The 195,389-nt window shown below is 36.3% G+C and carries 190 protein-coding genes, 2 tRNA genes, 1 pseudogene, 1 riboswitch and 4 other annotated features (1 of these 198 cut by a window edge); of the genes and pseudogenes, 155 read left to right on the top strand and 38 right to left on the bottom strand.

The window, feature by feature from the left end:
- Positions 1-400: 400 nt before the first annotated feature.
- From hemQ to J2Z82_RS03785, 3 genes are all read right to left on the bottom strand, one after another.
- Positions 401-1,144 (bottom strand): hydrogen peroxide-dependent heme synthase, encoded by a 744-nt coding sequence (hemQ, locus tag J2Z82_RS03795; RefSeq protein ID WP_209479455.1) that lies wholly within the window; start codon positions 1,142-1,144, stop codon positions 401-403.
- 156 nt (positions 1,145-1,300) lie between these two features.
- Positions 1,301-1,483 (bottom strand): hypothetical protein, encoded by a 183-nt coding sequence (locus J2Z82_RS03790; protein ID WP_092492257.1) that lies wholly within the window; start codon positions 1,481-1,483, stop codon positions 1,301-1,303.
- A gap of 74 nt (positions 1,484-1,557) precedes the next feature.
- Positions 1,558-2,829 carry a BaiN/RdsA family NAD(P)/FAD-dependent oxidoreductase gene (locus J2Z82_RS03785; RefSeq protein WP_209479454.1) on the bottom strand — a complete coding sequence of 424 codons (1,272 nt, stop codon included), beginning with the start codon at positions 2,827-2,829 and terminating at the stop codon, positions 1,558-1,560.
- 212 nt (positions 2,830-3,041) lie between these two features.
- Here J2Z82_RS03785 and J2Z82_RS03780 point away from each other — a divergent pair, with 212 nt between their 5' ends.
- Positions 3,042-4,661, top strand: a complete 1,620-nt coding sequence (locus J2Z82_RS03780; RefSeq protein WP_209479453.1) for a putative polysaccharide biosynthesis protein — start codon at positions 3,042-3,044, stop codon at positions 4,659-4,661.
- Between the two features lie 12 nt (positions 4,662-4,673).
- Positions 4,674-5,402 carry a pseudouridine synthase gene (locus J2Z82_RS03775; RefSeq protein WP_209479452.1) on the top strand — a complete coding sequence of 243 codons (729 nt, stop codon included), beginning with the start codon at positions 4,674-4,676 and terminating at the stop codon, positions 5,400-5,402.
- 24 nt (positions 5,403-5,426) lie between these two features.
- On the opposite strand, the gene J2Z82_RS03770 is transcribed toward J2Z82_RS03775, so the two are convergent.
- Positions 5,427-5,645, bottom strand: a complete 219-nt coding sequence (locus tag J2Z82_RS03770) for a DeoR family transcriptional regulator (RefSeq protein ID WP_209479451.1) — start codon at positions 5,643-5,645, stop codon at positions 5,427-5,429.
- 152 nt (positions 5,646-5,797) lie between these two features.
- On the opposite strand from J2Z82_RS03770, the gene thpR reads away from it, so the two are divergent.
- The 4 genes from thpR to J2Z82_RS03750 all read left to right on the top strand — a co-directional run bounded on the left by thpR (position 5,798) and on the right by J2Z82_RS03750 (position 9,129).
- Complete coding sequence (gene thpR / locus J2Z82_RS03765; RefSeq protein ID WP_209479450.1) at positions 5,798-6,361, top strand: RNA 2',3'-cyclic phosphodiesterase; 564 nt, start codon at positions 5,798-5,800, stop codon at positions 6,359-6,361.
- Positions 6,362-7,288 carry a nuclease-related domain-containing protein gene (locus tag J2Z82_RS03760; protein ID WP_209479449.1) on the top strand — a complete coding sequence of 309 codons (927 nt, stop codon included), beginning with the start codon at positions 6,362-6,364 and terminating at the stop codon, positions 7,286-7,288.
- On the top strand, positions 7,289-8,203 hold the full coding sequence (locus J2Z82_RS03755; protein WP_209479448.1) for a diacylglycerol/lipid kinase family protein: 915 nt from the start codon (positions 7,289-7,291) through the stop codon (positions 8,201-8,203).
- Positions 8,204-8,313: 110 nt separating this feature from the next.
- Positions 8,314-9,129, top strand: coding sequence for a phosphotransferase family protein (locus J2Z82_RS03750; RefSeq protein ID WP_209479447.1), 816 nt, complete (start codon positions 8,314-8,316; stop codon positions 9,127-9,129).
- Here J2Z82_RS03750 and J2Z82_RS03745 read toward each other — a convergent pair.
- Positions 9,116-9,403, bottom strand: a complete 288-nt coding sequence (locus J2Z82_RS03745) for a YtzH-like family protein (protein ID WP_209479446.1) — start codon at positions 9,401-9,403, stop codon at positions 9,116-9,118. The two genes, J2Z82_RS03750 and J2Z82_RS03745, sit on opposite strands and share 14 nt — an antisense overlap.
- A gap of 78 nt (positions 9,404-9,481) precedes the next feature.
- Between J2Z82_RS03745 and trmB the strand changes: the two genes are divergently transcribed.
- Both trmB and J2Z82_RS03735 read left to right on the top strand, forming a co-directional pair.
- Positions 9,482-10,120, top strand: coding sequence for a tRNA (guanosine(46)-N7)-methyltransferase TrmB (gene trmB, locus J2Z82_RS03740; protein ID WP_209479465.1), 639 nt, complete (start codon positions 9,482-9,484; stop codon positions 10,118-10,120).
- Between the two features lie 920 nt (positions 10,121-11,040).
- On the top strand, positions 11,041-11,895 hold the full coding sequence (locus J2Z82_RS03735; protein WP_209479445.1) for a YtnP family quorum-quenching lactonase: 855 nt from the start codon (positions 11,041-11,043) through the stop codon (positions 11,893-11,895).
- A gap of 237 nt (positions 11,896-12,132) precedes the next feature.
- Here J2Z82_RS03735 and J2Z82_RS03730 read toward each other — a convergent pair whose 3' ends face one another.
- A complete protein-coding gene (locus J2Z82_RS03730) occupies positions 12,133-12,447 on the bottom strand; it encodes a PepSY domain-containing protein (RefSeq protein WP_092492268.1) in 315 nt (104 codons plus the stop codon).
- Between the two features lie 193 nt (positions 12,448-12,640).
- Here J2Z82_RS03730 and J2Z82_RS03725 point away from each other — a divergent pair, with 193 nt between their 5' ends.
- Entirely contained in the window at positions 12,641-13,708 is a 1,068-nt protein-coding gene (locus tag J2Z82_RS03725; RefSeq protein WP_209479444.1) for a M42 family metallopeptidase, read from the top strand.
- 195 nt (positions 13,709-13,903) lie between these two features.
- Positions 13,904-14,422: a DUF84 family protein gene (locus J2Z82_RS03720; RefSeq protein WP_209479443.1), complete on the top strand. Its 519-nt coding sequence runs from the start codon at positions 13,904-13,906 to the stop codon at positions 14,420-14,422.
- Positions 14,423-14,434: 12 nt separating this feature from the next.
- On the opposite strand, the gene J2Z82_RS03715 is transcribed toward J2Z82_RS03720, so the two are convergent.
- Positions 14,435-14,875 carry a YtoQ family protein gene (locus J2Z82_RS03715; RefSeq protein ID WP_209479442.1) on the bottom strand — a complete coding sequence of 147 codons (441 nt, stop codon included), beginning with the start codon at positions 14,873-14,875 and terminating at the stop codon, positions 14,435-14,437.
- A gap of 162 nt (positions 14,876-15,037) precedes the next feature.
- On the opposite strand from J2Z82_RS03715, the gene J2Z82_RS03710 reads away from it, so the two are divergent.
- The 9 genes from J2Z82_RS03710 to J2Z82_RS03670 all read left to right on the top strand — a co-directional run bounded on the left by J2Z82_RS03710 (position 15,038) and on the right by J2Z82_RS03670 (position 23,911).
- On the top strand, positions 15,038-15,580 hold the full coding sequence (locus J2Z82_RS03710) for a hypothetical protein (protein WP_209479441.1): 543 nt from the start codon (positions 15,038-15,040) through the stop codon (positions 15,578-15,580).
- A 251-nt stretch (positions 15,581-15,831) separates the two neighbouring features.
- Entirely contained in the window at positions 15,832-16,143 is a 312-nt protein-coding gene (locus J2Z82_RS03705; protein ID WP_209479440.1) for a thioredoxin family protein, read from the top strand.
- 24 nt (positions 16,144-16,167) lie between these two features.
- Positions 16,168-16,974: a DUF1444 domain-containing protein gene (locus J2Z82_RS03700; protein WP_209479439.1), complete on the top strand. Its 807-nt coding sequence runs from the start codon at positions 16,168-16,170 to the stop codon at positions 16,972-16,974.
- A gap of 16 nt (positions 16,975-16,990) precedes the next feature.
- On the top strand, positions 16,991-17,593 hold the full coding sequence (gene ytpR / locus J2Z82_RS03695) for a YtpR family tRNA-binding protein (RefSeq protein WP_209479438.1): 603 nt from the start codon (positions 16,991-16,993) through the stop codon (positions 17,591-17,593).
- Between the two features lie 208 nt (positions 17,594-17,801).
- Complete coding sequence (locus J2Z82_RS03690) at positions 17,802-19,946, top strand: DNA translocase FtsK (RefSeq protein ID WP_209479437.1); 2,145 nt, start codon at positions 17,802-17,804, stop codon at positions 19,944-19,946.
- 84 nt (positions 19,947-20,030) lie between these two features.
- Positions 20,031-21,152 (top strand): nicotinate phosphoribosyltransferase, encoded by a 1,122-nt coding sequence (locus J2Z82_RS03685; RefSeq protein ID WP_209479436.1) that lies wholly within the window; start codon positions 20,031-20,033, stop codon positions 21,150-21,152.
- 120 nt (positions 21,153-21,272) lie between these two features.
- Positions 21,273-22,592 (top strand): UDP-N-acetylmuramate--L-alanine ligase, encoded by a 1,320-nt coding sequence (gene murC, locus J2Z82_RS03680; RefSeq protein WP_209479435.1) that lies wholly within the window; start codon positions 21,273-21,275, stop codon positions 22,590-22,592.
- 458 nt (positions 22,593-23,050) lie between these two features.
- On the top strand, positions 23,051-23,458 hold the full coding sequence (locus J2Z82_RS03675; RefSeq protein WP_209479434.1) for a DUF948 domain-containing protein: 408 nt from the start codon (positions 23,051-23,053) through the stop codon (positions 23,456-23,458).
- A 27-nt stretch (positions 23,459-23,485) separates the two neighbouring features.
- Complete coding sequence (locus J2Z82_RS03670; RefSeq protein ID WP_209479433.1) at positions 23,486-23,911, top strand: YtxH domain-containing protein; 426 nt, start codon at positions 23,486-23,488, stop codon at positions 23,909-23,911.
- Positions 23,912-23,937: 26 nt separating this feature from the next.
- Here J2Z82_RS03670 and J2Z82_RS03665 read toward each other — a convergent pair whose 3' ends face one another.
- Entirely contained in the window at positions 23,938-26,079 is a 2,142-nt protein-coding gene (locus tag J2Z82_RS03665; protein ID WP_209479432.1) for a cell division protein FtsA, read from the bottom strand.
- A 158-nt stretch (positions 26,080-26,237) separates the two neighbouring features.
- Here J2Z82_RS03665 and J2Z82_RS03660 point away from each other — a divergent pair, with 158 nt between their 5' ends.
- The 4 genes from J2Z82_RS03660 to motS all read left to right on the top strand — a co-directional run bounded on the left by J2Z82_RS03660 (position 26,238) and on the right by motS (position 30,111).
- Positions 26,238-27,311, top strand: coding sequence for a bifunctional 3-deoxy-7-phosphoheptulonate synthase/chorismate mutase (locus tag J2Z82_RS03660; protein WP_209479431.1), 1,074 nt, complete (start codon positions 26,238-26,240; stop codon positions 27,309-27,311).
- 132 nt (positions 27,312-27,443) lie between these two features.
- Positions 27,444-28,439 (top strand): catabolite control protein A, encoded by a 996-nt coding sequence (gene ccpA / locus J2Z82_RS03655; RefSeq protein WP_209479430.1) that lies wholly within the window; start codon positions 27,444-27,446, stop codon positions 28,437-28,439.
- A gap of 66 nt (positions 28,440-28,505) precedes the next feature.
- Positions 28,506-29,330 (top strand): flagellar motor protein MotP, encoded by an 825-nt coding sequence (gene motP, locus J2Z82_RS03650; protein WP_209479429.1) that lies wholly within the window; start codon positions 28,506-28,508, stop codon positions 29,328-29,330.
- Entirely contained in the window at positions 29,320-30,111 is a 792-nt protein-coding gene (gene motS, locus J2Z82_RS03645) for a flagellar motor protein MotS (protein ID WP_209479428.1), read from the top strand. The genes motP and motS overlap by 11 nt, the downstream gene beginning before the upstream one ends.
- A gap of 37 nt (positions 30,112-30,148) precedes the next feature.
- Here the strand turns inward: motS and J2Z82_RS03640 are convergent, their stop codons facing one another.
- The 4 genes from J2Z82_RS03640 to J2Z82_RS03625 all read right to left on the bottom strand — a co-directional run bounded on the left by J2Z82_RS03640 (position 30,149) and on the right by J2Z82_RS03625 (position 35,854).
- Entirely contained in the window at positions 30,149-31,315 is a 1,167-nt protein-coding gene (locus tag J2Z82_RS03640; RefSeq protein ID WP_209479427.1) for an acetoin utilization protein AcuC, read from the bottom strand.
- Positions 31,312-31,962 carry an acetoin utilization AcuB family protein gene (locus J2Z82_RS03635; protein ID WP_209479426.1) on the bottom strand — a complete coding sequence of 217 codons (651 nt, stop codon included), beginning with the start codon at positions 31,960-31,962 and terminating at the stop codon, positions 31,312-31,314. The genes J2Z82_RS03640 and J2Z82_RS03635 overlap by 4 nt, the downstream gene beginning before the upstream one ends.
- Positions 31,963-32,616 carry a GNAT family N-acetyltransferase gene (locus J2Z82_RS03630; protein WP_209479425.1) on the bottom strand — a complete coding sequence of 218 codons (654 nt, stop codon included), beginning with the start codon at positions 32,614-32,616 and terminating at the stop codon, positions 31,963-31,965. It lies immediately after the preceding gene.
- A 121-nt stretch (positions 32,617-32,737) separates the two neighbouring features.
- Complete coding sequence (locus J2Z82_RS03625; RefSeq protein WP_209479424.1) at positions 32,738-35,854, bottom strand: transglycosylase domain-containing protein; 3,117 nt, start codon at positions 35,852-35,854, stop codon at positions 32,738-32,740.
- Between the two features lie 120 nt (positions 35,855-35,974).
- Positions 35,975-36,178, top strand: a binding site (T-box leader).
- Positions 36,179-36,249: 71 nt separating this feature from the next.
- Here J2Z82_RS03625 and tyrS point away from each other — a divergent pair.
- Both tyrS and J2Z82_RS03615 read left to right on the top strand, forming a co-directional pair.
- The gene (tyrS, locus tag J2Z82_RS03620; RefSeq protein WP_209479423.1) at positions 36,250-37,521 is read left to right on the top strand and encodes a tyrosine--tRNA ligase; all 1,272 of its coding nucleotides are present in this window, start codon (positions 36,250-36,252) and stop codon (positions 37,519-37,521) included.
- A 216-nt stretch (positions 37,522-37,737) separates the two neighbouring features.
- Positions 37,738-39,633 (top strand): heavy metal translocating P-type ATPase, encoded by a 1,896-nt coding sequence (locus J2Z82_RS03615; RefSeq protein ID WP_209479422.1) that lies wholly within the window; start codon positions 37,738-37,740, stop codon positions 39,631-39,633.
- A 232-nt stretch (positions 39,634-39,865) separates the two neighbouring features.
- Here J2Z82_RS03615 and rpsD read toward each other — a convergent pair whose 3' ends face one another.
- Positions 39,866-40,468, bottom strand: a complete 603-nt coding sequence (rpsD, locus tag J2Z82_RS03610; protein WP_209479421.1) for a 30S ribosomal protein S4 — start codon at positions 40,466-40,468, stop codon at positions 39,866-39,868.
- A gap of 510 nt (positions 40,469-40,978) precedes the next feature.
- On the opposite strand from rpsD, the gene J2Z82_RS03605 reads away from it, so the two are divergent.
- A complete protein-coding gene (locus J2Z82_RS03605; RefSeq protein WP_209479420.1) occupies positions 40,979-42,856 on the top strand; it encodes a sensor domain-containing diguanylate cyclase in 1,878 nt (625 codons plus the stop codon).
- Positions 42,857-42,892: 36 nt separating this feature from the next.
- Here the strand turns inward: J2Z82_RS03605 and J2Z82_RS03600 are convergent, their stop codons facing one another.
- Positions 42,893-43,375 carry a GAF domain-containing protein gene (locus tag J2Z82_RS03600; protein ID WP_209479419.1) on the bottom strand — a complete coding sequence of 161 codons (483 nt, stop codon included), beginning with the start codon at positions 43,373-43,375 and terminating at the stop codon, positions 42,893-42,895.
- Between the two features lie 116 nt (positions 43,376-43,491).
- On the opposite strand from J2Z82_RS03600, the gene refZ reads away from it, so the two are divergent.
- The 7 genes from refZ to J2Z82_RS03565 all read left to right on the top strand — a co-directional run bounded on the left by refZ (position 43,492) and on the right by J2Z82_RS03565 (position 51,715).
- Complete coding sequence (gene refZ / locus J2Z82_RS03595; protein WP_209479418.1) at positions 43,492-44,103, top strand: forespore capture DNA-binding protein RefZ; 612 nt, start codon at positions 43,492-43,494, stop codon at positions 44,101-44,103.
- 360 nt (positions 44,104-44,463) lie between these two features.
- The gene (ezrA, locus tag J2Z82_RS03590) at positions 44,464-46,155 is read left to right on the top strand and encodes a septation ring formation regulator EzrA (RefSeq protein WP_209479417.1); all 1,692 of its coding nucleotides are present in this window, start codon (positions 44,464-44,466) and stop codon (positions 46,153-46,155) included.
- A gap of 1 nt (position 46,156) precedes the next feature.
- Positions 46,157-46,468 carry a hypothetical protein gene (locus J2Z82_RS03585; protein WP_209479416.1) on the top strand — a complete coding sequence of 104 codons (312 nt, stop codon included), beginning with the start codon at positions 46,157-46,159 and terminating at the stop codon, positions 46,466-46,468.
- 295 nt (positions 46,469-46,763) lie between these two features.
- Complete coding sequence (locus tag J2Z82_RS03580) at positions 46,764-47,903, top strand: cysteine desulfurase family protein (protein WP_209479415.1); 1,140 nt, start codon at positions 46,764-46,766, stop codon at positions 47,901-47,903.
- Positions 47,904-47,909: 6 nt separating this feature from the next.
- On the top strand, positions 47,910-49,112 hold the full coding sequence (gene thiI, locus J2Z82_RS03575; protein WP_209479414.1) for a tRNA uracil 4-sulfurtransferase ThiI: 1,203 nt from the start codon (positions 47,910-47,912) through the stop codon (positions 49,110-49,112).
- 635 nt (positions 49,113-49,747) lie between these two features.
- Positions 49,748-49,951 (top strand): alpha/beta-type small acid-soluble spore protein, encoded by a 204-nt coding sequence (locus J2Z82_RS03570; RefSeq protein WP_092492300.1) that lies wholly within the window; start codon positions 49,748-49,750, stop codon positions 49,949-49,951.
- Positions 49,952-50,116: 165 nt separating this feature from the next.
- Complete coding sequence (locus J2Z82_RS03565; RefSeq protein ID WP_209479413.1) at positions 50,117-51,715, top strand: amidohydrolase; 1,599 nt, start codon at positions 50,117-50,119, stop codon at positions 51,713-51,715.
- A 147-nt stretch (positions 51,716-51,862) separates the two neighbouring features.
- Here J2Z82_RS03565 and J2Z82_RS03560 read toward each other — a convergent pair whose 3' ends face one another.
- Complete coding sequence (locus tag J2Z82_RS03560) at positions 51,863-52,660, bottom strand: NAD kinase (protein WP_209479412.1); 798 nt, start codon at positions 52,658-52,660, stop codon at positions 51,863-51,865.
- A 133-nt stretch (positions 52,661-52,793) separates the two neighbouring features.
- On the opposite strand from J2Z82_RS03560, the gene J2Z82_RS03555 reads away from it, so the two are divergent.
- From J2Z82_RS03555 to J2Z82_RS03530, 6 genes are all read left to right on the top strand, one after another.
- Entirely contained in the window at positions 52,794-53,363 is a 570-nt protein-coding gene (locus tag J2Z82_RS03555; RefSeq protein WP_209479411.1) for a DUF2953 domain-containing protein, read from the top strand.
- 22 nt (positions 53,364-53,385) lie between these two features.
- The gene (gene ytfJ / locus J2Z82_RS03550; RefSeq protein ID WP_209479410.1) at positions 53,386-53,919 is read left to right on the top strand and encodes a GerW family sporulation protein; all 534 of its coding nucleotides are present in this window, start codon (positions 53,386-53,388) and stop codon (positions 53,917-53,919) included.
- A 92-nt stretch (positions 53,920-54,011) separates the two neighbouring features.
- The gene (tpx, locus tag J2Z82_RS03545) at positions 54,012-54,512 is read left to right on the top strand and encodes a thiol peroxidase (protein ID WP_209479409.1); all 501 of its coding nucleotides are present in this window, start codon (positions 54,012-54,014) and stop codon (positions 54,510-54,512) included.
- A gap of 119 nt (positions 54,513-54,631) precedes the next feature.
- Complete coding sequence (locus J2Z82_RS03540) at positions 54,632-55,618, top strand: class I SAM-dependent methyltransferase (RefSeq protein WP_209479408.1); 987 nt, start codon at positions 54,632-54,634, stop codon at positions 55,616-55,618.
- A 24-nt stretch (positions 55,619-55,642) separates the two neighbouring features.
- Positions 55,643-56,827, top strand: a complete 1,185-nt coding sequence (locus J2Z82_RS03535) for an acetate kinase (protein WP_209479407.1) — start codon at positions 55,643-55,645, stop codon at positions 56,825-56,827.
- 12 nt (positions 56,828-56,839) lie between these two features.
- The gene (locus J2Z82_RS03530; protein WP_209479406.1) at positions 56,840-57,364 is read left to right on the top strand and encodes a MogA/MoaB family molybdenum cofactor biosynthesis protein; all 525 of its coding nucleotides are present in this window, start codon (positions 56,840-56,842) and stop codon (positions 57,362-57,364) included.
- 27 nt (positions 57,365-57,391) lie between these two features.
- On the opposite strand, the gene J2Z82_RS03525 is transcribed toward J2Z82_RS03530, so the two are convergent.
- The gene (locus tag J2Z82_RS03525; protein WP_209479405.1) at positions 57,392-57,826 is read right to left on the bottom strand and encodes a universal stress protein; all 435 of its coding nucleotides are present in this window, start codon (positions 57,824-57,826) and stop codon (positions 57,392-57,394) included.
- Between the two features lie 134 nt (positions 57,827-57,960).
- On the opposite strand from J2Z82_RS03525, the gene J2Z82_RS03520 reads away from it, so the two are divergent.
- The 3 genes from J2Z82_RS03520 (at position 57,961) to ald (ending at position 60,207) form a co-directional block, all read left to right on the top strand.
- Entirely contained in the window at positions 57,961-58,113 is a 153-nt protein-coding gene (locus tag J2Z82_RS03520; RefSeq protein WP_209479404.1) for a hypothetical protein, read from the top strand.
- 108 nt (positions 58,114-58,221) lie between these two features.
- Complete coding sequence (locus tag J2Z82_RS03515; protein WP_209479403.1) at positions 58,222-58,980, top strand: SDR family oxidoreductase; 759 nt, start codon at positions 58,222-58,224, stop codon at positions 58,978-58,980.
- Positions 58,981-59,079: 99 nt separating this feature from the next.
- The gene (ald, locus tag J2Z82_RS03510; protein WP_209479402.1) at positions 59,080-60,207 is read left to right on the top strand and encodes an alanine dehydrogenase; all 1,128 of its coding nucleotides are present in this window, start codon (positions 59,080-59,082) and stop codon (positions 60,205-60,207) included.
- 163 nt (positions 60,208-60,370) lie between these two features.
- On the opposite strand, the gene J2Z82_RS03505 is transcribed toward ald, so the two are convergent.
- A complete protein-coding gene (locus tag J2Z82_RS03505) occupies positions 60,371-61,468 on the bottom strand; it encodes a M24 family metallopeptidase (RefSeq protein ID WP_209479401.1) in 1,098 nt (365 codons plus the stop codon).
- Between the two features lie 158 nt (positions 61,469-61,626).
- Here J2Z82_RS03505 and J2Z82_RS03500 point away from each other — a divergent pair, with 158 nt between their 5' ends.
- The 6 genes from J2Z82_RS03500 (at position 61,627) to J2Z82_RS03475 (ending at position 66,481) form a co-directional block, all read left to right on the top strand.
- Positions 61,627-62,139 carry a DUF4178 domain-containing protein gene (locus tag J2Z82_RS03500; protein ID WP_209479400.1) on the top strand — a complete coding sequence of 171 codons (513 nt, stop codon included), beginning with the start codon at positions 61,627-61,629 and terminating at the stop codon, positions 62,137-62,139.
- Positions 62,140-62,151: 12 nt separating this feature from the next.
- The gene (locus J2Z82_RS03495) at positions 62,152-62,823 is read left to right on the top strand and encodes a PspA/IM30 family protein (RefSeq protein ID WP_209479399.1); all 672 of its coding nucleotides are present in this window, start codon (positions 62,152-62,154) and stop codon (positions 62,821-62,823) included.
- Positions 62,824-63,066: 243 nt separating this feature from the next.
- Positions 63,067-63,711: a DUF4247 domain-containing protein gene (locus tag J2Z82_RS03490; RefSeq protein ID WP_245251071.1), complete on the top strand. Its 645-nt coding sequence runs from the start codon at positions 63,067-63,069 to the stop codon at positions 63,709-63,711.
- A 15-nt stretch (positions 63,712-63,726) separates the two neighbouring features.
- Complete coding sequence (locus J2Z82_RS03485; RefSeq protein ID WP_209479397.1) at positions 63,727-64,122, top strand: DUF350 domain-containing protein; 396 nt, start codon at positions 63,727-63,729, stop codon at positions 64,120-64,122.
- A gap of 56 nt (positions 64,123-64,178) precedes the next feature.
- Positions 64,179-65,729 (top strand): polyamine aminopropyltransferase, encoded by a 1,551-nt coding sequence (locus J2Z82_RS03480; protein WP_209479396.1) that lies wholly within the window; start codon positions 64,179-64,181, stop codon positions 65,727-65,729.
- A 71-nt stretch (positions 65,730-65,800) separates the two neighbouring features.
- Positions 65,801-66,481 carry a metal-dependent hydrolase gene (locus tag J2Z82_RS03475; protein ID WP_209479395.1) on the top strand — a complete coding sequence of 227 codons (681 nt, stop codon included), beginning with the start codon at positions 65,801-65,803 and terminating at the stop codon, positions 66,479-66,481.
- Positions 66,482-66,523: 42 nt separating this feature from the next.
- On the opposite strand, the gene J2Z82_RS03470 is transcribed toward J2Z82_RS03475, so the two are convergent.
- Positions 66,524-67,384, bottom strand: a complete 861-nt coding sequence (locus J2Z82_RS03470) for a type II secretion system protein (RefSeq protein ID WP_209479394.1) — start codon at positions 67,382-67,384, stop codon at positions 66,524-66,526.
- Between the two features lie 60 nt (positions 67,385-67,444).
- On the opposite strand from J2Z82_RS03470, the gene J2Z82_RS03465 reads away from it, so the two are divergent.
- The 12 genes from J2Z82_RS03465 to J2Z82_RS03410 all read left to right on the top strand — a co-directional run bounded on the left by J2Z82_RS03465 (position 67,445) and on the right by J2Z82_RS03410 (position 78,005).
- Complete coding sequence (locus J2Z82_RS03465) at positions 67,445-67,867, top strand: type II secretion system protein (RefSeq protein ID WP_209479393.1); 423 nt, start codon at positions 67,445-67,447, stop codon at positions 67,865-67,867.
- Positions 67,864-68,295: a hypothetical protein gene (locus J2Z82_RS03460; RefSeq protein ID WP_209479392.1), complete on the top strand. Its 432-nt coding sequence runs from the start codon at positions 67,864-67,866 to the stop codon at positions 68,293-68,295. The genes J2Z82_RS03465 and J2Z82_RS03460 overlap by 4 nt, the downstream gene beginning before the upstream one ends.
- Positions 68,295-69,929, top strand: coding sequence for a GspE/PulE family protein (locus tag J2Z82_RS03455; protein WP_209479391.1), 1,635 nt, complete (start codon positions 68,295-68,297; stop codon positions 69,927-69,929). The genes J2Z82_RS03460 and J2Z82_RS03455 overlap by 1 nt, the downstream gene beginning before the upstream one ends.
- A 12-nt stretch (positions 69,930-69,941) precedes the next feature.
- Positions 69,942-70,982: a type IV pilus twitching motility protein PilT gene (locus tag J2Z82_RS03450; RefSeq protein WP_209479390.1), complete on the top strand. Its 1,041-nt coding sequence runs from the start codon at positions 69,942-69,944 to the stop codon at positions 70,980-70,982.
- A 3-nt stretch (positions 70,983-70,985) separates the two neighbouring features.
- Positions 70,986-72,182 carry a type II secretion system F family protein gene (locus J2Z82_RS03445; protein ID WP_209479389.1) on the top strand — a complete coding sequence of 399 codons (1,197 nt, stop codon included), beginning with the start codon at positions 70,986-70,988 and terminating at the stop codon, positions 72,180-72,182.
- Between the two features lie 47 nt (positions 72,183-72,229).
- A riboswitch (cyclic di-GMP riboswitch) is annotated at positions 72,230-72,314 on the top strand.
- Positions 72,315-72,358: 44 nt separating this feature from the next.
- Entirely contained in the window at positions 72,359-72,724 is a 366-nt protein-coding gene (locus J2Z82_RS03440) for a prepilin-type N-terminal cleavage/methylation domain-containing protein (RefSeq protein ID WP_209479388.1), read from the top strand.
- A gap of 109 nt (positions 72,725-72,833) precedes the next feature.
- Positions 72,834-73,589, top strand: a complete 756-nt coding sequence (locus J2Z82_RS03435) for a prepilin peptidase (RefSeq protein ID WP_209479387.1) — start codon at positions 72,834-72,836, stop codon at positions 73,587-73,589.
- 12 nt (positions 73,590-73,601) lie between these two features.
- Entirely contained in the window at positions 73,602-74,510 is a 909-nt protein-coding gene (gene pilM, locus J2Z82_RS03430; RefSeq protein ID WP_209479386.1) for a type IV pilus biogenesis protein PilM, read from the top strand.
- A gap of 12 nt (positions 74,511-74,522) precedes the next feature.
- Positions 74,523-75,065: a hypothetical protein gene (locus tag J2Z82_RS03425; protein ID WP_209479385.1), complete on the top strand. Its 543-nt coding sequence runs from the start codon at positions 74,523-74,525 to the stop codon at positions 75,063-75,065.
- A complete protein-coding gene (locus tag J2Z82_RS03420) occupies positions 75,058-75,603 on the top strand; it encodes a hypothetical protein (protein WP_209479384.1) in 546 nt (181 codons plus the stop codon). Before J2Z82_RS03425 ends, J2Z82_RS03420 begins: the two co-directional genes overlap by 8 nt.
- A 793-nt stretch (positions 75,604-76,396) precedes the next feature.
- Complete coding sequence (locus tag J2Z82_RS03415; protein WP_209479383.1) at positions 76,397-76,618, top strand: hypothetical protein; 222 nt, start codon at positions 76,397-76,399, stop codon at positions 76,616-76,618.
- A 79-nt stretch (positions 76,619-76,697) separates the two neighbouring features.
- Positions 76,698-78,005, top strand: a complete 1,308-nt coding sequence (locus tag J2Z82_RS03410) for a DRTGG domain-containing protein (protein WP_209479382.1) — start codon at positions 76,698-76,700, stop codon at positions 78,003-78,005.
- Positions 78,006-78,169: 164 nt separating this feature from the next.
- Here the strand turns inward: J2Z82_RS03410 and J2Z82_RS03405 are convergent, their stop codons facing one another.
- The gene (locus J2Z82_RS03405) at positions 78,170-78,460 is read right to left on the bottom strand and encodes a YtpI family protein (protein ID WP_209479381.1); all 291 of its coding nucleotides are present in this window, start codon (positions 78,458-78,460) and stop codon (positions 78,170-78,172) included.
- A 198-nt stretch (positions 78,461-78,658) separates the two neighbouring features.
- Here J2Z82_RS03405 and J2Z82_RS03400 point away from each other — a divergent pair, with 198 nt between their 5' ends.
- The gene (locus tag J2Z82_RS03400; protein WP_209479380.1) at positions 78,659-79,606 is read left to right on the top strand and encodes a DHH family phosphoesterase; all 948 of its coding nucleotides are present in this window, start codon (positions 78,659-78,661) and stop codon (positions 79,604-79,606) included.
- Positions 79,607-79,637: 31 nt separating this feature from the next.
- Here J2Z82_RS03400 and J2Z82_RS03395 read toward each other — a convergent pair whose 3' ends face one another.
- The 3 genes from J2Z82_RS03395 to ytrH all read right to left on the bottom strand — a co-directional run bounded on the left by J2Z82_RS03395 (position 79,638) and on the right by ytrH (position 80,808).
- Positions 79,638-79,826 (bottom strand): YtzJ family protein, encoded by a 189-nt coding sequence (locus tag J2Z82_RS03395; RefSeq protein ID WP_342453597.1) that lies wholly within the window; start codon positions 79,824-79,826, stop codon positions 79,638-79,640.
- Positions 79,827-79,972: 146 nt separating this feature from the next.
- The gene (gene ytrI / locus J2Z82_RS03390; RefSeq protein ID WP_209479378.1) at positions 79,973-80,476 is read right to left on the bottom strand and encodes a sporulation membrane protein YtrI; all 504 of its coding nucleotides are present in this window, start codon (positions 80,474-80,476) and stop codon (positions 79,973-79,975) included.
- Positions 80,476-80,808, bottom strand: a complete 333-nt coding sequence (gene ytrH / locus J2Z82_RS03385) for a sporulation membrane protein YtrH (protein WP_092492336.1) — start codon at positions 80,806-80,808, stop codon at positions 80,476-80,478. Before ytrH ends, ytrI begins: the two co-directional genes overlap by 1 nt.
- 143 nt (positions 80,809-80,951) lie before the next feature.
- On the opposite strand from ytrH, the gene dnaE reads away from it, so the two are divergent.
- The 9 genes and pseudogenes from dnaE to J2Z82_RS19680 all read left to right on the top strand — a co-directional run.
- Complete coding sequence (gene dnaE / locus J2Z82_RS03380; RefSeq protein ID WP_209479377.1) at positions 80,952-84,332, top strand: DNA polymerase III subunit alpha; 3,381 nt, start codon at positions 80,952-80,954, stop codon at positions 84,330-84,332.
- 137 nt (positions 84,333-84,469) lie between these two features.
- Positions 84,470-85,708, top strand: a complete 1,239-nt coding sequence (gene ystJ / locus J2Z82_RS03375) for an NADP-dependent malic enzyme (RefSeq protein WP_342453596.1) — start codon at positions 84,470-84,472, stop codon at positions 85,706-85,708.
- Between the two features lie 24 nt (positions 85,709-85,732).
- On the top strand, positions 85,733-86,365 hold the full coding sequence (locus J2Z82_RS03370) for a FadR/GntR family transcriptional regulator (RefSeq protein WP_245251069.1): 633 nt from the start codon (positions 85,733-85,735) through the stop codon (positions 86,363-86,365).
- Positions 86,366-86,638: 273 nt separating this feature from the next.
- Positions 86,639-87,502: an acetyl-CoA carboxylase, carboxyltransferase subunit beta gene (accD, locus tag J2Z82_RS03365; RefSeq protein ID WP_209479376.1), complete on the top strand. Its 864-nt coding sequence runs from the start codon at positions 86,639-86,641 to the stop codon at positions 87,500-87,502.
- Positions 87,499-88,455 carry an acetyl-CoA carboxylase carboxyl transferase subunit alpha gene (gene accA, locus J2Z82_RS03360; protein WP_209479375.1) on the top strand — a complete coding sequence of 319 codons (957 nt, stop codon included), beginning with the start codon at positions 87,499-87,501 and terminating at the stop codon, positions 88,453-88,455. Before accD ends, accA begins: the two co-directional genes overlap by 4 nt.
- A 190-nt stretch (positions 88,456-88,645) precedes the next feature.
- Positions 88,646-89,605 (top strand): 6-phosphofructokinase, encoded by a 960-nt coding sequence (gene pfkA, locus J2Z82_RS03355; RefSeq protein ID WP_209479374.1) that lies wholly within the window; start codon positions 88,646-88,648, stop codon positions 89,603-89,605.
- 22 nt (positions 89,606-89,627) lie between these two features.
- Entirely contained in the window at positions 89,628-91,388 is a 1,761-nt protein-coding gene (gene pyk / locus J2Z82_RS03350; RefSeq protein ID WP_209479373.1) for a pyruvate kinase, read from the top strand.
- A gap of 218 nt (positions 91,389-91,606) precedes the next feature.
- Positions 91,607-91,996 carry an FxsA family protein gene (locus J2Z82_RS03345; RefSeq protein WP_092492342.1) on the top strand — a complete coding sequence of 130 codons (390 nt, stop codon included), beginning with the start codon at positions 91,607-91,609 and terminating at the stop codon, positions 91,994-91,996.
- A gap of 69 nt (positions 91,997-92,065) precedes the next feature.
- Positions 92,066-92,266: pseudogene (locus J2Z82_RS19680) on the top strand (zinc ribbon domain-containing protein); the annotation flags it as partial.
- Positions 92,267-92,314: 48 nt separating this feature from the next.
- Here the strand turns inward: J2Z82_RS19680 and ytvI are convergent.
- Entirely contained in the window at positions 92,315-93,424 is a 1,110-nt protein-coding gene (gene ytvI / locus J2Z82_RS03340) for a sporulation integral membrane protein YtvI (RefSeq protein WP_209479372.1), read from the bottom strand.
- Positions 93,425-93,723: 299 nt separating this feature from the next.
- Here ytvI and citZ point away from each other — a divergent pair, with 299 nt between their 5' ends.
- From citZ to J2Z82_RS03230, 23 genes are all read left to right on the top strand, one after another.
- The gene (citZ, locus tag J2Z82_RS03335) at positions 93,724-94,839 is read left to right on the top strand and encodes a citrate synthase (protein ID WP_209479371.1); all 1,116 of its coding nucleotides are present in this window, start codon (positions 93,724-93,726) and stop codon (positions 94,837-94,839) included.
- Between the two features lie 145 nt (positions 94,840-94,984).
- Positions 94,985-96,256 carry an NADP-dependent isocitrate dehydrogenase gene (gene icd / locus J2Z82_RS03330; protein WP_209479370.1) on the top strand — a complete coding sequence of 424 codons (1,272 nt, stop codon included), beginning with the start codon at positions 94,985-94,987 and terminating at the stop codon, positions 96,254-96,256.
- Between the two features lie 156 nt (positions 96,257-96,412).
- Positions 96,413-97,351, top strand: a complete 939-nt coding sequence (gene mdh / locus J2Z82_RS03325; protein WP_209479369.1) for a malate dehydrogenase — start codon at positions 96,413-96,415, stop codon at positions 97,349-97,351.
- Between the two features lie 138 nt (positions 97,352-97,489).
- The gene (locus J2Z82_RS03320; protein WP_209479368.1) at positions 97,490-97,966 is read left to right on the top strand and encodes a MaoC/PaaZ C-terminal domain-containing protein; all 477 of its coding nucleotides are present in this window, start codon (positions 97,490-97,492) and stop codon (positions 97,964-97,966) included.
- Between the two features lie 349 nt (positions 97,967-98,315).
- On the top strand, positions 98,316-99,008 hold the full coding sequence (locus J2Z82_RS03315) for a response regulator transcription factor (RefSeq protein ID WP_209479367.1): 693 nt from the start codon (positions 98,316-98,318) through the stop codon (positions 99,006-99,008).
- Positions 99,008-100,372, top strand: coding sequence for a two-component system histidine kinase PnpS (pnpS, locus tag J2Z82_RS03310; protein WP_209479366.1), 1,365 nt, complete (start codon positions 99,008-99,010; stop codon positions 100,370-100,372). Before J2Z82_RS03315 ends, pnpS begins: the two co-directional genes overlap by 1 nt.
- A 402-nt stretch (positions 100,373-100,774) precedes the next feature.
- Positions 100,775-100,900, top strand: coding sequence for a hypothetical protein (locus tag J2Z82_RS19520; protein WP_280922966.1), 126 nt, complete (start codon positions 100,775-100,777; stop codon positions 100,898-100,900).
- 69 nt (positions 100,901-100,969) lie between these two features.
- Complete coding sequence (gene polA / locus J2Z82_RS03305) at positions 100,970-103,612, top strand: DNA polymerase I (RefSeq protein ID WP_209479365.1); 2,643 nt, start codon at positions 100,970-100,972, stop codon at positions 103,610-103,612.
- Positions 103,613-103,626: 14 nt separating this feature from the next.
- Entirely contained in the window at positions 103,627-104,457 is an 831-nt protein-coding gene (gene mutM, locus J2Z82_RS03300; RefSeq protein WP_209479364.1) for a DNA-formamidopyrimidine glycosylase, read from the top strand.
- A 9-nt stretch (positions 104,458-104,466) separates the two neighbouring features.
- Positions 104,467-105,081 carry a dephospho-CoA kinase gene (coaE, locus tag J2Z82_RS03295; protein WP_209479363.1) on the top strand — a complete coding sequence of 205 codons (615 nt, stop codon included), beginning with the start codon at positions 104,467-104,469 and terminating at the stop codon, positions 105,079-105,081.
- Between the two features lie 111 nt (positions 105,082-105,192).
- Entirely contained in the window at positions 105,193-106,224 is a 1,032-nt protein-coding gene (locus J2Z82_RS03290) for a glyceraldehyde-3-phosphate dehydrogenase (protein WP_209479362.1), read from the top strand.
- Positions 106,225-106,386: 162 nt separating this feature from the next.
- Complete coding sequence (gene speD / locus J2Z82_RS03285) at positions 106,387-106,767, top strand: adenosylmethionine decarboxylase (RefSeq protein WP_209479361.1); 381 nt, start codon at positions 106,387-106,389, stop codon at positions 106,765-106,767.
- A 420-nt stretch (positions 106,768-107,187) separates the two neighbouring features.
- Positions 107,188-107,577, top strand: a complete 390-nt coding sequence (locus J2Z82_RS03280) for a cytosolic protein (RefSeq protein ID WP_209479360.1) — start codon at positions 107,188-107,190, stop codon at positions 107,575-107,577.
- Positions 107,578-107,602: 25 nt separating this feature from the next.
- Positions 107,603-108,070 (top strand): transcriptional regulator NrdR, encoded by a 468-nt coding sequence (gene nrdR / locus J2Z82_RS03275; RefSeq protein ID WP_092503576.1) that lies wholly within the window; start codon positions 107,603-107,605, stop codon positions 108,068-108,070.
- 46 nt (positions 108,071-108,116) lie between these two features.
- A complete protein-coding gene (locus J2Z82_RS03270) occupies positions 108,117-109,457 on the top strand; it encodes a replication initiation and membrane attachment family protein (protein WP_209479359.1) in 1,341 nt (446 codons plus the stop codon).
- Between the two features lie 11 nt (positions 109,458-109,468).
- On the top strand, positions 109,469-110,401 hold the full coding sequence (dnaI, locus tag J2Z82_RS03265; RefSeq protein ID WP_209479358.1) for a primosomal protein DnaI: 933 nt from the start codon (positions 109,469-109,471) through the stop codon (positions 110,399-110,401).
- A 411-nt stretch (positions 110,402-110,812) separates the two neighbouring features.
- A complete protein-coding gene (ytxC, locus tag J2Z82_RS03260) occupies positions 110,813-111,667 on the top strand; it encodes a putative sporulation protein YtxC (protein WP_245251058.1) in 855 nt (284 codons plus the stop codon).
- Between the two features lie 464 nt (positions 111,668-112,131).
- Entirely contained in the window at positions 112,132-114,078 is a 1,947-nt protein-coding gene (gene thrS, locus J2Z82_RS03255) for a threonine--tRNA ligase (RefSeq protein WP_209479356.1), read from the top strand.
- A 158-nt stretch (positions 114,079-114,236) separates the two neighbouring features.
- Positions 114,237-114,363, top strand: a sequence feature (ribosomal protein L20 leader region).
- A gap of 63 nt (positions 114,364-114,426) precedes the next feature.
- Positions 114,427-114,930, top strand: coding sequence for a translation initiation factor IF-3 (gene infC / locus J2Z82_RS03250; RefSeq protein WP_209479355.1), 504 nt, complete (start codon positions 114,427-114,429; stop codon positions 114,928-114,930).
- A 21-nt stretch (positions 114,931-114,951) separates the two neighbouring features.
- Complete coding sequence (gene rpmI, locus J2Z82_RS03245; protein WP_209479354.1) at positions 114,952-115,149, top strand: 50S ribosomal protein L35; 198 nt, start codon at positions 114,952-114,954, stop codon at positions 115,147-115,149.
- Between the two features lie 66 nt (positions 115,150-115,215).
- Positions 115,216-115,572, top strand: coding sequence for a 50S ribosomal protein L20 (rplT, locus tag J2Z82_RS03240; protein ID WP_092492363.1), 357 nt, complete (start codon positions 115,216-115,218; stop codon positions 115,570-115,572).
- Between the two features lie 64 nt (positions 115,573-115,636).
- The gene (locus J2Z82_RS03235) at positions 115,637-115,906 is read left to right on the top strand and encodes a DUF1294 domain-containing protein (protein WP_209479353.1); all 270 of its coding nucleotides are present in this window, start codon (positions 115,637-115,639) and stop codon (positions 115,904-115,906) included.
- Positions 115,907-115,986: 80 nt separating this feature from the next.
- Complete coding sequence (locus J2Z82_RS03230; protein ID WP_209479352.1) at positions 115,987-116,562, top strand: TVP38/TMEM64 family protein; 576 nt, start codon at positions 115,987-115,989, stop codon at positions 116,560-116,562.
- Positions 116,563-116,660: 98 nt separating this feature from the next.
- Here the strand turns inward: J2Z82_RS03230 and J2Z82_RS03225 are convergent, their stop codons facing one another.
- Complete coding sequence (locus J2Z82_RS03225; RefSeq protein ID WP_209479351.1) at positions 116,661-117,056, bottom strand: TIGR02328 family protein; 396 nt, start codon at positions 117,054-117,056, stop codon at positions 116,661-116,663.
- Between the two features lie 15 nt (positions 117,057-117,071).
- A complete protein-coding gene (locus tag J2Z82_RS03220; protein ID WP_092492367.1) occupies positions 117,072-117,464 on the bottom strand; it encodes a sigma-w pathway protein ysdB in 393 nt (130 codons plus the stop codon).
- Between the two features lie 116 nt (positions 117,465-117,580).
- On the opposite strand from J2Z82_RS03220, the gene J2Z82_RS03215 reads away from it, so the two are divergent.
- Both J2Z82_RS03215 and J2Z82_RS03210 read left to right on the top strand, forming a co-directional pair.
- Positions 117,581-118,066 carry a dUTP diphosphatase gene (locus J2Z82_RS03215; protein WP_209479350.1) on the top strand — a complete coding sequence of 162 codons (486 nt, stop codon included), beginning with the start codon at positions 117,581-117,583 and terminating at the stop codon, positions 118,064-118,066.
- A 74-nt stretch (positions 118,067-118,140) separates the two neighbouring features.
- Positions 118,141-119,226: a M42 family metallopeptidase gene (locus tag J2Z82_RS03210; protein ID WP_209479349.1), complete on the top strand. Its 1,086-nt coding sequence runs from the start codon at positions 118,141-118,143 to the stop codon at positions 119,224-119,226.
- Between the two features lie 77 nt (positions 119,227-119,303).
- Here the strand turns inward: J2Z82_RS03210 and J2Z82_RS03205 are convergent, their stop codons facing one another.
- The 6 genes from J2Z82_RS03205 to sspI form a co-directional block, all read right to left on the bottom strand.
- Complete coding sequence (locus J2Z82_RS03205) at positions 119,304-119,918, bottom strand: lytic transglycosylase domain-containing protein (RefSeq protein WP_209479348.1); 615 nt, start codon at positions 119,916-119,918, stop codon at positions 119,304-119,306.
- 65 nt (positions 119,919-119,983) lie between these two features.
- Positions 119,984-120,655 (bottom strand): ABC transporter ATP-binding protein, encoded by a 672-nt coding sequence (locus J2Z82_RS03200; protein WP_209479347.1) that lies wholly within the window; start codon positions 120,653-120,655, stop codon positions 119,984-119,986.
- Complete coding sequence (locus J2Z82_RS03195) at positions 120,648-121,763, bottom strand: ABC transporter permease (protein WP_209479346.1); 1,116 nt, start codon at positions 121,761-121,763, stop codon at positions 120,648-120,650. Before J2Z82_RS03195 ends, J2Z82_RS03200 begins: the two co-directional genes overlap by 8 nt.
- Positions 121,760-122,980, bottom strand: coding sequence for an ABC transporter permease (locus J2Z82_RS03190; RefSeq protein ID WP_209479345.1), 1,221 nt, complete (start codon positions 122,978-122,980; stop codon positions 121,760-121,762). Before J2Z82_RS03190 ends, J2Z82_RS03195 begins: the two co-directional genes overlap by 4 nt.
- An 18-nt stretch (positions 122,981-122,998) precedes the next feature.
- The gene (locus J2Z82_RS03185) at positions 122,999-124,576 is read right to left on the bottom strand and encodes a flagellar basal body-associated FliL family protein (protein WP_209479344.1); all 1,578 of its coding nucleotides are present in this window, start codon (positions 124,574-124,576) and stop codon (positions 122,999-123,001) included.
- 131 nt (positions 124,577-124,707) lie between these two features.
- A complete protein-coding gene (sspI, locus tag J2Z82_RS03180) occupies positions 124,708-124,929 on the bottom strand; it encodes a small acid-soluble spore protein SspI (RefSeq protein ID WP_209479343.1) in 222 nt (73 codons plus the stop codon).
- Between the two features lie 102 nt (positions 124,930-125,031).
- On the opposite strand from sspI, the gene J2Z82_RS03175 reads away from it, so the two are divergent.
- The 3 genes from J2Z82_RS03175 to pheT all read left to right on the top strand — a co-directional run bounded on the left by J2Z82_RS03175 (position 125,032) and on the right by pheT (position 129,575).
- Entirely contained in the window at positions 125,032-125,769 is a 738-nt protein-coding gene (locus J2Z82_RS03175) for a TrmH family RNA methyltransferase (RefSeq protein WP_209479342.1), read from the top strand.
- Between the two features lie 330 nt (positions 125,770-126,099).
- Positions 126,100-127,149 carry a phenylalanine--tRNA ligase subunit alpha gene (gene pheS / locus J2Z82_RS03170; RefSeq protein ID WP_209479341.1) on the top strand — a complete coding sequence of 350 codons (1,050 nt, stop codon included), beginning with the start codon at positions 126,100-126,102 and terminating at the stop codon, positions 127,147-127,149.
- The gene (pheT, locus tag J2Z82_RS03165) at positions 127,149-129,575 is read left to right on the top strand and encodes a phenylalanine--tRNA ligase subunit beta (protein WP_209479340.1); all 2,427 of its coding nucleotides are present in this window, start codon (positions 127,149-127,151) and stop codon (positions 129,573-129,575) included. The genes pheS and pheT overlap by 1 nt, the downstream gene beginning before the upstream one ends.
- A 524-nt stretch (positions 129,576-130,099) precedes the next feature.
- On the opposite strand, the gene rnhC is transcribed toward pheT, so the two are convergent.
- Positions 130,100-131,023 (bottom strand): ribonuclease HIII, encoded by a 924-nt coding sequence (rnhC, locus tag J2Z82_RS03160; protein ID WP_209479339.1) that lies wholly within the window; start codon positions 131,021-131,023, stop codon positions 130,100-130,102.
- 145 nt (positions 131,024-131,168) lie between these two features.
- On the opposite strand from rnhC, the gene zapA reads away from it, so the two are divergent.
- The 12 genes from zapA (at position 131,169) to uvrC (ending at position 144,724) form a co-directional block, all read left to right on the top strand.
- Positions 131,169-131,432: a cell division protein ZapA gene (gene zapA / locus J2Z82_RS03155; RefSeq protein ID WP_209479338.1), complete on the top strand. Its 264-nt coding sequence runs from the start codon at positions 131,169-131,171 to the stop codon at positions 131,430-131,432.
- Positions 131,433-131,435: 3 nt separating this feature from the next.
- On the top strand, positions 131,436-131,990 hold the full coding sequence (locus tag J2Z82_RS03150; protein WP_209479337.1) for a CvpA family protein: 555 nt from the start codon (positions 131,436-131,438) through the stop codon (positions 131,988-131,990).
- A 116-nt stretch (positions 131,991-132,106) separates the two neighbouring features.
- A complete protein-coding gene (gene polX, locus J2Z82_RS03145; protein ID WP_209479336.1) occupies positions 132,107-133,825 on the top strand; it encodes a DNA polymerase/3'-5' exonuclease PolX in 1,719 nt (572 codons plus the stop codon).
- 30 nt (positions 133,826-133,855) lie between these two features.
- Complete coding sequence (locus J2Z82_RS03140) at positions 133,856-136,201, top strand: endonuclease MutS2 (RefSeq protein ID WP_209479335.1); 2,346 nt, start codon at positions 133,856-133,858, stop codon at positions 136,199-136,201.
- Positions 136,202-136,223: 22 nt separating this feature from the next.
- Positions 136,224-136,631 (top strand): DUF350 domain-containing protein, encoded by a 408-nt coding sequence (locus J2Z82_RS03135; protein WP_209479334.1) that lies wholly within the window; start codon positions 136,224-136,226, stop codon positions 136,629-136,631.
- Between the two features lie 181 nt (positions 136,632-136,812).
- Complete coding sequence (locus tag J2Z82_RS03130) at positions 136,813-138,507, top strand: long-chain-fatty-acid--CoA ligase (protein ID WP_209479333.1); 1,695 nt, start codon at positions 136,813-136,815, stop codon at positions 138,505-138,507.
- 131 nt (positions 138,508-138,638) lie between these two features.
- Complete coding sequence (locus J2Z82_RS03125) at positions 138,639-139,241, top strand: fatty acid metabolism transcriptional regulator FadR (protein ID WP_209479332.1); 603 nt, start codon at positions 138,639-138,641, stop codon at positions 139,239-139,241.
- Position 139,242: 1 nt separating this feature from the next.
- The gene (locus tag J2Z82_RS03120) at positions 139,243-140,016 is read left to right on the top strand and encodes an enoyl-CoA hydratase (RefSeq protein ID WP_209479331.1); all 774 of its coding nucleotides are present in this window, start codon (positions 139,243-139,245) and stop codon (positions 140,014-140,016) included.
- Positions 140,017-140,036: 20 nt separating this feature from the next.
- Positions 140,037-140,810: an electron transfer flavoprotein subunit beta/FixA family protein gene (locus tag J2Z82_RS03115; RefSeq protein ID WP_209479330.1), complete on the top strand. Its 774-nt coding sequence runs from the start codon at positions 140,037-140,039 to the stop codon at positions 140,808-140,810.
- Between the two features lie 27 nt (positions 140,811-140,837).
- Positions 140,838-141,809, top strand: coding sequence for an electron transfer flavoprotein subunit alpha/FixB family protein (locus J2Z82_RS03110; RefSeq protein ID WP_209479329.1), 972 nt, complete (start codon positions 140,838-140,840; stop codon positions 141,807-141,809).
- A 647-nt stretch (positions 141,810-142,456) separates the two neighbouring features.
- Positions 142,457-142,771: a thioredoxin gene (trxA, locus tag J2Z82_RS03105; RefSeq protein ID WP_092492390.1), complete on the top strand. Its 315-nt coding sequence runs from the start codon at positions 142,457-142,459 to the stop codon at positions 142,769-142,771.
- A 168-nt stretch (positions 142,772-142,939) separates the two neighbouring features.
- Positions 142,940-144,724, top strand: a complete 1,785-nt coding sequence (uvrC, locus tag J2Z82_RS03100) for an excinuclease ABC subunit UvrC (protein WP_209479328.1) — start codon at positions 142,940-142,942, stop codon at positions 144,722-144,724.
- A gap of 206 nt (positions 144,725-144,930) precedes the next feature.
- Here the strand turns inward: uvrC and J2Z82_RS03095 are convergent, their stop codons facing one another.
- On the bottom strand, positions 144,931-145,371 hold the full coding sequence (locus tag J2Z82_RS03095; RefSeq protein WP_209479327.1) for a DUF2507 domain-containing protein: 441 nt from the start codon (positions 145,369-145,371) through the stop codon (positions 144,931-144,933).
- Between the two features lie 535 nt (positions 145,372-145,906).
- On the opposite strand from J2Z82_RS03095, the gene J2Z82_RS03090 reads away from it, so the two are divergent.
- The 4 genes from J2Z82_RS03090 (at position 145,907) to J2Z82_RS03075 (ending at position 149,694) form a co-directional block, all read left to right on the top strand.
- Complete coding sequence (locus J2Z82_RS03090; protein WP_209479326.1) at positions 145,907-146,527, top strand: succinate dehydrogenase cytochrome b558 subunit; 621 nt, start codon at positions 145,907-145,909, stop codon at positions 146,525-146,527.
- Between the two features lie 29 nt (positions 146,528-146,556).
- Positions 146,557-148,305, top strand: a complete 1,749-nt coding sequence (gene sdhA, locus J2Z82_RS03085) for a succinate dehydrogenase flavoprotein subunit (protein ID WP_209479325.1) — start codon at positions 146,557-146,559, stop codon at positions 148,303-148,305.
- Positions 148,306-148,325: 20 nt separating this feature from the next.
- Entirely contained in the window at positions 148,326-149,090 is a 765-nt protein-coding gene (gene sdhB / locus J2Z82_RS03080; RefSeq protein ID WP_209479324.1) for a succinate dehydrogenase iron-sulfur subunit, read from the top strand.
- Positions 149,091-149,235: 145 nt separating this feature from the next.
- Complete coding sequence (locus J2Z82_RS03075; RefSeq protein ID WP_209479323.1) at positions 149,236-149,694, top strand: acyl-CoA thioesterase; 459 nt, start codon at positions 149,236-149,238, stop codon at positions 149,692-149,694.
- Between the two features lie 16 nt (positions 149,695-149,710).
- Here the strand turns inward: J2Z82_RS03075 and J2Z82_RS03070 are convergent, their stop codons facing one another.
- Positions 149,711-149,935 carry a helix-turn-helix domain-containing protein gene (locus tag J2Z82_RS03070; RefSeq protein WP_092492397.1) on the bottom strand — a complete coding sequence of 75 codons (225 nt, stop codon included), beginning with the start codon at positions 149,933-149,935 and terminating at the stop codon, positions 149,711-149,713.
- A 338-nt stretch (positions 149,936-150,273) separates the two neighbouring features.
- Between J2Z82_RS03070 and J2Z82_RS03065 the strand changes: the two genes are divergently transcribed.
- From J2Z82_RS03065 to J2Z82_RS02985, 17 genes are all read left to right on the top strand, one after another.
- Complete coding sequence (locus tag J2Z82_RS03065) at positions 150,274-151,755, top strand: potassium/proton antiporter (protein ID WP_209479322.1); 1,482 nt, start codon at positions 150,274-150,276, stop codon at positions 151,753-151,755.
- Positions 151,756-151,849: 94 nt separating this feature from the next.
- Complete coding sequence (locus J2Z82_RS03060) at positions 151,850-152,302, top strand: MarR family winged helix-turn-helix transcriptional regulator (protein WP_209479321.1); 453 nt, start codon at positions 151,850-151,852, stop codon at positions 152,300-152,302.
- 23 nt (positions 152,303-152,325) lie between these two features.
- Positions 152,326-153,138 carry a glutamate racemase gene (gene racE, locus J2Z82_RS03055; RefSeq protein ID WP_209479320.1) on the top strand — a complete coding sequence of 271 codons (813 nt, stop codon included), beginning with the start codon at positions 152,326-152,328 and terminating at the stop codon, positions 153,136-153,138.
- A 112-nt stretch (positions 153,139-153,250) separates the two neighbouring features.
- Positions 153,251-154,336, top strand: a complete 1,086-nt coding sequence (locus J2Z82_RS03050) for a GerMN domain-containing protein (RefSeq protein WP_209479319.1) — start codon at positions 153,251-153,253, stop codon at positions 154,334-154,336.
- 543 nt (positions 154,337-154,879) lie between these two features.
- Positions 154,880-155,644 carry a ribonuclease PH gene (gene rph, locus J2Z82_RS03045; RefSeq protein WP_209479318.1) on the top strand — a complete coding sequence of 255 codons (765 nt, stop codon included), beginning with the start codon at positions 154,880-154,882 and terminating at the stop codon, positions 155,642-155,644.
- The gene (locus J2Z82_RS03040) at positions 155,644-156,237 is read left to right on the top strand and encodes an XTP/dITP diphosphatase (RefSeq protein WP_209479317.1); all 594 of its coding nucleotides are present in this window, start codon (positions 155,644-155,646) and stop codon (positions 156,235-156,237) included. Before rph ends, J2Z82_RS03040 begins: the two co-directional genes overlap by 1 nt.
- A gap of 21 nt (positions 156,238-156,258) precedes the next feature.
- Positions 156,259-156,771 (top strand): YfcE family phosphodiesterase, encoded by a 513-nt coding sequence (locus tag J2Z82_RS03035; protein ID WP_209479316.1) that lies wholly within the window; start codon positions 156,259-156,261, stop codon positions 156,769-156,771.
- A 253-nt stretch (positions 156,772-157,024) separates the two neighbouring features.
- A tRNA-Gly gene (locus tag J2Z82_RS03030) sits at positions 157,025-157,098 on the top strand.
- A 3-nt stretch (positions 157,099-157,101) separates the two neighbouring features.
- Positions 157,102-157,175: transfer RNA gene (locus J2Z82_RS03025), tRNA-Arg, on the top strand.
- A 137-nt stretch (positions 157,176-157,312) separates the two neighbouring features.
- Complete coding sequence (locus J2Z82_RS03020; RefSeq protein WP_209479315.1) at positions 157,313-158,293, top strand: DUF3196 family protein; 981 nt, start codon at positions 157,313-157,315, stop codon at positions 158,291-158,293.
- Positions 158,294-158,433: 140 nt separating this feature from the next.
- The gene (gene tig, locus J2Z82_RS03015; protein ID WP_209479314.1) at positions 158,434-159,720 is read left to right on the top strand and encodes a trigger factor; all 1,287 of its coding nucleotides are present in this window, start codon (positions 158,434-158,436) and stop codon (positions 159,718-159,720) included.
- 503 nt (positions 159,721-160,223) lie between these two features.
- Positions 160,224-161,501 (top strand): ATP-dependent protease ATP-binding subunit ClpX, encoded by a 1,278-nt coding sequence (clpX, locus tag J2Z82_RS03010; RefSeq protein ID WP_209479313.1) that lies wholly within the window; start codon positions 160,224-160,226, stop codon positions 161,499-161,501.
- Positions 161,502-161,765: 264 nt separating this feature from the next.
- On the top strand, positions 161,766-164,096 hold the full coding sequence (gene lon / locus J2Z82_RS03005) for an endopeptidase La (protein ID WP_209479312.1): 2,331 nt from the start codon (positions 161,766-161,768) through the stop codon (positions 164,094-164,096).
- Positions 164,083-164,670, top strand: coding sequence for a ribosome biogenesis GTP-binding protein YihA/YsxC (gene yihA / locus J2Z82_RS03000; protein ID WP_209479311.1), 588 nt, complete (start codon positions 164,083-164,085; stop codon positions 164,668-164,670). The genes lon and yihA overlap by 14 nt, the downstream gene beginning before the upstream one ends.
- A 356-nt stretch (positions 164,671-165,026) precedes the next feature.
- Positions 165,027-165,842: a transporter substrate-binding domain-containing protein gene (locus J2Z82_RS02995; RefSeq protein WP_209479310.1), complete on the top strand. Its 816-nt coding sequence runs from the start codon at positions 165,027-165,029 to the stop codon at positions 165,840-165,842.
- Between the two features lie 61 nt (positions 165,843-165,903).
- Positions 165,904-166,566 carry an amino acid ABC transporter permease gene (locus J2Z82_RS02990; RefSeq protein ID WP_209479309.1) on the top strand — a complete coding sequence of 221 codons (663 nt, stop codon included), beginning with the start codon at positions 165,904-165,906 and terminating at the stop codon, positions 166,564-166,566.
- 14 nt (positions 166,567-166,580) lie between these two features.
- Positions 166,581-167,321, top strand: a complete 741-nt coding sequence (locus tag J2Z82_RS02985; protein WP_280922965.1) for an amino acid ABC transporter ATP-binding protein — start codon at positions 166,581-166,583, stop codon at positions 167,319-167,321.
- Between the two features lie 31 nt (positions 167,322-167,352).
- On the opposite strand, the gene J2Z82_RS02980 is transcribed toward J2Z82_RS02985, so the two are convergent.
- Positions 167,353-167,835: a LiaI-LiaF-like domain-containing protein gene (locus tag J2Z82_RS02980; RefSeq protein ID WP_209479308.1), complete on the bottom strand. Its 483-nt coding sequence runs from the start codon at positions 167,833-167,835 to the stop codon at positions 167,353-167,355.
- Positions 167,836-168,054: 219 nt separating this feature from the next.
- Between J2Z82_RS02980 and hemA the strand changes: the two genes are divergently transcribed.
- The 8 genes from hemA to J2Z82_RS02940 all read left to right on the top strand — a co-directional run bounded on the left by hemA (position 168,055) and on the right by J2Z82_RS02940 (position 177,101).
- On the top strand, positions 168,055-169,428 hold the full coding sequence (hemA, locus tag J2Z82_RS02975) for a glutamyl-tRNA reductase (protein WP_209479307.1): 1,374 nt from the start codon (positions 168,055-168,057) through the stop codon (positions 169,426-169,428).
- 18 nt (positions 169,429-169,446) lie between these two features.
- A complete protein-coding gene (locus tag J2Z82_RS02970) occupies positions 169,447-170,265 on the top strand; it encodes a cytochrome C assembly family protein (RefSeq protein WP_209479306.1) in 819 nt (272 codons plus the stop codon).
- Positions 170,266-170,291: 26 nt separating this feature from the next.
- A complete protein-coding gene (hemC, locus tag J2Z82_RS02965) occupies positions 170,292-171,221 on the top strand; it encodes a hydroxymethylbilane synthase (RefSeq protein WP_209479305.1) in 930 nt (309 codons plus the stop codon).
- Positions 171,221-171,994, top strand: coding sequence for a uroporphyrinogen-III synthase (locus J2Z82_RS02960; RefSeq protein WP_209479304.1), 774 nt, complete (start codon positions 171,221-171,223; stop codon positions 171,992-171,994). The genes hemC and J2Z82_RS02960 overlap by 1 nt, the downstream gene beginning before the upstream one ends.
- Positions 171,995-172,000: 6 nt before the next feature.
- Positions 172,001-172,981 carry a porphobilinogen synthase gene (hemB, locus tag J2Z82_RS02955; RefSeq protein ID WP_209479461.1) on the top strand — a complete coding sequence of 327 codons (981 nt, stop codon included), beginning with the start codon at positions 172,001-172,003 and terminating at the stop codon, positions 172,979-172,981.
- A 24-nt stretch (positions 172,982-173,005) separates the two neighbouring features.
- Complete coding sequence (gene hemL, locus J2Z82_RS02950) at positions 173,006-174,295, top strand: glutamate-1-semialdehyde 2,1-aminomutase (RefSeq protein ID WP_209479303.1); 1,290 nt, start codon at positions 173,006-173,008, stop codon at positions 174,293-174,295.
- 733 nt (positions 174,296-175,028) lie between these two features.
- Positions 175,029-176,027, top strand: a complete 999-nt coding sequence (spoVID, locus tag J2Z82_RS02945; RefSeq protein WP_209479302.1) for a stage VI sporulation protein D — start codon at positions 175,029-175,031, stop codon at positions 176,025-176,027.
- Positions 176,028-176,090: 63 nt separating this feature from the next.
- Positions 176,091-177,101, top strand: coding sequence for a phosphotransferase (locus J2Z82_RS02940; protein WP_209479301.1), 1,011 nt, complete (start codon positions 176,091-176,093; stop codon positions 177,099-177,101).
- On the opposite strand, the gene J2Z82_RS02935 is transcribed toward J2Z82_RS02940, so the two are convergent.
- Positions 177,098-177,286 carry a hypothetical protein gene (locus J2Z82_RS02935; RefSeq protein ID WP_092492421.1) on the bottom strand — a complete coding sequence of 63 codons (189 nt, stop codon included), beginning with the start codon at positions 177,284-177,286 and terminating at the stop codon, positions 177,098-177,100. The two genes, J2Z82_RS02940 and J2Z82_RS02935, sit on opposite strands and share 4 nt — an antisense overlap.
- Positions 177,287-177,403: 117 nt before the next feature.
- Positions 177,404-177,633 (top strand) — a binding site (T-box leader).
- A gap of 145 nt (positions 177,634-177,778) precedes the next feature.
- Here J2Z82_RS02935 and J2Z82_RS02930 point away from each other — a divergent pair.
- The gene (locus tag J2Z82_RS02930; protein WP_209479300.1) at positions 177,779-180,421 is read left to right on the top strand and encodes a valine--tRNA ligase; all 2,643 of its coding nucleotides are present in this window, start codon (positions 177,779-177,781) and stop codon (positions 180,419-180,421) included.
- Positions 180,422-180,440: 19 nt separating this feature from the next.
- Here the strand turns inward: J2Z82_RS02930 and J2Z82_RS02925 are convergent, their stop codons facing one another.
- Entirely contained in the window at positions 180,441-181,313 is an 873-nt protein-coding gene (locus J2Z82_RS02925; RefSeq protein WP_209479299.1) for an ATP-grasp domain-containing protein, read from the bottom strand.
- A complete protein-coding gene (locus tag J2Z82_RS02920; protein ID WP_209479298.1) occupies positions 181,310-182,218 on the bottom strand; it encodes an ATP-grasp domain-containing protein in 909 nt (302 codons plus the stop codon). The genes J2Z82_RS02925 and J2Z82_RS02920 overlap by 4 nt, the downstream gene beginning before the upstream one ends.
- An 85-nt stretch (positions 182,219-182,303) precedes the next feature.
- Between J2Z82_RS02920 and J2Z82_RS02915 the strand changes: the two genes are divergently transcribed.
- The 15 genes from J2Z82_RS02915 to J2Z82_RS02845 all read left to right on the top strand — a co-directional run.
- Complete coding sequence (locus J2Z82_RS02915) at positions 182,304-183,587, top strand: bifunctional folylpolyglutamate synthase/dihydrofolate synthase (RefSeq protein WP_209479297.1); 1,284 nt, start codon at positions 182,304-182,306, stop codon at positions 183,585-183,587.
- 135 nt (positions 183,588-183,722) lie between these two features.
- The gene (locus J2Z82_RS02910; protein WP_209479296.1) at positions 183,723-185,450 is read left to right on the top strand and encodes a sensor domain-containing diguanylate cyclase; all 1,728 of its coding nucleotides are present in this window, start codon (positions 183,723-183,725) and stop codon (positions 185,448-185,450) included.
- A gap of 380 nt (positions 185,451-185,830) precedes the next feature.
- Positions 185,831-186,778, top strand: a complete 948-nt coding sequence (locus J2Z82_RS02905) for an SPOR domain-containing protein (protein ID WP_209479295.1) — start codon at positions 185,831-185,833, stop codon at positions 186,776-186,778.
- Positions 186,779-186,975: 197 nt separating this feature from the next.
- Complete coding sequence (gene radC, locus J2Z82_RS02900) at positions 186,976-187,665, top strand: RadC family protein (protein WP_209479294.1); 690 nt, start codon at positions 186,976-186,978, stop codon at positions 187,663-187,665.
- 239 nt (positions 187,666-187,904) lie between these two features.
- The gene (locus J2Z82_RS02895; RefSeq protein ID WP_209479293.1) at positions 187,905-188,945 is read left to right on the top strand and encodes a rod shape-determining protein; all 1,041 of its coding nucleotides are present in this window, start codon (positions 187,905-187,907) and stop codon (positions 188,943-188,945) included.
- Positions 188,946-188,957: 12 nt separating this feature from the next.
- Positions 188,958-189,839: a rod shape-determining protein MreC gene (gene mreC / locus J2Z82_RS02890; RefSeq protein WP_209479292.1), complete on the top strand. Its 882-nt coding sequence runs from the start codon at positions 188,958-188,960 to the stop codon at positions 189,837-189,839.
- Positions 189,839-190,378, top strand: a complete 540-nt coding sequence (gene mreD, locus J2Z82_RS02885; protein WP_209479291.1) for a rod shape-determining protein MreD — start codon at positions 189,839-189,841, stop codon at positions 190,376-190,378. Before mreC ends, mreD begins: the two co-directional genes overlap by 1 nt.
- Before the next feature lie 31 nt (positions 190,379-190,409).
- Positions 190,410-191,096 (top strand): septum site-determining protein MinC, encoded by a 687-nt coding sequence (minC, locus tag J2Z82_RS02880; RefSeq protein WP_342453595.1) that lies wholly within the window; start codon positions 190,410-190,412, stop codon positions 191,094-191,096.
- Positions 191,089-191,886 carry a septum site-determining protein MinD gene (gene minD / locus J2Z82_RS02875; RefSeq protein ID WP_209479290.1) on the top strand — a complete coding sequence of 266 codons (798 nt, stop codon included), beginning with the start codon at positions 191,089-191,091 and terminating at the stop codon, positions 191,884-191,886. Before minC ends, minD begins: the two co-directional genes overlap by 8 nt.
- Positions 191,887-192,076: 190 nt before the next feature.
- Entirely contained in the window at positions 192,077-192,844 is a 768-nt protein-coding gene (locus J2Z82_RS02870; RefSeq protein WP_209479289.1) for a M23 family metallopeptidase, read from the top strand.
- Positions 192,831-193,691, top strand: coding sequence for a site-2 protease family protein (locus J2Z82_RS02865; RefSeq protein ID WP_209479288.1), 861 nt, complete (start codon positions 192,831-192,833; stop codon positions 193,689-193,691). The genes J2Z82_RS02870 and J2Z82_RS02865 overlap by 14 nt, the downstream gene beginning before the upstream one ends.
- A gap of 74 nt (positions 193,692-193,765) precedes the next feature.
- Positions 193,766-193,837 (top strand) — a sequence feature (ribosomal protein L21 leader region).
- 13 nt (positions 193,838-193,850) lie between these two features.
- The gene (gene rplU / locus J2Z82_RS02860) at positions 193,851-194,159 is read left to right on the top strand and encodes a 50S ribosomal protein L21 (protein ID WP_209479287.1); all 309 of its coding nucleotides are present in this window, start codon (positions 193,851-193,853) and stop codon (positions 194,157-194,159) included.
- 12 nt (positions 194,160-194,171) lie between these two features.
- A complete protein-coding gene (locus tag J2Z82_RS02855) occupies positions 194,172-194,501 on the top strand; it encodes a ribosomal-processing cysteine protease Prp (protein ID WP_209479286.1) in 330 nt (109 codons plus the stop codon).
- Between the two features lie 14 nt (positions 194,502-194,515).
- Positions 194,516-194,806, top strand: a complete 291-nt coding sequence (gene rpmA, locus J2Z82_RS02850) for a 50S ribosomal protein L27 (RefSeq protein WP_209479285.1) — start codon at positions 194,516-194,518, stop codon at positions 194,804-194,806.
- Positions 194,807-195,241: 435 nt separating this feature from the next.
- Positions 195,242-195,389, top strand: the 5' end (the start) of a protein-coding gene (locus tag J2Z82_RS02845; protein ID WP_209479284.1) for a Spo0B domain-containing protein. Its footprint extends 380 nt past the window's final position; the window shows 148 of its 528 coding nt (coding positions 1-148); the start codon lies at positions 195,242-195,244; the stop codon falls past the right edge of the window.

Here is a 195,389-nt window from a genome sequence, read left to right as displayed (position 1 = left end):
TGGGCTCACCACGAGCCTCCTCGCTCGCAAAGAACGCTCCCTGTGGGGTCTCTTAGGCTCGCTGTCCCACAGGAGTCTCGCATATTCCAACTGCTAGTTTAGTGGTATAAAATCTTGTTTTTTTAAGTTCTAGTAAGCAAAGCCCAGCGGAGGAAATACACGTAGACTCCTGTGGGAGCTGTGGCCTAGATGAGACTACGCAGCGACGTAGGAGCAAGGAGGCTCATCAGCCGCCCACGGAAAGCGAAGTGTATTTCCGTAGCGGTTTTACTGCACACAACTAGTTCGCAGCTTTGCCCTCTCGTTTCTGCTACTACGTCTATAATACTTTATCTTAATAGCGTTAATCTTTCTTGCTTAAGCTGTGAGAGTCCCACACCAAAATCTTCGTGCGAACCGATTAGATTTCAAAATAAGTATTAACTTCTTCTTTAGGTATATAATTTCCAATATAAAATGTTCCGAAAATAGCATACTTGGCACTGACTTCATCAAATCGTGTATCATATATAAGCTTTTTGAACTTCAGTGGATCATCACAAAATAGGGAGACTCCCCATTCGTAGTCATCAAAACCAATTGACCCCGTTATAATACGTTTAATATCTTCTGTATATGGCTTACTAGTTGCTATATGTTCAAACATCATACGACCACGTTCTTCTTTTGGCAACGTAAACCAATTGTTTATTTCTCCTCTTAGCTTACTCATTGGGTAAAAGCAAATATATTGTGTTTTGGGAATGGTTGGATAAAGTTTTGCCAGCATTGCTGGATCCTTATATGGATCTGTCTCACGTTTTGTATAAGAGCTTTTCTCGATAATTGACACATATGAATATACAGGTAGTGTATAGTGAGCTAGTGCTGTCTTATTAAATTGACTCTCAAGCTTGTTTAAGTCCTTCATGGTTGGACGGAGAACTATAAACATTAGATCAGCCTTTTGACCAACAATCGAGTATAATGCATGGCTGCCTTCGTGATTATCTTCTACAATTTGCCACTCGCTCATCAAATTATGAAACTCGATTAGAGCCTCATTTCTTTCACTTTCTGTGGCTCGCTGCCATTTTTCCCAATTGATTGTTCTAAAATCATGTAGTGTGTACCATCCATCAAATGTCGTTACAGATTCGACCATTTAAATCACTCCTAAGTTAGCTGTTTGTAATATAAATGGTACATCTCTATAAGCTGTTTTATTGTGATTAATATCACGTTTAAATAAGTAATTGTGAAGAATTTGTGATTTTGTGAATTAAAAAGCGCTCCATTTATGGAGCGCTTTCCGGTGTGTTTAACCCATTCCATTCTGGCTAAACTGTTGCTGATTTCCGCCACTGTTCATTTGTGAAACGAAAGGCATCATTTTTTGCATTGTTTGACCAAAGTTTTGATTGTTTTTGGTCATTGTATAGTAAGTTGCTGCACCAACACCTACTGAAGCGAGTAAAGGTATCCACATGTCATTCCTTTGCATTATAATCCAACCCTTCCTTAGATTATCCCCATACATTAGTAGCATGGCACAAATGTTTTAAAACATGTTAGGTATCAAATACCAGTATAATTACCAGTTTCGAGTGCAGCATTGATACCAGCCAATCTGCCTGTAACTAATGCAGATGTGATATTATAGCCGCCAGTGTAACCATGTATATCCAATATCTCGCCGCAAAAGTAAAGTCCATGCATTATTTTAGATTGCATTGTATTAGGAACAACTTCCTTAATGGAAACTCCACCCCCAGTTACAAATGCTTTATCAAGAGATAATGAACCATTGACATAAAAGGAGAAATGCTTGATATCAAAAACGATTGTCCGAATGGTTTCTTTAGAAATAGTTGCTGCTTTTTGCTCTTCGCTAACCTGATGTGTATTCAGAATGTAAGTAAGAAGCCGCTCCGGGATCAATCCTTTCAAAATATTTTTTATGGATTTTTTAGGGTTTTCTTCCATGGAAGTCAAAATGGCTTGTATTAATTTCTCCTCCTGTTCATCAGGTAGTACATCAAGAATCATTTGAACCTTGTTTTGCCCCTTCATAAGTTCTTTAACAACAAATTGGGAACATCGTAATACCGCTGGACCTGATATACCAAAGTGGGTAAATATCATGTCCATTTGGTGTGTGATGATGGGTTTGCTCTTTTTATTTAATACAGTTAAAGCTACATCACGTAATGATAAACCTTGTAGGCTTTTATTTTTAATAAATGGCTCATTGGAAGTAAGTGCAACTTCAGTTGGATACAATTCAGTAACAGTATGCCCGGCTTTTTTAGCCCATTCGTATCCGTCACCAGTAGACCCAGTATGAGGAACAGCCTTACCGCCAACTGCTATAACAAGTGATTTTGTATGTATTTTCGAGTCATCATTCAAAATAATAACATGTTCATTTTCATCATAATGAACAGCTCTAACGGCAGTGCTCATTCTTACTTCAACATTCAGTTCATCTAATTTATTGATTAAAGCATTCACCACGGTTTTTGCAGAATTTGATTCAGGAAACATACGTCCATGGTCTTCTTCTTTTAGACCAACACCCATCCCTTCAAAAAAGTCGATAATATCGTAATTGTTAAATACAGAAAATGGGCTGTATAGAAATTTGCCGTTTCCTGGTATATGTTTAATTACTTCATCTTCTGGAAGCCGGTTAGTAACATTGCAACGACCTCCACCAGAAATAGCTAGTTTCGTACCTAGCTTCCTACCTTTCTCAATCAACATTGTTTTAGCTCCACTTTCAGCTGCAGCGATGGAAGCCATTAGTCCTGATGGACCGCCTCCAATTATTGTTACGTCGTAGGACAAAATTCTTCATTCCTTTCGTTACTATCATATCCTTTTTAGAAAAAACAAGAATTTTCATGTTAATAAGCACTCATTTAATATTAATTTTTATTAATAAAAAGTGCAAAAATAATATTATTTTTCGAATGCCTTTGACAATTCATAACGTACATATGAATTATCTGTGATAAAATATCTTTAAACGTAATTTTTAAATAGATGCAGGTGAAATAATGTCGAATATTGTTAGAGGCACTATGTTACTTACAGGTGCGTCATTTTTATCTAAGTTTCTGGGGATGATTTATGTTATTCCTTTTCATTGGCTTGTTGGCGAAACAGGCGGGACGCTCTATTCTTATGCCTATACGCCATATAGTATTTTAATTAGTATATCCACAATTGGTGTACCATTAGCCGTTTCGAAATTCGTATCTAAATATAATTCACTTGGTGATTATGAAACGGGAATGCGCATGTTTAAGGCAGGTATAGCCCTTATGGCTGTTACAGGTTTTCTTGGTTTCCTTGTTTTGTTCTTCGGTGCTGAACAAATGGCTAAATTAATCATATCAAATGAGGATATTGGTGAAATTAAAATTGCAGATGTCTCAATGGTCATTAGAGCAGTTAGTTTTGCCTTATTGATTATACCAGCAATGAGTATTGTTCGAGGGTTCTTCCAAGGATATGAATCAATGGCGCCAACCGCCGTTTCACAAGTGATTGAACAAATCGCTCGTATTATTTTTTTGTTGAGTGCAACGTTTGTCGTTATTACTTTATTTAACGGAACAATAGCTACTGCAGTTGGTTTTGCGACATTTGCAGCTGTTATAGGTGCATTAGCATCATGTGTCGTCTTATTCATATATTGGCGTAAAAGGAAACCAGATATACAAAAGCAGGTACAGCAACAACGTGTCAAACATGATATTCCTAAAAAAGATCTTATCAAGGAACTATTTAGTTATGCAGGACCGTTTATTTTAGTAGGGATAGCAATTCCCTTATATCAGTCAGTTGATTTGTTTACCTTTGAACGGGCAATGATTGCTACTGGAAATGGAGAGGTCTCTGAAACAGCTTATTCGGCTATTAATTTGTATGGTCATAAGCTTGTAATTATCCCTGTAACGATTGCAACTGGACTATCACTAGCAATTATACCAGCTCTAACAAAGTCATTTACGAAAGATAATAATCAGCTGCTGAATCAGCAAATTAATCAATCATTACAAATAGTACTAATTCTTGTTGTTCCGGCAGTTGTTGGCTTGTCGATGCTGTCAGATGTAGCGTATGGTTCTCTATATGGAATGGGGAACATTAATATCACAGGAACATTACTAGGCTGGTATGCTCCAGTTGCATTATTATTTGCGTTATTCACGGTAACGTCAGCTATACTGCAGGGAGTTAATCAGCAGCGTTTTGCTGTAATCAGTTTATCCGGAGGCTTGTTGGTAAAGATACTGCTTAATATCCAGCTAATTCATATCTTTGGGGCAAAAGGGGCTATTTTTGGGACAGCTTTTGCTGCGGGAACGGCAGTAATTCTAAATATTTGGCGTATAAAATTGTCAACCCGATTTTCATTCAAACAAACATTTAAACGCTTCTTATTAATTTGTATATTTACTATAATTATGTGTATTGCTATATGGATTGTGAAAGCAGTATTCGGAACATTTTTAGCATATGAAGATTCACGTTTGGCAGCTACTGTTATGTTAATGACGGGTGTACTTGCTGGTGGAGGAGTCTATCTATGGTTTGCCTATGAATCAACACTTCTTGAACGTTTATTAGGCAATCGTGTACGGGTTTTAGACAAAATTTTTCACAGGTAAGGAGTTTTGAATGTGCGGCTTGATAAATTATTATCCAACATGGGTTTTGGCAGTCGGAAAGATTTAAAGGCAATACTGAAAAAAAAGCATATTACGGTCAATGAAAAGATAGTGAAAGATGGAAGTATGCATGTGGATACAGAAGTGGACATAATAAAAGTACAAGGAGAAATAGTTACGTATCAAAAATATATTTATTTGATGATGAACAAACCTCCTGGCTATGTATCCGCAACAGTGGATGATCGGTATAAAACGGTGATTGATATGTTGCCGTCATCCTATCAGCTTTTTAATCCATTCCCCGTGGGCAGGCTTGATAAGGATACAGAAGGATTACTGCTAATAACGAATGATGGGGAGCTAGCGCATCAGCTCATTTCTCCAAAAAAAGATGTAGAAAAGACTTATTATGCTAAAATAAAAGGACATGTTACAGAGGATGATATTACTAAATTTAATAATGGGATTATTCTTGATGATGGATATCAAGCCAAGCCCGCTAGTTTAAAAATTTTGCATGCTGACATTCAATCCGAAATTGAAATAACAGTTACAGAAGGTAAATATCATCAAGTAAAACGTATGTTTGATGCGGTGAATAAGAAAGTTGTATTTCTAAAGCGAATTAAAATGGGTGAGTTAGAGCTTGATTGTAATCTTTCAACAGGTGATATTCGAGAATTGACTAAGGATGAAATGAAGTATTGTCTTTCAAAAAAAAGAGCTGACAAAGACTAACTGTCAGCGAATATCTACATATTCTTAGGATATTTTTACAGGTTTACTTGTCGTTTTCCATCTGCCGCGATTAGGACTACTTACCAAACCATTATATTCCAAAACGTTCAAATCACGCTGAACAGTACGGTCAGTAGTTCCGAATTCTTCAGCTAGTTCCGTAGTCGAAACTGTCCCATTGTCTCTAATATAAAGATAGACAGCTTTAACTCTGGTTAGCATTCGGGATGTTGTTTGATTCAAAGAACCACTCCTTAAAAAGTCATTCTCTTGTGGTGCAAGAATCTATATTGTTATTCTTATTTTACACTAAAAATGTTAATTTTTTAAATACTTTGTTTATGAGTTAAATTATTTTTTCAAATAAGTGTTAAAAACGAAAATGAGGAATGGTTATGACAAATGAACCGCACTATTTTATTGCTATCCCACTGCAAGAAAGACATAAAGAATACTATTCTAAATGGCAATTTAATTTGAAAGAAGAATTGCCTTATAAACAGTGGGTGAATAAAGAAGATTTGCATATCACGTTAAAGTTTTTGGGGTCCGTGGAATCTAATAAACTTAAACAACTTTTGAATTACTTAAATGTTTTGAAGAAAACTAATAAATTTAAAATCGCTACCGGATCAGTAGGGTTCTTTGGTAATCCAAAAAAGCCACGCGTTTTATGGGCGGGTGTTGAAAAAACAAGTGCTTTGGCAGCATTAAACCATGATGTGGAAGACGTTTCGGTGAGTGCTGGTTTCGAAAAGGATAGGCGTTCTTTTTCTCCACACATAACGCTTGCAAAAAAATGGAATGGTGAAGAAGTGAGTATGTCCGGGTTAAAGGAGCAATATGATGAAAGATTGGAGTTGACTGTTAATCAAGTTGTCGTATACCGGATTTTTCCTGCTAGGACACCAAAGTATGAAGTTGTAGCTGCATATGAACTAAAAGGGGAGGTTGATTAAGTGGCTCAATTAATTAAGATGCAGGATTATATATCCAGGTATGAGTGGAACGCATACCGTTATCCTAGTCAATATATGCGTCTGAAACAAGATAATTGGAAAAAGCTTCAATATATGTCAATGAACGAAGGTGCTGAAAAGACTGGAGAAGAGGAACACGGGGAACAGAGCTCCACATTTTCGAAATGGAAATCATTCATAAAAACAGGAAATTGGCATAATGAAGAGGAAGGTTCAGCGGATGAGGATAATGTTCTACCCAAGACAGAAAATGACTTAAAGCAGTATTTTCTAAATAAATTATTTCCATTGCAATTAAAGTGGGCTACATCAACTGTAACTGATGTATCATTTATGGATAAGAGTTATTACCAGGATGAAACGCTAAAATATTTTTTGCAAAGGTTTCCTGATACGTATTTATTAATGTATTATCCAATTTTTAATATAAAAAAGGCTCCAATTGATGGCGAAATCATCCTGCTTAGCCCGATTGGTATAGAAATCATTTATTTAATTGAAAAGAATCATAATGCAAAAATAATAGCGGATGATGAGCGCACATGGATAGTAAAAGATAGAGAAGAACAGTCCAAAATCCTAAGTCCTATGATTGCTTTAAAACGTACTGAACAACTTGTTAAAAGTATTTTGAGTATAGAAGATATTGAATTTCCTATTAACAAAGTTGTATTATCACGAGTGAATAATATTGAATATATTTCAGAACCATTTAATACAAAAATAATTGGGAAATATAATTATAAGAAGTGGTTTAAAGAAAAACGAAGCCTTGTATCCCCACTGAAAAGCAGCCAGCTAAAGATTGCAGATTTATTATTAAAAAATTGCCAATCAACATCCGTTAAGCGACCGGAGTGGGAGGAAGATAATAATACATTTTCCGTTGGTGCAGAGGATGATTAAATGTATATTTTTATTGTAAATCCGATTGCAGGAAATGGGGGCGCCAAGAAGGCATATTCAAACATTGCAAAAACTGATGCCTTTAAACAAATAGACAGTAAGTGCTTTTTCACGGAATATTTCGGACATGCGGAACGAATCGCCAAACACCTGACTACTGATTTTCCAGAAATCGTTACCTGTGTTGTTGTTATTGGTGGTGATGGGACATTACATGAGGTATTAAATGGTCTTTGTAAACCAGTTGTACCAGTTTCATTTATTCCTGCCGGTTCTGGAAATGATTTTGCAAGGGGTTGTGATATTAAAGGGAAACCAGTTGAAATTTTTCAACGAATTATCCATCAAAACAGCAAACCTTATTGGCTAGGATGTTATCAGGAAAAGGGAAAGAGCCCACGTAATATAGTTAATAGTATCGGATTTGGCTTTGACGCAGAAATAGCAAAAGCTGTCAATGAATCAAAGTATAAAAAACTATTAAGTACTATCCGCTTAGGTAAAATTAGTTATGTAATTGGACTTATAAAAGTATTATTCAGATTTAGACCAATGAATCTAGAAATGATAGTAGATGGTAAAAAATACAAGCTTTCTAATTGCTGGATGGTAACAATTGCACATCATCCTTTTTACGGTGGGGGTATGAAAATCATACCTGATGCAACGATACAAGCTGGGGTTTTCCCAGTACTTATCATTCACTCCATATCAAAATGGAAGGTGTTAGGGGTGTTTATGACAGTATTTAGCGGGAAGCATGTCAACTTTAAAGAGGTAGAGCTTATGGAAGCAAATCATCTCGAAATTTCCTCTAAGAAAAAAATTCCTTATCAGGTAGACGGGCAGACTGATGTTTGCTTCTCTTGTGTTATTACCAAGCAACAAGACGCTATTAAGGTTGTTGGCGCATAATTTTTGCTTGAAATTAATGTAGAATTCCTATACTCTATTCTCATGTCTCTTTTTTAAGATTAAATTATAATAAGATGCAAAAATATAGATGATGATTTGAGGTATGTACGGTGAATTGGCTTAAACAAGCACTAGGAAAAGAATGGAATGTTACCTCGGCTGGTGGATTGACTGGTGATGCTTTTATAGCAGAAAATCACAACCGGCGGCTATTTCTAAAACGAAACTCCTCCCCATTCCTGGCAGTGCTATCTGCAGAGGGAATTGTCCCTAAGCTTGTTTGGACGAAACGGATGAAAAATGGTGATGTCGTTACTGCTCAGGAGTGGCTTGATGGAAGAGAACTTAACCCATTGGAAATGCAACATCACCAGGTAGCTTCTTTAATCCGTAAAATACACAACTCTTCTGAACTGTTGCATATGCTCATGCGAATGGGAAAAAAAGCCGTCACACCAGATGATCGCTTTGCTGAAATAGCTGAACAAGTAAAATCGAATAATTTGATGGAACAACATAAAGAAGTTCGTAATGCCATTCATTATCTACACCGATTACTTCCTGTAACACGGGGACAACAACAGGTTGTGTGTCATTGTGATTTGAATCATAATAATATTTTGCTAACAAATAAGGGCCAGCTCTATTTGGTTGATTGGGATAATGCAATGATAGCTGACCCTGCAATGGATTTTGGATTTGTATTAAAGTGGTATATACCGCAGGAAGACTGGAATGAATGGCTTCAACATTACGGTATAACGAAAAATGAGCAGTTAATTGAACGCATATATTGGTACTTGATAATAGATGCACTTTCCTATTTATGCTGGCATAATGAACGTAATGAAATGAATAAAGCTTATAGTAGATTAAAGGATCTAAGCGATTTAAATTTTCATGTAGAGTCTGTTATTCTGAACTAGTCTGCTGGATAGCACTTACCCAAGTCTCTATGTTTTCCTGATTTGTAGTTATGTGCTCCTCATCATTTTGTGCAATTTCACCTTGCCGGCCATAATTATATATTTCTGGCAATAATTGAAGTAGCTGTTCATCAGAGATGCTGTTGTTTGCCATCATGGCTTGAACTAGTCTTTTTATCTGCTGATATTCTGAAATCTCACCACAGCAATCCTCTGTTTGTTCGCTTAAAATATCTTGCAGTAACCTTAATTGATTATGAACGGTTAATGTCAATCGAAATCACCTCAATTTATAGTGTTAACCAATAAATTTTATTCTATGCTAAAATATTTAGAAAGCGTGGTGCTAATGGTGCGACAGCGTAATAAGCCATGGGCAGATGATTTCCTGAAAGAAAACAGGCACTTTGTAATTCCTAATCCATCTGAAAAAAAGAATAAGTGGCGTGAAATTTTCGGTAATAACAATCCAATTCATTTGGAGATAGGTACTGGTAAAGGCCAGTTTTTAGCAGGGATGGCTAAGCAATTCCCAGAAGTCAATTTTATAGGAATTGAGGTTGCAAAAAGTATCGCTGTAACTGCAGCTCAGAAATTAATGCAATCAGACCAGGATAATATTGTACTGATAAATGAAAATGCAGAAAAATTAAGGGATATTTTTGCAGAAAATGAAATTTCTGACATATATTTAAATTTTTCTGATCCTTGGCCAAAGAATCGCCATGAGAAAAGACGTTTAACTTTCCGTACGTTCTTAGAGCAATACAAGGACGTCATGCAGCCGAGTGGTGAACTTATATTAAAAACCGATAATCGAGGGTTATTTGAATACTCACTTGTTAGTTTCTCCGAGTTTGGTATGGGCTTGACAGAAGTTAATTTGGACCTTCATAAAGCGGAGGATCCTGAAAACGTCATGACAGAATACGAAGCTAAATTTTCGGCAAAAGGACAAGTTATCTATCGATGCCGTGCCCAATTTTCTTAGAACTCATCAAAAGGGTTCTTTTTTTGCAGTTAGGAAAGTATAATTACTTTTTATTTCAGCAGTTAGTGGCTGGGGACAAAAGTATTTAGTCAAAGTAAAATCCGAACTATGATTCAAAATTCTTGAAATAGAATTCGAATTAGTTCGGATTTTTGCAGTTAAGAATGTATACTTTCTTACTGCATAAGTGCAACTATGTCATTCACCAAAAGGCTTGGTGAATGCCTAGTTTTCTAATATTGCAGATTAGATATAAACTGCGAAGTACTTTTTAAAAAGTTTGAGTGCTATGATGCCGCTCCGGAAATACACTTCGCTTTCCGTGGGCGGCTGATGAGCCTCCTTGCTCCTACGTCGCTGCGTAGTCTCATCTAGGCCTCAGCTCCCACAGGAGTCTACGTGTATTTCCTCCGCTGGGATTGTTTTTACTTAGTCTTCTTAGCCATAGCCATAGGGAACACTTCAATCTCTAATCAAGAAGCCTCTTCCAGTGGAGGCAGAATGCGCAGACTCCTATGGGAACAGCACGTTCCGAAGACCCCGGAAGAAGCGTTCTGTGCTTCTGAGGAGGCTGAGGTCGTGCCCATGGAAAGCGAAGTATTCTGCCGGAACGAATCGAAGCACTCAACCTTCATTCTTTAAGAGAAGGGAAAGAAGCTTAAATAAAAGTTTTTCACTACGTCGCATTTTATAGGAATTACGTATTAGATCCAACCATTGATAATGAACGTTCTAAAAAACCTATCCTGTTATTATTCGTCTTTAAAGTAGAGATTTTTAGTTATGTCCCAGCCTCTACTGCATAATTGAACTAAGGTTTTTGGCCATAAAGGGTTGGCGAAAAGCCTTAACTTTCTAAATTATTTGCACGAAATATATTCTTTAGCTAAACTAATAATTAGGAAGAAGGAGGCTGAATAATGGAAACACTTCAAATTGGACGAGCAAAGTTGACGTGGTTAAATGGTGGTGTGAATTTCCTGGATGGAGGTGCCATGTTTGGCGTTGTTCCAAAGGCATTGTGGAGTAAGAAATATCCACCAAATGAAAAAAACCAAATAGAATTGAGAACGGATCCGATACTGCTTCAAGTGGATGGAAAAAACTTTTTAATAGATTCCGGTATGGGAAATGGAAAATTAACGGATAAACAATTACGTAATTTTGGTGTTCTGGAACAATCCTCCATCGATCAATCACTGGCTGAATTGGGGTTAACAGTTAAGGATATTGATGCAATGTTAATGACTCACTTGCATTTTGATCATGCATGCGGTCTGACTAGAAAAGTGGAGGGTACGTATCAACCTGTATTTGAAAACGCGACTATTCATGTATCGGCAGCGGAATGGAATGAAATGCGAAACCCAAATATTCGATCTATAAATACATATTGGGAAGAAAATTGGAAACCAGTTCAGGATCATGTACAGCCGTTTGAAAATGAAATTTCGGTAGTTGAAGGGCTAAAGATGGTCCATACAGGTGGACATAGTGATGGACATTGCATTTTGGTTTTTGAAGATGGAGATGAAGTATTTATTCATATGGCTGATATAATGCCAACCCATGCCCATCAGAATAAATTATGGGCACTTGCATATGATGATTACCCGGTAACTTCAGTACATGAAAAAGAAAAATGGATGGAATTTGGTTATCAGAAAAATGCGTGGTATACGTTTTACCATGATGCTTATTTACGTGCAATTAAATTTGATGAATCAGGAAAGCCAATTGATGAAATTGAACGGACGCGATATGACTATAAATAAGGCTGTTTTCTAAAAGTTTATTATTTTTAACACAAAATCTATAAAATTTAAAAAGCCATCTGTCAGCAGATGGCTTTTTATTTCCGTATAGGAAACTATAAAATTTAAGTGCTGTAGATAACTGGACTCCCGAATCAGCCACCCAGCTTCGACGAACAGGACGTACAAGTGACGGTGACGCTACAGGACGTGGTGTTCTCACCGGCCAGCTTCTAACAGACGCTTGCACTCTTGTTATTATGCTGTTTGTACGGCACCAATTACAGCGCCTGTTTCTACATCTACATAAAACTCATATTGTTTATTTTCGCCATCGATGTTTCGGGTAACTCCGCCACGATAGGCATTATACAATAGTCCATTTTTCTCGACTTCTTCTGGTTTCATATAAATCCATGAGCCACTTATAGGACCCTGTTTTTTAAATGTTTCCTTTGCTTGTTTCAAAGCTTTTTCCGGGGTTATCTTCTGATATTGATCGATTTGTTGCTTTGCAAGATATCCTACTGCGACACCCAATCCTGCTGCAAGAGCTGCTCTTTTTACATTCATTTTATTTTCACCTCTTGAAATAAATTTCTTAATCCTAGTAATTAATGTCCAATTTAATAATTAGTATAACTGAAACATATTAAAATAGAAACTAAAACACAAATTTAGTTGATTGGTGGAAAGAAGGAGTCATTTTCCGTTATACTTATTATACTACATAAAAATAAATATAGTATAGATGGAGGGAATACAGATGAATCAGGAAACAACAGACTTATTCAGAACACTCACAGAAATGCAAGGGGCGCCAGGAAATGAGCATCTAGTTCGTAAGTTTATGAAAGAAGAACTCGGTAAGTACGCTGACGAGGTAATTCAGGATAATCTTGGTGGTGTTTTTGGTGTGAAAAACGGTGATGGACCTCGCGTTATGGTAGCAGGCCACATGGACGAGGTTGGTTTTATGGTCACACAAATTACCAAAAATGGTATGATTCGCTTTCAAACGTTGGGCGGCTGGTGGAGCCAGGTGCTACTAGCTCAGCGTGTTCAGGTTATGACAGAGAATGGTCCTGTGACTGGCGTAATTGGGTCAACTCCTCCACATAATTTAACGCCGGAACAACGGAAAAAACCAATGGAAATCAGTAACATGCTTATCGATATTGGTGCAGATGACCAAGAGAATGCTGAAAAAATCGGCATTAAGCCTGGACAGCCTATTGTACCAATTTGCCCATTCACACCAATGGCCAATGATAAAAAAATTCTTGCTAAGGCATGGGATAACCGTTATGGTTGTGGTCTTTCTGTTGAATTATTAAAAGAACTTAAAGATGAAAAACTTCCAAACCAATTGTTCTCAGGTGCAACAGTTCAGGAAGAAGTGGGTCTGCGTGGTGCGCAGGTCGCAGCAAATATGATTAAGCCTGATATCTTTTATGCACTTGACGCATCACCAGCTAATGATATGTCAGGTGATGAAAAAGAATTCGGTCAACTAGGCAAAGGTGCTTTACTTCGTATATTTGATCGCACAATGATAACACATCGTGGTATGCGAGAATTTATCTTGGATACGGCAGAATCTAATAATATCCCTTACCAGTATTTTGTTTCACAAGGTGGAACCGATGCAGGTCGGGTACATTTATCAAATGATGGAGTACCATCTGCGGTTGTTGGAATTTGCTCCCGCTATATTCATACATCCGCATCAATGATTCACGTAGATGATTATCAAGCTGCAAAAGAATTAATCGTCAAACTTGTAAAAGCTACTGACAAAAACACAATTGAAACAATTCAAAAAGCTAATTAATTATTTTTAGAGAGGGGCTGACCTAAAAGTATTTTTCAAAAAAATTTAAAGTCCCACTATAGATAGTGTGAAATTAGTGTTAAAAATAACCCCAAACCACTTTTATAGTGTACGGGGTTATTTTTGGGATGTTGTTAACTCTTATTGTCCCTTTGAGTTAGCCCCTGCAATTTGAAAGATTGTGAGGTGTTTTGTATGGAAGTAATTATTGGGTCAAAAAATCCTACAAAGGTACAGGCAGTTGAGGAAGTATTTGTAAAGCATGGTGTTTCTGGCCTTGATGCACTATCAAAAGTAAGTGCACAGCCACTCTCGGATTTTGAAACAAGAGAAGGGGCAATGAACCGTGCAATGCAGTGTATAGAAACTACTTCGGGTGATATTGGAATCGGTTTAGAAGGTGGCGTTATGCAAGTAGGTGATCAACTTTACTTATGTAATTGGGGGGCATTAGTTACAAGAGAAAAGGAAGTTTTTACAGCTAGCGGTGCTCGGATTTTGTTGCCTAAAGAATTTACTAATCAGCTTCAAGGTGGCGCTGAGCTAGGAGATATAATGGACACGTACGCGAAGCGAAAAGATGTACGAAAAAATGAAGGTGCCATTGGTATATTTACGAATGACCAGATCTCTAGAAAAGAAATGTTCGTTCATGTTGTTAAACTGTTACATGGTCAATGGGATTATAAAATAAAAAATGGCAGCGGAATATAACCGCTGCTATAATTACTCATAAATGTATTGCAGTACTTCTAAAGCTTGGTCGACTGTTTCGACAGTTACGTTGGCCTTGTTGGAAAGTTCTTTCAATGGATGCACTAGTGATTCTGGTCTGATGATTATTGTAGGTTTATTCATTGATATTGCCGCACTCGCATCCATCGCTGTATTCCATTGTTTATACTTCTCACCAAACAATGCGATAACCACATCAGATTTTTGCAACAAAACCTGTGTTCGAAAATTATTAATACTTGATGCTGCATCATCTGTATAAATTTTTGCTGGTTGCTTGCCAATTATGTCTTCCCCCACATTGTCTGAACGCTCATGATTTGTTTGTGGTCCAACAAATGTGAGTGGAAGATTATTTTCCTTAGCTTTTGATTTTACTGTTTCCCGCCAGTCATCGTGTATCTGACCTGCTAAGTATACAGTTAGATCCATAAATATCCCTCCAAATTTATATATAATCTCAATTCTATATTATCTGTTTTTTTTTAGACAACGCAAATAAAGTAGCTTGCTGGAAAATAATTACCTTGAAATTTATTAAATTCGTAGTATTATAAAAAGAGGTAAAAAGTACTAGATCCAGGGGGAAAAACATTGCGAAAATCAATATGGAATATTACAATAGTTTCTTTGCTCTTCCTAGTCACACTGACTGCGTGCAGTATGCAAACAGAAGAAGAGGCAATTAAGGATGCTAAGGAATCAGCCAAAAAAATATTCAATTCGGATGAAAAGATTGAAACGAACCATAAACTGGATTCATTTTCAATGTATTTACCAAATAGTTTAGAAGTGAAAGAAGAAGATGAAAATAATGTTATTCTAAAAGATGGAGACCAAACATTTATTGTTTTTTATAATAATCTTGAAGACCCACTAAGTAAGCTTAGTTATAATTCTGCAGCAGCAAAAAGTGATAAGGCTTTGCTGTTAGAGACATTTGAAGATAAGAATAAGTTTGGGTATATGCGTATAATCCCTCACAATCAGGAAGAAGATTATGAATTACAGATTGGTGTGGGTGGCGTCAAAATCACTACTTATACTTCAAGAAGAAATTTGAGTGATGATTCAGAAGAGCTTATGAAGATTGCACAATCCATAGCCTTGCAGCAAACAAGCACTGTCCAAAAATAAATATCTAATAATACTAAAAAGTCAGTCAATGAATTAGTTCATTGACTGATATTTTTTTGCAGATAATAAAGTATAAATCCTTTCTTACTGCATAAGTGCAACTAAGGCTTATCTATACTGAGGATTGGCGACAAGCCAAGTTTTCTAAGAAGAAAAGTTGGAATTTTATGTATATCACCATACGTTGATTCAGTCAAGTTTATTGAATCATAGTTAAAACAAAGATATGATAGCAATGGAGGCTGATAACTATGAAAACGTTAGAAACGGTTAATGAATTTAATGATCTGATAAATAAAGATAATATTATTGCTCTATTTTCTGCTGACTGGTGTCCGGACTGCCGAGTGATTGAACCGGTCCTACCAGAAATTGAACAGGATTTTCCGGAATATACATTTGTTCTGGTTGACCGAGACCAGTTTATTGAGATTTGCCAGCAATATGATGTTTTTGGAATTCCAAGCTTTATTGCATTTAAAGGTGGTAAAGAAGCTGGCAGATTTGTTAGCAAAGACCGTAAAACAAAGGACGAAATTATCGAATTTATCAAAGGGGTATAAGGTTAAAAGGAGAGTTGCACTACGATGAAAATGACTAGTTTGAAAATGAAAAAAATACTTGATGAAAGGTTTTCCAATCCCGAATTTAATACATCTTATAAGAGGGACGAAGATTCCTATCGGATAGAGTGGAAGGAATCCAAGCAAGGAATGACCATTACACTACCGAATGTTGTATCGAAATATAACAAGCGGGGCGAACCAGCTATAGATGAACTAGAGGAACATGTATTAGAAGCATTACGGATTATGAATGAAGAACACACTTTGACTGGGATGGAGAAAAATATTTATCCTGTCATTCGTGCAACATCATTCGCAACAGAAACAAATTCGGGTACTACACTGGTATCTAAAGAACATACTGCAGAGACTCGTGTTTACTATGCACTGGATTTAGGTAAATCCTATCGGTTAATTGATGAACCAATGCTCGAAAAAGAGGGATGGACTTACGATAGAATTGATGAAATTGCAACATTTAACATTAGATCTTTATCCAATGATTTCAAGAAAGATACGGTAGCTGAAAATGATTTTTATTTCGTTGCTAAACAGGATGGTTATGATGCAAGCAGAATTCTGAACGAAGCGTTTCTGGAAGAAATGCTCGCAAATAGTAAAGGACAGCTGGCTGTAGCTGTACCACATCAGGATGTATTAATTTTTGCTGACATACAAAATAAAACAGGTTATGATATATTAGCACAAATGACAATGAAGTTCTTTGCAGAGGGAAGTATTCCAATAACGTCGTTGCCATTTATATACGAAGATAAAACATTGGAACCAGTGTTTATCATGGCAAAAAATCGACCAGAACAGAAGTAGAAAGGAATGAGTTCAGATGGATGTGTTTTATAATCCAAAGGGTGTTGGGGATGTTTTAATTGTTCCACTAGAAGATGGGGACCGCTATGAGGTTAAGCATGATACTATTGGTGACATCACACGAATCATTGATAAAGATGAAAAAGTTATTGGTTATAATATCTTTCGGGCATCACAGCATTTGGAATTAGAAAGTACTGGGAAAATCACAATGACGGAAGAACTATTAAATCAGTTAAAAAAATTGTTTAATAAAAACAATCTGACTGATTCACTTGAGTTTGATTTGAGCCCTAAATTTGTTGTAGGCTATGTTAAAAATAAATCCCCTCATGAGAATGCTGATAAGTTGAGTGTTTGTCAAGTTGATACAGGGGACGAAATGCTGCAAATTGTATGTGGTGCACCAAATATTGATGCAAATCAAAAAGTTGTCGTAGCGAAAGTCGGAGCGACTATGCCGAGTGGGTTAAAGATAAAACCGACAGAATTACGAGGGGTCCCATCGAATGGTATGATATGCTCGCAGAAAGAATTAGGCTTGCCTGATGCACCCAAAGAGAAAGGAATTTATGTTCTCGATGATACTTATGAGGTAGGCGAACCATTTATATTCTAAAAAGAGAGCAACCTAAGTCAATTGACAAGGGTTGTTTTTTTCGCAGATAGGAAAGTTTATACTTTCCTGCCTTCATAATTTCATAAAGCACTTAGGCTTTTGACTGTTACGTTTTGGCAATAAGCAAATTTTTTTAATGCTACAATTTCACAAAAAAACTGATAGAATAAATTATAGTGTTAATTTTTATAGAAATGAGTGAAATTATATGTGGGATCGTTGGAAAAAGAAAATAACCAATTTTCTCTTTGTGGAAGTAGAGGAAGAAAACAATCAGTCACCAAAAAACCGAAACTATCGTAAACAGGATGTTCAAACAAAAATGATGTACCAATATCCTGATAAGAATTCATTTCGGTTTCCTGTTATCCCTGATCAACCCAAGGAAAAAGAAGTAGAGACACCGGCATTTGAACGAAAAAGAAACCGAACTAGAAATAACACTTCAAGTAAATCCGATCAACAAAGTCCGATGCTTGAACGGAAAAAGAAAGTGAACAAGCCTGAATCAGGAACACCGTTTGAACCAAGCGATGTCCCTTCACCTATCTATGGTTTTCAGCATCGAAAAAAGGAAAAGGAGATAGAGGACATCCCTGCGTATAAACGACAACAAACTGACGTGCCGGAGCAAACTATGCAGCAAGACGAAACAGATACATACACAAATGATACACGTCCATTGGAAAACTTGATTAATGAGGAGTCAACAGAGTCAACAAAGGTTCCCGAGCCTGAACCTAAGGAATTGAACCAGCCAAAAGAGGACAATGTACAACAACAGCATTCTGTTAAACAAACCAAACGAAGACACTCCAAACATAAAATAGAAAAACAAAATAAACCGAGCCCACCTCCTTTTAATGTTATGATGTCAGCAAATGATAAACGGAGGCAAATGGATAAGCACAATATCAAAAAAGAATCTGTCAGCGATAATACAGCTGTAAATGACAGTACAGTACCATATCATTTATTAAATGATCCTGTTCGTAAAAGTGATCAGAATCAATTTTGGATGAATAGCCAACAGGAACTATTGGAACAAACACTGAAACATTTTAATGTTCAGGCGAAAGTTGTTAAAGCAACGCAAGGGCCATCTGTTACAAGGTTTGAAGTGCAGCCAGAGCTGGGTGTTAAAGTTAGCAAAGTTAAAAATTTGAGTGATGATATAAAATTGAATATGGCTGCAAGAGATATTCGAATTGAAGCGCCTATACCTGGCAAGAACACAATTGGAATTGAAATTCCTAATCCAAAACCACAAATTGTCGGGTTGCAGGAAATCTTTGAGGCAGAAAACTTTCAAAAAGGCGAATCACCATTAACAATAGGATTGGGATTAAGTATTGAAGGAAGTCCCCTGATCACTAATATACAAAAAATGCCGCACGGATTAATAGCCGGGGCAACAGGGTCAGGAAAGAGTGTTTGTATTAATACGATTCTAATCAGTCTCCTCTATAAAGCGAATCATCAAGATGTAAAGTTCCTGTTGATAGATCCTAAAATGGTTGAGTTGGCACCGTATAACGGTATACCACATCTCATTTCACCAGTTATTACGGATGTAAAAGCTGCAACAGTTGCTCTCAAATGGGCTGTGAAGGAGATGGAGGAACGATATGATAGGTTTGTTCAAGAAGGAGTTCGAGATGTACAGCGTTTTAATCAAAAGATGATTAAACAGAATCGTGTGGAAGAAAAAATGCCATTTATTGTTATTGTAATTGACGAATTGGCTGATTTAATGATGGTATCACCACAGGATGTTGAGGATGCAATCTGTCGTATTGCCCAAAAGGCACGTGCATGTGGAATCCACTTGCTTCTTGCAACACAAAGACCTTCTGTGGATGTGATCACTGGGTTAATAAAGGCAAATATACCGACAAGAATTGCATTCAGTGTATCCTCTCAAGTAGATTCCAGAACAATTATGGATACAAGTGGAGCTGAGAAGCTTTTAGGAAAAGGTGATATGCTGTTTATCGAGAATGGTGCCGGTGAAAGTATTCGTTTGCAAGGTGCCTTTGTATCAGATGAAGAAATTGAGCGTGTAACTGATCATGTGCGTCAGATAGCTAAACCTAATTATGAATTTGAGCAGGAACAGTTATTGGAGCAGCTTGTAACTGATGATTCAGAAGATGAATTGCTTCATGATGCGATTGAGTTTGTTGTGAAGCAGAATAGTGCCAGTACGTCATTATTACAGCGTCACTTTAAAATAGGATATAATCGGGCAGCACGGCTAATGGACTCGATGGAAAGCAACAGAATAATCAGTGGTCAAAATGGAAGCAAACCGCGTGAAATACTAGTATCTGGCGTACAAGCTGAAAACTAAGCACTTGTTTAGTTGCAGTAGTTTTTATATGATAAGAAAGAATGCAATCACCAAACTTTATTATGAATACGAGGGGAAGCCGTTATGAAGGAAATATCACAGAAACTAAATGGGGATATTAAACGTTTAACTAACAAAACATTTAAGTTTGATGAACGGATTAAAGAGGGTTGGTTTTCAGCGGTATACTTTTTGAAAACGAAAGAAATGGCAGAGAAGAAACTTCCATATAATCGTGTCACAATGCAGTTTTTCCAAAAAAGCAGTAATGCAGTATTATGTGGAACAGATGAAGCAATTGCTTTGGTCCACACATTTGCAGATGAACCAGAAAAACTGGAAATTCATTCATTAAAAGATGGTGACAAGATCAGCCCCTACGAAACTGTTTTGACCATAACAGGGGCATATCAGCAGTTCGGTTTTCTTGAGGGTATTATTGATGGTATTTTGGCTAGAAGAACATCGGTAGCTACAAATGTATATAATGTCGTAAAAGCAGGTAGAACTTCTGGGAATCAAAAGCCCATTATTTTTATGGGGGATCGTGACGATCACTTCACCCAACAGGCTGGCGATGGCTATGCAGCATTCATTGGTGGTTCTACAGCACAAGCAACGCATGCGATGAATGAATGGTGGGGAAAAGAAGGTATGGGTACAATGCCGCATGCCATGATTCAAATGTTTCGTGGTGATGTTGTTGCAGCATCACGTGCATACATTGAAATGTTCCCAGAAGACGATCTTGTAGCTCTAGTTGATTATAATAATGATGTGATTACCGATTCGCTGAAAGTTGCTAAAGCCTTTGGTAACAATTTAAAAGGAGTTCGTCTTGATACGTCCAGAACACTTGTAGATAAATATTTTTTAAGGAATCATCATTTAATGGGCACTTTTGATCCAAGAGGTGTGAATCCTGAATTAATTTTTGCGCTTCGAAAAGCACTTAATGAAGAAGGGTTTTCTCACGTAAACATTATGGCCAGCGGTGGCTTTACGGAGACAAGAATAAGTCATTTCGAGACTCTAGGCGTTCCGGTAGATATGTATGGTGTTGGAGGAAGCCTATTAAAAATTAATATTGGTTTTACTGGTGATAATGTGTTGTTAAACGGTACTCAAGAAGCAAAAGAGGGGAGACGTTATCGACCGAATCCCCGACTTGAATTAGTGGAATATCATATGCAAAATAAAGAATAAGTAATATTTTATTTCACTCTTCGTAAACATTTGCTATAATGATTAAATAGCTGTTAAGATTCCTGCAAAATATAAATTTTAGATAGCTGTTTGTACACATATATCTGGAGGTTCTTTTTTATGACAACTTACCATTTTATTGGTATTAAGGGGACCGGAATGAGTGCACTTGCACATATCCTTCATGATTCTGGGGAAAAAGTGCAAGGATCTGATGTAGATAAGCGCTTTTTCACGCAAGAAGCATTAGAGAATAAAAACATTCCAATCTTCCCTTTTTCAGAAAGTAACATCAAAGAAGGCAACACCATAATAGCGGGCAATGCTTTTTCGGATGATCATGTAGAGATTAAAGAAGCAAAAAGGTTAGGACTCACTTTTTATAGATACCATGAATTTCTAGGAGAATGGCTGAAGCAATATACAAGTATCGCTGTAACTGGTGCTCACGGAAAAACGTCTACTACTGGTTTATTGGCTCATGTACTTGATGAGACGTATCCCATTTCATATTTAATAGGTGATGGGACAGGAAAAGGCCATGTAGACAGTGAATATTTTGTTTTTGAGGCGTGTGAATATCGTCGTCATTTTTTACGTTACGAACCTGATTATGCAATTATGACGAATATTGACTTCGATCATCCGGATTATTTCACGAGTATTGATGATGTATTTGATGCATTTCAATCGATGGCTGATCAAGTAAAAAAAGGAATTATTGCTTGTGGTGACGATGAACAACTACAACAAATCCAAGCGAAAGTTCCCGTCATGTATTATGGGTTTTCCAGTACGAACGATTTTCAGGCACAGAATGTAAAGGAAACAGAGAACGGTACTGAATTTGATGTATTTGTACGTAATACGTATTATGAAACTTTTGAGATTCCAATGTTCGGTGATCATAATATATTGAATGCTTTATCTGTAATTGCTATTTGTCATTACGAAGATATGAAAGCAAAAGATATTAAAACTATTGGCACTTTTCAGGGTGTTAAACGCAGATTTACCGAGAAAAAAGTAGGGAATCAAATTCTGATTGACGATTATGCACATCATCCGAAAGAAATTACAGCAACTATTGATTCAGCTCGTAAAAAATATCCAGATAAATCTATTGTAGCAGTATTTCAGCCGCATACATTTACTCGTACTAAAACATTCTTACAAGAATTTGCTGATAGTTTAAGCTTAGCTGATAACGTTTATTTATGTGATATTTTTGGATCAGCTAGAGAAGATAGTGGGAAGTTGACTATACACGATCTGCAAGAACTGGTGGATGATAGTTCTGTTTTAGATATATCACACACGGATGTTTTAAAGAATGATGCTGACAGCGTACTGATTTTCATGGGGGCAGGGGATATTCAGAAGTTCCAAGAATCCTATGAAGAACAGTTGGCAAATAAAAATAATTTAAAAAAAGTATAGATGATTCTGAGCCATAAATTTAGGCTCTTTTTTTTTTGCTGTTTTTTAATGATTATTACTTTTAACAAAGCCACATGAGCCAGTCTATATCAAACAGGGAAGATAGAGTAATAAGCCTTACGAAAAGAGACTTGTTTATATTTTATGAAAGCTTGGAGTCGAAGTAAACAAAATAAAGGATTTTTTCATTAGCTTTAATAACTCCAAGTTTTTCTATAAAAATAAAGGATTTTATGACTTATTTGTCGAAATAATAACTAGAAACCGTTATAGTGAATAGTAAGGTGATATCGCGTTGAGTCATTGAATACGCTAAGTAATCAGGATATGTTTAAGTGAGATTAATTAGGGTATTATTTTAAGAAGACACTTCTTTATGTTGTGCTACTTTTATACCATTATTTAGCTCTCCGAGTTACTATCATTGAAGTCTATAATTGAAGGAGTTGACCTACTATATGGAGAACTTATTGTACATTGCTGCAATCATTTTTGCAGTTGCCTTTGTAGTGCTTGTAATCTATCTAGCAATGACCTTAAAGGCCACACAGCGCACGTTAAATAATGTAACAGATACATTAGGAAGCCTGGAAGAACAAATGCAGGGGATTACAACAGAAACAACCGAACTGTTAAATAAAACGAATAAGCTTGCTGAAGACGTAAATCAGAAGTCATCAAAGCTAAATGGTTTATTTGATGGCATTAGAGGCGTTGGAGAGACAGTTAGGGATTTTAATGGGTCGTTGCGTAAATTATCTAACAGTATATCGGATACAGCTTCACAGAATCAGGAAAAAGCCTCAGAAGCAATAAAATGGGGGAACACAGTAATAGATTTTTGGAAAAAGAAGAGAAATAAATAAGATTAATTATTAAGAGGAGGAATATTCATGGGAGATAACAACAATAGCAATAATAACAACAACATCAACAGTAAAGACTTTATTATCGGAACACTTATTGGAGGAATTGTAGGGGCTTCAGCAGCTTTACTTTTTGCACCAAAATCCGGTAAAGAATTAAGAGGAAATATTAATGAAGGTGCAACTGAATTAAAAGGCCGTGCATATGACTGGAAAGATGTAGCTTATGAAAAAGGTTCAGAATGGAAAGATAAGGCGTCTGAAAAAAGTTCTGACTTGAGAACAAAAGCAGCTGATTCTAAATCAAAACTTTCACAGAAAACACAGGAATTAACAAAGAATGTTCAAGATAAATGGAAAGAAAAAACAAGTGGTGAAGAGGAAGCGGAAGAAGCAGCAGAGGAAGTTGCTGAAGCGATAGAGGAAGCGACTGAAGAAGCTGAGAAAAAATAAGAATTACAAAAAAGCTAGTGTAGCCACTAGCTTTTTTTCTTTCCCCAGACTATTTGTAACTTATCACCGTTTTGAATAGATTCATTGAAAGTTGTGGGCTGATTATTATTATACAGCTGGAAATGACCAGAAGCGCTAGTCATATCTACATCGACGTATCGGAACACGTCTTGGAATATAAACGTTTCCTGTTTACGATCCTTAATCTCCAGTTCATCATTTAAATTTAATTCTGTATCTGGACCCAGTTCAAGTTGATCCCGTAATACAGTAACTTGCTGTTGTTTAATTAAAACAGATTTTCCATTAAATGTAACAGTTATTGTGTTCCAGAATTCCTTGTCCAGATGTGGCAATACATCCTTCACCATAGGATGTTGAGCAGATATAATAGTAAGGCTATCATTTTGTTTTAATGGATGAGTACGATTTACTTTTTTGTTATTTAAGTAAATATGTGATTCACCCTTGTCAATCGTTACTTGTCTATCGTTTGCAAAAATTGAAAAAGGTTGTGTATACTGAAGCTTTTCGGTACTTTTGGATACCAGAAAATCATTTATCGTGTGCAGATTCCTAATAATAATTTCATCATTATCTTGTATAAGATAGCTTTTTGGTTTTGTCTGACCATTTACTGAAAAGGTGGTTTCCAGTTCATGGCGTTTATTATTAAAATTAATAACGAAAGTTGTGCCTTCACCGATAAGCTCCTCAATCGTAATATGCGGTTCTTTTCCATCACTCCCTTTTGAAATTATAATCTCATCACCATTATGAATAACATCATCAACTGTTGCTTCATAATGGTTTAGAATGATAACAGGGGGCTGACCATATTCGCCGGGCAAGGTTATTTCCTTTCCGTCAACAGTAACAATTGAAGCTATTCCGGGTTTTCCATATAGCTTTTTTATGTCCAACCCAGCCTGTACAAGGCAGTCCCCAATGGTTAATTGCTTCATCTCAAACATTCTAATTGTGTGTTCGTTTACTGTCACAGTAATATAGTGAACTGGGTTTTGTTTAGCAGCGATGGCAATTCCAATTGGTGTTACAAAGTCTGGACCTGGTGGTAACTTTTCTGTTTTTACAAGATGTTGTATTGCATTGATCCCTCTTGTCGCTACACGGTTTTTAGGGAGTTGCAGCTTATTTGCTAGAGCAGTAGTTATGTTAGGTGTTAGGCTTCCGCCTCCAACAAGCATAACTGCCTTAGGTGATTTTGAATTTAAATCAAGAATTTCTGTTGTTACCGAATCGGCAACTTTTTCAACACTATTTTTTATATCTTCAATAAGTGTTTCGTATGTAATGGTAGTTTCAAAACCCAATATGTCCTGAACAGTTGCTTGTCCATTACTTACAATGTTCTTTTTTGTTTGTTCGGCCATCGGAAAATCCAATAGATATTGATCACTGATTGCTTCAGTTATTTCATCTCCAGCCACGGGTACCATACCGTATGCCACAACTGCTCCCTTATCCGTAATGGCGATATCACTTGTCCCTGCTCCAATATCAACTAAAGCAACATTAAGTCTGCGCATGGATTCAGGAATTAACACATGAATGGCTGCAATTGGTTCTAATGTTAATGCTTCCATTTCTAAATCAGCTCGACCTAGGGCTGCCAATAGAGATTCAACCACTACTTTCGGCAAAAATGTAGCAATTATTTTAACAGTTGCTTGGTCTCCGCTTTGGTCAATAAGTGAACCGATCTGTTCGTCATCAAGCTTGTATTCCAATACAGAGTAACCCACACAATAATAGTTTGTATATTCATTGTTATTATCCATTGCTGCAAGCTTCAGTTGTGCAGCTTGAACAGCACTTAATTCCAGGTGTTTAATCGAATCACTATCTGTGATAGGGTGCTGGTCTAATTTTAACGTTGCTTCTGCCTGACATGTTTTAAGGGCACGACCTGCAGCAGCGACAGACACTTGATTTAACTGCCCATGTTCCGTCTCCAGTTTCTCTTTAACATCCCGAATAACTTCAGAAACGGCTATCACATTATGTATTTGTCCATCACGCATAGACCTTTCTTCATGTTCTTTCATATAGTAATCAATTACTGCAAAATTATTATCCTGTTTTTCTATTAAAATACCAGTCACTGATCGTGTACCAATATCAAGTGCAAAAATCCGTCCACCCATATTAATTAATCCTTTCATATTATAATACTGGATATGTATAGTTTGAAATTAAAAATTATTGATGACAAAGAACAAACTTTTAGTTATAATTGTCTCTAATTATTAAAATGTACCATACTTTCCAGGTATAATAAACTGTGTTCGGGAGGGGTTTATAAATGAGCCATAATGAGATGGATGAATTACGTCGTCAATTAGACAATGTAAACACGGAATTACTGGATTTAATCACAAGCCGTGCAAAAATTGTGCAGCAGATAGGTAAAATAAAACATAAACAAAGTATTAAACGATTTGATCCGGTAAGAGAACGAAAAATGCTGGATGAGCTAACAGGGAAAAATAATGGCCCATTTGAAAATTCTACAATTGAACACATTTTTAAAGAAATATTTAAAGCAAGTCTTGAGTTACAAGAAGATGACCACAGAAAAGCATTACTTGTGTCTAGAAAAAAGAAACCTGAAGATACCATCATTGATATTAAAGGAGAAAAAGTCGGCGATGGGAATACCCATTATGTGGTAGGTCCATGTTCGGTTGAAAGTTACGAACAAGTAGCTGAAGTAGCGAAGTCGGTGAAAAGCAAAGGACTTAAACTATTACGTGGTGGAGCATTTAAGCCTAGAACATCACCATATGATTTCCAGGGTCTTGGAGTGGAAGGCCTTCAAATCTTAAAAAAAGTTGCGGATGAGTATGATTTGGCAGTCGTCAGTGAGATTGTAAACCCAGCCCATATGGAAGAAGCAATGGATTATATTGATGTCATTCAAATTGGTGCACGTAACATGCAGAATTTTGAATTATTAAAAGCTGCAGGGGATGTTAAAAAACCAGTCCTACTAAAACGAGGTCTGTCAGCAACTATTTCCGAATTTATTAATGCGGCTGAATATATTATTTCAAGAGGGAATGGTAATATTATTTTATGTGAACGTGGTATTCGGACATATGAAAAAGCAACCAGAAATACGTTAGATATTTCAGCAGTTCCGATTCTGAAGCAAGAAACACATCTCCCAGTAATGGTTGATGTAACACATTCTACAGGTCGCAGGGATTTATTACTCCCGGCTGCAAAAGCTGCATTAGCAATAGGTGCAGATGGGATTATGGCTGAGGTACATCCAGATCCAGCAGTAGCACTATCGGATGCAGCACAACAAATGGATATTCCGATGTTCGATACTTTTATGAAAGAACTAGAAGCATTTTCAACACGTAAATAGTTCCATTTAAGGCTGGTCTTAAGTAGATCAGCCTTAAGTTTTTCTGTTGTTTTTTTTGTAATTTTTTTCATGGTGGGGTATCATATATGGAAAAGAGTTCGTAATGGGATTTATATTAGGAGGCATTAGAGTATGAATATAACAATATATGATGTAGCTAGAGAAGCAAATGTATCAATGGCAACCGTTTCACGAGTTGTAAATGGAAACCCGAATGTTAAACCTGTAACACGTAAAAAGGTTTTAGCAACCATTGAACAGTTGGGTTATCGTCCAAATGCTGTAGCACGTGGACTAGCAAGTAAAAAAACAACAACAGTAGGCACAATTATCCCGGATATTTCAAGCATCTTCTTTGCTGAGTTGGCGAGAGGAATAGAGGATATCGCTACGATGTACAAGTATAATATGATTTTAAGTAATTCCGATCAAAATAAGGACAAAGAACTTCAGTTAATTAATACGATGCTGGAGAAACAAGTAGATGGTATTCTATTTATGGGCGGAAATATAACAGACGAGCACGTGAAGCAGTTTGAAAGCTCTTCAATTCCGGTAGTATTAGCAGCAACTTATGATGAATCAAACAGAATTCCATCAGTAAATATTGATTATGAAGCGGCAGCATCTGAAGCAACCTCCTTTTTGCTTGGTAAAGGGAATGAAAAAATCGCATTTATATCAGGGCAAGATGACACACTTATAAATCAGCAAAAATACAATGGCTATCTACGTGCGTTTAAGGAAAAGTCAAAGACCATCGATGATCAATATATCTTAAGAGGAGATTATTCTTATGATTCTGGTCTGGAAGCCGTTGAACAATTGCTTTCGTTAAATGAAAGACCGACTGCTGTATTTGTTGCTTCCGATGAGATGGCTTTAGGAGTTATTCATGGAGCCCAAGACAAGGGGTATAAAGTACCAGAGGATCTGGAAGTATTTGGTTTTGATAATACCAGATTGGCAACAATGGTTCGTCCAACACTTTCCACAATTGTTCAGCCTATGTATGACATCGGTGCTGTTGCAATGCGTTTATTGACAAAATATATGAATAAAGAAGAAGTTGAGGAGAAGAAAGTAGTTTTACCACATCGAATTGTGGAAAGAACTTCAACAAAATAAAAATAATGCCGATATAAACAACAGGTTAAAGATTGTCTTGGGAACAAGCTTTTAGGGAGCGAGATTATGAGGAAAAGAGATATACTAACTCCAATCGGTATTACATTGGGATTTATTATGATTATGCTGGCAATTCTTGCAAAGGGTGGCACACAAGGAATGGGATCCTTCCTTGATGTTGCTTCTATCTTTATTGTGATTGGTGGTTTATTTGCGTCGTTATTTATTAATTTTAAATTGGATCAAATCAAGCTTACATCTAAAGTTATGAAGGAAGTATTTCACCAAAGTGACCAACGACTTCCAGAATTAATTGGATTATTTATACGTTTATCTGAGCGTGCACGCAGAGAAGGGATTTTAGCTCTTGAAAATGAGCTTGATGAAGTTGATGATGAATTTATTAAAAAAGGTATCCTGCTCGCAGTTGATGGGATTGAGCCTGAGGTTATAAATGATATTATGAATGCAGAACTGACTGCAATGGAAGATCGGCATTACAAAGGACGTGCTATTATCGAAAAGGCTGGTGAATATGCACCGGCGTGGGGGATGATTGGAACATTAGTAGGGCTTGTTCTAATGCTTAATAGTTTAACAGATCCTGCAACGTTAGGACCAAATATGGCGGTAGCACTGTTGACAACACTTTATGGTACTGTTCTTGCTAATCTTGTATTTATTCCGATGGCTAATAAATTAGAAACAAAAACGGAAGAAGAAATATTTATAAAACAGGTAATTATCGAAGGCGTTATTGGTGTTCAGTCGGGACAAAACCCACGTATTTTAGAAGAAAAACTAGGTGCTTTCCTCTCAAATGAAACGAAGAAAAAAGATGAAGTTGATGAAGAAACAGCTTACGCAGGAGAGAGCGTAAATGAAGCGTAGGAGTACGAAAAGAAACAGCAAGTCCGGAGCACCTAAATGGATGGTTACATATTCTGATATGGTAACGCTGATCTTAGTCTTTTTTATATTGCTATTTTCCATGTCACAAATAGATCTGGTAAAATTTGAAGCCATTTCTGAATCGTTTAAGAATCGTATGATATTTGATTTCTACCCATCACCAGTACCGATGGAAAACCCGACAGAGAATACAAGTAATCAAGAAAGTGGTAAGAATTCGAATGAATTTGAAAATCCTACTCAATTTGAGAATATAAATGACCGAGACGATACAACAGCGGATGAAACTGATGATTCTTTAGACAAATTGATGGGGGATGTTGGGCAATACTTGGATAACAATAGCTTAAATAATGTGGTATCAGCAAGTAGAACTGAACGTGGAGTTGTACTGGTTTTACAGGAAAGTGTATTGTTTGATTCAGGTGAGGCAATAATTGTTGATTCTGGTAAGCCTTTTTTAGATAAAATTGCGAAGCTCCTTTCTAATATACCTAATCATGTAAAGGTAGAAGGTCATACTGATAACCGACCCATCTCTAATTTTCGATATCCGTCAAACTGGGAATTATCTGGTGCACGTGCAAGTAGTGTAATTCGCTACTTAATAAAGGAAAATAATTTCGATGATTCGCGTTTTACTGCAGTGGGATATGGTGCTACAAGACCAATAGTGCCAAATACATCAGCAATAAATTGGAGTAAGAACAGACGTGTAGAGATGGTTATTTTGGAAAATAATAATCAAAATAAGGAATAAAAGGGAAGGGAGATGATTGTAAAAATCATCTCCTTTATTAAATGTTATTTTGTATATTTTTTGCGTATTTTAAAGCACTTTGAAGTGCCTTTTCATTCTTTTCGGTAATATCCGCCTTTCTTGGTATTGTTGGTACAATACTTTTGTTATCATGCCAGTGAGCAGGTAATGTAACAGGTGATTCCTTTTGCCATTTGGATTGCCAAACTGAAGGTAAGTTGCCTTTTTGAACATTATCTGTTTTCATTACGCTCCATATTTGAGCCCATGCTCTGGGTATGACCCTCCACATATCATATCCGCCGCCACCTAGCGCAATCCAGCGTCCATTACAGTATTGATGTGCTAATTCATGTGCTAATAGAGGAATTCTCTCAAAAATGTCCATCGTTGCACATAGATGTGTTAGTGGGTCATACATGTGTGCATCTGCACCATTCTGTGTCAAGATGACATCAGGCTTGAAATATTCAGCAATCTCCCTGAAAGCGGATTCATATAGATTTATAAATGATTCATCTTCTGTAAATGCATCGATTGGAATGTTAAAAGAATAGCCATGTCCTTCTTTTATTCCACGCTCGTTAACGTTACCTGTACCAGGAAAAAGGTATCTGCCAGTTTCATGAATGGAAAAAGTGCACACATTTGGATCATCATAAAATGCCCATTGGACACCATCCCCGTGATGTGCATCAGTATCTACGTATAAAACTTTCAAATCGTATTTTTCACGAATGTACTTAATAGCTACAGCGCCATCATTATAAATACAAAAGCCACTTGCTTTTCTTTGGAAGCCATGATGGAGACCACCGCCTAGATTTAAAGCATGATCTGACTTACCCTGCAATACGGAATCTATTGCAGTCAGGGTACCGCCTACCAAGTAGCTTGATGCTTCATGCATTCCATTAAAAATGGGTGTATCTTCTGTTCCAATCCCATATTCTAATCCTTCATCAGTTTGCATTTTGCCATTGCTTGCCTTTTGAACAGCCTGAATATAAGACAAGTCATGAAAAAGTGCAAGTTCCTCTTCGGTAGCAGTACGAGGTTTGATAATATCCGTATTCGTTAAAAGATTTATATCTTCTAATAATTCCTTTGCTAATAATACTCTTTTTTGATTAAATGGATGATCCGAATGAAATTGGTAGTCTAAGAATTTATTAGAGTAAACAAATGACGCTTTACAAGTCATACTTTTGGCTCCGCAATATTATTTGGCCACATTAGATCATAGCCAGCGTCCCGTAAGTCATGCACAACTGGCATAGGATTCATGGTCTGTATGCGGAAAACGAGAATTTTAAAATTCGGATCATTATTATAAGGATATATTAAAACGGATGTAATGTTTGCTTTACGAGCTCCAAAAATTGCTGCTACCTCAGGTAAAATTCCTGGTTTATGCGGGACTTTAATTTCAATTTGTGAGCTTTGAACATTTGTACCGGTAAGTTGAATAAACGTATGAAGCATATCTCTTTCAGTAATAATTCCTACTAATTTATTTTCCCTAACTACTGGTAGGCATGCGAATGCTTCATCATAAAATACTCGAGCAATTTCCTCCACAAAATCAAGAGGATGAACTGTGATGACATCTTGCGTCATAATCGATTGAATTTCATTTTCGAGAGTACTTTGGTCTGCATCCTTTTTTAAAATGGATGGTGATGCATCACGTACATCTCGGTCAGATACAATTCCTATCACACAACGGTTATCGTCAATGATCGGAATGTGTCTAATTCGATTCTCATGAAGTAATTGTAATGCTTCAGCAATTGAAGCGGTTTTAGGTAGTGTAATTATTTCCTTTTTCATAATTTCTTCTACGAGCATTTATAAACCCTCCCTCATATCACGGTATTGTTGTCGCTGTAAAAACCGGAGTTTATCAAACTGTTTGATTGATTCTTCTGGTACATTTTTTCCGATTCGCACCATTAAACAATTAGCTGGATGAGATATAATTTCCGGATCATCCGTTGGGGCAGGAAGGAGTCCGCCTGCAGCCATCATCTTTTCCATTACCTTACGATAATTCCAGATACTCAACCTCGTGCCTTCAAGGTCCCAATGCCAATAATATTCGGTTGATATTAGGATATAATTTTCCATATAATCATCCATTATGGATACTTTTAATATGCTTGAGGCAACTCCAGATCCACGATACTTTGGAATGATTTCAATTGCACCAAGTTCAATAAGGTCTTCCATATTAAATTCAGACCAGCGTTCGAGAGGATCAGGATGTAAATAAGTTACATAGCCAACAATGGTGTCATCAGTTCTAGCAACTATGATTCTCCCCTCAGGAAAGTCAGCAATACTTGAAATAGCCTCAAATTGTTTGGGAGCAGGTCGGAATGCAGTTAATTGTTCATGAAAATAATATTTCATTAATTCCGTGGAAGAAAGCGGTCCTTCGATGATGACTGGTCCATTTGGAGTGTCGCGTGTGACTGAATGATACGTTTTAACATGATTCATTTTTTCACCGCCTTATTTAAGAAGTATTCTTTATATCATTCTATTATACAGTATAACTACTGGCATTTTTAGTAAAAACTTAAAATAAAACAGGCGACACTTTCATAGCGCCGCCTGTCGGTTATTCGTTTGATTCCTCATTTTGTTTTTTATTAGCAGTGACAGTGAACGAGACAGACTTGCTCGGTTTTCCATCTACTATTGCAGTTACTGTTCCACTATATTTTTCACCATTTGGTGGGATATCTGCGAATGAATAACTCTTATTTTTAGTTGATTCCTTTTTATTATAACTTTTACCAGTTAACGTTATTTCGAATGTTGCCTTTTCACTGTGATTCCATGAGACTGTGATGTTTTTCTTCTCGTGTTTTGCTGTGACATGTGTAACAGGTTTAGCAGTCTCAGGTTTATTATCTTCAGGTTCCTCAGGTTCTTCAGGTTCTGAAAAGTCACCAACAATAATTTCTTTTGATGCAGTTGATTCTAATCCGAAGTAATCTACAGCTTTCACATGGTATACAGCCTTACCTTTGGAAATACCAAAGCTGGTCTCAGTTGTGTTACCAACGAGGCTAAAGCTATCTTCAGGACTCTTCGCACGATAGATGCGGTACCCTACAACATCTTTGCTGCTGGATTTTTTCCAAGTTAGCTTATTTCCGGATCCTGCAACTGAAGCAGGAGCAGAAGGTTTCTTTCCATCGTCTTCTATTGTACCATCATCAACTTCTGACTCTGGTAAACTGATTTTCTCCCACTTTTCACGATTAGTTCTTGGATAAAGTTGTGTTATATCATCAAGTTTGTCATAGCCTTTTCTTTTAAGAAATTCCGGGTTGAATGTTATTCCGTCTCCCTCAGTAAATTCCTTTGGTGTATTTTCACCAGCTATCACTGCTTTACCATCAACCATGACATATGTTCCTTTGACAAGACTGTCATCTTCTTTGGTCGGTACATATTTAGCGTTAAATAAGTCGGTTTTTACTAAACCAGCTTTTTCACATAAATCTGATGGGAGCATACCGGATATTGCACAATAGCTTCGTGACACAATTCCACCGGGACGTTCGAAATTCTTTTTAGGTGCAACTAATTCTGGATTAACATCAGAAGCTGCGTTAATCAATTTTGCCCAGAGTTTTACGTTTCTGCTACTGTATCCTAATGAGCAACTAGGGCATTCAAGTGATTTTCCAATTTCATATCCCATCCATGTTCCAAATGTGACATTTGGATTGGTTGCAACAAACCATGTGTCCTTTTTATCTTGTGATGTACCAGTTTTCCCAGCCCAATCAACTCCATTATACTTCAATTGTGAGTTTAAATATGCTGCAGTTCCACTGCTGATAACATCACGCATCATATCGAGAGTCAGATAGTTAGTTTGTGGTGAGTATATATCTACTGATTTACTTTTATGTTCATATATTACTTCACCATCTGCTGTAGTAATTTTTTCTATCATGTAAGAATCAGCAAATTTACCGTTGTTGCCAAATGTACTGTAAGCATTCGTATTTTCTTCAATCGAGATTCCATTGGTTGTACCACCAATTCCCAGAGAGAGGTTAGCATATTCATTTTTACCCAAAGTTGTAATTCCCATAGGATTCAAAAATTCACTAACCGGATCCTGCGATCTGATCTTGTCATAAATTCTGATTGCAGGTATATTATAGGAATTTGTAAGTGCCTTACGGGCAGATACTAGACCATGATAGCCTCCTCCATAGTTTCCAGGTGTATAGGAACCTACAGGTGTGGAATAAGTTGTTTTGACATCAGCTACTGGTGTTCCGGGTTGTATAAATCCCTTTTCCATTGCTGGAGCGTAGGTGAGTATTGGCTTCATAGTACTACCATTTGAACGAATTACATCTGTTGCATAATTTAATTGGTCTTTTTCAGTATACTCACGGCCACCAACAAAGCTAATAATTCTTCCTGTACTGTTTTCAATTAATATCCCGCCAGTTTCAATTGGCTGGGTTATAGTTTCAGTTTCACCAGTCTCTTTATTTATAACAACTTTACCTTTCCAATCAGGACCGTATGTTTCATACTTCTTAATTACTTTTTTAAACACGTCATGTGTTTTTTTATCGATTGTTGTATGGATTTTATAACCATTTTTACGCAATGCACGATCAGCTAATATTTTATATTCTTCCATTAACTGTTCATCATTGTTCAGGTCCTCCATTGAATATCCATCATCTTTGGCAATATATTTTAGAATTATTTTCTTTGCCCTTTTTTCAGCATCGAATGTCAGGTATGGATATTTTTCAATGGGTGATTGCGACTCTTTAGAGAAATCTGCAACAATATCGTAGTTCATAGCCTTTTCATATTGTTTTTTTGAAATACTACCTGACTCATACATTCTGTTTAAAACTGATTTCATTCGATTTAGTCCAGCCTGCATCCCTTCTTTGCTCTTTAACCCACCACTGTTCTTGAAAGGGGTGTACCTTGACGGACTTTGTGGAAGTCCTGCAAGGTATGCTGCTTGGGGTAAATTAACCTCAGAAGCATTAACACCAAATATTCCTTGAGCAGCAGTCTGAATCCCGGCAATATTTCCACCTGAAGCATCCCGTCCATACGGGACTATATTTAAATAAGCCTCAAGAATTTCGTCTTTATCAAAAAAGCGCTCCAAACGTAGTGCTAATAAAATTTCTTTTGCCTTACGTTCAAATGATACTTCATTTGTTAGAATTTGGTTTTTGATAAGTTGTTGGGTTAGCGTACTTCCTCCTGTTTTTACTGCGGCATTAGTTGCTTCCTGTACTAGTGCACGGACAATTGCTTTTGGAACAATTCCCTTATGATCATTAAAATATTCATCTTCGGTTGCAACTACAGCATCCTTCAGGATATCTGAGACATTTTTTAATTTAACTTCTTCTCTATGTATATCAGAACGGATATCACCGATGTATTTATTTCCGGAAAAGTATAACTTTGAGGTTTCCTCATAATTATATATATCTTTTTCCATGCTTGCATAGCTTCGAACAGGTTCATCTTTAACAAGTGAAGCAAAGTAACCTGCACCTACACCGCCTGCAAAAATGAGTCCAACCGCACCTATAATAACGAAAAACAAGACTACGTTCCAGAACACATCATATGTAATACGTGATGATTTTTGAACTTTTCCAGTTGCCCAAATTGACTTTGTTTTTTCTTTATATTTTTGAAATAATTGTTTATAATCCATATTAAGACCTCCTAAATTCCAACATTAATTATAGCATAATTGATGTACTAGGTATAGAAGGAAATATGTAAATATATTGCGTTTACTATGAGAATATGATATGAATAAATAATAGTATAATAAAATACGTTGAAGGATCGCAGTAGTTTTGCAATTCAATTTTTAAGAGAGCTAACGGTTGGTGAGAGTTAGTATATATTTGCAGGCGAATTACAATCTGGAGTTTCTTCCTATTTACAAAAGAAGACGGTGATATCATCGTTAACAATCCCAAGGTGGCATGTGCAACAAGGGTGGTACCGCGAGCGTAAACTCGTCCCTTATTTATATTAGGGATGGGTTTTTTTATTTGTAATTAAGATAGTATTAATAGTAAAAGATGGAGAGTGAAGAAAATGGATATTTTAAAGGATTTGGAAAAACGCAATTTGATTCATCAGACTACTGATACGGAGGGGTTAACCAAGCATTTGGAAGAGAATCAGGTAACATTATATTGTGGGTTTGATCCGACTGCTGATAGTTTACATATAGGACATTTGCTGCCTATCACAATGTTAAAAAGGTTTCAGAAGGCTGGACATCGACCAATAGCATTGATTGGTGGCGGAACAGGAATGATTGGTGATCCAAGCGGTCGTTCCACTGAACGATCACTGAACGAAGCGACCGTTGTAAAAGGTTACAGTGAAAAGATTAAACAGCAATTAGCAAAACTGCTTGATTTTGATAGTGGGTCAAATGCTGCTGTTGCCCGTAATAACCATGATTGGCTTGCAAGTATGACTGTTATTGACTTTTTGCGGGATGCGGGAAAGCATTTTGGTATCAACTACATGCTTGGCAAGGAATCTGTATCAGCTCGGATTGAACAAGGCATATCTTATACAGAGTTTAGTTACATGATCCTTCAATCTTTAGACTATCTTAAATTATATGAACAAGAAAATTGTACTATGCAAATTGGCGGCAGTGATCAATGGGGGAATATAACTGCTGGTATGGAACTGATTCGTCGTTCCAGAGAAGAAATGGACGAGGAAACAAAAGTGTTTGGTTTAACTGTACCACTGATTACAAAAGCTGATGGTTCCAAGTTTGGTAAAACAGCAGGTGGTTCTATCTGGTTAGATCCAGAAAAAACAACACCATATGAATTTTATCAATTTTGGTTTAATGCTGATGATCGTGATGTAATGAAATTCTTATATTACTTTACATTTCTCGATCAGGAAGAATTGGAACAGTTACAAAAAGAAGTAGAGAACAACCCTGAGAATCGTTTGGCACAAAAACGTTTAGCTGAAGAGATGACTCGCGAAGTTCATAGTCAGGAAGCCCTTGAACAAGCACAGAAAATATCAGCATCACTTTTCAGCGGAAATTTAAAAGAACTATCAGCCGGAGATATTAAGCAGGGTTTTAAAGGTGTTCCTGCTCACGATGCCCCTAAAGAAGAAATAGGCTTAATCGATCTTTTAGTTAACGCTTCTATTTCATCATCAAAGCGACAAGCAAGAGAAGATATTAAAAATGGAGCAATTTATATAAATGGTGAGCGTCAGCAAGAGTTGCAGTACGTTATTAGTGAAGAAGACCGTATTGATGATATGTTTACAATAATAAGACGCGGAAAGAAAAAGTATTTCCTTATAAGTTATAAATAGATCGTTAAAAAACATATGATGGGTACATTTCTAGAGTGCACGCACCCAATTAACATCCAATACACACGCTATTTCATATTTGAAAATGGCGTGTGTATTTTTTAGTAATTTATTTAAATAAAATCTCCTAATCTTGATGGCCGTCAATTTCTTTAGACAGGAAGAACCTTATAATTAAGGTATCAAGAAGATGAAGACTAAAGGGGGAGAATAAAAATGATTAAAGCAATAAATCAACATAAAAATCATATTACAGCAATTACAGCAATTCTCATTATATTTGGTTTTACAACCGGGTTTATGGGAAATGGAGGTGCCAAGGATATCACTTTGATCATTGCAACCGTTATCGCTGGTGTTCCTATATTTATCAAAGCCTTCCAGGCACTTCGGATGAAGGCTTTCAGTATTGAATTGCTGGTTACTATCGCCGTCATTGGTGCTTTAATTATCGGTGAATACGTTGAATCAGCTGTAGTTACTTTCTTATTTTTATTTGGGGCATATTTGGAAGCACGTACTTTAGTGAAAACACGTTCGTCTTTAAAAAACCTAGTCGATATGGCTCCACAAGAAGCTGTTGTTGTCCGTAATGGGAATCATGTCACAGTCCCGGTTGAAGAAGTAGCAGAAGGAGACCATGTTATTATTCGTTCTGGTGGAAGTGTTCCTGTTGATGGAAGTATTACGTCCGGTCAGGCATCGTTAAATGAATCAGCTGTTACAGGTGAATCAGTACCCGCACCCAAGAAGTTAGATGACAAGGTTTTTAGTGGGACTATTGTAGATAATGGCTATATTGAAATTGTTGCTGAAAAAGTTGGTGATGATACTACTTTTTCTAAAATTATCGAACTTGTGGAAGAAGCCCAGGAATCAAAATCGAAAACAGAGAAGTTTCTTAATAAGTTTGCCAATGTTTATACGCCAGCAGTTGTTATACTATCGATTGCGGTATATATATTGACAAGAGATCTTCATTTAGCTATCACATTCTTAGTTGTTGCTTGTCCTGGTGCATTGGTGATCGGAGCACCTGTTTCAAACGTCGCTGGTATCGGAAATGGTGCCAAAAATGGTGTCTTGGTTAAAGGTGGCGAAGTAATGGATAACTTCTCTAAGGTGGACACACTAGTATTTGATAAAACAGGCACATTAACAAAAGGAAAGCCTGAAGTTACCGATATACGATTATTTAATTATCAGGATTCAAATGAATTATTGCGTTTAGTTGCACAGGCGGAAACAATTTCGGAGCATCATTTAGGTCAAACTATTGTAAAAGAAGCAAGTAATAGAAAGATAGATTTCAGAGGAGAACCTAAAGAGGGAAAAGTCATAAAAGGAAATGGAATTTTTGCAAAAGTTAACGATCAATCGCTAACTATAGGAAATCGTCATTTAATGAATACCGAAAATATTGAGGTACCAGCAGAGGTTGCGGCATATGCTGTGAACCGTGAAATGGCAGGTAATACTGCAATATATGTCGCAGTTGATGGTAAAGTAGCAGGTGTTTTCTCCATTGCTGATCAAATTCGGGAAGATGCTCCAAAAGCTTTAGCTGAAATGAGGGAAAACGGCATTAAGAAAATCGTTATGCTTACAGGTGATAACAGACACACTGCTGAATTAGTTGCGAGTAAATTAGGATTAGATGAGTACCATGCGGAATTATTACCAGAAGACAAAGTTGACTTCGTGAAGAAATTGAGGAATGAAGGACATGTCGTCGCAATGGCGGGGGACGGTATTAATGATGCACCAGCAATTGCTACGGCTGATATCGGATTGGCAATGGGTGAAGGTGGTACAGATGTTTCTATGGAAACTGCCGATGTTGTCTTAATGGCAGATAGACTTATGCAATTCTCACATGCCTATTCACTATCTAAAGCAACCGTTAGCAATATGAAGCAAAATACATTCTTTTCAGTGGGGATTGTATTTGTTCTCTTAGCCGGTGTACTAGCAGGATCCGTACATCTTGCATCTGGTATGTTTATCCATGAAGCAAGTGTATTGCTTGTAATCTTAAATGCAATGCGGTTAATCCGCTTTAACCGTAAAAAAAGAAGGAAAGAAGTAAGTTTACAGATTTCACATGCATAAAGAAGTCACTAACTCAGATATACAGCTAGAAGGGGGTAATTACCTAAAAGAAAAGGATTAACAGGGGTATAGAGAATATAAAAATACAAAGGAAGCCTTGATAACACAATTTGGATGCCGTTAGCATATCTGGGAAATAATGCACTTGATGGTTAGGATGAAGACGAATAAATTGTATACAGAAAAAAACTCCAAATACCTTATTATATCAAGGGTTTTGGAGTTTCGTTTATTAACGAGAGTAGAATTCAACAATAAGTGGTTCGTTGATTTCAGCTGGAAGTTCAGAACGCTCTGGGTAACGAGTGTAGCTTCCTTCCATTTTATCTGCGTCAAAAGTAAGGTATTCTGGAACGAAGTTGTTTACTTCGATTGCTTCTTTAATAATATCCAAATTCTGCGACTTTTCACGTAGACCAATTACCTGACCTGGTTTTAGGCGATATGATGGAATATCAACACGCTTGCCGTCAACTGTTACATGACCATGGTTTACTAGCTGACGAGATTGTCTGCGTGTACGAGCTAGTCCAAGGCGGTAAACAAGGTTATCCAGGCGAGATTCAAGTAAAATCATGAAGTTTTCACCATGAATACCTTTCATATTACCAGCTTCTGTAAATAGATTACGGAACTGACGTTCATTTAATCCATACATGAAGCGAAGTTTTTGCTTTTCTTGTTGCTGTAAACCATATTCAGAAATTTTTCTGCGTGAATTTGGTCCATGTTGACCTGGAGCGTAAGGGCGTTTATCTAATTCCTTACCAGTTCCAGTTAATGAAATGCCGAGACGACGTGATTTTTTCCATACTGATCCAGTAAATCGTGCCATTAGACATTTCCTCCTTTATTAGTTTATTGGCATAAAATAAACAGTGTGTTCCAAATCCGTCATACATTTTATTTTCATGTACCATCGCTCCAGCAGCAGAGAGTTACACGATACACCTCATTTTTGAGGAATAAAATGACATAAACGTAGGTTCACGTAAGCTACCTTTTATTTTACACAAACAATAGTATATAAGCTATAAGAGTGAAAGTCAATAAAAACATGATTAATTCACTAATACGAGCTTTGTTCTTGGCTATTTTCTTAAAGTATTATTGCTATTAATATATACTTTAACTCAATGTTGAAAAATACTTTAAGTTCCATGACAACCACACCGGAAATAAACATAGCTCCAGAGGGGCAGTTTAAATCAACTACTTGTAAAAAAAAGCAACAATCTATTAGAAAACAGCTTTTTTCTTAAAACTGTATAGGAAATTGATAATTGTTTCGATATAATAAAGGAATAGTTAAATCTTAAGATCGATAAGATGGGTGATAATATAGATGATAACTCAACATAAATTAAAAGAGAGAATTAGAAGTACATACTTTGAATTGATCTCTGATATTGCACACTTTTCATATGACGAACTTTTATCAGTAGTCACGAACCGCTTAACAACTATTTTGAACACGACTCATTCAGTAATATATATATATAATAAATGGAATAAAAAGTATGAAATTAAAACAGGTTCTAAAGAGACAGATTTGTTCATGAAAAGTCTAGTAGACTTTAGTGATATTAATCAACAACTTATGGAATCTGATATTTCAGATGGAAAATCAATTCTTAAAGAGAAAAGTGAATTACTTAACTCTGTCATTATACCACTATTTCCAAAATTTGGTTCGTCAGGTTTTGTATTTCTTTCCTACCCGAAAGATGCAGATCCTCTATCTAATAATAGTGTTGGGATAGTTAAACAGGAAACAGAACAATTATTAAAGCTGGTTAATTATTATAAATTAAGTGAGAACAGTGTAAGTAAAAGTAAATTCTTATTTGATATGTCTACACGTTTATATTCTATGAATATTAAAGAGGATATTTTGAAAGATATTGTTCAATGTTTGTATAAACTCTACCCAACGTTTACGTATTATTTATTATTATCTCAGGATTATGAAGCGGAAAGCTCTCTGCCAATTAAAACAATTGAGTATAGTGATGCTGCGACGAAGCGAGTGAGCACGCAGGCTTTTCTTACAGGAGAAGTACAGCTGGAAGACCGTGTAAAAGATAAGAATACGAGTATTTATGCTCCTTTAAGAGGAAAGCAAGGAGTGTATGGGGTATTGCAAATTATTACTCCTCATGCTGTTGACTTCACCGAGGATGAAATTGATTTCATTACTCAATTTGCAAATACAGCAGGTGCGGCAATCGAAAATGTAACACTTTACCAGCATTCCAAACATCTCGTATCTGATTTGAAATTAATAAACGAAGCTACTCATAAACTGAATTCAAATTTAAAGCTTACCGAAATCATTTCAATTGTAAGAAAGCAAATAATTGAAGCGTGTCGCGCCACGCAGGCGGGCTTTATGTATGTTAATGATAACTCTGATGATGGATTCGATCTTTTGTCAGGCAGCACAAGCTATTTTGCAACAAAACAAGGTGAAATATTTGCTGAAGACATACTAAGACAGATGCAGGCGAATGCTGACCCAATGTTTAGTGGTGATTTCAAAAGGGATATCCCATATCGTTCTATTATGGCAATCCCGATGATACATTCTGGTAAGGTTCATGGGGCAGTTATAATTATGCATGAGGAAAGATACTTCTTTTCCTTTGAAAGCTACAAGTTAATGCAATCTCTTGTTCAGCATTCCACCCTAGCGCTGACGAATTCTATTTTAAAGGATAAATTGGAGGAATCAGTTATTACTGATTATCTTACAAAGTTATATTCACGGAATCATCTTGACGAATCTTTAAAAGCACATATGCAATCAGATGAAAAAGGAACGTTAATTCTATTTGATATTGATGACTTCAAAAAAATAAATGATACTTATGGGCACTACATTGGTGATGAGGTAATAGTTCAAGTTGCAAATATTATCAGAACACAAATGGGGCAAGAGGACATTCCGGCACGATGGGGTGGAGAGGAATTAGCCATTTATTTGCCTAATGCCAGTATTGATGATGGCGTGGAATTAGCTGGTCAAATTCGGACGCAAGTTGAAAGCTTTACCGAGCCAGGAATTACACTATCCTGTGGTGTATCATCCTGGATTGATAAGAAGCTGGATTCTGTTAGTGATGTTTTCATTCGTGCAGACAAAGCATTATATGAAGCGAAAGAGATTGGGAAAAACTGCGTTGTAAAGGAAAAGAAACTAAAAAAGCATTCTAATATATAAATTAAAGTGACTGAACCAATACAGCCACTTTAATTTTTACCTGATAATATCTTCTAGTATTTCCGCAAATTTTTCGATGTAGATTTGATCTGTTTCATCAAATCGGTTCTTAATTGGACTATCAATATCGAGAACACCATAAACTTCATTATTTACAATTAATGGTACGACTATTTCAGACTTGCTAGCACTGTCACAGGCGATGTGACCAGGAAAAGCCATAACATCTGCAACTCGTTGGGTTTTTTGTTCTTTTATAGCGGTACCACAGACACCCTTGCCGGAAGCAATTCGAATACAGGCGGGTAACCCTTGAAATGGTCCAAGTACTAATTCATCTTCTTTCCATAAATAAAATCCAACCCAGTTTACTTCATCAAGGAATTGGTTTAATAATGATGATGCATTCGATAAAATAGCAATATCATCTTGTTCACCTTCAGACAAAGCGGTTAGTTGTTTTAGTAATAATTCGTAATCTTTAGCTTTATTTCCAGAATAAGCAGTTGCTTGAAACATATTAATTTTCCTTTCGACTGTGTATATTTCGACAAATCACTTAAATTTTTGTCGAGAGAAAGTTGCAGGATAAATCCTCACTTTGTCGTAAAAGAGATGTAAGGAGTTGAAAACTGATGAAAAAAAATCCAACTAAACAAAAAGTTGTTGATGCAGCTTCTATACTATTTTTTCAAAATGGCTTTCATGGAACGTCTGTAAGAGACATTGCAGATAAAGCAACTGTCAATGTTTCGTTGATCAGCTACTATTTTAATAGTAAACAGGGTCTTCTAGAGCACGCTGTTACACAATATTATGAAGCCTATTTAAAAGCGATTGAGACAGCTATGTTGAATAATGAATCCATCTCTCCATTGGAACGCTTGAAAAAAATGATTGAAGCCATTATACATTACAAACAGAGTAACCATCAATTCTCATGTTTTATTCACCGTGAGTTATCACTGGATTCTGTATTTGTTCGTGAAATGACTGTTACGTATCTTGCAAAAGAAAATTATTTTATTAGTAACTCGTTTTATGCCATTTTCCCAAAACAGAAAAAGAATAATTTGGATAGTCAATTTTTATTAATGCAATTGAAAGGTATGTTGATTACTCCTTACATATTGCAGAATGAGTGGAAAAACCAGGTAGTCGGGACAGATTCTCATAATCAATTTGCTAAAAATTATATTCGAACAATTGAGAATTGGTTAGATTACGTTGTGGCACAAAATATCTAAAAGTAATCTTAAAAATATGCAAAAATGGCTTTTATTTAATGCCATTTTTTATTTTTGTTAATAAAATTTGTCAAATCCTTAATTTATTTGTAAATTTTTAGCCAAAAATGTTAATTACATGGTATCATAAGTATAATAATGAGATAATTATACACTTTTTTGTAGTTAAAGTTGCATAACTATTTTTAACTGCCAAAAGGGAAACTTAAGCTTTTGCCATAAGGCAGGGCTTGGCTCCAATACATAAGTGGCCCTAAGAAAACATGTTTAAAAATAAAATGAAATTATTAATACCTGTTCTTCAAGAGAATTCAACGAAAGACTATCCTCTTATTCAGGAATTTAGTTAGGAGGCATTTTATGGCATATATCATAGGAATTATTCTAGTAATTATTGCACTAATAATTGTGGGACTTATTTTACGAAAACGGGTATATGATGTTGTTGACCGATTGGAAGCATGGAAAATGGATATTATGAATCGGAATATTGCATCACAGCTTGGACGAATTAAAAGTTTAAATTTGTCTGGCGAAACACAGGAGAAATTTGAAGCGTGGAAAGAACGATGGGAGTACATCGTAACTAAGGAGCTGCCAGATATTGAAGAATATTTATTTGATGCCGAAGAAGCTGCAGATCGATATCGGTTTTCCACCGCTAAAAAAACACTGCGAAAAGTAGAGCAGACATTACAATCAATTGAAAAAGATATCAAAAATATGCTTGAGGAATTAGATGAACTGATGGAGTCTGAAGAATCAAGCCGAAAAGAAATCGAACAAATACAGCCTGATATTAAAGCATTGCGCAAAAAGCTTTCACAAAATCGTTACCAATATGGTAAAGCAGAAGTCCGTTTTGATGTGGAGATTGATGAACTTGATGAACAACTTAATCAATATAACGAACTAGTTGGATCTGGTGATTATTCTGAAGCACATCAGCTTGTTGAAGATCTCAAGCAAAAGTTGGAGGCACTTCAAATCCAAATTGATGCATTTCCAACAATATATAAAACATGCAAACATGACTTACCGGCCCAATTGGACGAATTATGTAAAGGGTTAAGAGATATGAAGGAAGACGGTTACCGTATTGAGCATCTTGGATTTGAGAAGGAAGTACATAACTATCAACGCCGTCTGCTGGATTGTGTAAGTGCCCTTGAAAAAGGAGATACTTATGAAGCTGGCATCGTAATAGAAGAAATAGAAGAGAGAATAGCGGAAATGTACCAGTTACTTGAAAAGGAAGCTATCGCTAAGAATTATGTTGAAGCCAAGGTGCCAAGCTATCAGGAAGCGTTAAATAGTTTAGAGGAGAATTTTCATACAACAAAAGAAGAAGTGGAAACGTTAAAGAAAACCTATTACTTTGAAGACAGTGATATGGAAAAGTATTTGTCACTGGAAAAGTCTATTTTAAAATTAAAAAATCAGCTTGAAGAGCTTTCAAATGACATTGAAACTGAAAACAGTACGCATTCCGATCTGCGTGTTAAGTTGGAGAATGGATTTCAGCAAGTTGATGATTTACAGCAGAAGCATGATGAATTTAAGAAGCATATACAAAATTTAAGGAAAGACGAATTGGAAGCAAAAGAAAAATTAACTGATATGAAAAATGAATTATATCATATTAATCGCAGGCTGAATAAAAGTAATATTCCAGGAGTTCCAGGATTTATTTGGAATATTATGGAGGAAGCATCTGAAAAGAATGCCCGAGTACTTAAATTATTAGATAAGCATCCATTGGATATTACAGCAGTACAACATGCATTAACAGATGCAAAAACTGCGGTTGATCATGTAACAGAACAAACAGAAATAATGTTAGACCAGGCCTTTTTGACAGAACAAGTTATCCAATACGCGAACAGATATCGAAGTCAATACCCAATTCTTGCTGCTAAGTTGTCAGAATCTGAGCGTTTATTTCGTTCCTATGAATATGATCTTGCCATTGAACAGGCAGCTAAAGCTGTAGAAGAGATTGAGCCTGGTGCATTAAAACGCATAGAAGAGTACCAAAAGGCAGCTAATTAATATGCATAAAGGCTATAAAGGGGTTTTACTGCTCCTGGGTACTAGTACAATATGTGTTTGGGGATTTGTCATATTTATGTTTTTCACGACACAGAATAGCCCGGTTATTGTAAAAGAACATGTAACATCGAGCAATGTTATAGTCGAGAAAAGTGAAATAGCGTTTAATCAATTGAAAGACAGTACTGAAAGAGTATACGCAGTGAAAAACAAAAAGGAGTATCCATCGCCGAAGCTCGGAAGTGTTAGGCTCTCTAATGACAGTGGTAAAGTATCAATCGATGCTTTATTAGAGATGTTGGATGTAAAATAATTGTAAAGAGTATTTATGGGAAAGATAAGTTTAATACTATCAGCAGAAGAAATATTTATGAGTATAAGTGAAACTTTGGTTTTCACTTCTAAAACTTGGTGAAAGCCAAGTTTTTCTAATGGCAAATATGAATGTATAAATAGTATAAGTGTAGCTTAGGAACTGGCCATTAAGGCTAGCACTCCAGGTATAGGGGTTAAAAGAAAGTGAAATACACTTTCATAATAATCCCTTTAACGATTGCCAAGTTTTCTAAAGCTTGCTTTCACTTATAAAATTTTAAGGAGAATTAAATATGATTTATCTAGATAACAGCGCAACGACGAAACCAGACCCGTCCGTTCTTAATAGTTTTTATCAGGCTACTGAGCGATTTTTTGCCAATCCATCCAGCATTCATCAACTTGGCGGTGAAGCTGAAAAATTATTAATAAAATCGAAAGAGCAAGCATCACAGTTGCTAAATGTTCAACAGGATGAAGTTATTTTTACTTCTGGAGGAACTGAGGGGAATAACCTGGCTATAAAGGGAATTGCATTTAAACACCAGGGGCGTGGTAAGCACATAATCACAACTGAAATTGAGCATCCTTCTGTTTATGAGGCATGCAACAGTCTGGAGAATCTAGGATTTACACTAACATATTTACCTGTTGATAAAAATGGTGTAATCTCTATAGAGGATTTAACGAATTCAATTAGGAATGATACGATTCTGGTAAGTATGATGCATGTTAATAATGAGCTCGGATCAATTCAGCCAATCAAAAAAATCGGAGAAATTCTTAAACAGTATCCAAAGGTTTTTTTTCATGTAGATAATGTTCAGGGCATGGGTAAGGTTCCTTTAGAACTCAAAAATAGCGGAATTGATTTATGCACCATTTCAGGACACAAACTTCACGGATTAAAAGGAACTGGTATTTTATATGTGAATAAAAAGACAACGATGTATCCGTTGCTTCACGGTGGAAGTCAAGAACGTTCTCTCCGTTCTGGGACTGAGAACCTTGCTGGTGCTGTTTCAATTGTAAAAGCATTAAGGTTAATAAAAGAACGAGAAAAGACAGAAGTTAAGGACATGTATCAGCTACAAAAGTTTCTCCGGAACAAACTGGCTGAAATGGAAGGTGTGGTAATTAATACGCCAAAAGAGGCAGCACCACACATTATGAACATTTCTGTACCGGGATTAAAGCCTGAAGTAATTATTCATATGCTTGGAGAAAAGCAAATATATATTTCAACTAAATCTGCCTGTTCTTCTAAACAGGCGGATGAGAGTAAAATATTAGCGGCTTGCGGGTATGACACAGATCGTTCCACATCTGCACTTCGCATCAGCATGTCCTATGATACAACTAAAAGTGAAATTGATACGTTTTTAAAGGCGTTAGAGGAAGCAGTAAATCAACTAAAAGCAGTAATGGAGTAGATAACTATGCAATATGATCATATTTTAATACGATACGGGGAAATGGCTCTTAAAGGTAAAAATAGAAAGAAGTTTATCGTACAACTGCAAAGTAATATTCGCAGAAAGTTAAAGGCCTTTCCTGAGGTAAAAGTAAAACGTACACAAGGTAGAATGTTTGTCCTATTAAATGGGCATGAACCTGACCCTGTTATGCAAAGGTGCAGTGAAGTTTTTGGAATTCAAAGCCTTAGTCTGGCAGTTAAGGTTCGTAACGATGAAGAGGAAATTAAACAAGCAGCATTATGGGCACTAAATAATAGTGAAAATGTTAATTCGTTTAAAGTTTCCGTAAAACGGATTGATAAGAATTTTCCTGTTCGTTCACAGGATATGAACCAGGTGCTGGGTGGGCATCTTTTATCAAGTACAACTGGCTATACGGTTAATGTTCACCAGCCAGATTTGGAGATCAAAGTTGAAATTAGAACAGAAGCAACTTATATTACATCCAGTGTAATTCCAGGGCTCGGCGGATTACCGGTGGGTACATCAGGAAAATCTTTGCTGCTTTTGTCAGGTGGAATTGACAGCCCTGTTTCGGGATACCTTGCTATGAAACGTGGTGTTCAATTAGAGGCTATTCATTTTCATTCACCACCATTTACGAGTGAACGTTCGAAACAGAAAGTAATGGACTTAGCAGAGAAACTGACGGAATATGGGCATTCGATCAAAGTTCACGTTGTTCCATTTACTAAATTGCAGCAGCATATTTTTCGTGAAATGCCTGACGGGTATGCAATGACAATTATGCGCCGCATGATGATGCGTATTAGTGAACAGGTATGCAGGAATGAGTCTATTTTATCGATGACCACTGGCGAAAGCCTTGGCCAGGTAGCAAGTCAAACAATGGAAAGTATGAATGCAATAAATGAAGTAACAAATTATCCAATCATCAGACCATTAGTTGCAATGGATAAGAATGATATTATTAATATTTCAAGAAAAATTGATACGTATGATATTTCAATTCGTCCTTATGAGGATTGCTGTACTATTTTTGTTCCAAAGTCACCAAAGACGAAACCTGCTAGAGAGAAAGTGAATATGTTTGAGTCACAGGAAGACTTTTCTGCATTAATAGAAGAGACAATAAGTGGGATTGAAGTTGTTAAACTAACTAATCAAACAGATGCGAAAAAGGAATTCGAAGATCTTTTATAAAGGCTTGGCAGAAGTTGCCATAGGACGTGGCGTTCTTAGTCTACCTTGCTCGTAAAGGCCGCCCACTGTGAGATTTTTTGTATTTTCCGAAACGCTGTCACAGCACACAGCTATTTATCCATGTTACTTTGCAGTTTATCAATTGCAACTATGCTTACGAAATACGGATTCAGTTAGAGAGGAATATGTAATAACATTAAAAGTCTCATAATAATTTAGCATACATTTCGGATCCGCTTCGACTGTTACGGATCCTCATTCCGCTATTTGTCATATTTGCCTCAAATTTGGCTGATTTTCTGCTTTTAACGGAACGAGGATCCGACTCACCCTTCAAAGAGAACCTTTTCTGCTATTTAGTGGAACGAGGATTCACTTCGATTATCTGTCGATTCCTCATTCCAAGTGGCAATACTTAATTCCCTTATTGTATAATCCTGCCAGTTTAAGTACACAAGCATACCATGACAATATTATTCGGGTATTAAAAACTAAGAAAATTGTTTTCTCCCCCTAAAACTGAACTCGTTAGCTTAGGAAAATAGCACTCATAAAATTTCTCTTAACTAACAACAACTACCAGTTTAAAAATCCTTCTTGCTACACAATATAGAAGTATCAAGGAGGTGATGAACATGGCTAGCAACAATAGTTCAAACCAATTAGTTATACCTGGTGCACAACAAGCATTAGACCAAATGAAAACTGAGATCGCTCAGGAATTTGGTGTTCAACTTGGTCCTGACTCAACTTCTCGCTCAAACGGATCTGTTGGTGGAGAAATCACAAAACGTCTTGTTCAGTCTGCTGAACAACAATTTGGCGGAATGTCACAATAACAACAATATAATAATAATGGCTAGGGCTATCCTTTAAGGGTAGCCCTTTTAAGTATACTAATGCTTTTACTATTAAGTCTCCTGATTTTCTTTCTTGATTTTTCTGCTTTAAGTAGGTAAAGTGCTCATAGAAGAGTAGAAATTTTGTTGATGGGAGTATTTTATATGGGAAGACTTTGGTTTGGTGGTTCAGTTTATACTATGGAAAACGAAGGTGATGCTGTTGAAGCGGTCTATACAGAGGATGGTATTATAAAAGCTGTTGGTACTTATGAAAGATTATATCATGATTTCTATGACAAAATTGACAATGAAGTTAATCTTAAAGGAAAAACGATGTTGCCTGGTTTTGTGGACAGTCATATGCACATAATAGGACACGGTGAAAAGTTACTGCATTTAGACTTGTCACAAATGAAGTCTCCGGAAGAAATAAAAGAAGCACTTCTTAACCGTACTGCTAATTTATCAGAAGGGGAGTGGCTTATTGGAGAAGGCTGGAATGAAAATCAATGGGATAACCCAGAAATTATTTCAAAAAAAGAGTTGGATGAAATCTGCCCAGATAACCCTATGATGTTGACACGTGTATGCCGACATGCACTCTTAGCTAATACAAAAGCAATGGATATATCTTACATAAATGATCAGACGCCAGATCCCCAAGGGGGAATTATCGTAAGAGACGACAATGGTGATACTACTGGTTTATTTCTAGATACTGCACAGGAATTAATTAAACAGGCAATGCCTGATGTATCACAGGAATTTTTACAGCAGCTTATAAAAATAGCTGTCGATGATTTGTTGGCAAAAGGTTTAGTAGGTGGACACAGTGAAGATCTCAATTATTATGGCGGTTTTCTAAAAACATACAACGCCTTTTTAAATGCAATTAATGGAAACGCCAAAAAATTCAAGGCACATCTACTTGTTCATCATGAGGTTATGGAAGACATGATTAATCAGAATTTAGGATACTTGGATGGAACAGAATACGTTGAACTTGGTGCTGTTAAGATATTCTCAGATGGAGCTCTTGGTGGTCGAACAGCATGGCTGACACAAGAATATACGGACGATCCTGAGAATTACGGGGTAGCGATTCATAACTCTGATTACTTGGAAGAAATTGTACGGTCTGCCAGGGCACATGGTCTTCCAATAGCTGTTCATGCTATTGGAGATCAAGCTGTTGATGAAATAACAAAATTAATTAAAAAATATCCACTTCAAAATGGAGCACGTGACAGGATTATCCACGGTCAAATTTTAAATGATTTTTCTTTAAAAATGCTTCAGGAATTACCAGTGGTCGTTGATATTCAGCCAGCGTTTGTTTCATCGGATTTTCCTTGGGCTCTCGATAGATTAGGTGAGGATAGAATTAAATTAGCATATGCCTGGAAAACAATGCTGGATAGTGGTGTACTTTGTGCTGGTAGCTCAGATGCACCGATTGAGGATGCTAATCCATTACAAGGAATTCAGGCAGCCATGCTTCGAAAATCATATTATGATGGCGAGGTATACCAGCCGAAAGAAAGGCTTTCATTATTTGAATCAGTTCGATTATATACGGTTGGTAGTGCAAGTGCAATTACACAGGAAAATAAACGTGGTCTGATTATTGATGGTTATTCCGCAGATTTTACAATTTTGGAAGAGGATATTTTCCAGGTTGATCCAGAGCATATTCATGAGATAGAAGTGGCAATGACTGTTATTGATGGGGACATCGTATATAATAATAATGCAGGTTAGATGTTTAGAACGTTCAATTTTAATTACTGGATCTATTATATCTAATCAGCAACAAATAAATCCGAACTAATTCGAATTCTATTTCAAGAATTTGAATCATAGTTCGGATTTTACTTTCACTAATCACTAAAGTCCAAGTCTCTTTCTTTATAAAAATGTTCGTTTCACACGATCCCAATAGGAGTTGTTTTTTAGTTTCACCGTTTTAATTACTTTATCACTTAAGGTCACCGTTAAATCCTTAATGTTTCGAATGGAATAGGCCTCATTATCCAATCCGATAACAGGATAATCGTTTCCATCTTGTATGATGTCTAATGTAAGCTTTCGATCCTTACTTAAGACAAAGGAGGATCCTAATGTACGATAGCGGTTGTTATTAAGGGAAGCGAGTTCTGATACTTGAAAACATGGGATTTTTGGATCAATTATGGCTCCCTGAGTTGATTTATTGTAGCCAGTACTGCCTGTAGGTGTAGCGACAATTAATCCGTCACCTCTAAATGTTTCAAAGTGCATGTCATCAATATGAACATCAATTACAATTGTTTTAATGATGGTAGAACGAATACTAACCTCATTTAAACAATTAAACGAAGTTTCTCCATTAACCTGTATGTTTATGACTGGAAAACGACGAACCTCCATCTCTTCATTAACCATTGAATGCAGCATTTCGTCAAAGTTATCCATATTAAAATCACAATATAGTCCAGACTCATTAGATTGTGTTATTCCTGTATACAGGCAATCCTGCCTGAATCCTGTCTTTCGAACAGCCTGTAAAAATGCACCATCACCGCCAATACTTATAATAACATTAGCTTGTTTGTGATCATCCACAATGGTGAAATCGTTTTTTTGTGCAAGCTCAATTAGTGGCTGCAATTTATTTTCAAGATTATTTTGTTGATGAAAGAAATAAATATTTTTTCGATTTGGCATCGTTATCAGTACCTCCAGATTGAGATTATTCTTATTCAAGAATATCATTTCTATTTCAATTTTCCTAACAGATTGAAAGTGTATGAGTAAATTATCGAATTTGTAGCAAAATAAATGATATGGGGTGGTATTTATGGTAATACTGTTGATTATTTTTGTGTTAGTCATTATTTTAATTTTATTTTCAAAAATCAAGGTTAATAGTACGGTGATACTAAATCAGGAAAAACAAACTGCTTTTATAGCTGTTTATTTTTATCGAATACGATTAATGAATAAATTAATCGACCTATCAGAGGAATCCTATGAGGATAAATCGATACGAGAAATACTAAAATTATTACATAGTTATAGTAATAATTTTCTTCAAAAGATAAAGGATTTAAATGATGTGGCTACCATCTTACTGAAACGAATATATTTTCAAAAGCTAAATTGGAATACTCATTTTGGAACAGGGGATGCAAGTTCAGCAGGTATGGTGTCTGGGGGGATTTGGGGGACCAAAGGATTGATATTAGGGTTAATTAATGCAAAGAGTAATATAAAATGTGATCCAGTTATTTCTGTTGTTCCGCTTTTTAATCAAAAATATATAGAGTCAAAATTCGATTGCATTGTATCAATAAGGATAGGGCAAGCTATATACGGAATTCTTAAAGTGATACGTAAATATCCAGTAAATAAAGAAGCGATTATTTAAGCAGATTAAAGGAGGAATTATCATGGCAGAGGAACATCCTATTCAAGGTTTAATGACAACAGCTATGGAAAATTTAAAAGATATGATAGAGGTTAATACGATTATAGGAGACCCGGTTGAGTCCCCAGATGGCAGTGTAATTATACCGGTCTCAAAAGTAGGATTTGGTTTTGCTGCAGGTGGAAGTGAATTCAGTTCAGGTGGTTCAGGACAAAGTAAAAGTGACTCAAGTAGTGGAAGCTCATTACCATTTGGCGGAGGTAGTGGCGGAGGCGTATCCATTACACCAGTTGCGTTTTTAATTGTAAGTCCAAAGGGAATTAAGATGGTTCACTTGGATGAGAACACGCATATTTATGAGAAGATGCTTGACTTTGCTCCAAAGGCAGTTGAAAAAATCCAGCAAATTTTAAAAGAGTCAGCTCAGTCCCCTAAAAATAAAGAAAAATCTGGACGAGGTCAGCAACAATCTGACCAGCAGAATTCAAATCGTCAGGGTAGTCAGCGGCAACAGGAACAGCAGCCATCAGAAGACCAAACAAGATATGATATATAATGACCCTGTATAATTATAATAGTGGACATTAAATGGCAAAAAATTCATAATGGGAGTGTGCAAGGATAAAATTTTTAGGAGGAATGATTCATATGACTAACGTTACATTTAATCAGGATCCTGTCACACTTCTAGGCAATGAGATTTCAGTAGGTGATCAAGCGCCAAACTTTACTGTATTATCCAATGATCTTAAAGAAGTTAAATTGGATGATTATAAAGATAAAGTAAAATTAATAAGTGTCGTACCTTCTATTGATACTGGAGTTTGTTCTGAACAGACTCAGAGGTTTAATAAGGAAGCAGAAGATATAGGTAATGTGCAAGTATTAACTATTAGTATGGACCTGCCGTTTGCTCAGGCGCGCTGGCGTGAAGTGAATAAAGTTAATGAACTTGAAATGTTATCCGACCATCGTGATGCAAACTTCGGTGAAAATTATGGCGTATTAATCAAGGAATTACGGTTATTATCAAGATCAATTTTCGTGGTTGATTCAACTAACACAGTTACATATTTGGAATATGTAAGCGAGGTAACGAATCATCCTGATTATGATAAAGCGCTAGAAGAAGCTAAAAAAGCAAAATAGTATTGAAATTAAACTCTCCTGTTACTCGATAGCAGGAGAGATTTTTGTACATATACATAGATGATTTGTTACACTAGAAATGCTTTAGATAGATGGATTGAACGGAGGACTTATTGATTATGGAAAAAATGAATGTAGAAGTTTTATTTGAAAAGATAGATAACGCTACTGATACAGTACAACAGCATGTGAACGAAACATACTTGGATAGTCTAGCTATGACATTGGAGGTATTTTTTCACGAGCATGTTGCCGAGGAAATAGATGATGTCTTAAAACATAAACTTCAAACGATAATAAAGGATATTGATATACACACATATCAAACCGAAGAAATTCGTAAAGCTGTACAATTGGCTATCTTAAAAGGTATGAAAGGGACAACGCAGCAACAGCATTTAATGACACCAGAAACAGTTGCGCTATTTGTTGGCTATTTAGCAGAGAAGGTTACTAATGGAAAAGAAAAACTACGTGTGTTTGATCCTGCCAGCGGAACTGGTAATTTGCTTACAACAGTATTAGGCCATTTGAAAAATACCGAAGAAACGTTTGCTAGTGAAGTTGATCCTACATTAATTAAACTTGCTGTATTGAACGCAAATTTACAAAAGAAAGAAGTGGAGTTTTTTCATCAGGATAGTTTAACACCATTCCTTTTGGACCCAGTTGACTTAATTGTAGCTGATTTACCTGTTGGCTATTATCCTGATGATGTACGTGCGAATGACTTTGAGCTAAAAGCGGATGAAGGTCATTCTTATTCCCATCATTTGTATATTGAACAAAGCATGAATTATACGAAAGATGGCGGGTATTCAATTTTCGTAATTCCTGACTTTCTGTTCGACAGCGATCAATCGGATAAACTGCATGCCTATATCCAGGAGCATGCGCATATTGTTGGCGTTTTGAGGCTTCCGGAAAGTATGTTTAAGTCAGAGAAAAATATAAAGAGTATACTTATTCTGCAGAAGAAAGGTAAGGGTACCACAGCTCCAAAACAGCCATTGTTAGTTAAGCTTCCTTCATTTAAAGATACAACAGCGATGAATGATATTTTAGGGCAAATGAATACATGGTTTTCGGCGAATATAAAAAATTAGCTATAATAGGGAGTTGAATACACAATGCAGAACATTTTAGCTATTAATGCTGGCAGTTCATCTTTGAAGTTTCAGTTAATACGGATGCCAGAAGAAACAGTCTTAGCAAAAGGGCTTGTTGAACGAATTGGCTTGGCTGATTCTGTATTTACAATTGAGATAGGCGACAGTAAAGAGAAAGTGTCAGCAGATATTCCAAATCATCAAATTGCCGTTGAGCATTTAATGGACAGCCTAAAAAGTTCGGGTGTTATCCAATCATTCAAGGAAATTAATGCTGTTGGTCATCGTGTAGTGCATGGCGGGGAGAAGTTTAGTGATTCAGTACTTATTACTGAAGAAGTAACTCGAATTATTGATGAAGTATCTGAATTAGCCCCACTGCATAACCCGGCAAATTTAACTGGAATTCGTGCATTTCAAAAAATACTGCCTGATGTTCCAATGGTCGCAGTATTTGATACGGCATTTCACCAATCAATGCCTGAGAAATCTTATTTATATAGCTTACCGTATGAGTATTATGAAAAGTATGGAATTCGTAAATATGGTTTTCATGGAACTTCCCATAAATATGTCTCACAGCGTGCTGGTGAAATGTTAGGTATACCAGTTGACCAATTACGACTAATCTCATGCCATTTAGGTAATGGTGCAAGTATTGCTGCTATTGATAAAGGCAGATCAATTGATACGTCAATGGGATTCACTCCATTAGCTGGCGTAACGATGGGTACCAGGTCCGGTAATATTGATCCCGCTCTAATCCCATATATTATGGAAAAAACAGGAAAATCTGCATTTGATGTGATTAATATTTTAAATAATAAGAGTGGAATGTTGGCCTTATCAGGTTTTTCCAGTGATCTACGGGACATTGAACAACAGGCAAATGAGAATGAGCGTGCAGAACTTGCTTTGGAAGTGTTTGCAGCCCGTATACATAAGTATTTAGGCTCGTATGCGGCTAGAATGTCAGGAGTAGACGCTATTATATTCACAGCAGGAGTAGGAGAAAATAGTGACACGGTTCGTGAAAAGGTTTTAACAGGATTAGAATTTATGGGTGTATATTGGGATCCTGCCTTAAATAAGATTCGTGGTAAGGAAGCATTTATAAACTATCCTCATTCTCCGGTGAAAGTTATCGTAATTCCTACTAACGAGGAAGTTATGATAGCACGAGATACTGTTCGTCTTTCTCAATAGGAGGTAATTTGGTTGTCAGTTCATGAACACAAACAAAATAAACAATTTGTTAAATGTATGGTAGTAACGATAAGTGATACAAGAACACCGAGGACCGACAAAAGTGGTAATCTAATGGTCAATTTATTGGAAGAGGCCGGGCACCATATCGAAATAAAAGAAATTATTTCTGATGAGAGTACAGCTATTAAAGAAATTATTGGTTCTGGCCTTGAGAATCCTAATATTGATATTATATTAATGAACGGAGGAACTGGTATTGCTTATCGTGATGTGACAATTGAAACCATTCAGCCCATGTTTGAAAAGGAAATAACCGGTTTTGGGGAACTTTTTAGAATGTTAAGTTTCCAGGAAGATATTGGGTCTGCGGCTATATTATCAAGAGCGATTGCGGGAGTGAGCAAGAATACAGCCGTCTTTGCTACGCCAGGATCATCAGGCGCAGTAAAGCTTGCCATGGAAAGATTGATTCTTCCTGAATTGTCACATATAGCACATGAGATTAAAAAAGATATCAATGACTTAGATAAATAACGCTCTCAAATGAATTGGAGTGTTATTTTAGCGTATAACTAGCACATCACAGCTGGCATATCTTGTGATACTTTCCGAGACACTGCCGATAAGGAAGCGTTCTACGGCACTCATACCTGTAGCACCACAAATTATTAAATCAGCATTAAAATCGATAGCGATATCTTTAGCGATTTTTACCTTTGGAGATCCGTATTCAACACATCTGACTAAATTTGTTATGCCTGCAGTTTTTGCGTTCTCTACATAACTATCTAGCAGTTCTCTTGCATATTCTTCTGCCCGTTCAGCCAAGGTTCTGTCATAAGCTTCAGCTGTAGCAAAGGTTCTTGAATCAACAACATGTGCCAGAATAAGTCGTGCATCATTCCGCTTTGCAATATCCAAGGATTTTTTAAACGCTTTTTCGGAAGCCTCAGAACCATCAACAGCAACTACAATATTTTTGTATTCGAAATCCATAATAATCTCTCCCCTTCTTCTTATTATGTATATACCCTCTCTACTACTACTATAACCCTTTTTAAAACAGTTGGAAATAAAAAACTCCAGTATGTGTCTCGAATGTGAACATACTAAAAATGGAGGTGATTTAATTGTCAAGAAAAGAAAAATTCTTTGAAGATAAAAAAGGTGTCTCAACTGTGAAAAATCAACTTATCGAAAGCTATCAAAGTGGTGTTATTGAAGACAAGGAAAAACTCTCTAACAACAGAGGAATTCACAAGTACAATAATCAAAAAAATTAGTGCAGCTTTCAATCCATCTCTTAAAAGGGATGGATTGCTTTAGTTCTTTCCATTAGTATATTATGATATAATTCTATTCATGATAAGTAGTTCAAGGAGGAACAAATGATGGGACATGCACTAATCACAGCAGGTACATCAGGATTAGGAAGAAAAGTGATCGAAGAATTTTTAAAAATGGGTCATTACGTTACGACAACTTATCACAGCGATTATAAGAAAGCACAAGAGGTTAGACAGGAACTTGAACAATATAATCACTTATTACATATTGAGCAAGCTGATGTAACCAGTAAAAATAATATGGAAATTCTTGTTGAAAAAGCTGTAACACGTCATGGTGGTATTGATTACCTTATTAACAATGCTGGTCCTTTTATTTTTGAGCGTAAAAAGTTACTTGATTATACTGATGATGAATGGCATAAGATGATAAAGGGAAATCTTGATGCTGTTTTTAATTTATTAAAATTAACGGTTCCATATATGCGTGAACAACGATTTGGCAGAATAGTTAATTATGGCTTTCAAGGGGCTAATAGTGCACCAGGATGGCCATATCGTTCTGCTTTCTCAGCAGCTAAAAGTGGGTTAGTATCTTTGACTAAAACAGTCGCCTTTGAAGAAGCAGAATATCAAATCACATCGAACATGGTCTGCCCAGGCAATATAGTTGGTGATATGAAAGAAGCTAGTATTGCAGAAAGCAGGCAGGTGCACGATGACGCAACTCCTGTTGGCAGATCAGGAACAGGTGAGGATATTGCACGTACAATCATGTATTTGTGTGATGAAAATTCGGACATGATTACGGGGGCTATTTTCGATGTTACTGGAGGACTTGATGTAATTCATCGATACCGCTAAAGTTGTAGTGCTTTTTTATATAGTATTTGTTACAATTGAAGTGTTTGCAATTACTATATTTATACATTTTTAAGCAATTTAATAAAGGAGGGTATATCATTGAAAATAGGAGTACCTAGAGAATTAAAAAATAGCGAAAACCGAGTGGCAATGACACCAGCTGGGGTTTTGACGCTGGAGAAAGCTGGACATATGGTTTATGTAGAAACAGGGGCAGGATTAGGTTCTGGCTTTACCGATGATCAATATGCTGAAGCTGGAGCGATTATTGTTCCCACTGCTAAAGAAGCCTGGGCACAGGAAATGGTCATGAAGGTGAAAGAACCCTTAGCTGAGGAATATGACTATTTTTATGAAGGTTTAATCTTGTTTACTTATTTACACTTAGCAGCCGAACCAGAATTAACAAAAGCATTAATTGATAATAAGGTTGTTGGAATTGCATACGAAACAGTACAATTGGAAAACAACTCATTGCCACTTCTAACACCGATGAGTGAAGTAGCTGGTCGAATGGCTTCACAAATTGGTGCGCAATTTTTAGAGAAATCAAAAGGTGGTAAAGGCATACTGCTAGCTGGTATTCCCGGTGTTAAACGTGGTAAAGTAACGGTAATTGGCGGTGGAGTAGTCGGAACAAATGCCGCAAAAATTGCGATGGGCTTAGGGGCTGACGTTACCATTATTGATTTAAGCCCAGAACGATTACGCCAATTGGATGATATTTTTGGATCATCTATAAATACGATGATGTCCAATCCATTAAATATCAGTGAGGCAATCGCAGAATCTGACCTTGTTATTGGTGCTGTATTAATTCCTGGTGCAAAAGCGCCAAAGTTAGTTACAGATGAAATGGTACAGGCTATGCCAGAAGGATCTGTTATCGTGGACGTTGCAATTGATCAAGGTGGAATATTTGAAACAAGTGACCGTATTACAACGCACGATAACCCAACATATACAAAGCACGGCGTATTGCACTATTCTGTTGCGAATATGCCCGGAGCAGTACCACGTACATCCACAATTGGATTAACAAACGTTACTGTTCCATATGCACTTCAATTAGCGAAAAAGGGATATCAAAAAGCTTGTTTAGATAACGAAGCATTATTAAAGGGAATTAATACGTTAGAAGGATATGTGACATATCAAGCTGTAGCTGAATCTCATGACCTGCATTATGATGACGTTTATACGTTACTGAATAAACAAAAATTATAAACGAATGGCTGGGACAATAGTGTTTTAGTCAAAGTGAAATCCGAACTATGATTCAAAATTCTTGAAATAGAATTCGAATTAGTTCGGATTTATTTTGCATTTAAGAAACCTTCATGGCTGCCTAATGCGCCGCCACCTTTTGCGGACACCAGAGCCAAGTATTCTAGCCGACAATCTGTAATTCTTTAGGATATTTCGTTAACGTTTCAGGTCCTTTCGGGGTCATGAATATCATGTCCTCTATTCTCACTCCGCCAGTGTTTGGTACATAGATTCCTGGCTCAATTGTATAAGACATTCCCTCTTGCAGTGGGAGCTTGTTGTTACTGTGCATGGAAGGATATTCATGTGTTTCTATTCCCAGGCCATGGCCAATTCTGTGTGTGAAATATTTGCCGTATCCAGCTTGTTCAATGTGGTTTCGAGCTACTAAATCAATTTCCCCAACAGGCGTCCCGATTTTTGAGGCTTCGATTGACCTTCTTTCAGCTTCTAAGACTGTGTTGTAGATTTTTTCTTGCTCTGGTGTAATTGATTTATATGCAACTGTTCTTGTAGTGTCAGAACAATAGCCTTCAAAAATAACGCCAAGATCAAATAGAACCATATCTCCTTTTTCAATTTTCTTCATGGAGGGCGTTCCATGTGGTGACGCTGTTTTAGCGCCTGATAAGGCCATTGTTGAAAACGACATATGCTGAATTCCCTGTTTTTTCAACTCAAATTCTATCTTTGCAATAACTTCGAGCTCACCAGCTCCTTCGTTAATTGCTTTTACTCCTGTCTCTACTCCAAAGTCAGCCAGGGAAGCCGCTTGTTTTAAGAGTGTATATTCTTTCTTGCTTTTGATAACTCTCAAGTTTGCTAATATTTCCTGTCCGTCTGAAACAACTGCTTCAGGAAGAACTTCCATTATTTGATGGTAACGATCCAAAGTAAGCTGATTATGCTCAAGACTAATTGAATGTGGAATACTATTATTTCGTTTTAGAAAATCATGAAATAGGCTCCAGGGATTTTCATGGTCCTGGTATCCAATTATTTCGTAACTCCAGCCAGCATTTTTTGCATCTTCTACTTCCATTGAGGGTACCATTAATAAGGGATCATGATATTGACTGACATAGACAGCAATAACACGTTCATGTGGTTCTGTATAATAGTTGCTTAAGTAGTAAAAGTTTGCCTTAGATGTGACAAGCATACTGTCAAGGTTGTTCTTTTTTAGTTCATTTAATAATGTGTCTAATCTGTTTGTCATATAAGCACCTCGTTTTTGTTAATACTTATATTATAACAAAAGTAAATACAGTTAAAACGTGTTACAATATAAATTGATGATTTTTTCATGAAACTATTTTAAAATTGAATCGTATAACATAAAGAATAACCACTTTGGTTGGTATGTGAGGTGAAGCTATGGGTCTATTTTCAAAGCTTTTTTCAAAAAAGGAAAAACAACGTTCTGCGCCTGAAGAGCGAACAACATTGTCCATTGCAGTCGGTGATATTGTGACTTACGACTTAAGGGACTATGAAGTAGTGGGGAAAATTACTTACCGGGATGGAAGCTACGAATGGTATGGATATCAGTTATTGGAAGGAAGAGATACTATTTGGCTTTCTGCGGAAATGGATGATGAATTGGAGCTTGGTATCTACAAAAAAATACAATATCCAATTTCTAAGCCTTATCCTAAGGAATTAACCTACGATAATAAAACGTATTATCTTGAGGAAAAAGGAACTGCAAGCGTACAAGGTGAAGGAAGAAGTTCTAATCTTAAAGATACCGAAACAAATTACGCTGATTATAGTGCAGATAATGGCGCACATTTCTTAAGCTTTGAGTCTTGGGGAACAGAAATTGAAGCTAGTTATGGTTACCCAATTGAATCATATGAATTAAAAATCTTAGCTGGAACAAAATAGAGGAGGATAAATATGTTTAAATTTTTTAAACGTGTATCAACTGTAGTTGGTTCGGAAATGAATGCAATGCTTGACAAAGCTGAAGATCCTGTGAAAATGCTGGATCAGTTTATGCGGGATATGGCTGAAGATATCCGAGAAGTCGAAACATCCGTATCCAAACAAATTGCTAATGAGAAAATGCTGAAACGTAAAGCTGATGATGCTCAGGCAATGGTAGATAAACGCCAAGAACAAGCAGAGCAAGCTATCGAATCAGGTAATGAAGACTTGGCTCGTCGTGCACTTCAGGATAAAGGTGACCATGAAGGGCAGGCAACAATGCTTAAAGAATCATGGGAACGTGCAAAAAGCGATTCTGATGCATTACGTGATAAATTAGATGAAATGAAAAAAGAATATCAGGAAATGAAATTGAAGAAAGATTCACTTAAAGCCCGTGCAGAGTCGGCTAAAACGAGAACCAAGATGAATCGGACAATGTCTTCAATTGGTAATGATGAATCTAAACAAGGATTTGAAAGAATGGAAGAGAAGGTCATGCAGTTTGAAGCGGAAGCTGACACAAGTGAGGATCTTTCACAGGAAAGTCGTACGTTGGATGATGAATTTGAGGATTTAGAAGATAAAAATAACGTTGATGACGAACTTGCAGCACTAAAAAAGAAAATGAATAAAGAATAACAAAGAGTGAGAAAATGGGACAGACTCTTTTTAGCAGTAAATATTTTTTACTGCGAAAGTGCAACTAAGGCTTTCGCCATTAAAGCTTGGCAATAAGCCAAGTTTCTAACAATTAGATCTGTCCCAAAGATTTGTGAGCAGTTAAGAAAGTATAACTACTTCCTTACTGCATAAGTGCAACTAAGCTTTCGCCATTAAGACTTGGCGATATGCTAAGTTTTCTAAGAAAGGGGTGAATACTTGTTGAAAAAGTGGCTCATATTTACAGGCCTAATACTAATCATGCTTATTATGACATCGTGTGCACAACTAGGACCTTTTTCAGATAGAGGAATGCAGGAAGAAGTTATTATCACGAAAGATGATGTTCCACAAGAGCCTGATAAAGAATCAATAATAAATGATTTGAATTCGAATAATGATAATGAAATTGATGATTTGATTGAAGCTAATTTTCCATTAATGGATGTCGTATCGAATGAATCAAATAAAGCAGAGATATATGCAACAAACCAATTTGATTTAACAGAGTTATCATCTGCCTTGACCTCAGCCAAGAAACCTGAAAATGAGAGTGAAGTTAAAGATAATCAGCAAATATTAATATATGATGATTCATTTGTAACATTAAAGGAAAGTGAAGATGATAAAGATGTACTGCTTCTTGAGGTTGCAAGCGATGAATTCGTTAGACGAAATTATTCACCAAGTTTTTTAAGTACATTTTTTGCTATGAGTCTTCTAAACAACACCTTTGGTTCAAATAATTGGGGGTGTAGATCAGGCAATTGTTACGGAGGATATACCGGAAAAGGGTACTACCCAAATGGTACACCAAACCGTGGAGGTTCAATATTTCGTGGTGGTGGACCAGGTGCAGGAAAATAAAAGGAGTGTGTTAGAATGGGACCATTTATAGCAACGTTTGTTTATTTTGCAATCTCTATTGTAATTATATTGATTGGCTTAGCTCTATTTGCAAATATAACAAGAAAATATAAGGATATGGATCAGGTCAAAGAAGGTAACCAAGCAGTAGCGTTATCCATTGCGGGAAAAATCATGGGTATTGGCGTCATACTTGCATTTGCGATCTATAATAGTGATGTTATTTACGAAACAATAATCTGGGGTGCGTACGGTGTAGTACTGCAAATGGTTGCTTATGTTTTATTTGAACTGTTCACCCGTAAATTTTCAGTTGAAGAACAGCTGTTAAAAGATAACCGAGCAGTCGGGATTATCTCCATGGCAGTCTCTATAGGGCTAGGATTTGTAATTGGTGCATCGATTACATAGAATTCACTAAGGCGACCAGCATGAAGCTAGGTCGCTTTATATTTTGGAGTGGTAATATGAATGAAAAATCCATTCGGCAAAGCAACTTTATTTACTGGGCGTCTGGAATTGTATCCATTTGTGGCATAATTTTTGAGGTATTGTTTGGTGCGTTAGGGTCTTACATATTGGGTGATGGTGTTAAACAATATACATTGACTATATCCTTATTCTTAACGGGTATGGGAATAGGTGCCAGTATTAGTGAAAGAGTAACGAAAAACCTAATCATATCATTTGTCTATATTGAGTTCGGTGTAGCAATTATCGGGGGATTCTCCAGCTTTACGATGTTTGGAATTACAGCATTTGCTCCTGCGGGTACGGATGCTTTTTACTTATATTTGATTACATTGTTAGTTGGTGCATTAACGGGTGTTGAATTACCAATACTTATACGGAAGGCTAATGAAATAGGCGTTACCCTAAATAAAAGTACTGCAAGAGTATTATTTTCAGACTATGCCGGTGGTCTTGTTGGTGGTCTGTTATTTGTATTTTTGCTCCGTCCTCAATTTGGAATGGTTAAATCAGCATTTTTAGTTGGTTGTATCAATTTGGCAGTAGCTTTAATTGTATTATGGTTATTCCGTAAAGAGATACGACGTTTTGCTGTACATGCTGTTATCGGAGTGTTAATCGGTTTGTTGCTTGTTATCGGGTTGTTTTTTGGAGAAGCAATGGCGTTTAGCTTCGAACAAAAATTATACAAGGATCCCATAATATACATGGAAGAAAGCAGCTATCAGAAAATAATACTCACACAGGATCAGGGTGATACACGTTTATATTTGGATGGTTCATTGCAATTTAGTTCAACTGATGAATATCGGTATCATGAAGTTCTGGTTCATCCTACTATGGAATATGCAAAAAATCCTGAAAATGTATTAATTTTAGGTGGAGGAGATGGAATAGCTGCAAAAGAAGTGCTCAAATACGAAAGTGTTGAGGATATTACACTCGTCGATCTTGATCCTGCAGTGACTAAGCTTGCTAATTCTAACCCGCAGATTCTTCGTTTAAATGATGGCTCATTACGCAACGAAAAAGTGAATATAGTTCATGATGATGCTTTTAAATTTTTAGAGAACAGTGAGGAATGGTATGACGCTGTTATAGTCGACTTGCCGGATCCCAATAACGAAAGTCTGAATAAGCTTTACACAAAAGAATTCTATTCACTTATTCGCAATCATTTGCTCCCTGGTGGTGCGGCAATGATTCAGGGTACAAGTCCTGTTTTTGCAACAAAAGTATATTGGACTATTTCAGAAACTGTAAAATCGACTGGAATGGATGTTGAAAATCTGCATGCTGATATACCAAGTTTTGGGAATTGGGGATTTGTAATGGCTAGCAGAGACCCAATTAATCTTGATGCGATTACCATCAATAAATCCACGAGGTTTCTGACAACTGATATGCTGACAAGTTTGGGTGAGTTTGGGAAAGACGAAGACAGTCGGATAGTTGACGAAGATGGGAAGACATTCGACTTGGAAATTAATACGTTAATTGACCCAAAGTTAATTCAATTATATGAAAATGCATGGAAAAATTATTAATCGGGTAAAGGAATATGAAAAGCTCTATCGAATGTATAGGGTGTAGACTAAATGTAAAAGGAGCGATATTAGTGAAAGTATCATATCATGGACATTCAGTCGTCCGAGTTGAAACAGAGGACCATACTATTTTAATTGATCCATTTATTACGGGAAATGAAGCTTGTGACTTGGACCCATCAACCGTAAAAACAGATATTATTCTGTTGACACATGGGCACAATGATCACGTAGGTGACACGTTTGATATTGCAAAGCGAAATGACGCACTGGTTGTCGCACCAAATGAACTTGCCGGATACCTCGGTTCAAAAGGCTTGAATACACACCCCATGCATATCGGTGGTGCTCATGTATTTGACTTTGGAAAAGTGAAATTCACACAAGCCTTTCATGGATCATCCTATACAGAAGAGGATGGAACAATTATTTACACTGGAATGCCAGGTGGTATTCTGTTAACAATTAATGGGAAAACAATTTATCATGTAGGTGACACAGGCTTATTTAGTGATTTAAAGCTAATTGGTGACATGAATGATATCGAAATTGCTTTTGTACCAATAGGTGATAATTTTACAATGGGACCTGAAGATGCGTTAATTGCAGCTGATTGGATTAACGCCAAAACAGTTGTCCCTGTACATTATAATACGTTCCCGGTGATTGAACAGAACCCGGAGGCTTTTGCTGAGAAAGTTAAGACAGGTAAAGGATTAGCAATGAAAATTGGAGATTCAGTAAATCTATAGAATAGAAAAAACGTGAGCCGTGCAGGCTCACGTTTTTGCGTATTAATTACATTTGAAAATTCGATTATAGTCATTTATTGTTTTATCCGTGTAGAAGAAGGATTCTCCTTTGACACATATACTTCCACTATTGCCATTTTGTATGATATCCCCATAGAAGTAGGCATCTCCATTGATAGTGATGACTGACTTATTTTTTAGTGTTAAATCACTTTTAAAAGTAGCATCTTTACCAATGTCCACCATAACACTATTAAACAAAGCTGATTCCTCATCCATATAGAGGTTTTTGGTTATTGTTAACGAAATATCTTGTTTTATGTCCACTCCATTTGGAAACCATGCACTGCCATTTACTATAATCGAAGTATATCCATTTTTTTTAATTGAATCTTGTTCAAATTTTGTGTTTCCATTAAATTCACCTTGTTCTTGAGTATTGCCATCTTGAAAATCTTCTTCATTAAAATCGTCTTCTAAAATTACTTTATATTCCTTCTTATTAGCCCATGTTGTTTTCAATGAAAACTGTTGTCCTTTATTCTCAGTAGCCAAGTAAATCTCTACAGATTTATCATTATTAATATCTACACAGCCATTTTTATTAATTGTCAAAATATCTTGACCGTTATGTATTGTTGTATCATTACTAATCGTAAAACTTTTCTTATCTTTGTTAAAGCAAAGTTTTGATTCACCACTATTATATTGATTCCTCAAGTCACTAATTAAAACATTTGTATCCTGTTTCAATGAAATATTCTCGCTTGTCTTTTCTTCACTATTAATCATTTGAATAATAACAGTGGAAGAAAGGGCGATAAGAACTGCAAATAAACTAAGTGCAGCTAATAGCTCCACTAAAGTCATGCCCTTTTGAGTTGAAAAATGTCGAAGTTTCATGTCTACACTTCCAATAAATGCTATAATAGGATAAAAGTCACGATTAAGGTGTGAATTCTATTGTATACTAGATTTAAAAAAATAAATAGTAGCGGATTTACCCTTGTTGAAATTATAGCATCAATTGCAATTTTAGGAATGGTTATTGCGGTTTTATTACCAATTTTTCCACAAATAATGAGCTGGACACAGAAAACAGATGAGGAATTAGTAGCTAGCAATCTATTAAGTGAAGTAGCTAACGAAACGGAAAAAGTAGATGTTGCCGGTTTATTTGGTGACAATATCATTGGATGTAAGAATGGTTCATCAGAAGATGTATTTTTAAAAGATTATCAATTAAATAGTGAAAATTACGAAGCAAGATTAAGTATTTGTAAAGAAAATGATGTGAGTTTATACCGTACTCATATTAAAATATATTCTAATGATGATAGATTGGTAAGCGAATCGTATACATATATTCAAGGGGACTCGAAATGATTAATTTTAAAAGTGAGAAAGGTGCGGCACTGGTACTTACATTGATGATTATTACATTATTTCTTGTTTTCATCTTGACTCAATCTTACCAAATTACAAATACAACAAGACAAGTAACGACTATGGAAAAGCAAATAGATGCACGACTCATTGCCGAAATGGGGGTCGATTACTATAGGAGTTTTGTACAAAACTATATTGAAGGCGAAGGAATTACAAAGCCAGATAATGTGTATATAACTGAAATTAATTTACCGCAAAATCCTGTGAAATTGGACTCTAAGGATCACAAGTTTTCTATTCAAGATTCACATATAGAAGAACAAACTGAAGAGAAAGTAATGATAAAATTTAGTAGCATTGGTACTGCATATAACAAAGAAAAGGAAATTGAGGATACCATAATCATTACATTTGAAAGTGAGTGATGAATTTGATAACACGAAAACGGCTTGGTGACCTCTTACAAGAGGCTGGTATTGTAACTGAGAATCATATAAACCAGGCACTGGAAAATAAAAAAGAAGACCAAAAGCTTGGTGATGCTTTACTTGAACGAGGAGTTATTACGGAACGCCAACTGATTGAAGTTTTGGAATTTCAATTAGGTATTCCACATGTTTCGTTATATCAATACCCAATTGATCATTATGTACTAGGCTATGTATCAAAGGAAATGGCGCAAAAAAATTATATTATGCCTTTGAAAGTCGAGGATAATGCTTTGACAATAGCAATGAAGGATCCAATGGATTATTACATTATTGATGATTTAGAAATGGCAACAGGATTTAGTATATCGCCAGTAATCGCAGCAAAAGACGATATTCTATTTGCCATTAATAAATATTATTTTAAGAATGACTCTAAGCTAGCAGTAGAGACTAATGCTGAATCTGATGATGAGGCACCTGTAATTAAGCTGCTTAACCAATTATTAAATACGGGAATCCAGCTTAAAGCAAGTGACATCCATATAGACCCGCAAGAGAAGAATGTAAACATCCGTTATCGAATAGATGGCAGACTGCAAACTGAAAAAATAATACCTCAACAAATGCAAAATGCTTTAATTGCTAGAATTAAAATATTGGCAAACTTAAATATAACGGAAATAAGACTGCCACAGGATGGAAGAATTAAAACGAATGTAGGGGATACACCAGCAGATTTACGGATATCTTGCCTTCCTACAGTTCATGGTGAAAAGATTGTGATTCGTATTCTGGACCTTAATAACGCGCTGATGCAGTTAAGTGAGCTGAATTTTTCCGAAGTTAATTATAAGAAATATAAGCAGTTAATTACCCAGCCATCAGGACTTGTTTTGTTAACAGGACCAACTGGGTCGGGAAAAACCTCAACATTATATGCGTCAATCAACCAACTGAATCAGGAGAATGTGAACATTATTACGGTTGAAGACCCTGTCGAGTTCCAGCTGGACGGTATTAATCAAGTACAAGTTAAAAGTTCTATTGGTCTTACCTTCGCAAACGGGTTGCGTTCAATATTAAGACAGGACCCGAATATTATCATGGTTGGTGAAATTCGCGATCAGGAAACAGCGGAGATTGCTATTAGGGCTTCCTTAACAGGTCATTTAGTATTCAGCACAGTCCATACTAATAGTGCAATTGACACGGTGCCACGATTGATCGATATGGGAATTGAACCGTATTTAGTTGTTTCCTCTTTATCGGGTATAGTTGCACAGCGATTAGTTCGTAAAATTTGCCGGGATTGCATCACGGAACGAGAGCTAACTGAAATGGAGAAAGAGATTTTTAATCAAAATGATATGGAAGCAGACGTTGTTTATTATGGGAAAGGATGCAGCAGCTGTCACCAACAGGGCTATCGCAGCAGAATAGCAGTACAAGAAGTGCTGGTAGTTGATGAAAGAATAAAAAGTATGTTGCTGAATAATGAATCTCTAGCAGAAATTCGCTCCTATGCAAAGCTGCAGGGCATGAATTTTCTGATTCAGGATGGCTTAGAAAAAATAAAAGAAGGATTGACTTCAATGGAAGAAATTATGCAAGTTTCAATTAATATTTAGGGGGTTATTCGCATGAGTGAAAAATTTGAAAAATGGTTAACAAAAGCTTTTTACAGACAAGCATCTGACGTCCATTTAACTATTGGAAAAGCCCCTATATTTCGAATAAATGGTAACCTGATTGAGCAAGATGAACCAGCGCTCAGTCCATCTGATACACAACAAATTGTAAAGGCAATTATCCCAAATAATCTTTTACAACGGCTGGAAGAGAAACGCGAGTTGGACTTCTCCTATGGAATAAGTGGGGTATCAAGGTTTCGGATTAATGCGTTTTATCAACGCAGTCAGTTGTCATTGGCAATTCGAATTGTTCCAACTAGCATCCCATCAATTGAGGAACTACGTCTCCCGCAGATTACCAAGGATATCATGCATAAGCCACAGGGACTAGTTCTTGTAACAGGTCCAACAGGAAGTGGAAAGAGTACGACGCTTGCTTCCATGATCCATCATATGAACCAAACAATGCAAAAACATATTATTACTTTAGAAGATCCGATTGAATATATGCATACACATAACAAGTCAGTTATTGACCAACGAGAGATTGGTTTTGACACCAATAGTTTTGTTAATGGACTAAGAGCAAGTCTGCGACAAGATCCTGATGTTATATTAGTTGGGGAAATGCGTGACTTGGAAACAATCTCAACGGCGATTACAGCTGCAGAAACGGGACATTTAGTTTTAGGTACCCTCCATACAACAGATGCTGTATCAACAATTGAACGAATAATTGATGTATTCCCATCTGAACAGCAAATGCAAATCCGCATCCAGTTATCATCAATCTTAAAAGCTGTTATCTCCCAGCGCTTACTAGTTACAAAGGACAATATGGGACGACGAGCAGCAACTGAAGTTCTAATTAATACACCTGCTGTTAAAAACTTAATCCGTAATGAAAAACTGCATCAAGTTCAAAATGTGCTGCAAACATCAAAAGAACAGGGAATGCACACGCTTGAAATGGATCTCAAACAGTTACTTAAAGAAGACCATATTGCATATGAAACGGCTGCTCCTTTTATGCAGGAAAGGGGTTTTTAATGGATGAATTATCAATATAGCGGAAAACGTGTATCAGGTCACAAAACAAAAGGACAAATTGATGCTGATTCAAAAAAAGACGCGCTATTACGGTTAGAGAAGGATAGTATAATCGTGATCGAAATAAAAGAGACAAAATCGTGGAATAAGGAATTATTTATTAATAAAAAAGTTAAAAATAAAGATTTTGTTATTTTTCTTAGGCAATATGCAACATTGATTCATGCCGGTATATCAATTTCTGAAGCTACGAAGACGATGTCGAGGCAAACGGACAGTTATGCATTAAGACACGCTCTGATAGCTATTGATAAACAACTTGACCAGGGACAGGCCCTTTCAAAAGCAGTTGAAAGTCACCCTAAAGTCTTTCCGTCTCTACTTGTCAACATGATCCGGGCGGGGGAGGCTAGTGGCAAACTTGATGACATATTACACCAGATGGCAGATTATTACGAGAAAGAATATCGTAATAAACAAAAAGTGGTTTCAGCTTTACTTTATCCTAGTGTTGTAGGAGTTATTACGCTTTTATTAAGTATGTTTTTGCTCGTATTTATTGTTCCTCGATTTGTAGATATGTTTAATTCTTTTGGTGAAGAGATCCCAGCATACACCCAGTTTATTTTGAGTCTGAGTGGTTGGGTTAGTTCTTTTTGGTGGGTACTTATTGCTGTAGTTTTGTTAGGTATTGCTATGTATAAATATATGTTGAAGAATGATGCGTTTGTTTACCGTGCCGATAGGATTAAAATGAAGTTTCCTTTTTTAGGTGTACTTGCACATAAAGGTGTCTTGGTTCGGATGACACAAACGTTGAGTACTTTAGTAAATAGTTCTGTACCAATCCTACAATCGGTCGAAATCACCGAAAAAGTGGTTGGAAATCGTGTGATTCAAGATGTATTAGAACAATCCAGGAAATCGATGGAAGTAGGAGAATCAATCACTAATCCTATGAAAGAACACTGGGCATTTCCAGCACTAGTTGTTCAAATGATCCATATTGGTGAGAAGACCGGGACTTTAGACAATATGCTTTCAAAAGCTGCAGCATTTTACGAAGAAGAAGTAGAACAATTGTCGAATCGGATCAAAACATTAATCGAGCCACTTATGATTATTGTACTGACGGTAATCGTAGGTAGCATCATTACAGCAGTTGTTATACCAATGTTTTCATTATTTGAAAATATCTAGTAAACAAGGTAGATTTTTGTCTGAAAATGTATTATAGTAAAAATAGGAATATAGTAGGATGCGATGATAAATTACCTTTATCTTGGGCGCTTTGGTAGTTTGGAGTAAGTAGTGCAACCGGCCGGCTAAGTTTAATAGACTTTATATCTTATATATTAAGAGAGGCGGGGATTTTTATGCTTGAACGTATGAAAAAGATGATAAAAAAGAATAAAGGCTTTACATTAGTAGAGTTATTGGCAGTGATTGCAATCTTAGCAATTATTGTTGCTATAGCAGTACCGACGATTGGGAATGTTATTGGTGATTCTGAGGAAAAGGCACATGAAGCAAATGTAGAATTGATTGAAAATGCTGCAAGGTTAGCAGATGTTAGTGGTGATTATGATACGGATGGAACTATAACGGTGTCACAACTAGTGGGAAAAGGGTATCTAGAGGAAACTCCTAAAGTTCCAGGAACAGAAACCGAATATTCTGGTTCTGTTACTAAAAATGAGAATGGGACATTCAATTATGATGGGGATGAAAGTGTTGATTGAAACCAACACGATATAAAATGAATTTAATTATAACCTACGCCTTGCACTTATAGTTGCAGGGCGTCTTCTTAATATATAATTATCTAGCTTACAATAAGGAGCCACATGAATGGACATTCTACTAATACTATTTTTCTTCCTCTTAGGCCTAATCTTTGGCTCATTTTTCAATGTAGTCGGATTGCGTTTGCCAGAAAATATCCCCTTCGCTAATGACCGGTCGATCTGCCCTCATTGTAAACGTCAATTGTCATGGTATGAGAATATACCGTTTATTTCATTTGTAATCCAAGGGGCTAAATGCCGCCATTGTAAAAAGATGATATCGTTTATGTACCCTGTAATTGAATTGTCCACAGGTATTTTATTTGCATTAAGCTACTCATTAATAGGATTAAACTTGGAAATTATTACGGCGTTACTTCTGGTTTCAATGCTTATGATTATACTGGTTTCCGATATAACCTATATGTTAATCCCAAATAGAGTCCTCCTCTTCTTTATGCCATTTTTCATTATCATCCGTATCATACAGCCACTGGATCCGTGGTGGTTATCCATTCTTGGTGGTATAATCGGAATTACGCTCATTGCATTGATTATAATAGTAAGCCGTGGCGGAATGGGTGCGGGAGATATGAAACTGTTCGGTATCTTAGGTATTGTTCTGGGAGTTGATAAGGTATTACTGGCGTTTTTCCTTTCCTGTATGATTGGCGCCATTATTGGAATGATGCTGCTTCTTTTCAGCGTAATTGAGCGAAAACAGCCAGTTCCATTTGGTCCATATATTGTTGCAGCTACGCTCATTACATACTTTTACGGAGAACTTCTATTAAACTGGTATTTCAATTTATTCTTGTAAGCAGGTGATAGTATGGGAATTATGAATAACGGAAGAGTAAATATTGTTATTACAAACCGTGTATTACGTTATACATATCATAAAAGTACATCCATTGACGGGCTTGTAGAACATGGAGAAGTAGAGTTGCCAAAAGGTACGATTAAGGATGGGAAAATTAATAACAAGCCTGTTCTTTTGGAAATTGTAAACCAACTTGTCCGTGAACACAATTGGAAACGGAAAAAGCTTAATTTTGCCGTTCCGGATGATACAGTTGTTATCCGCCAATTACAAATCCCACTCTCATTATCCAAACGAGAGGCAATAAAGTATGTAGAAACGCAAATTGGTAATAGTTTTTATTTACCATTTGCAAATCCTGCGATAGCAATTGAGTTCCTAGACGTTAATGAAGCAAATAGAAATATTCTGCTATTTGCTTATCCGAATGAAAAATTAACATCTTTTGAAGTGCTATTTGAAGAAGCGGGTCTAAAACCGACAGTTGCTGATCTTACTTCGCTGTCTGTTTACCGTTATTACTATTTATCGAATGATAAAGAGAAAAAGGATCATGTTTTACATGTGCACTGGAATCGGGATGCACTTGTTTTAACTGTTTTCCAAAATGACCAAGCAATCTTCACTAGGTATTTGAAACAAGATACTAATGAAGAAGTTAACGAGGATGTAGCAGTCCAGATTATCAATGAATACATCATAGAAGTTAATAGAATATTAGACTTTTATCATTATTCGATAACAAAAGGTGAGGCCCAGATAAATCAGATACTTTTATCTGGTGATTTTCCTTTTCTATCAAAAGCATACATTAGTCTTTCTGAAGCAGTAACGATACCAGTACTGAGTTTTGAAGGTGAAGAGTTGCCGGTTAAATATATCGATGTTCTAGGTTTAGCAATGAAACAAGATTCGTAAAGGGGAGTTATGATGAACACAGAAATAAACTTTCTTGAAAAACAACCTAAAAAACATATTGCTCCCCTTGTATTAGGTATTGTGTGTATTTTATTGATTGCTTGTGCAATTACTGTACTTCTGGTTCAAAAAAATACCTATGAGAATCAAATAGATATTAAAAAAAATAAGGCATCGCAGTTAGAAACACGATTACTTGAGCAACAAGGTGAATTTGCAGAAGAACAAAACATTCAAGAACTGCAGCAGGAAATAGTTGCTTTAAAAGCTGAGAAGATACCTAACATAACTTTATATAAAGAAATGCTTAACTTTCTGTCGTCATCTGAACAGTTACTTAGTTATGATTTCACAAACGAAAATCAGCTTATTATTGATGCGGAATTTGTGACCCTTAAAGATGTCTCAAACTATGTGAATAAATTATTAAAACAGGATTATGTCACGGATACAAAATTAACCAGTGTGAGCAAAATGGAGACATCCTATCAAGCAACCCTAACTATAAGTCTGGATAGTGAAATTTTAGTAAAGGAGCTTGGTGAAAATGATTAATCATTGGACAAAAAAACATTCATATACCCTGATTGGAGTTATAGTTGTTACTTTGATTTTCTATGGCATTTCTTATTTTAGTATAATCAAACCGATGCAGTCAGAATTAGATACAATGAATAAGAAAGTTTCCATGTATGAAAACCAAATTACAAAAACTGCAATTAGCGAAGACAAACCGAATGACAATGAATTTGCATCTTTTGCTTTACAAGTTCCAGCAAAAAAATCACCAGATGATGTATTAGTAAACTTGGAGAACATTGCAAGCACGGCGAATGTAACAATTAATTATATTGAATCGGGAATAAACAGACCGGAAAATCAGCAAGAGGATGAAGAAACGAAAAAACTTAGTGAAAACATGTATTCATTAGATGCTACAGCTGCAAATCTGGATGATATAAATGTTTTTCTCTTTGAGATGCTTGAAAGTGAGCGATTAATGATAATAGATACAATCAATATACAGCAGGATGAAGACCAGGTGTTTTTAACAATATCGTTTAAAACCTTTTACACTGAGGCTGGGATATAACTAAAAATCTCTACTCTAAAGACGAATAATAACAGGATAGGTTGTTTAGAACGTTCATTATCAATGGTTGAATCTAGTACGTAATTGAAATAAACTCCCTCAGATAGATTCATTTTACTCGTAAATGCTGCGAAGTACTATTTAAAAAATTGACTGCTATTATGCTGCTCCGGAAATACACTTCGCGCACCTAGGGCGGCTGATGAGCCTCCTTGCTCCTACGTCGCTGCGTAGTTTCATCTAGGCCTCAGCTCCCACAGGAGTCTACGTGTATTTCCTCCGCTGGATTTGCTCACTTATTCAAAAAAATAAATGCATGTTGTGATGATATAAACAAGATTTTAGACCATCTGCGTGGTTAGAGAACTACACTAAATACTACTAATTGGTTACCTTCAGTCTACGTCGCAGCTTATATCTAATCTGCAATATTAGAAAACTAGGCATTCACCAAGCCTTTTGGTGAATGCCATAGTTGCACTTATGCAGTAAGAACATTCTTAACTGCAAAAATCCGAACTATTCAAATTCTATTTCAAGAATTTTGAATCATAGTCCGGATTTTACTTTGACTAAATACTTTTGTCCCAGCCACATTTCTTTCTTATTGGATAAGCCTAAGGCTCCTGTCATTAAGGTATTTACTCCAAATTATAAGGGGGGGATACACCTTCTAATAGTTCTTTTAACGAATGCCAAGTTTTCTAACTTCCAGGACCTTATCGGACAAGGAGATTTGTTGCTGTTCTTAATAATCTCAAATTATCATAAGGTATTTTGAGGAGGGATATTAATGCGTCATTATGCGATATTACGATTGTTATTAGCTGGTTTTTTTCTTTACTTTGCATGGCCTGCTATTCCAAGCGCAGCAACACAGATTGAACTTGTTTTTTGGGGAGCGTGGTTGTTGTTTTTAGTTTTAGTGGTTGGAGCTAATTTTGCAACACTTTTACAAATAACTAAGCCACCAGTTATGGAACAGGAGAGATTAGGACACCGTCAAAACGCTTAATCATTGAGGTTTTAGTGTATCAACTGTATAATAATTAGTATAGATATTGACTAGTACAGTTGAAAGTCGGTGAACGGAAATGACAACAAAACACGAACAGATTTTACAACATATATTATCATTGGAAATTGGCCATAAAATCTCTGTCAGACAAATAGCCAAAACATTAAATCTAAGTGAAGGTACAGCATATAGAGCAATAAAAGATGCTGAGAACCAAGGGCTGGTTAGTACTATTGAACGTGTTGGCACAATTCGGATTGAACGTAAGAAGAAGGAAAATATTGAACGGTTAACATTTGCTGAAGTAATCAATATCGTGGACGGACAAGTCCTTGGTGGTCGGAAAGGTTTACACAAAACATTAAGTAAATTCGTTATCGGCGCAATGCAGCTTGATGCTATGATGCGTTATACTGAAGCGGGATCACTATTAATAGTAGGGAATCGCGTCAAAGCGCATGAATTAGCATTAAGTGAAGGAGCGGCTGTATTAATAACTGGTGGGTTTGATACGAATGACGATATTAAACAATTAGCTGATGAAAAAGAATTGCCTATCATGTCTACCAGCTATGATACATTCACTGTTGCGGCGATGATCAACAGAGCAATTTATGATCAATTAATTAAAAAAGAAATAGTTTTCGTAGGTGATATTTATACACCATCAAACCAATCCTATTATTTATATGCTAAAGATAAACTGAAGCGGTGGTATGAATTAAACGATAAGTCAACCCATACTAGATATCCAGTGGTGGATGAAAAAGAACGTGTAGTTGGAATGATAACCTCCAAAGATATAATCGGAAAGGATCAAAGTATCTTAATTGAGAAAGTTATGACTAAAAATCCGATTGTCGTCCAGGACAAAACATCGCTGGCTTATGTTGCCCATATGATGGTTTGGGAAGGAATAGAAGTTGTCCCAGTTGTCGATGCATCTCAAAAACTTAAAGGTGTGGTGTCTCGTCAGGATGTATTAAAGGCATTACAGCAAATTCAGCGACAGCCACAAGTTGGCGAAACTATCGATGATGTCGTCTCAAGGAATTTGCAGGCAATTGAAGGAGACGAGACAATTTTTCAGGCGCGCGTTACCCCACAGATGACAAATCAACTTGGAACACTTTCAAATGGTGTTTTCACCGCATTAATGACAGAAGCAAGCAGCAGAGTTCTGCGGCATATTAAAAAAGGTGATTTGGTTGTTGAGAATCTCACAGTATACTTCATTAAGCCTGTACAAATAGACAGTAATTTAATAATTAAACCTGAATTATTAGAAGCAGGAAGAATTTATGCTAAAATTGATATAGAAGTTTATAATGAAAAGAAACTGGTTGGAAAAGGCCTGTTAATGGCACAATTAATTGACCGTTAAAGAACAAAGGCGCAAGCGGGCGGCCCATATAACGACGTACGAAGGTGAAGGAAGAGGGCAAGTATGGACGTCGCTAGATAGCTTAGTTATCCGCACAGCGCTCAAATTGGATAGTTTCCTAGACAATGCAAAAGCTGACTAGGTCCTAGTCAGCTTCTCCGTTGTTATGCATTTATTCGTTTCCATTCTTTACGGTAATGTTTTGCTTCTTTAAAACCTAGATTAAGCTGCAATCCGCCTAGTACAAGAAATACAATTCCGATAAACAATGAGATTTGTGTTTGATAGAATATGTATTGGTTAACACCAAAGAAGAACAGAAAACTCCCAAGACTAATACGTGATTTTGCGTTAAAATATGCTTGGGTTAACTTATCGCTAGTCTTCATTATAGCGACTTTGTAGTATACATAAAAAACAAGTGAGAGCACGATAATAATTGGGAAAATAATCATATAATCTACTCCTAAATTTAATGTCTTTATTTATTGTAGCTTGTTTTTAAGAGTTAAGAAAGTATAAACTTTCATATATTATGTGATTAGAGAACTTGTAATGTTGCCAAGCCTTTAATATAGATAAACCTTAGTTGAATTTATGCAGTAAGAAAAAGTAGTTATACCTTCTTAGCTGCCAGGATAGGAGCCAAATAAATGAGTCTGGAAAAAATAATTGAATCTATTAAAGAATATGAAACCATCATAATTCATCGTCATGTACGCCCAGATCCAGATGCATATGGGTCACAAGCAGGTTTAAAGGAATTAATTTTACAGGCGTTTCCTGAGAAAGATGTTTTTATTGTTGGTGAAGAGGAGCCTTCATTAAACTTTTTGGTCAGAATGGATCGAATAAATGATGAGACATATAGTAATGCACTTGTGATTGTTTGTGATACTGCCAATGCTGCCCGTATATGTGATCAGCGGTATGAACTCGGTTCAATGTTAATTAAAATTGATCATCATCCAAATGTAGATGAGTATGGAGATATAATGTGGGTGGACACAACCTCAAGTTCTACTAGCGAAATGATTTATGATTTGTTTTTGTATGGCATAAATGAAGGACTTGAGCTAAATGATGAAGCAGCTCGTCTCTTATATGCTGGTATAGTTGGTGATACAGGAAGGTTTTTGTTTCCAAGTACGTCAAAAAAAACATTTCAGCATGCAGCAGAACTAGTTGCGTATAACTTTGATCGTTCAAGTCTATATGATGGTATTTATAGTATAAAAGACAATATTGCCAGACTGCGTGGATATATCCTGCAACATTTTCAGTTAACTTCTTCAGGTATGAGCACGATAAAACTGACAAGGGATATTCTCAATGAATTTCAAGTTGATCCCTCTGATACTGGACAATTGGTAGGTGTTCTTGGTGATATTGAAGGAATTAAAGCATGGGCATTTTTCATTGAAGAAACAGACCTTATTCGTGTTAGATTACGCTCAAAGGGTCCGGTAATAAATGAAATTGCTGGGAAATATAATGGTGGGGGGCATCCTATGGCCGCAGGTGCATCCGTAAACAATTGGGATGAAACGAAAAGTGTTATCGATGATTTAGATAAAGCCTGTTTAGCTTATACAAAATAAAAACAAAAGTGCTGAGAATAGCACTTTTGTTCTAACTGCTCTTACTTTCTGGCATTGGTATAAACCAGCACCCTATATTTGTTTTATCGTAATGTACATTAAGATTGTCTCTTTCAATAGAACGTTTCATTAGTCGAATAAGCTCATCAGATTCGGCATATGCAGTGCGTCCTTCTTTTAATTGGGCAATTTTTTCATCGCGAATGTGTCTGGGATTCATAATAAGCAATTTAATCCAGCTCCTTTCATTAAAAGTAAGTTATTATATGAAAGTGGATTTTAAAATGACTTTACTTCTACTTTAATTGTATTATGTTCCTGATGAAATTGCCACAAAATTTATGATATTTCATTAAATGTTCATAGTTAATTGGAAATTTTTGCCTCAACAGTTATTTTTACTGTCTGTGAAATAACTGTTTTCTGTACAACAAAATTATATGTGAAATCATCTACTTTAAAATTCTTGTTTTGTATTGTTGCTTCTAATAGCTCGGAACTTTCGGAAACTATGGTTACGTCCTGTCCAATAATATCTTCAATCTCTTTCTTCATTAATTCTTCTAGGTCATGTATTATCAGTCTGTCAAGACGAAGTTCTTCCTTGTTTGTTATATTGATTTCGATTGAATCAACCGTTAACGCTTCTTTTGATTTTTCGTCCAGATCCTGTTTATCCTTTAATAAAGCTTCATTTTGATTTTCTAATTCGTTCACCTTTGATTTAAGATCCCTGTTTTCGCCTAGTAGCTGTTCATACATATACCCATGCATATAGACAAAAATAAAATAAGCGACAATTGCTCCAATGAATGTACCGACGAGAAATCGCTGCCATCCTTTTCTTTTATGATATGGTGGGATATGCATTAGCCTACATCCTCCTGAATTAGCCATCCAATTAGAATCATAGCTGTTTTTACCCCGCCCATCGCAGATAAAATGAGTAAGACTTGTTTTACCATGTCTAGGGTGGATCCATCATAGATTCCTTTTTCAAAATTGGCGATTGCGTCGAATGTTCCGCCAATTGCAGCAACAACTGCCCAGATTCTTAAGCTTTTGGCAATACGGCTTATCGAGGTGAACGGAGCATCTCCTGTAGCAAACGAACCCATGCTACCAATAATTGCACCGCCGATAATTACGCCAAAGGCTATAAAAAAACAATGTATAAATTGAGCTATAAATCGTTCCTCCATTATTTACGCTCCTTATGAATTTACTCCTTTCATTGTATGATTGGTGTGGACAAGATATGTTATTATGCACGATGGGATACAATTGAAATTTGATGCAGATTCTGAATAGTTTAGCTATAATAATGGTAGAGAGGTGGGATAGTATGTCATTTACGCATTTACAGGTACGAAGTGGTTACAGCCTTATGAATAGTACCATAACAATTAGTAAGCTGGTTGATAAAGCACGAGAACTGCAATTTGATGCTCTAGCACTTACAGACGAGCATGTTCTATATGGCACTATCCCTTTTTATAAGACTTGTATAGCAAATGGAATTAAACCTATTATTGGGATGACGGTGGAAGTAGCTGCTGCCGAAGATGAGACGGAAACGTGCGTTCTTTTGGCTAAAAATAACCAAGGGTATAAGCACCTTACTAAAATTAGCACACATATACAGTTATCCAAGAAAGCGAGCATTGAAAAATCTGAACTTAAATTATACAGCAGTAATTTGATTTGCATTTTACCAACTGTAAATAACAAGATGGAATCACTTTTATTAACTGAAACCCACGATAAGGTCATGTCGTATTTAGAAGAAACATGGGATATGTTTCACTCGGGAAACTTCTATATTGGCATTCAAGACCATGGGTTGGAAAAAGAAAGAAAGCTTAACAATTCTCTTAAAGCTTTCCATGAAATCTACCATATTCCTGTTGTAGCCTGGAATGATGTCAGGTATTTGGATGAAAAAGATGATATTGCATATGATTGTTTACAAGCAATGAAAATGGATAGGGGATGGTCACTTCAAGTAACCGACCCCACTATTAAACAACGTCATTTACGATCAGTTACTGAAATGGAACAACTTTTTAAATCGTTCTGGCCTGAAGTACTTACTGCAACTGATTTAATTAAAGATAAGTGTAATGTTACGTTTGATTTTGAAAGAAGAATGTTACCATCTTATCCTGTTCCAGATCAACTGGATGCACATACATACCTTGAAAAGATGTGTTGGATTAATGCAGAACAAAAATATGGTTCTGTTACAGACAAGATTGCTGGACGTCTAAGATATGAATTAAATACGATTCAATCGATGCAGTTCAGTGATTATTTCTTAATTGTATGGGACTTTATTGCATATGCAAAAATGAATGGTATTTTAGTAGGGCCTGGACGCGGGTCAGCCGCAGGGTCTGTAGTTGCTTATGTACTTGGAATTACTGAAGTTGATCCAATTAAATATGACTTATTATTTGAACGTTTTTTAAATCCTGAACGTGTAACAATGCCTGATATTGATATCGACTTTTCTGATCATCGACGTGACGAAGTGATTGATTACGTGCGAAATAAATATGGTGAGGAACACGTAGCGCAGATTATAACATTTGGTACGTTTGCAGCCCGTTCCTTGTTACGCGAACTGATTAAGACTATAGGTATTGACCAGCAGGATGCCTACTTTGTGTTAAAAGAAATTCCTGTTCAGGCTAAAAACACCATAGTAGAGTATGTTAAAGGTTCAGCTGATTTGCAGCAATACATAAAGCAATCAACTAAACTGAAAGCACTATTTGCCGTAGCAACAAAGTTGGAGGGCCTGCCTAGACATATTTCTACACATGCTGCTGGTGTCGTAATAAGCGATGAAGCATTAGTTGAAGATGTACCGTTAACATTAGGAGCAAATGATACAGGTTTAACTCAATTTCCTATGAATGACTTAGAAGCAATTGGTCTATTAAAAATGGACTTTTTAGGGTTGCGTAATTTAACACTACTGGAACGAATCATTAAAACAATTAAATATACATCAAAGCAAACTATCCAGTTAACCGAAATACCTGATGAAGACCCTAGTACATATGCATTGCTGCAAAGAGGGAAAACGAATGGTGTCTTTCAGCTTGAGTCACAGGGGATGAAACAGGTTCTGACAAAACTCAGTCCAACATCATTTGAAGATATTGTAGCGGTAAATGCTTTATATCGACCGGGTCCAATGGAAAATATACCTGTTTACATTAATCGAAAACATGGACAGGAAAAAATTAATTATCCACACCCCGACCTTGCTCCTATTTTAGAAAAAACGTATGGCGTATTAATTTATCAAGAACAGATTATGCAAATCGCCCATCAGATTGCTGGGTTCTCATTAGGTCAGGCTGACATTTTACGTAGAGCTGTAAGTAAAAAACAACAAGAAATTATGGAACAGCAAAAAGAGGCTTTTATGCAGGGGTGTTTAAAGAATGGTTATAGAGAAAATGTCGCTGATGAAATATTTAAGTGGATTGTAAAATTTTCAAATTACGGTTTTAACCGGAGCCATGCTGTTGCATATAGCAGGATTTCTTATCAGCTCGCTTATTTAAAGGCGCATTACCCTGCGAGTTTCTTTGCAGAGTTGTTGAGTTCTGTAGCCAGTCAGCAGGATAAGTTACATCTATATATGAAGGAACTAAAAGAGATGGAGATAACATTAGGTCCACCTGCAATTAATAAAAGCTTTGGCAAATATGTAGTCGAGCAAGACAGTGTAAGGATGGGGCTACATTCTATCAAAGGTGTTGGAAACCAAGCTATTAAAGAAATTATTAGGGCTAGAAAAGAAGGACCGTTTAAAAGTCTATTTGATTTTTGTCTACGTGTTTCTCTAAAGTTAATCAACAGAAAAACACTAGAAACGCTTATCATGGCTGGTTCCTTTGATGAATTTCATTGGAATCGTGCAAGTCTCTTGGCATCGATAGATCAGGCTTTGGAGCAAGGGGACTTATTTAAGGAATTTACCGACCAATCAAACCTGTTTCAGGAAAAGCTTGACTTGGAAGCCGACTATGTCGATATAGAGGATTTCAGCTTAATGAAAAAATTGAGTGACGAAAAAGAGTTACTTGGTATTTATGTCTCTAGTCATCCTTTGAAAAAGTACCGCAGTATTCTGACAGCATATGACCATGTTTCTGTGACCAGGGCGCAAAAATTGGTTGGAAAGAAAAATCTAAAAAGTGTTGGTATTGTGCAGGCTATTAAAACTATCCGTACCAAACGTGGAGAATCGATGGCTTTTGTCACAATTGGTGATGAAACAGGAGATATGGAGGCGGTTATTTTTCCGGAATTATACCGTGATGTTCACCGTTGGCTTTCTGAAGAAGCAATCATTACTTTTACTGGAAAAATTGAAAAAAGAAATGATCAGATACAGTGTATTATATCCAAGATTGAAGCGTTTGACGAGGAAGAATGGGAATTAAACGAAAAACAAAGATTATTTATTAAACTAACTGAGCAAAATAATGAGAATGCATTGACAACAATTAAAAATATAGCAAATCAATACAAGGGTGGAACATCAATTATAGTCTATCATCAAATGAATAAATCAACGTATCAATTATCAAATGATTACTTGATTAACCCTAATGAACATTGTCTGGTATTATTACGTAAGTATTTTGGTGATGATAATGTAGTATTGGATAAACTTCAAGGAAGCGAAGGAAAGAATAGTTAACTGCTTTCTAATGGAAAGTATCACTTTTCTTTCTTCTTTACACAAATTTCCCATCTGTTATAATTAAATAGTTAAGTGGTCAGACCACCTTATGAATACACATACAACAATTTCTACTACATAAAGGAGTGATCCAAGTGTCTAACTTAAGAGACGAAGCACTACATATGCACAAAGTGAATAAAGGAAAAATATCCACGGAATCAAAGGTACCAGTTCGAAATGCACGAGATTTAAGTTTAGCATATTCACCTGGTGTTGCTGAGCCATGTAAAGAAATTTATGATCGTAAAGAAACCGTATACGATTATACTATGAAAGGAAATATGGTAGCTGTTGTAAGTGACGGTTCCGCTGTACTGGGGTTAGGTAACATAGGTCCAGAAGCAGCAATGCCAGTAATGGAAGGGAAGTCAGTACTTTTCAAAAGCTTTGCCGGTGTTGATTCTTTTCCAATATGTTTGGCATCAAATAATGTAGAAGAAATTGTCCAAACTGTTAAACTAATGGAACCGACTTTCGGAGGCGTTAACTTAGAGGATATTGCCGCACCAAATTGTTTTATTATTGAAGAAAGACTAAAAAAAGAAATGAATATACCAATATTTCATGATGATCAGCATGGCACAGCGATAGTGACTGTTGCCGGTTTAATTAATGCACTTAAATTAATAGGAAAATCATTCTCTGAAATTAAAGTTGTAGCGAATGGTGCTGGAGCAGCAGGTATTGCTATTATAAAATTATTATACAACTTCGGCGTTCGTGATATGATTATGTGTGATTCTAAAGGTGCTATTTTCGAAGGCAGATCGTATGGAATGAATGATGTAAAAGATCAAGTTGCTAAAATGACTAATAAAGATAATAAAGAAGGATCATTAGAAGAAATGTTAGAGGGAGCAGATGTCTTCATTGGTGTTTCTGTTGGTGGATTGTTATCGCAGGATATGATTAAAAAGATGAACGATGATCCGATTATTTTTGCAATGGCCAATCCTGATCCTGAAATCATGCCCGATGAAGCAAAAGAAGCAGGTGCGAAAGTAATTGGGACTGGACGTTCCGACTTTCCAAATCAGGTAAATAATGTGCTTGCATTCCCGGGAATATTTCGTGGGGCATTAGATGTCAGAGCAACCCGTATTAATGAGAAAATGAAGGTTGCAGCTGCAGAGGCGATAGCATCTTTAATAACTGAAGAAGAGTTAAATGCTGATTATGTTATTCCAGCTCCATTTGATTCGAGGGTGGCACCGCTTGTTGCATCCAGTGTGGCACGCGCTGCAATGGAGTCTGGTGTTGCTAGAATCCAGGTTGATCCAGAAAGCGTGGCCGAAAAGACAAGAAAGCTGACACATATTGATAAGAGATAATTCACATGTTTAAAGGAGTGGTTCATGGCTGTGTCCATGTCACCTAAACAAAAAGTATATCAAGGCGTATTACAGGAAATTCGTAAGTATATTGACAGCAACGATTTAGAGCCTGGGAATAAACTCCCATCTGAACGTGAACTAGCTGATAAATTGCAGGCAGGCAGGTCCTCCGTTCGAGAAGCGTTACGAGCAATGGAGCTATTAGGATTAATTGAAACAAGGCGTGGTGAAGGTACTTATTTAAGCACATATCGTCCATATCAAACAGTTGAATTGCTATCATCATTTATCTTAAAGGAGAACAACACAAAAAAAGATCTGCTGGTTGCAAAAAAAGTTATGGAAAAAGAAGTAGCCAAAATTGCATATCATTGTATTAATAACAACGATATACATCAGTTACATACTTTTATCCATGATAGCGAATTAGATCCTATTGAGAAGCATGTTGCATTTTTTAACTATTTATTTAAGAAAGCAGATAATCTGTTGCTTGCAAAGGTATGGCAATTAATGGATGAGTTTTCTTATACTATTGCTAAACAGTCATATGATATATTATTTTACCAGGAACTTATTCAACTTTATAAAACAAGAAATTATGAGATGATAGAAGAGTTATTTGATAAATTGTCAATTGAGTCAATTTCATAAATACTTGTAATCATCATTTGTCCTAACTCGCACTTGTACCGGTGAGTGAAAGTACCCGCTCGCAGAGGAAATCAGCAGGTATAGCACATATTACAAATAGTTTGGATTTACTGCTTTTTTATTGAATTATGAAATTGAGTCATTAGAAAAAAATTATTTTGTCGACGATTTTTGACACCTTTTTCAGGTGTGGTTCGTTATAGTATATGAAAACGACATGAAGGTTTTACTTCCTGCTTGTTGTCTGGGTTTGTTAGAAAAGGAGGAATCACCTTGCTTAAGGATTTTTTTGGCAAGAAGAAAAAAAAATATGCTTCTATCCCGAGTGAACAAGGTAAACTCGAGGTACCAGAAGGATTAATGAAGAAATGCAGTGGATGTCATAAAATATATTATCGAAAAGAAATGCAAAAAAACCTAAATGTCTGTCCTAATTGTGATTATCATCAATCATTAACAGCCTGGGAACGTATCGGAAGTCTATTTGATGAGGGTACGTTTGAAGAATGGGACAAACAATTGACAACAACTAACCCATTAGAATTTCCGGGATATGAGGAAAAAGTAGAAAAAGACCGTATTAAAACCGGTCTTAATGAAGGTGTGGTAACTGGTAAAGGCACAATTGATGGACAACCTACAGTTTTCGGCGTTATGGATGCTAGTTTTCGAATGGGGAGTATGGGCTCAGTAATGGGCGAAAAAATTGCTCGTGCAATTGAGAATGCTAAAGAAGAGTCATTGCCTTTTATAATTTTTACTGCTTCTGGTGGTGCCAGGATGCAGGAAGGTGTTCTAAGCCTTATGCAAATGACAAAAACTTCTATAGCGATTAAGCGATTTTCCGAAGCAGGAGGATTAATGATTTCGGTTATGACACACCCAACTACTGGTGGTGTCTCCGCGAGTTTTGCTTCATTGGGTGATTATAACTTCGCAGAACCTGGAGCTTTAATAGGGTTTGCCGGTCGACGAATCATTGAACAAACTATTCGTGAAAAACTTCCAGATGATTTTCAAACTGCAGAATTTTTATTAAAGCATGGCCAGCTTGATAAAGTTGTTCATCGCCATGAAGTGAAATCCCTCTTAACCACATTACTTAAAATGCATGGAAAGGGTGGAGAAACCTCATGAAACAAGTGCTTGATTTTGAAAAGCCAATCGTCAATCTTAAAGAAAAAATTGCTGAGTTAAAAGGGTTTACAGAAGATAGTGAAATAGATTTAACAGATGAAATAAGTACACTTGAGAAGCGGCTTGAAATATTGGAAAATGATATTTATGGTAATCTGCAGCCGTGGGACCGAGTACAAATGGCAAGGCATCAGGAAAGGCCGACAACGTTGGATTATATTGAGGAAATATTTACTGACTTCATAGAATTCCATGGCGATCGCTTATATGGTGATGATGCTGCCATTGTCTCTGGAATAGCACTTTATCAAGGCAATCCTGTGACTGTAATTGGTCACCAGCGTGGAAAAGGAACAAAAGAAAATATTCATCGGAATTTTGGAATGCCACATCCTGAAGGATACCGAAAAGCGTTAAGACATATGCGTCAGGCAGAGAAGTTTAACCGTCCGATTATTAGTTTTATCGATACAAAAGGAGCATATCCTGGTAAAGCAGCGGAAGAGCGTGGACAGAGTGAAGCAATTGCTCATAATTTAATGGAAATGGCTGGACTTACTGTTCCAATTGTTTGCATTGTCATTGGTGAAGGTGGAAGTGGCGGAGCGTTGGGATTGGGTGTTGGAGATCATATCCACATGCTTGAGAACTCAACATATTCGGTTATTTCACCTGAAGGGGCAGCCGCATTATTGTGGAAGGATTCAGGTCTTGCGAAGAAAGCAGCAGAAACAATGAAAATTACTTCCTATGATTTGAAGAAGCTGGGAGTTATTGATCAGATTATTGACGAGCCAAAGGGTGGCGCACATCGTGATGTAATGCTCCAGGCTGAAAATATCAATTTTGTGTTAGAGAAGTCCCTTAAGGAATTAAGTGTACTGCAGTCGGATGAATTACTTGAGAAGAGATGGGAAAAATATAAACAAATTGGTGAATATAAAGAGATATAGACGATTAATGAGGTTGACAATTGTCAACCTTTTAGTCATTGTTATGGCTTAAATAATTGATATTTTCTATATTTCAAATTATCTTTAGCAGATAAGAAAGTATAATACTTGCTTATCTGTATAAGTGCAAGGCTTATCATTATTAAGGCTTAGTTTTCTAAAATAAACAAGTAAGATATGGGGTGAAATAATGAAGAAAATTGGTGTATTAACAAGTGGTGGTGACGCACCCGGAATGAATGCTGCAATTCGTGCTGTTGTAAGAAAATCTATTTTTCATGATATGGAAATATATGGAGTTAAAAATGGCTTTCAAGGTCTTATAGACGGTAATATTGAAAAGATGGATGTTGGGTCTGTGGGTGATATAATCCAACGTGGAGGAACTGTATTACGTTCTGCACGTTGTGAGGAATTTAAAACTGATGAAGGTCAACAAAAAGGTATTGAACAGCTGAGGAAACATGGTATTGAAGGGTTGATCGTAATTGGTGGTGACGGCAGTTTTCGAGGTGCTCAAAAGTTAAGTGAGAAAGGATACCCTTGTATAGGTGTTCCAGGCACAATCGATAATGATATTTCTGGAACGGATTTTACGATTGGATTTGACACAGCATTAAATACAATTATTGAAGCAATTGATAAGATACGTGATACTGCAACGTCACATGAACGTACATATGTTATTGAAGTCATGGGCAGAGATGCAGGCGATTTGGCATTATGGGCCGGACTTGCTGATGGTGCCGAAAGTATTCTTATTCCTGAAAAATCAGATGACTTTCAAGATGTAATCTTACGTCTAAATCGTGGGCATGAACGAGGCAAAAAACACAGTATTATCATATTAGCTGAAGGTGTTGGCAGCGGCTTTGCATATGGTAAACGTATCCAGGAGGAAACGAATCTGGAAACAAGAGTAACTGTTTTAGGTCATATTCAGCGCGGCGGATCCCCAACAGCATCTGACCGAGTTTTGGCAAGCCGACTTGGTGCAATGGCAGTGGACTTATTACTGTCTGGTAAAGGTGGAAGAATGGTCGGGATCCAAAACAATCAGATTGTCGACCATGATATTTTAGGAGTGTTATCAGAAAAACATAAAATTAATCATGATATGTACCAATTATCGAAAGAATTATCGATATAACGACTGTAAAGGAGGAAACAAAATGCGAAAAACAAAGATTGTTTGTACGATTGGACCAGCTTCTGAGTCGACAGAAACACTAGAACAATTGATTGAATCAGGAATGAATGTTGCACGTCTGAATTTTTCCCATGGTGATTACGATGAACATGGGCATCGTATAAAAAATATTAAAGAGACATCGGAAAAGCTGGGGAAAACAACTGCTATTCTTTTAGATACAAAAGGTCCGGAGATTAGAACAGGTTCTTTTGAAAATGGAGAAGCAGAGTTAATTGAGGGTACAACTGTTTATGTATCAATGGATGAAATAATAGGTAATTCAGAACGTTTTTCAATTACTTACCAAGGTCTGATTGATGATGTGCATGTTGGGTCAAAAATACTTTTGGATGATGGATTAATTGAGTTGGAAGTACTAGAAATTGACTACTCAAATAAAGAAATTAAAACGAAGCCATTGAATTCAGGTACGATAAAAAATAAAAAAGGGGTAAACGTTCCAAACGTGAGCGTAAACTTACCTGGTATAACAGAAAAAGATGCACAGGATATTGAATTTGGAATTGAGCAGGGTGTAGATTTTATTGCGGCATCATTTGTTCGTCGTCCGTCAGATATTCTAGAAATAAGAGAGTTATTGGAAAAGCATAATGCTACACAGATTCATATAATCCCTAAAATAGAAAACCAAGAGGGTGTAGACAATATAGAATCTATACTTGAAGTAAGTGATGGCTTAATGGTCGCTCGTGGAGACTTGGGTGTGGAAATACCACCTGAGGATGTTCCTTTAGTACAAAAGGACTTAATTAAGAAATGTAACACAGCAGGTAAACCGGTAATAACTGCGACACAAATGCTTGATTCGATGGAGCGTAATCCTAGACCTACTCGTGCAGAGGCATCAGATGTCGCCAATGCAATTTTTGATGGGACTGACGCAATCATGTTGTCAGGGGAAACTGCTGCAGGAAATTATCCAGTAGAATCTGTTCAAACAATGAGTAACATTGCTTTGAAGGCTGAGTCTGGTCTGGATCATAAATTGATATTAACTAATCGTTCAAAATCCGTTGATATGACTATAACAGATGCAATTAGTCAGTCGGTCACACACACAGCTATGAATTTGTCTGTTGGTGCAATCATAACCCCAACAGAAAGTGGGCATACTGCTCGAATGATTTCAAAGTATCGTCCAAAATCACCTATAGTTGCAGTTACTTTTTCAGATTTAGTTAACCGTCAACTTGCCTTAGTTTGGGGTGTTCATTCAATCATGGGACAAAAAGCACACTCCACTGATGAAATGCTGGACATCGCAGTTGATAGAGGATTAAGTACTAACCTCTTTGAGCGTGGTAGCAGAGTTCTTATTACAGCAGGTGTTCCAGTTGGTGAAAGTGGCACAACTAACTTAATGAAAGTGCATGTGATAGGTGATGTTATGGCTAAAGGACAAGGAATTGGACGTGGTAACGCATATGGAAAAGCAATTGTTGCCAAGAATTCTAAAGAAGCCATAGAAAGACTGAGTGAAAATGACATTCTTGTAACGTATGGAACAGACCGTGACATGATGGAAGCAATTGAAAAAGCAAGTGGAATTGTGACGCAGGAAGGCGGTTTGACTTCTCATGCTGCTGTTGTCGGATTAAGTCTTGGAATTCCGGTTATTGTCGGTGTTAATGATGTATTCAATCTAATTGAAGATGGTGAAGATATTACAATTGACGGTGCAAAAGGCGATATATACAAAGGACATGCAAGTGTACTATAGACTCTAAAGCTAAAACACCGATTAAGCGATGTTTGGACTGTTACCGCGCATTGTTGACATTGCGGACGGTCTTAGCCAATCTTCTTTAAATCAAAAGGTATGCGAAGAGCGAAATCGAATCGGGTCATATCTATTATAGTTAAATGAAATAGAGTGTAGAAAAAGAAGGGATTATCCCTTCTTTTTCTACACATAGAATGTAAGAAAGGGTGAAATCTATGCGTTGGTTGTTACTGGCACTTCTAATTTTACCTGCGATGGAAATTGGAGTGTTTATTTGGATTGGCGGCATTATTGGTCCTTGGTGGGTTGTAGGCTTAATTTTACTTACCGGTGTTGTAGGGGTGACAATTGCTAAGAATCAAGGAATTGACACTTGGAATCGCGCACAGCAATCAATGAGCTATGGTCAGGTCCCGGCTCATGAAATTGTAGATGGCATTTGTATATTTGTCGGAGCAGTCTTTTTATTTTCACCTGGCTTCATAACAGATGCTGTTGGATTTACGCTGGTGCTTCCGTTTACGAGAGGACCTTTTAAGCTAATGCTTCAACGATTCTTCAAAGATAGGATAAACAAAGGAAAAATCATCTACCGAAAATGGTAGAAAAATCTATCTACTTAGTCAAGAGTACCCCATCTTCAAGGAACCTGAAGGGCAAAGACCAGAGACAGGAATGGGAAACGAAACAAACAGAACTTTGTAAGTATCCCAAACGCCATGCTGACTCCCATGATTACATATAAGGCGAAAAAACATGGAATTACAGTAGTAACTACAGAAGAGTACTACACATCCAAAGCAAGCTTTATAGATGGCGATGCCATACGTGTCAACCCCACTAACGTTATGCGTCTCTGCAAGACGTTACGTTAAAAACCCCCACTTCAGCGAAGCCGGAGGGCGAGTAAGTGGTGGGAGTATTCATGGACCTTTTATAAACTGCCCTATCTGATTAAAAACGCCAGCTTGGTAAAAAGCATTGCCAATAATTAATAGAATAGGTCCGATAAATAAACCTGAAAAACCCCAAATTTGTATGCCTGCAAATAAAGCTACAAGTGCTGCAAGTGGATTTAAATCTATATTACTGGATAATATTTTTGGTTCGAACAGTTGCCGTTGAACTACCACAATCATATATAAAATTGTTATTGAAATAGTTAGTGAGTAGTTTGCTGTTAAAAATAGATAGAGAATCCATGGAATAAATATGATTCCAGTACCAACGAGTGGGAGAATATCAGCAAGTGCAGCAATTAAAGTAATTGTTAATGCATATTCAACTTTGAAAATAACCAGTCCAATAAAAATGATGAAGGCTGTTATCGAGATGAGTAATAATTGTGCTTTCAAAAATCCAAACATAGCTTTTTGCAAATGATTCCATATGTTCATGCTAGTTTCATGCACAGTTTCGGGTATCATTTTTTTAAATAATTGAACAAGATTGTTCCAATCGTTTGTGATGATAAAAGTTGCAATTAAAGTAAATATAAATAAAGTAATTGATCCAGGCAATAAAGTTAATGTCAATGGAATCTGTAATAATATATTCTGCAGGAAATTTGTTCCCAACGAAGCAAGCTTATTAATAATCTGCTTTAGATTAGTACTAATGGTCTCCTGCTGAGTGGGATTTAATGTATGAAAAAATGAAGTAAGTTTATGATATAAAGGTAAGAGGTATTCATTTATTAGATCCTCCATAATAAAAATAAATGTGCGAAAGTGAGTTGGAATATTTTCTGCTAAGTATGTTGTTCCTTGGATTAATTCCGTAATAATAAATATTAAAAGTCCAATCAAAATCAAAAAGGCAACAGCCATTACCATAAGTGTAGCAATGACACGTGGTATCCTTATTCTTTCTTCCAAAAATGTTACGAACGGATTCATAATTAGTGATAGTACGATGGCGAGGAGAAATGGATAAAAAGATGGAACTGTTAATTGGAGGATAAAATATATAGCTGCAAAGGTAAAAATCACTATGAAGAACCTTAATAGCTGATAAAGTTTATGCTTGTACAATTCAAACCCTCCATATACATCAATTCATTCGTTTACTATGTTACATATGATAAAGAATGAAAAAATAGACATAGAACAGTTAATTAAAGTATTAAAGCAGAATAAGGGGCTGTTATATCGTTTGCTTAAAATAAAAATATTGGCGAATTTAACCGGTTTCAATTCACATTGAGTTCATAATACTTTATAATTGTTCATGGGGATGACAATGTTATATTGTAAGAATATTGTCAAATGTAATTAATAGTTAATTTATCCTAAATTAGTGAATATTTAATAGAAAAAGGAGAGGGTTTGTTATGACAACCACTAAAGGGCTTGAAGGAGTTGTCGCAACTCAGTCGTCGGTTAGTTCTATTATCGATGACCAACTAACATATGTTGGTTATAGAATTGACGATTTAGCAGAGAACTCAAGTTTTGAAGAGGTAGTTTATTTGTTATGGAATCTAAAGCTACCAACAAAGTCAGAGCTTGACACTTTTAAAGCTGAATTAGCATCTAATATGGAGCTGCCTGAAGCTGTTATCGATCATTTGCGTTCATATGATTTGTCAACAGTTCATCCAATGGCTGCACTGCGTACTGCGGTATCAATACTTGGCTTATATGATGAAGAGTCTGATGTGATGGAGGAAGCAGCAAATAAACGAAAAGCACTGCGTCTGCAAGCTAAAATCGCTACCATCGTTACTGCGTTTGCTCGTATCCGTCAAGGAAAAGAACCAGTTAAACCTAAAAAAGATTTAGGCTTTGCGGCTAACTTCTTGTACATGTTAAATGGTGAAGAAGCAAAAGATGTTGAAGTAGAAGCAATCAATAAAGCTTTAGTACTTCATGCTGATCATGAACTAAATGCTTCTACATTTACAGCAAGAGTATGTGTAGCAACATTATCAGATATTTATTCTGGTGTAACAGCTGCAATTGGCGCATTAAAAGGACCATTGCATGGTGGTGCCAATGAGCGAGTTATGAAAATGTTAACTGATATCGGCGAAGAGGAAAACGCAATTCCGCATATTAAAGAAAAAATAGCAAACAAAGAAAAAATAATGGGAATGGGACATCGGGTGTATAAGAATGGTGACCCAAGAGCGAAACACTTGAAACGTATGTCAAAAGAATTAACAAAAACAAGTGGACAGTCAAAATGGTATAATATGTCTGTAAAAATTGAAGACTTCATTAAAGAAGAAAAAGGTCTCCCGGCAAATGTTGATTTTTATTCAGCTTCTGTTTACCATAGCCTGGGTATTGACCATGATTTATTCACACCAATTTTTGCTACAAGCCGAGTTTCCGGATGGTTAGCTCATATTCTTGAACAGTATGATAACAACCGTTTAATCCGCCCGCGAGCTGAATATGTTGGTCCAAAAACACAAGATTACAAACCGATTGAAGATCGCTAGAACTTGATAGAGATAAGGGCTTGTATGTGAACGCCACATGTTAGTTCTGTATCATACAGATCGCAACTCAAATCGGCTATTACCATGACAAAGCTTATTTATGATAAAATAATCATGTATGAAGATGACTAGGAGGTATTTTTTTATGACACAAGGAGAAAAAATTACAGTTGAGAATGGAAAGATGAATGTTCCGAACCGCCCAATTGTTCCATTTATTGAGGGTGACGGTACTGGACCGGATATCTGGGCTGCAGCACGTAAAGTAATCGAAGCATCCGTTAAGAAAGCGTATAACGGTGAAAAAGAAATTGAGTGGACTGAAGTATATGCCGGTCAAAAAGCTTACGATAAAACTGGCGAATGGCTTCCACAGGACACACTTGACATGATTGATAAATATAAAATTGCAATTAAAGGACCACTTACAACACCAATCGGCGGCGGAATTCGTTCGTTAAACGTTGCTTTGCGTCAGGAATTGGATTTATTCACTTGTTTACGTCCCGTTCGCTATTTCGACGGTGTTCCATCACCAGTTAAACGTCCTGAAGATGTTGACATGGTCATTTTTCGTGAAAATACAGAGGACATTTATGCTGGCATTGAGTGGCAAAAAGGGTCTGCAGAAGCAAAAAAAGTAATTGACTTTTTGAAAAACGAGATGGATGTTAACAATATCCGCTTTCCAGAAACTTCAGGAATTGGTGTGAAACCAGTATCTGAAGAAGGAACAAAGCGTTTAGTACGTTCAAGCATTGAGTATGCTTTAAACGAGGGACGTAAAAGTGTGACTTTAGTACATAAAGGTAACATCATGAAATATACTGAAGGTGCATTTAAGGCTTGGGGTTATGAAGTTGCAGAACAAGAATATGGTGATAAAGTATTTACTTGGGCTGAATATGACCGTATTGTTGAAAAAGATGGTAAGGATGCAGCGAATAAAGCACAGGATGAAGCCGTAGCTGCAGGAAGATTGCTTGTAAAAGACGCTATTGCTGATATATTCCTTCAACAAATCCTAACTCGTCCTAAAGAATTTGATGTTGTTGCTACAATGAATCTTAATGGTGACTATATTTCTGATGCTTTAGCAGCACAGGTTGGCGGAATTGGAATTGCTCCAGGAGCAAACATCAACTATGATACTGGTCATGCAATTTTTGAAGCAACACATGGTACTGCACCGAAATATGCAGGAATGGATAAAGTTAATCCATCCTCGGTTATTCTTTCGGCTGTATTAATGCTTGAACATCTTGAATGGAGAGAAGCTGCAGATCTTATTACAAAAGCAATGGATAAAACCATTGGTTCAAAAGTTGTAACATATGATTTCGCCAGAATGATGGACGGTGCAAAAGAAGTTAAAACATCTGAATTCGGCGATGAACTAATTAAAAATATGGACTAATAACAATAGTGGAAGTACCCGGTCAGATATTTAGTGACCGGGTACGGCTATTGGATAGTTCGCAGTTTATAGATTTGGCAGTTGTGAGAGTAATACTACTTTTATGCTGGATAAGTGCAACTAAATTATAAATTTCTTATTGGAAGGGGTATAATGATGGCTATCAAACGTAAAAAGATTTCTGTTATCGGCTCTGGCTTTACTGGAGCTACTACCGCTTTAATGATGGCTCAAAAGGAACTTGGAGACGTAGTTTTGGTCGATATTCCGGATATGGAAGATCCAACAAAAGGTAAAGCGCTAGACATGCTTGAAGCAAGTCCTGTGCAAGGCTTTGATGCAAAGATTACTGGCACTGCAAATTATGAAGAAACAAAAGACTCAGATCTTGTAATCATTACAGCAGGTATCGCTCGAAAACCTGGTATGAGCCGTGATGATTTGGTAAATACAAATGCTAAAATTATGAAGACTGTCGCTAGTGATATTGCAAAATATGCTCCAGAATCCATTATTGTTGTACTATCAAACCCTGTCGATGCGATGACATATACAGCATTCAAGGAATCTGGTTTTCCTAAAGAACGCGTTATTGGTCAATCAGGTGTGCTTGATACTGGTCGTTTTCGCACTTTTGTTGCAGAAGAACTTAACCTTTCTGTAAAAGATATAACAGGCTTTGTTCTTGGTGGCCATGGAGATGACATGGTTCCATTAATCCGTTATTCCTATGCCGGTGGAATTCCATTAGAAAAATTAATTTCAAAAGAGCGTCTTGATGAAATAGTTGCACGTACTCGTAAAGGCGGCGGTGAGATAGTTGGCCTACTGGGTAATGGCAGTGCATATTATGCACCAGCTGCTTCTTTAACTGTAATGGCTGAAGCGATCCTGAAAGATCAACGTCGTGTACTCCCATCAATAGCATATTTAGAAGGTGAATATGGTTATAAAGATATTTATCTTGGCGTACCAACGATATTAGGTGGTAATGGAATTGAAGAAATCATTGAGTTAGACTTAACTGAAGAAGAAAAGTCTGCATTGGATAAATCAGCAGAATCAGTTAAAAGTGTACTTAATACATTAAAATAATCCTTGATAAAAGCTTCTTTTTACGTGTGTATAAGGTAAAAAGAAGTTTTTTTAGCAGTTAAGGAAAGTAATAGGTATGGTGTTAACTTCCTTTTTTTGATATAATAGAAAACGCTTACATTTATGGGGGGTGATGACGTGATTGGTAAAAAGAGAAAACTTGGCAAGAAAATTAAGGATTTACAAATTGGTGACTCCTACACAGCAACACAAATTATAGAAGATAGAGATCTGCTATTATATTTAGGATTAACAAACGATGCAAATCCATTATACATCCAACATGATTATGCATCACAAACAGCTTATCAACAGCCAATCGTACCATCAGTTATGTTATTTGGAGCGGTATCTTCCATTGTGTCAATGCATCTACCTGGGCCAGGGAGTCATATAACACAGCATGAAATGACATTTCCAAAACCTGTTTTTCATTACTCGGAGATTAAAATCTCTCTAGAAATTATTGCAATTGATAAGGAAAATCATCAAATAACATTATCTGTAGTAGGCTATGATACTGAAGGTGATAAAATTTTACATGGCAAGCTTCACGTATGTCCGGCATATGAGCCTGAATCCATAACAGGTGCTTCTCTTGAAAATTTCTTTTAACCAGGTAAATACTATCACTAATGAAGTGGTAGTATTTTTTTGCAGTTTAAAATATACAAATACTTTCTTACTGCATAAGTGCAGCTCAGGAACTAGACACATTTTAGGCTTGCACTTCAAAGTATAAAGGATTTTTCTAAATAACTAATGGCTAAACTTTATCGACAAGAAAAGGATATTTCACGCAAAAATATTTATAGGGATCCTATTCAGAAAATCAAATAGAATATCGAACTTGATGAAAATACAGCTCTTTGTAAATTATTCTTTACATGCTAAGTTATTCACATTGTTGTCAGTTCAATGTATGATTAAAGTATCATACGTTTTATAGAAATGGGGACTATTGATGAGGAAAAAAATTCTTATTGTCGATGACGAAGCATCAATCGTTACGCTATTAAAATTTAATGTGGAGCAAGCAGGCTTTGAAGTAGATGTAGCATATGATGGGCTGCAAGCTATTCAAAAAGCAAAGGAATTTAGTTATGATCTTATTCTGCTGGACTTAATGCTTCCGGAAATGGACGGAATAGACGTCTGCAGACACTTACGTAATAATAAAATTGATACACCCATTCTAATGCTAACGGCAAAGGATGACGAATTTGATAAGGTTTTAGGTTTGGAATTGGGTGCAGATGATTACCTTACAAAACCATTTAGTCCAAAAGAAGTTGTAGCTCGTATCAAGGCTATCTTAAGACGATCACAAAAATCCGCAGAGACTGATTTTGCTTCAATACGGATTGGAGAATTATTTATATATCCTGATCGTTATGAGGCAGAAATGAATGGTACTACGTTAACATTTACCAGGAAAGAATTTGAACTTTTGCATTATCTTGCTGCACATAAAGATAAAGTTTTATCAAGAGACCAGCTATTAAGTGCAGTGTGGAACTATGACTTTGTTGGGGATACACGGATTGTCGATGTTCATGTAAGTCATTTACGTGAAAAGATTGAACCAGACACAAAAAAACCAATTTATATTAAAACAGTTCGGGGTCTGGGATACAAATTGGAGGAACCGAAGTAATGAAAGTTATATTTTCAAGACCTTTATTTGCATACATTATGGGACTTCTAATACTTGTTTTTGTTTCGGGGGCTATTTTAAGTCAACTTACAAATGAATATATTATTCTTGGCTCTATCTTAACAGTAGAATATATTATCCTATTGTTAATAATGCTTCATGTTTATGACAAATATATGAAACCAATAAAAAAGGCATCCAATACCATTGATGAACTCGTAAAAGGGAATTACCGTGCACGTATTCATCATACTTCAAGTGGCAGTGTCGCAGAACTCAGTAATAAGATTAATATATTAGCAAGGAACCTAAGTGAATTTGCCATTCAGGAGCAAATGCAGGAAAAACAATTATCCACTGTCATCGATAATACACAGAGTGGACTGGTATTACTTGATGAAAAAGGGTATATTCACTTAGTTAACAGGAAATTCATCTCGATGTTCGGCGGAGTTCCCCATGATTATAATGGATTCCTGTATTATGAAGTACTGGATAACGAGAAAATTCATCAAACTGTACAGCAAACTTTTTTGTATGAAAAAAATGTAAAGGAATCGTTTACCCAAATAATTGAAGTAGATAAAAAATACATAGAAATTGTAGGTGCGCCAATATTTAACGAACGCAACATGTTAAAAGGTGCTGTTCTAGTGTTATATGATATAACACATTTGAAAAAGCTCGAATTAATGCGAAAAGATTTTGTTGCAAATGTATCGCATGAACTCAAAACACCGATCACCTCAATTAAGGGTTTTGCTGAAACATTACTGGATGGTGCGATGAATGATAGTGAAACTCTAAAGAATTTCTTAACTATCATTAACGACGAAAGTACGAGACTTCAGGGATTGATAGAAGACTTATTAACTTTATCAAGACTAGAAAAAGATGAATTTAAGTTAGTTCGATCAACCCTTAATATGAATGATTTAGTTGATGAGGTATTACCTATTATAAGACAATCTGCTGAACAAAAGGGTATTTCCTTAACAGCTGAAGTAGGTGAAAGTATCTCATTACAAGCTGACAAAGAAAGGGTTAAGCAAGTAGTAATTAACTTGCTTACAAATGCTATAAGCTACACGTCTGAAGATGGCGAAGTAAAGTTAACGGTTACTGATACGGAAGATGAAGTCCAGATTCAGGTGTCAGATACAGGTATTGGGATTGATCAGGAAGCTATTCCAAGGTTATTTGAGCGCTTTTATCGTGTTGACAAAGCACGTAGCAGAAATACAGGTGGAACTGGATTAGGGCTAGCTATCGTTAAGCATATTGTTGAAGTGCATGAGGGGAAAGTTTCAGTAGATAGTGAACCGAATAATGGTTCAACTTTTCGGGTATATTTGCCAAAGTAACATCAGCTGCCCCTTAAAATAGATGGGGCAACTTTTTACTATATAGGAAATTATAAAATTTAAGTGCTGTGGATAACTGGACTTCCCTCCCCGTGTCTACGATAAAAAATAAAGGATTTCGACTAAAACCACCACATCCTGTGGCAACGTCGAACTACCCCACGTCCTGTGGGGCAGCTTACGCTCTTCGTGTATCCTTTATCTCAGGGAAAAGGAAGATCGACTAAGACCGCCGCTTTGCGCGGCAACGTCGACCCACCCGCAGCGCTGAGCGCAGTCCATACGGCGCTGAACAGGCGCTTGCGCTTTTGTACCTATTAAATTGAAGCTATTCCGGGCCTTAAACAGGTTTTTTATTTGTTGTACTATTGTCATAAAGTGACTCGTGAAGGAGAATGTTAAATGGACATAAGTAATATTGGTGTTATCATTATAATAGTTATTGCATACTTGCCTGTTATATATAATATGCAGAAGCGAATTCGCAAATTGGAAGATGAAGTGAATGAAATGAGGAAACGGATGTAACTTTTTCATTTAGGCTCGTACCATGGTAAAATGTGTTTAGTGATTTCACGGTATGATTGGAGGATTACTATGTCAAATAAACTTGTCTTAATTGATGGAAATAGCATTATATATCGTGCCTTTTTTGCATTACCATTATTAAATAATGATAAAGGTGTCTATACAAATGCTGTTTATGGATTTACAACAATGTTGCTTAAAATTCTTGAGGATGAGAAGCCAACACATATGTTAGTTGCGTTTGATGCAGGAAAGACAACGTTTCGCCACGAGACGTATAAAGAATACAAAGGTGGCCGGCAAAAAACTCCACCTGAGTTATCAGAACAGTTTCCTGTATTAAAAGAAGTACTGGACGCTTTTCAGATTGCGCATTATCAGTTGGATCAATATGAAGCGGACGATATTATTGGAACACTTTCAAAACAGGGTAAGAACAATAAATGGGATGTAACGGTTATTTCTGGTGATAAGGATTTGTTACAGCTAGTATCAGATGAAGTTACTGTTAGCCTTACGAAAAAAGGGCTAAGTGACGTTGAATCTTATACACCATCGTTTATGAAAGAAAAGATGGAAATAAACCCAGATCAAATTATAGATCTTAAAGCATTAATGGGTGATAGTTCAGATAATATTCCAGGTGTTCCAGGTGTTGGTCAAAAGACAGCAACAAAACTAATCAAGCAATACCACACACTTGAAAATGTTTATGAACATGTGGATGAAGTAAGTGGAAAGAAGTTAAAAGAAAAACTAGTCGACCATAAATCTGAAGCATTTATGAGTAAAGAGCTTGTTACAATCAATTGTGATTCTCCGATAAAAATTTCAACCGATGACCTTACATACGAAGGATATCAGCAATCAGATGTAAGTGGCATTTTTAAAGATTTGGGTTTTCTTTCTCTGTTAACTAGACTTACTGGTGATTCTGCTGAAGAAAATGATAATTCCCAAGGGCTTAGTGAAATTAACTACACCATTCTTAACGAGGTAACGGAAGAAATTTTTACTGAGAAAAATGCGGCATTGGTAGTGGAAATGCTAAAGGAGAATTATCACCAAGCCCCAATTGAAGGATTCGGGTTAGTTAATGGTTCAAATGCCTATTTTATACCAACAGGTGTAGCGTTGAACTCAAAAGTGTTTAAAGAATGGGCCGAGGATATAACAAAATCTAAAATAGTCTTCGACGCTAAGAAAACATTGGTTGCTTTACTGAACGAGGGTATACATATTAAGGGAATTTCCTTTGATATGCTGCTGACATCATACTTGCTCAATCCATCCGAAAATAACCATGATATTCCTGCTATTGGTCATCGAACTGGTGAAACGGATGTCTCATTTGATGAAGAAGTATACGGAAAAGGTGCAAAAATGAAAGTGCCGGAACAGGATGTATTGGCAGAACATGTTGTCCGCAAAACAAATTTACTGTTTAATGTAAAAGATAAAATGGAAGAACAACTAAAAGCTAACGAGCAATTTGAGCTACTTAAAGAATTGGAGATGCCGTTAGCATTGATTTTAGGTGAGATGGAGCATACTGGTGTCCAGGTTGATATAGAAAGACTTGAGGCTATGGGAGTTTCGCTTAAAGAACGCTTGAAAAATATTGAGAAAGAGGTTCATGAACTTGCGGGTGAAGAATTTAATCTAAATTCGCCCAAACAATTAGGTCCTATTCTATTTGAAAAACTGGAACTGCCAGTAATCAAAAAGACTAAAACAGGTTATTCTACTGCGGCAGATGTCCTGGAACAATTGGAATCGGAACATGAAATTATTCCAAAACTTCTTTTATATAGACAGCTTGGTAAACTTCAATCTACCTATATTGAAGGACTATTAAAAGTGGTGGATCGTGATAGTAATAAAATTCATACCCGGTTCAATCAAGCATTAACACAAACAGGAAGATTGAGCTCAATTGATCCAAATCTGCAAAACATTCCGATCCGGTTGGAGGAAGGGCGTAAAATTCGCCAGGCATTTATACCTGCAAAAGAGGACTGGATAATGTTTGCAGCTGACTACTCGCAAATTGAGTTACGTGTGCTTGCACATATTGCAAAAGACGAAAAATTAGTTGCTGCGTTTAAAAACGATATTGATATCCATACTCAAACTGCGATGGATGTTTTTCATGTGGAAAAGGATGATGTGACATCAAATATGCGCAGACAAGCCAAGGCTGTAAACTTTGGTATTGTTTATGGAATAAGTGATTATGGACTTTCTCAGAGTTTGGGTATCACACGTAAGGAAGCGAAACAGTTTATTGAGCGTTATTTTGAAAGTTATCCAGGTGTAAGAAAATATATGGATGAAATTGTTCAGGAAGCAAAGCATCAGGGCTATGTTACAACATTCATGATGCGCAGAAGATATCTGCCAGAAATAACGAGCAGAAATTTTAATCTGCGTTCTTTCGCTGAACGGACGGCAATGAACACACCCATCCAGGGCAGTGCGGCAGATATTATTAAGAAAGCAATGATTGATTTATACCAAAAGCTAATGGACGATAAATTGGAAGCACGTATAATATTACAAGTACATGATGAATTAATTATAGAAGCACCAAAGAGCGAAATTGAAAAACTAAAAGAAATAGTCCCAGCTATAATGGAAAATACTATAGAATTGTCTGTCCCGCTGAAGGTGGATTATGAATATGGTGATAGCTGGTTTGATGCAAAATAAGGAGAATCAGGAACATGCCGGAATTACCAGAAGTCGAAACAATAAAAAAAACATTAAAACGATTTGTTATCAATAAAACCATTGCAGATGTCTCCGTGCTATGGCCAAATATTATAAAAAGGCCTGATGATACGGAGCAATTCAAGCATATAGTATCTGGGCAAACAATTCATGACATAAAACGTAAAGGAAAGTTTTTATTATTTCAGCTGGATGAATCTGTGCTTATCTCTCATTTAAGAATGGAAGGAAAGTACAGTGTCCACCCATATCAAGAACCAATGAAAAAGCATACACACGTTGTGTTTAGCTTTACGGATGGGGAAGAGCTTCGCTATAATGATGTGCGTAAATTTGGAACTTTGCATGTTTTTAATAAAGGTGACGAATTCAATCATAAACCATTGAATCAGTTAGGACCTGACCCTTTTGATGAAGAATTTACACTTGATTATTTTTATAAAAAACTTAAGAAAACTGAACGCGTTATTAAAGCGGTGTTATTGGACCAAAGTATTGTTGCTGGTTTAGGGAATATTTATGTTGATGAAACACTGTTCAGAGCAAATATTCACCCATTGAAAAAGGCAAGCAGGTTAACGAAAAGAGAAGTGAAAGTAATACAAGAACAAGCAATAATCACACTTAGAGATGCAGTTGGCCAGGGTGGAACAACAATTCGTTCCTATGTTAATGGACAAGGCGAAATGGGGATGTTTCAACAAGAACTATTTGTTTATGGGCAAGAAAATCAGCCATGTAAAAATTGCGGTAAGCCAATTGTAAAAATGAAAATCGGCGGACGTGGTACACACGTTTGTATATCCTGCCAAAAAATTAAGTGAGGTATAGCAATGGCACTAGTACTCGGTTTGACTGGAAGTATAGCAAGTGGAAAAAGCACGATATCATTAATGTTCGACGATTTTAATATTCCAGTAGTTGACGCAGATAAACTATCACGTGAAGTTGTAATGCCAGGAGAGAAAGCTTATGAGCAAATCGTAGAGACATTTGGACAGGAAATTTTGCGTGAAGATAAGGCGATAGATCGAAAAAAATTAGGAAATATTATCTTTAATGATGAATCAAAACGTAAACAATTAAATGGTATTGTACATCCTGCAGTCAGAGAGAAGATGTTGGTAAGAAGAGATGGCTATATAGAATCTGGGGCGGAATGTGTTGTACTTGATATTCCATTGCTGTTTGAAAGCAAATTAACTGATTTTGTCGATAAAACAGTTGTTGTTTACGTGGATGAGGAAGTTCAAGTGCAACGTCTAATGGATCGTGATGAATATTCAGAGGATGAGGCATATCAGCGGATTAATGCTCAGATTTCTGTTAAAGAGAAAGCAAACCTTGCCGATGCTGTTATTGACAACAATGGAACAAAGCAAGAGTCATATCGGCAGCTGGAAGACCTGCTAAAAAAATGGAATGTAAATGAAGCTAAAGAAGCCTAGGAATAATTTTTCCTGGGCTTTTATCAACTTTTGAGCACATTTTCATATAATTATGTTATACTATTTATGATAAAAAACTAAAAGAGTATAACATATATAGGAGGACTACAAATGAGTAAAACCCGAATTGCAATTAACGGATTTGGACGAATTGGACGTATGGTCTTTCGTCAAGCTATTAAAGATAATCAGATAGAGGTTGTCGCAGTAAATGCAAGTTATCCTCCAGAAACACTTGCACATTTGATAAAGTATGATAGTGTTCATGGTATTTTTGACAGAGAAGTGAAAGCGCTTCAAGGAAGTTTGGAAGTTGATGGGAAAGAAATTTCCTTAACAAGTGCACGTGAACCCGAGAAATTACCGTGGAAAGAATATGATATCGATGTAGTTGTAGAAGCAACAGGAAAATTTAAAACAAAAGAAGATGCTGGCTTACATTTACAGGCAGGAGCCAAGAAGGTTGTCATAACGGCACCTGGAAAACAAGTTGACAAAACAATTGTAATGGGTGTGAATGAGACCACATATAATCCAGAACAGGATAACGTGATCTCCAATGCCTCATGCACGACTAATTGTCTTGCACCAGTAGTGAAGCTATTAGATGATAACTTTTCAATTATAAACGGCTTAATGACAACTGTTCATGCGTTCACTAATGATCAACAGAATTTAGACAATCCGCACAAAGATTTAAGACGGGCTAGAGGTTGTACACAATCCATTATTCCAACCTCAACAGGCGCAGCTAAGGCTTTAGGTGAAGTAATACCTAATATGAATGGTAAGCTGCATGGTATGGCACTACGAGTACCAACACCAAATGTTTCATTAATCGACTTGGTTATTGATGTAGAAGAGTCAGTATCAATCGAAGAAGTTAATAACGTATTCAGGAAAGCTGCTAAGAATGAGCTTGCAGGAATTATAAAATATAGTGATGAACCACTTGTTTCAATTGATTACACATCATCGGAGTATTCTGCAATTATCGATGGCTTATCGACAATGGTAATGGAAGATAACAAGATTAAGGTCTTAGCTTGGTATGATAATGAATGGGGTTACTCAAAGCGAGTCATAGATCTCACCAAATATGTTGGGAATAATATCAATAAACTAGAAATGAAAATTTCTTAATATATTGCAAGTACATTAAAATAAGTTTATAATTTCTCATGACTTCTATATTAAATGATACCTGCTTAAAGGGTTATAATCTTATTGGACTAACTTCCCTCAGTAGCGGAATTATAGCTGCAGATAGAAGACACTCAACTTATATTAAGGTGGAATCTTTAAATGGATACAATGGGAAGACATGTTATTGCTGAATTATGGAAGTGTAATATAGATATTTTAAATAGTATAAGTCAAATCGAGCAAATCTTCGTTGATGCAGCTTTAAATGCTGGAGCAGAAATACGCGAAGTAGCTTTCCATAAGTTTGCACCACATGGGGTTAGCGGGGTAGTTATAATTGCAGAATCACATTTAACAATCCACAGCTTTCCTGAGCATGGCTATGCAAGTATTGATGTTTATACATGCAGTAATACAATTGATCCAAATGTAGCTGTTGAATATATTATAAATGCATTAGAGGCAAAAACATTTGAACAGGTTGAAGTTAAAAGGGGTAAGGGACCTGTTAAGGTACAACCATTTCAAAAGATATTATAAACAGAATGAGCAGAAGGGGTTGACCAGAATTATTGGTTAATCCTTTTTTCGCAGTTAAGAAATAAACATGGCTGCTGAATGTGCACCCCCATCGATCAAGAAAATGAATTCCGTAATCGAATTAGAATTAGAGAGGTATTTGTTAGATTCCATTAACCTTTTGTAATAGTTAAAGAATACCCCGTTCATCCGCCATTTATTATGAAATGAATTTGTAATCAATCCAGAGAGTTTTTTCATACAAAAGTATAAATCTTTTCTTACTGCATATCTGCAACCAAGGCTTTCACCATTTAGGCAAGGCGATAAGCCAAGTTTTCTATAATTAGTCGATTTACAAAAAACATGTTAAAATAAATAGATATATAGTGTACGATAAGAAGTTATACATATGTATTATTTTTCGGATGGGGTGTACGAATGTCGTTCAGACAAAAGACTGCGAAATACTTTAGTAATCATGCTGAAACCAGTGAGAATCATATTGATCAGACCCTCCAAACACATTACTATAAAACTACAAAAGACAAAGGGTTAAGCTTGTTGGAGAATTATTTTAATAATAACGAAAGCTATAATATTAACGCTATTTCCAAGGATCACGGTGAAGTTAGTGCCACTATTGTTAAAGGAAAAAAAGCATTTGTTGTTGCAACTGTGATTATGGTTAGACCTTACCAGACAGCTATTGATTTTTCAGTTACAACAGAGTCAGTATTTCCGTTTGATTTAGGTTATAGTACAAAAATTATCCAGCGACTATATCAACAAGTAAATAAAGAGCTACCTATAATTAATAATAGGCGATAGCAGAAAATGAATGGGGTTGAACCGCATGAGATGTTCAAATTGCCACTATAAAAGTACGAAGGTCTTGGATTCGCGGCCAATTGAAGAGGCTCGTTCGATCCGCAGACGCAGAGAATGTGAAAAGTGCGGGTTTCGTTTCACAACATTTGAACGGATTGAAGAGGTCCCATTAATTGTTGTGAAAAAAGATGGTACAAGACAGGAATATAGCCGAGAAAAATTAATACGAGGCTTAATAAAAGCATGTGAAAAACGTCCAGTTCCTCTTGAAAAAATTGAAGAACTTGCCATCGATGTTGAAAAGGAATTGCGTAATACTGGTGTATCAGAAATTGATAGTAAAGAAATAGGTGAAATGGTTATGGACCGACTTTCAGAAGTTGATGAAGTAGCTTATGTTCGATTTGCATCAGTTTATCGACAGTTTAAGGATTTAACTGTTTTTTTGGATGAATTAAAAGACTTAATTAAAACAGATAAGAATAACACTTGAAAAACCAATTCAGTATTATGTTTGGAACAAAGAAAGGGTTAGAATAATGAATCATATTGGAAAAATTTTGCCAATCGAAGGCTATCGTGTTTTGTTTAAAGGGAATTTGCCAGTTGATTATGCAAAATCGTTAACTCACTTGTACCAACCTTTAATTGGTATTCAAGCATATTCGTTATATCAAACCCTAATGAATGAACTTGAATTTCAACATGAATCAGTACAAACACATCATACAATAATGAACTATATGAATTTACCATTAGATGACATTTATCGGGCAAGGTTAAAACTTGAGGGAATTGGACTGCTTAAGACATATCAGAATCAAACAGATGAACAAAATTCATATATATATGAGTTACAAAGTCCGTTTTCACCAGCAAATTTTTTTACGGATGAAATGCTGGCCCAATTACTATATCATCATATTGGTGAAACTAAATTCGAATTACTGAAGGAACACTATACTCAACATGAAAAAAGAGAAGGGACTAACATAACTGCCTCCTTCAGTGAAGTATTCCAAACATTTCAACCTTATCTTGAAGGGATGGAAGTGGCTAAAGATCAGCATGAATCGATTACAGATTCTGCTGCAATTGATTTTACTTGGATGGAACAAATGCTAAAGCAGCGTATGATCCCAGCAAATAGAGTGTTGACTCCGGCTAACAAAAAATTAATCTCCCAAATGATGACTTTATATGATTTAGCAACATATGAAGTAGAAAAATCTGTGTTATGGGCGCTGACTGATGAAAATACACTTAATCGTAATGAGTTTAAAGAAGCTTGTCATGACTTATTTAAGAACAAACACAATCAAATAAATATTAAGCTTACTGAAAAAGAAGAACATCCAATAAATGAAAAACCGGTTAGTAATCCAACTACGAAAGAAGAGCAGCTTATTATCGAATTGGAAAAAATATCACCAAAACAGCTACTTGAGGATTTATCAAGTGGCGGGCAGGCATCCGCTCAGGATATGAAGGTGATTCGTGAAGTAATGACAACTCAAGGACTGCCTTCTCCAGTTATGAATGTACTTATCCACTACGTATTGCTGCAATCAAATATGAAACTCTCAAGAGCGTATTTAGAAAAGATAGCAAGCCATTGGTCACGTGCTAATCTGAAGACAGCAAAAGAAGCTATGGCATTCGCAAAGAGTGAGAAGGACCGATATCAAAAAGGGAAAGCAAATAAACCAAACTATAAAAAGCCCCAGTCTAATGAAGTTGTTCCTGATTGGTTTAAAGAACGGAAAAAGAAGAAGCAACAGACAAACTCAACTCAAGATAATACAGATTCACAACAAGAATGGGAAGAAACAGCAACACTATTGCGAAAGTACTCTAAAAAGAAGAATAATCATTTATAAGGATGATAAAAATGAAGCCGGTACAATCGGAATTAAAAAAATGGATGCAAGAAAATAAAAACTTTAAAGAAAACTATATACGTATCAAACAGGAAGTATTAAATGACCCTGAAATAAAAGAATTTTTGTCATATCATCCAACATTGCCGGAAAAAGAAGTTGAAAAAAATTTGATAAAGCTATATGAATATAAATCTCAATCTAAGCAGTGTGATAAGTGTAAATCCTTTGACCAATGTCAAAATATGCTACAAGGATATTCGCCTGTTTTACATGTTAAAGATAATGAGATTCATCTATCATATGAAAAGTGCCACCTTCGACTGGATCATGAAAAACAACAGCAACAGCAGCAGCTAATCGAAAGTTTGTATATGCCAAAAGAAATATTAAATGCAGCTATAGACGATATTGATCATGATGCTGAAAGAGGTAGTGGAATCAGACAATTACTCCTTTTTTTAGAACAAACGAAATCAGGGCTGCCTTCAAAAGGTATTTACTTTTACGGACCGTTTGGTGTTGGAAAAACATACCTGCTTGGTGCGCTGGCAAACGCATTAAAAGAATATAATATATCATCTATGTTAATTTATATGCCTGAATTTGTTCGGGAAATTAAAAGCTCAATAAAAGATGATTCGATAAATGAAAAGATAAATTACTTTAAAAAAGCGGATGTGCTAATGCTAGATGATATTGGTGCTGAAACACAATCAGCTTGGTTTCGGGACGAGATCTTAGGGTCTATTTTACAATATCGCATGATGGAAAAGCTGCCAGTGTTTTTTACATCCAATTACAGTCTGGAACATCTGGAAGAGCAACTAGGCAGATCCAATCGTGGCGGTGTTGAAACAGTAAAAGCAGGGAGAATTATTGAACGTATTAAACAAGTAAGTAAAGATATTCCGCTTTCAGGAGAAAATCGCCGGGATGTTTAGAATATAGATAAACTAGCATGAAAGATTAACTTCTTTTACGCTAGTTTTTTTTTAGCTGTTAAGAAAGTATAAATACTTTCTTACTGCATAAGTGCAACTAAGGCTTATCTATATTAAGGCTTGGCGATAAGCCAAGTTTTCTAAGCACATAATTAAAAATAAATCAGTAAATACAATACCCACTTCTTATAATTACTATCGAATCTCACAGACAATTAGTGGCATAAATATAAAAATTATTATTTAATGCCCCTTTTTATTGGGGGAATTCGATTATAATAGTGAAAGGAAAAGATAACTTCACAGGTACTTGCCTTCCATTGTTTACTAACTTTACTAGTTTCATGGGTTTATACATTTTTTCACATGTATGTCCATATAATGTAACAGTTTGGTTCTTGGATGAGGGTGATGTATTTGCTGGAAGTTTATTTTGAATCGGATAAAGAAGTGATTAGTTTTTGTGAGCATTTATTTCAGTATAATAAGCAGATTGAATTGCATTGGAAAACAAGTGAGGAATGGGGGAATCATTTAATACTTGATTATCAGGTACCTGGTAATGAGACAATGGAATCCATAGCAAAATCAATGGTTGAGGTATTTGTGACACATCGACTGACAAACATGATAAACGGAATAATTAAAGACTATTATTACTATACAAACATGGATGAAATAGAACGCATATTGGATATAACTAACTGGATATTCTCAGGTGACGATGCTGACAGTGCTAATGTCAGGAAAAACAAAGATCCAAGCCAATTATTGCAGTCGTTATTTATAGCCAATATTAAGAACACTGAAACAATTCATTTTGATTCAGTTGTTAAATTTCAATTTAAGGTATTTAAAGACCAGCTTATATACTTTGTTGGGTTGGCGATAGATGAATTTAAACGAGAGGAAGACCATCAGGCTTTTGTTGATATGCTGCGGGAATACATTGTTAAGAGGGAACCGTCCTACGATACTGTTCATATATTGCAGGGAAACCAGTTTTCTTTTTATAAAACGAGTGGAAAACTGTTTACAAAGCTCGAACTAAGAATGCTCATGCAAAAAGAGCCGCTCTATATTGTAGGATTGGATGCTGACGAGTTGAATTTAGCACCATTAATAGCGATGGCACCGAAGAAAATAAAAATTTATGGTGACCATCCTTCTGAACCAAAAACATTAACTGTAATTAATGTTTTTCAGGAAAGAGTTGAATTTCAGCCAGTTAGCAGCTTTCCATTTCCATATTATTTAAAAAAATAATTATTAAAGCTTGATTTTATTGTCAGTAGCAGCTATAATACGACTTATATATAATTTTAACGAATCTAAAAGTAACGATAAGGACAAGATCATTTAGTTCTTGGGTAGATAAGAGAAGGAAGTCACCGGCTGAAAACTTCCATAGCCATGCAAATGATTACCACCTTTAAACTCTGCTATTGAACATAAGTAAATAGTGGCGTAAAATCTGCGTTAAAGATTTATGAGCCGCAAATGACTGCGGGAAATAGGGTGGAACCACGATGTTACCAACGCTCGTCCCTTTGCTTAAATGCAGAGGGGTGGGCGTTTTTATTTTCGCTGCTTTCTAAAAGTCTGTTGTTGAAAATTAAGAAAATATATAGTGTGGATATCGAAATGTGCAGCTAATAGCAGGAAAACTTATTACAAGAAGCCTTATTTTTAGAGATATTTGAGTAGAAAACGCAGAAGGAGTGTTACTAATGGCTGAAATAACGATAACTTTCCCGGATGGAGCAAACAAGCAATTTCCCCAGGGGACAACTGGTGAAGAGATTGCGAGTTCTATTTCGTCAGGACTAAAAAAACAAGCACTTGCAATCAAACTGGATGGAGAATTATATGATCTGCGACGTGAACTCCAACAAGGCGGGGTAATTGAGATTGTTACATATACCAGTGACGATGGAATAGACATTATGCGCCACTCAACAGCACATTTACTGGCGCAAGCTGTTACAAGGTTATTCGATAATGTCAATTTTGGGGTAGGTCCTGTAATTGAAGAAGGATTTTATTATGATATGGATATGGAACATACGTTAACACCTGAGGATCTTCCGAAGATTGAAAAGGAAATGAAACGCATCATTGAGGAAAACCTAGAGATAAAAAGAGTCGAGGTTTCACGAAACGAAGCAAAACGAATGTTCAAGGAAATTGGCGATGACCTTAAACTTGAGTTGATTGATGCCATTCCAGAGGATGAACAAGTAACAATATACAAGCAGGGAGAGTTTTTTGATTTATGCCGCGGAATTCATGTACCTTCAACAAGTAAAATCAAAGCATTCAAACTGTTGAGCATCTCAGGAGCATATTGGCGTGGTGACAGCAATAATCAGCAGCTGCAGCGCATTTATGGAACAGCTTTCCAAAAGCAAGGACAGCTTGATGAACATTTACGTATTCTCGAAGAAAGAAAAGAACGTGACCATCGAAAACTTGGAAAAGAATTGGAAATCTTTACGGTCTCACAAAAGGTTGGACAAGGGCTACCGTTATGGCTGCCAAAAGGAGCAACAATCCGCCGTACCATTGAGCGCTATATTGTTGATTTAGAAGAGCGCTTGGGCTATGATCACGTGTATACTCCAGTACTTGGAAGTGTTGATTTATACAAAACAAGTGGACACTGGGATCACTATCAGGACGACATGTTTCCAACAATGGAAATGGACAACGAAGATTTAGTGCTTCGTCCAATGAACTGTCCACATCATATGATGGTCTATAAAAACCAGCTATACAGCTATCGTAATCTTCCAGTAAGAATTGCTGAACTGGGTACGATGCATCGTCATGAAATGTCTGGTGCTTTAGCGGGGCTACAGCGTGTTCGTGCAATGACACTCAATGATGCACATATCTTTGCACGACCAGACCAGTTGAAAGCTGAATTTATTCGTGTTGTAGAACTTGTGCAAAAAGTATATGAGGATTTTGGAATTAATGATTATTATTTCCGTCTTTCTTATCGTGACCCTGAAGATAAAGAGAAGTACATTGATAATGATGAAATGTGGGAGAAAGCACAGGCCATGCTTAAAGAAACCATGGAAGAAATGAAGGTTGATTATGTTGAAGCGGAGGGCGAAGCTGCATTCTATGGTCCGAAGCTTGATGTACAAGTGAAAACAGCTTTAGGAAAAGATGAAACGCTGTCCACTGTTCAGCTTGATTATCAATTACCTGAACGATTCGATTTGACGTATATAGGTGAAGATGGAAATGAACATCGACCAGTTGTTATTCACCGTGGTGTTGTATCAACAATGGAAAGATTTGTCGCTTTCCTCATAGAAGAATATAAAGGAGCGTTTCCAACTTGGCTGGCACCAGTACAAGTGAAAGTCATTCCAGTGTCACCCCAAGTCCACATGGATTATGCAAAAAAAGTGGAAGAAAAGTTAAGGTTCCAAGGTATCCGCGTTTCAGTGGATGAACGTGATGAAAAAATAGGCTACAAAATAAGAGAAGCACAAACACAGAAAATACCTTTTTCCTTAGTTCTTGGAGATAATGAAATTGAAGAATATACAGTTAATTTCCGTCGTTACGGCGAGAAAGAGTCTGAGACAATTGCTTATGATAAATTTGAAATGTTAATTAACGATGAAATAGCAAGCAAAGAACTGCGCAGAAAATAAGTTACTTTCTGGGTACAATTGAATTCACGGTGTATCTGGACTTTTTATTATAGTAAAAGTATGATAATTTATATTTAAGCATGTGATTTCTGTATTATCGATTTGACAGAGTAGGAAATACATGCTATTCTATTAAAGTTGAATAAAATTAAATGATCTGAGACAAGTAGAAGCACCCGCTTCTCACCTGTTTGACGCATTCGTGCAGTTGACTGGTTTTGAACTCTTTTAATAGACTAATGGAGACGTGTGGGTGCGAAATTGTGCCTGCACGTTTTTTAATTCACTTGTCAATAACGGATCTGCATCACTACAATAATTTGGAGGTGGCTGGCTATTAGCAAAGATATGAACGTTAATGAAAAAATTCGTGCTAGAGAAGTACGACTTATCGACTCAAACGGTGATCAGCTTGGAGTGAAATCACGTAATGAAGCATTAGATATCGCTCAAACAAGGAATCTTGATTTGGTTCTTGTTGCACCAAATGCAAAACCACCCGTTTGTCGAATCATGGATTTTGGTAAATATCGTTTTGAACAGCAAAAGAAAGAGAAAGAAGCACGTAAAAAGCAAAAAGTTATCAATGTAAAAGAAGTGCGCTTTACACCAGGGATTGGAGAGCATGATTTTAATACAAAATTAAAAAATGCTAGAAAATTCCTTGATAAAGGCGATAAAGTAAAAGCATCCGTTCGTTTCCGCGGACGTGCGATTACACACAAGGAGCTTGGTCGGGAAGTTCTTGACCGCTTTGCAGAAGAAGTGAAAGATATTGCGACAATCGAATCCAAACCAAAAATGGAAGGTCGTAGCATGTTCATGATGCTTGCTCCAATAACTGAAAAATAACAACTCAAGGAGGAACTCAATATGCCTAAAATGAAAACCCATAAAGGTTCTCAAAAACGTTTCAGCAAAACTGGTTCAGGAAAGCTAAAACGTTCACACGCTTATACAAGTCATATGTTCGCCCATAAATCTCAAAAGCAAAAACGTAAACTACGTAAATCTACAGTTGTTTCTGCTAGTGATTTCAGACGAATTAAAACAATGCTTCCGTACAAATAAGCATTGAGACATCGGATCGCAAAAAGACATTACACTATTTTTTATTTGTATTAGGAGGGAATTAATATGCCACGTGTAAAAGGTGGAACAGTTACGCGCAGACGTCGTAAACGCGTACTAAAATTAGCTAAAGGTTATTATGGTTCAAAGAGAGCTTTATTTAAAACAGCAAAACAACAAGTTATGAAATCAGGTCAATATGCTTATCGTGACCGCAGACAGAAGAAACGTGACTTCCGTAAACTATGGATCACTCGTATTAATGCTGCTGCACGCATGAATGATATTTCATATAGCAAATTAATGCACGGATTGAAATTAGCTGGAATTGATGTTAACCGTAAAATGCTGTCAGATATTGCAATTAATGACGAAAAAGGTTTTGCAGAATTAGCTGAAAAAGCTAAATCAGCTACAAAATAACAGTTTATAAACGCCAAATCTAGACGAACTGGATTTGGCGTTTTTACATATTAGAGGTGAAAAGATGAATGAATTAAATCTCATTATTCTATTTCTTATTAGTGTTAATGCGATTGCTTATATTTTGATGGGAATAGACAAGCAGAAGGCAATCAGACATAAATATCGGATACCTGAACGTACGTTTTGGGGTCTGGCGATTTTAGGTGGAGCAGTTGGAGCGTTATTAGGAATGAAGCGTTATCGGCATAAAACGAAGCATCGCTTATTTACCTTAGGAATGCCATCGTTGATTGTCATTCACATTATTCTAATAGTGTATTTAACATATTAGATGTCATAAAGGCTCGTCTCTTGTCATATACATGTACTAATATGATTACCAAGTGCATGCTCTAATGAAGGAGGTTGGGTATGGAGCTGTTTGGCAATTATTTACTAGCATTCATTGAAACGGGTGGATTGTTTGCCCCTTTTTTATTTATAAGTTGCCATTTATTAAGGCCATTATTTTTTCTTCCTGTTGTATTTATATGTATTTCAGGTGGCATTCTTTTTGGAGCTGTTGCAGGAACGCTTTATTCAGTAATTGGCATTACTTTGTCCAGTATCATTTTTTACGGAGTAATTCGCTGGATGCCAAACACATTTAACAAGCTAGTAAACCTGAAACGAAAAATAATTGGCAGTAACTCTAAGTTCACCACATCCCAAATTGCCATACTACGACTTGTGCCGTTCATCCACTTTCATTTGTTATCATTATGCTTAATAGAAATATCCGCAAACTTTAAGGATTACACCAAATCATCATTATTATCAAACATTCCATTAGCTTTCGTATATACATCTGTTGGCAAATGGATATCCAATTTATCCCCAATGTATATCCTCGTATTCTTAGTCGCATTACTGCCCCTAATTTACATTTTAAGACGAAAAGAAATTATTATTAAATGGAACGATTTTTTTCAGGTAAGTACACAATGAAAATTACGAAATCGTTCGAGGTGGACTGTCTCAGACAAATTGTGATCAAATTATATTAGAAATAGCTCACCATGTGCAGATTCTGCTACACTGGTGAGCTATTTTTCACTTAATTTAATATAGATTCCTTTTTTTTGTAAGTTATCAATGCATTCATTAAAATATTCTTCATTGTGTTCTGGGTATATTTTTTCTTTATCGGTTTGATCATCTGTACATGTTATAGATTCGAGGTTAGAATGTCTCTCAGCAGATTTCCCGCGATATGTAGGTTCTTCCCAAAGTGGCTGAACATTATAACCTCTGCGCTTCATTTCATGAATTACTTTTAAATGATATTGATAAAGCTTATATGGTGAATAATTAAATATGTAGTTAACTGTTGAGTGCGGTTTTCCCCAGCCATTCCCTCTTAGTGCACAACATTCACGATGCTGCCCGAGTAATTGTTGACTAGGGAGGAGCTGGATGAGTTTTTCATGCCATAATCGCATAAGAATATACACCTCCTATTCTATAATTGTTAAAAGCAATTTATTTATAGGATGCTTCCATTCGATTTTTGCATGTGGATATCGAATTAATAATTCTTTTTCAATGAAATAGAGGTCATCTCTTGTGATCCCGCCTAATTCACCGGGATCACGTGCAAATACGCTAATATTCACAACTTCAAATGAATCTTCTGTTGTGCCAAGATATTTTTCGCCTTCAAATAAACAGTTTTTATATACAAACTGAATATTTTTCTTACTGTTAGTTGGTTCATCTACTATATAGAAATCGTCCTTGGCTTTGGCTATTTGCATCTTTCGTTCCGGATTACGATAATATTGATATACCGTATAGACGAGGAGAGCGAGTGCTATGAGGATAAGTATTCGAAACAAAATAACAATCATATCAAACCGTCTCCCTATTAATTGATAGTATCTTGTACGTTTTGAGATATAATCAGGTTTCACTATTTATGATAATTTCATGTTACAATCGACAAAAAGAGAAAAGAGGAATTGAAATGGACTGGTCAGAATTATACACGATGCAAAAACAATTGGACAACTATATTGAATCACAGCATGATTTAACAGGCAAGGATATATTTGAAGAAAAAAACCTGGCTTTACTTGTTGAGTTAGGAGAACTTGCTAATGAAACACGCTGTTTTAAATTCTGGAGTAAAAAACCAAGAAATGAAGATGCTGTAATCTTGGAAGAATATGTTGATGGGATACATTTTATTTTATCACTAGGTTTAGAAAAAGGATATGAGTATACATCAACAAGAACTGGAAATTCATCTAGGAGTGAAACAGAACAATTTAATCATGTTTTTAATGCATGTGTTATTTTTAAACAACAGCCTACACAAGCAAACTATGAAGTTCTTTTTGAATATTACTTGCAGCTAGGGGAATTACTAGGCTTTGATGAAGAAGCAGTACAAGACGCATACTTAAAAAAGAATGAAATTAATTACGAAAGGCAGAACAAGGGTTATTAGGTTGGAATCATTTTGTTATTTCTGAAATTACAGTTATAATGAAATAGGATTATAATTAAGGAGGATTCTTACATATGGCGAAATTAGATGAAACTAATACGATGTTAAAAGATTTAACAGATGCAAGAGGAATTCCAGGTAATGAAAAAGAAGCAAGAGAAGTGATGGAGAAGTATATTACACCATATGCTGATAAAGTTTATACTGACAATCTAGGCAGCTTGATTGCGGAGAAAACTGGCGATTCAAATGGTCCTAAAATCATGGTAGCTGGTCATTTAGACGAAGTTGGATTTATGGTTACCCGTATCGATGATAATGGTTTTGTTTACTTTCAGACAGTTGGTGGCTGGTGGAGCCAGGTTATGCTGGCTCAGCGTGTAACACTTATGACAACAAAAGGTGATGTAACAGGAGTGATTGGTTCAAAACCACCGCATATTCTTTCGGCTGAAGCCCGTAAGAAGCCAATTGATATTAAAGATATGTTTATAGATATTGGTGCATCAAGTAAAGAAGAAGCGCAGAAATTTGGTGTACGACCTGGTGACTCAGTTGTACCATATTTCGAATTTACACAATTAAAAAATGATAAGATGCTGTTAGCAAAAGCATGGGACAATAGGATTGGCTGTGCAATTGCAATTGAGGTATTAAAACAATTAAAAGATGAAAAGCATCCTAATATTGTATATGGGGTAGGAACAATCCAGGAAGAAGTTGGTTTACGAGGTGCGCGTACATCAGCACATACTATAAAACCGGATATTGGTTTTGGTGTCGACGTTGGTATTGCCGGGGATACACCTGGTGTTTCTGACAAAGATGCGGACAGCAAGCTTGGAGAAGGACCCCAAATTCTTTTATATGATGCATCGATGATTTCTCATAAGGGTGTACGTGAATTTGTTGTTGATACAGCGGATGAAAACAACATACCATATCAATTTGCAACAATCGCTGGTGGGGGAACCGATTCTGGTTCTATACATTTAACAGCTAATGGAGTTCCATCCCTATCGATTACAGTGGCAACACGCTATATTCATTCACATGCTGCTATCCTGCATCGTGATGACTTTGAAAATGCAGTGAAATTGATTGTTGAAACGATTAAAAAATTGGACAGTAATAAAGTGAAGGAAATTGTTTTAGGTTAAGGCTGACAAAGCGAAAAACATATGAAAAGAGCATAGATTAAAGAAAAAGATGAGGAGCTATTGATGCCTCATCTTTTTTATGCGAAATAAGAATTCATTACTTTTTTAACATAGTTTTGCGTTTCATCAAACGGTGGAATACCCTGGTGTTTATTCACATTTCCCGGTCCTGCATTATAGGCCGCAAGTGCTAATTCGATATTTCCGTTATAACGATCAAGCATTTGGCTTAAATATTTCGTTCCACCTTCAATATTTTGCTTGGGGTCGTATGGGTTGGTAACGCCCAGCCCTCTTGCAGTAGCAGGCATTAACTGCATTAAACCTTGCGCACCTGCACCACTTTTGGCATTTGCATTATAATTTGACTCGGCTTTTATGACGGAGTGAATTAGATTCGGATCTATTCCGTACTTTTCGGCAGTACTGGAAATATACGAATCAAATATTACTGGTGAAGTAGCATTCTTTACCGTTAATGGGGAAGTGTTTTTAAGTTGCATAAATGGCTGAGTCTGCATATCCCCGCTCATTAGGTTATTGTTAGTAGTGTTTCCATTCTTTATTTGCTGCTGTAATAATTGTTTAAATGCCAGGTCAATCATAGGGGAGCTAGTTGAACTGTTGCGAGAAGACGTTAATACTGACATAGCCTGTTGTTGAATTAGTGATTGCAAACTTCGAATATCCATAATTATATTCCCCCCAAATTTACTACATTAAGTGTACATCTTTATTCAAATAACTACAATATCCTTTATAATATTATCGGTTCTTTACCATATTCCTGTAACAGTTTACGGTAGAAAGGGTCATTACCAATACAATAAACTCGTTCACAAAGGTTATTGATTTCATCCATGTCATGTGATGTATAGATTATCATTTTACCGTGATTTTTTGCTAGATCATGTAAATATGAACCAATTTCTTTGCGTGATTTAAGATCAATTCCAACTGTTGGCTCATCCAAAAGCAATAGCATAGGTTCGTGAATCAAGCTTATTGCTAAATTTAATTTCCGTTTCATTCCACCCGAAAGTGTTTTTACAGTTTCATCCCATTTTTCAAGCTTCATATCTCTGCAAAGCTGCCTAAGCTCTACTTCACTTTTCTTAATCCATGATAGTTTCTCGAAAAAAACCATATTTTCTTTCACCGTGAATTCTTCCCACAAGGCAATATCCTGTCCAACAAAGCCTACTTTTTTACGAATATGCTTTTTACTTTTTTTATAGGATTGATCATCTAACGAAATAGATCCTGAAGTTGGCTGGGATAACGTTGCTAAAATTTGCAGCATTGTTGATTTGCCTGCACCATTTTCTCCTACTAGTCCGATGATTTCTCCAGATTTAGCAGTGAGAGTGACGGAATTAAGTATTTGTTTTTTCCCATATTCCTTTGATAGGGATTGGATGTTAAGCATGGTATCTCTCCTTTCTAACAAGCCAAACAATTGTAAAGAGAATAACGATGAGCGACCATAGACTTAAATATTCTCCGCTTAGTAACGGAAGAACTGGGTTAAGTAAATCAAGCCAAAACCAATCTGTAACTCCTGGAGGCAGGACTGCACCACTGCTAATTGTGACAAACAGTGTTAACCCAAATGACACGGAGTAAAATAAATATGTCGTTTTAAAAAGGTGTGCAAGTAAGAAAGCAGCCAGACTTAGTAAAATACGAAACACAATCAAATTGAAAATGTTAATCCATTCTCCAAATATAGCATACAACGTGATAACAGTAAGAAGATCAATTATAAAAAATAGAACACTATAAAGTATTAAATTCTGCAGCAGATATGATTTTAAAGTCCAACGAGTGAATGCAAAACGTACTCTCGTGTTTGACTGTCTTTCTTTAATTACCCAGTCAAACAGTAACAAGGTTGAAAGCATGCTGCATATTGCCCATAATCCCCATATAGAAAACAATGGAGTATTTTTGCTTCCTTTAACAGGTGAACCGCTGAACGAAAAAGCGGTATTAAGAAGGTTCTCATCTTGTTCGATTTGATTACTTTTTATAACAATCTCCTCAAAAGTCCATCCTGTGTTTGTCTCATATTGCTGTTCTAGTTCTTTGACCGTAAACGCAGCTTTAGATTTACCGGTTTCCTGCTGAACATAGGATAAAATTATTTCCTTTACCGGTGAATAGGCAAACGATAGGTCGGATTGATAGCTAGTGATTAACTGACTACGATTATTTTCAAGAATTTTCTCCTCAAAACCTTCATGAATAACAAATACACTATCCAATTCATGTTTCCTTAATTGGTGTAATGCATCATCTTCAGGTATTTCTCTAATTCTGACAAAAGGCGTCGTTTTAATTTCCTCTACTAATTCTTTTGATTCCTCTGTTTCTTCCTCTAAGACGACACCAACTGGAACTTTTGTATCTTCCTGTAAAACTTCAGTAGCTGTAATAATACCTATCGTTGCAATAATTGGAAACAAAAGCCAGAAAATCAAGCTGGTTCGCTGTTTTTTCCAATGTATAAAGCGTGTTGCGAGGATACTTTTCATTGGTTAACACGCTCCTTCCACATCGATAAACCTATTAATAATAGAAAGCTGGCTATCGTTAAAAGTGAAAGAGGGAGATAATCAGCATAAAGTCTTCCATTTAAAACTACTTCCTGGAGCCAGCGAAAGCTCTCTCCGGCAAAACTATAAGGTAATAGTTTCTGTGCATATAGTGGAAAATATAAAGTGGGAATAATTGCTCCACTTACTAATAAAGTTGAAATTGCAAATAATGATTGTGAAAGCAAACGTATTTTTGGTCCACTGATTACCGTTTCCAGAATAGCTAACCCGAATAGAAAAGAAATGCTATAAAGGCTTATTATAACTGCAATTCGTAAATAATCTTCACCGAGTAAAATAACATCTATTAATTTAGTGAGTGCAAGTAATGTAATAATCGCGCAGATAGTTGTTAAAGCAAAGGCAGTTAGTATTTTTGCCATGACTTGTCTGATTTGAGTAACACCATACAAACGCATTCGATTCATTATGCGATATTCTTCATCCTTTGTAAAAAATGAATAAAATACCAATAGCCATGCTGTAATAATCGTAAACCAGCTTGAAAGCCCGTAATAATGAACAGGAGAATCGGTCGCGTTATTGGTGATTTTTTCCTCATCTATGATTTTATCTTTCCCTACTGTGTATACTAAAAAATTGGTGAATTGATTAAATAGCATGTCCTGACGCGTTTCATTATCAATGGATAACTGTTTTGCATAGTAGTTTATCGTTAGTATATTTGCCTGTGATGCACGAATGTGTCGTGTAATACTATCAAGCAATTCTTTCACAACATAACTCTCTGTTCGTTTATTTGGATTCCCTGTAATATTCAATGTAACTTGATTTCCATTATATAAGCTTTCTGTGAAGCCTTCTGGAAATGTGACATAGGCACTTAACTGACCATCAATTTGATGGATAGCCTGTTCTTTTGTTAGTTTTTTAATTTGTATGTAACTGCCTAATTGAGATGACTCCTCCATTAAATCCAAAACCAATTCAGTTTCATCTGATTTATCTAAATCGATTAATCCCACATAGATTGTTTCTTTTTCCTCGGGAGTGAAAACAGAAACTGCTATGATAGCAATAAATGATACTAGAATTATAGGAAACAGTAAAAGCAGAGGAAGTGTTAACCACTTCCTCTGCAATTGCTTAATATTATAATTGGTAAATAAAAATAGATGTTTTATGAAATGCATACATCCACTTCCAATTCATTAAAAGCCATTTAGATTCCCGCCAGTTCCCATTAATCCGAAGATCCATTGCTGAAATTGAGGCGTTACTTCCATTTCGAAGTATTGATTTAATTCATCCTTACTCATGTTCCCTATATTCTTAACTTCCTTATCGCTATCTAATTCAACAGTATTTATTAATTTTGCATTTTTCTCGATGTGAAGACCAATTAAATCTTGACCAATATCAGGTGCTTCGACAGAAAAATTGTGCTCAGATGTCATTTGATCATTATTATAGGAAGCATTCCCAGACCATATTAGACTACCACTTTCCTCTGCATCACTAAATGAAAATTTACGTTCAAATTTTCTGTTACCATCCTCTAATGTGCCCATGCCTTCATATGATAGTTCAGTTTCCTCAAATGAAAGTTTGATAGAGTCAGAGACTTCATTGGGAGTTGTTTTCAAATCACCTGTAAGCATCATGTTGTAATTACCATTTTGATTATCCGCTTCAAAATTATAATTGAAGGTTTGGTTTTCATCCTTTAGAAGTTGAGTTCCATTTACAGACAGTGTGCTAAGCTGCTCATTTGTTGGACCAAGTTTTACAGAAAAGTCACGTTTAACGATAAGCTCGTCTTTAACCCATATCGTCGATTGAACACCATCTGGAATTTTAAATTCTTTTAATTTTTCTTGAGCATCCTTTAATTCTGTTTCAAAGTCTCCGATAAACTGATCGATTTGATTTTGAACATCAGGTGTCATGCTTGAAGAAGTAATACCTGCGCCAAATTGTTGAACACCAATCTGCTCACTGATAATCTCTTTTAGTCTTTCGTCATTTTCCATTTTTTCTAGTACTGTTAAAAGAAGGTCTTTTGTTTGCTTCTCGGAAAGATGCATGGTTATTTTTTGAGAATCAATGGCATTTGAGTCAACGTTAACAGTTTCATCCGTTAATTCAAAAGCTTCATCAGGTAATTTATCATATACCATTTCCAAGTATTCTTCTTGAATATATTTTTGGTCTTCTTTACTAAGTACCCCAGTTGACCCTTCAAAAAAAGCATTGAAATCAAGTTTTTCGTCTCCGGTAAAGGTGTTTGGATCAACTTCTTTCAATAACTTACCCAAGTCTTCACCGTTTAACTGGACTAATTCTTCGAGAAATGGCAAACCAAGCATAACCTGATTTTCTGTCAGATAAAAATTAATATCCCCAACTTCAAGTGCTCCCATGTTTGCTTTTATGTCGGATGCCATATGCTTTTTACTTTTATCGATGGCAGTAGTTATGGTAAGAGTTGCATTATTGATAAATTGCGCTGGCCCCATACCCCCAAAACCATTCATAGCATTTGGATCATTATACTCACCAGAAAATTCCAGTTCTGTCTCAGTAGGATTTTCCTCGCTTTGTTCATACCAGGTTATTTCCGGTTGATAACGTGCTTCTGCTTTATCTGCAACAAATTCTACTGATTTCTTCTCGGCTAAAAAATATTGCTGTTTAGCAGATAAATCAAGTAGGACATATGCTGCTACACTACCGCCAATTAACAGAACAGCAACAATTGAAATAACTACAATTTTTTTCGAACTCATCTATAATCTCTCCCCCTAAGTACAAGCTTCTTTTAATATATGTATTATTTTCATATAAGTTTACCATAAAAACAGGTAAATGTAGTTATTAATCAACAAAAAAACGGATGCTTGTTTGCATCCGTTTTGATTTAACTTGTAGTAGCTTGTTTTACCCCTTGTTCCAGCGCATCAATCATTTCTTGTTTATCTTCATCATTCGATTGATTCCAAATCAATTCAAAAATAACTCCTAAACCTGGCAGCATTTTTTCTTCACCATCTTGAATTGCATCAACAATGGTTGCTTCTAATTGTTCCTGATTATTTGATGCAATATTGGATAATATTGCTTCTCTTAAATTCAAATCCATAAAAACACCTCTCACAATTATTTTAACTATAGATAGTTTGACCAGTATAGGATAAAATATGTATGATAATACAGAAATATATTGGAGTTGAATTAAAAATTTATGATTACTTCGGTACAAAATGAAAAAGTAAAACAATGGAATAAACTGCATAAACGTAAAGGCCGTACTGAATCAGGAACTTTTTTTATTGAAGGGTTTCACTTGGTTGAAGAAGCCCACAAGAGTGAATGGGAAATCGTCGAAATTATCGTTCAAGAAGATACGCAATATCCAAATTGGTTCGATGATTATATGGTTACCCTTGTAGGTGAAAAGGTCATCCAGCATATTGCTCGTACAAAGACACCTCAGGGAGTATCTGCGATTATAAAAATGAAAGAACCAGAAGCAATAATTGGAAATTCTCTATTATTAATTGATTCAATTCAAGATCCAGGTAATTTAGGTACGGTCATTAGAACAGCGGATGCAGCAGGGTTTGATGCGGTGTTTCTGGGTGATGATACTGTTGATATGTATAATGATAAGGTTATCCGTTCCACACAGGGATCATTATTCCATTTGCCAATTTCACAGGTAAATATTAAAGAAAAAATACCGCAGTTAAAGGCAGAGGGATTTAATGTATGGGCTTCTGCATTATCGGATGCAATCCCATTTGATAAACTTGAAGTGCCAGAGAAAACTGCCCTTATTATTGGAAATGAAGGTGCAGGAATTCAAAGTGAAATTGTTGACTTAGCTGATTCGGTTGTAAAAATTCCAATATACGGAGAAGCAGAATCACTAAATGTAAGTGTTGCAGCAGGTATATTAATGTATTATATTAGTAAGTAGAAGTTGCATATTATCTAGATGTTCATTATAATTAAATAAATTTAACATAAAAGCTAAGATAGAGTTCGTAATGGTTAGTTAGCGGTAAAAGGGAAGAAATGTCCTGGACTGAAAGCATTTCTACTGTGATAATTGTTACACTTCACTCTGGAGCTGGCACTCGGGACCTTGATTAATCAAGTAAAGGTGTACCGGATGAAAAATCCGTTATCAAGATTAAGTTGGATGCATTAATGTGTCAACAAGGGTGGTACCGCGAAACTATAGCCTCGTCCCTTTTTTGGGATGGGGCTTTTTTGTATTCAAAAAGTGTTGAAGGAGGAATAAAGTATGAAAGAGCAATTGGAGGCTATTCAGGCTGAAGCATTGGATAATGTTAAACAAGCAAATAATTTAAAAGAACTCCAGGATATTAAAGTAACTTATCTAGGGAAAAAAGGGTCTTTAACGTCTGTCCTGCGAGGTATGGGAAAACTTTCAAAAGAAGAACGACCGGTTGTTGGTGAAATTGCCAACCAAGTACGTGAAGCTATTACTAATGAAATTGAGCAAAAGAGTGAGATTCTGGAGGAAGCTGCATTAGATGAGAAACTTCAGCAAGAAGCACTTGATGTGACATTACCGGGACGTCCAGTTCAAGTCGGAGGACCCCATTTATTAACGCAAATTGTAGAAGAGATTGAGGATTTATTTATTGGAATGGGTTTTGAGGTAAGAGAAGGGCCGGAAGTTGAAACAGATTATTATAATTTCGAAGCGCTAAATCTTCCTAAAGGTCATCCAGCGCGTGATATGCAGGATACTTTTTATATCACGAATGAATTATTGCTTCGAACCCATACATCACCTGTTCAAGCACGAACAATGCGACAGTTCAATGGTGATCAAACTGTTAAAATGATTTGTCCCGGAAAAGTATATCGTCGTGATACGGATGACGCAACACACTCACACCAGTTCACCCAAATTGAAGGACTGTATGTGGATAAAAATGTCCGTATGAGTGATTTGAAGGGAATATTAGACAAATTTGCTAAGAAAATGTTCGGCGATGATCGGAAAACACGGCTGCGTCCAAGCTTCTTCCCGTTTACTGAACCATCTGTTGAAATGGATATTTCATGTAAAGTCTGTAACGGATCTGGCTGTTCGGTTTGTAAAAAGTCAGGCTGGATAGAAATTTTAGGTGGTGGCATGGTCCATCCAAGAGTGTTGGAAATGGCCGGATATGATTCTGAAGAATATACTGGCTTTGCATTTGGAATGGGGCCAGAAAGGATAGCTATGCTGAAATATGGCATTGATGATATCCGTAATTTCTATACAAATGATGTACGATTTCTAAAACAATATCACCATGCAAAAGGAGGTACCTTGTAATGCTAGTATCACTAAACTGGTTAAAGAATTATGTAGATATAGAAAACATCTCACCTGAAGAGCTTGCTGAAAAAATTACGAAAACTGGTATTGAAGTAGATGGTATTGAATATATTGCGGAAAAAAGTCAAGGTGTTGTAGTTGGTAATATTGAATCATGTGAAAAACATCCCAATGCTGATAAATTGAATCTTTGCCAGGTCGATGTAGGTGATGAGAAATTACAGATTATCTGTGGAGCACCAAATGTTGCGCAAGGTCAAAAAGTTGCAGTAGCTAAGCCTGGTGCGGTTCTGCCTGGGAACTTTAAAATTAAAAAGGTTAAACTGCGTGGAGTAGAATCAAATGGAATGATTTGTTCACTTCAGGAGCTTGGTATTGAAGAAAAATACGTACCAAAAGATATTGCGGAAGGTATTTTTGTTTTTCCAAATGATGTATCGATAGGTGAAAGTGTCGCGCCCCTTTTAAACATAGATGATGCCGTATTAGAATTTGATTTAACACCAAATCGTGCCGATTGCCTGAGTATGTTAGGGGTTGCGTATGAGGTTGCTGCAATACTCGATAAAGAGGTGACATTACCAAGTGAAGCAGTAAATACAAGTGAGGAAAAAGCGAAAGATTATGTTTCTGTTGAAGTGGCTGATCCGGAGTTAAATCCATATTACGGTGCATTTGTCGTTAAGGATGTAAAAATAAAACCATCTCCGTTGTGGATGCGTAATGCGTTAATGGCAGCAGGTATTCGTCCTATTAATAACGTAGTGGATATTACCAACTATGTATTACTTGAATATGGTCAGCCATTGCATGCATTTGATTACGATTTATTGAATTCCGGAAAAATTGTTGTAAGAAATGCGGAACAGAATGAAAAGCTAATTACACTGGATAAGGAAGAAAGAAACTTATCAGATGACCATTTAGTAATTACAGATGGAAAAGCTCCTGTTGCAATGGCTGGTGTTATGGGTGGAGCCAGCACAGAAATTAATAATGAAACCACAACTATCTTGCTTGAAGCAGCATATTTTTCACCTGCTTCAGTTCGAAAAGCAGTGAAAGATACAGGCCTACGCAGTGAATCAAGCACTCGTTTTGAAAAGGGAGTAGATCCTAATCGAGTAAAAGAAGCAGGTCTTCGTGCATGTCATTTACTGGAGAAATACGCTGGTGCAACGGTTCTGGATGATGTTGTTTCTTTTGATGAATTGGATCGTTCTAAGAAAGTAGTCGATGTTAGTACTGCAGAGGTTAACAAACGTCTTGGAACTCAAATTAGTACAAAAGAAATTGGTGTGATTTTAAATAAGCTGCAATTCCCATTTGAACAGGATAATGATCAATTGATTGTGACTATTCCGACTCGTCGTGGAGATATTAAGATTTTTGAAGATATGCTTGAGGAAGTTGCTCGTATTTACGAATATGATAACCTTCCATTTACGTTACCAGAAGGTTCATCACAGGCAGGTGGATTAACGAACAGACAGCAATTAAAGCGAGATGTTAAAGCTTACCTTCAAAGTGCAGGGTTGATGGAGACGATAACATATTCGTTAACAAGTGATGATCATGTGTATAAGCTATTAAGTCCGGTGCATCAAGAACAGAATCTTAATCCAGTTCAACTGGCTATGCCAATGAGTGAAGACCATAAATATTTAAGGTTAAGTATATTACCGGGGTTGCTTGAGACATTAGCGCACAATCATGCACGAGATCAAAAGAATTTAGCTTATTTTGAATTAGGAAATGTTTTTGTTTCAAATGAAGAAACACTTACAAAGCAACCAGACGAAAAGCTGCGTGTTGCGGGAGCAGTTACAGGGTTATGGCTGTCTCATCAATGGCAGCAAGAGAAGAAGCAAGTAGATTTCTATCTAGTTAAAGGAATTGTGGAGGGTCTGTTCGACTTTTTAAATATACAGGTTACCTTCGAACAGGCTAAACTCCAGGACATGCACCCAGGGCGGTGTGCAACAGTGAAGATTGATAACCATGTTGTTGGATTTATCGGCCAAGTGCATCCGAAGCTTGAGAAGTCAATGGACATTAAAGAGACTTATGTTTTTGATGTTGATATGGAAGCAGTATTAGCTGTTTATAAAAACACACCAGGATATAGTCAAATTCCAAAGTATCCATCTGTTTCCAGAGATATTGCATTTATTGTCGATGAGGACGTTCAAGCAGGTGATATTAAACAAACGATAGAAGAAACTGGCTTGCCAGTAGTTAAGAATGTTCAAGTGTTTGATGTTTACAAGGGTGAAAACTTACCAGAAGGCAAAAAATCAATCGCATATAGCTTACTTTATCAAGATAAGGAAAAGACATTGAAAGATGATGAGGTTGAACAGTCCTATCAGGAAATTGTCGGTACGGTTAATAATAAATTTAATGCCTATGTAAGGTCATAAGCGCGAGAGCAAGTATCATCCTAAGTGGTTCAGTTTTGGAGTGCAAAAACACGATTTGTACCCTTAGCTGAACTGCTTTTTTACTAAGGATTTTACCACCCTAACATGGGAGGTTATGATATTATGACGCAGTTTATAGATTTATTGGCAGCTATGAAAGTATCCCATATAATGCTGGTCTCTTCATCATACCCCGATTGGTCGATATCCGGTATTTCCGGTTGATATACCGAAATTGCGGTTGATATCCAGTGTTTCCAGCCGTATATTATATCCGTGGTCAGGGCGTGAAGTGAGCATCATCTAAATTGGCTTAGCGGCATTAGCGTTGTTAATGGTAAATTGTGAGACTCCTGGAGCGAGGGTTCGCCAAGTAATGAAAGTTAAGTACGGCAAGTCGTGTTAGATAACAGGGAGTAAGCGCTTCGATTAAAATCAACAATACAACCTTTTCCATCAATATAAAAAGAGCATCAAATTACTCTGCAATGCTCAATCGGTGCTGTATTTTCACTCAGCTGGTGCTAGAGATAATTTTTTGCTTTTTTTGTATTGGCAAAGTGTGTTTTTGCATATGCGTTCAAAGATTTTTCACCCTTGGATTTAATGATACTTGCGATGGTTTGATCAACTTTTTTGGAAGCTCCTTTTGGCAATGCAATTCCAGTTTTGGCTGATAGTTTATCCATTTCATTCAGAAAGCTGGTTCTAGCAATAATTGATCCTGCAGCAACTGCTATTGAATAACTCTCGGCTTTTGTCATGAAATACGTATTATCCGCAAGTTTCTGCTTCTCCGTTGCTATATGTTTTTTATAAACAGATGGTTCACAGAATTGATCAATCAGAATGCCATCTACTGATGCTGCACCTATCTTTTTGAGCAGATTATTAATGGCATGATGATGAAGCATGGCCTTCATTTTTCCCTGTGTCCATCCCTGATTTTGCAGTTTATTGTATTTTTCATTATGTAATATTAACAAAGAATAGGGTAAATCCAGATTCATAATATCTTTAGATACTTTTCGAATCGTTGAATCTGTCAAATTTTTAGAATCCTTCACACCTAATTCCTTGAGCAGTTCAACTTGCTCTTTTTTAACAAATGCTGCTGCTACAGTGATTGGCCCAAAATAATCACCTGTTCCTGCCTCATCCGAACCAATATGGTTGCTCGTGAATAGAGTATCTGGTGGAGAAAAAGCATTTGTTTTTTGAACTGCCTTCTTTGTTTGTTTTGTATTTTCGCTTATCCATTTTTTTGCTTCAGCAGCAGGAGCGTTTCCTTGGAACATCACTTTACCCGATTTATATGCAGTTATGACTGCATTTGAAGTCTTGGCACGAAAAATAGCTCCTTGTGGTGTTGATTGCAGTGCATTGGCATAAAAGCGTCTCATTTCTTCTATTGTATTCTGTGGTATAACGTATACATTTTGTGGCATAGGATCCTCCAATTATATTATCTATTAACTATAGCAAATGTTGGGTATAAATGAAAAGAATGATTTCGTATGGTCAACAGTTTCCTCAATGGCAAACTTTGTGTTAATATAAAGTGGACTATTTTTGAATTAGGGGGGTATTCGTGTGACCCAAGATGACAAAACACGTATAACAGTTGAAATACATAATAAATCTTATACAGTTGTTGGCAAAGAAAATGCCGACCACGTTCGTCTGGTTGCAAGTCTAGTAGATCAAAAAATGCGTGATATTCAAGGACTAAACCAACAACTCACTACTTCGGAACTTGCCGTTCTTACAGCTGTAAATACGATGAATGATTATATGAAATTAAAAGAAGACTATGCAACATTACTAGGGTCAAAAAACAAGGAAGAGGATAAATAGCGTATGGTTGATATTATTTTAATTGCACTATTAATATTTGGATTTTTTATTGGATTAAAGAGAGGTTTTATCTTACAAGCATTTCACTTAATAGGATTTATTGCAGCATTTATACTGGCAGCCTTATACTATGACCAGCTGGCACCGCGACTTGCATTATGGATACCATATCCCGAATTAGAAAATAATAGTGCATGGGCTGATTTTTTAGAGGCATTACCCATTGAAGGTGCTTTTTATAACGCTATAGCTTTTGCGATTATTTTTTTTGCTGCCAAGATAATTATGCAAATAATAGCATCAATGCTTGATTTTGTAGCAGACTTGCCAATATTAAATTCTGTAAACAAATTACTGGGTGCAGTATTGGGATTTGTTGAGATATATCTCTTAATTTTCGTGGTATTATATGTTCTGGCATTAACACCATTAACAGAAATACAATCCTGGATAAACAGTTCTTCTGTAGCATTATTTATTATTGAACACACACCAGTTTTATCAGAACAGATTAAGACATTATGGTTTGAACACGTTGATGATTTACTTAAATTTTAATTGAATAATCGAGACTGATTCAACGTATTAGGGTAGTCCTTGTATGTCATGTACAATAGATATAGCCTTTTTATGGATCAGTCTTTTTTCATAGTAAAAATAGTAGGTGATATATAATGACAATTAACAAAAAAGATGTAATCAAATTACTTGAAAAAGTTGCTATATATTTAGAACTTAAAGGAGAAAACCCTTTTAAAATCTCTGCTTATCGAAAAGCAGCACAGGCTCTTGAGCGTGATGACCGCTCTCTGACAGATATAGAAGACTTCAAGAAGATTAAGGGTATTGGAAAAGGGACAAGTGCAGTAATTGATGAATATATTGAAAATGAATCATCTGAAACGTTAAACCAGTTAGAAAAGGAAGTACCAAACGGTTTAATACCGTTACTGAACCTTCCAGGTCTTGGCGGGAAAAAGCTAGCCAAGTTTTACCAGGAGCTAGGTGTGACTGATGCGGATTCGCTTAAGGAAGCTTGTGAAAGTGGAAAAGTGGAAAGTCTTGAAGGTTTCGGAAAAAAATCAGCCGACAAAATACTTGCTGCTCTGGAGGATGCAAATACCCGCCCGGAACGTCTGCCAATAGCATTTATGCTGCCAATAGCAGAAAGAATTGAAACGTATCTAAAAGATATGCAAACTATACATGACTATTCTCGTGCTGGAAGTTTACGGAGAATGCGGGAAACCGTAAAAGATATCGATTTTATTATTGCATCGGAACATCCGGAAATTGTCCACGATGCATTACTTGAAATGGAGAATATAAAAGAAGTAATTGCTAAAGGCGAGACAAAAGTATCCGTTACATTGGAAGATGTATATGATGTAAATGTTGATTTTCGGATAGTAGCGCCAAATGAATTTGCCTCAACATTACACCATTTTACGGGGTCAAAGGACCATAATGTTGCAATGCGACAACTGGCTAAATCCAAGGGTGAGAAGATAAACGAGTATGGAGTTGATGTTGAGGAAACAGGGGAAACCTTAACATTCCAAGATGAAAAGCAATTTTTCGAGCATTTTGGATTACAGTTTATTCCACCTGAAGTACGTGAAAACACCGGTGAAGTGGAAGCCTTTCGAGAAAACGTACCATTAATCAATTTAGATGATATCCGTGGAGACTTACACATGCATACGACATGGAGCGACGGTGCACAATCTTTAGAAGAGATGGTTAACCGTGCTCGTGAAAAAAATTATGATTATATTACGATAACGGATCACTCTAAGTTTTTGCAGGTTGCTAATGGATTAAATGAAACAAGATTGCGCAAACAGAGAGAAGAAATAAATAGGTTAAACGAAAAATATGATGATATTCATATATTTGCTGGTGTTGAGATGGATATTTTACCTGATGGTTCATTAAATTTTGATGATACGTTTTTGCAGGAAATGGACTTCGTAATCGGAGCTATTCATTCAAGTTTTAATCAGTCGCAGGAGAAAATTATGGAAAGGTTATATGCTGCGCTTGATAACCCATATGTATCATTAATTGCGCATCCTACGGGAAGGCTTATTGGTCGTCGTACGGGGTATAACGTTGATGTTGATAAGTTAATTCAACGTGCAAAAGAAACTGGAACAGCACTGGAAATCAATGCTAATCCAAACCGTTTGGATCTCTCAGCTGAATGGGCCCGAAAAGTCCAAAGTGCTGGAGTCAAAATTGCTATTAGCACCGATGCGCATAACTATAATATGCTTGATCATATGACATATGGTGTACGCACAGCACGTAAAGGCTGGATTAGAAAGGAAAACGTATTAAATACCTGGTCAAAAGAGAAACTAATTGACTTCATGAATCGTACTAAATAAACGGGAAGAAAGTAAAAGGAGCAAGTCTTTATGAATGAGCGTATTCTACACGTACTTGAATTTAATAAAATTACCGATCAATTAAGTAAACAGGCGGCTACTTCGATAGGGAAGGACTTTTGTTCCAGCTTAAAACCCTCAATAAATATAGACGAAGTAAAAGAATTGCAGGCAGAAACAGATGAAGCCAGTCAAATTTTAAGGTTAAATGCAACAATTCCATTAGGTGGTATATTTGATATACGCGCTAGTATTAAACGAAGTGTCATTGGTGGTGTCTTGCCTCCTCTGGAGTGTCTGGAAGTTGCAAACACCCTTCATGCGGGTCGTCAGGTTAAAAGTTTTATGGAAAAAATAGAAGAAGACATGCCTATTCTTAAAAATCTTGGGACTCAAATTATTACGTTACGTGATCTGGAAACGCATATTAATAGCTGTATCGACGATAACGGACATATGATGGATAGTGCCTCGGTTAAATTACGTAGTGTCCGTTCTTCCATTAGGACGTATGAAAGCAGATTACGTGATAAACTGGATGGCTACACAAAATCGAAAAGTAATATGCTGTCAGATGCAATCATAACGATTCGAAATGACCGATATGTTTTACCAGTAAAACAGGAGTATCGAGGGTCTGTTGGTGGAATTGTCCACGATCAATCCGCTTCAGGCGCAACTTTATTTATGGAACCAAAAGCTGTAGTTGATCTTAATAACCAATTGCAGGAAGCAAAGGTTAAGGAAAAACAAGAGATCGACAGGATTTTGCGTGAATTAAGTGATCATATTGCAAATAATGAAGGTTCTTTATATGAAAATGTAACTGTCTTAGCAAAAATTGATTTTATGGTTGCCAGAGCAAAATTAGGAATGCAAATGAAAGCAGCAATGCCAAAAATGAACGATAATGGAATTATAAAAATGACACAAGCGCGCCATCCGCTTATCCCAATGGATGAAGTGGTTGCTAATGATGTGGAATTGGGAGAAGATTATACATCAATTGTTATCACGGGACCAAATACGGGCGGTAAAACGGTAATTTTGAAAATGATCGGATTATGCACATTAATGGCCCAGTCAGGACTCAGAATTCCTGCCTTTGATGGCTGTGAAATGGCTGTATTTGAGGATGTTTTTGCGGATATTGGTGATGAGCAATCAATTGAGCAAAGTCTAAGTACTTTTTCTTCACACATGACCAATATTGTCTCAATTCTGCAACATGTCAATCATAAGTCATTAGTGCTTTTTGATGAACTTGGTGCTGGTACAGACCCTCAGGAAGGTGCAGCATTGGCAATGTCTATTCTGGATGAAGTAATTTCGCGTGGTTCACGTATTGTGGCAACAACACATTACCCAGAGTTAAAAGCTTACGGGTACAATCGGGAGAATGTTGTTAATGCTTCCGTGGAATTTGATGTACAAACATTAAAACCAACTTATCGGTTGCTGATAGGTGTACCAGGACGCAGTAATGCCTTTGAAATTTCCAAGCGACTGGGTCTTAACGAAAAGGTTATTAATCATGCTAAGAGTCATATTGGTATTGATTCTAAAAGTGTGGAGAACATGATAGCGTCTCTTGAGAAATCACAGCGCCAAGCTGAAGCAGACTATCAGGAGGCACATGATACCTTACTTGCCAGTGAACAATTGCGAAAAGATATCGAGAAGGAATGGAAACATTTCGAGGAAAAGCGTGAATCGTTGTATAAAAAAGCGGAGGAAAAAGCTGAAAAGTCGTTACAGAATGCCAAAGAAGAAGCGGAAATGATTGTTGACGAATTACGAAATATGAAATCCGGTTCACAATTAAAAGAGCATGAATGGATTGAAGCCAAAAAAATGCTTGAAGAGGCTCAACCAAATCTTTCCAGCAAAAATCATAACGAGCCAGTTAAAGAATCGACGGCAGCCAAACAAGGTCTGCAGGCTGGTGATGAAATTAAGCTATTGTCGGTAAATCAGCAAGGAACCGTTCTGGAGAAAGTCACAGAAAATGAATATCTTGTTCAGGTTGGGATTATGAAGGTTAAAGTAAAACGAGATGAATTACAGCTCGTAAACAAGAAAAATTCGGTTGTTGAAAGACCTATGGCGACAGTAAAAGGATCGAGTTATCATGTAAAAACAGAGCTTGATTTACGCGGTCAGCGATTTGAAGATGCGCTAGTGAACTTGGAAAAATATATTGATGATGCAATACTTGCCGGCTATCCTAAAGTATCAATTATTCATGGAAAAGGCACCGGTGCTCTTCGAAAGGGAGTGAAAGAATTTACTCAAAGACACCCTAGTATAACTGCGGCTAGGCCAGGATCACAAGGTGAAGGCGGAAGCGGTGTAACAATTTTGGAGCTGAAGTAACAGAAGTAAGGGGGGAATTCAAGTGACTGACTTTTGGGAGATTATTTTTGTGGAAACTGCTGCAAGGTACAGCGTGGTTATTCTTTGTACAATTGTATTTTTAGCAGTGTTTGAACTTGTAACCTCATACCGTAACTGGGTGGAAGTTAAGCGCGGGAATTTTGCTGTAGCTATGGCAACGGGGGGGAAAATATTTGGAATAGCTACTATATTCCGCTATTCAATTGAACACAATGATACGCTTATAGAAAGTATTGGCTGGGGTATTTTTGGATTTATATTATTATTGATAGGTTATTTTATATTTGAATTTTTAACACCGACAATCAATATAGATGAAGAAATTGGAATAGGGAATAATGCAGTCGGATTTATTTCGATGATGATTTCTATCGGATTAGCATTTGTCATCGGCGCAAGTATTGGATAAGGGGAGAGTACATTGGAAACACTAGCCAAAATATTAGCTGTAATTTCAGTTATTTTTGTTGTTGTTGGAATCATATACTTAATTTAAGCATGAAATTTTTGCAAAATTAATAAATAAAATTTCAAAAAATACTAATTAATCGGTATAATGGAATTAATAGATAAAAAGGAGGAGTAAAAATATGGAGAATAAACGTTGGCATGTCCACTATCCAGAAGAGATTCCCACTACAATAGAATACGACCAGAAGCCACTACATTCATTCCTTGCCGCAACAGCTGAACTATACCCAGAAAAGAAAGCGCTTCATTTTATGGGGAAGGAAATAACATTTGCAGAAGTTTTTTCACAAGCTAAGAAAATGGCGAAATACATGCAGTCCCTTGGTCTGGAAAAAGGTGATCGAGTTGCAATCATGCTGCCAAATTGTCCACAGGCAGTAATAAGTTATTATGGAGCGTTAATGGCTGGAGCTGTTGTCGTTCAGACAAACCCTTTATACAAGGAAAGGGAACTCGAATATCAATTAAATGATTCTGGTGCAACATTTATCGTTTGTCTGGATATATTATTACCTCGCGTTACAAATGTACGGGGAAACACATCGCTTAAGCATACGATTGTTACGTGTATTAAGGATTATTTACCATTTCCAAAGAATTTGATTTATCCATTTATCCAGAAGAAGCAGTATAATATGGTCGTGAAAGTCGAACAATCAGAAGACACTCATGTTTGGCAATCCATTATTGAAGGTGGAGCTGAGGATTATAATCCCGTAGAAGTCAATCCAATAGAGGACCTTGCACTACTTCAATATACTGGTGGCACAACAGGACACCCCAAGGGAGTTATGCTCTCTCATTATAATTTAGTAGCCAATGTACAAATGAGCCAAGCATGGCTATATAAGGCTAAGCCAGGAAAGGAAACGGTCTTAGGTGTCTTACCATTTTTTCATGTATACGGGATGACCACTGTGATGAATATGGCTATTATGCTTGGTTCTAAAATGGTACTGCTGCCAAAATTTGATGCTGAAGAAGTACTTAAAACAATTCATAAACAAAAGCCAACTATGTTTCCGGGAGCACCAACCATTTATGTTGGATTATTAAATCATCCCAACCTAAAAAAGTATGATTTATCATCGATTGAAGCTTGTATTAGCGGATCTGCCCCATTGCCAACAGAGGTACAGGAACAATTTGAAAAGGTAACTGGCGGAAGGTTAGTAGAAGGATATGGATTAACTGAATCATCCCCTGTCACACATGCTAATTTTGTCTGGGATAACCGTGTTAACGGAAGTATAGGGGTGCCATGGCCAGATACAGATGCAAAGATATTTAAAGTAGAAACCATGGAAGAAGCAGTAGTTGGAGAAGTTGGAGAAGTTGCTGTTAAAGGGCCGCAGATTATGAAAGGATATTGGAACAATCAGGATGAAACAGACAATGTTTTAAAAGATGGCTGGTTGTTTACTGGTGATTTGGGCTATATGAATGAAGAAGGTTATTTCTATATTGTTGACCGCAAAAAAGATATGATAATTGCCGGCGGCTATAATATCTATCCTAGAGAAATAGAGGAAGTATTATACGAGCACGAAGCTGTCCAAGAAGCAGTTGTAGCTGGAATTCCTGATCCATATCGCGGAGAAACGGTTAAAGCATATGTCGTGCAAAAATCAGGTTATCAGATAGAGGAAGAAGAACTGAATGCACATTGCAGGAAACACTTAGCAGCCTTTAAAGTACCAAGAATTTATGAATTTCGTGATGAACTGCCAAAAACCGCAGTAGGTAAAATACTACGGAGGAAGTTAGTCGATGAAGAAAAAGAAAAGTTACAGGAAAAAAGTAATACAATTTGAGCATAATGCTCTCTTTTCGTATAATTATTGTACAAGCTTTATATTGACATTATAAATGAGACTTTGTACAATTAACATGAATGACCATTCATTCAGTTTGTGAGCAAGAGGTATATGCTAAGGAGATTATCATGAGAAAAAACAGACCGAAGTACAAACAAATTATCGAGGCAGCTGTTGAGACAATTGCGGATAATGGGTATCATGCTTCACAAGTATCAAAAATTGCCAAAAAAGCAGGAGTAGCTGACGGAACAATCTATCTTTATTTTAAAAATAAGGAAGATATTCTTGTATCTGTTTTTGAAGAAAAAATGGGACAGTTTATCGAACAGATTGCTTCCAGCATCAATGAGAAACAAAATGCAGATGAAAAACTGCGAACGCTAATTGAAATGCATTTTCTGCAGCTTGCAAATGATCATCACTTAGCTATTGTTACGCAATTGGAATTAAGACAGTCAAATACAGCATTACGGATGAAGATAAATGAAGTTTTAAAACCGTATTTAGTTGTAATTGATGATATAATTAAAGAAGGGACCGAAGAAAAGATATTTCGGGACGATTTAAATATTCCTCTTGTCCGGCAAATGATTTTTGGTACCCTGGATGAAATAGTTACAAACTGGGTTATGAAAGAACAAAGGTATGATTTAGTTAAACAGACTTCGGATGTCCATACATTAATTATAAATGGACTTTCCGTTAAAGAAGTAGTAAAGGAGGATTGAATTGGGGACACTAACGTATGAAACAAAGAAGAACGTTGCAATTTTAACTATTCAGAGCCCACCAGCCAACGCATTATCTAGCAATCTATTAAACGATTTGAGTGAAAAGCTGGACGAAATTGAAAACGATAACAATATAAAAGCAATAATTTTACATGGAGAAGGAAAATTCTTCTCAGCAGGTGCAGATATTAAGGAATTCACATCCTTGCAAAACGCTTCAGATTACCAAGCGTTGGCAGAAAAAGGTCAAGCGTTGTTTAATCGAATTGAGCACTACCCAATACCAGTCATTGCTGCTATACATGGTGCAGCATTAGGTGGAGGATTGGAACTTTCAATGGCCTGCCATATTCGAATAGTTTCAGAGAATGCAAAGCTGGGCTTACCTGAATTAACACTGGGTATTATCCCAGGATTTGCTGGTACTCAGCGCTTGCCGCATTATGTTGGAACAGCGAAAGCATATGAAATGATTTTGAGCGGCCAACCCATTAGCGGAACAGAAGCTAAAGCGTTTGGTCTAGCGAATCAGGCAGTAAAGGAAGAAGAAGTCTTTAATGCAGCGACTAAGCTTGCCGAAGCAATTGCAGCAAAAAGTAAACCAACAATCAATAATATAATGCATTTGATTCCTTACTCAAAAACAGAACAGTTTTCACAAGGTGTTCATGAGGAAGCACAAGCATTTGGTAAGATTTTTGGTTCTGAGGATGCAAAAGAAGGTGTGCAGGCTTTTATAGAGAAGCGCAAACCTAACTTCCAAGATAAATAGTTTAAAGGAGGATATCACAAATGAACATATATGTATTGTTAAAAAAGACATTTGATACAGAAGAAAAAATTGCTGTTTCAAATGGACGAATTGAAGATGATGGTGCTGAATACATTATTAATCCATATGATGAATATGCAGTAGAAGAAGCAATTAAACAGAAAGACGCTCATGGTGGCGAAGTGACGGTTGTTACGGTAGGCGATGAAGACTCCGAAAAACAATTACGCACTGCATTAGCTATGGGTGCAGATAAAGCTGTACTAATTAATACTGAAGATGATCTTGAAGATGGAGATCAGTTTACAACAGCTAAAATTTTACAAACTTACTTTGAAGATAAGGAAGCAGATTTAATTCTTGCAGGTAATGTTGCCATTGACGAAGCAAGCGGTCAAGTTGGACCAAGACTTGCAGAAAGTCTGGGAATTCCTTACATTACTACGATTACTGCATTGGAGATCGATGGCGACACAGTAAAAATCGATAAAGATGTAGAAGGTGACGTGGAAAAAATTGAGACAAGTCTTCCTGTTCTTGTAACATGTCAGCAAGGTCTAAATGACCCAAGATATCCTTCTCTTCCAGGGATTATGAAAGCGAAGAAGAAGCCATTAGAGGAATTGGAAATTGATGACCTTGACTTGGAAGAAGAAGACGTTGAAGCAAAAACAAATACAGTCGATATATTTCTGCCACCAGAAAAAGAAGCCGGCAGAGTTCTTGAGGGTGAGATAGACGATCAGGTTCAAGAACTAGTTTCTTTATTAAAAAATGATGCAAAAGTACTGTAAACCTTTACTACAGAAAGGAGAAAACACATGAGTGATAAATTACTAGTTATAGGCGAAGCAAGAGATGGAGTGTTACGTAATGTAACATTTGAAGCAATTGCAGCAGCAAAAAAAATAAATTCCGACGGAGAAATTGTTGGAGTACTGTGTGGTAATGATGACTTGGATACCCAAGCACAGGAAATGATTTATTATGGTGCAGATCGTGTTGTAACTGTCCAGCATGATGAATTAGAGGCGTATACATCGGAGGGGTATGGTCAGGCAATCCTGCCGGTTATTGATGATGAGTCACCAAATGGAATAATAATGGGCCATACAGCTATAGGAAAAGACCTAACACCTAAGTTAGCAAGTAAATTAGAAACTGGCCTAATTTCAGATGCGACGGAAATAGAGGTTGAAGGTGATAAAGCAGTATTTATTCGACCAATATATTCTGGTAAAGCATTTGAAAAGAAAACTATTTCAAGTGGTTTAACGTTTGCTACAATCCGTCCTAATAATATTCCTGCATTAGAGCGTGATGAATCTCGCTCTGGTGACGTTAATACAAAAGAAGTGGATATTGCTAATATTCGTACTGTAATAAAAGAGGTTATTCGCAAAGCTTCAGAAGGCGTAGATCTATCAGAAGCAAACGTTATTATTGCGGGTGGCCGTGGTGTAAAGAGTGAGGAAGGCTTTAAACCACTATATGAATTAGCGGATGTTTTAGGTGGAGCAGTTGGAGCTTCACGTGGTGCATGTGATGCGGAATATTGTGATTATGCACTTCAAATTGGTCAAACAGGGAAAGTTGTTACACCCGACTTATATATTGCTGTAGGTATTTCTGGTGCTATACAGCATTTGGCTGGTATGTCTAACTCAAAAGTAATCGTAGCTATTAACAAAGATCCAGAATCAAATATCTTTAATGTTGCTGATTACGGTATTGTTGGAGACTTATTTGATGTAGTTCCAAAGCTAATAGAAGAAGTTAAGAAATTGAAATAGATTGTTTGAAGACCTGATCAAAGCTTGATCAGGTCTTTTACTTCGCTTACGAAAGAAACTTATTAATGTATGACTGTTTTCTAAAAGATTGCTGCTTTTTCCAAACAATAAGTTTTAGACACAGTTGATATAAACTGCGAAATACTTTTTAAAAACTTGTGTGCTTATTATGCCGCTTCGGAAATACACTTCGCGCACCAAGGGCGACTTTTGAGCCTCCTTGCTCCTGCGTCGCTGCGTAGTCTCATCTATGCCCAAGCTTCCACAGGAGTCTACGTGTATTTCCTCCGCTGTTGACTCGAGTAGAAATCGCTATAGAATAAATGTATGACAGCACTGCACTAGTCCGGGTGAGCGGAGGGCGGTGACTCCTGCGGAAATAGCACGTGTCCGAAGATACCCCGCAGAGTGTTTTTCGCAACGGAGGCTGAGGCCGTGCCCTAAGGTGCGCATCCGCCCGTAACGACCCCGGACGGGGGACTAGAGTTTATAAAGATTATTCCAGCAGTTACCTCGCATTTTATATCAAAAACGAGGGTTAATAAACAGCAAATTGTACAAAAGAATATTGTGTATAAGCAAACTATTCGCAAGGAAATACTAACGATGATATACTCTATTTAAAGCTTGATTGAGGAGGAATGAAAATGGCAATTGTTCATGTTACAGATCAGAATTTTACTAAAGAGACATCAGAAGGCCTAGTTTTAGCTGACTTTTGGGCTCCATGGTGTGGACCTTGTAAAATGATTGCACCAGTATTAGAAGAAATTGATGGTGAAATGGAAGATAAAGTATCAATTGTAAAACTAGATGTGGACGAAAATCAAGAAACAGCTGGTAAATACGGTGTCATGAGTATCCCAACATTATTACTATTTAAAGATGGCAATGTAGTTGACCAGGTTGTTGGTTTTCAACCTAAGGAAGCACTAGTAGAACTAGTTAACAAACATGCATAAATAAATGTTAAATAGTATAATAAACAGTACTGTGAATCCCTTGTTGCTTTTTTGTAACAGGGGGTTTCTTTATAGTAAGAAATACATATATTTTACCTAGCTAATTTATAAATAAAAGCAGATGTTCAAAAACCATTTGAACACATTTTATAAGGGATGAATTTGATTATGAATCAACAGATAAACGAAAAGTTGGCTGTTCTTCCGTCGCAGCCTGGATGTTACTTAATGAAGGACAAGAACGATACGATAATATATGTTGGAAAATCTAAATTATTACGTAATAGAGTTAGGTCTTATTTTACTGGAGCAAATGATAAGAAGACGCAACGTTTAGTGCTTGAAATAGTGGATTTTGAGTACATTGTGACTACTTCTGAAATTGAAGCACTAATTTTAGAAATGAATTTAATAAAAAAGTATGACCCAAAATATAACGTATTATTGAAAGATGATAAATCATATCCATACTTAAAGATTACTGCTGAAAGGCATCCAAGGCTGCTAATTGTACGTAAGGTTAAGAAAGATAAAGGGAAGTATTTTGGACCATATCCAAACGTACTTGCTGCCCGAGAAACCAAGAAACTTCTCGATCGATTATACCCATTGCGCAAATGTAATAATCCCCCAGGTCGTGTTTGCTTGTATTATCATATGGGTCAGTGCCTTGCATGCAGCGAAAGCCCAGCATCAGAGGATACGTATAATAAAATAACACAGAGCGTAAGTACCTTTTTGCACGGGGGACATAAAGAAATAAAAAGAGATTTAAAAACCAAAATGCACGAAGCAAGCGAAAAGCAAAACTTTGAACGAGCAAAAGAGTTACGCGATCAGATTCAGCATATTGAGGTCGTGATGGAGCAGCAAAGAATGACATTAAATGATCAAGTTGATCGTGATATTTTTGGGTATAGTTATGATAAAGGCTGGATGTGTATCCAAGTATTTTTTGTGAGACAGGGAAAATTAATTGAACGTGATGTGTCGATATTCCCATTTTTTGATGATCCATCTGACACTTTTATTAGCTTTATAGGTAGGTTTTATTTGCACCAGCAGCATCTGAAGCCAAAACAATTACTAGTGCCTATTGGAACGGATACTACATTACTAAGCGAACTATTAGACATTGATGTGCACACACCGTTTCGAGGGAGAAAGAAAGAGCTTGTAGAATTAGCCATGAAAAACGCAACAATCGCGTTAGAGGAAAAATTCTCAATCATTGAACGGAATGAAGAAAGAACCATATTAGCAGTAGAAAAATTAGGTGAAGCTCTTCAAATTGAGATGCCCCACCGTATTGAAGCATTTGATAACTCCAATATACAAGGGACAGATCCTGTTTCGGCAATGGTTGTATTTATTGATGGTCGTCCAAACAAAAAAGAGTATCGTAAATATAAGATCAAAGATGTAAAAGGACCTGACGATTATGAAACAATGCGTGAAGTAATTCGTCGTCGCTACAAAAGGGTCCTAAAGGAAAACCTTCCATTACCAGACTTAATTATTGTAGATGGTGGCAAAGGTCAAATGAGTGCTGCACTTGATGTTTTGGAAAATGAACTAGGATTGGATATTCCTTTATGTGGTTTGGCAAAAGATGACAAACATAAGACAAGTGAATTACTGTATCGTTTCCCACCGGCAGTAATACCATTGTCCAGACAGTCTCAAGAGTTTTACCTTGTACAGCGCATACAGGATGAAGTACATCGATTTGCAATTTCTTTTCATAGACAGCTTCGTGGAAAGGGTTTATTTCAATCGGAACTTGATAAGATTCCAGGAGTGGGTGAAAAAAGAAGAAGGTTATTGTTGACGCATTTTAAATCAGTAACTGAAATAAGAAATGCTTCATTACCCGATTTAACAAAATTAGGTATACCAGCAAATATTGCTGAAATTATATTACATCATCTAAAGAGTGAAAACGAAAAATAAGAAGCGAAACAAATCTATTATTGTTTCGCTTCAATTCCTGTTCTAGGAAGCTATATATGATATAGTTACTGAATTGTCGAGTTAGTCGTGTCCAAATCTATCTTCTAAGGAAGATTTGATTTAAACTGCCACTTAGCGTAGTAACGCCATCTAACCCGTGATGCTTGGTCGTAAACCATACATCGCTAAACAGGAGCTTGCGATTTTTAAAAATCTGTATAAACCACTGAGAATTCTACTTGGTGGATTTTTTTATGTATTTCTTCTGTACATTCACTTGGCACCTGTTTGATATTTTGGATAGCTTCAGCTAAAAAACCAGCTTCCAAACGGAAATCCGTCTCGAATGGTGCATTTAATCTGTATACTACTGAGTCAGCCATTAAGTGAAAAATAAGTTCTTTCTTTTTTTCCTTAACAAGTTCCAATTTGCCCCAACCTAATTTATCAAACGCAAAAATGATATCGGTTATGGACTGTATTTCTAGTTTTCTAGCAATATTTTTACCCATGAAGTAGAGAAGTGTGCCTGATTCAGTCCCTAATAACTCAGGTAAACCTATATACCTGATTACGTCATACCCGGCACCAGATGTATGGAGTTCATCCAGAAGTGAAACAGACATGGCTTTGTGTTTTTTTGACATTGATGTCATCCTTTCCTATCAGTAACCAACTCACAAATACTCTGGTCACGATGTTCGAGATTATCTTGTAGTTTACTAGTTTTATTATCTATATAAATTGCTTATTGTGCAAGTATCCCAATAAAAATTCAAGGATGTTTTATAAGACTTAATTGCTATGAATATAAACTGCGTCATAAGTTGAAAAAATAATTTTAGTACTATGACACCGCTTTGGAACGAATCTAAGCACCCAACAATCTTTAGAACAAAAAATGGGATCACCATATAAAATTAAAATTGTGTCGCAGTCTAAATTTACTACCTGTAAAAGCCGTTGCCTGAAAAAAACAGCTGAATCTAAAGTATAATTATTCAAAAAAATTAGATATATCACATATTAAAATAAAGTGCCTCCTTTTCTTGACGCTTTATACAGTTAGAAGTACAATAAATATGTCATAAATTGTACATTTTTGGACAATAAAAAAATATTGTCATAAAATCTTGTGCATTACTAAGAATAATATAACATAATAACTGAGGGGGGTAACACATGGTAGAACATCGTGAGTTTTTTTATCGTAGACTCCATTCCCTGTTAGGGGTAATACCAATTGGAATTTTCTTGGTTCAACACTTGGTTGTAAATCATTTTGCTGTATATGGTGAAGAAAGTTTTAATAAAGCAGCAGGTTTTATGCATGACTTACCATTTAGGTTAGTATTGGAGATTTTTATTATATTCCTTCCAATTTTGTTCCATGCAATCTTAGGGGTTTATATTGTATTTGTTACAAAAAACAACACAAAACGATATGGTTATTTCCGTAACTGGATGTTTTATTTGCAACGTGTAACAGGTATAATTACATTTGTTTTTATTGCGTGGCATGTCTGGGAAACACGTGTACAAATTGGCATGGGCAACGCAGATTTGGACTACAGTCTAATGGAAAACATTCTTTCTAATCCTGTAATGTTCTGGTTTTACATCCTGGGTGTAATCTCTACTACATTCCATTTTGCTAATGGACTATGGAGCTTCCTAGTATCTTGGGGCATTACACAATCACCGAAGTCACAAAAGATTGTTACATATGCAACATTGCTCGTCTTTTTGGCTATCAGCTATATCGGTGTAAGAGCATTAATTCAATTTGCTTATGGAGTTTAATTTAAGAATAATGGGAGTGAGTAAAAAATATGAGTAATCGTAAAGTCGCGGTTGTAGGCGGCGGTTTAGCCGGTCTTATGGCAACAATCAAAGCAGCTGAAGATGGAGCTATAGTAGACCTGTTTTCTATTGTGCCTGTGAAACGTTCTCACTCTGTATGTGCCCAGGGCGGTATAAACGGTGCAGTAAACACAAAAGGTGAAGGAGATTCACCGTGGAAACACCTTGACGACACAGTATATGGTGGTGACTTTCTTGCAAACCAGCCACCTGTAAAAGCAATGTGTGACGCAGCACCGGGTATAATAAATTTACTGGATCGTATGGGAGTAATGTTCAATCGGACTCCTGAAGGTCTTCTTGATTTTAGGCGTTTTGGTGGTACAAGTGTACACCGTACAGCATATGCAGGAGCGACTACAGGTCAACAATTATTATATGCACTAGATGAACAGGTTCGACGTTATGAAGTTGAAGGATTAGTTAATAAGTATGAAAACTGGGAGTTCCTTGGAGCGATAATAGATGATGATGGCGTAGGGAAAGGAATTGTCGGACAAAACATTAAGACACATGAAATAAAGTCCTTCCCATCAGATGCAACAATTATGTCTACTGGGGGTCCTGGAATTATCTTTGGTAAATCTACAAACTCAATGATCAATACAGGATCTGCAGCAAGTACTTTATACCAGCAGGGTGCAAAGTATGCTAATGGAGAATTTATTCAGATTCATCCTACTGCAATTCCAGGGGATGATAAATTACGTTTAATGAGTGAGTCAGCACGTGGAGAAGGCGGTCGTATTTGGACATATAAAGACGGCGAGCCATGGTACTTCCTAGAGGAGAAATATCCTGCCTATGGAAACCTAGTTACCCGTGATATCGCAACACGTGAAATATTTGATGTTTGTGTAAACCAAAAGTTAGGCATTAACGGAGAAAATATGGTCTACCTTGACTTATCACATAAGGATCCGAAAGAATTGGATGTTAAACTTGGTGGTATCATTGAAATTTATGAAAAATTCGTCGGTGAGGATCCGCGCAAAGTTCCAATGAAAATATTCCCTGCAGTACATTACTCAATGGGAGGACTTTGGGTAGATTATGACCAAATGACGAGCATCCCAGGTATCTTTGCTGCCGGAGAATGTGATTATTCACAGCATGGAGGTAACCGTCTGGGTGCTAACTCATTACTATCTGCAATCTACGGTGGCTCTGTAGCTGGTCCAAATGCAATCAAATATATTGAGGAACTTGAAACACATGTTGAAGATATGTCTCCTGAGTTATTTGAGAATAGAGAAAAAGAGGAGCAGGAAAAGTTTGAAAAGCTTCTGAAAATGGAAGGTGATGAGAATGCTTATCAGCTTCATAAAGAGCTTGGTGAACTAATGACAGATAATGTTACAGTTGTTCGTCATAATGAAAAATTAAAGAACACGATTGAAAAAATCAAAGATCTCCAGAGACGATGGGAAAACATTAATATGGATGACACATCCCGGTGGAGTAACCAAGGTGTTATGTTTACTCGGCAATTAAAAAATATGCTCCACTTAGCACGTGTTATTGCACTTGGTGCTTATAATCGTAATGAAAGCCGCGGTGCACATTATAAACCGGAATTCCCTGAACGAAATGATGAAGAGTGGTTGAAAACAACGATTGCAACATTTGACGAGTCAGAAAATGCTCCGGTTATAACATATGAAGAAGTGGATACTTCTCTAATAGAACCGAGATTAAGGGACTATTCTAAAAAATAATTGAGGGGAGAAAGATATGCATGGCTGAACAAAGTACAGTTACATTTATCATAACTCGACAAGATAGCCCGGATTCACCTTCTTATCAGGAGACATTCAAAGTACCATATAAAAAAAATATGAATGTTATTTCAGGTTTGATGGAAATTCGCCAAAATCCTGTTAATGCAAATGGTGAGAAAACAGCACCTGTCTACTGGGATATGAGCTGTCTTGAAGAAGTTTGTGGAGCTTGTTCAATGGTGATAAACGGGACAGCACGTCAATCATGTGCTACGCTAGTAGATAAATTGGAACAGCCAATACATCTAGAACCAATGAGCACCTTCCCGGTTGTTCGTGATCTGATTGTAGATCGCGAGCAAATGTTTGATGCATTAAAACAGATCAAGGCGTGGGTACCTATTGATGGAACCTATGATCTTGGTCCTGGACCTCGTATGCCCGAGAAAAAACGACAATGGGCATACGAACTTTCAAAATGTATGTCTTGTGGTGTTTGTTTGGAAGCATGTCCAAACGTAAACGATAAATCTGATTTCATCGGACCTGCAGCACTTTCACAAGCAAGATTGTTTAATGCTCATCCAACTGGTGAAATGAATAAAAGTGAACGTTTAGATGGGTTAATGGAAGACGGAGGTATTTCGGGTTGTAGTAATGCACAGAACTGTGTTCAGGTGTGTCCTAAAGGTATTCCATTGACAACATCAATTGCTGCAATGAACCGTGATACAAACATTCAATCTTTCAAAAATTTCTTTGGTAGTGACAACGCGCATTAATTCTATCAAACTATGAAAATACCATGGCCCTTACCTAACATTGGTAAGGGTCATTTTTCAGCAGTTTATAAAGTACTACATAAATGCAACAAGGCATTAATTACTGAGGTGATAAGCCTAGTCAAGCAGGAAGGAGAAGTTTTATTTGAAAACCGTTCCATACATTGAAGATTTAACAAAATGGCAATCTGAATTTTCATTTTACATTCCAATTAAAATACGATTCTCGGAAACTGACATGTTTGGTCATGTCAACAATGTATCAGCATTTATATATTTTGAAGAAGCGCGTATTGAATTTTTAAAGTCAGTTGGTTTATTTCAAAATGTAGGAAGCAATAATGGAGGGGTACCTATTGTTGCGGATTTACAATGCGATTATCACAAACAAATGTATTTTAACGAACAAATGTGGCATTATGTAAAAGTAAATCATATCGGAAACACATCTCTTGATATTCATTACATGGCTTTAAATGATAAGGATGAGTTGTGTTTGACTGGTAGAGGAAGATTAGTGAACATACATCCTGAATCGGGAAAACCAATGTCGATTTCTACTTCTATAAAAGAAAAATTATTAACAAAAACCGACTTCCAATAATGAAAGTCGGTTTTTTTTAGAGCTTTAATTCCCCCATGCGAAGGAGCTCTACTACAGCCTGTGATCGCCCCTTGACTCCTAGCTTTTGCATAGCATTTGAAATGTGGTTTCGGACAGTTTTTTCTGATATAAACAATTCCTGGGCAATTTCCTTTGTTGTTTTATCTTGTACTAAGTGTTCGAATACCTCTTTTTCGCGTTTGGTTAATAATTGCTTCGGTTTGTACTCGTTGTCCTTCAAATGTTAACCCCTCCTTGCTGTCATAGAGCTGCAGGTTGAGAGGAAATTATTTAGTCACTATAGCTTATGAAAATAAGTGCAAACGGTGAGTACAATTATGTAGAATTTTAACTTAAGTCAATCGCTTCTCTTAGAATGTTTATCCGAGAAGGCGTAGTGTATTTTCAAAGTGTATTTTTCATCTCAGTTTATATCAACTGAGCGGAGGGGAAATCTACAAAATTTATCAATAATCAATATATACACCATTAATTTGTTATAATATTAATTATGTTATGTAATTCCCATAACTTTTCCTCATCAACTCTCATCCTTTCATAATTACACGGAGGTTTTCCATGTTAAATGAAATTTTAGAATCAAACCAATTCATATTACTAATGGCATTATTACTAATTATTAGTGTCCTTGTTACGAAATTCTCTACACGGTTAGGTGTACCTTCTCTCGTTCTTTTTATAGGTGTTGGTATGTTAGTGGGTAGTGATGGATTAAATATTATTTACTTTGATAATGCAACAATAGCGCAATTAATAGGTATAATTGCACTTGTTGTAATTTTATTTGAAGGTGGTTTACAGACACAATGGACTAAGATCAAACCAGTCTTGCCATCAGCATTAACTATGGCGACGTCAGGTGTACTAGTTACCACAGGTATTGTTGCAATTGCTTCTAAATACATGCTTGGAATTACCTGGCTGGAAGGATTATTATTAGGATCGATTGTTGGATCTACTGATGCTGCTGCTGTATTTGCTGTATTGAAGGATAAAAATATTAAGGGTAATATCAAATCAATGCTTGAGGCTGAATCAGGTTCAAACGATCCAATGGCAATGTTTTTAACGATTTCTTTTATTCAGTTAATTACACTTGATCAAGCGGGAATAGGTTCATTGATATGGTCATTTTTCTGGCAGATGGGAATTGGGTTATTATGCGGGCTGATAATTGGGAAAGTTGGCAGTTTATCAATTAACCGTATTAACTTAGATTCCAGTGGGCTGTATCCCTTATTTGGACTTGCATTCGCATTTTCTGCCTACAGTATAACCGCATTGATGGATGCTAGCGGATTACTTGCAGTCTACACAGCTGCATTAGTTATCGGCAATTCGGAATTAACGTATCGTCATTCAATTCTTAGATTTAATGAAGGATTTGCTTGGATGGCACAGATTGTTATGTTTGTTATTCTCGGTTTATTTGTTTTTCCAGCAGAACTGTTTCAATGGAACTATTTAATCAACGGGTTGTTAGTTTCGACTGTTTTAATTTTTATAGCACGGCCACTAGCAGTTTATTTGAACCTGGTAAAATCGCAATATAATAATAAGGAGAAATTATTCTTATCATGGGCTGGCTTACGTGGAGCTGTTCCAATCGTATTATCAATATTTCCTATGCTAGCTGGGGTAGAAGGTAGCCAAGTTATGTTTAATGTTGTCTTTTTCGTTGTGTTAACATCAACACTTGTTCAAGGATCAACCATTACATTTATGTCTTCCAAATTAGGATTAGAAGGTGAAGCCAAAGAAAGATCGATGCACTCCTTAGAACTGATTTCAATGGGAAAAACCAATGTGGAGATGGTTGAATATGATGTTACCAACAAAAATAAAATTATTGGTGAAACCCTTGAGCGTATTACATTGCCAGATAATGCATTAATTAATGCAATTATACGAAATAATGAGATCATCACACCAAATGGGCAAACAGTGATTGAAGAGCATGATACACTGTACATCTTGGTATCCCGAAAGAGTAAGCAAAAATTAATAAAACTATTAGAAAAAGATGCCGATACACCATAAGAAATTTGTAGTTTATATTATGAATAAATAAAAATCTGCTCGAATTATGTTAAAATACTCATAGAAAAAGGAAATATACTGGGGGGTTACCCATTTGGAAGATGATGTATCAATAGAAGCAATAGCTGATGTAGAGAAAAGACTTCGTTATATATCAGGTATTATCAAACAGAATGGTCGAAAGATATTAAATAATTACCCAATTACATCACCACAATTTATCGCATTACAATGGTTGATTGAGGAAGGTGATTTAACAATTGGGGAGCTATCCAATAAAAACGGGTTAGCATTTAGTACCACAACCGATTTAGTAGATCGCATGGAGAAAAATGAACTGGTCGAAAGAATAAGAGATATCAATGATCGTCGTGTTGTGAGAATTCACGTATTAAAAAAAGGAAATTCCATTATCCAAGAAGTAATTCAAAAACGTCAAGAATATTTAGGAGAGGTTTTAACAAACTTTTCAATAGAACAAACAGATACGTTGAACGATTTACTTTCGTTTTTATATGAACAGATGCGGTGTGTCAATGAAAAATAAACAGCATAGAAGAGGCGATTTTTTTGAATCAGGCAATTGGGGTTATTGATTCTGGAGTGGGCGGTTTAACAGTTGCAAATGAACTTATGAGGCAACTGCCAAGAGAAAATCTTATTTATTTAGGTGATACATTAAGATGCCCATATGGTCCCAGGTCAAAAGAAGAAATAAGAATGTTTACGTGGGAAATGGTTGATTTCCTGCTTCAAAAAGAGATTAAAATGCTTGTCATAGCATGTAATACTGCAACAGCTTTTACGCTTACTGAACTCCAGAATGAATTGGACATTCCAGTTATAGGTGTGATCCAGCCTGGTGCTAGAGCCGCAATTAAATTCACACATAATAGTCATGTAGGTGTAGTTGGTACAGAAGGGACGATTAGGAGTAATGCGTATACAGAGGCGTTGCAGAGCATAAAAGCAGATATCCATGTGAATGCTCTGGCATGTCCATTGTTTGTTCCAATGGTTGAACAAGGAATTATATCTGGTACACACGCAGAACAAGTGGTAGAGGAATCGTTATACCCAATGAAAATAAATAATCATATAGATACATTGATCTTGGGGTGTACGCATTATCCGTTAATTAAAGAAACGATTCAATCTATTATAGGTGATCACGTAACCATTATATCTTCCAGTGAGGAAACAGCTCGTGAAGCAAGTACGATCTTAGAATTTCATAATCAGTTAAATAAAGATAATCATATACCGGATCATAAATTTTATTCGACCGGTGAATTGGAGATGTTCACGAAAATAGCTGAAAGTATTTTTATGAAATCAATTGATAAATTCCACTCCGTTACGATACAAAAAGCATTTATATAAAAATCAGAATCCTATTTTTTATAGGTATTCTGATTTTTTTCTGCATAGGTTGGTCTAATTTTATAATGTGCTCGTATATATAATAGTACAAACCATCGTAGGAGGGAATAACATGCAGAAGCGCAGTACATTACTTTTAATTATAACGGTGTGTCTTTCTATTATATTGACTGGATGTTTCCAAGGAGAACAATCAATTGATAATGAAGAAATGGATCCACCTAAAGACGCTGAGGCTGTAAATGATTTGGATAATGTATCAGATGAATCGGAATCAGAGGGTGTTGATGAAGAGTCTGATGGCGAAGCGGCTCCAGGGACAGTTGGAAGACAATTATATTTAATTGATTCTGATGGAATGGTGGCCTCACAAACATTGCAATTACCACAGATTGAATCCAAGGAGGTAGCAACACAGGCACTCCAACACTTGGTAAAAGGAGGACCTGTAACATCCTTATTACCAAATGGATTTCAGGCAGTTTTACCAGCAGGAACACAAGTTAATAGCTTAAGTCTTGAGGAAAATGGTACGTTAATTGTAGATGTGTCTGAGGAGTTTAAAAATTATGAGGAACAAAATGAGTTAAAGGTGCTTCAAGCAATGACATATACATTAACACAATTTGAAAGTGTGGATAATATCAAATTGCGGATAAACGGAGAAGCACAAACTGAGATGCCCGTAAGTGGAACTCCTATTGGTGAGGGTTATTCGAGAGTGAACGGTATTAATCTAATTCATTCTGATAGTGTTGACCTCATGGCCAGCAAGCCTGTTACGTTGTACTATCCATCGGCACATGATGAAAATCAGTATTTTGTTCCGGTAACACAGTACATCAATGTTGAGAACCAGGATCTATATGGTTCAGTAATTGAAGCATTACTGGAAGGCCCTGGTGTTCAGGCTAATGTACAGCATGTTTTCAACAATCAGACAGAACTTACAAGTAACCCAAGTTTAAGAGATGGTGTGCTTGAATTGGTATTCAGTGAGGAAGTACTTCAGGACGGTGAAAAAGCCGTGATTTCTGATGAAGTAATGGAAACATTAGTACGCACCTTAACAGAAGATCCATCTGTGGAGGCTGTGCAAGTGAAAGTTGAAAATGTCGAAACGCTCTTTAATGAAAATGGAGAACCATACACGACTCCTGTTACAACACAAACATTTTCAAAAACTGAAAAATTATAATTAAAAGGCTGTGATAAGCAGCCTTTTTTGTTGTTTTAGGAAATTATAAAATTTAAGTATTGTGGATAATTGGACTTCCATCCCCGTGTCTACGATAAGAAATAAAGGATGTTCGACTAAAACCACCACATCCTGTGGCAACGTCGAACTACCCCACGTCCTGTGGGGCAGCTTACGCTCTTCGTGTATCCTTTTCGCTTTCCAAGCATAAGATTCATCTTTACTTTCGCCATCATTGGCGATAAGTAAAGTTCATCTAATCTCAGGGAAAAGTAAGATCTACTAAGACCGCCGCTTTGCGCGGCAACGTCGACCTACCCGCAGCGCTGAGCGCAGTCCATACGGCGCTGAACAGGCGCTTGTACTTTTGTTCTTTGGGTTTTTAACAAAGCCTACCCGATAAGAGGGTTATCTAAGTAATTTAATTAAAAACTCGATCTGCAGAAGCAGATGTCTGTTAGTATGTATTATCGTGTTTCTTTAGTAAAAAATATGTTAGGATAATCCTATCGTAAGTGTAGGAATAAGGAGGAATATGTTTAAGTGAGAAATGATCAAAGAGATAATAATGAATTACGCTCCATAACAATTGTACCAGATTTTGTTAAACATCCTGAAGGCTCTGTACTAATTCAAGCGGGAGGCACTAAGGTTATTTGTAATGCAAGCATAGAGGACAAGGTCCCCCCATTTATGCGAGGCCAGAAAAAAGGATGGATTACGGCTGAATATGCTATGCTCCCGCGAGCAACAAACCAACGAAACATCAGGGAGTCTTCTAAAGGTAAAGTAAGTGGGAGAACGATGGAAATACAGCGATTAATTGGTCGAGCACTACGTTCAGTAGTTGATTTGGACCAGATAGGCGAGCGTACAGTTTGGGTGGATTGTGATGTCATCCAGGCTGACGGTGGCACAAGAACTGCTTCTATTACGGGTGCATTTGTGGCTGTAGTCCTGGCTTTCGGCAGATTAATTGCAGATAATAAAATCGAAAAAATGCCTGTAACTGATTTTCTGGCAGCAATATCTGTAGGAGTTTTATCTGATGGTACGGAAGTGTTAGACCTGAACTATGGTGAAGACTCAGAAGCACATGTTGATATGAACGTGGTAATGACAGGTGCTGGAGAATTTGTCGAAATACAGGGTACTGGAGAAGAGGCAACATTCACAAACGGTCAATTACAGACGATGCTAGGACTGGCTAATGACGGAATGCTGAAAATCAATACGATACAAAAAGAAATACTAGGTGAATTAGCTGATAAGATAGGAGAAACTAAAATAAGTAGGGAAGATTTATAATGAAAGAAATAATTATAGCAACTAAAAATCCTGGAAAAGCAGAGGAGTTTAAAACGTTCTTTGCAAAATTTAATATTAAAGCAGTATCCTTACTGGACTTATCTCAGTCAATTCAAGATGTTGAAGAGACAGGGGTGACATTTGAAGAAAATGCTGCATTAAAAGCAGAACAGATAGCAAAGTTAGTAAATTCTCCCGTATTAGCTGATGATTCTGGTTTAACAATCGATGCATTGAATGGCAGACCTGGTATATTTTCTGCCAGATATGCAGGTGAACCTAAAGATGACAAGGCAAATATAGCAAAGGTATTAGCTGAATTAAAGGATACAAAAGAAACTGATCGTACAGCTCGTTTTGTATGTGTATTGGCAGTAGCCACACCAGACGCGAATACAATTTTTAAAAAAGGGTATTGTGAGGGGAGTATTTCCGTTACTTCAAAAGGTTCTAATGGTTTTGGTTATGATCCCATTTTTATACCAAAGAACTATACAAGAACAATGGCAGAGCTATCTTCTGATGAAAAAAATAGTATTAGTCACCGGAGTAATGCCATTAGGCAGCTGGAGGATTGGCTAGAAAATTTATAGGTGATAATGTGAGGTGTTATTATGCCGAGTGTTTTAATTGTAAGTGATAGTCATGGTTCTACAAATGAACTAAACGAAATTAAAGAACGACATGATTTAAAGTATATGATACATTGCGGAGATTCGGAATTAGACATGGACGCGCCAGAGATGACTGGCTTCATAAAAGTTGCTGGAAATTGTGATTTTGATTCAAGATATCCTTTAGAGCAAACAAGCTTAATCGAGGGTCTTCGCTTTTATATCGCACATGGTCACCATCATCATGTGAAATCCAATTTAATGACAATTTCGTATCGTGGAGAAGAAGAAGATGCTCAGGTAGTATGCTACGGTCATACACACATTGCTATGGCTGAAAAGGTTGGAAATCAACTAGTGATTAATCCAGGCAGTATTTTACTGCCCAGGGTAAGGGCTGAACGAACATATGCTATCTTAGAATGGGATAACTTAGATGAAGTCCAGGTGAATTTTTATACGGTTGAAGGTGATTTTATGGAAGACCTTTCGCTTAATATTACTTTTACGTAACATTCTTAGCTTTTCATTAAGGAGTATAAGTCAACTTAATGAAAAGCATTTATTTTATTATGCTATTGACAAATATTTTCAAAATGCATATAATAATTCTTGTTCGTTCAAAAAATGCATGTGATGTGTTGCAGTGTTGAAATTTAAGCTGCGAGTATGCTTCTACCGAATATACTGGGAAGTTACCTCGAGGTGATACAGTTCGAAATCAACTTGGAGATGAAATGGATTGTTATAATTAAATACATAATATGCGGGTGTAGTTTAGTGGTAAAACTTCAGCCTTCCAAGCTGATATCGTGGGTTCGATTCCCATCACCCGCTCCATGTGTCCCAGTAGCTCAGTAGGATAGAGCAACAGCCTTCTAAGCTGTGGGTCGCAGGTTCGAATCCTGCCTGGGACATCATCCGGAGAAACCTATCAACAAATTCATAGGTTTCTCTTTTATTATCTTAAAGGTTTATTTTTCAATTAACCGGGTATGTATATTTATTACGGGAAAAACAAAAATAAACATGAGAAGGGAGTGAATAAAAAAAGATGCAAAGCAATAAAGAAAACGTGATTCTTTTTCCAAAGTGGCGAACAGCTTTAGAAGAAGAAAGTTTAAAGGCTATTAAAGAAAAAAGATATGAGGAAGCATTAACAAAACTGGATCAGTTACTAAGCTACCATATCGATAATCATGAAATTGTAATAGGCAAGTTAATTTGTCTGATGGAAATGGATCGTTATGTAGAAGCGCAAGATTTATGTGAAGCGGTATTGAAATATAAAGATGAAAATTATTATCATTACTTACATATTTACTTAACAATATTGTTCCAGACTAGTCAATATGAATTATTGATGGAACAAGTAGAATTTGAATTTGAATCAGAGGTTGTTCCAGAAGTGATTCGCGAACAGTTTCAACAGCTTTACGACATGAGTAAGAATATGAAAAATGAAATTAGAAACGAAAAGTCTTCCGAATACATAGATGAATTGTTAAAGGCTGTTAAACAGGAGAACCATGTGCAACAATGGCGTTTAGTAGAACAAATGCGTAAAATAAATGCTAACCCAACAGATTCTATTAAGACCTTATTGATAGAAAATAATGTACATCCGGTTACCAAAACAGCAATTTTTAAATGGCTGCAAGAAAAAAGGATTTCAGATGAAGTTACCGTAAATAAACTTAATAAACAATTGACCATCCCCCCGGTAAATGTACCTGAAATTAGTTCACATAAAACAATGAAGCAGACACTTTTACTAATTAATGAACTGGAACAAAAGAATCCATCATTGTTTCAATTAGTTGAAAGGCTTTTATATCGATACGTATATGTAAGGTATCCAATCATGCCAAATGATAGAGATATCATTCATATAGCTGAAGCGTTATCGACGATTGGTGAAGAATATTTGGATTTACATACTGAAGATAGTAGGCATTTGGATGAGCCGGTTGAAAGATATGTAGATGAAATCAAAATGTGCGAGGCTTTATACTTAACAATCATTGAAGCATAGTCTATAGAGTAGCCGTAATGCTTGAAAGCACTAGTAATTATGTTATAATGAGATGGTTGTAAACTTGATCATTATATATATTTATTTATATTGATGAACGTGAAATTTAAAAGGAATATTAGATTTTGGAGGGAAATTTTATGTCAGCAAAATGGGAAAAACAGGAAGGTAATCAAGGAGTACTAACAATAGAAGTAAGTCCTGAGGAATTTGATCGTGGGTTGGACCAAGCATTCAAAAAAGTTGTAAAAGATGTTCAAATTCCAGGCTTCCGTAAAGGAAAAGTACCACGTAAAATATTTGAAAATCGCTTCGGCGTAGAATCATTATATCAGGATGCGGTTGATATCATTTTACCAGACGCTTATATGAAAGCTGTAGAAGAGACTGGTATTGAACCAATTGAACAACCTGAAGTTGATATCGAAGAAATTGAACAAGGAAAAGAACTTATCTTTACTGCAAAAGTTACAGTTAAGCCAGAAGCAACTTTAGGTGAATATAAAGGCCTGGAAGTTGAAGAACAGTCAGTTGATGTTACAGACGAAGATGTAGATCATGAAATCGAACATCAGCGTGAACATCAGGCAGAACTTATTATCAAAGAAGAAGGTACAGTAGAAGAAGGCGACACAGTAGTTATGGACTTTGAAGGTTTCTTAGATGGAGAAGCATTTGAAGGTGGAAAAGGTGAAGATCATTCATTAGAAATCGGATCTGGGCAGTTCATCCCTGGATTTGAAGAACAATTAGTCGGTAAAAAATCAGGTGAAGAGACAGAAATTGAAATAACTTTCCCTGAAGATTATCATGCAGAACAATTAGCTGGTCAAAAAGCTCTATTTAAAGTAAAAATTCATGACGTTAAAACAAAAGAATTGCCAGAACTTGATGATGAGTTTGCAAAAGATGTTGACGAAGAAGTGGAAACACTTGAAGAGTTGAAAACGAAGAAAAAAGAAGAGTTGGAAGCACAAAAGAAACAAGATGCTGACAATCAGATGCGTGAATCACTAATTGAACAGGCTTCAGAAAATACAGAAGTAGAGATTCCAGAATCAATGGTAAATACTGAACTTGACCGTATGCTCAAAGAATTTGAACAACGTTTGCAACAGCAAGGTATGACAATGGATATGTATTTCCAATTTTCCGGGCAGGATGAAGAAGCATTGAAAGAACAAATGAAGGAAGATGCTCAAAAACGTGTGAAAACGAATTTAACATTAGAAGCTATTTTCAATGCGGAAAACCTTGAAGTAACGGAAGACGATGTGGATGCTGAGCTTACGAATATGGCTTCCATGTATGGGGCTGAGGTTGAGCAATTGAAGCAAATGTTAGGTGGAAACGCTGACGCTATTAAAGAGGATCTGAAGTTTAAAAAAGCTCTTGATTTCTTAGTTGAAAATAGTAAAACTGTATAATCACTTTGCTTATAGACTTAAACTGAAGATGATTATTTAGTAGCTAAGAAATTAGTCTTACTGCATAAATACAAATAAGGCTGTCGCTATTTAAACTTGACGATCTGCCAAGTTTTCTAAACAAGGTGCGAACTATTCGCACCTTGTTTTAACTTTGTGATAAACACAATTTGTCTCAAAAGTATTACTAGGGAATTGGTATATTTTAGATTTACTTTTTGAAAGTCGATAAATTTTGTTATCTATCGTATTTGACTAACATACGATAATTAAGGACTGGATAATATAGTTATTATTAATTATCGATTTTAGCTAACAATGTAACATATAGAATAAGTAGTATCATTTGACTTTTTTATAAAATTCTCCATAATAAAATGATAAATAAAGAAGAGGTTATTGTTTTGTTTTCTTATTTTGATTTGATATGATGACAGTGCAAGTTAAATTATACAAAGATGAAGTTTGAGACGAAGATTTAAACTTTTAGGAGTGAAAATGCAATGTTTAAATTTAATGAAGAAAAAGGACAATTAAAATGTTCGTTTTGTGGGAAAGGTCAAGATCAAGTTCGCAAGCTCGTTGCCGGACCTGGTGTTTATATATGTGATGAATGCATAGAACTTTGTACAGAAATAGTTGAAGAAGAACTCGGTACGGAAGAAGAAACTGAGTTTAAGGAAGTACCTAAACCAAAGGAAATTTGTGAAATTCTTAATGATTATGTTATCGGACAGGAAAAGGCAAAGAAGAATTTATCTGTAGCGGTATATAACCATTATAAACGTATTAACACACCTAAAAATTCAGATGACGTAGAACTCGCAAAAAGTAACATCGCTATGCTTGGACCAACAGGTAGTGGTAAAACATTGCTTGCACAGACACTGGCAAGAATTTTAAATGTTCCATTTGCTATGGCTGATGCAACATCACTAACTGAAGCTGGTTATGTTGGTGAAGATGTTGAAAATATCTTATTAAAACTTATCCAATCAGCTGATTATGATGTTGAAAAAGCCGAGAAAGGTATTATTTACATCGATGAAATTGATAAGGTTGCACGTAAATCAGAGAACCCGTCAATTACTCGTGACGTGTCCGGTGAAGGTGTGCAACAGGCACTATTAAAGATTCTTGAAGGAACTGTTGCAAGCGTTCCACCACAAGGCGGACGGAAACATCCTCATCAGGAATTTATCCAAATCGACACAACTAATGTATTATTTATAGTTGGTGGAGCTTTTGATGGTATTGATCAAATAATTAAACGTCGACTTGGTAAGACAGTTATTGGATTTGGTTCAAACGAAGAACAACAAGATCTTGAAATGGGTGAACTTCTACAAAAAGTATTACCAGAAGACCTGCTACGTTATGGTCTTATTCCAGAGTTCATCGGAAGAATTCCGGTTGTAGGAAGTCTTGAACCGTTAGATGAAGAGGCGTTAGTTGAGATATTGACAAAACCTAAAAACGCACTTGTAAAACAATATGTTAAGCTATTCCAGATAGATGATGTCGAACTTGAGTTTGAAGAAGAAGCTCTAGTTGAAATAGCAAAAAGAGCGATTGAACGAAAAACTGGTGCAAGAGGTTTACGTTCCATCATTGAGAGTATTATGCTGGACGTTATGTTTGAACTTCCATCACGTGAGGACATTGAGAAGTGTATTATTACGAAGGATACGGTTCTCCAGGAAAATGGTCATCCAAAGCTAGTACTTGTTGATGGAACTGTAAAAGAAGGAAGTGTAAAGCTTCCTAAAGAAAGTGCATAAACCATTTGGGTAATTAAATAATATGAGACTGACTTGGCTTATGATCTTCTTCAATAATCATTTATTGAGGTTCCAAATTGTTAGCCCAATGTCAGTCTCTTTCTTGTTATATTTCGTGTTTAGTATGTCAACATCAGGTAATACTAATCACAGTTATCTTTCCGGGATTTTTTCGTTTACAAATGGGAAAGTTTTCTATAAACTTTAAGCAATAATAAACAATAGTACATATTTATTTCAGTACATATTACGGAGGTACAAACTATGACAAAAGATACAATTCAGCTTCCCCTCCTGCCATTACGCGGATTGCTTGTTTTTCCATCAATGGTATTACATTTAGATGTTGGACGTGATAAATCCGTTACAGCATTAGAAAAAGCAATGATGGGTGATCAAACCATCTTTTTGGCTGCTCAGAAAAAGGTGAGTTTGGACGATCCAGAGCCAAAAGACATATATAGAATTGGTACAATAGCAAAAGTAAATCAAATGTTGAAATTACCGAATGGAACAATGCGTGTGCTAGTAGAGGGGCTTCGTCGCGGAGAAATTATTCAATTTAACGAGGAAAATGAAGAATTTAATGTTGAAATCAAAGAGATTGAAGAACAACATGATGAAAAGAACGAAGAAGAAGCTCTTATGCGTTCGTTATTAGGGCAATTTGAACAATACATAAAAGTCTCACAAAAAATCACAAAAGAAACATTAGAAACAGTTTCAGATATTGATGAACCTAGCAGGTTCGCTGACATTATTACATCACATTTATCCTTAAAAATTAAAGATAAACAGGAATTATTAGAAACTGTAAATGTAAAAGAACGACTGCAGCAACTAATAAGGTTAATTACAAATGAAAAAAAGGTACTTGATTTAGAAAAGAAAATCGGACAGCGTGTTAAAACATCTATGGAAAAAACACAAAAGGAATATTATTTGCGTGAGCAAATGAAGGCGATACAGAAGGAACTTGGTGAAAAAGATGGCAAGTCTGGTGAAGTAGGAAAGTTAAGAGAAAAAGTTGAGGAATCAGACATGCCTGAACGCATCGTTGAGGTTGCTATGAAGGAACTGGATCGATTCGAAAAAGTACCACAAAGTTCTGCTGAAAGTTCAGTTATCCGAAATTATGTAGAATGGCTCATAGCCTTACCTTGGACGGAAAAAACCAAAGATACAATTGAGATTGATAATGCCCAGAAAATATTAGATAGAGATCATTATGGATTGGAAAAGGTAAAAGAACGAATTCTTGAATATTTAGCTGTACAAAAACTAACTCAGTCGATTAAAGGACCAATTCTTTGCCTTGTTGGTCCACCAGGGGTAGGGAAAACCTCATTAGCTAAATCCATTGCAAGATCGATAAATCGAAATTTTGTTCGTGCTTCATTAGGTGGCATTAGAGATGATGCTGAGATTCGTGGTCATCGACGTACCTATATTGGTGCTATGCCAGGAAGAATTATTCAGGGAATGAAAAAAGCTAAAACAGTCAATCCTGTATTTTTATTAGACGAAATTGATAAAATGTCTAATGATTTTCGTGGAGATCCATCTGCAGCAATGCTGGAAGTGTTGGACCCAGAACAAAATAGTAATTTCAGTGATCATTTTATTGAAGAAACATACGACTTATCGAATGTACTTTTTGTTGCGACTGCCAACTATGTTAATAATATCCCGGGGCCATTATTGGACCGTATGGAGCTTATTTCTATTTCTGGATATACTGAAGTTGAAAAGTTACATATTGCTAAAGAACACTTGTTATCAAAGCAACTTAAGGAAAACGGTCTGACTAAGAATAATTTGCAGATTCGGGATGATGCCTTGTTGAAACTAATCCGTACGTATACCCGAGAAGCAGGTGTACGAGGATTGGAACGTCAGCTGGCAACTCTATGTCGAAAAGCAGCAAAAATTATTATTTCTAAAGAGAAAAAACGAGTAGTTGTAACGGAGAAAAGCATTGAGGAGTTACTTGGAAAACCTATTTTCCGTTATGGTGTAATGGAACAGGAAAATCAAATTGGAGCTGCTACAGGGCTTGCATATACAGCAGCTGGTGGGGATACTCTGTCAATTGAGGTTTCCCATTATCCAGGTAAGGGAAAGCTTACACTTACAGGCAAACTTGGTGATGTTATGCAAGAATCAGCACAAGCTGCCTTCAGTTATATTCGGTCACGCGCAAAAGAGTTAAGTATCAATCCTGATTTTTATGAAACATATGATATTCATATTCATGTGCCTGAAGGTGCGACGCCAAAAGATGGTCCTTCTGCTGGTATTACAATGGCAACAGCCCTTGTTTCCGCATTGACAGGTCGTGCAGTTAGAAAAGAAGTTGGAATGACCGGAGAAATCACGCTGCGTGGTCGCGTTTTACCAATAGGTGGTTTAAAGGAAAAATCCTTAAGTGCGCATAGAGCAGGGATAACAACTATTATAATTCCTGAAGAGAACGAAAAGGATATAGAGGATATCCCAGAAAGTGTACGAAGTGGTCTTACATTTATTAAGGTGAACCACCTAGATCAAGTATTAAAACATGCACTTGTGGAGGAGAAAAATGAAAGTAACTAATGCAGAAATTGTAATTAGTGCAGTTAGTCAAAAACAATATCCAAACGACCAGCTTCCTGAAGTTGCACTTGCTGGTCGCTCAAATGTTGGAAAGTCATCATTTATCAATAAGCTTATCCATAGGAAAAATTTAGCCCGTACTTCATCTAAACCCGGAAAAACACAAACATTGAATTTCTACAAAATAAATGAGGCATTCTACTTTGTTGATGTGCCTGGATATGGATATGCTAAAGTCTCCAAAAAGGAAAGAAAAAAATGGGGAAGTATGATGGAAGAATATTTCGAAACAAGAGATACGCTAAAGGCTGTATTACTAATTACAGATATTCGTCACGAACCAACCAAGGACGACATACAGATGTATGCTTTTTTAAAGCACTTTGATTTACCAATTATTGTGATTGCAACCAAACTGGATAAAGTTCCTAAAGGAAAACATGCTAAACATTTGAAACGGACAAAGCAAACGTTACAAGTGGATCCCGAAGATGTTGTTATTCCTTTTTCAACGGAAACAGGTCAAGGAAAAGACGAATCATGGAGTGCTATAAGAAGCTATATTAACATTTGAACTATTAAACAGCAGTAATAAGAAAACTCTTTCCTTCAGTGAGTAGGAAAGAGTTTTTTTAGCTGTAAGAAAGTATTTTTACACTTGTGCCACTAATGCTAACGATTTTAAGGTTTCGTATTTTCAGAAAATTTCAAAGAATGAAAGAGGATATAAAAGGATTAAACCGTATACATAAGTATGAAAGAGATATAAACCCTATAGTAATTTAAATGTTAAAATGGTTGTCTATATGAAGCTTTTTGCCATTCGTTCATTTATCACAATGTTGATATAATTTATCTATCAGTATGCTGCTAATATTGATGCGGGTTGATTAGTGTGCATTAAAATAGAGATGGAAGGATGTTTAGTTTATGAAAAAACTGAAAATTACAGTATTTTTCGCCTTAATAATTATGCTTTTAGCTGCATGTGGCGGAGGGGATGATGGAGCTGATGGTGGTGATTCTTCTTCTGATGAAGGCAGTGGATATAACTTGATTGAAGAAGGAAAACTAAATTTCGCTTCATCAGGTGAATTTAAGCCTTTCAGTTATATGGAAGGTGGAGAGATGACTGGTTATGACGTTGCAGTTGCTAATGCAATTGCTGAAAAATTAGGGCTGGAAGCAGTACCGAACAAATCAAAATTTGCTGGTATTGTTACAGGTGTTAAACAAGGACGTCACGATATTGCAGTTGCAAGTCATACGATTACCGAAGACCGGTTGAAAGAGGTTGATTTTTCAGAAGCGTATTATTACTCTGGTCCAGTAATTTATACTAGACTTGACAGTGATATACAGTCAAGTGATGACCTTGATGGAAAGGAAATTTCCGTTTCCAGAGGTTCTACTTACGTTGAAATGGCTCAGGAATATACTGATAATATTCCGCAAGTTGACAGTGATGTTGTAGCCCTTCAGTCATTAGCTAAAGGACATCACGACGCAGTAATCACTGATGCGATTACAGGAAGTACAGCAATTGAAAATGGATTAGAAATAGAGGCAAAGGAACAATTAGGTGTAAGTGAACAAGCGGTAGGTGTTGCGAAAGATAATGATAAATTACTTGAAGATATCAATAAGGCATTAAAAGAATTGAAAGAGAGCGGAAAACTTGCAGAATTATCTAAAGAGTATATTGGAGCTGATATTACACAGGAACCAGATAGTTTAAGTGAATAATAGAATGCAGATGTGCGCATAATTTTGCGCACATTTGTGCCTTACAAAGGAGTTGAATTATTTGTCAGCAATTACGCATTTTTTTGAAGTTTTTACAGGTAGTTATGATTTATTTTTAAAGGGGCTTTGGCTTACATTTGAATTATCAGCAGCTTCATTACTGATTGCATTTGTAATTGGTTTATTTTTTGCAATACTTAAAATTTCAAATATAAAGGTTCTGCAATGGATAGCTGATGCGTATATTTGGGTTGTTCGGGGGACACCACTTATTGTACAAATCTTCGTTCTATATTATGGTCTGGCAGAAATCTTCCTGATCCCAATGTTTTGGGCTGGTGCAGCAGGACTTGCCTTTCATAGTGGCGCATATATTGCTGAAATTATCCGCGGTGCTATACAATCCATAGATAAAGGGCAAAGAGAAGCTGGACGAACTCTAGGAATGACTAGTGGACTGACAATGCGAAGAATAATATTACCTCAGGCTTTTCGTCGTGCTGTACCATCACTTGGTAATCAATTTATAATTGGTATAAAAGATTCCTCACTCGTCTCATTTATTGGTATGCAGGAATTATTTGGGGTTGCCAGTACGATGGGGTCGAATAACTTTGATTATCTTCCGTATTATCTAACTGTAGCAATATATTATTTATTCATTGTACTGATTCTAACATTGCTAGTGAATATGCTAGAGAAAAAACTGGCTCAAAGTGATTAAGCAGGAGGAATAATATGAGTGAAAAACAAGAAATGATTAGAGTTGAGAAGTTAAATAAATCTTTTGGGAAATTACATGTTCTAAGGGATATAGATTTAACTGTTAAAGAAAGTGATGTTGTAGTATTAATTGGCGCAAGTGGGTCAGGGAAAAGTACACTGTTACGCTGTCTAAACTTTTTAGAAATGAAAAATAGCGGAATAATAACAATTGAAGGAGAACAAATAGAAGAGAGTACACATAATTTGAATAAAGTGCGCGAACGAGTTGGTATGGTATTTCAGCATTTCAACCTTTTCCCTCATAAGACAGTAATTGGAAATGTTATTGAGGCACCAACTCAAGTGAAAGGAATGAAAAAGGAGCAAGCCATAAAGGAAGGAAAAGAAATGTTGGATAAAGTTGGGTTAGGGGACAAATATAATGTATACCCGTCAACACTATCAGGTGGCCAAAAACAGCGTGTTGCAATAGCACGAGCATTGGCAATGAAACCAGATGTTATGCTGTTTGATGAACCAACATCAGCACTCGATCCAGAATTAGTTGGTGAAGTGTTATCGACAATTAAGGAGCTAGCTGATGAAGGAATGACTATGGTCGTTGTTACACACGAAATGGGTTTTGCGCGTGAAGTTGGTGATTGGGTATTCTATATGCATGATGGTAAGATTGTAGAATATGGTCCGCCAAATGAGTTATTTGATAACCCAAAAGAAGAGAGGACACAAGCATTTCTGAGTTCGATTTTATAAGTAATGAAAAAATAATCTTCCACCAAGGAGATTATTTTTTCTTTTTCAACCAATAAATACCTATGGCAATTAATATTACTGGCCAGAACTTCTCAAGAAATGCTGTGACATCATATATCCAATTAAGTGTTGGGGGTAATTTCACCGAAAACATAAAGAGTATGGATATGCCGGTTATTATTAGACCGATTAGGAAGCCCTTTTTAGTTCTGAGGGATCGAACTATAAAAGCAATGCCAACAATCATTGGATATACAGCCCAATGATCTATCCAGAATGCGTAGTGTTCTATTCCGTGAAAGTGGATACCCAGCCCCAAGACAATTGTTCCACTGAATAAATGCTGATAATCTTTAGATGTGTAACTATGTATAAGTAATGCGAGTCCAATTATAATAAGAAATGTTGGCCATGAGTAGAAATCAGTTATGATGGGAATTCTAAGTTCTCTTAGCAGAAAGTAAACTCCAATTCCAATTAATATATAAGCTGCGAACGAATTTTGTCGTTTCATTATAGAACACCTCTTCCACGATTCGATTAAATAGGCGAAATTCTTGCTTCTAATGTACTCGTATGGTAGAGTACAGACGAGTTATGAGTTATATATCAATATACGATTATCCTAACATATAGTTTCAAATTCTGTTCACATTTATCAAAAATGTGAGGAATTGCCTATGTTATAATTGTAATAAATGAGAAATGTTTTAAGCTTTTGGGGGTAGTTATCGTGCACATACTTAAAGTTGGATTTAATTACAAATCAACCCCTGTCGAAACTAGGGAAAGATTAACCTTTTCTGAAGATAATATCGATCAGGCCATGCTTCTTTTAAAAGAGCAAAAAAGTATTTTGGAAAATGTAATTGTTTCCACTTGTAATCGTACAGAAATATATGCGGTTGTTGACCAGCTTCATACAGGACGCTACTATATCAAACAATTCCTTGCTGATTGGTTTCAGGTAGATAAGGAAGAATTTACTTCTTACTTGCGAATATCGGAAAGTGATGGTGCAATTGAACATCTATTACGTGTTTCTGCAGGTCTTGACTCCATGGTTTTAGGTGAAACACAAATACTTGGGCAGATTAAACAAGCCTTCTCAACTGCTCAAAATATGCATACTACTGGAACCGTATTTAATGAATTATTTAAACAGGTAATTACATTTGCTAAACGGGCCCACAAAGATACAGCAATTGGAGAGCATGCGGTGTCTGTTAGCTATGCAGCTGTTGAATTGGCCAAGAAAATATTTGGCGATTTAGAACAGAAGCATGTAGTTATATTAGGCGCTGGAAAAATGGGTGAACTAGCAGCAAAAAACCTTCATGGATCTGGTGCGACAAAGATTACTGTAGTAAACCGAACCTATGAAAAAGCTGAACTATTAGCTGAAAAGTTTCAGGCCAAGGCAGCTCATACAGACCGTTTAAATGACCTTATTAATGATGCTGATATCTTAATCAGTTCAACAGGCTCAGATTCTGTTGTATTGACAAAAGAAATTATTGAACCAATCCAAAAGAAACGTAAAGGCAGACCACTATTCTTAGTGGATATTGCCGTTCCAAGAGATTTGGATCCTGGGATTGGTGAATTAAATAGTGTGTTTTTATATGACATAGATGATTTACAGGGGATAGTTGATAAAAACTTAGCTGCTAGAGAAAAAGCCGCAGAGACTATAGAAATTATGCTTGAAGCTGAAATCATTTCTTTCAAAGAGTGGCTGCAAACACTTGGGGTTGTTCCAGTAATTTCTGCGCTTCGTCAAAAGGCGTTGTCCATTCAAGCAGAAACAATGAAAAGTATTGAACGGAAAATGCCCGATTTAACCGCAAGAGAGAAAAAGGTGCTTAACAAGCATACAAAAAGTATTATTAATCAGCTCCTAAAAGAACCTGTAACTCAGGCAAAAGAATTGGCAGCTGATAAAAATAGAGACGAGTCTTTGGAACTTTTTGTAAATATATTCGGAATTGAAGAGGAAGTTCAAAAGGAACTATCGAAACAAACAAAAAAAAATGAAAGTTCAACAAAAATAAAACAAAATGAAGAAGTATCCTTTCCTGTATTAGAAAGAACATCACCACAGTAAGATGAAAGGATTTCCAATATGTTCGAAATGAAATGGCTTTATGAAATCATCCTTATTATTTACGGACTTAGTTTGATTGGGTACTTTATTGATTTTATACAACATAACCGGAGGGCAAACAGAATAGCCTTCTGGTTACTTAGTATGGTTTGGATTATTCAAACCGCTTTTTTATTCAATCAAGTTTTTATCGAAAAAAGTTTTCCAGTGTTCACATTGTATGACGGATTATACTTTTATGCATGGGTTCTCGTTTCTTTTTCACTAATTATAAATAAACTTTTTCAAATTCATTTTATTTTATTCTTCACCAATTTATTAGGTTTTTTTATATTACTGTTATACATTTCAACAAGTGCGCAGGAACATTTGCAGGGTAGAGGAATTCAGCTCGTAAATGAAATACTGATTGCACATGTAACACTTGCTATAGTCTCATATGGGTTCTTTACCATCTCTTTTCTTCTTTCTATTATGTATATCACGCAGTATCGGTTTTTAAAAGAAAAGAAAGGATTGCGGTGGATGTGGAGATTTGGAGATTTGAATCGGCTGGATTCTTATTCCTTTAAAGCAGTAACACTAGGAGTTCCACTTTTAACAATTGCGATTATTCTTGGTGTTGTGTGGGCATATGTATCGAATGCCGAATTTTATTGGTTTGATTTGAAAACGATTGGTTCCATACTGGTTTTAGTTGTTTATGTTATTTATTTAGTGTTACGTCTCGTAAAAGGATATCAAGGAAAAACTATATCAATTTATAACACAGCTGCATTTCTAATCTTATTAATTAATTTCTTTTTGTTTAATATATTATCGAATTTTCATTTCTAATCGTTATATTTTAGGAGGGCGTTAAAATGCGAAAAATTGTTGTTGGATCTAGGAAAAGTAATCTAGCATTAACCCAGACTGAATGGGTGATAGACCAGTTAAAAAAAGCTGGGATTAAAAATGAATTTGAAGTAAAGAAGATTGTAACAAAAGGTGATCGAATACTTGATGTGACATTGTCAAAAGTCGGTGGAAAAGGTCTTTTTGTTAAAGAAATAGAGCAAGCTATGTATGATAAAGAAATCGATCTGGCTGTACATAGTATGAAAGACATGCCTTCACAGATGCCTGATGGACTTACGATTACTTCCGTGCCAGAAAGAGAAGACCATCGTGATGCCTATATAGCAAGAGACAATGTTGCATTAAAAGATTTACCCGAAGGTGCTATTGTAGGAACCAGCAGTTTACGCAGATCTGCACAAGTTCTTGCCGAACGACCTGACGTTGAAGTTAAATGGATACGAGGAAATATTGAAACACGAATCCGTAAATTGGATGAAGAAGATTATGATGCTATTATTCTTGCAGTTTCAGGACTAAAACGTGTTGGTTTAAGTGAAGAACTTATCACTGAATATTTAGAGCCTGAAGTGTGTGTGCCTGCAGTTGGACAAGGTGCTTTAGCAATTGAATGCCGTGAAGATGATGATGAACTAAGAGAATTATTAGATAAAATTAATGATGAATATACAACAAAAACGGTTACTGCTGAAAGAACATTTCTGCATCTACTGGAAGGTGGCTGTCAAATTCCAATCGGAGGTTATGCTTATTTACAAGGAGATGAAATGGTCTTAACTGCATTGGTTGGAACACCTGACGGCAAGACAATATTGAAAGAAGTTGTACGTGGAACTGATCCAGTAGCAGTTGGTAAAGAAGCAGCCGAAAAATTGATAAATCAAGGTGCAAAGGAAATTGTCGATCAAGTGAAAGAGGAGCTTGACGACTAATGTCAGTACCTTTACATGAAAAAAGAATTTTAATTACCCGTGAGGAAAATCAAGCTAAGGAATTTTCCGAAAAAGTTAAACAGCATGGCGGAAAACCAATTGAAATACCCCTTTTGAAAATTTCATGTAAGGATAAGCTTGAAAATAAGCAACTGCTAGAAAACATACATCATTATAAATGGATTTTTTTCACTAGTTCTAATGGTGTAGTCTGCTTTTTTCAATTTGCTAAACAATATAAATGGATGAGTAATGTATTGGACAAAATTAAATTTGCGACTGTTGGCCATAAGACCGCACAAACTTTGGAAGCATACGGATACAAGGCAGATTTTATTCCATCGATCTATAATGCTGATGCAATGGCAACTGAGTTTACTGAGAAATACACTGTAGTAGATGAGCCTCTGTTGATTGTACGAGGTAACAAATCCAGAGAAGTTCTGCCTGAGTGGCTTACTAAACATGAAATTTGCTTTGACGTTTTAGAGGTATATGAAACAATGTATAACTTTCGCGTAGAAGAAGAATTAAATCAATTGTTAAATCAGAATAAACTTGATTTCATAACATTTACTAGTCCCTCTGCAGTAGAGGCTTTTAGTGAAATGAGCAACGGTCAAATACGTAAGAACCAAGTATTTGTTTGCATAGGAACCACTACCAAGAAGCGTGCATTGGAATTAGGGATAACAAACACTTTAACACCTGAGCAATTCACGATAGATGGAATGCTCGAGCAAATTATTGATTATATAGCTAGGAAGGGATAGGTTTTGATGGTAAAAGATTTGAATTTTAAACGGCATCGTCGGTTACGTTCTTCACCTGCAATGCGGTCGTTGGTACGTGAGAATCATTTAAAAATGGATGATTTTATTTATCCGCTCTTTATTGTCGAAGGGGAAAAAATAAAAAACGAAGTATCATCTATGCCTGGTGTGTTCCAAATTTCTCTTGATTATGTAAAAGATGAGATGGAAGAATTGATTTCTCTTGGGATAAATGCAGTTATGATTTTTGGTGTTCCTAATGATAAAGACGAGCAAGGCACCGGAGCATTTATTGAAACTGGTATTGTACAGGAGGCAACTCGTCGTATAAAAAAGGAAGTTCCAGAAATGCTTGTAGTTGCTGATACATGCTTGTGTGAATACACATCTCACGGACATTGTGGTGTTATTCATAACCAGGATGTTGATAATGATGAATCACTAAAACTTTTAGCTAAAACAGCAGTATCACAGGCAGAAGCAGGTGCTGATATAATAGCCCCATCTAACATGATGGATGGCTTTGTGATCGCTATCCGTCAGGCACTTGATGAGGCTGGATACACAAATATTCCTATTATGTCTTATGCAGTTAAATATTCGTCTGCATTTTATGGTCCGTTCCGTGATGCTGCTGATAGTACTCCGCAATTTGGAGATCGCAAATCTTATCAGATGGATCCGGCAAATCGGCTTGAAGCATTACGTGAAGCAGAGTCAGATGTAGAAGAAGGTGCAGACTTCTTAATTGTTAAGCCAGCATTATCGTACCTGGACATTGTTCGAGATGTTAAAAATACTGTTAATACACCGGTTGTTGCCTATAATGTTAGTGGTGAGTATGCAATGGTTAAAGCAGCAGCTAGGAATGGCTGGGTTGATGAAAGAGAATTGGTGCTTGAAAAGATGACGGCAATGAAACGAGCAGGAGCAGATTTGATTATATCCTATTTCGCAAAAGACGTAGCAAAATGGTTAAATGAATAAAATTTAAAAATGAGGTGATTAATTGTGGGTAACTTTGATAATTCGGTAAATGCATATAAAGAAGCAGTGGACCTAATGCCAGGTGGAGTAAATTCACCTGTTCGGGCGTTCAAATCAGTTGGTATGTCACCGATATTTATGGAACAAGGAAAAGGTTCTAAAATAACGGATATCGATCAAAACGAGTATATTGATTATGTATTGAGCTGGGGTCCGCTAATTTTGGGACATGCTGATGAACGAGTGGTTTCCAAATTAAAAGAGACTACAGAAAAAGGCACAAGTTTTGGTGCACCAACTATAATAGAAAACAAACTAGCTCAATTGGTAATTGACCGTGTACCGTCAATCGAAATGGTACGAATGGTAAATTCAGGAACAGAAGCTACTATGAGTGCTTTGCGAATTGCCAGAGGATATACAGGAAGAGATAAAATCTTGAAATTCGAAGGAAATTACCATGGTCATGGTGATTCTCTTCTAATCAAAGCTGGATCAGGAGTTGCTACACTTGGATTGCCAGATAGTCCTGGTGTTCCCGAATCTATTGCTCAAAATACAATTACAGTACCCTATAATGATGTAGAAAGTGTGCGTTACGCTTTTGAAACGTACGGTGATGAAATTGCCGCTGTTATTGTTGAACCTGTTTCAGGTAATATGGGTGTTGTACCACCACAGGAAAACTTTTTACAGGATTTAAGGAGAGTTACCGAAGAAAATGGCTCTCTCCTAATCTTTGATGAGGTCATGACAGGATTCCGTGTCGGCTATAACTGTGCACAAGGATATTTTGGTGTGACACCTGATTTAACATGCTTAGGTAAAGTGATTGGCGGCGGATTGCCTGTCGGGGCATATGGAGGCAAGCGTGAAATCATGGAAAGTGTAGCGCCTGCAGGTTCGATTTATCAGGCCGGCACATTATCTGGTAACCCACTTGCTATGACAGCTGGCTATGAAACGCTGAGTGCTTTAGACCAATCATCCTATGACGAAATAAATAAAAAAGTGGACAAATTGATTGAAGGTTATAAACAAGCAGCAATTGATTATAAGATCCCACTTCAAATTAATCGCGCTGGATCAATGGTAGGCTTTTTCTTTACGTACGAGCCAGTATTTAATTTTGAAACAGCTCAAAACTCCAATCTCGACTATTTTGCACAGTATTATCGTTCAATGATTGACGAAGGCATCTTTTTGCCACCGTCACAGTTTGAAGGATTATTTCTATCAACTGCCCATACAGACGACGATATCAATAAGACATTAAAAGCGGTCCGTAATGCATTTTCAAAAATAGAAAAGTAAAAAGTTCAACAGCACAAGCTCCTGTCTTTCGATGCAGGTATTGCGCTGCACATCACTGGTGGGTCGACGTTTCCGTGCAAAGTGGCGGTATCGTCGATCTTCTTTTATATGAGATTACATTCACTTGAATCATCTTCCATGTTGGTTGGCGAAAGTCAGGTAAGTCTTATGATTGGAAAGCAAAAACGATACTTGTTTATATCATCACAACATGCATTTATTTATGAATAAGTGAGCAAACACAGCGGAGGAAATACACGTAGACACCTGTGGGAGCTGGTGCCTAGATGAGAACTACGCAGCGACGCAGGATCAAGGAGGCTCATCAGCCGTCCTAAGGTTTGCGAAGTGTATTTCCGGAGCGGCATAATAGCACTCAAACTTTTTAAAAAGTACTTCACAGTTTATATCTAATTAGAAAAAATAAGTCCGGACTAATTCGAATTCTATTTTAAGAATTTTTGAATCATAGTTCGGATTTTACTTTGACTTAAATACTTTTGTCTCGACCTCTTTCTTAGAACTTAATAAATACTTTCTTATTGCATAAGTAACATAGGATTGTACTCCAAAGTATATGGAGGCTATGAGAAAGTAAATTTCACTTTCTAAAAAGTATCATTTAACGATAAGCAAGTTTTCTAATAGGTATAAGCATATCCTCTGTTTATATTTCATATAGTTGAATAAGACATATAAGCATATGGAATATGTGTTGAAGGGAGGAAGTCATTTGTCAAATAATCGGGAAGTATTCAGCTTTGATTTAAATGAATCGCTTTATTTTGAAGAAGGACAGGAAGTTGCAGAAATGCTGGGAATTTCATTGGACCCGGAAATTTCTATCCAGCCATTTAACGATTTTATTTCGATTCGAGGAGTAATTGAACTTCAAGGTTCATATCAAAAGGAAGTTTTTTCAAACGTAGAGGATGAAGATACATTAGATTTTGATGATTACCATTCTAGACGGTATGTTGAAAAAGTGGTAGAACTGGATAACGGCCAGTCAGAGTTTACTCACCGTTTCCCAGTTGAAATTTCTGTGCCAACATATCGTGTTGCAGATCTAAACGATGTGACGGTGAACATTGAATCCTTTGATTATGAAATACCAAACCAGAGTCAACTTAAATTAAGCTCTAGAATTGAAATACATGGGATTAGCGATCAAACCGAGGGTGCACCTGAAAAAGTAACAGAAACAAATAATGAATTCTTACCACCTCGGGAAGAGGAAACGTTTGAGTTTGATATTAAAGCAGAAAATGAAGCTACTGAACCAGACAGCCAGTTTACACCGGAGAATGCGCCTACATTATCTCCGGAAGTAGAAGATAGTGTATCACCAGAAAAAGAACGCTGGAAAAGTAAGAAATCACAATCACTTGCGGAATTTTTCAAGAAGGAACCTGTGGAAAGTTCTCCTGAAGAAGAAAGTTCACATGAATCCTCAACATTAAACTACACCGAATCTGACTATATGGAAGAAAACTATGAAAGTCGATCAGGTGAAACCAAAGATGTTAGTTATTTAGCAGATATGTTCAGAAGTGATGATGATGATCGATATGCTAAGATGCGGTTGTGTATTGTCCAGAATACAGATACAGTAGAATCAATTGCTAAACGTTATCAGATACCAGCACTTCAATTAGTGAAACAAAATAATCTAAGTGATGATAGTCTTGAAGAAGGTCAATTATTGTACATTCCTTTTAAGAAAAATTAACAGCTAATACCCCTTGCTTCGTAAAGTAAGGGGTATATATTTGAAAGGGTGGTGAAATGTAGTGTGAATGAAGTAATTCATAAAATAGCTGAACAATACGGGATCCATCCATATAAAATTGAACAGGTATCGGAACGGCTATTTCGTATTAGTGATGGTAAGCATTTATATGCGTTAAAGCAAAGTAATCTAACTGAAAGTAATTTGGCGTTTTGGGAATATATTTATCACCAAGCATATTCACAAAACATCCAAAGTATATTGCCTGTCTATTTAACAAAGCAATCAAAATTATACGCAATAAATAATCAATCGTACTATTATCTAACACCTTGGTTATCATCTAATAAACTTGATCAGCAGCAAGTAATTAGAAATTTATATAATGCAATTGGTGAAATACATGTTAAGACAAAGCGAACACAGTTTGTTCAGACTGACACTTTAATCAGCACATTCACCGATTACCAGAAGAACTCTGCAGAATTATATAAAAAAGAGTTGTACTTTGTTGAGTTGTTTGAAAAAAATAGATTTATGTCTCCATTTGAATTACTAGTTTGTACGCAATTTCGAATTATGGACAACGTTCTCACGGTGCTAAATAATTGCATTGACCTATTTATAAGTCAAATACAAAATGATAAAGAGTGGAATTATAGCCTATGTCATGGAAATTTAAATTTAGAACATATACTTCATCACAATGATACGTACATACTAAATTGGGAAAAAGCAACTTATGATAATGCTATTATGGATTTGTCTATTTTACTAAAACAACTTGTGCGCAACTATGATCAATCATCGTCACAATTAACTGATTCATTTTCAGCTTATACCAACCATAATAAACTGAAAAAAAGCGAACTTTATTTACTCGCGATTTATTTATTGAACCCATACCCCTACATAAAGAAAATCCAAGATTATATTGACAATCCATCGAACGATACGATGATTAATCAAGTAAAGGACCTGCAGTTTACTTCCCGTCAGCTGTTGTTTGGTTTGAAGTGGTTCGAGTTTGTTGAAAAAGAAAAATCTGTTAAAGATAATAATAAAGAAAATTAAATCCATTCCAGATAAAATGCGATAAATATCCCAACTAATATGCCAAGTAGAAATACGTCAAATGAAGTTGGAAATAACATTGTCCGGATTAATTGAAATATTAGAATCGGTAAAGTTACTCGTTCAATAACAATAATACTATTTCTCGCCCATGGAGGAAGTTTGTATCGGTAATATCTCGCCACTCTTATCACCTCATATGTGTTTTTTTAATATAGTATGTATATATAGTGTTGTTTTGTGCAATTCATATAATAATAGTTGATTTTATTTTCAGTAACCGATAAAATTAATATTAATATGTAAATGTGATGATAGGGAAGAGTACGAGATAATTACCTAAAAGAGAGGGAATGTTTGGTGGAAAATTCCCAGGAATAATTATTTTGGAAGGTCACCCTTGATACAGCTCCTTTGAAATAATACAGTAGAAGAGAGCCGGTTATTAGCCGTTATCAATGAATCAAGTGCACAAGTATAACTGCTTGTGAACGAAGGTGGTACCACGGAATATATCCTTTTCGTCCTTTATTGGATGGAGAGGATTTTTTTGTTTTATTTCACTAAATTAGAAAACATGGCATTCGCCAAGCCTTTCGGCGAATTGCCTTAGTTGGACTTATGCAGTAAGAAAGTAGTTATACTTTCTTATCTGCCAAAAAAGGGAGGATTTAATGATGAGTGAAGAGAGTAAAACAACGATGTCATCGAAGTACAATCCACAGGAAATTGAAAAAGACCGGTATCGTTTTTGGGTGGATGGTAAGTTCTTTGAAGCAACTGGGGATGAAGACAAGGAACCATATACGATAGTTATTCCACCGCCTAACGTAACTGGTAAGCTACATTTAGGTCATGCATGGGATACGACAATGCAGGATACAATTTCAAGAATGAAGCGGATGCAGGGCTATGATGTACTATGGCTTCCAGGAATGGACCATGCAGGTATTGCAACACAGGCCAAGGTTGAGGCTAAATTGAAAGAACAGGGTAAGAATCGCTATGATTTAGGGCGTGAAAAGTTTCTTGACACTGTTTGGGATTGGAAAGAGGAATATGCTGATTTTATTCGTGCCCAATGGGAAAAATTAGGCTTGGGACTTGATTATTCACGCGAGCGTTTTACAATGGATGATGGCTTATCAGACGCAGTACGTGAAGTATTTGTATCGTTATATAAAAAAAATCTTATCTATCGTGGCGAATATATTATCAATTGGGATCCAAATACCAAAACAGCACTTTCTGATATTGAAGTTATCTATGAAGAAGTTCAAGGAAAATTTTATCATATGCGGTATCCAATTAAAGAGAGTGATGAAACGATTGAAATTGCAACAACTCGACCAGAAACAATGCTTGGGGATACAGCAATAGCCGTGCATCCAAGTGACGATCGATACAGTCATTTAATCGGTAGGACTGTTGTATTGCCAATAGTTGGCCGTGAAATAAAAATAGTAGCTGATGAATATGTTGACATGGAATTGGGCTCAGGAGCAGTTAAAATTACGCCTGCACATGATCCAAATGATTTTGAAATTGGAAATCGTCATAATTTGGAACGAGTGTTGGTTATGCATGAAGATGGATCGATGAATGAAAACGCTGCTAAATATGAAGGACTAGACCGTTTTGAGTGCCGGAAACAAATTGTTAAAGACTTGCAGGATCAGGGTGTTCTGTTCAATATCGAGGAACGTGTACACCAAGTAGGGCATTCAGAACGCAGTGGGGCCGTTGTTGAACCATATTTATCAACACAATGGTTTGTAAATATGCAGCCTTTGGCGGATGAAGCTATTGAACTTCAGCAACGAGATGAAAAAGTTAATTTCGTTCCAGACCGATTTGAACGCACCTATCTGCACTGGATGGAGAATATTCGTGATTGGTGTATTTCGAGACAATTATGGTGGGGGCACCGAATTCCTGCATGGTACCATAAGGAAACAAATGAACCTTATGTAGGAAAAGAGGCACCTACAGATATCGAAAATTGGGAGCAGGACAATGATGTTCTTGATACATGGTTCTCCTCAGCATTATGGCCGTTCTCAACAATGGGCTGGCCTGATTTGGATGCTGAAGATTTTAAACGTCACTTTCCGACAGATGTTTTAGTGACCGGTTACGATATTATCTTTTTCTGGGTTGCACGGATGATATTTCAATCGAAAGAATTTACAGATCAAAGACCATTTAAAGATGTGCTGATTCATGGTTTGATTCGTGATGCTGATGGGCGCAAAATGAGTAAATCACTTGGTAATGGCGTAGATCCAATGGATGTTATTGAAAGGTATGGAGCAGATTCACTGCGTTATTTTCTGTTGACAGGTTCAACACCTGGCCAGGATTTACGTTTCCACTGGGAAAAAGTTGAGGCTACATGGAATTTTGCAAACAAGGTATGGAATGCATCACGATTTTCGCTTATGAATATGGAAGGTTTCACTTATGAAGATATTGATTTAAGCGGTGAAAAGTCACTAGCAGACAAATGGATACTAACTCGACTGAATGAAACGATTGAACAAGTAACCAAAAATACAAATAAATACGAGTTTGGTGAAGCAGGGCGTCATTTATACAATTTCATTTGGGATGAGCTTTGTGATTGGTATATTGAAATGGCTAAACTGCCGCTGTATGGTGATGACGAGAGTGAAAAACGAATGACGCAATCTGTTCTTGCATATGTGCTAGATCAGACGATGCGCATGCTTCATCCGTATATGCCATTTATTACAGAGGAAATCTGGCAGCAGCTTCCACATCAGGGAGCGTCAATTACAGTTGCTGCATGGCCAGAAGCGATTCCGGAATTTCATAATGAAATAGCATCAAAAGAAATGAAAAGACTCGTTTCAATTATTAAGTCCGTTCGTAACATCCGGGCAGAAGTTGATACACCAATGTCCAAGCAAATTAAATTGTTAATCCAGACTGAGGATGAAGCAACTGTTTCAGAACTGGAAAATAACCGTAATTATTTGGAACGTTTTTGTAATCCAAGTGAATTAACAATCAGTACAAAGGTTGATGTTCCGGAAAAAGCAATGTCAGCAGTTGTAACAGGCGCAGAGCTGTTCCTTCCACTGGAAGGGTTGATTGACTTTGATAAAGAAATTAAACGATTGGAAAAGGAACTTGATAAGTGGACGAAAGAAGTAGAAAGGGTTCAGAAAAAACTTTCGAATGAAGGATTTGTGAATAAAGCTCCACAAGCTGTTGTAGATGAGGAAAAACAAAAAGAACAAGACTATTTGGAGAAACAAGCAAAAGTCAAAGCACGATTGAATGAGTTAAATTGATAAATAAGTGGAGCGGAAATCATGAATTTCCGCTCTCTTTAATATGGGTTATATAATTATTTAGTATGTTTATATCAGAGACAGAGCTGAGCGTTCTGGAGCCTACAACATCTTCAATTTCATTTAAAAGGAGTTTACCATTCATATCAATTAAGAAATCAATTCCAACCATTCCAAAATCAAAGGAATCAAGTATCTTATTTAGTAAAGTTATCTCATGCCAATTTAATGAATACCATGTAGCAGATCCACCTAATTTAAAATTTGACCTAAAATCACTGTCACTGTTACTTTCCCGCAGAACAGCTCCAACAATTTGTTTGCCGACAACAAACACCCGCACATCTTTACCTAGCTGGACATTTTTAGTTGATTGAATAATTAGTCCATGTGCAGAAATATCGTCAGCTATACACCTCTCCCATTGCTGCTCATCCTCGATCAGATGTACTTGGTTGCCACCTCTGCCATTTACCGCCTTAACAACAAATGGAAATGGTATGATTGGCAGTTGTAAGCAGTTTTTTCTCTCCATAAAAATTGTATCAACCATTGGGATATTTAATTTGGCCATATGGTAATGTGTTAATGCTTTATTATTACATATAGTCGAAATGCGGGAGGAGTTAAAAACATTGATTCCCATCGATTCGAGTACTTTGTTTAGTAATGGTTCAATTGTTCGAACTACTGCAAAATCCGGCAATTGGACTTTCTGATTATTACAAACGACTGTTTGTTTATTTTGGAATACACCAATTGTTAATTCCTCCCGCAGTATCAATTTAAGTGTTATTCCTTGCATTGCTGCCTCATCAATAAACCATTTAATATATTCTTTATTTTGTTTAGAATCTTGTTCACTATAGATTAGCCAGCCAGTTAGGTTCATTTTGAATCCTCAATCCTTAACGTGTTTATTATATAACCAATCATAAATTCAGCAACATTGATTCCAGTACAATCATACATATTACGTATATGGGCATTAGAGTTTATTTCACAAATAACAGGCTTATTATCAGGACCAAATAATAAGTCTACACCAGCAAAATCAGCACCGATAGCTCTTGTTGCAGCTACTGCAGTTTCCTTTTCTTCATGGGACGGTTGATATTTTTTCATTGTTCCTCCAGCGGTTATATTTGCCCGAAAGTCATTAGATGAATGCCTTGTCATTGCTGCAACTACTTCATCACCAACTACTTGCAGGCGTATATCTTTTCCGTGACTTGAAGAAATAAATTCCTGGAGCATAAACGGTATTCCGTGAAGCTCAAAAAGTTTTTCAAATGCCTCTTCCATTGAGTGAACTAAGTAAACTTGTTCACCAAATGAACCGAACGCCTCTTTAATAATCACTGGAAAACCCAAAGAGTTGATTGAATCTCGAAAGTCTTTAGGATTGAAGTATTCTGACTTCACAAAAGCTTTTGGCGCAACAATTGTTTTGGGTATGGGTAAATGTTTAGCAGCTAATGTTTGATATGTAGCAATTTTGTCGTCACTTTTCTCAATCGATTCAGCACTGTTGAATACCCGGACCCCCAATAATTCGAGTTGCTTTGCTAGATAGATGTCCTTATCTGTGAAGATCACGAAATTAGGAAGACTCTCTTTATTTTCTCTAATCAAATCGAGTGAATCAGTCGATAAAAATGTTAACAGTTCATTATTTTTATATATATCTGTATAAATATTCTGTTTGAATGCAGCATCTTGAAGCCATTCAGCGAAATCGAGAAATTTGTTGCCAGGTAAGTATCCGTTATAAATTATCCATCCGTGTAAGTTCAATTCATGATTTCCTTTCTCATGGGTTATTATTATTGATATACTAATTTTATTGATTAGGATAATAAAGAAAAGCGGTGTATACATAATGTTTGAACACTTTCAGCAGGTAGAAAAGTTTTTTCAAAGCAGAAACCAATATGGGATGAAACCTGGATTAGACCGAATACATAAACTGTTGGAGTTACTCGGCAACCCACAGGAAAAGGTCAAAGCAATTCATGTTGCTGGGACAAATGGAAAAGGCTCAACTGTACAGTATATTAACAATGCATTAATTTCTAATGGAATATACACTGGAGTCTTTACTTCACCAAGTCTTAATGGACTAACTGGTCATATTTTCAAAAGTAATGACAAGATTAGTGAAATGGTGTTCACAGAACTAATTAATGAGGTTTATCCATTTGTTCAACAGCTGGATGCTGAAAATAACCATCCAACAGAATTTGAAATTATGACAGCAGCAGCTTTTCTGTATTTTAAAAAAAATGTTGATATTGCATTAATTGAAACAGGAATGGGTGGGAGAGATGATACCACTAATTGTTTTGAACCCATTTTGTCCATTATAACAAATGTGGAACAAGATCATATTGCATTTTTAGGTGAATCGCTTGAATCAATTGCTTTTCACAAAGCAGGAATAGTTAAAGAAAATAGACCGGTAGTAATTGGGGAAATGTCAGATGATGCTGAGTCCGTTATACTGAAGGAGGCTTCATTGAAGCATGCCCCATTATATCAACTAACTAAAACATTTAATTACTCCATTCTCCATGAAGAGTCAACCCATCAAGCATTTCAATGGATTTTGAGACAAGGTCAACAGCAAAAACATAAAGTATCAATCCAGACAAAAGGTGAACACCAAGTGAAGAATGCGTCTTTGGCACTTATGGCACTAAAACTTTTGGAGTCTAACGGATTTTCTTTAAATGCAGAAAAAAGCCTTAATGGGCTCTATGAAACGCAAATACCAGGCAGGTTTGAGCTGCTCCAAACAAATCCAGTTGTTATATTGGATGGGGCTCACAACCCTGCAAGTGTGCGAGCTTTTACAAAGACGATGACGTCAATATACAAAAACAAAGAAAAGCATCTGATTTTTGCAGCCTTTAGAGATAAGGATCTTAAGTATATGCTTGATCATTTAAGTAATCATTTTTCGTCTATAACTATAACAACATTTCAACATCCTAGAGCTGCTTCTGTGGAAGAACTTCAAACAGAAATAAATCATCCAGATGTTCGGACTAATCACGACTGGAAGAAGGTAATAGAGGAGATTCAAGTTCAGGATAATGAGGTATGTTACTTTGTTACGGGTTCTCTGCACTTTATTGCTAATGTAAGAAATATTTTGAAATAAAATTAATAATATAGTAACATGTAATTATCAGAAAGTTTTTAATCTATGAGTCTTTAGTATGATTTTTTGTGGATTTAAAAATAGAGTAGAAGTATCATTTGTTAACATTTTAACAATGATAGGAGATGTAAATTAATGGTTTCTAAAGGTAAAATGAAGCTAACATGGATACTGTGGTTTATTTTATGGCCAACAATATTATGGCTTTCATATAATTACTATTATGTAAGAATAGAAGATCAATTAATCGATATTCTTCTATTTGCTTTGTTTATGTGTATTGTTGCCTGGTTTCCTTTAACGATAAATGACAATCCGGTTTTCTTTGTTAATGGGATAAGCATAGCAGTTTTTCTTACATTTGGTCTTTTTGTCGAGATAATATTAACACAAATAGCAATAGTTACAGTTCTAGCCAAAACTGGTGTCGGAAAGAAGGATAATTATCGTTATCCATTAAATATGTTAATGTTCTCGCTTGTATCTGTAATTGGAGCAGGTGTATATGGTCAACTAGGGGGTAATCATCAAACGATTTTAACCCAAAGCGAGGAGCAAGTATGGGCAATATTTGGATATGCAATTACTATTTTTATCGCAAATCAGTTTTTTAACAAATTAATTGATAAAGCATTTTATAAAAGAAAAGTTAAAATTTTTGATGAAGGTTTAAGGTGGGAATTTATCTCATCATTATTAATTATACCAGTGGGTTTTGTATTATTTGTGCTTTATAGTGAAATTGGGCGTGCAGGGATTTTCTATTTAGGAATACCATTTGTATTTATCTCAATTATATTAATGCTTTTATATTCCTACAAAGAAATAAATCGATACCTCGAAAAAACAGGAGAAATTGGTCACCAATTAACAAACCGAATGGAATTAAGTTCAGTATATAACGTTTTTATTAATGAAATTAGTGATTTACTGCCAATTGATTATGCCTATATTTATATAGTGGATGATAATAAATTAAAATTAGAACAATTCTATGACTTAGAGAACAATACAGAAGCATCTTTTAGCTCACTGAAAAGGAATGAAGCGTTTAGCGGTAAAGTTTGGGCAACAGGGAAGTCACTTTTGTATAAACGGGCTTCAGATTGGGCAACTGTAAAAAGCAGAAAAATACCTTCAGATACAGAGAGTGTGTTATCACTACCAGTTGAGTATGGTGAAGATATTATTGGTGTTGTAACAATTGAATCTAAACAGAAAAAAGCATTTGAGAAACTGCATTTTCAAATAATGGATATTTTAACTAATTATTTAGGTGTTGCAGTAGAAAATGCGAAAAACTATGAACTTACTAAATCACAAAGTGAACGAGATGGGCTAACTCAATTATATAATTTCAGGTATATGGAAAAATTGCTGGAAGATTACTGTGAAAACTTAATTGAAAACGATAGTGATGAAAGTTTTTCGTTACTATTGTTGGACATAGATCATTTTAAAAAAGTTAATGATATTTATGGTCATGAAGCTGGAAATGAAATATTGTGTCAGATTGCGGAATGTCTGAAGAGCTTTGTCGGTGATAAAGGGGTAATTGCACGTTATGGCGGTGAAGAGTTTGTTGTATTTCTTCCGTATAGTGGTTTAAGCGAATCCACCCGAATTGCTGAAAACATACGAACTTTAATTGCTGACACCCCTTTTATCGTTCATAAGCATATTGTTAATAATACGGCTCCATTAAAAGTAGCTATTACAACCAGTATTGGAATTTCTGTATTTCCAATTCATTGCGAAACACCAAGTGAATTAATTCGCCATGCAGACCGTGCTATGTATATAGGAGCAAAGAGGAAGGGTAGAAATCGGGTTGCCGTTTACGAAGACCTCAAAAGTTCTTGATCGTTTATTATGCTATAAACGTAATCAAGAGCTTGTTTTTTTGAAGAATTGTGCTTAAAACATTGCATCATTGCTGTACTTGATGCCCCGATTTCCGCGGGATTGCGCTGAATTTCCTCGCGGGCAATGGTATTTGTATTTGAGGAAGCTAAATATTGTCGCACATTGGTAACCGAAGCGAAAAAAAACATTGCTCCAGTGTCGCATTCTATATCGTTAGCAACACATTTTAGAAAACAGCCTAAAATCAAAAGGTCACCTTTTTTGTAGAAAGTAATCAGATTATGTTGAACGTTTTTTTGAAAGAGTGACAACAATCGTCTTACTTTTTACTAGTCATGTGCTAGAGTGAAACAAACTCGCACATGGAGGGGAAATGGTTGGGAAAAGATAATAAAATTACAGTATGGATGGGTGGAAAGAAGACAACGTTAAACCGAGATGATCATCCAGATGAAAAATACTCCATCAAGGAATTTAATAAAGACTATTCAGCTGCTACGCTGGAAGAAGCTAATGGTGATGAGGTACCTACATTTGTAAGAAGACATAGCGATGATAGTAATAATGAACATTACTTTGGTCGGAAATCCAGATTCAGCTCTTTTAAACCAATAATCCTTGCCTCGATTTCCGCTATCATAATTGGGTCTGTGTTAGGTTTCTTTATGTTAAACATGTTTGTTGATATTGATAAGGGTCTTAGCCAGCAGAATTACACTATACCTGCGACAGTAGATGATGAGGACGAGGATGAGACAAACAAGGAAACTGATGATCAGGAAACAGCTTCGGATGAAGTTATCTCAGCAGCTCAATTTCAATCAAAGAATGCTTTTGTATTACAGGCAGGGAAATTTGAAGGTGAAGCAAATGCTAATGAAATGAAAGATAAATTCAATCAAGCTGGTTTTTCTGCAATGATCTGGTTAAAAGAAAATTATTATTACGTTTTAGCAGGAATCGCGAACTCAAAGGATAAGGCAAATCAACTAGCTAATGAGCTCAATGAAGATAAATTAGAGGTCTTTGTGAAGAACTGGGGTACAGAATCAAGTGAAATTAAACTGAGTGATGATGAAATCAGCTGGCTCAAGGCTTATAATAAGCAATGGGCTGAATCATTGATTTCAGTGAACAAGAGTGAAAACTTATCAGAAGATGGATGGGCAAATATTGTGAATACAATACCCAAGAATTCAACAAACATTGGTGGATTTACCTCTTTTCTAAAAAAAGAGATTTCTAAACTTGTTCAAGCCAACAAATGGCAAGAACAGCGCATGTTACTAAATTTATGGTATCAATTTAATCTTTTGGTGAATTAACTATACAAGGGTTCAAAAAATAAGACAAATAGTCGGTTTTAGATTTTAGCATAATCTCTTATGTGTAAAGATAAATTTTATTGTAGGAGAAATTGAATAATAGGCGATGGAATGAGTCCAAAAATGGTTTTTTGTTAAGTTGTTCGAATTCGAATAAATAGATAATATGAATTTATCTTAACAAAGGAGGACTGTTGATGACTTCATCGACTATTATGATTAAGGATGTACCTAAGGAAGATCGTCCACGAGAACGAATGCTTAAATTAGGTTCAAGTCATTTGTCTAACCAGGAGCTACTCGCAATATTGCTTGGAAGTGGGACAAGAGACGAATCAGTAATGACATTATCCAATCGTGTCTTAATGCATTTTGAGGGGTTAAACCTGCTTAAAGACGCTACTATTGAGGAACTGACAGCAATTAAAGGTATTGGAGAAGCTAAAGGTGTATTGTTGCTTTCAGCAATGGAGTTAGGGAGACGAATGAACCAATATAAGCCGAATGAACGATATATTATTCGATCTCCGGAAGATGGAGCAGATTATGTCATGGAAGAAATGCGAAACTTGAACCAGGAACATTTTGTTGTATTATTTCTAAATACTAAAAACCAAATCATTCATCGTCAAACCATTTTTATTGGAAGTTTAAATGCTTCAATTGTACATCCGCGTGAAGTATATAGAGAAGCTGTCAAACGCTCTGCAGCTTCAATTATTTGTGCTCACAATCATCCCTCCGGAGATCCAGCCCCATCCCAAGAAGATATACATGTTACAAGACGTTTAGTTGAATCAGGAAAGATGATAGGTATAGAACTTCTCGACCATTTGGTTATTGGTGATCGTAAATTTGTCTCTTTAAAAGAAAAAGGATACTTATAACACTATCTATTTTTTAATTTTTTTCGTATAATTGTATAGAAGTAAAAGTTGGCGCCAGTTTCCGGATTTTTATTGAAATTGGCGCTTATTATAATTATCTAAATGGATAAAGATGTTTACTTTAAGTTATAAAAATGTTTAAAATTATGAGTTGAAGTTATATTGCAACACTAAAGCTAAATAGATATAGTAAAGCTACATACAACTAACGAATTTGCTATTTGGAAAGGGAGATTTTTTTGGGAGGATTTAGTTTTTCACAGGACTTAGGTATAGATTTAGGTACTGCAAATACACTTGTATTTGTAAAAGGAAAGGGTGTTGTTGTTCGCGAACCAACAGTAGTTGCGAAGAATATTCAAACAGGTGAAATCGAAGCTGTAGGAAGTTCAGCACGAAATATGATTGGGCGGACTCCTGGAAACATTTCAGTTGTGCGACCAATGAAAGACGGTGTAATCGCAGACTACGACACTACTGCAGTAATGATGAAGTATTATATAAAAAAAGCCATGCGAAATCGATCCATGTTTGCTAGGAAGCCAAACGTAATGATCTGTGTGCCATCTGGTATTACAATGGTTGAAGAACGCGCAGTTATTGATGCGACAAAACAAGCTGGTGCAAAGGATGCTTATCCTATTGCTGAACCATTTGCAGCAGCTATAGGTGCAGGATTACCTGTCTGGGAACCAACAGGCAGTATGATTGTTGATATTGGCGGAGGTACTACTGAAGTTGCTGTTATTTCGCTTGGTGGTATTGTGACGAGTCGATCGATTCGGACGGCAGGTGATGACATGGATGAGTCGATAACCAATTATATTCGTAAACATTATAATTTGATGATAGGTGAGCGGTCTGCAGAATCCATTAAAATGGACATTGGAACTGCAGGAGAAATTACCGAAGATATCGAAATGGATATAAGAGGTCGTGATTTATTAACTGGTCTACCGAAGACGATTTCGATAACCGCAAAAGAAATAGCTGTTTCACTAAATGATACAGTTCAAGCCATTATTGATGCAGTCAAAAACACATTGGAGAAAACACCTCCTGAACTGGCTGCAGACATAATGGATCGCGGCATTGTTTTATCTGGCGGAGGATCTCTTTTAAGAAACTTAGACAAAATAATTAGTGATGAGACAAAAATGCCTGTTTTTGTTACAGAAGACCCTCTGGATAGTGTGGCAATTGGGACAGGCAAATCATTGGAATACATTCAACACTTTCGCTCCCATCCGAATGTATCATCTCGTCCTACTATTGAGTAAGTAGGTGTTTTTATGCCAATTTTTCGCAAAAAAAGATTGTTCATTCTATTAATTGGAATTATTATTCTTGTTGCAATGATAGGTTTTTCCTTAAGGGATAGAGATAATCTTTCGACACCAGAGCAGTTTTTAAAAGATACAGTAGGATGGGCGCAAAATATAATACACACTCCAGTAAACTATGTAACGACTATTTTTACAAATATTGATGACATTAAAAATACGTATAATGAGAATCAGCTATTACGAGAAAAGTTAGCTCAATATAAAAGTTTGGTTTATGAAGTTCAAGAAATAAAGGAAGACAATGACGAACTACGTGAAACACTAAAAAAAACAAAATCTATTCAAGATTACAATCCGATTCAGGCAACTGTAATGTCCAGATCACCTGAACAGTGGATTGAACAAGTAACGATTAACAAAGGAATACAAGATGGCGTAAAAGAAAATATGGCAGTTATTACAGCAGAAGGTATGGTTGGTAAAATACAGACTGTTTCTCAGTTTACATCAACTGTTAAACTGCTGTCGGGTTTTGATCAATTTAACCGGATATCAGCAACGATTTCTCAAGAAGAAAGCAATGATATTTTTGGGTTAATTGAAGAGTATGATGATGAATCGAATAATTTGTTATTTAAAATTATCGAGGAGTCTAATAAGGATATAGAAAAAGGAGAATTAGTTGTATCTTCTGGTATGGGCGGTGTATTTCCGGCTGGATTGCCAATAGGAACAGTTAAAGAGGTTAAGCCTGACCAGTATGGATTAACACGAACTGCGCTTATCGAACCAGCAGCAGACATGTATGAAATAAATAATGTGATTGTTGTTGACCGTGCTCTCGCTGAAGACAAAACATCCAAAGATACCGAGGAGGATAATGAGTAATGAAGCGAATAATTATTCCCCTTGTCCTCTTTTCATTTCTTGTATTAGAAGGTGTTGCACTGGAATTATTGCCTATTTCGCTAGCGAAGAGTGACCTGGTTATAGTTCCCCATTGGGTCTTTGTATTTCTGTTATTTTTAGCTATTTTCTATGATAGAGAAAACACATATTTTTCCGTTTTGTATGGATTATTATTTGGTTTGTTAATTGATATTGTCTACACAGGAGTATTAGGTGTCTACATGTTCTCCTACGCCTTGGTAATATATATTATTCACGGACTTACGAAAATGCTTCATGCTAATTTCTTTGTAAGCCTGCTACTTGGAATGATAGGGTTGATATTGTGTGAGGTTATTATTAATGCCATCTATACTGTAGTTGGAATATCAGATATGATATGGAAAGATTATCTAATTTATCGAATGGCACCAACAGTAATTGCCAATATCCTGTTTTTAGCCGCATTATATCCGATAATGTTTAAAAAACTTAGCAGCTGGAGAAATGAACAATTATCTACAAATACTACATTTTAATGTCTAGGTAAATTATTGAGGTGAGCTTATTGTGATTGACAAGAAACAAATGATAATCATTAAGGGTACAAAGGACGGACTAACATTATTCATTGAGGATCAAGGGTCGTTCGAAGAGGTTATGGATGAACTTAGTGATAAACTTGCAGAGAATAATCCAAGCCACGATGAACCAGTAGTTCCTGTAACAGTGAAGTTAGGGAATAGATATCTTAATGATCAGCAAAAAAAACAGCTAAGTGATTTGATAGGTAATAAAAACCGTTTCTCTATACAATCCTTTGATTCCGAAGTCATTCGCAGGGATGAGGCATTAACGTGGAAAGAGGATAGTGAGATAAAATCAATTAATAGAATAGTAAGGTCGGGCCAGGTTTTAGAAGTGGTTGGAGACCTGCTGCTGATTGGTGATGTGAATCCTGGTGGTAAAGTTGTTACAACAGGCAATATTTTCATTATGGGCAGTCTTAGAGGAATCGCGCATGCTGGTCTAAATGGTGATCGTGATGCAGTAATAGCTGCATCATATATGAAACCTAGTCAGCTTCGTATAGCAGATTATATTAGCCGAGCTCCAGATTATGAATCTGAGGGAGTTTATATGGAATGTGGTCTGATTGACGAAAAACAAGATAAGATTGTTATTGACCGACTACAAGTTCTTTCACATAAACGAAAAGATATAAGCGGGTTTGAAAGGAGAATGCAGAATGGGTGAATCAATAGTAATAACTTCGGGTAAAGGAGGAGTTGGTAAAACAACCACAACTGCAAATATCGGTACTGCTCTGGCTTTAATGGAGAACAAGGTTTGTCTGATTGATACAGATATTGGCTTGAGAAACCTTGACGTTGTAATGGGACTTGAAAATCGCATAATCTTTGATATTGTTGACGTTATTGAGGAACGGTGTAAACTTAAACAAGCATTAATAAAGGATAAGCGATTCGATCACTTAACACTTTTACCTGCAGCACAAACTAGTGATAAGACAGCAGTAACAACTGAAGGTATGCAAAAAATTGTTGAAGAACTAAAACAGGAATACGATTATATTATTATTGATTGCCCGGCTGGAATAGAGCAAGGATTCCAAAATGCAATTGCCGGAGCAGATAAAGCGATTGTTGTAACTACCCCTGAAAAATCAAGTGTTAGAGATGCAGACAGGATTGTAGGATTATTGGAAAAAGAGGATATAGAATCTCCTAAACTCGTAATTAACCGTATACGTAATCATATGATGAAAAGCGGAGATATGTTGGATATAGATGATATTATTCAAATTCTATCTATCGACCTCATAGGTATTGTGATTGATGATGATGAAGTTATTAAAGCATCAAATCACGGAGAACCTGTTGCTTTTCAGCCAAATTCAAAGGCATCAATTGCATATAGAAATATTGCCCGGCGAATATTAGGTGAGACTGTACCACTTCAGTCACTTGAAGATGAAAAAGGCGTGTTTCAAAAGGTTAAAAGTTTCTTCGGGATGCGCTCATAATAATTAAATTTCACATGTGAAAAACCATACATAGGTTTTTTGCATGTTTTTTTATCCATTTAAATGAATAGTTTTCCTATCATGATTATCACATTCTAACCTCGTCGAAGAATTCTATTATTATTCTTAACATATCCTTACCCTTTTGCACATAGACTTGTACAAAAGCATGATGAGGGTTGTGAGGATAATGAATAAAGGGATAAAAAAAGTAAGGAAATCAATTAATCAACGGAAAAAAATGCGAGGATTGAATCCAAAAGACAAACATTCAAAGCAATTTTTGCCATCTTTTCCACAGGAAGAAGAAAAACATGGTTATTTCCCTATTTTCACTGACAACACTGGTACGTCAAAAAATACTAGTCAGCGTGTTTCTGGATTTGCTGTCAAGGGAATTCTTTCAGTAATGCTTTTCTTTGGTACAGCCCTGTTGTTCCAAACTGATGCAGAATTATTAACAGGACCTAAAAAGTGGACAGGCAATGCATTAACTGAAGAATTTCCATTTGCTAGCGTTAATCAGTGGTATCAGGAAACATTTGGTGCACCAATGGCATTGACACCAAATCAGAATCAAAATACAGATGAAGGGCAATCACTTGCTTTACCTGTTTCTGGAAGTGTTTCAGAATCATTTCAAGCGAATGGGACTGGAATTCTGATAGCACCAGAAAAAGCATCGAATGTATCATCTTTGCGTGGAGGCGTAGTGATTTTTGCAGGGAATGATAGGGAGACTAAAAAAACAGTAATTGTCCAGCATGCTGACAGTAGTAAAACGGTATATGGCTATTTAAGTTCGATTGATGTTCACTTGTACCAGTTTGTAGATAAAAATCAAATGTTAGGAAAAATTGAGCCATCTACTGAGAATGAAATGGTTTATTTCGCTATTGAAAAAGCAAATGAATTTGTGGATCCTGTACAGGTGATTAAAGTTGATGACTCTCCGTAATTTTTTTCCTGTAATCCACATTCATCCAATTTTATTAATATTTATTATTGTTTCATTTTTGACAGGTACATTCATAGAGCTGATGGTTATATTAGGAATCGTACTCTTCCATGAACTTGGTCATTTCACTATGGCTAAAATTTTTAAGTGGCGTATTAGAGGTATTATGCTGTGGGTTTTTGGTGGTGTAATGGATACCGACGAGAATGGAACAAAACCCCTGTTCGAGGAAATTCTAGTTACCATTGCAGGACCTTTTCAGCATTTATTTATCTACATGCTGTTATTATTTTTGTCTGTAAATAGTACAGTACCATCCTCGATTATTGAGTTGGCATTTTTTTATAATAGTGCAATTTTATTATTTAACTTATTACCAATCTGGCCATTGGATGGTGGTAAGCTAATATTCCAGATTCTCTCAACATTATTACCGTATCGTAAGGCATATGATTATGTTATTATTTTTTCAATATGTACTTGTATTGTATTTTTAATCGTACAGTTAATCTTCATGCCGTTTACATTGAGTGCCTTTATTCTATTTTTATTTTTGCTTATGGAGAACAGATCAGACTGGAAGCAGCGTTATTATGTGTTTATTCGTTTTTTACTTAGGCGTTATCATGGTGAGACATATATAAAAGGGGTTCGCCCCATGGAAGTATCGCATGATAGTTTTTTAATGGATATATTCAGTAATTTTCATCGGGAAAAGAGACATCCTATTTATGTTACATTTCCTGGAGATATTCGAGAATCTATTGATGAAATGGATTGCTTGCACAGCTATTTTCACGAGAGAAATTACAGTAAGCCAATTGGTGAAATCACAAGTAATCTGTAAGGGTGAATTTCTATGTGGCAGCTTGACAAATGTTTCTCAAACATGGTAACATCAATACGTTAAACATCGTAGCACCAGTGCTACAACCGCGCAAAGCAGGTTATAAACTCTATCGGGTACCTGTGATGGCGAGTCTTAGTTGATTAGGAGGTGCAAGATATGTACGCAATTATTGAAACAGGCGGCAAGCAAGTGAAAGTTGAAGAAGGACAAGAAATCTACGTTGAAAAAGTTGAAGCAGATGCAAATGATGCTGTTACTTTTGAAAATGTTCTTTTCGTAGGTGGAGATGATGTTAAGGTAGGTGCACCATATGTAAGTGGTGCAACAGTAACGGCAAAAGTTGAGAAACAAGGTCGTCAAAAAAAGATCACTGTTTTCAAATATAAGCCAAAGAAAAACTATCATCGTAAACAAGGTCATCGTCAGCCATACACAAAATTAGTTATTGATAAAATTAATGCATAAAGGTTTTGGCTTATGATTAATGTAACTGTATATCGAAATAATAATCAAATTACTATGTTTGAATTATCCGGACATGCAGATAGTGGGCCGTATGGCTATGATTTAGTCTGTGCAGGTGTTTCGGCTGTATCATTTGGTACAGTAAATGCAGTTATGAAACTTTCTGAAGCAGAGCTTGAGATCGAACAGGGAGATGAAGGTGGTTATCTTTGTGTAACTGTTCCTGGTCAGTTGGATAAGGCTGTTTCGGATAAAGTTCAACTCTTGTTCGAAGGTATGCTTATTTCATTAGAAACTATAGAACGTGAGTATAGCAAGTTTGTTACAATTCAAAGTAAATAAGGAGGTGCAACAACATGCTACGTCTAGATTTACAGTTTTTCTCTCAGAAAAAAGGTGCTGGTAGTACTAAGAACGGTCGTGATTCAGAATCAAAACGTCTTGGTGCAAAACGTGCGGATGGCCAGGTTGTTACTGGTGGATCTATTTTATTCCGTCAACGCGGGACAAAAATTTATCCTGGTGTTAACGTAGGCCGCGGCGGAGATGACACTTTATTTGCAAAAATCGATGGTATTGTTAAATTTGAACGCTATGGTCGTGACCGCAAAAAAGTAAGTGTATATCCAGTTGCCAAGGAAGCTTAATAAGTATTTTAAAACTCCAGCCAATTCTATGGTTGGAGTTTTTTTAGGCAGATAAGAAACCAACATGGGCCGAGTGAACAGCCATCATTATTATGAAAATGCTGTAAGAGGTGTTTTCATACAGGTTTTATGGACATCAGAGACCTTACCTTATTTGGCACAAATCGCCTCTATTAACCATGATATATGTGGAATAGGGTCTTCAGTGTCCAGATAACTTCGAAAAGGTGACTTTTTTATTTAAATAGAGTCTCCTGTTCGTTAAACCTCAGTGGCTCTTCAATGCGCAGCAGCCATGAAAATAAATTTGTAGTAGAGCTATAGAGGTGTTTTCATATAAACTCCTTGCTTACCAGCCTAACTGTAACTTTAGCCATTTGGCGACAAACTAAGCTCTTAAATGGTATACTTTCTTTAGTACTGGGGGAGAGAAAGATGGAAGAAAAAGATGTTATAAAGGTTTTGCGCCATTATCGCCATGACTTATTGAATCATCTGCAGATTATCCAAGGCTATTTAAGTATGGGTAAGACAGATAAAGTGGAGTCGAAGGTAAAGGAATATTTGCAGCTTCTGGATGAGG

The sequence above is a fragment of the Virgibacillus litoralis genome (assembly GCF_017873675.1).
In the GTDB taxonomy this organism is placed as follows: Bacteria; Bacillota; Bacilli; order Bacillales; family Amphibacillaceae; genus Lentibacillus; species Lentibacillus litoralis.
The sequence above is the reverse complement of the archived record's forward strand: the minus strand, read 5'-3'. Positions and strand labels throughout refer to the sequence as shown.

Excerpts from the sequence above, each read along its gene's own strand:
- J2Z82_RS02960 (WP_209479304.1), top strand. The coding sequence starts at position 171,221 with ATGTCAGTACCTTTACATGAAAAAAGAATTTTAATTACCCGTGAGGAA.
- J2Z82_RS03195 (WP_209479346.1), bottom strand. The coding sequence starts at position 121,763 with ATGAAAAGTATCCTCGCAACACGCTTTATACATTGGAAAAAACAGCGA.
- clpX (WP_209479313.1), top strand. The coding sequence starts at position 160,224 with ATGTTTAAATTTAATGAAGAAAAAGGACAATTAAAATGTTCGTTTTGT.
- ccpA (WP_209479430.1), top strand. The coding sequence starts at position 27,444 with ATGAATATAACAATATATGATGTAGCTAGAGAAGCAAATGTATCAATG.
- mdh (WP_209479369.1), top strand. The coding sequence starts at position 96,413 with ATGGCTATCAAACGTAAAAAGATTTCTGTTATCGGCTCTGGCTTTACT.
- dnaE (WP_209479377.1), top strand. The coding sequence starts at position 80,952 with ATGTCATTTACGCATTTACAGGTACGAAGTGGTTACAGCCTTATGAAT.
- J2Z82_RS03685 (WP_209479436.1), top strand. The coding sequence starts at position 20,031 with ATGAAGGAAATATCACAGAAACTAAATGGGGATATTAAACGTTTAACT.
- J2Z82_RS02855 (WP_209479286.1), top strand. The coding sequence starts at position 194,172 with ATGATTAATGTAACTGTATATCGAAATAATAATCAAATTACTATGTTT.
- J2Z82_RS03290 (WP_209479362.1), top strand. The coding sequence starts at position 105,193 with ATGAGTAAAACCCGAATTGCAATTAACGGATTTGGACGAATTGGACGT.
- hemC (WP_209479305.1), top strand. The coding sequence starts at position 170,292 with ATGCGAAAAATTGTTGTTGGATCTAGGAAAAGTAATCTAGCATTAACC.
- J2Z82_RS03175 (WP_209479342.1), top strand. The coding sequence starts at position 125,032 with ATGATTACTTCGGTACAAAATGAAAAAGTAAAACAATGGAATAAACTG.
- lon (WP_209479312.1), top strand. The coding sequence starts at position 161,766 with ATGACAAAAGATACAATTCAGCTTCCCCTCCTGCCATTACGCGGATTG.
- J2Z82_RS03705 (WP_209479440.1), top strand. The coding sequence starts at position 15,832 with ATGAAAACGTTAGAAACGGTTAATGAATTTAATGATCTGATAAATAAA.
- J2Z82_RS03110 (WP_209479329.1), top strand. The coding sequence starts at position 140,838 with ATGAGTGATAAATTACTAGTTATAGGCGAAGCAAGAGATGGAGTGTTA.
- J2Z82_RS03700 (WP_209479439.1), top strand. The coding sequence starts at position 16,168 with ATGAAAATGACTAGTTTGAAAATGAAAAAAATACTTGATGAAAGGTTT.
- J2Z82_RS03125 (WP_209479332.1), top strand. The coding sequence starts at position 138,639 with ATGAGAAAAAACAGACCGAAGTACAAACAAATTATCGAGGCAGCTGTT.
- rpmI (WP_209479354.1), top strand. The coding sequence starts at position 114,952 with ATGCCTAAAATGAAAACCCATAAAGGTTCTCAAAAACGTTTCAGCAAA.
- J2Z82_RS03790 (WP_092492257.1), bottom strand. The coding sequence starts at position 1,483 with ATGCAAAGGAATGACATGTGGATACCTTTACTCGCTTCAGTAGGTGTT.
- accA (WP_209479375.1), top strand. The coding sequence starts at position 87,499 with ATGAAACAAGTGCTTGATTTTGAAAAGCCAATCGTCAATCTTAAAGAA.
- J2Z82_RS02995 (WP_209479310.1), top strand. The coding sequence starts at position 165,027 with ATGAAAAAACTGAAAATTACAGTATTTTTCGCCTTAATAATTATGCTT.
- J2Z82_RS03210 (WP_209479349.1), top strand. The coding sequence starts at position 118,141 with ATGGCGAAATTAGATGAAACTAATACGATGTTAAAAGATTTAACAGAT.
- trxA (WP_092492390.1), top strand. The coding sequence starts at position 142,457 with ATGGCAATTGTTCATGTTACAGATCAGAATTTTACTAAAGAGACATCA.
- J2Z82_RS03630 (WP_209479425.1), bottom strand. The coding sequence starts at position 32,616 with ATGAATCATGTTAAAACGTATCATTCAGTCACACGCGACACTCCAAAT.
- refZ (WP_209479418.1), top strand. The coding sequence starts at position 43,492 with ATGAAAAAAAATCCAACTAAACAAAAAGTTGTTGATGCAGCTTCTATA.
- radC (WP_209479294.1), top strand. The coding sequence starts at position 186,976 with ATGACTTCATCGACTATTATGATTAAGGATGTACCTAAGGAAGATCGT.
- J2Z82_RS03735 (WP_209479445.1), top strand. The coding sequence starts at position 11,041 with ATGGAAACACTTCAAATTGGACGAGCAAAGTTGACGTGGTTAAATGGT.
- J2Z82_RS03570 (WP_092492300.1), top strand. The coding sequence starts at position 49,748 with ATGGCTAGCAACAATAGTTCAAACCAATTAGTTATACCTGGTGCACAA.
- pheS (WP_209479341.1), top strand. The coding sequence starts at position 126,100 with ATGAAAGAGCAATTGGAGGCTATTCAGGCTGAAGCATTGGATAATGTT.
- rplT (WP_092492363.1), top strand. The coding sequence starts at position 115,216 with ATGCCACGTGTAAAAGGTGGAACAGTTACGCGCAGACGTCGTAAACGC.
- J2Z82_RS03540 (WP_209479408.1), top strand. The coding sequence starts at position 54,632 with ATGGAAAAAATGAATGTAGAAGTTTTATTTGAAAAGATAGATAACGCT.
- coaE (WP_209479363.1), top strand. The coding sequence starts at position 104,467 with ATGGCACTAGTACTCGGTTTGACTGGAAGTATAGCAAGTGGAAAAAGC.
- J2Z82_RS03315 (WP_209479367.1), top strand. The coding sequence starts at position 98,316 with ATGAGGAAAAAAATTCTTATTGTCGATGACGAAGCATCAATCGTTACG.
- J2Z82_RS03065 (WP_209479322.1), top strand. The coding sequence starts at position 150,274 with ATGTTAAATGAAATTTTAGAATCAAACCAATTCATATTACTAATGGCA.
- ytxC (WP_245251058.1), top strand. The coding sequence starts at position 110,813 with ATGTATTTGCTGGAAGTTTATTTTGAATCGGATAAAGAAGTGATTAGT.
- J2Z82_RS03150 (WP_209479337.1), top strand. The coding sequence starts at position 131,436 with ATGGTTGATATTATTTTAATTGCACTATTAATATTTGGATTTTTTATT.
- J2Z82_RS03690 (WP_209479437.1), top strand. The coding sequence starts at position 17,802 with ATGTGGGATCGTTGGAAAAAGAAAATAACCAATTTTCTCTTTGTGGAA.
- J2Z82_RS03555 (WP_209479411.1), top strand. The coding sequence starts at position 52,794 with ATGGTAATACTGTTGATTATTTTTGTGTTAGTCATTATTTTAATTTTA.
- sdhA (WP_209479325.1), top strand. The coding sequence starts at position 146,557 with ATGAGTAATCGTAAAGTCGCGGTTGTAGGCGGCGGTTTAGCCGGTCTT.
- J2Z82_RS03415 (WP_209479383.1), top strand. The coding sequence starts at position 76,397 with ATGCGTCATTATGCGATATTACGATTGTTATTAGCTGGTTTTTTTCTT.
- J2Z82_RS03515 (WP_209479403.1), top strand. The coding sequence starts at position 58,222 with ATGGGACATGCACTAATCACAGCAGGTACATCAGGATTAGGAAGAAAA.
- thiI (WP_209479414.1), top strand. The coding sequence starts at position 47,910 with ATGCAATATGATCATATTTTAATACGATACGGGGAAATGGCTCTTAAA.
- J2Z82_RS03525 (WP_209479405.1), bottom strand. The coding sequence starts at position 57,826 with ATGGATTTCGAATACAAAAATATTGTAGTTGCTGTTGATGGTTCTGAG.
- J2Z82_RS03675 (WP_209479434.1), top strand. The coding sequence starts at position 23,051 with ATGGAGAACTTATTGTACATTGCTGCAATCATTTTTGCAGTTGCCTTT.
- J2Z82_RS03445 (WP_209479389.1), top strand. The coding sequence starts at position 70,986 with ATGAATTATCAATATAGCGGAAAACGTGTATCAGGTCACAAAACAAAA.
- J2Z82_RS03405 (WP_209479381.1), bottom strand. The coding sequence starts at position 78,460 with ATGATTATTTTCCCAATTATTATCGTGCTCTCACTTGTTTTTTATGTA.
- icd (WP_209479370.1), top strand. The coding sequence starts at position 94,985 with ATGACACAAGGAGAAAAAATTACAGTTGAGAATGGAAAGATGAATGTT.
- yihA (WP_209479311.1), top strand. The coding sequence starts at position 164,083 with ATGAAAGTAACTAATGCAGAAATTGTAATTAGTGCAGTTAGTCAAAAA.
- speD (WP_209479361.1), top strand. The coding sequence starts at position 106,387 with ATGGATACAATGGGAAGACATGTTATTGCTGAATTATGGAAGTGTAAT.
- J2Z82_RS02970 (WP_209479306.1), top strand. The coding sequence starts at position 169,447 with ATGTTCGAAATGAAATGGCTTTATGAAATCATCCTTATTATTTACGGA.
- J2Z82_RS03715 (WP_209479442.1), bottom strand. The coding sequence starts at position 14,875 with ATGGATCTAACTGTATACTTAGCAGGTCAGATACACGATGACTGGCGG.
- J2Z82_RS02980 (WP_209479308.1), bottom strand. The coding sequence starts at position 167,835 with ATGAAACGACAAAATTCGTTCGCAGCTTATATATTAATTGGAATTGGA.
- rpsD (WP_209479421.1), bottom strand. The coding sequence starts at position 40,468 with ATGGCACGATTTACTGGATCAGTATGGAAAAAATCACGTCGTCTCGGC.
- mutM (WP_209479364.1), top strand. The coding sequence starts at position 103,627 with ATGCCGGAATTACCAGAAGTCGAAACAATAAAAAAAACATTAAAACGA.
- J2Z82_RS03140 (WP_209479335.1), top strand. The coding sequence starts at position 133,856 with ATGAATGAGCGTATTCTACACGTACTTGAATTTAATAAAATTACCGAT.
- thpR (WP_209479450.1), top strand. The coding sequence starts at position 5,798 with ATGACAAATGAACCGCACTATTTTATTGCTATCCCACTGCAAGAAAGA.
- motP (WP_209479429.1), top strand. The coding sequence starts at position 28,506 with ATGAGGAAAAGAGATATACTAACTCCAATCGGTATTACATTGGGATTT.
- rnhC (WP_209479339.1), bottom strand. The coding sequence starts at position 131,023 with ATGCCACAAAATGTATACGTTATACCACAGAATACAATAGAAGAAATG.
- J2Z82_RS03470 (WP_209479394.1), bottom strand. The coding sequence starts at position 67,384 with ATGAAACTTCGACATTTTTCAACTCAAAAGGGCATGACTTTAGTGGAG.
- rpmA (WP_209479285.1), top strand. The coding sequence starts at position 194,516 with ATGCTACGTCTAGATTTACAGTTTTTCTCTCAGAAAAAAGGTGCTGGT.
- hemQ (WP_209479455.1), bottom strand. The coding sequence starts at position 1,144 with ATGGTCGAATCTGTAACGACATTTGATGGATGGTACACACTACATGAT.
- tyrS (WP_209479423.1), top strand. The coding sequence starts at position 36,250 with ATGGATATTTTAAAGGATTTGGAAAAACGCAATTTGATTCATCAGACT.
- pilM (WP_209479386.1), top strand. The coding sequence starts at position 73,602 with ATGGGAATTATGAATAACGGAAGAGTAAATATTGTTATTACAAACCGT.
- J2Z82_RS03115 (WP_209479330.1), top strand. The coding sequence starts at position 140,037 with ATGAACATATATGTATTGTTAAAAAAGACATTTGATACAGAAGAAAAA.
- mreC (WP_209479292.1), top strand. The coding sequence starts at position 188,958 with ATGCCAATTTTTCGCAAAAAAAGATTGTTCATTCTATTAATTGGAATT.
- J2Z82_RS03220 (WP_092492367.1), bottom strand. The coding sequence starts at position 117,464 with ATGATTGTTATTTTGTTTCGAATACTTATCCTCATAGCACTCGCTCTC.
- J2Z82_RS03280 (WP_209479360.1), top strand. The coding sequence starts at position 107,188 with ATGTCGTTCAGACAAAAGACTGCGAAATACTTTAGTAATCATGCTGAA.
- J2Z82_RS03725 (WP_209479444.1), top strand. The coding sequence starts at position 12,641 with ATGAATCAGGAAACAACAGACTTATTCAGAACACTCACAGAAATGCAA.
- J2Z82_RS03500 (WP_209479400.1), top strand. The coding sequence starts at position 61,627 with ATGGGTCTATTTTCAAAGCTTTTTTCAAAAAAGGAAAAACAACGTTCT.
- J2Z82_RS03185 (WP_209479344.1), bottom strand. The coding sequence starts at position 124,576 with ATGAGTTCGAAAAAAATTGTAGTTATTTCAATTGTTGCTGTTCTGTTA.
- J2Z82_RS03670 (WP_209479433.1), top strand. The coding sequence starts at position 23,486 with ATGGGAGATAACAACAATAGCAATAATAACAACAACATCAACAGTAAA.
- J2Z82_RS03235 (WP_209479353.1), top strand. The coding sequence starts at position 115,637 with ATGAATGAATTAAATCTCATTATTCTATTTCTTATTAGTGTTAATGCG.
- J2Z82_RS02930 (WP_209479300.1), top strand. The coding sequence starts at position 177,779 with ATGAGTGAAGAGAGTAAAACAACGATGTCATCGAAGTACAATCCACAG.
- sspI (WP_209479343.1), bottom strand. The coding sequence starts at position 124,929 with ATGGATTTGAATTTAAGAGAAGCAATATTATCCAATATTGCATCAAAT.
- J2Z82_RS03425 (WP_209479385.1), top strand. The coding sequence starts at position 74,523 with ATGAACACAGAAATAAACTTTCTTGAAAAACAACCTAAAAAACATATT.
- J2Z82_RS03440 (WP_209479388.1), top strand. The coding sequence starts at position 72,359 with ATGCTTGAACGTATGAAAAAGATGATAAAAAAGAATAAAGGCTTTACA.
- J2Z82_RS02870 (WP_209479289.1), top strand. The coding sequence starts at position 192,077 with ATGAATAAAGGGATAAAAAAAGTAAGGAAATCAATTAATCAACGGAAA.
- uvrC (WP_209479328.1), top strand. The coding sequence starts at position 142,940 with ATGAATCAACAGATAAACGAAAAGTTGGCTGTTCTTCCGTCGCAGCCT.
- mreD (WP_209479291.1), top strand. The coding sequence starts at position 189,839 with ATGAAGCGAATAATTATTCCCCTTGTCCTCTTTTCATTTCTTGTATTA.
- J2Z82_RS03580 (WP_209479415.1), top strand. The coding sequence starts at position 46,764 with ATGATTTATCTAGATAACAGCGCAACGACGAAACCAGACCCGTCCGTT.
- J2Z82_RS03460 (WP_209479392.1), top strand. The coding sequence starts at position 67,864 with ATGATTAATTTTAAAAGTGAGAAAGGTGCGGCACTGGTACTTACATTG.
- J2Z82_RS03205 (WP_209479348.1), bottom strand. The coding sequence starts at position 119,918 with ATGGATATTCGAAGTTTGCAATCACTAATTCAACAACAGGCTATGTCA.
- J2Z82_RS03190 (WP_209479345.1), bottom strand. The coding sequence starts at position 122,980 with ATGCATTTCATAAAACATCTATTTTTATTTACCAATTATAATATTAAG.
- J2Z82_RS03345 (WP_092492342.1), top strand. The coding sequence starts at position 91,607 with ATGCGTTGGTTGTTACTGGCACTTCTAATTTTACCTGCGATGGAAATT.
- J2Z82_RS03665 (WP_209479432.1), bottom strand. The coding sequence starts at position 26,079 with ATGGGTGGACGGATTTTTGCACTTGATATTGGTACACGATCAGTGACT.
- J2Z82_RS03635 (WP_209479426.1), bottom strand. The coding sequence starts at position 31,962 with ATGCTCGTAGAAGAAATTATGAAAAAGGAAATAATTACACTACCTAAA.
- J2Z82_RS03560 (WP_209479412.1), bottom strand. The coding sequence starts at position 52,660 with ATGCCAAATCGAAAAAATATTTATTTCTTTCATCAACAAAATAATCTT.
- polX (WP_209479336.1), top strand. The coding sequence starts at position 132,107 with ATGACAATTAACAAAAAAGATGTAATCAAATTACTTGAAAAAGTTGCT.
- J2Z82_RS03605 (WP_209479420.1), top strand. The coding sequence starts at position 40,979 with ATGATAACTCAACATAAATTAAAAGAGAGAATTAGAAGTACATACTTT.
- J2Z82_RS03755 (WP_209479448.1), top strand. The coding sequence starts at position 7,289 with ATGTATATTTTTATTGTAAATCCGATTGCAGGAAATGGGGGCGCCAAG.
- J2Z82_RS03270 (WP_209479359.1), top strand. The coding sequence starts at position 108,117 with ATGAATCATATTGGAAAAATTTTGCCAATCGAAGGCTATCGTGTTTTG.
- J2Z82_RS03215 (WP_209479350.1), top strand. The coding sequence starts at position 117,581 with ATGGACTGGTCAGAATTATACACGATGCAAAAACAATTGGACAACTAT.
- rplU (WP_209479287.1), top strand. The coding sequence starts at position 193,851 with ATGTACGCAATTATTGAAACAGGCGGCAAGCAAGTGAAAGTTGAAGAA.
- J2Z82_RS03625 (WP_209479424.1), bottom strand. The coding sequence starts at position 35,854 with ATGGATTATAAACAATTATTTCAAAAATATAAAGAAAAAACAAAGTCA.
- ytpR (WP_209479438.1), top strand. The coding sequence starts at position 16,991 with ATGGATGTGTTTTATAATCCAAAGGGTGTTGGGGATGTTTTAATTGTT.
- J2Z82_RS03535 (WP_209479407.1), top strand. The coding sequence starts at position 55,643 with ATGCAGAACATTTTAGCTATTAATGCTGGCAGTTCATCTTTGAAGTTT.
- J2Z82_RS03435 (WP_209479387.1), top strand. The coding sequence starts at position 72,834 with ATGGACATTCTACTAATACTATTTTTCTTCCTCTTAGGCCTAATCTTT.
- J2Z82_RS03050 (WP_209479319.1), top strand. The coding sequence starts at position 153,251 with ATGCAGAAGCGCAGTACATTACTTTTAATTATAACGGTGTGTCTTTCT.
- dnaI (WP_209479358.1), top strand. The coding sequence starts at position 109,469 with ATGAAGCCGGTACAATCGGAATTAAAAAAATGGATGCAAGAAAATAAA.
- J2Z82_RS03780 (WP_209479453.1), top strand. The coding sequence starts at position 3,042 with ATGTCGAATATTGTTAGAGGCACTATGTTACTTACAGGTGCGTCATTT.
- pyk (WP_209479373.1), top strand. The coding sequence starts at position 89,628 with ATGCGAAAAACAAAGATTGTTTGTACGATTGGACCAGCTTCTGAGTCG.
- hemB (WP_209479461.1), top strand. The coding sequence starts at position 172,001 with ATGGTAAAAGATTTGAATTTTAAACGGCATCGTCGGTTACGTTCTTCA.
- pnpS (WP_209479366.1), top strand. The coding sequence starts at position 99,008 with ATGAAAGTTATATTTTCAAGACCTTTATTTGCATACATTATGGGACTT.
- tig (WP_209479314.1), top strand. The coding sequence starts at position 158,434 with ATGTCAGCAAAATGGGAAAAACAGGAAGGTAATCAAGGAGTACTAACA.
- J2Z82_RS03640 (WP_209479427.1), bottom strand. The coding sequence starts at position 31,315 with ATGACTTGTAAAGCGTCATTTGTTTACTCTAATAAATTCTTAGACTAC.
- J2Z82_RS03225 (WP_209479351.1), bottom strand. The coding sequence starts at position 117,056 with ATGCGATTATGGCATGAAAAACTCATCCAGCTCCTCCCTAGTCAACAA.
- J2Z82_RS03600 (WP_209479419.1), bottom strand. The coding sequence starts at position 43,375 with ATGTTTCAAGCAACTGCTTATTCTGGAAATAAAGCTAAAGATTACGAA.
- murC (WP_209479435.1), top strand. The coding sequence starts at position 21,273 with ATGACAACTTACCATTTTATTGGTATTAAGGGGACCGGAATGAGTGCA.
- J2Z82_RS03450 (WP_209479390.1), top strand. The coding sequence starts at position 69,942 with ATGAGTGAAAAATTTGAAAAATGGTTAACAAAAGCTTTTTACAGACAA.
- tpx (WP_209479409.1), top strand. The coding sequence starts at position 54,012 with ATGACTAACGTTACATTTAATCAGGATCCTGTCACACTTCTAGGCAAT.
- J2Z82_RS02910 (WP_209479296.1), top strand. The coding sequence starts at position 183,723 with ATGGTTTCTAAAGGTAAAATGAAGCTAACATGGATACTGTGGTTTATT.
- ytrI (WP_209479378.1), bottom strand. The coding sequence starts at position 80,476 with ATGCATATCCCACCATATCATAAAAGAAAAGGATGGCAGCGATTTCTC.
- J2Z82_RS03035 (WP_209479316.1), top strand. The coding sequence starts at position 156,259 with ATGCCGAGTGTTTTAATTGTAAGTGATAGTCATGGTTCTACAAATGAA.
- J2Z82_RS03395 (WP_342453597.1), bottom strand. The coding sequence starts at position 79,826 with ATGAATCCCAGACACATTCGCGATGAAAAAATTGCCCAATTAAAAGAA.
- J2Z82_RS03505 (WP_209479401.1), bottom strand. The coding sequence starts at position 61,468 with ATGACAAACAGATTAGACACATTATTAAATGAACTAAAAAAGAACAAC.
- pheT (WP_209479340.1), top strand. The coding sequence starts at position 127,149 with ATGCTAGTATCACTAAACTGGTTAAAGAATTATGTAGATATAGAAAAC.
- J2Z82_RS03095 (WP_209479327.1), bottom strand. The coding sequence starts at position 145,371 with ATGTCAAAAAAACACAAAGCCATGTCTGTTTCACTTCTGGATGAACTC.
- J2Z82_RS03660 (WP_209479431.1), top strand. The coding sequence starts at position 26,238 with ATGAGCCATAATGAGATGGATGAATTACGTCGTCAATTAGACAATGTA.
- J2Z82_RS03480 (WP_209479396.1), top strand. The coding sequence starts at position 64,179 with ATGAATGAAAAATCCATTCGGCAAAGCAACTTTATTTACTGGGCGTCT.
- ytfJ (WP_209479410.1), top strand. The coding sequence starts at position 53,386 with ATGGCAGAGGAACATCCTATTCAAGGTTTAATGACAACAGCTATGGAA.
- J2Z82_RS03455 (WP_209479391.1), top strand. The coding sequence starts at position 68,295 with ATGAATTTGATAACACGAAAACGGCTTGGTGACCTCTTACAAGAGGCT.
- infC (WP_209479355.1), top strand. The coding sequence starts at position 114,427 with ATGAACGTTAATGAAAAAATTCGTGCTAGAGAAGTACGACTTATCGAC.
- ezrA (WP_209479417.1), top strand. The coding sequence starts at position 44,464 with ATGGCATATATCATAGGAATTATTCTAGTAATTATTGCACTAATAATT.
- J2Z82_RS03040 (WP_209479317.1), top strand. The coding sequence starts at position 155,644 with ATGAAAGAAATAATTATAGCAACTAAAAATCCTGGAAAAGCAGAGGAG.
- polA (WP_209479365.1), top strand. The coding sequence starts at position 100,970 with ATGTCAAATAAACTTGTCTTAATTGATGGAAATAGCATTATATATCGT.
- pfkA (WP_209479374.1), top strand. The coding sequence starts at position 88,646 with ATGAAGAAAATTGGTGTATTAACAAGTGGTGGTGACGCACCCGGAATG.
- J2Z82_RS03370 (WP_245251069.1), top strand. The coding sequence starts at position 85,733 with ATGGCTGTGTCCATGTCACCTAAACAAAAAGTATATCAAGGCGTATTA.
- J2Z82_RS03420 (WP_209479384.1), top strand. The coding sequence starts at position 75,058 with ATGATTAATCATTGGACAAAAAAACATTCATATACCCTGATTGGAGTT.
- J2Z82_RS03400 (WP_209479380.1), top strand. The coding sequence starts at position 78,659 with ATGAGTCTGGAAAAAATAATTGAATCTATTAAAGAATATGAAACCATC.
- J2Z82_RS02925 (WP_209479299.1), bottom strand. The coding sequence starts at position 181,313 with ATGAACCTAACTGGCTGGCTAATCTATAGTGAACAAGATTCTAAACAA.
- J2Z82_RS03565 (WP_209479413.1), top strand. The coding sequence starts at position 50,117 with ATGGGAAGACTTTGGTTTGGTGGTTCAGTTTATACTATGGAAAACGAA.
- J2Z82_RS03615 (WP_209479422.1), top strand. The coding sequence starts at position 37,738 with ATGATTAAAGCAATAAATCAACATAAAAATCATATTACAGCAATTACA.
- citZ (WP_209479371.1), top strand. The coding sequence starts at position 93,724 with ATGACAACCACTAAAGGGCTTGAAGGAGTTGTCGCAACTCAGTCGTCG.
- J2Z82_RS02915 (WP_209479297.1), top strand. The coding sequence starts at position 182,304 with ATGTTTGAACACTTTCAGCAGGTAGAAAAGTTTTTTCAAAGCAGAAAC.
- thrS (WP_209479356.1), top strand. The coding sequence starts at position 112,132 with ATGGCTGAAATAACGATAACTTTCCCGGATGGAGCAAACAAGCAATTT.
- motS (WP_209479428.1), top strand. The coding sequence starts at position 29,320 with ATGAAGCGTAGGAGTACGAAAAGAAACAGCAAGTCCGGAGCACCTAAA.
- J2Z82_RS03720 (WP_209479443.1), top strand. The coding sequence starts at position 13,904 with ATGGAAGTAATTATTGGGTCAAAAAATCCTACAAAGGTACAGGCAGTT.
- nrdR (WP_092503576.1), top strand. The coding sequence starts at position 107,603 with ATGAGATGTTCAAATTGCCACTATAAAAGTACGAAGGTCTTGGATTCG.
- J2Z82_RS03495 (WP_209479399.1), top strand. The coding sequence starts at position 62,152 with ATGTTTAAATTTTTTAAACGTGTATCAACTGTAGTTGGTTCGGAAATG.
- J2Z82_RS03730 (WP_092492268.1), bottom strand. The coding sequence starts at position 12,447 with ATGAATGTAAAAAGAGCAGCTCTTGCAGCAGGATTGGGTGTCGCAGTA.
- J2Z82_RS03485 (WP_209479397.1), top strand. The coding sequence starts at position 63,727 with ATGGGACCATTTATAGCAACGTTTGTTTATTTTGCAATCTCTATTGTA.
- J2Z82_RS03230 (WP_209479352.1), top strand. The coding sequence starts at position 115,987 with ATGGAGCTGTTTGGCAATTATTTACTAGCATTCATTGAAACGGGTGGA.
- J2Z82_RS03090 (WP_209479326.1), top strand. The coding sequence starts at position 145,907 with ATGGTAGAACATCGTGAGTTTTTTTATCGTAGACTCCATTCCCTGTTA.
- minD (WP_209479290.1), top strand. The coding sequence starts at position 191,089 with ATGGGTGAATCAATAGTAATAACTTCGGGTAAAGGAGGAGTTGGTAAA.
- J2Z82_RS03585 (WP_209479416.1), top strand. The coding sequence starts at position 46,157 with ATGCATAAAGGCTATAAAGGGGTTTTACTGCTCCTGGGTACTAGTACA.
- J2Z82_RS03200 (WP_209479347.1), bottom strand. The coding sequence starts at position 120,655 with ATGCTTAACATCCAATCCCTATCAAAGGAATATGGGAAAAAACAAATA.
- J2Z82_RS03130 (WP_209479333.1), top strand. The coding sequence starts at position 136,813 with ATGGAGAATAAACGTTGGCATGTCCACTATCCAGAAGAGATTCCCACT.
- sdhB (WP_209479324.1), top strand. The coding sequence starts at position 148,326 with ATGGCTGAACAAAGTACAGTTACATTTATCATAACTCGACAAGATAGC.
- J2Z82_RS02865 (WP_209479288.1), top strand. The coding sequence starts at position 192,831 with ATGACTCTCCGTAATTTTTTTCCTGTAATCCACATTCATCCAATTTTA.
- J2Z82_RS19520 (WP_280922966.1), top strand. The coding sequence starts at position 100,775 with ATGGACATAAGTAATATTGGTGTTATCATTATAATAGTTATTGCATAC.
- J2Z82_RS02985 (WP_280922965.1), top strand. The coding sequence starts at position 166,581 with ATGAGTGAAAAACAAGAAATGATTAGAGTTGAGAAGTTAAATAAATCT.
- J2Z82_RS03020 (WP_209479315.1), top strand. The coding sequence starts at position 157,313 with ATGCAAAGCAATAAAGAAAACGTGATTCTTTTTCCAAAGTGGCGAACA.
- ytrH (WP_092492336.1), bottom strand. The coding sequence starts at position 80,808 with ATGGAGGAACGATTTATAGCTCAATTTATACATTGTTTTTTTATAGCC.
- J2Z82_RS03410 (WP_209479382.1), top strand. The coding sequence starts at position 76,698 with ATGACAACAAAACACGAACAGATTTTACAACATATATTATCATTGGAA.